Source organism: Streptohalobacillus salinus (genome assembly GCF_003201605.1).
In the GTDB taxonomy this organism is placed as follows: domain Bacteria; phylum Bacillota; class Bacilli; order Bacillales; family Amphibacillaceae; genus Streptohalobacillus; species Streptohalobacillus salinus.
Map to the genome: position 1 here is coordinate 57,672 of NZ_QJJR01000001.1, position 230,686 is coordinate 288,357.

At 40.2% G+C, this 230,686-nt stretch carries 193 protein-coding genes, 2 tRNA genes, 1 other RNA gene and 3 riboswitches (2 of these 199 only partly in view); of the genes, 145 read left to right on the forward strand and 51 right to left on the reverse strand.

The window, feature by feature from the left end; all coding sequences use genetic code 11:
- Positions 1-260, forward strand: the 3' portion of a protein-coding gene (locus DES38_RS00235; RefSeq protein ID WP_110250069.1) for an AbrB/MazE/SpoVT family DNA-binding domain-containing protein. Its footprint begins 22 nt before the window's first position; 260 of the gene's 282 nt are visible here — the last part of the coding sequence; its start codon lies beyond the left edge, outside the window; the stop codon is at positions 258-260.
- Between the two features lie 386 nt (positions 261-646).
- Here the strand turns inward: DES38_RS00235 and DES38_RS00240 are convergent, their stop codons facing one another.
- Positions 647-1,549: an ArsR/SmtB family transcription factor gene (locus tag DES38_RS00240; RefSeq protein ID WP_110250070.1), complete on the reverse strand. Its 903-nt coding sequence runs from the start codon at positions 1,547-1,549 to the stop codon at positions 647-649.
- Positions 1,550-1,791: 242 nt separating this feature from the next.
- Between DES38_RS00240 and DES38_RS00245 the strand changes: the two genes are divergently transcribed.
- The 8 genes from DES38_RS00245 to DES38_RS00285 are packed head-to-tail and all read left to right on the forward strand — an operon-like array spanning position 1,792 to position 14,304.
- Positions 1,792-4,731: an extracellular solute-binding protein gene (locus tag DES38_RS00245; RefSeq protein WP_110250071.1), complete on the forward strand. Its 2,940-nt coding sequence runs from the start codon at positions 1,792-1,794 to the stop codon at positions 4,729-4,731.
- 15 nt (positions 4,732-4,746) lie between these two features.
- A complete protein-coding gene (locus tag DES38_RS00250) occupies positions 4,747-5,628 on the forward strand; it encodes a carbohydrate ABC transporter permease (protein WP_110250072.1) in 882 nt (293 codons plus the stop codon).
- Between the two features lie 14 nt (positions 5,629-5,642).
- The gene (locus tag DES38_RS00255) at positions 5,643-6,512 is read left to right on the forward strand and encodes a carbohydrate ABC transporter permease (protein ID WP_110250073.1); all 870 of its coding nucleotides are present in this window, start codon (positions 5,643-5,645) and stop codon (positions 6,510-6,512) included.
- A gap of 9 nt (positions 6,513-6,521) precedes the next feature.
- Complete coding sequence (locus DES38_RS00260) at positions 6,522-8,564, forward strand: YIP1 family protein (protein WP_110250074.1); 2,043 nt, start codon at positions 6,522-6,524, stop codon at positions 8,562-8,564.
- A complete protein-coding gene (locus DES38_RS00270) occupies positions 8,551-10,923 on the forward strand; it encodes a DUF5696 domain-containing protein (protein WP_170114263.1) in 2,373 nt (790 codons plus the stop codon). The genes DES38_RS00260 and DES38_RS00270 overlap by 14 nt, the downstream gene beginning before the upstream one ends.
- Entirely contained in the window at positions 10,923-11,777 is an 855-nt protein-coding gene (locus DES38_RS00275) for a carbohydrate ABC transporter permease (RefSeq protein WP_110250077.1), read from the forward strand. The genes DES38_RS00270 and DES38_RS00275 overlap by 1 nt, the downstream gene beginning before the upstream one ends.
- A gap of 15 nt (positions 11,778-11,792) precedes the next feature.
- Positions 11,793-12,794 carry a carbohydrate ABC transporter permease gene (locus DES38_RS00280; protein ID WP_110250078.1) on the forward strand — a complete coding sequence of 334 codons (1,002 nt, stop codon included), beginning with the start codon at positions 11,793-11,795 and terminating at the stop codon, positions 12,792-12,794.
- 49 nt (positions 12,795-12,843) lie between these two features.
- Positions 12,844-14,304, forward strand: a complete 1,461-nt coding sequence (locus DES38_RS00285; protein ID WP_170114266.1) for an ABC transporter substrate-binding protein — start codon at positions 12,844-12,846, stop codon at positions 14,302-14,304.
- Between the two features lie 95 nt (positions 14,305-14,399).
- Here the strand turns inward: DES38_RS00285 and DES38_RS00290 are convergent, their stop codons facing one another.
- Both DES38_RS00290 and DES38_RS00295 read right to left on the reverse strand, forming a co-directional pair.
- Positions 14,400-14,885 carry a QueT transporter family protein gene (locus DES38_RS00290; protein WP_110250080.1) on the reverse strand — a complete coding sequence of 162 codons (486 nt, stop codon included), beginning with the start codon at positions 14,883-14,885 and terminating at the stop codon, positions 14,400-14,402.
- A gap of 10 nt (positions 14,886-14,895) precedes the next feature.
- A riboswitch (PreQ1 riboswitch) is annotated at positions 14,896-14,939 on the reverse strand.
- A gap of 114 nt (positions 14,940-15,053) precedes the next feature.
- The gene (locus DES38_RS00295; protein WP_245881929.1) at positions 15,054-16,013 is read right to left on the reverse strand and encodes a ribose-phosphate diphosphokinase; all 960 of its coding nucleotides are present in this window, start codon (positions 16,011-16,013) and stop codon (positions 15,054-15,056) included.
- A 340-nt stretch (positions 16,014-16,353) separates the two neighbouring features.
- Between DES38_RS00295 and DES38_RS00300 the strand changes: the two genes are divergently transcribed.
- From DES38_RS00300 to DES38_RS00310, 3 genes are all read left to right on the forward strand, one after another.
- The gene (locus tag DES38_RS00300) at positions 16,354-17,199 is read left to right on the forward strand and encodes an AraC family transcriptional regulator (protein WP_110250082.1); all 846 of its coding nucleotides are present in this window, start codon (positions 16,354-16,356) and stop codon (positions 17,197-17,199) included.
- A gap of 148 nt (positions 17,200-17,347) precedes the next feature.
- Positions 17,348-19,411, forward strand: coding sequence for a beta-galactosidase (locus tag DES38_RS00305; RefSeq protein WP_110250083.1), 2,064 nt, complete (start codon positions 17,348-17,350; stop codon positions 19,409-19,411).
- Between the two features lie 200 nt (positions 19,412-19,611).
- A complete protein-coding gene (locus DES38_RS00310; protein WP_110250084.1) occupies positions 19,612-21,354 on the forward strand; it encodes a phospho-sugar mutase in 1,743 nt (580 codons plus the stop codon).
- A 237-nt stretch (positions 21,355-21,591) separates the two neighbouring features.
- Here the strand turns inward: DES38_RS00310 and DES38_RS00315 are convergent, their stop codons facing one another.
- From DES38_RS00315 to ppc, 3 genes are all read right to left on the reverse strand, one after another.
- Positions 21,592-22,602: an EAL domain-containing protein gene (locus tag DES38_RS00315; protein WP_110250085.1), complete on the reverse strand. Its 1,011-nt coding sequence runs from the start codon at positions 22,600-22,602 to the stop codon at positions 21,592-21,594.
- A 159-nt stretch (positions 22,603-22,761) separates the two neighbouring features.
- Complete coding sequence (locus tag DES38_RS00320; RefSeq protein WP_110250086.1) at positions 22,762-24,627, reverse strand: PTS fructose transporter subunit IIABC; 1,866 nt, start codon at positions 24,625-24,627, stop codon at positions 22,762-22,764.
- A gap of 403 nt (positions 24,628-25,030) precedes the next feature.
- Positions 25,031-27,787, reverse strand: a complete 2,757-nt coding sequence (gene ppc, locus DES38_RS00325) for a phosphoenolpyruvate carboxylase (RefSeq protein WP_110250087.1) — start codon at positions 27,785-27,787, stop codon at positions 25,031-25,033.
- 715 nt (positions 27,788-28,502) lie between these two features.
- Here ppc and glpK point away from each other — a divergent pair.
- The gene (glpK, locus tag DES38_RS00335) at positions 28,503-29,993 is read left to right on the forward strand and encodes a glycerol kinase GlpK (protein WP_425450524.1); all 1,491 of its coding nucleotides are present in this window, start codon (positions 28,503-28,505) and stop codon (positions 29,991-29,993) included.
- Positions 29,994-30,382: 389 nt separating this feature from the next.
- Positions 30,383-31,210: a GGDEF domain-containing protein gene (locus DES38_RS00340; RefSeq protein ID WP_170114267.1), complete on the forward strand. Its 828-nt coding sequence runs from the start codon at positions 30,383-30,385 to the stop codon at positions 31,208-31,210.
- Positions 31,211-31,266: 56 nt separating this feature from the next.
- Here DES38_RS00340 and DES38_RS00345 read toward each other — a convergent pair whose 3' ends face one another.
- Positions 31,267-32,184, reverse strand: coding sequence for an aldo/keto reductase (locus DES38_RS00345; RefSeq protein WP_110250091.1), 918 nt, complete (start codon positions 32,182-32,184; stop codon positions 31,267-31,269).
- A gap of 371 nt (positions 32,185-32,555) precedes the next feature.
- Here DES38_RS00345 and DES38_RS00350 point away from each other — a divergent pair, with 371 nt between their 5' ends.
- On the forward strand, positions 32,556-32,738 hold the full coding sequence (locus DES38_RS00350) for a cold-shock protein (RefSeq protein WP_110250092.1): 183 nt from the start codon (positions 32,556-32,558) through the stop codon (positions 32,736-32,738).
- A 253-nt stretch (positions 32,739-32,991) separates the two neighbouring features.
- Positions 32,992-33,762 carry a SurA N-terminal domain-containing protein gene (locus DES38_RS00355; RefSeq protein WP_245881938.1) on the forward strand — a complete coding sequence of 257 codons (771 nt, stop codon included), beginning with the start codon at positions 32,992-32,994 and terminating at the stop codon, positions 33,760-33,762.
- A gap of 96 nt (positions 33,763-33,858) precedes the next feature.
- Here the strand turns inward: DES38_RS00355 and DES38_RS00360 are convergent, their stop codons facing one another.
- Genes DES38_RS00360 through DES38_RS00370 form a run of 3 tightly spaced genes read right to left on the reverse strand, consistent with a single transcriptional unit; the run spans position 33,859 to position 37,552 of the window.
- Positions 33,859-34,884: an FUSC family protein gene (locus tag DES38_RS00360; protein WP_110250094.1), complete on the reverse strand. Its 1,026-nt coding sequence runs from the start codon at positions 34,882-34,884 to the stop codon at positions 33,859-33,861.
- A gap of 29 nt (positions 34,885-34,913) precedes the next feature.
- Positions 34,914-36,947, reverse strand: coding sequence for a penicillin-binding transpeptidase domain-containing protein (locus DES38_RS00365; RefSeq protein WP_170114271.1), 2,034 nt, complete (start codon positions 36,945-36,947; stop codon positions 34,914-34,916).
- 8 nt (positions 36,948-36,955) lie between these two features.
- Entirely contained in the window at positions 36,956-37,552 is a 597-nt protein-coding gene (locus DES38_RS00370; protein WP_110250096.1) for a class D sortase, read from the reverse strand.
- 171 nt (positions 37,553-37,723) lie between these two features.
- Here DES38_RS00370 and DES38_RS00375 point away from each other — a divergent pair, with 171 nt between their 5' ends.
- Positions 37,724-38,251, forward strand: coding sequence for a VanZ family protein (locus DES38_RS00375; protein ID WP_170114273.1), 528 nt, complete (start codon positions 37,724-37,726; stop codon positions 38,249-38,251).
- Between the two features lie 49 nt (positions 38,252-38,300).
- Here the strand turns inward: DES38_RS00375 and DES38_RS00380 are convergent, their stop codons facing one another.
- Positions 38,301-38,942 (reverse strand): YigZ family protein, encoded by a 642-nt coding sequence (locus DES38_RS00380; RefSeq protein ID WP_110250098.1) that lies wholly within the window; start codon positions 38,940-38,942, stop codon positions 38,301-38,303.
- Positions 38,943-39,106: 164 nt separating this feature from the next.
- Between DES38_RS00380 and DES38_RS00385 the strand changes: the two genes are divergently transcribed.
- The 5 genes from DES38_RS00385 (at position 39,107) to DES38_RS00405 (ending at position 45,009) form a co-directional block, all read left to right on the forward strand.
- Positions 39,107-40,858: a sensor histidine kinase gene (locus DES38_RS00385; protein WP_110250099.1), complete on the forward strand. Its 1,752-nt coding sequence runs from the start codon at positions 39,107-39,109 to the stop codon at positions 40,856-40,858.
- Complete coding sequence (locus DES38_RS00390; protein ID WP_110250100.1) at positions 40,858-41,628, forward strand: response regulator transcription factor; 771 nt, start codon at positions 40,858-40,860, stop codon at positions 41,626-41,628. Before DES38_RS00385 ends, DES38_RS00390 begins: the two co-directional genes overlap by 1 nt.
- Positions 41,629-41,746: 118 nt before the next feature.
- Complete coding sequence (locus DES38_RS00395) at positions 41,747-43,063, forward strand: extracellular solute-binding protein (RefSeq protein WP_110250101.1); 1,317 nt, start codon at positions 41,747-41,749, stop codon at positions 43,061-43,063.
- A gap of 191 nt (positions 43,064-43,254) precedes the next feature.
- The gene (locus DES38_RS00400; RefSeq protein WP_110250102.1) at positions 43,255-44,136 is read left to right on the forward strand and encodes a carbohydrate ABC transporter permease; all 882 of its coding nucleotides are present in this window, start codon (positions 43,255-43,257) and stop codon (positions 44,134-44,136) included.
- A gap of 15 nt (positions 44,137-44,151) precedes the next feature.
- Positions 44,152-45,009, forward strand: a complete 858-nt coding sequence (locus DES38_RS00405; RefSeq protein ID WP_110250103.1) for a carbohydrate ABC transporter permease — start codon at positions 44,152-44,154, stop codon at positions 45,007-45,009.
- A 945-nt stretch (positions 45,010-45,954) separates the two neighbouring features.
- Here DES38_RS00405 and DES38_RS00410 read toward each other — a convergent pair.
- Positions 45,955-46,596 (reverse strand): YesL family protein, encoded by a 642-nt coding sequence (locus DES38_RS00410; RefSeq protein WP_110250104.1) that lies wholly within the window; start codon positions 46,594-46,596, stop codon positions 45,955-45,957.
- Between the two features lie 375 nt (positions 46,597-46,971).
- On the opposite strand from DES38_RS00410, the gene DES38_RS00415 reads away from it, so the two are divergent.
- From DES38_RS00415 to DES38_RS00505, 18 genes are all read left to right on the forward strand, one after another.
- The gene (locus DES38_RS00415) at positions 46,972-48,138 is read left to right on the forward strand and encodes a sensor histidine kinase (protein WP_110250105.1); all 1,167 of its coding nucleotides are present in this window, start codon (positions 46,972-46,974) and stop codon (positions 48,136-48,138) included.
- Between the two features lie 228 nt (positions 48,139-48,366).
- Positions 48,367-49,041 carry a response regulator gene (locus DES38_RS00420; RefSeq protein ID WP_110250106.1) on the forward strand — a complete coding sequence of 225 codons (675 nt, stop codon included), beginning with the start codon at positions 48,367-48,369 and terminating at the stop codon, positions 49,039-49,041.
- 248 nt (positions 49,042-49,289) lie between these two features.
- Entirely contained in the window at positions 49,290-50,132 is an 843-nt protein-coding gene (locus DES38_RS00425) for a DegV family protein (RefSeq protein WP_110250107.1), read from the forward strand.
- Between the two features lie 357 nt (positions 50,133-50,489).
- A complete protein-coding gene (locus tag DES38_RS00435; protein ID WP_110250109.1) occupies positions 50,490-52,067 on the forward strand; it encodes an ATP-dependent helicase ComFA in 1,578 nt (525 codons plus the stop codon).
- Between the two features lie 107 nt (positions 52,068-52,174).
- Complete coding sequence (locus DES38_RS00440; protein WP_170114275.1) at positions 52,175-52,744, forward strand: ComF family protein; 570 nt, start codon at positions 52,175-52,177, stop codon at positions 52,742-52,744.
- A gap of 178 nt (positions 52,745-52,922) precedes the next feature.
- Complete coding sequence (locus DES38_RS00445; RefSeq protein ID WP_110250111.1) at positions 52,923-53,351, forward strand: TIGR03826 family flagellar region protein; 429 nt, start codon at positions 52,923-52,925, stop codon at positions 53,349-53,351.
- Between the two features lie 132 nt (positions 53,352-53,483).
- Positions 53,484-53,747 (forward strand): flagellar biosynthesis anti-sigma factor FlgM, encoded by a 264-nt coding sequence (gene flgM / locus DES38_RS00450; RefSeq protein ID WP_110250112.1) that lies wholly within the window; start codon positions 53,484-53,486, stop codon positions 53,745-53,747.
- Positions 53,748-53,830: 83 nt separating this feature from the next.
- The gene (locus tag DES38_RS00455) at positions 53,831-54,325 is read left to right on the forward strand and encodes a flagellar protein FlgN (RefSeq protein WP_170114277.1); all 495 of its coding nucleotides are present in this window, start codon (positions 53,831-53,833) and stop codon (positions 54,323-54,325) included.
- Between the two features lie 11 nt (positions 54,326-54,336).
- The gene (gene flgK / locus DES38_RS00460) at positions 54,337-55,896 is read left to right on the forward strand and encodes a flagellar hook-associated protein FlgK (protein WP_110250114.1); all 1,560 of its coding nucleotides are present in this window, start codon (positions 54,337-54,339) and stop codon (positions 55,894-55,896) included.
- Positions 55,897-55,904: 8 nt separating this feature from the next.
- Complete coding sequence (gene flgL, locus DES38_RS00465) at positions 55,905-56,822, forward strand: flagellar hook-associated protein FlgL (RefSeq protein WP_110250115.1); 918 nt, start codon at positions 55,905-55,907, stop codon at positions 56,820-56,822.
- A 61-nt stretch (positions 56,823-56,883) separates the two neighbouring features.
- Positions 56,884-57,474 carry a DUF6470 family protein gene (locus DES38_RS00470; RefSeq protein ID WP_110250116.1) on the forward strand — a complete coding sequence of 197 codons (591 nt, stop codon included), beginning with the start codon at positions 56,884-56,886 and terminating at the stop codon, positions 57,472-57,474.
- Positions 57,475-57,635: 161 nt separating this feature from the next.
- On the forward strand, positions 57,636-58,082 hold the full coding sequence (gene fliW / locus DES38_RS00475; protein ID WP_110250117.1) for a flagellar assembly protein FliW: 447 nt from the start codon (positions 57,636-57,638) through the stop codon (positions 58,080-58,082).
- Between the two features lies 1 nt (position 58,083).
- Positions 58,084-58,302 carry a carbon storage regulator CsrA gene (csrA, locus tag DES38_RS00480; RefSeq protein ID WP_110250118.1) on the forward strand — a complete coding sequence of 73 codons (219 nt, stop codon included), beginning with the start codon at positions 58,084-58,086 and terminating at the stop codon, positions 58,300-58,302.
- A 152-nt stretch (positions 58,303-58,454) separates the two neighbouring features.
- A complete protein-coding gene (locus DES38_RS00485) occupies positions 58,455-59,621 on the forward strand; it encodes a flagellin N-terminal helical domain-containing protein (RefSeq protein WP_110250119.1) in 1,167 nt (388 codons plus the stop codon).
- A 147-nt stretch (positions 59,622-59,768) separates the two neighbouring features.
- On the forward strand, positions 59,769-60,368 hold the full coding sequence (locus DES38_RS00490; RefSeq protein WP_110250120.1) for a hypothetical protein: 600 nt from the start codon (positions 59,769-59,771) through the stop codon (positions 60,366-60,368).
- Positions 60,358-62,193 carry a motility associated factor glycosyltransferase family protein gene (locus DES38_RS00495; protein ID WP_170114279.1) on the forward strand — a complete coding sequence of 612 codons (1,836 nt, stop codon included), beginning with the start codon at positions 60,358-60,360 and terminating at the stop codon, positions 62,191-62,193. The genes DES38_RS00490 and DES38_RS00495 overlap by 11 nt, the downstream gene beginning before the upstream one ends.
- A gap of 1,545 nt (positions 62,194-63,738) precedes the next feature.
- Positions 63,739-65,430, forward strand: coding sequence for a methyl-accepting chemotaxis protein (locus DES38_RS00500; RefSeq protein ID WP_110250122.1), 1,692 nt, complete (start codon positions 63,739-63,741; stop codon positions 65,428-65,430).
- Between the two features lie 168 nt (positions 65,431-65,598).
- A complete protein-coding gene (locus tag DES38_RS00505; RefSeq protein ID WP_110250123.1) occupies positions 65,599-66,411 on the forward strand; it encodes a flagellin N-terminal helical domain-containing protein in 813 nt (270 codons plus the stop codon).
- A 167-nt stretch (positions 66,412-66,578) separates the two neighbouring features.
- On the opposite strand, the gene DES38_RS00510 is transcribed toward DES38_RS00505, so the two are convergent.
- Positions 66,579-67,502, reverse strand: a complete 924-nt coding sequence (locus tag DES38_RS00510; RefSeq protein ID WP_170114282.1) for a diacylglycerol/lipid kinase family protein — start codon at positions 67,500-67,502, stop codon at positions 66,579-66,581.
- 98 nt (positions 67,503-67,600) lie between these two features.
- On the opposite strand from DES38_RS00510, the gene DES38_RS00515 reads away from it, so the two are divergent.
- The 5 genes from DES38_RS00515 (at position 67,601) to DES38_RS00535 (ending at position 73,942) form a co-directional block, all read left to right on the forward strand.
- Positions 67,601-67,867 (forward strand): YjfB family protein, encoded by a 267-nt coding sequence (locus DES38_RS00515; protein ID WP_245881930.1) that lies wholly within the window; start codon positions 67,601-67,603, stop codon positions 67,865-67,867.
- Between the two features lie 332 nt (positions 67,868-68,199).
- Positions 68,200-70,836: a cation-translocating P-type ATPase gene (locus DES38_RS00520; protein WP_110250125.1), complete on the forward strand. Its 2,637-nt coding sequence runs from the start codon at positions 68,200-68,202 to the stop codon at positions 70,834-70,836.
- Between the two features lie 218 nt (positions 70,837-71,054).
- Positions 71,055-72,710, forward strand: a complete 1,656-nt coding sequence (locus DES38_RS00525) for a sensor domain-containing protein (RefSeq protein WP_110250126.1) — start codon at positions 71,055-71,057, stop codon at positions 72,708-72,710.
- Positions 72,711-72,799: 89 nt separating this feature from the next.
- Positions 72,800-73,069, forward strand: coding sequence for a 30S ribosomal protein S14 (gene rpsN, locus DES38_RS00530; RefSeq protein ID WP_110250127.1), 270 nt, complete (start codon positions 72,800-72,802; stop codon positions 73,067-73,069).
- A gap of 252 nt (positions 73,070-73,321) precedes the next feature.
- Entirely contained in the window at positions 73,322-73,942 is a 621-nt protein-coding gene (locus DES38_RS00535; protein ID WP_211305823.1) for an SGNH/GDSL hydrolase family protein, read from the forward strand.
- Positions 73,943-74,082: 140 nt separating this feature from the next.
- Here DES38_RS00535 and DES38_RS00540 read toward each other — a convergent pair whose 3' ends face one another.
- The gene (locus tag DES38_RS00540) at positions 74,083-74,226 is read right to left on the reverse strand and encodes a lmo0937 family membrane protein (RefSeq protein WP_110250128.1); all 144 of its coding nucleotides are present in this window, start codon (positions 74,224-74,226) and stop codon (positions 74,083-74,085) included.
- 288 nt (positions 74,227-74,514) lie between these two features.
- Between DES38_RS00540 and queG the strand changes: the two genes are divergently transcribed.
- Entirely contained in the window at positions 74,515-75,657 is a 1,143-nt protein-coding gene (gene queG, locus DES38_RS00545) for a tRNA epoxyqueuosine(34) reductase QueG (RefSeq protein WP_110250129.1), read from the forward strand.
- A 90-nt stretch (positions 75,658-75,747) separates the two neighbouring features.
- Positions 75,748-76,227, forward strand: coding sequence for a tRNA (cytidine(34)-2'-O)-methyltransferase (locus tag DES38_RS00550; RefSeq protein WP_110250130.1), 480 nt, complete (start codon positions 75,748-75,750; stop codon positions 76,225-76,227).
- Between the two features lie 62 nt (positions 76,228-76,289).
- On the opposite strand, the gene DES38_RS00555 is transcribed toward DES38_RS00550, so the two are convergent.
- Positions 76,290-76,859: a GbsR/MarR family transcriptional regulator gene (locus DES38_RS00555; protein ID WP_110250131.1), complete on the reverse strand. Its 570-nt coding sequence runs from the start codon at positions 76,857-76,859 to the stop codon at positions 76,290-76,292.
- Positions 76,860-77,130: 271 nt separating this feature from the next.
- Between DES38_RS00555 and DES38_RS00560 the strand changes: the two genes are divergently transcribed.
- From DES38_RS00560 to DES38_RS00590, 7 genes are all read left to right on the forward strand, one after another.
- Positions 77,131-78,246 (forward strand): betaine/proline/choline family ABC transporter ATP-binding protein, encoded by a 1,116-nt coding sequence (locus tag DES38_RS00560; protein WP_110250132.1) that lies wholly within the window; start codon positions 77,131-77,133, stop codon positions 78,244-78,246.
- Complete coding sequence (locus DES38_RS00565; protein WP_110250133.1) at positions 78,243-78,893, forward strand: ABC transporter permease; 651 nt, start codon at positions 78,243-78,245, stop codon at positions 78,891-78,893. The genes DES38_RS00560 and DES38_RS00565 overlap by 4 nt, the downstream gene beginning before the upstream one ends.
- 136 nt (positions 78,894-79,029) lie before the next feature.
- Positions 79,030-79,935 (forward strand): ABC transporter substrate-binding protein, encoded by a 906-nt coding sequence (locus tag DES38_RS00570; protein WP_110250134.1) that lies wholly within the window; start codon positions 79,030-79,032, stop codon positions 79,933-79,935.
- A gap of 22 nt (positions 79,936-79,957) precedes the next feature.
- Positions 79,958-80,602, forward strand: coding sequence for an ABC transporter permease (locus DES38_RS00575; RefSeq protein ID WP_110250135.1), 645 nt, complete (start codon positions 79,958-79,960; stop codon positions 80,600-80,602).
- A gap of 151 nt (positions 80,603-80,753) precedes the next feature.
- Positions 80,754-81,938, forward strand: a complete 1,185-nt coding sequence (locus tag DES38_RS00580) for a M20 metallopeptidase family protein (protein WP_342767324.1) — start codon at positions 80,754-80,756, stop codon at positions 81,936-81,938.
- Between the two features lie 204 nt (positions 81,939-82,142).
- A complete protein-coding gene (locus DES38_RS00585) occupies positions 82,143-82,664 on the forward strand; it encodes a hypothetical protein (protein WP_146206340.1) in 522 nt (173 codons plus the stop codon).
- A gap of 95 nt (positions 82,665-82,759) precedes the next feature.
- Positions 82,760-83,878 carry an undecaprenyldiphospho-muramoylpentapeptide beta-N-acetylglucosaminyltransferase gene (locus DES38_RS00590; RefSeq protein WP_110250138.1) on the forward strand — a complete coding sequence of 373 codons (1,119 nt, stop codon included), beginning with the start codon at positions 82,760-82,762 and terminating at the stop codon, positions 83,876-83,878.
- Between the two features lie 108 nt (positions 83,879-83,986).
- Here the strand turns inward: DES38_RS00590 and DES38_RS00595 are convergent, their stop codons facing one another.
- On the reverse strand, positions 83,987-84,538 hold the full coding sequence (locus DES38_RS00595; RefSeq protein WP_110250139.1) for a beta-class carbonic anhydrase: 552 nt from the start codon (positions 84,536-84,538) through the stop codon (positions 83,987-83,989).
- Between the two features lie 169 nt (positions 84,539-84,707).
- On the opposite strand from DES38_RS00595, the gene DES38_RS00600 reads away from it, so the two are divergent.
- The 6 genes from DES38_RS00600 to DES38_RS00625 all read left to right on the forward strand — a co-directional run bounded on the left by DES38_RS00600 (position 84,708) and on the right by DES38_RS00625 (position 89,206).
- Complete coding sequence (locus DES38_RS00600) at positions 84,708-85,676, forward strand: S1C family serine protease (RefSeq protein WP_110250140.1); 969 nt, start codon at positions 84,708-84,710, stop codon at positions 85,674-85,676.
- Between the two features lie 162 nt (positions 85,677-85,838).
- Positions 85,839-86,312 carry an S-ribosylhomocysteine lyase gene (locus DES38_RS00605; protein WP_110250141.1) on the forward strand — a complete coding sequence of 158 codons (474 nt, stop codon included), beginning with the start codon at positions 85,839-85,841 and terminating at the stop codon, positions 86,310-86,312.
- Positions 86,313-86,330: 18 nt separating this feature from the next.
- A complete protein-coding gene (locus DES38_RS00610; protein WP_110250142.1) occupies positions 86,331-87,689 on the forward strand; it encodes a dipeptidase in 1,359 nt (452 codons plus the stop codon).
- Positions 87,690-87,881: 192 nt separating this feature from the next.
- A complete protein-coding gene (locus DES38_RS00615) occupies positions 87,882-88,376 on the forward strand; it encodes a GNAT family N-acetyltransferase (protein ID WP_110250143.1) in 495 nt (164 codons plus the stop codon).
- A gap of 172 nt (positions 88,377-88,548) precedes the next feature.
- Positions 88,549-88,920 carry a hypothetical protein gene (locus tag DES38_RS00620; protein ID WP_245881931.1) on the forward strand — a complete coding sequence of 124 codons (372 nt, stop codon included), beginning with the start codon at positions 88,549-88,551 and terminating at the stop codon, positions 88,918-88,920.
- Between the two features lie 22 nt (positions 88,921-88,942).
- Positions 88,943-89,206, forward strand: coding sequence for a metal-sensitive transcriptional regulator (locus tag DES38_RS00625; RefSeq protein WP_110250144.1), 264 nt, complete (start codon positions 88,943-88,945; stop codon positions 89,204-89,206).
- 113 nt (positions 89,207-89,319) lie between these two features.
- Here the strand turns inward: DES38_RS00625 and DES38_RS00630 are convergent, their stop codons facing one another.
- Positions 89,320-90,537, reverse strand: coding sequence for an OFA family MFS transporter (locus tag DES38_RS00630; protein ID WP_110250145.1), 1,218 nt, complete (start codon positions 90,535-90,537; stop codon positions 89,320-89,322).
- A gap of 225 nt (positions 90,538-90,762) precedes the next feature.
- The gene (locus DES38_RS00635; RefSeq protein ID WP_110250146.1) at positions 90,763-91,125 is read right to left on the reverse strand and encodes a Na-translocating system protein MpsC family protein; all 363 of its coding nucleotides are present in this window, start codon (positions 91,123-91,125) and stop codon (positions 90,763-90,765) included.
- 352 nt (positions 91,126-91,477) lie between these two features.
- On the opposite strand from DES38_RS00635, the gene DES38_RS00640 reads away from it, so the two are divergent.
- Complete coding sequence (locus DES38_RS00640; protein WP_110250147.1) at positions 91,478-92,521, forward strand: metal ABC transporter solute-binding protein, Zn/Mn family; 1,044 nt, start codon at positions 91,478-91,480, stop codon at positions 92,519-92,521.
- A gap of 95 nt (positions 92,522-92,616) precedes the next feature.
- On the opposite strand, the gene DES38_RS00645 is transcribed toward DES38_RS00640, so the two are convergent.
- On the reverse strand, positions 92,617-93,759 hold the full coding sequence (locus DES38_RS00645) for a trans-sulfuration enzyme family protein (RefSeq protein WP_110250148.1): 1,143 nt from the start codon (positions 93,757-93,759) through the stop codon (positions 92,617-92,619).
- A gap of 345 nt (positions 93,760-94,104) precedes the next feature.
- Here DES38_RS00645 and DES38_RS00650 point away from each other — a divergent pair, with 345 nt between their 5' ends.
- The gene (locus tag DES38_RS00650; RefSeq protein ID WP_110250149.1) at positions 94,105-94,866 is read left to right on the forward strand and encodes a (S)-benzoin forming benzil reductase; all 762 of its coding nucleotides are present in this window, start codon (positions 94,105-94,107) and stop codon (positions 94,864-94,866) included.
- A gap of 70 nt (positions 94,867-94,936) precedes the next feature.
- Here DES38_RS00650 and DES38_RS00655 read toward each other — a convergent pair whose 3' ends face one another.
- A complete protein-coding gene (locus DES38_RS00655; RefSeq protein ID WP_110250150.1) occupies positions 94,937-95,797 on the reverse strand; it encodes an AraC family transcriptional regulator in 861 nt (286 codons plus the stop codon).
- A 192-nt stretch (positions 95,798-95,989) separates the two neighbouring features.
- Here DES38_RS00655 and DES38_RS00660 point away from each other — a divergent pair, with 192 nt between their 5' ends.
- The 5 genes from DES38_RS00660 (at position 95,990) to DES38_RS00680 (ending at position 100,970) form a co-directional block, all read left to right on the forward strand.
- Positions 95,990-98,257, forward strand: coding sequence for a glycoside hydrolase family 127 protein (locus tag DES38_RS00660; protein WP_110250151.1), 2,268 nt, complete (start codon positions 95,990-95,992; stop codon positions 98,255-98,257).
- A gap of 253 nt (positions 98,258-98,510) precedes the next feature.
- Entirely contained in the window at positions 98,511-99,266 is a 756-nt protein-coding gene (gene map / locus DES38_RS00665) for a type I methionyl aminopeptidase (RefSeq protein ID WP_110250152.1), read from the forward strand.
- Positions 99,267-99,530: 264 nt separating this feature from the next.
- On the forward strand, positions 99,531-99,938 hold the full coding sequence (locus tag DES38_RS00670) for an ABC transporter permease (protein WP_110250153.1): 408 nt from the start codon (positions 99,531-99,533) through the stop codon (positions 99,936-99,938).
- A 67-nt stretch (positions 99,939-100,005) separates the two neighbouring features.
- A complete protein-coding gene (locus tag DES38_RS00675) occupies positions 100,006-100,680 on the forward strand; it encodes an AzlC family ABC transporter permease (RefSeq protein WP_110250154.1) in 675 nt (224 codons plus the stop codon).
- Positions 100,680-100,970 carry an AzlD domain-containing protein gene (locus tag DES38_RS00680; RefSeq protein ID WP_110250155.1) on the forward strand — a complete coding sequence of 97 codons (291 nt, stop codon included), beginning with the start codon at positions 100,680-100,682 and terminating at the stop codon, positions 100,968-100,970. The genes DES38_RS00675 and DES38_RS00680 overlap by 1 nt, the downstream gene beginning before the upstream one ends.
- On the opposite strand, the gene DES38_RS00685 is transcribed toward DES38_RS00680, so the two are convergent.
- Entirely contained in the window at positions 100,900-101,832 is a 933-nt protein-coding gene (locus DES38_RS00685; RefSeq protein WP_110250156.1) for a cation diffusion facilitator family transporter, read from the reverse strand. The genes DES38_RS00680 and DES38_RS00685 overlap by 71 nt on opposite strands.
- Before the next feature lie 170 nt (positions 101,833-102,002).
- Here DES38_RS00685 and DES38_RS00690 point away from each other — a divergent pair, with 170 nt between their 5' ends.
- From DES38_RS00690 to DES38_RS00705, 4 genes are all read left to right on the forward strand, one after another.
- Complete coding sequence (locus tag DES38_RS00690; protein ID WP_110250157.1) at positions 102,003-102,248, forward strand: IDEAL domain-containing protein; 246 nt, start codon at positions 102,003-102,005, stop codon at positions 102,246-102,248.
- Positions 102,249-102,357: 109 nt separating this feature from the next.
- Complete coding sequence (locus DES38_RS00695; RefSeq protein ID WP_110250158.1) at positions 102,358-103,161, forward strand: M15 family metallopeptidase; 804 nt, start codon at positions 102,358-102,360, stop codon at positions 103,159-103,161.
- Between the two features lie 50 nt (positions 103,162-103,211).
- Positions 103,212-103,652 (forward strand): VOC family protein, encoded by a 441-nt coding sequence (locus tag DES38_RS00700; RefSeq protein ID WP_245881932.1) that lies wholly within the window; start codon positions 103,212-103,214, stop codon positions 103,650-103,652.
- Between the two features lie 278 nt (positions 103,653-103,930).
- Positions 103,931-105,289, forward strand: a complete 1,359-nt coding sequence (locus DES38_RS00705; RefSeq protein ID WP_110250159.1) for a class II fumarate hydratase — start codon at positions 103,931-103,933, stop codon at positions 105,287-105,289.
- Between the two features lie 173 nt (positions 105,290-105,462).
- Here DES38_RS00705 and DES38_RS00710 read toward each other — a convergent pair whose 3' ends face one another.
- The gene (locus DES38_RS00710; RefSeq protein WP_110250160.1) at positions 105,463-106,566 is read right to left on the reverse strand and encodes an ABC transporter ATP-binding protein; all 1,104 of its coding nucleotides are present in this window, start codon (positions 106,564-106,566) and stop codon (positions 105,463-105,465) included.
- A 239-nt stretch (positions 106,567-106,805) separates the two neighbouring features.
- Positions 106,806-107,696, reverse strand: coding sequence for a PucR family transcriptional regulator (locus DES38_RS00715; RefSeq protein ID WP_110250161.1), 891 nt, complete (start codon positions 107,694-107,696; stop codon positions 106,806-106,808).
- A 184-nt stretch (positions 107,697-107,880) separates the two neighbouring features.
- Here DES38_RS00715 and DES38_RS00720 point away from each other — a divergent pair, with 184 nt between their 5' ends.
- Positions 107,881-108,231, forward strand: a complete 351-nt coding sequence (locus DES38_RS00720) for a YlbF/YmcA family competence regulator (protein ID WP_110250162.1) — start codon at positions 107,881-107,883, stop codon at positions 108,229-108,231.
- 166 nt (positions 108,232-108,397) lie between these two features.
- On the opposite strand, the gene clpP is transcribed toward DES38_RS00720, so the two are convergent.
- Positions 108,398-109,012 (reverse strand): ATP-dependent Clp endopeptidase proteolytic subunit ClpP, encoded by a 615-nt coding sequence (clpP, locus tag DES38_RS00725; RefSeq protein WP_281267678.1) that lies wholly within the window; start codon positions 109,010-109,012, stop codon positions 108,398-108,400.
- A 220-nt stretch (positions 109,013-109,232) separates the two neighbouring features.
- Between clpP and DES38_RS00730 the strand changes: the two genes are divergently transcribed.
- The 11 genes from DES38_RS00730 to DES38_RS00780 all read left to right on the forward strand — a co-directional run bounded on the left by DES38_RS00730 (position 109,233) and on the right by DES38_RS00780 (position 120,725).
- Positions 109,233-109,305: transfer RNA gene (locus tag DES38_RS00730), tRNA-Arg, on the forward strand.
- A 303-nt stretch (positions 109,306-109,608) separates the two neighbouring features.
- Entirely contained in the window at positions 109,609-109,815 is a 207-nt protein-coding gene (locus DES38_RS00735; RefSeq protein WP_110250164.1) for a hypothetical protein, read from the forward strand.
- Positions 109,816-110,052: 237 nt separating this feature from the next.
- Positions 110,053-111,006: an L-lactate dehydrogenase gene (locus DES38_RS00740; protein WP_110250165.1), complete on the forward strand. Its 954-nt coding sequence runs from the start codon at positions 110,053-110,055 to the stop codon at positions 111,004-111,006.
- A gap of 193 nt (positions 111,007-111,199) precedes the next feature.
- Positions 111,200-112,222, forward strand: coding sequence for a sugar-binding transcriptional regulator (locus DES38_RS00745; RefSeq protein WP_110250166.1), 1,023 nt, complete (start codon positions 111,200-111,202; stop codon positions 112,220-112,222).
- Between the two features lie 40 nt (positions 112,223-112,262).
- On the forward strand, positions 112,263-113,261 hold the full coding sequence (gene gap / locus DES38_RS00750) for a type I glyceraldehyde-3-phosphate dehydrogenase (RefSeq protein WP_110250167.1): 999 nt from the start codon (positions 112,263-112,265) through the stop codon (positions 113,259-113,261).
- Positions 113,262-113,362: 101 nt separating this feature from the next.
- On the forward strand, positions 113,363-114,553 hold the full coding sequence (locus DES38_RS00755) for a phosphoglycerate kinase (protein WP_110250168.1): 1,191 nt from the start codon (positions 113,363-113,365) through the stop codon (positions 114,551-114,553).
- A gap of 63 nt (positions 114,554-114,616) precedes the next feature.
- Positions 114,617-115,372: a triose-phosphate isomerase gene (gene tpiA / locus DES38_RS00760; RefSeq protein WP_110250169.1), complete on the forward strand. Its 756-nt coding sequence runs from the start codon at positions 114,617-114,619 to the stop codon at positions 115,370-115,372.
- Entirely contained in the window at positions 115,372-116,907 is a 1,536-nt protein-coding gene (gene gpmI, locus DES38_RS00765) for a 2,3-bisphosphoglycerate-independent phosphoglycerate mutase (protein WP_110250170.1), read from the forward strand. The genes tpiA and gpmI overlap by 1 nt, the downstream gene beginning before the upstream one ends.
- Positions 116,908-116,967: 60 nt before the next feature.
- Positions 116,968-118,254 (forward strand): phosphopyruvate hydratase, encoded by a 1,287-nt coding sequence (eno, locus tag DES38_RS00770; protein ID WP_110250171.1) that lies wholly within the window; start codon positions 116,968-116,970, stop codon positions 118,252-118,254.
- 174 nt (positions 118,255-118,428) lie between these two features.
- Complete coding sequence (rsxC, locus tag DES38_RS00775; RefSeq protein WP_110250172.1) at positions 118,429-119,745, forward strand: electron transport complex subunit RsxC; 1,317 nt, start codon at positions 118,429-118,431, stop codon at positions 119,743-119,745.
- The gene (locus tag DES38_RS00780) at positions 119,745-120,725 is read left to right on the forward strand and encodes an RnfABCDGE type electron transport complex subunit D (protein ID WP_110250173.1); all 981 of its coding nucleotides are present in this window, start codon (positions 119,745-119,747) and stop codon (positions 120,723-120,725) included. The genes rsxC and DES38_RS00780 overlap by 1 nt, the downstream gene beginning before the upstream one ends.
- An 82-nt stretch (positions 120,726-120,807) precedes the next feature.
- Here DES38_RS00780 and ptsP read toward each other — a convergent pair whose 3' ends face one another.
- The 4 genes from ptsP to DES38_RS00800 all read right to left on the reverse strand — a co-directional run bounded on the left by ptsP (position 120,808) and on the right by DES38_RS00800 (position 124,693).
- Positions 120,808-122,523, reverse strand: a complete 1,716-nt coding sequence (gene ptsP / locus DES38_RS00785) for a phosphoenolpyruvate--protein phosphotransferase (RefSeq protein WP_110250174.1) — start codon at positions 122,521-122,523, stop codon at positions 120,808-120,810.
- 7 nt (positions 122,524-122,530) lie between these two features.
- Positions 122,531-122,800 carry a phosphocarrier protein HPr gene (locus DES38_RS00790; RefSeq protein ID WP_110250175.1) on the reverse strand — a complete coding sequence of 90 codons (270 nt, stop codon included), beginning with the start codon at positions 122,798-122,800 and terminating at the stop codon, positions 122,531-122,533.
- A gap of 226 nt (positions 122,801-123,026) precedes the next feature.
- Complete coding sequence (pfkB, locus tag DES38_RS00795) at positions 123,027-123,944, reverse strand: 1-phosphofructokinase (RefSeq protein WP_110250176.1); 918 nt, start codon at positions 123,942-123,944, stop codon at positions 123,027-123,029.
- The gene (locus DES38_RS00800) at positions 123,941-124,693 is read right to left on the reverse strand and encodes a DeoR/GlpR family DNA-binding transcription regulator (RefSeq protein ID WP_110250177.1); all 753 of its coding nucleotides are present in this window, start codon (positions 124,691-124,693) and stop codon (positions 123,941-123,943) included. The genes pfkB and DES38_RS00800 overlap by 4 nt, the downstream gene beginning before the upstream one ends.
- 270 nt (positions 124,694-124,963) lie before the next feature.
- On the opposite strand from DES38_RS00800, the gene secG reads away from it, so the two are divergent.
- The 3 genes from secG to rnr all read left to right on the forward strand — a co-directional run bounded on the left by secG (position 124,964) and on the right by rnr (position 128,523).
- Positions 124,964-125,194: a preprotein translocase subunit SecG gene (gene secG / locus DES38_RS00805; protein WP_110250178.1), complete on the forward strand. Its 231-nt coding sequence runs from the start codon at positions 124,964-124,966 to the stop codon at positions 125,192-125,194.
- Between the two features lie 222 nt (positions 125,195-125,416).
- A complete protein-coding gene (locus DES38_RS00810; RefSeq protein ID WP_110250179.1) occupies positions 125,417-126,163 on the forward strand; it encodes an alpha/beta hydrolase in 747 nt (248 codons plus the stop codon).
- Between the two features lie 53 nt (positions 126,164-126,216).
- Entirely contained in the window at positions 126,217-128,523 is a 2,307-nt protein-coding gene (gene rnr, locus DES38_RS00815; RefSeq protein ID WP_110250308.1) for a ribonuclease R, read from the forward strand.
- 361 nt (positions 128,524-128,884) lie between these two features.
- Here the strand turns inward: rnr and DES38_RS00820 are convergent, their stop codons facing one another.
- Positions 128,885-129,736 carry a GNAT family N-acetyltransferase gene (locus DES38_RS00820; RefSeq protein WP_170114284.1) on the reverse strand — a complete coding sequence of 284 codons (852 nt, stop codon included), beginning with the start codon at positions 129,734-129,736 and terminating at the stop codon, positions 128,885-128,887.
- Positions 129,737-129,892: 156 nt separating this feature from the next.
- Here DES38_RS00820 and smpB point away from each other — a divergent pair, with 156 nt between their 5' ends.
- A complete protein-coding gene (gene smpB, locus DES38_RS00825) occupies positions 129,893-130,354 on the forward strand; it encodes an SsrA-binding protein SmpB (RefSeq protein ID WP_110250181.1) in 462 nt (153 codons plus the stop codon).
- 107 nt (positions 130,355-130,461) lie between these two features.
- Positions 130,462-130,824, forward strand: a transfer-messenger RNA (tmRNA) gene (gene ssrA, locus DES38_RS00830).
- A gap of 892 nt (positions 130,825-131,716) precedes the next feature.
- On the opposite strand, the gene DES38_RS00835 is transcribed toward ssrA, so the two are convergent.
- A complete protein-coding gene (locus DES38_RS00835; RefSeq protein ID WP_110250182.1) occupies positions 131,717-133,699 on the reverse strand; it encodes a putative bifunctional diguanylate cyclase/phosphodiesterase in 1,983 nt (660 codons plus the stop codon).
- Positions 133,700-133,980: 281 nt separating this feature from the next.
- Between DES38_RS00835 and DES38_RS00840 the strand changes: the two genes are divergently transcribed.
- From DES38_RS00840 to aroD, 11 genes are all read left to right on the forward strand, one after another.
- Positions 133,981-135,504 carry a sensor domain-containing diguanylate cyclase gene (locus tag DES38_RS00840; protein WP_170114292.1) on the forward strand — a complete coding sequence of 508 codons (1,524 nt, stop codon included), beginning with the start codon at positions 133,981-133,983 and terminating at the stop codon, positions 135,502-135,504.
- A 495-nt stretch (positions 135,505-135,999) separates the two neighbouring features.
- The gene (gene glgB, locus DES38_RS00845; protein ID WP_110250184.1) at positions 136,000-137,916 is read left to right on the forward strand and encodes a 1,4-alpha-glucan branching protein GlgB; all 1,917 of its coding nucleotides are present in this window, start codon (positions 136,000-136,002) and stop codon (positions 137,914-137,916) included.
- A 59-nt stretch (positions 137,917-137,975) separates the two neighbouring features.
- Complete coding sequence (glgX, locus tag DES38_RS00850; protein WP_110250185.1) at positions 137,976-140,114, forward strand: glycogen debranching protein GlgX; 2,139 nt, start codon at positions 137,976-137,978, stop codon at positions 140,112-140,114.
- A gap of 60 nt (positions 140,115-140,174) precedes the next feature.
- Positions 140,175-141,305 carry a glucose-1-phosphate adenylyltransferase gene (locus tag DES38_RS00855; RefSeq protein ID WP_110250186.1) on the forward strand — a complete coding sequence of 377 codons (1,131 nt, stop codon included), beginning with the start codon at positions 140,175-140,177 and terminating at the stop codon, positions 141,303-141,305.
- Positions 141,302-142,417, forward strand: a complete 1,116-nt coding sequence (glgD, locus tag DES38_RS00860) for a glucose-1-phosphate adenylyltransferase subunit GlgD (RefSeq protein WP_110250187.1) — start codon at positions 141,302-141,304, stop codon at positions 142,415-142,417. Before DES38_RS00855 ends, glgD begins: the two co-directional genes overlap by 4 nt.
- A gap of 14 nt (positions 142,418-142,431) precedes the next feature.
- Complete coding sequence (locus tag DES38_RS00865; RefSeq protein WP_170114294.1) at positions 142,432-143,847, forward strand: glycogen synthase; 1,416 nt, start codon at positions 142,432-142,434, stop codon at positions 143,845-143,847.
- A gap of 279 nt (positions 143,848-144,126) precedes the next feature.
- Positions 144,127-145,116 carry a LacI family DNA-binding transcriptional regulator gene (locus tag DES38_RS00870; RefSeq protein ID WP_110250189.1) on the forward strand — a complete coding sequence of 330 codons (990 nt, stop codon included), beginning with the start codon at positions 144,127-144,129 and terminating at the stop codon, positions 145,114-145,116.
- Between the two features lie 148 nt (positions 145,117-145,264).
- On the forward strand, positions 145,265-146,641 hold the full coding sequence (locus DES38_RS00875) for a PTS transporter subunit EIIC (RefSeq protein WP_110250190.1): 1,377 nt from the start codon (positions 145,265-145,267) through the stop codon (positions 146,639-146,641).
- Positions 146,642-146,893: 252 nt separating this feature from the next.
- Positions 146,894-147,859 carry a carbohydrate kinase family protein gene (locus DES38_RS00880; protein WP_110250191.1) on the forward strand — a complete coding sequence of 322 codons (966 nt, stop codon included), beginning with the start codon at positions 146,894-146,896 and terminating at the stop codon, positions 147,857-147,859.
- A gap of 16 nt (positions 147,860-147,875) precedes the next feature.
- A complete protein-coding gene (locus DES38_RS00885; protein WP_110250192.1) occupies positions 147,876-149,324 on the forward strand; it encodes a glycoside hydrolase family 32 protein in 1,449 nt (482 codons plus the stop codon).
- Between the two features lie 211 nt (positions 149,325-149,535).
- Positions 149,536-150,261, forward strand: a complete 726-nt coding sequence (gene aroD / locus DES38_RS00890; protein ID WP_110250193.1) for a type I 3-dehydroquinate dehydratase — start codon at positions 149,536-149,538, stop codon at positions 150,259-150,261.
- A 173-nt stretch (positions 150,262-150,434) separates the two neighbouring features.
- On the opposite strand, the gene DES38_RS00895 is transcribed toward aroD, so the two are convergent.
- The gene (locus DES38_RS00895) at positions 150,435-151,277 is read right to left on the reverse strand and encodes an alpha/beta fold hydrolase (RefSeq protein ID WP_110250194.1); all 843 of its coding nucleotides are present in this window, start codon (positions 151,275-151,277) and stop codon (positions 150,435-150,437) included.
- Positions 151,278-151,720: 443 nt separating this feature from the next.
- Here DES38_RS00895 and DES38_RS00900 point away from each other — a divergent pair, with 443 nt between their 5' ends.
- Both DES38_RS00900 and DES38_RS00905 read left to right on the forward strand, forming a co-directional pair.
- Entirely contained in the window at positions 151,721-152,947 is a 1,227-nt protein-coding gene (locus DES38_RS00900; RefSeq protein WP_110250195.1) for a coiled-coil domain-containing protein, read from the forward strand.
- Between the two features lie 245 nt (positions 152,948-153,192).
- Complete coding sequence (locus tag DES38_RS00905) at positions 153,193-153,570, forward strand: DUF1516 family protein (RefSeq protein WP_245881933.1); 378 nt, start codon at positions 153,193-153,195, stop codon at positions 153,568-153,570.
- A gap of 146 nt (positions 153,571-153,716) precedes the next feature.
- Here the strand turns inward: DES38_RS00905 and DES38_RS00910 are convergent, their stop codons facing one another.
- Positions 153,717-154,571 carry a DegV family protein gene (locus DES38_RS00910; protein WP_110250197.1) on the reverse strand — a complete coding sequence of 285 codons (855 nt, stop codon included), beginning with the start codon at positions 154,569-154,571 and terminating at the stop codon, positions 153,717-153,719.
- Positions 154,572-154,774: 203 nt separating this feature from the next.
- Between DES38_RS00910 and DES38_RS00915 the strand changes: the two genes are divergently transcribed.
- The 3 genes from DES38_RS00915 to DES38_RS00925 all read left to right on the forward strand — a co-directional run bounded on the left by DES38_RS00915 (position 154,775) and on the right by DES38_RS00925 (position 158,852).
- Positions 154,775-155,623, forward strand: coding sequence for a YitT family protein (locus DES38_RS00915; RefSeq protein WP_110250198.1), 849 nt, complete (start codon positions 154,775-154,777; stop codon positions 155,621-155,623).
- Positions 155,624-155,897: 274 nt separating this feature from the next.
- Positions 155,898-158,204, forward strand: coding sequence for a sensor histidine kinase (locus tag DES38_RS00920; RefSeq protein ID WP_110250199.1), 2,307 nt, complete (start codon positions 155,898-155,900; stop codon positions 158,202-158,204).
- Positions 158,205-158,852 (forward strand): response regulator transcription factor, encoded by a 648-nt coding sequence (locus tag DES38_RS00925; RefSeq protein WP_110250200.1) that lies wholly within the window; start codon positions 158,205-158,207, stop codon positions 158,850-158,852.
- A gap of 100 nt (positions 158,853-158,952) precedes the next feature.
- Here the strand turns inward: DES38_RS00925 and DES38_RS00930 are convergent, their stop codons facing one another.
- Positions 158,953-159,216, reverse strand: a complete 264-nt coding sequence (locus DES38_RS00930; RefSeq protein ID WP_110250201.1) for a NifU N-terminal domain-containing protein — start codon at positions 159,214-159,216, stop codon at positions 158,953-158,955.
- 174 nt (positions 159,217-159,390) lie between these two features.
- Here DES38_RS00930 and DES38_RS00935 point away from each other — a divergent pair, with 174 nt between their 5' ends.
- Positions 159,391-160,956: a diguanylate cyclase gene (locus tag DES38_RS00935; RefSeq protein WP_110250202.1), complete on the forward strand. Its 1,566-nt coding sequence runs from the start codon at positions 159,391-159,393 to the stop codon at positions 160,954-160,956.
- A 218-nt stretch (positions 160,957-161,174) separates the two neighbouring features.
- On the opposite strand, the gene DES38_RS00940 is transcribed toward DES38_RS00935, so the two are convergent.
- Positions 161,175-162,005, reverse strand: coding sequence for a Cof-type HAD-IIB family hydrolase (locus tag DES38_RS00940; protein WP_110250203.1), 831 nt, complete (start codon positions 162,003-162,005; stop codon positions 161,175-161,177).
- Positions 162,006-162,168: 163 nt separating this feature from the next.
- Here DES38_RS00940 and DES38_RS00945 point away from each other — a divergent pair, with 163 nt between their 5' ends.
- Together DES38_RS00945 and DES38_RS00950 are read left to right on the forward strand one after the other, a co-directional pair.
- Positions 162,169-162,909: a prolyl oligopeptidase family serine peptidase gene (locus DES38_RS00945; RefSeq protein WP_110250204.1), complete on the forward strand. Its 741-nt coding sequence runs from the start codon at positions 162,169-162,171 to the stop codon at positions 162,907-162,909.
- A 108-nt stretch (positions 162,910-163,017) separates the two neighbouring features.
- The gene (locus DES38_RS00950) at positions 163,018-163,329 is read left to right on the forward strand and encodes a metal-sulfur cluster assembly factor (RefSeq protein ID WP_110250205.1); all 312 of its coding nucleotides are present in this window, start codon (positions 163,018-163,020) and stop codon (positions 163,327-163,329) included.
- 50 nt (positions 163,330-163,379) lie between these two features.
- On the opposite strand, the gene DES38_RS00955 is transcribed toward DES38_RS00950, so the two are convergent.
- The 3 genes from DES38_RS00955 to DES38_RS00965 all read right to left on the reverse strand — a co-directional run bounded on the left by DES38_RS00955 (position 163,380) and on the right by DES38_RS00965 (position 165,268).
- Positions 163,380-164,075, reverse strand: coding sequence for a Crp/Fnr family transcriptional regulator (locus tag DES38_RS00955; RefSeq protein WP_110250206.1), 696 nt, complete (start codon positions 164,073-164,075; stop codon positions 163,380-163,382).
- A 21-nt stretch (positions 164,076-164,096) separates the two neighbouring features.
- Positions 164,097-164,915 carry an undecaprenyl-diphosphate phosphatase gene (locus tag DES38_RS00960; RefSeq protein ID WP_245881934.1) on the reverse strand — a complete coding sequence of 273 codons (819 nt, stop codon included), beginning with the start codon at positions 164,913-164,915 and terminating at the stop codon, positions 164,097-164,099.
- 185 nt (positions 164,916-165,100) lie between these two features.
- Positions 165,101-165,268: a DUF2929 family protein gene (locus DES38_RS00965; RefSeq protein ID WP_110250208.1), complete on the reverse strand. Its 168-nt coding sequence runs from the start codon at positions 165,266-165,268 to the stop codon at positions 165,101-165,103.
- Positions 165,269-165,465: 197 nt separating this feature from the next.
- On the opposite strand from DES38_RS00965, the gene DES38_RS00970 reads away from it, so the two are divergent.
- Positions 165,466-166,401, forward strand: coding sequence for a beta-ketoacyl-ACP synthase III (locus tag DES38_RS00970; RefSeq protein WP_110250209.1), 936 nt, complete (start codon positions 165,466-165,468; stop codon positions 166,399-166,401).
- A gap of 58 nt (positions 166,402-166,459) precedes the next feature.
- Positions 166,460-167,701 carry a beta-ketoacyl-ACP synthase II gene (fabF, locus tag DES38_RS00975; protein ID WP_110250210.1) on the forward strand — a complete coding sequence of 414 codons (1,242 nt, stop codon included), beginning with the start codon at positions 166,460-166,462 and terminating at the stop codon, positions 167,699-167,701.
- A 218-nt stretch (positions 167,702-167,919) separates the two neighbouring features.
- On the opposite strand, the gene trpS is transcribed toward fabF, so the two are convergent.
- Complete coding sequence (gene trpS, locus DES38_RS00980) at positions 167,920-168,915, reverse strand: tryptophan--tRNA ligase (RefSeq protein ID WP_110250211.1); 996 nt, start codon at positions 168,913-168,915, stop codon at positions 167,920-167,922.
- A 379-nt stretch (positions 168,916-169,294) separates the two neighbouring features.
- On the opposite strand from trpS, the gene DES38_RS00985 reads away from it, so the two are divergent.
- The 4 genes from DES38_RS00985 to DES38_RS01000 all read left to right on the forward strand — a co-directional run bounded on the left by DES38_RS00985 (position 169,295) and on the right by DES38_RS01000 (position 171,953).
- Positions 169,295-170,110 carry a ZIP family metal transporter gene (locus tag DES38_RS00985; protein WP_110250212.1) on the forward strand — a complete coding sequence of 272 codons (816 nt, stop codon included), beginning with the start codon at positions 169,295-169,297 and terminating at the stop codon, positions 170,108-170,110.
- A gap of 224 nt (positions 170,111-170,334) precedes the next feature.
- Complete coding sequence (locus DES38_RS00990) at positions 170,335-170,691, forward strand: ArsR/SmtB family transcription factor (RefSeq protein WP_110250213.1); 357 nt, start codon at positions 170,335-170,337, stop codon at positions 170,689-170,691.
- Positions 170,692-170,694: 3 nt separating this feature from the next.
- Complete coding sequence (locus DES38_RS00995) at positions 170,695-171,696, forward strand: permease (protein WP_110250214.1); 1,002 nt, start codon at positions 170,695-170,697, stop codon at positions 171,694-171,696.
- Positions 171,697-171,716: 20 nt separating this feature from the next.
- Positions 171,717-171,953 carry a thioredoxin family protein gene (locus tag DES38_RS01000; RefSeq protein WP_110250215.1) on the forward strand — a complete coding sequence of 79 codons (237 nt, stop codon included), beginning with the start codon at positions 171,717-171,719 and terminating at the stop codon, positions 171,951-171,953.
- 87 nt (positions 171,954-172,040) lie between these two features.
- Here DES38_RS01000 and DES38_RS01005 read toward each other — a convergent pair whose 3' ends face one another.
- Positions 172,041-172,385, reverse strand: coding sequence for a hypothetical protein (locus tag DES38_RS01005; RefSeq protein WP_110250216.1), 345 nt, complete (start codon positions 172,383-172,385; stop codon positions 172,041-172,043).
- A gap of 333 nt (positions 172,386-172,718) precedes the next feature.
- Here DES38_RS01005 and DES38_RS01010 point away from each other — a divergent pair, with 333 nt between their 5' ends.
- The 10 genes from DES38_RS01010 to pepF all read left to right on the forward strand — a co-directional run bounded on the left by DES38_RS01010 (position 172,719) and on the right by pepF (position 184,571).
- Complete coding sequence (locus DES38_RS01010; protein ID WP_110250217.1) at positions 172,719-174,416, forward strand: peptide ABC transporter substrate-binding protein; 1,698 nt, start codon at positions 172,719-172,721, stop codon at positions 174,414-174,416.
- 152 nt (positions 174,417-174,568) lie between these two features.
- The gene (gene opp3b / locus DES38_RS01015) at positions 174,569-175,498 is read left to right on the forward strand and encodes an oligopeptide ABC transporter permease (protein ID WP_110250218.1); all 930 of its coding nucleotides are present in this window, start codon (positions 174,569-174,571) and stop codon (positions 175,496-175,498) included.
- Positions 175,498-176,643: an oligopeptide ABC transporter permease gene (opp3C, locus tag DES38_RS01020; protein ID WP_110250219.1), complete on the forward strand. Its 1,146-nt coding sequence runs from the start codon at positions 175,498-175,500 to the stop codon at positions 176,641-176,643. Before opp3b ends, opp3C begins: the two co-directional genes overlap by 1 nt.
- Before the next feature lie 15 nt (positions 176,644-176,658).
- A complete protein-coding gene (locus DES38_RS01025) occupies positions 176,659-177,729 on the forward strand; it encodes an ABC transporter ATP-binding protein (protein WP_110250220.1) in 1,071 nt (356 codons plus the stop codon).
- Complete coding sequence (locus DES38_RS01030) at positions 177,726-178,661, forward strand: ABC transporter ATP-binding protein (RefSeq protein ID WP_110250221.1); 936 nt, start codon at positions 177,726-177,728, stop codon at positions 178,659-178,661. Before DES38_RS01025 ends, DES38_RS01030 begins: the two co-directional genes overlap by 4 nt.
- A gap of 270 nt (positions 178,662-178,931) precedes the next feature.
- A complete protein-coding gene (locus DES38_RS01035) occupies positions 178,932-180,155 on the forward strand; it encodes a putative glycoside hydrolase (protein ID WP_245881935.1) in 1,224 nt (407 codons plus the stop codon).
- 200 nt (positions 180,156-180,355) lie between these two features.
- Positions 180,356-180,937 carry a GNAT family N-acetyltransferase gene (locus tag DES38_RS01040; protein WP_110250222.1) on the forward strand — a complete coding sequence of 194 codons (582 nt, stop codon included), beginning with the start codon at positions 180,356-180,358 and terminating at the stop codon, positions 180,935-180,937.
- A 368-nt stretch (positions 180,938-181,305) separates the two neighbouring features.
- A complete protein-coding gene (gene spxA / locus DES38_RS01045; protein WP_110250223.1) occupies positions 181,306-181,701 on the forward strand; it encodes a transcriptional regulator SpxA in 396 nt (131 codons plus the stop codon).
- Positions 181,702-181,899: 198 nt separating this feature from the next.
- Entirely contained in the window at positions 181,900-182,574 is a 675-nt protein-coding gene (gene mecA / locus DES38_RS01050; protein ID WP_110250224.1) for an adaptor protein MecA, read from the forward strand.
- Positions 182,575-182,750: 176 nt separating this feature from the next.
- Complete coding sequence (pepF, locus tag DES38_RS01055; protein WP_110250225.1) at positions 182,751-184,571, forward strand: oligoendopeptidase F; 1,821 nt, start codon at positions 182,751-182,753, stop codon at positions 184,569-184,571.
- Positions 184,572-185,011: 440 nt separating this feature from the next.
- Here pepF and DES38_RS01060 read toward each other — a convergent pair whose 3' ends face one another.
- On the reverse strand, positions 185,012-185,905 hold the full coding sequence (locus tag DES38_RS01060; RefSeq protein WP_110250226.1) for a ClpXP adapter SpxH family protein: 894 nt from the start codon (positions 185,903-185,905) through the stop codon (positions 185,012-185,014).
- Between the two features lie 107 nt (positions 185,906-186,012).
- Positions 186,013-186,603, reverse strand: coding sequence for a CYTH domain-containing protein (locus DES38_RS01065; protein WP_110250227.1), 591 nt, complete (start codon positions 186,601-186,603; stop codon positions 186,013-186,015).
- Positions 186,604-186,731: 128 nt separating this feature from the next.
- Between DES38_RS01065 and yjbM the strand changes: the two genes are divergently transcribed.
- Genes yjbM through DES38_RS01080 form a run of 3 tightly spaced genes read left to right on the forward strand, consistent with a single transcriptional unit; the run spans position 186,732 to position 189,102 of the window.
- The gene (yjbM, locus tag DES38_RS01070; protein ID WP_170114296.1) at positions 186,732-187,409 is read left to right on the forward strand and encodes a GTP diphosphokinase; all 678 of its coding nucleotides are present in this window, start codon (positions 186,732-186,734) and stop codon (positions 187,407-187,409) included.
- Complete coding sequence (locus DES38_RS01075) at positions 187,387-188,190, forward strand: NAD kinase (RefSeq protein ID WP_110250228.1); 804 nt, start codon at positions 187,387-187,389, stop codon at positions 188,188-188,190. The genes yjbM and DES38_RS01075 overlap by 23 nt, the downstream gene beginning before the upstream one ends.
- A gap of 36 nt (positions 188,191-188,226) precedes the next feature.
- Positions 188,227-189,102 (forward strand): RluA family pseudouridine synthase, encoded by an 876-nt coding sequence (locus DES38_RS01080; RefSeq protein WP_110250229.1) that lies wholly within the window; start codon positions 188,227-188,229, stop codon positions 189,100-189,102.
- An 80-nt stretch (positions 189,103-189,182) separates the two neighbouring features.
- Here DES38_RS01080 and DES38_RS01085 read toward each other — a convergent pair whose 3' ends face one another.
- Positions 189,183-189,923, reverse strand: coding sequence for a metallophosphoesterase (locus tag DES38_RS01085; protein WP_110250230.1), 741 nt, complete (start codon positions 189,921-189,923; stop codon positions 189,183-189,185).
- Positions 189,924-190,082: 159 nt separating this feature from the next.
- Here DES38_RS01085 and mgtE point away from each other — a divergent pair, with 159 nt between their 5' ends.
- The 3 genes from mgtE (at position 190,083) to DES38_RS01100 (ending at position 192,798) form a co-directional block, all read left to right on the forward strand.
- On the forward strand, positions 190,083-191,444 hold the full coding sequence (gene mgtE, locus DES38_RS01090; RefSeq protein ID WP_110250231.1) for a magnesium transporter: 1,362 nt from the start codon (positions 190,083-190,085) through the stop codon (positions 191,442-191,444).
- Positions 191,445-191,602: 158 nt separating this feature from the next.
- Positions 191,603-192,382, forward strand: coding sequence for an enoyl-ACP reductase FabI (fabI, locus tag DES38_RS01095; RefSeq protein WP_110250232.1), 780 nt, complete (start codon positions 191,603-191,605; stop codon positions 192,380-192,382).
- A 137-nt stretch (positions 192,383-192,519) separates the two neighbouring features.
- Entirely contained in the window at positions 192,520-192,798 is a 279-nt protein-coding gene (locus DES38_RS01100) for a hypothetical protein (protein WP_146206341.1), read from the forward strand.
- A 62-nt stretch (positions 192,799-192,860) separates the two neighbouring features.
- On the opposite strand, the gene DES38_RS01105 is transcribed toward DES38_RS01100, so the two are convergent.
- The 3 genes from DES38_RS01105 to rodA are packed head-to-tail and all read right to left on the reverse strand — an operon-like array spanning position 192,861 to position 195,614.
- A complete protein-coding gene (locus tag DES38_RS01105) occupies positions 192,861-193,292 on the reverse strand; it encodes a GNAT family N-acetyltransferase (RefSeq protein WP_110250234.1) in 432 nt (143 codons plus the stop codon).
- A 37-nt stretch (positions 193,293-193,329) separates the two neighbouring features.
- Positions 193,330-194,439, reverse strand: coding sequence for a putative lipid II flippase FtsW (ftsW, locus tag DES38_RS01110; RefSeq protein WP_110250235.1), 1,110 nt, complete (start codon positions 194,437-194,439; stop codon positions 193,330-193,332).
- A gap of 11 nt (positions 194,440-194,450) precedes the next feature.
- Positions 194,451-195,614, reverse strand: a complete 1,164-nt coding sequence (gene rodA / locus DES38_RS01115; RefSeq protein WP_110250236.1) for a rod shape-determining protein RodA — start codon at positions 195,612-195,614, stop codon at positions 194,451-194,453.
- 255 nt (positions 195,615-195,869) lie between these two features.
- On the opposite strand from rodA, the gene DES38_RS01120 reads away from it, so the two are divergent.
- The 4 genes from DES38_RS01120 (at position 195,870) to DES38_RS01135 (ending at position 199,648) form a co-directional block, all read left to right on the forward strand.
- Positions 195,870-195,941: transfer RNA gene (locus DES38_RS01120), tRNA-Val, on the forward strand.
- Positions 195,942-196,198: 257 nt separating this feature from the next.
- The gene (locus tag DES38_RS01125) at positions 196,199-196,927 is read left to right on the forward strand and encodes an SDR family NAD(P)-dependent oxidoreductase (protein WP_110250237.1); all 729 of its coding nucleotides are present in this window, start codon (positions 196,199-196,201) and stop codon (positions 196,925-196,927) included.
- Between the two features lie 167 nt (positions 196,928-197,094).
- Positions 197,095-198,564, forward strand: a complete 1,470-nt coding sequence (locus DES38_RS01130) for a glycoside hydrolase family 43 protein (protein ID WP_110250238.1) — start codon at positions 197,095-197,097, stop codon at positions 198,562-198,564.
- A 193-nt stretch (positions 198,565-198,757) separates the two neighbouring features.
- Complete coding sequence (locus tag DES38_RS01135) at positions 198,758-199,648, forward strand: immunoglobulin-like domain-containing protein (RefSeq protein WP_110250239.1); 891 nt, start codon at positions 198,758-198,760, stop codon at positions 199,646-199,648.
- Between the two features lie 55 nt (positions 199,649-199,703).
- Here DES38_RS01135 and DES38_RS01140 read toward each other — a convergent pair whose 3' ends face one another.
- The 3 genes from DES38_RS01140 to DES38_RS01150 all read right to left on the reverse strand — a co-directional run bounded on the left by DES38_RS01140 (position 199,704) and on the right by DES38_RS01150 (position 202,555).
- Positions 199,704-200,537, reverse strand: coding sequence for a sugar phosphate isomerase/epimerase family protein (locus DES38_RS01140; protein ID WP_110250240.1), 834 nt, complete (start codon positions 200,535-200,537; stop codon positions 199,704-199,706).
- Between the two features lie 86 nt (positions 200,538-200,623).
- Positions 200,624-201,433 (reverse strand): VLRF1 family aeRF1-type release factor, encoded by an 810-nt coding sequence (locus DES38_RS01145; RefSeq protein WP_110250241.1) that lies wholly within the window; start codon positions 201,431-201,433, stop codon positions 200,624-200,626.
- 339 nt (positions 201,434-201,772) lie between these two features.
- Positions 201,773-202,555 carry an SDR family oxidoreductase gene (locus DES38_RS01150; RefSeq protein ID WP_110250242.1) on the reverse strand — a complete coding sequence of 261 codons (783 nt, stop codon included), beginning with the start codon at positions 202,553-202,555 and terminating at the stop codon, positions 201,773-201,775.
- A 154-nt stretch (positions 202,556-202,709) separates the two neighbouring features.
- Positions 202,710-202,815: riboswitch (SAM riboswitch) on the forward strand.
- Between the two features lie 69 nt (positions 202,816-202,884).
- Positions 202,885-202,988: riboswitch (SAM riboswitch) on the forward strand.
- An 82-nt stretch (positions 202,989-203,070) separates the two neighbouring features.
- Here DES38_RS01150 and DES38_RS01155 point away from each other — a divergent pair.
- From DES38_RS01155 to DES38_RS01175, 5 genes are all read left to right on the forward strand, one after another.
- Complete coding sequence (locus DES38_RS01155) at positions 203,071-204,843, forward strand: PLP-dependent aspartate aminotransferase family protein (protein WP_110250243.1); 1,773 nt, start codon at positions 203,071-203,073, stop codon at positions 204,841-204,843.
- Positions 204,844-204,905: 62 nt separating this feature from the next.
- On the forward strand, positions 204,906-205,877 hold the full coding sequence (locus DES38_RS01160) for an aliphatic sulfonate ABC transporter substrate-binding protein (RefSeq protein ID WP_110250244.1): 972 nt from the start codon (positions 204,906-204,908) through the stop codon (positions 205,875-205,877).
- A gap of 33 nt (positions 205,878-205,910) precedes the next feature.
- A complete protein-coding gene (locus tag DES38_RS01165; RefSeq protein WP_110250245.1) occupies positions 205,911-206,735 on the forward strand; it encodes an ABC transporter permease in 825 nt (274 codons plus the stop codon).
- Between the two features lie 65 nt (positions 206,736-206,800).
- On the forward strand, positions 206,801-207,532 hold the full coding sequence (locus DES38_RS01170; RefSeq protein WP_110250246.1) for an ABC transporter ATP-binding protein: 732 nt from the start codon (positions 206,801-206,803) through the stop codon (positions 207,530-207,532).
- A 41-nt stretch (positions 207,533-207,573) separates the two neighbouring features.
- A complete protein-coding gene (locus tag DES38_RS01175) occupies positions 207,574-209,217 on the forward strand; it encodes an AMP-binding protein (protein ID WP_110250247.1) in 1,644 nt (547 codons plus the stop codon).
- Between the two features lie 101 nt (positions 209,218-209,318).
- On the opposite strand, the gene DES38_RS01180 is transcribed toward DES38_RS01175, so the two are convergent.
- Positions 209,319-212,312 (reverse strand): EAL domain-containing protein, encoded by a 2,994-nt coding sequence (locus tag DES38_RS01180; protein WP_110250248.1) that lies wholly within the window; start codon positions 212,310-212,312, stop codon positions 209,319-209,321.
- A gap of 217 nt (positions 212,313-212,529) precedes the next feature.
- Between DES38_RS01180 and ilvD the strand changes: the two genes are divergently transcribed.
- The 5 genes from ilvD to DES38_RS01205 all read left to right on the forward strand — a co-directional run bounded on the left by ilvD (position 212,530) and on the right by DES38_RS01205 (position 220,323).
- Positions 212,530-214,212 carry a dihydroxy-acid dehydratase gene (gene ilvD, locus DES38_RS01185; RefSeq protein WP_110250249.1) on the forward strand — a complete coding sequence of 561 codons (1,683 nt, stop codon included), beginning with the start codon at positions 212,530-212,532 and terminating at the stop codon, positions 214,210-214,212.
- A 500-nt stretch (positions 214,213-214,712) separates the two neighbouring features.
- Positions 214,713-216,449, forward strand: a complete 1,737-nt coding sequence (locus DES38_RS01190; protein WP_110250250.1) for a methyl-accepting chemotaxis protein — start codon at positions 214,713-214,715, stop codon at positions 216,447-216,449.
- A gap of 328 nt (positions 216,450-216,777) precedes the next feature.
- Positions 216,778-218,085: a sugar ABC transporter substrate-binding protein gene (locus DES38_RS01195; RefSeq protein WP_110250251.1), complete on the forward strand. Its 1,308-nt coding sequence runs from the start codon at positions 216,778-216,780 to the stop codon at positions 218,083-218,085.
- 73 nt (positions 218,086-218,158) lie between these two features.
- Positions 218,159-219,466, forward strand: a complete 1,308-nt coding sequence (locus tag DES38_RS01200) for a sugar ABC transporter permease (RefSeq protein WP_110250252.1) — start codon at positions 218,159-218,161, stop codon at positions 219,464-219,466.
- A gap of 14 nt (positions 219,467-219,480) precedes the next feature.
- A complete protein-coding gene (locus DES38_RS01205) occupies positions 219,481-220,323 on the forward strand; it encodes a sugar ABC transporter permease (protein WP_110250311.1) in 843 nt (280 codons plus the stop codon).
- A 174-nt stretch (positions 220,324-220,497) separates the two neighbouring features.
- On the opposite strand, the gene DES38_RS01210 is transcribed toward DES38_RS01205, so the two are convergent.
- Both DES38_RS01210 and DES38_RS01215 read right to left on the reverse strand, forming a co-directional pair.
- Positions 220,498-220,980: a hypothetical protein gene (locus DES38_RS01210; RefSeq protein ID WP_110250253.1), complete on the reverse strand. Its 483-nt coding sequence runs from the start codon at positions 220,978-220,980 to the stop codon at positions 220,498-220,500.
- Positions 220,980-222,476 carry a sensor domain-containing diguanylate cyclase gene (locus tag DES38_RS01215; RefSeq protein ID WP_146206342.1) on the reverse strand — a complete coding sequence of 499 codons (1,497 nt, stop codon included), beginning with the start codon at positions 222,474-222,476 and terminating at the stop codon, positions 220,980-220,982. Before DES38_RS01215 ends, DES38_RS01210 begins: the two co-directional genes overlap by 1 nt.
- A gap of 250 nt (positions 222,477-222,726) precedes the next feature.
- Here DES38_RS01215 and DES38_RS01220 point away from each other — a divergent pair, with 250 nt between their 5' ends.
- Together DES38_RS01220 and DES38_RS01225 are read left to right on the forward strand one after the other, a co-directional pair.
- Positions 222,727-229,251 (forward strand): pullulanase, encoded by a 6,525-nt coding sequence (locus tag DES38_RS01220; protein WP_110250255.1) that lies wholly within the window; start codon positions 222,727-222,729, stop codon positions 229,249-229,251.
- Positions 229,252-230,352: 1,101 nt separating this feature from the next.
- Positions 230,353-230,686, forward strand: partial view of a 5'-3' exonuclease gene (locus DES38_RS01225; RefSeq protein ID WP_110250256.1) — the 5' portion only. Its footprint extends 554 nt past the window's final position; only the first 334 of its 888 coding nucleotides appear in the window; its start codon is at positions 230,353-230,355; its stop codon lies beyond the right edge, outside the window.

Below are 230,686 nucleotides of genomic sequence, written 5' to 3' on the forward strand. Positions count from 1 at the left end.
GTAAAACAGATCATTTAGGCCGAATCGTTTTACCGAAAGAATTACGTCGTTCCCTAGAAATCGATACAAAAGATCCGTTAGAAATCTTTGTTGATGGTGAAAAAATTATCTTAAGTAAGTATAAACCTATCAAACAATGTATGGTCACCGGAAAAATTAGTGATGATAACGCAGTGTTATGTGATGGTAAGGTTATCTTAAGTGAAGAAGGCATGAAGATTCTTATGGAAGAACTTGACGATGTTGACAGTGTTAAATAAAAAATGATGATGAAAGAAACAGCTGGTTTAGGTATCATAACCTGAGCCAGCTGTTTCTTTTTTTTCTTTTTCTTTTCTTTTTTATGCAAATGACGTGAATTTGTAAACAATTTGATCGTCTCAGTCTAGTGAAATGAAGGGATGGCTGCCTTCAGAGGTGCGACCCTTTCCTCTGCAAGTGACGGCGTTGCCTATCATCCCTTCCCTCAATCGGCCCCTTTTCTTGGGAAGAGGGCCTTATCAGTTATCGGCTTGAGTTTGATTGCGCGTATTAAAAGCTTTAAGGTCACTGTTGCAGTGTTGAGGAAATAAAGATGTCTTGCAAGTGTGCCGCGAAAATTTTTTTCGCGTCTCTAAATAATTATCCGTACAAGTTCAGTGGTTCACTATAAATAATAAGTTTTGAAACGGATATCTTGATCATAGTTGCCAAAATGCTTACCAAACAAGGAAAGACCACCAACATGCTCAGCATCTTTCTTTACTTCAAAGCGAAGGGTCCAACTATCTGTTGGTGCTCTAAATGTTTCAACCGTTACATCACTAAGCTTATCTCCATCGATATATGTCCCGTGAGTAGTAATGCGTAGCGTTTTGAGTAAACCATACTGGTTTATACCATCAGGCCACCAATCTGGCGTGAATATGCCTCTTACATCAGCGAAGTCTCCAGGGCTTTGCCATGTACCCAGTTCTGTTTCATTTAGCGAAAAGGTAATATCACTCGGCCAATTCGCATTCGCAAAGGGAAATTCAGATGAGATTTCAAAAGAAATATCAAGTTGTTGGATGCGTTGGTCCGTTTCTAAATAGTTGGGCAACTTATACTCGATAAAACCTTCAGTAAACCACAGAATACCTGCATCCATACGTTCGGGCGCTAAAAAGTATTTCGGTTGGTCAACAGGTCCAATAAAATCGCGACTGGAAGCTAAACCACAGGAGGGCTGGACATCAAAGTCAGTGAAATGACCAACAGGAACCGAAGTTTCTTGTGAAGCGTAGGCGGCTTGAACTTTGGTCGGAAAGTCGATAGCGATATGGCCTACCACTAAGGTCGATAATTTTTGAATGCCTGATTTTCCTGGGATTTTTTCAGTCTTGACAATGCCAGCCTCTTCTAACTTGGTGACGTGACGGGTAACAATTGCGCTACTTAAGCCAAGCTTCGCTGCCAGTTGTTTAATGTTTAGTTGTTCTTCGGATAAGTATTGGATAATCTTTAACCGTACAGAACTGGCTAATGCTTCATAGACGGGTAAGGATGATTGATCGATGTTAATTTTCATGGGAAAATTATCCTCCAATGATTTTGATAGAAGTCTGCGTGCGTGTGTTTCACTTGTCACTAACATATTAACATAAAGGTTAACTAAATGCCAAAATATTTTTATATAATATATATATATGTTATTGACACCGCTTACATATACGTATATATTTATAAGTGAGAAACGGATGAGTTAAATGATACGGATAACCTAGTTCTTTAATTAGCGTTACATCCAATGAATTTTAAGAGGTGATCGGGTTGCAACTTAGTGGATTTAAAAAAATAATTATGTATCTTTTGTTACTTGTAGTCATGGTTACACCAGCGCATCATTTGTCTGTGCAGGCAGAAGGCTCAAGCAGTGAGCAATCCTCTGTTGCGGCAAGTGGCGAAGCAACTACCATTGAAGAAGTTGTTTCAGATAGTCAGTTTCCTGTAACTGAACGTTATAGCGAATATTTAACTAGCGCTATGAGCAACGCTTACGATGGTGATGTCGTTCAGTTTAATGATCTGTCCCAATTAAGCGCCGACAGTCTGGCAACTTATGCTGGAGAAACGGTAATCGAAGCCAATCAAGATGAGACGGTGACTTTTCAGATTGAAGCACCACGTGATGCCTATTACTACATAGGCTTTGACTACATGATTGATGGGGATAACGCGTTACCTACCCAACTCGAAATGAAAGTTAATGGCAGCTTTCCTTATTATGAGCTAAGAAATCTCGTGTTTGAAAACCTTTGGGAGAACCCAAGTGAGATACCGTTAGATAAATACGGTAATGAAATCATTCCCCAACCGATAAAGCACGACGACTGGCTCTTTAAATATGTAATTGACGCCAGTTACCGCACCAGTGAACCGTTACTGATTGGTCTCGATCAAGGCGATAATGAGATTGAAATAACGATTTCAGAAGGTAATTTAAGAATTAAAGCAATCGAACTAGCACCTCGACGCGAACTTAACGCGTACCAATCGCATGAGGTAACAGGGGATGCCTTTATTGAAATCGAAGCAGCGCGTCAATTGTATTTAAGAAATGATTCGGCGATTCGCGCCAATGCTTCATATAACGTGAACTTAATGCCGTACAGTAGTGATAAACGGGTACTCAATCATATAGACCCGGATTCCTTTAAAACCCCAGGAGATAAAATTAGTTATCAATTTGACGTAGAAGAAGCAGGTTATTACCATTTAGGCCTAAATTACCAACAAGATGCGAAAGCTGATTTTCCAGTTTTCATGAATGTTGAAATTAATGGTGAGATACCAAATCAATTGTTAGAAAACTATCCATTCCTCTATCAAAATCAGTATACACAGTACACCTTGACAGATGATGCGCTTGAACCGATGGTCATTTATTTAGCGGCTGGCACGCATACGGTTAGTTTTCAACTGACGATTCAACCAATTAAAGCTGCGCTTGAACAAATTGAACGGTTAACAAATGACATTCAAAATTTATCATTGGAATTAACAAACCTTGTCGGACCCGATGTTGATCGTTACCGTGACATTAATGTTGAGGCCTATATTCCAGGCGTGATCGATTTAATTAATGGTTGGGCAGATGAGATGCAAGACATTTATCAAGAAATGAACCAATATGATACAAAAAGTGATGAAGTCGGAGCGTTTAGCTCATTACGTGTCGCCGAAAGCCAGCTTAGAAGTTTAACAGAAGAACCACGAGAGCTGGCCAGACGTAAAGGGGAATTATCAACCGGAACAAACTCAGTCACGGCATACTTAGGGAATTTAATGCAAGAGATGAATGACAATGGCATCGGAATTGATCGGTTTTATTTCTACCAAGAGGATGTTGAGTTGCCTAAAAAGGCAAGTGTTTTTAGTCGGATTGCCGGCAGTGTAACGCGTTTTTTCAATACCTTTGGTGAACAAGATTATGATGTCAGTAATGTAAATGAAGAAAACTTACAAGTATGGGTGAATCGGCCCCGACAATATGTCGAAATTATGCAGCGGTTAATTGATGAAACGTTTACCTCTGAGACCGGTGTGAAGGTTGATTTATCGATGATGCCTGATCAGAATAAATTGATCTTAGCGAACGCGGCTGGAAACGCACCTGATGTCGCTTTAGGTGTCAATTATGCCTTGCCATTTGAGATTGGTATCAGAGATGCCTTACAAGATTTAACGGTCTTTGATGATTATGAGGAGGTAACCCGTGCCTTCTCGGAAGGGATGTTAGTACCCGCAACAATTCAAGACGGTGTTTATGCTCTTCCAGATACAATGAATTTTTGGGTCATGTTTTATCGTAAAGATATTTTAGCAGACATGGGTCTACCGATACCAGAAACCATTGAAGATGTACGTTCATACTTACCGGAATTACAGCGGCGCGGGATGAATTTCTTCTATCCAACGGCAGGTATGCCAGGCATGAAAATTTTTGCTGGAACCATGCCACTGATTTATCAAAATGGCGGCCAACTATACGGTGACACGGTCCACCGGACGATGTTGAATGAAAACGAAGCCATCGAAGGAATGCGCCGTTTAACGGAATTATTTACGATTTACAATATTCCTTATGATGTACCGAGCTTCTATCAACAATTTCGTGATGGTTCAATCCCCATCGGTATTTCAGATTACTACATGTATAACTTAATTTTAAATGCAGCCCCCGAAATTGCGAATGTATGGGATATTGCCTTAGTGCCAGGAATTGAGAACGCCTCAGGAGAGATTGAACGGTGGTCAACCGGTGGTGCTGAAAGCAATATCATGTTTAAAGACACTGACAAAACAAGTGATGCCTGGGCATTTATGAAGTGGTGGGCAGATAAAGATACGCAAGTCGCTTTCGGTAATACGTTACAAACCACCTATGGACCAGAATACATGTGGAATACCGCAAACTTAGAGGCTTATGAAGATCTTCCCTGGGCAAACGACCATAAACAAGTGATTTTAAAGCAAGCCGAATGGATTGCTGAAGTGCCAAGGGTACCAGGTTCATACCTCCTTGAACGTGAGCTGAGTAATGCATATAACGCCATCGTCTTAGATGGTGAGAACTTAAGAACAGCGATTGACTTGGCCAGTAAACGTGTGAATCGTGAAACAGAAAGAAAGCTTGAAGAATTCGGATTTATACATGAGGGTGAACTGATTGAGCCTTATCCAAATCCTGAATTATCAAGCATAGAATAGCGGGGGGTTATCGACATGAAAGGGAATAAAAAAAGTCCATACCTGTTCTTGCTACCCTATATTTCATTGTTTACTTTGTTTATCGTTGTCCCTGTTTTAATGGCGATTTTCCTATCGTTCACAAACTTTAACACGATTGAAGCACCGGAATTTGTAGGGTTCATGAATTATATAAACTTATTAACACAAGATGAAATTTTCATGCAATATGTCTTACCAAATACCATTTTGTTTGCCGTCATTGTCGGTCCGGGGGGGTATATATTATCCTTTGTCCTTGCGTGGGTACTTGCACAACTCACACCCGTACCACGGACCCTGTTTGCTTTGATTTTTTATTCACCTTCAATGACAGCGGGGATTGCAATGGCAGTTGTCTGGCGCGTGATCTTTAGTGGAAACCAGTCAGGTTATGCCAATCACATCTTAATGTCACTAGGCATTATTACTGAACCCGTTATTTGGCTCCAGGATACGCGCTATATCTTAATTATTATGATTGTCGTAGCCCTCTGGAGTTCGATGGGGGTCGGGTTCTTAGCGATGATGTCTGGGGTGTTGAACATTGATCATACCCTGTATGAAGCGGGAGCGATTGATGGCATTAAAAATCGTTTTCAAGAATTGATTTACATTACCATTCCATCAATGAAACCACAAATGCTTTTTGGAGCCGTGATGGCTATCGTTGGTACTTTCAATGCTGGTGCGATCGGCGTACAACTGACAGGCGCAAATCCAACACCATCGTATGCCGGTCAGTTAATAGTAAATCACATCGAAGACTATGGTTTTATTCGCTTTGAGATGGGCTATGCAGCTGCTTTATCAGTGGTACTGCTACTGATAATTTATATGTTTGCCTATGTTGCGAAAAAACTATTTAGTGAAGCATAGAAAGGAAGGATGAAATGGCTTTTAAAAGCAGTGGGATTAACCCAGCCAAGTTTCATGTTAGTCAATTGAAATTTTATATTTTCTTAGTACCATTCGCCATCTTTATGGCTTTGCCGATTATCTTTATTTTTAATCATGCCTTTAAGCCGTTAGATGAACTCTATGCTTTTCCCCCAAGGTTCTTTGTCATTAATCCGACCTTGGAAAATTTCCAGAACCTTGCCCAGCTTGCGGAACAATCGGGAATCCCGCTTTCGCGCTATGTGTTTAACAGTGTGTTTGTCACCGTCATTGTGGTCTTTTTATCGCTTGCCCTGTCAACCCTGGCGGGTTATGCCTTATCGAAAAAGCAGTTTCGCGGTAAAAAACTTTTATTAGAAGTGAATAATACCGCCTTAATGTTTGTTCCAATCGCCGTCATGATTCCGCGCTTTTTAACCGTTTCAGCGCTGGGGATTGAAGATACTTATTTTGCGCATATCTTTCCGCTTGTCGCAATGCCAGTCGGCTTGTTTTTGATTAAGCAGTTTATTGATCAAATTCCTGACTCATTGATTGAAGCAGCCGTGATTGATGGCGCTAATGATTTTAAGATTTACTGGAAAGTGATCTTACCACTCATTAAACCAGCAATTGCTACAGCTGCAATTTTAGCTTTTCAATTGGTCTGGAATGATATGGAAACATCGAATTTATACACAACGAGTGAAAACATGCGAACCCTCGCGTTCTTTATGAACACCTTAGCTGCACAAACAAACGTCGTTGTTGGTCAAGGGATGGCTGCCGTCGCCTCGATGATTATGTTTATACCTAACCTGATACTCTTTGTCATTCTACAAAGTAAGGTTATGAATACAATGGCACATTCAGGACTTAAGTAGGTGAAACGAATGAAAAAACGACACCCATACCTATTGCTATTATTAATTGGCTTACTTTTCTTCACCCAAACGGCAGACGTGGTGGAGGCAAATACCGCCTACAAGACCTTTACTGAAGATGGTTACGGTCGCTATGTTGAAACACAAACCGCCTATACGGTAGCAGAAACAATCGTTAAATTTGGTGATGAATTATTTTCGCAAGCACAAGACATGAAAATTAGTGAGAATGGTTTTATTTACGTTGCTGATACAGGCAACGGTCGTATTCTAGTCGGAACTCCAACGGGTGACTTTATCCGCAGCTTTGGTGAAGATGTCTTAAAAAAACCAACGGGTCTTTTTATTTCACATGATGAGGTGATATATGTTGCCGATGAAGTTGCGGGTAAAATCTTTGCCTTTACTGCGGATGGAGCATTGATCAATACATTCGGTCGTCCTGACAGCATCTTATTTGGTGAAACAGCCAACTTTACGCCGCTTAAAGTAGCGGTTGACCGACGCGATAACATTTACGTGATCTCACGCGGTAACTCAAATGGGATCATCCAAATCAATGCAAATACCGGTCAATTTCTAGGTTATTTCGCACCCAATGCGACAGCGGTCTCACCCCTTACTGTGTTCAGAAGAGCCATCTTCACAGAAGAACAGTTAAGTAAAATGATTGATATTGTCCCAGCAACGTCAACGAACTTAAACATTGATGAAAAAGGCTTGGTTTATAACGTCTCGCAAGGAGAGCGCGTTGAAGCGATTCGTAAATTAAATGTTGCAGGAGGAAATATCTTAGATACACGTGTCTCAGATGATTTTCCAACGTCGATAGAAATCGGCAGTTTAGAAAACATTTTTGTCGCGAGTGAGACAGGATTTATCTACGAATACACGAGTGAAGGGAATTTATTGTTTGTCTTCGGTGGGCAAGATGACGGGCGCCAGCGCGTCGGACTATTTAGACGCTTAGCTGCGATTGCGGTTGATGCAAACGATACTTTGTACGCCCTGGATTCAGATCGTAATCAAATTCAAAGTTTTCAACCCACTGAATTTGCTGAGTTAGTCCATGATGCCTTATTGCTCTATCAGAACGGCGATTATGCTGAAAGTAAAGCGCCTTGGGAAGAAGTGATTCGTCTTAACAGCTTGTTCGACTTTGCTTACCAAGGGTTAGGCGAAGCCTTCTACAAAGATGAACAGTATAATGAAGCGTTAGAAAGCTTCCGTCAAGCCAAGTATCATGAAGGGTATTCCGATGCTTACTGGGAAGTAAGAAACGTATGGATGCGCGAACACATCATGACGTTAATTTTTGCAATCGTTTTACTGGTTGCACTGGTTAAAGTGTTGGGTTACTTCGAGCGAAAATATCGGTTCATGCGTCGGTTCACGACACATTTAACAACGACCTATCGCTTGAAATTTTTACAAGATATTTTCTTTATTCGTAACATGATTAAACACCCGATTGATACCTATTACAGCATCCAATACGAAAACAAAGGCAGCGCCTTAGCGGCGAGTTTTTGGCTGTTTATCCTTTATCTGATTTATATTGTAGATAAATACTTTACCGGTTTTATTTTCCGCTATGTTAGAGACGGTGAGTACCAGCTCGGCATGGATACCGCTCTGTTCTTCGGCATGATTGCCCTTGTTGTGGGGAGTAATTATCTGATTACAACCATTAATGACGGGGAAGGCACGTTTAAACATGTGTATACCGGCTTTATTTATGCCTTTATGCCATATTTCTTGTTTAAACCGTTTATTATTCTGATCAGCAACTTCTTAACTTATAATGAAGCCTACTTACTTAGTTTAGCGAATACAATTGTTTATACCTGGGTCGCGGTCTTAATCTTTATTATGATTAAAGAAATGAATGACTACACGATTAGAGAAACGATTAAAATTATTTTAATTACACTATTTATGATGTTAATTGTTGTCCTATCACTCTTTATTGTATACATTCTAGTGGTTCAAATGCTTCAATTTGTCATCAGTGTCTTTAACGAGGGGGTGTATCGCTTTGAAAATCGATAAAATTAAAAAGATGAAACCGAAAACGATCATTAAATCAATCGTATACGTTGCGTTCCTGGCAGGCCTCGTCTGGTTTGTATTCGTTGAAGGTGAGAGTGAAACCGCTGATATTTCAACACCAGCTGTACCTTCAGTACCCGAAGTTGAAGACGTACCGGTTGAAACGCCTGACGTGCCGGTTGAAGACGCACCACCTGTTGTTGAAATCAGTGATGATGCATTAGGTGAAGCGCTTGAAGAAGCGAACGAACTACCGCTTGTTATCCCTGAAAAGCAAGCAACCCTAAACAATCATCACTTCTTAGTTGAAAATGCGTCCTTTGAACTTTACCTAAAAGAAGAAAATTTATCGTTAATCTTACGCGATAAGACAACGGGGGCACTGATGTATTCAACGGTTGACGCGCCGGTGGGTGGAAATGAATCATGGACTAATTTCATGCAATCAGGCGTTGTGCTGGAATATTTAGTCGGTACCAATATCGTGACTTACCGCGCAGATATGTATAGTGAAAATCCAGATGTGACGGTTACGCCAACGCCTGACGGATTCACGGCAACGATCTACTACCCTGAATTAGAAATTGGTTTTGACTTAGCTGTTACCTTAACCAATGAAGGCATCACTGCTTTTGTAGATAAAGCTTCAATTATTGAAGAAAGCGATCGCTATAAAATGGCCAGTTTGTATGTTTACCCGTTTCTCGGACATAGCCTACTCGGTGAGCGCGATGGCTATATGATGATCCCCGATGGTGCAGGTGCATTAATTAACTTAACCGATAAAGACGGTAAATATTCTCAACCCTATACCGCAAATATCTATGGCGATAATGCCGGTGTTGATGACCCTTTTGTGCTTTCGTTATTTAATTATATGGATCCTTTCAATGATACTGAAAATGTTTTAGCGCCAGTCTTTGGTATGGTACATACCGATACGGCGATTGGTTATTTAGGAATTATTGAAGAAGGTCAGTACAGTGCCCGGGTTGAAGCTTACCCCAATGGTGCCATCTTACCGTACAACTGGATCACAACCAAATACATTTACCGCCAAGTCTATAATCAACCAACCTCACAGGATACAGGAACAATGGTGGTAAGACAGCGTGACCGTAATGATTTTAACATTAAAGTGAATTATCAATTCGTCACGGAAGAAGCGGCGAATTATCTCGGTCTAGCTAAAACATACCGGAACTATTTGCTTGAAGGTGGCTATTTGGAGCAAAAAGACGAAGCCTTTAAATTAAGGGTAGACCTCCTCGGGGCGGAAATTGAACAAGGGTTAATTTTTAAAAAGATTGTGCCTATGACCACTTATCAAGAGGCTTATGATATTTTAGCCGACATGAAACGAAAGGGAATGGAAGACATCCTTAGTGTGTATAAAGGTTGGAATGATAAAGGACTGTATGGAGGGATGCCGATCCGAAAAGTCAATGCAGAGGATGAATTGTCAGATGGGCTAAACCTTACGCGTTTACTAAGTGACCTCGAAGCCATTGACGTTCCGATGTACCTTTACCATGATGGTTTAAGAATTAACTTAGAAGAATTAGGAACAACCAGACAAAAGGTCATGAAGAAATTTAATAAACGGACGCATGATGAAGCGGTCCACGGGAAAGTATATCAAGCCTTTAACTACTTGCATCCGTCAGCAACGGCAACAGTGATGGAGGAGATGTTAACGCGTTATCATGACGCATCGATTGATCGCGTGTTAATTAGTGGGATATCGAATACGTTATTTTCTTATAGCGAAGGCAACCGTGAATTTGACCGAATTTCGACGAAAAATTATTATCAACCGGTAATTGAAGCATACAGTGAGCAACTTAACTTACTGTTGGAACAACCGTTCAGTTACTTATGGAATGAGACAGAAGCAATGATTGATATGCCGGTGCGTTCATCGAACTATGTATTCACCGATGAAGAAATTCCATTCCTTGCCTTAACCTTAAAAGGATCTGTACCTATGTATTCCGAATACGTCAATTTCCAAGCGAATCAGGCGGCGTATTTCTTACAGTTGATTGAACAAGGTGTGTTGCCGTCGTTCTTAATAACTGAGGAAAGCCCAGCGCATTTAATGAATACAAACTCTTCACACATTTATAGTTCGGAATATGCCCGTTATGAAGAAATGATGGGTGACTATTATCATCACATCAAAGCGGTGTATAGTCAGACAGCTGGTGCGATGATTGACGACTACGTTCGTCAAGGACAAGTGACAAAAGTGAGCTATGATAACGGTGTACATGTCTACATTAACTACAGTGAGAGCGAACTAAACATGGACAGTGAAACAATTGCAGCAATGTCTTACAAGGTGGTGAATGATTGATGAAGTTAAAACGTGAAACACTCTATGGTTATTTCTTTATTCTCCCGTGGTTAGTTGGGTTTTTAGGGTTAGTGCTTTATCCGATGATTCAATCATTCTACTACAGTTTGAATAGCATGCGAATTACACCAACAGGGCTCCGGTTTATCTACGTTGGTTTTAACAATTATTTAGATGTTTGGCTCCAAGATATGTTCTTTATTACCGAGCTAGGTGGATTTGCTGTGGATACCTTAATCCGCATTCCCGTTATTGTGGTGTTTGCGCTTGTGATTGCGATGCTACTGAATCAAGATGTTAAATTTAAAGGGTTGTTTCGCACCATCTTTTTTCTCCCGGTTATTGTGGCCAGCGGTCCAGTGATCAATCAGTTAGTTGACCAAGGGGCAACAGCTATTCCAATGTTGAATTTAGATGTCGTGATGAACATTTTAACGATGTTTCTGCCCAATTATTTAGCTGAAGTTGTTGGGGGTTTATTTAACCAAATCATTACAATCTTATGGTATTCAGGGGTGCAAATTCTTTTATTCTTAGCAGCGTTACAAAAAATCGATCCGAATCTTTATGAAGCTGCTAAAATTGATGGGGGATCAAGTTGGGAATGCTTCTGGAAGATTACCTTACCAACGATTAAACCGATTATTTTAATTAACTTGGTCTATACCTTGATCTCACTTGCGAATAGTGGCCAAAATCCAATTATTGATCTCATTTATGCCAATATGTTTAATGCAACAAGAGGGTATGGATTTGCTTCAGCGATGGCCTGGATGTATGCAATACTGATCACCTTCATGTTAGCGGTGATTGTCTTAGTCTTTAGAGAAAGAAAGTCAAAGCGTTTCGGATAGGAAGGAGGGAATCAAATGGCTGATAAAGGCGCAACAACTGTCTTACGTGTCATTCAAAATCAAGACTTAGATGTGAAACAAAAATTACGTTTAATTAGACTGAGAGCGGAACATTTCTTCTTTGGCTTTAATGATCGCAAAGGATTTTTACTGAAATTTGTGATTTATACCTTATTGTTAGGAATTGGTTTTGTGTATCTCTATCCGATGCTGTATATGTTTATTACGAGTATGAAGTCGTTAAGTGATTTGCTCGATATGGCGATTAATTGGATTCCTTCATCCGTATACTTGGATAATTATAATCAAGCCTACCAGGTGATGAACATTCGACCAGCGCTGATTGGAAGCATGCAGATCGCCTTATTCCCAACCGTGTTGCAAGTGATTGTGGCTTCGCTAGTAGGTTATGGGTTTGCTCGGTTTGAATTCCCGCTTAAAAAGTTATGGTTTGCGTTAATGATTTTTAGTTTTATCATTCCACCACAAATTTTAATGATGCCAAAATATCGGTTGTTTAGTGAAATTGGCTTAACAGGTTCATTAAGTGCCTTTACCATTCCAGCAGCGCTTGGGCAAGGCATTAACAGCACCATCTTTATTCTGATTTTTTATCAGTTCTTTAAACAGACACCGACCTCACTTTATGAAGCCGCTGAAGTGGATGGTGCAAGTCAATTTACTAGTTTCTTTAAGATAGCCATTCCCATGGCTGTTCCTGCTTTTATCGTTGCTTTTCTATTTTCATTTGTTTGGTACTGGAATGAAACATATTTAACGTCACTTTTTTTAACCAGTTCATCAACAGACATTACAACGATTCTCTTACAGTTACAGTCGTTTGAACAAAATTACGAAGCCCTTTATCCATCAACTGAGGCTGGGCCGAATCGAATCAATGAAGGCATTAAAATGGCAGGGACGATGCTAAGCATCTTGCCGCTACTCATTACGTATTTCTTTTTACAACGATACTTTGTTGAGAGTGTCGACAATACCGGTATTACGGGTGAATAATCACCTTGTGGTATAAATGCATGTTATTAAAGGAAATGGGGGAAAGAAAATGAACAAAAAAGCTTGGTTAATGATCTTGTCAGTCGTGTTAGCAATGGTATTCGTCGTTACAGGGTGTAGCAGTGACGATGACGCAAGTGGAGCGAATGCAAGTAACGATACAACAGGTGAAGAAACGACGGATGAAGGTACTGAGGCATCCCTTGCATTACCACCAATGACGGATGAAGAAATTACTTTAACGTACGCATCTTGGCAGAACATGGATCTTCAACGTGCGCTTGCTGATGCCTTTATGGAGAAATATCCAAACGTGACCGTTGAACTTTATGAGTTAGAGCAAGAAGGTTGGAATGATCACCTTACTAACTTAGCATCGACAGGTGATTTACCGGATGTTTTCTGGTACTTAGGGAATGTCGATGTACCGATTCGGAACATGTGGCTCGGCGACTTTACGGAGTTCTTTGAAAACGATCCAGAATCAGATAATATTTTAGACACCTTAAAAGAACAAGGGTATTTTGATGGTGAACGTAAGATGGCTGCTCCAGCAGGTTACTTGCCATATACAATCTTTTTAGATGAGAACTTATTTGAAGCGCAAAACGTGGAAATGCCTTCACCTGACTGGACCTGGTCAGAAATGCTTGGCTTGATTGAAACAATGACTGTGCCAGAAGAAGGTATTTATGGTTTTAATACATTTACGAAGCTCTTGACGATGGGACCCATCGTGAATGGTGATGCTTATGGTGAGTTTGGTTGGGATGGTGAAACATATGACTTAACGGGTGAGTGGGATGATGCGTTATCAACCCATGCAGAGCTTGTTCGTAATGGGAACCATGCGCCACTTTTTGACACGGATGAAGCAGAAGCTGCATTTGGTGACCGCCTATTATGGGCTGCGTCAACGGGACGTGTCGCGATGCAATTTGATGCATGGTGGTCAGTGGACTTATTTAAGACCGATGAGTTTGTTGATAAAGGAATTAAATGGGTGCCATACGTCGTGCCACAAGGTGATGATGCAACCACGCAAAATAAACCAGCATTTATCGATTTTGGTTCGCTTTCAGCAGCGACTGAACACCCGCGTGAAGCGTATGAGTTACTTAAATTCTTTGGTTGGGGACGTGACGGCTGGGAAGCGAAACTTGATGCCTTCCAAACGCTTACGCGTGAAGACGGTGAGCTTGTCTTTAATCACCCAGACGGATTACCAATCATTAAAGATCAAGACATTTGGGATGAATTACGTACCTTACTGCCAGAAGAACACTACTATGATGATTTCCTAGCACGTTCAAAACACCCGATTCCATTAGGGGGAGCGTCAGCGCCAGGTTTCCAAACGTTCTTAGATGAAGTATACTTTGGCGGTGAATATGGTGATATTGAAGCAGCGGCAGCTGCAGGTGATGTGAATCCATATGACATTTCCGCAGATTTAACCGAAAAAATTAACGCATATCATCAAGCTGCTTTAGATGAATTATTTTATTAAAGTTTAAGCGAGTGTTAGAAAGATAGCGGATAAAAAAACACGACCAGTGAGGATGCAGTAACGCATCTTCTCGGTCGTGTTTTTTGTTTGATTTGTTACACAAGCTTTTCGAACTTCATTGTTTTATTTAACATCTGCATTACCGGGATACCAATGGCCATGACGCCAAATTCACCGAGTGCTGTTGTTAAGTAAGTCAAGAAGAAAGGGAGCTCGAGTGCTAAAGTTAACTCAAGTGCAATGATAGCCATCGTCACAGTGAAAATCAGCGTGTTGATGATCATTAACTTGGTCGTGTTTTTCACGGTACGTTTAATCAAGATTAATAGTCCGAGTGAGATCACAGAGTGACCGACACCAAAGATTAAATCATACATACCGAGTGGGGAAAAGAGATTGGTAATAAAAACACCAAGCACAACCCCGAAGAAATAGCGGTTATTAAAGACCACTAAATGGTTAAACATCTCAGGTACACGAAATTGCACGCTTAAGAATGTTAGCGGCTCGAGAACTAATGAAATGGCAATGTATAATGCTGCAATGAGTGCATTAGCCACGAGCGATTTTGTTTTTGACATAGATATGCTCCTCTACTAGTTTTTTTGCGTGGGATGGTTACGAACCACGGTAGCGATTAGAAATCGACAACTTCTTCATTATAAAGAGATTTATAAAAAAATCAAGTAAAAAAAGGCATGGTTAGCGATAAACGCAAACCATGCCTATTCTCATGAAAAATTAGTTGTTTAATAGTTGAATAATGGACTAACGGGTTCTTCTAAGTGCACACGCGTGATCGCTTCACTGAATAAATCAGCTGTAGAGAGCACGGTTAACTTATCGATTTGTTTATGGGTCGGAATTTCAATCGTATCAGTAACGACCATTTCCTTTAATGGTGAATCTTTTAAGTAGGTCGTGGCAATTCCAGAAAGAACCGCATGGGTACAAGCGGCGTAGACTTCTTTAGCGCCTGATTTCATTAAGGCGTGTGCACCGGTGGATACACGTCTACCGGTATCAACAATGTCATCAAGTAATATACACGTCTTACCTGCGATTTCTCCAACAACAGATAACTGTGAATCGGTTGTCGCATCCCGTGGTCCACGACGATCTAAAATGGCAATCGGAGCATTAATGCTGTCAGCAAAGTTACGCGCCCGTTTGACACTGCCATGATCAGGTGCAACAACAACCACATCTTCGAGTTTTTTAGCTAAGAAATATTCGGCCATAATAGCCATGCCATTTAAATGGTCAACAGGAATATCGAAGAATCCTTGGACCTGGGTCGCATGTAAGTCCATGGCCATCACGCGATTTGCGCCAGCTTTTTCAATAATATCAGCGATAAGTTTTGCGGTAATTGGTTCTCGCGCTTTTGTTTTACGATCTTGACGTGCATAGCCGAAGTAGGGCATCACGACATTAATTGTTTTTGCTGATGCGCGTTTGAAAGCATCAAGTAAAATAAGGATTTCCATCAAGTGCTGATCAGATGGATCATTGGTCGATTGAATAATATAAGTATCATAGCCACGTACGGTCTCTTCTACATTTACTTGGATTTCTCCATCGCTAAATGTTTGAATAGAACATTGACCTAACTCTAATCCTAAGTTTTTTGCAATTAATTCAGCTAATGGTTTATTTGAACTTAAGCTAAATACCTTTACTTCATCTTTAATATTTTTGTTTGACACCACATTCGCCCCTTTTAAATGATTACAATGCATTAGTTTTATTGTAAAACAAATGACGTGGAATTACTAGTTGGTTATTGATTCTTTTCAAAAGAGTTGGAGACACTTCAGATAAGAAGGACAGACGTTTTACGAACCAATACGATTGAACGACCCACCACTTATCACGCTTACGAGCTGTTTGAAGTGCGGGGGTTCTCGCCTCTATTTAGATAAATTAACCCCCTTTTAAAGCAGTGGCCACTTTAATACACGCTGCATACTAAAATATGTTACACTGAAGACAACAACTTAATAAAGTTATTTAATAAACAAGAAAGATAATTAAGGTGGTGAAGACATGCAAGAGAAAATTCGCTATACATTTGATCAACACGCATTGTTGCCGCTCTATCTCGATAGCATTGGTTATAATCCACAAGAATTAGATTTTGAACGCCCTGAGGGCTACCCTTACTATCACTGGCTGCAAACCATTGAAGGTGAAGGTGTGATTGAACTGAAAGATCAACACGTTGTTTTAAAGGAAGGGCAAGGGTTACTATTGACGCCTTATACAGCCCATAACTATCACCCCAATTATACCGTCACAGACAATTGGTCGACGGTTTATGTTACGTTTGGCGGGCATTCCATCGATGAAATTCTTGATACGCTTAATTTAAATTTCTCGAGTCTTTATCTGGAAAACACGTCAGGCGTCTTTTACCAGTTTATGAAAACGGTCTTTTCCGTTCTCCGCGCACAGGATCAAAGCGATCCTCACTTGCATTTTGATGCGTCAGGTTATTTGTATCAATTTCTAATGCACTTAAAAAAACATGGAACGGTAGGGGAACAACTATCGAATGAACAATCCTATAGTAAAGTTCGTCCGATTGTCGAGTATTTGGAACAACACTTTGGCGATAACATTGGATTAAATGAAATGTCAGATGCAGCCGGGATTAGTGCCCAGCATTTAAATAAATTGTTTCATGATACCTTTGGTATGAGTCCTTACGCTTTTTTAGTACAAATGCGGATGCGTGAAGCGAAACGATTAATGTTAACAGATATGCGATTGACATTAAAAGATATCGCTGATCAGGTTGGCTTTAATGCTGTTAGTCACTTCGTAACGACATTTAAATCACGTGAAGGCATGACACCGAAACAGTACCGCAACCTGCATAAAAAAGATTAACCTAACGACACTAAAAAAGAAGAAAAGTTTAAGAAAATGAAGCTGAATCCGAATATTTTCCCTCTTTAATCAAATGAATTTCGGCACTATACTTAGGATGAGTATCAAACATTATCTATCGGTTTTGTTAAATAATATGAATGTGAGGATGACTATGATGTTTAAACCATTAACTGAAAAATTACCTAAACTGTTACACGGGGCTGACTACAACCCGGAACAATGGCTCGATTATCCAGAAATTTTTGAACAGGATTTAACACTTATGCAAGAAGCACATGTCAATGTGATGTCGGTCGGTATCTTTTCTTGGGCAAAGCTTGAACCAGAAGAAGGGGTATTTGATTTTGCCTGGATGGATACGGTTATCGATCGCCTATACGAAAACGGTGTATCGGTTTTTCTTGCGACACCAACCGGGGCCAGACCAACCTGGATGTCTGAAAAGTACCCAGAAGTGCTTCGGGTATCAGAAACACGGGTACGTAACTTACATGGCATGCGCCATAATCACTGTTATACTTCGCCAATTTACCGTGAGAAAACCACCATTATCAATCAGAAATTAGCTGAGCGATACAGCGATCACCCCGGTGTGATTGGCTGGCATATTTCGAATGAATATGGCGGGGAATGCCACTGTGATCTTTGTCAAGCTGCTTTTCGTGACTGGTTAAAAGAAAAATATCAAACGCTCGATGCCTTAAATCAAGCGTGGTGGACCACATTCTGGAGCCATACGTACACCGCCTGGTCACAACTTGAGTCACCAGCGCCGCACGGGGAACAGTTTGTTCACGGTCAAACACTTGATTGGAAGCGATTTGTCACCGATCAAACACTCGATTTCTTCCGTCATGAAGTAAAACCGCTTAAAGCAAAAAATCAAGCGTTACCAGTGACTGCAAACTTTATGGAACTGTTTGAGGGTCTAAACTATGATAAGTTTAAAGACGATCTAGATATTGTCTCATGGGATTCTTATCCAACGTGGCACAACGCAACCGATGACCAAGAAGTGGCAGCCTATACGGCAATGAATCATGATTGGTTCCGTGCCTTAAAAGATGGCCAACCGTTTCTTTTGATGGAATCAACGCCAAGTTTAACTAACTGGCAACCGCTCAGTAAGTTGAAGAAGCCAGGCATGCACCGTTTATCTTCTCTACAAGCTGTCGCGCATGGCTCTGATTCCGTTCAATACTTCCAGTGGCGTAAAAGCCGTGGCTCGAGTGAGAAGTTTCATGGTGCGGTCGTTGACCATGTCGGTCACAGTCAAACCCGTGTGTTTAAGGAAGTAAGCGATGTGGGTCAAACACTCGAACAATTAACTGAGCTGGCCGGTAGTTCGGTTAAACCAGAAGTTGCGATTATTTTTGATACCGAAAACCGCTGGGCGATTAATGATGCAGAAGGTCCACGGAATGCAGGTGTCTATTATGAACGGACGGTTCTCGAACATTACCGCGCGTTCTGGGAACAAGGCGTACCGGTTGATATCATTAGTGAAGACCGGGAGTTATCGCCATACACACTCGTTGTTGCGCCGATGCTATATATGGTACGTGAGGGTATTGGAGAAAAAATCGAAGCTTTTGTTGAACAGGGTGGCACACTCGTCTCGACCTATTGGTCGGGGATCGTCAACGAGACCGATCTTACTTACCTCGGTGGTTTCCCAGGTCCACTTCGGAAGACATTAGGGATATGGTCTGAAGAAATTGATGCTTTAGCAGATAACGAATATAATCAAGCAACAGCAAAGCCAGGAAACCCGTTACAATTAAATGGACGCTTTAAAATAAAAGAGTTAGCTGATCTTGCGCACACAGAAACAGCGGAAACATTAATGACCTATGACGAAGATTTCTATCAAGGCTATCCTGCCTTAACTAAGAATACGTTAGGGTCAGGAAGTGCCTATTATCAAGCGGCTCGGTTTGATTTAGATTTCCAAAGGGTCTTTTACAAGCAGTTAGCAAAAACGCTTGGGCTCACTCATGTGTGGGACACAGCTTTACCAAGCGGGGTGACGGTCCAAAAACGTGAAAATGATACGGTGCGTCATCTTTTCATCATGAACTTCAATAACAGCGATCAAACACTTGCAACGGCTAAAACCGGACTACGTGATGCGCTAAGCCATGCGCTTGTTGCAACTCGCATTGTTGTGCCAGCCTATGGCGTTCGGATATTAATTGAGCAAAAGTAGTCTGACTGCAACAAGCGTAACGAGGAAATAACGACCTGAACGAATATTACGTCTGATTACTTATTAAAGCATAAGTAGTCAGGCGTTTTTTCTTAGCGTAACGGTAAAAGTAAACGCATACGAAAAGTTATTTCAAGTCCTGATGAAATTTGGTATAATGAAGTCAGAATTAACAAAAAAATAATGCGGAGGCGATTGAGATGAGCTGGCAGGTTACATACGAAAAGTGGGCAAGTTTTCCTGATTTGGACCCAGAGTTGAAACAACAATTAGCAGATATTGAAGCAGATGAGAAGAAACTAGAAGATAGTTTTTATAAAGAGCTAGAATTTGGGACAGGCGGCATGCGCGGGGAGCTTGGTCCTGGAACCAACCGTTTAAATATCTATACGATCCGTAAAGCTGCAGAAGGACTGGCGCACTACATTGAAAAACAAGGAGATAAAGCGAAAGAAATGGGTGTTGCGATTGCTTATGACGTTCGTTTTAAATCACCAGAATTTTCGATGGAAGCAGCCAAAGTTCTTGCAACACATGGCATTAAGACCTATGTCTTTGAATCATTGCGGTCTACACCTGAATTGTCTTTTGCAGTTCGGCATTTAGGCTGTTTCAGTGGCATCATGGTGACTGCAAGTCACAATCCACCAGAATATAATGGATTTAAAGTTTATAACGAAGAAGGTGGACAAGTCTTAGCGGAAGAAGCAGAAGCGATTATTGCTGAAGTTAATCAAGTGGAAAATGAATTGATTGTCGATGCCCGTGAAAAAGCAGATTTAGAAGCCGAAGGACGGATTGAAATCATTGGTCAAGAAGTAGACGATGCCTATCAATCGGCATTAAAATCAATCATTCAGCAACAAGATTTAATTGACCGTGTCGGTGCAGACTTGAAAATCATTTTTACACCGTTACACGGAACAGCAAATCATCCGGTTCGTCAGGCACTAAGTGCGATGGGTTTTAGTGATGTAGAGATTGTCAAAGAACAAGAAGAACCAGATCCAACCTTCAAGACGGTAAAATCACCAAATCCTGAAGAACATGACGCATTTGCGTTAGCGATCAAGCAAGGGCAAGCGGTTGAAGCGGATATTTTAGTCGGTACAGATCCAGATGGGGACCGGGTTGGTGTTGCAACGAAGAATGAAGCAGGCGACTACGTCGTCCTAACCGGTAATCAAGTGGGCGCGTTGATGCTCGATTATTTGATTGAATCGAAGAAAAAGAAAGGGACCTTTAGTAAAGACTTAACCGTTTTAAAAACGATTGTGACAAGTGAAATTGGACGAGATATCGCTACTTATCACGGACTAGACACAATTGATACGCTAACCGGTTTTAAATTTATCGGAGAACAAATTAAAAACTTTGAATCCATCGATGATAAAACATTCTTGTTTGGTTATGAAGAAAGTTATGGTTATCTTGTTGGTGACTTTGTACGTGACAAAGACGCTATCCAGGCTGTTATGTTAGCGGCAGAAGTGGCTGCGTATTATAAAGACCAAGGCAAGACCTTGTATCAAGGGTTACAAGCTCTCTTTGAGAAATATGGCTATTATTATGAATCATTACAGTCGTTGACGTTAAAAGGTAAAGACGGCGCCGAACAAATTGTCGCCTTAATCAAAGATTTCCGTGAAAACCCGCCAACATCAGTGGCTGGTCAGAAAGTTATTGCTGTGGAAGACTATCATGCAAGTGTCAGAACAGCACTTGAGTCACAAGCAACTCAACCGATTGCCTTGCCGCAATCGAATGTCCTTAAATACTTCCTTGAGGACGGTTCGTGGTTCTGTGTGCGTCCATCAGGAACAGAGCCAAAGGTGAAATTTTACTTTGGTGTAACGGGTGACGCTGAAATTGAAACAAAATCAAAGCTAAATGAAATCGAAGCAGGTGTGATGAAACGGGTTGAGGCGTTTATCGCAGAATAAATAAGACCATTAACTAAACACACGATTGGCTCAAGCTTACAGATTGAGCCAACCGTGTGTTTAAGTCTAAAGGCAAGCAATGGCTGTAAAAACGTGTTGACCGGTTGGTTGGAGCAATGTCTTCTAAAGCAAAAACTGGGGCAAAACAATCATGCAGTCGTAAAATGATGATCGCGTCAATAGGGGTTAGAAAAAAGTAACCAGAGGATCAATCGAAAAAGGCTAGTGCAGGACGCACTAGCCTTTTAGCGTACTTAAATCAATCACATCAATCGCTAACGGGTCTGGCTCAGCTTTACCGAATAAATAGCCTTGGAATAGTTCAAAGCCACGAGCCTTCAGCCACTCAAAATCTTCAAAAGATTCGACCCCTTCAGCGAGAGTGGTCGCTTTAAATTGTTTTGCGATTTTAAGCACCTCATCAGCAATGCGTTGTTTTTCGAAATCGGTCGCCACCCCGTCAACGTAATCCCGGTCTAACTTAATGTACGGCGGTTCTAATGTGGCTAAAAAGTCAAGTGTATTATAACCAGCGCCGACATCATCAAGAGCAAATTCAAAACCATGGGAGAGATAATAATTTAATATTGACTTTAAATGGTCGGTGTCTTTTACTTTTTCTGTTTCGACAACTTCAAACACGAATCGTGAACTATCGATATCTAACATTTTAGCGACTTTTGTCGTTGTTTTTAGGCAAAATTCCGGAGAATATATAGCGGTAGGAATAAAATTAATAAAAGCTTTTTGATGGGTTTTAAGTCGTTTAACTTGTTTTACTGCATGAATGCGGCAGATCCGGTCGAGGGCGAAGGTACGTCCGCGCCTACTCGCTGCAGGGAACATCACATCTGGGTAAATCATTGTTCCTGATTGATCAACAAAACGCGCAAGCATTTCATAAGCAAAAATGGTACCGTCTTGTTTAATGATCGGTTGAAAGTGCATCTTGAGAAACCGTTCACTAATCAACCCGTCAATCCATGCTGCATCACGGTAATCATTAAATTGATGAATATCTAACCAGTCGAACTTATTGATTCTAAAGGTGACGTTCTCAGTGAGTGCCATCTCAGTTAAAAAATCGTTCAAGTCACGTGCGCCTTTTTCGTTTGTTGTGATTTCGTTATCTGTAACCGTAAAGACCTGTTCCGTATGGTGGAAATGTGCTTCAATTACATCGATAATAGCAGGTGGTAAGCGGAAAGTAATTTGTTGACCGGCGATGGTGCAATTTGGACAAGACATAAACAAACCTCCATAAATCATAGCATGAATAGTCCTATTTTATCATATTTTCAAAACATGTTATAGCAAAATGTAAAGAAACACCTTGCTCAATAAATGAACAAGGTGTTTTATAACTGTTTAAAATCGTACGTCTATTTACTTTATAGCGCGTCTAGCTTAGTCTTGGACAGGTTTCTTCAAGAGACCTAACATAATCGCAGTGATTACTGAACCAATCGCAATTGCGAGTAGGTAAAGCAATGCATTACCTTCAACGAGTGGAATAACGAAGATACCACCGTGTGGTGCAGGAAGACCGATGTTAAAGAGCATGGAAAGTCCCCCAGCGACACTTGAACCAACGATTAATGAAGGAATGACACGACCAGGATCGGCAGCTGCGAATGGAATCGCACCTTCAGTTATGAAACTTGCGCCCATGATGATATTTGAAATACCAGCATCTTTTTCTTCTCTTGTGAAACGGTTTCTAAAGACGAATGTTGCAAGTGCGATACCAAGTGGTGGAACCATACCACCAGCCATAATCGCAGCATGTGGGGTTAAGAACCCTTCAGCGATCATTGCAATACCGAAGGTGTAAGCAGCTTTGTTGATTGGACCACCCATATCAACAGCCATCATCCCACCTAAGATCAGACCGAGAATCACAGCATTACCTGTACCTAAGTTTTGTAACCAGTCACCGAGTGCGGTATTAAAGATACCAACAGGTGTTTCAATAACGAAGAACATCAACATCCCTACAGAGAATATCCCGAGCACAGGATAGATTAAAATCGTTTTAATCCCGTCAAGTGACTGTGGAAGGTTCTTGAAAAGATGTTTCAGGAAGACAACAAGGTAACCGGCAAGGAAACCAGCAATCAAACCACCAAGGAAACCACTTGTACCTTGAGCAGCCATAAAGCCACCAACCATACCAGGGGCGAGCCCGGGTCTATCGGCAATACTCATGGCAATAAAGCCGGCAAGCACAGGAATCATGAGTCCGAAGGCATTCCCACCACCAATGGTGTTTAATGCTTCAGCAAAGCGGTTGTATGATTCGTTTCCTTCAACGTGTGATTCAATACCAAAAGCGAACCCTAGTGCAATGAGTATCCCACCACCGACAACAAATGGCAACATGTGTGATACACCATTCATGAGGTGACGATAGAATGCATTTTTCTGATTGCTTTTTGATTGACTTGATGTTGATTTACCAGACCCTTTGAATACCGGTGCATTATCAGCAAGTGCTTGATTAATCAATTCTTCTGGGCGACGAATACCGTCAGTTACACCAGCTTCAATTAAAACTTTGCCATTAAAACGCTCGCGATCGATATTTGTGTCAGCTGCAATGATAATGGCATCTGCTTCTTCAATATCTTTGTCAGTCAATACGTTTTTCGCACCACCTGAACCGCGTGTTTCAACTTTAATGTCTACATTCATTTCTTTTGCTTTAGCTTTTAACGCATCTGCAGCCATATAGGTATGGGCAATACCGGTTGGGCAAGCTGTGACAGCTAATACACGTTTACCAGTTGCATGTGCAGGTGCTTCTTCGCTTTCGCGTTCTTTTTCTTTTTGATCAATTAATTTAAGAATCTCTTCTTTAGAGTCAAGTGATAATAATTGTTCTCTAAATGATTTATCCATCAACATGCTTGACAAGCGCGCTAATGTATCTAAGTGTTCATTGTTTGCACCAACGGGTGCAGCTATCATAAAGAATAAGTGCGAATCTTTTTGATCGAGTGCATCGTAGTCAACACCTTGTTTTGAGCGTCCAAAAGCAATTGCTGGTGTTTTCACTGCCTCTGACTTTGCGTGAGGAATAGCGACGCCATCACCAATACCGGTTGATGTGTGTGCTTCTCGTGCTAAAATATCTTTTCTGAATTGAACCTTGTCATTGATTTTGTTAGCGCCATAAAGCGCATCAATCAATTCATCGATAACAGGTTCTTTTGTTGTGGCATGAAGGCTAAGGGACATGGTGTCTTTACTTAACAAATCGGTAATCTTCATTTGACAAACCTCCTAAATATTTTTAATGCGAATATAAAATAATAGCTAAAACTATTTGATAGAACAGCTCGAATCAAATGACTAAGCTGTTGATGTTTTTATCATAACTTAAACGCTTACAAAAATCAATCATTTTCAATCATTTTTTATCAAAAAACTTCAAAGAAACAAAAATTATTCGTTAGATTGAACAAGCAATCTAAGCGTAACAAGCAATCAAATAGTAAAGGAATGAAAGGGTTATCAGGCTGTTTTTCATCAAAAAAACAAAGCAATCAAAATCAATCAAATAAGAACATCGAAAAAAAAAGGTGTCACAATGATCGGAAAAAGATTTAAAAGGTGAAAAAACGCAGGGTAAATGAATCCCCTGCGTTTTAATTGTGATTATTATCTTGAACCATCAACCAGTGTTGCGTAGACCAGCGGCAACGCCGTTAATGGTTAATAGCACTTCACTTAGAAGGTCATCAAATTGACTGTCTTCAGTGTCAAGTTTACGTAGTTGATTAATTAATTGAACTTGAATCAAGTTTAATGGATCAACTAATGGGTTACGTAAGCGAACGGATTCTTTAATGTTTGGTTGGTGATCCATTAAGTCATCTTGTTCAGCGATAAGTAAGACCATGTCTTTTGTGATTTTATGTTCTTTTTTGATTTGATCAAAAATGCGATTTGCCATTTCTTGATCGTCAATCATATCAGTATAAGCATCGGCAATTTCTAAGTCAGCTTTTGTTAATGCCATCTGTAAGTTATTGATGGTTGCCTGGAAGAATGGCCATTGTTGATACATTTCTCGTAACAATTGGATATCATTCGTCTCGTCAAGAAAAGCTTTTAGTCCAGAACCGGCTGCATACCAAGCAGGCAAGAGCTGACGGGACTGTGTCCACGCAAACACCCACGGAATCGCCCGTAAGTCTTCGAAACGATTGCTTCCTTTACGCTTCATCGGACGCGAGCCGATGTTTAAGGCACCAAGTTCATTTAATGGGGTACCTTGGTTAAAGTAAGTTAAGAAATCTTTATCGTTGAAGACAAGGTCTTGATAAGTTGATAGAGCAGCGTCTGAAATCTTAGCCATTGCACTTTTCGCTTTATCAGTCGGCATCTCACGATGTTTTTCCGTTTGATTAATACCGGCAATTGACGTTAATAACACACTTGTGGCTTGTTCAAGTGAACGGTAAGCAATGTCTGGTAATAAGTAGCGAGAAGATAAGACTTCCCCTTGCTCAGTAATTTTAACACCATCACCTAAAGTAACCGGTGGTTGTGATAATAAACTAGAATAAAGTGGGCCACCACCACGACCGAGTGATCCGCCACGTCCGTGGAAGTATTTCAACTTCACGCCGTAACTTGATGCAATCGAGTGGATTTCTTCTTGTGCTTTATAAAGTTCCCAGTTAGCGGTTAAGTTTCCACCATCTTTTGAACTATCCGAATAGCCAAGCATAATTTCTTGCAAATCTCCGCGTGCTTCTAAGTGTTTCCGGTACAACGGAATATCAAAAAGTGATTTGATAATCGTTGGTCCGAATTTAAGGTCATCAATTGTCTCTAACAGTGGTGCAACATGAAGACGACTCTTCACGTTACCGTCTGGATAGACGCGGTAAAGACCAACTTCTTTTGCGAGCACAAGGACTTCAAGAACATCACTGACGGCTTCTGCCATACTAATCAAGTATACTTCAATTGCACGTTCACCGAAGGTATCCTTTGCTTCTTTAATGGTACGGAACGTTTCAATCATTTCTTGTGATGCTTCTGAAAACTCATCATAGATAGAAATAAGCGGACGCGGATCTTCTAATACTTTCTTTAAGACGCGCTGTTTTTTTTCTTCGTCTAACGCTTTATAATCATCAGTGATGCCGACTTGACGCAGAATCTCAGTAATTGTCGATTCGTGTTCACCACTATGATTACGAATATCAAGCGTTGCCAAGTGGAAACCGAAGATTTGGACTTGACGAATGATATGGCGTAACAATTTAATCGGTGTTTGATTTGGGTGATGATACTCTAATGAATCTTGAATAAGTAATAAATCTTCACGGAGTGCGTGCGCATCTACATAGCCGCCTTCTTTATCTTCAGACGTTAACTTCAATCGCTTCATCACCATGCCTAATTTCACACGATAAACTTCATCGTCTTTGTGCCAGCCTTTATAGTCAAGTTCAGACCGGTCTTTGGCGATGGACTCAATAAGTGATTCACGTACCTTTACTTTTTTCGATGATTGACTTAATTTTTCTTTCAGAGAATCAATCGATTCCATGTATTTCGTTAAGACTAATTTACGTTGTTCTTTTAAGGTATTCAGGGTCGTCTTTGCTTTAACATTTGGGTTACCGTCACGGTCCCCACCAATCCATGAGCCAAAACGTAAAAATGCAGGAACGTGGAAACGGTGATTATATTTCTCTTCTAAAATATCTTCTAAGTCTTGATGTAAGACAGGTAAGACATTAAATAATACTTTATCGAAGAAGTATAAACCGTTCGACACTTCTTTCATAACTGAAGGTTTCTTCTCACGAATTTCAGCCGTTTGCCAGAGGATGGTGATTTCATTTTCAATCATTTCCTGAATGACTTTTTTATCATAGCGTGTGTAGGTGAATTCCCATTTCTTTAATAAATCGGCAATCCGTTGGTGAATACGCATCATCGTCCGACGTGTCGCTTCCGTCGGGTGAGCGGTAATGACAAGCTCAAGCGATAAATCTTCTAATGCTTTTTCTACTTGATCAACCGATACTTTATTTTCATATAATTGATTGACGCCATCTTCTAATGAGCGAGGTTGAATAATCGTATCGTCTTGCATTTGATATTCACGACGACGACGGATGCGGTAGTTTTGTTCGGCAATGTTATAAAGTTGAAGATTAACACTAAATGCACGAATAACTTTTTTGCGAAGATTGGGTTCCAAGTCCATAATCTCTTGATTTAATTGATCAAAATTACTAGGTGAGTCATCATCACGGAGCGCTTTAGATAGTTTTCTAAAGTACTTCACCGTATTTAATAACTCATCACCGCCTTCATGGCGTAGGACTTCATCGAGGATATTGTTTAAATACTCAACGTCTTGATTTAATGTGATGTTTGATTTTTCGTTGTTTGGTTGTAGCATTGAATCACTTCCTTTCAAGATTTTAATCCATCATGCATGTCTTGCTTGATGTTTGTGCATCTATGTAGCTTCAGCTTCATATGCTAGTTCTACCTACATCCTATCATAACACGAAAAACGCATGAAATAACTGAAAAATGTGTAAATTCACGCATTTCAAGCGCTATCATACGGATTAGATAATAGTTTACCATAAAAAGTAGGTGATTCATAACGATATGCGATCAAAAACACGAATGAAGCGTGACGATGGACGAGAAGGATTTGCTGCTGTCTGTCTTGGGTCTTGTTATATGGATCATGATGCGTCACGGTAAAGTTAAAACCAATGTTCTGACACCTGTCAAATCAATCTTTTTTAAGTCGATGTATATGTTTTCAAAAAAAAATTTTAAAAAAGTATTGATAACGCTTACAAAATTGGGTATGATAGTACTTGTAGCAAGCGAGCTGCATCCCTTCGCAAGTATTGGCCTGTATCTTGTCTGATCGAACACGTGTTGTTCATCAAACAAGATACAGGTATTTTTTTGTTTGAAATGACGAGGGAAAGGGGAATGAACAGAAAGCTGGATAATCAAAAAGCGTACGTCATTAGTTTTTAGATTCACGGTTCATTTAGCAGCTTGTGGTCACCGCTTTTCTAACCAGCTTTGAAGGTTTTAGAAGAAAAAGAGTTAAGTGATTTTGATGAATAAAGAAAGGACGAATTGTCATGGGATATATTTTAACGATTGATCAGGGGACAACCAGTACACGTGCTTTTTTAGTCAATCAAGCCGGAGAAATGGTCGCAAAGAGTCAACGAGAATTCGAACAAATTTATCAAGAGCCCGGTTGGGTAGAGCACGATGCCAACGAAATTTGGACGTCAGTCCTCGGGGCAATGGCGGAGGTGTTAAGAAAAGGAGACATTGATGCGTCAATGGTTAAAGGCATTGGCATTACCAATCAACGAGAGACAGCTGTCGTTTGGGATCGTGATAATGGAAAGCCAATCTATAAAGCAATTGTGTGGCAATCAAGGCAAACAGAAGGCATTTGTCAACAGCTTAGGGCAGATGGCTATCAGTCCTTTATTAAATCACGTACCGGTCTGCTGATTGATCCTTATTTTTCTTCGACAAAAGTGAAATGGATTTTAGATCATGTTGACGGGGCACGAGCGCTTGCTGATCAAGGACGATTGATGTTTGGTACGATCGATACGTGGTTGATATACAAGTTAACCGGTGGGAAGGTTCATAAAACGGACGTATCGAATGCTTCGCGAACGATGCTTTTTAATATTCATACCCTAACGTGGGACGAAGAATTATTAGATCTTTTCACCATTCCTAAAGACATGATGCCAGAAGTGGGAGATACGAGTGGTGATTTTGGCACAACGGTCTCTCACCACTTTTTTGGTTATCAAGTACCCATTGCCTCGGCATGTGGTGATCAGCAAGCCGCCCTCTTCGGCCAAGCGTGTTATGAAAAAGGGATGGTGAAAAACACTTACGGGACGGGGTGTTTTATGTTGATGCCGACCGGTGATGCGCCTGTTCAATCGGACCATGGTTTGTTGACGACAATTGCCTGGCGCCTAAATGGAAAAGTGACCTACGCACTTGAAGGCAGTATCTTTGTAGCTGGAAGTGCAGTCCAGTGGTTACGCGATGGTTTGCGAATGATTACCACCTCAAGTGATAGTGAGTTATATGCAACAAAAGTTGATTCAACCGATGGTGTCTACCTTGTCCCTGCCTTTGTCGGACTTGGTACCCCTTACTGGGATAGTGATGCACGAGGTGCGATGTTTGGCTTGACACGGGGCACCACGAAAGAACATGTTGTTCGAGCGACGCTTGAAGCGATTTGTTATCAAACCAAAGATGTTCTGGATACGATGGTGAAAGATTCAGGGATTGATGTGAAAACGTTGCGGGTCGATGGTGGGGCAGTAAAAAATAACTTTTTAATGCAATTTCAAAGTGATCTACTCAATGTGCCGGTTGAGCGTCCTTACTTTAATGAAACAACAGCACTCGGTGCAAGCTTCTTAGCGGGATTACAGATTGGTTTTTGGGATAGTCAAGATGCCTTACTGAATCATTGGCAAAAAGATCATCAATTTATACCGGAAATGGAAAACACCACCCGGAACCATCTCTATCGAGGCTGGAAAAAAGCAGTAGAAGCTACGCGAGTATTTAAACCATAATGTGAGAAATGCTTTTAAAAGGGATGAGCGAGCGAAAAGCAGTAGTTGACAGAAGGCTTGCCGAATCAAAACCCGATGTTCCCGAGAGGACAGTCGGGTTTTGATTCCAGCTGTTTAGGGCAGCTACTGAGCAAGCAGCAGCCTTGTTGTAAATGCTTGCTCTTACCGTTATAAAAGAGCCAGTTGCCCGCTAGACTTAAAATGAATACAAGCGTACCGTGTGATAAATGACCTATCACTAATAGGAATTGTTCATTAAAAAGTCATGGTTTGGAGGTGGATTATCGCTCTCGTTTGGTATATGATGGATAAATATAAGCTTTTTATGAAACGAGGAGGGGATTAAAATCAGTATCACTTATCGTTATTTTAGTTTTATGTTGTTGAGCGTGACTTACATATTTTTCATGGTTCTTATTGTTCATGTGGAATCTGATTATCTCCGTGGCGTGTTCGGTCAAGTGCAACTACTGATTTCAGTCCTTCTTGTTTTAATTGGTTATCGCCGTGCCTTTATCCTTAGCCTTTCGCTAATAACAGTCAGTTTAATCTTAGCCTTAGGTCATACCGTGCAAACGGGAACGACAGAAGCACTACCTGGGATTATTTCTTATACAGCTGCACTCGTCATTATTTCAGTGCTCTATTTCTTTCGACAACAACATCTAAAACAATTGATTACTTTAAATAAGCAGCGGAAACGCTTAAAAATATTGGCGGAAATAGACGGCTTAACCTTGACTTACAACCGCCGTACCTTTATTTTGCGTCTCCAAGAAAAGATAGCCAACCAGCATAAACTTGCAGTAGCTTTTGTCGATTTAGATAACTTTAAATGGATCAATGACCGCTATAATCATCATGTAGGTGATCGCATTCTAGAAGTGATGGCAGAACGCATTTATCATGTGTTAGGTCAAGCGGCAACCGTTGGTCGCCTGGGAGGGGATGAATTTGGTATTTTACTCACAGACTTTGATCCGAACGAACAAGTGGCGTTGTTTCGGCGCCTACAAGAAGTCATGAGTAATCCCATTGTTGTCGAAGATCTTTCACTAGTGGTGACAACAAGTATGGGGGTCAGTTACTATCCGACAGATGGTGAACGTGCTGAAGATTTAATCCGTAAAGCTGATGTAGCCATGTATCACGTCAAAAACAACGAGAAAAATCATTACTGCTTTTACCGCTCGACGTTAGATCAAGAAATACAATAAAAAGATCACGGCATTTGCAACGTAGCCGTGATCTTTTTGTATGTGGGCATGACCGATTATTTTATCGTTTTCGGATGATGCAAATCAGCTAAATCAGCTGCTTGTGCATTTTTCCTTACCTGATCAGGCGTTTTACAGCCAGGAATAACTGTGGTCACAACCTCGTGTTTTAAGCACCAGCTCAGCGCCCATGTCGCCATGTTCACCCCTTCAGGGACTTCCTCTTGTTTAATCTTTTCGACAAGCGCTAACTTTTTGATGCGTTCTTGGTCGTCGTGACGTGAACGGACATCATTGCTTTTAAAGGTGTCATTAGGTTTGTATTTACCACTTAAGTAACCACTTGCAAGGGGAACCCGGGCAAGAACGCCTAAGTCTAAATCCTTTGCAACCGGGAAGATGGTCTCTTCAGGTTCGGTTGTTAAACGGTTATAAATTAACTGTAAAGCATCCACACCAATTGTGCGAGCGTGTTTGGTCTGTTCAAGACTTGGGTTATTTTCAAGTGACAGGCCTAAGTGCTTGATTTTCCCCGCTTGTTTTTGTTTATCTAGCATCGTCCATAAATCATCGTTATCAAACTCATGATCACGTAACGAATGTCCTTGGTACAAATCAATATAATCGGTGTTGAGGGCTTTTAAAGAAGCGTCCAATTGTTTTAGAACATCGCTACTCTCAACGCGACGCGTACGGTCAAAGTTATCATGGAAATGATGACCGAATTTAGTGGCAACGATCCAGTCTTCACGCTGATGACGTTTTAAGTAATCACCGATAAAGTGTTCAGATAAGTGATCACCGTAACATTCGGCGGTGTCAATTAAATTAATGCCTTCTTCTTTGGCAGTTGAAAGAATTGCATCGACATCCTTTTGAGTGAAATCGACACCCCATTCGCCACCAAATTGCCATGTGCCAACCCCGATAACTGAAGGTGCTAAGTTAGTGCGCCCTAATTTACGATAGTGCATGTATCATCGTCTCCTTTGTCATGTGTGGTCTATGAAACCTTTTCTAAATATACCTTCCCGTTAAGTGTAAGTGGGAAACAAAAAGAATGCAAAAAAATACACCCAATTATACGGAATTGGGTGTCAATAAGGGGGACAATCTAATTTGAAAAATACGCTACTTCCAGATACAGTTGAACCGATATTCAAATGTAAAGAAGTAAATATTCCAAAATTGTAACCGTTTTCATTATATGATACTTATCGTTGATTTTCATCAGACAAAAGAACTATTTTCTTTGATAAATTTCCTATAGCTTCGATTTTAACTTTGTTTTATTTGTCAAAAAGGCGTATAATAAAGAGTAAACCCATGAAAGGGGTAATGCAAAATGGCTTATTATAATAATCGCCGAGAACCGGTAGAAGAAGTAGAAACAGAAATATGGACGTGCGACAATGAGGATTGCCCAGGGTGGATGCGGCCGAACTATTCATTTGATGAAAAACCAAATTGTCCATTGTGTGGCTCAACAATGCACGAAGAAACAAGAGTGTTACCGAAATTATCATAATTATACTTTTCGCATAAAGTGATCTACGGGTCACTTTAATTTTTTGCGTTTCTTTAAGGATGATTTAAGGATAGGTTTGAAAAGTTACGTAAGGGTTACAAAAAGTGGCATGCATTCCTTACTTTTTACTTACTTTGCTTTTGGAGGTATTTTCACTTGAAAACGATTTTTAAACATGTTCTAATGGAGCATGTAGTTTCCAAGGAAGCGTGACAAAGCAAGCTTAATATATGAAATGGGGTATTTTAACGTGATGAAAAAACATTTAAAATTTTTAATTGTATTGTTATTAGGAACCATGTTGTTGGTTGCATGTTCAGAAGATAGTGAGGATACTGATGGTAATGATGAATCAGAAAATACGACAGATTCAAATGATACCGAAACCGAGAACGATGCTGCTGATGAGGGCTCAGAAACTGATGTGCCAAATGTTGAGGTTTCTGAAGAAGAAAAAGTAGCAGCTGATGAGGTTGTATTAGTGGTTAATGGTGAAGAAGTATTAGGCGAAGCATATAATACCTCATACATTGACACAAAATCTTATTTAGCTCAAAATGGTCAAGATACTTCAGATCTTGATATGTTGAAAGAACAAGCACTCGCTTCACTTAAAAGTCAAACGCTATTAGCACAAGATGCTGAAGCGAAAGGCATAGAGGTAACGGAAACAGATATTGATGAAGCCATTGAACAAACGAAGAGTCAATTCGAAACGCAAGAAGAATTTGAGACAGCTCTTGAGCAGTTATCCTACACCGAAGAAAAATTTAGAAGCGTTTTAAGAACACAATTGCTTCAACAATATTATATTGAAGAAGAGATTGGTGAAATCGAAGTAACGGATGCAGAAGTTGAAGAATATTATGAATTGTTGCAACAGCAGATGGGTGAAGAAGCACCTGCTTTAGAAGAAGTAAGACCACAAGTTGAGTCGCAAATCACGCAAAGTAAAACACAAGAAGCGTTTTTAGCTGAGATTGAACAGTTAAGAGAAGAAGCTGACATCGAAGAAAGAATCTAAATAAGATCATAATAAAAGAGTAAAGCGCCTAAACAATCGTTTGTTTAGGCGCTTTTTACGTGGCTAGCTATTGCGATTTGATTTGTTTAGGTGCAGTTAGTCACGTATTTCTTCTGAATTGAAATACTCTTCTGTAAGTTGATACAAAGAAATTAATTCATAAAGAATGACAGTTTCCTTATGAAAATAATAAGTTGAATTCATTTCTTGCTTGGCGGACTTTGCAAATTGTAAATGCAATTGGTTTAAGTATGTTTGATGATCCGTTAAATCAAAGACGATGGTGCCCGTTAAATAGCCGGCTAACTGCTCAGTAATTGCGACAATGTTCTCGACATCTGCTTCTTCCCAGGCGACGGAAGAAGGTGCGGAAGCATTTAAGTTGCCGATATGGTATTGGATTAACTTCAATAGTTGTAGTTGTTTTTCTTCAAGCATGATATCAGTCTTTAACTGATAGTGTTTCCGGTGGAAGCGTGACTCTGACTTTTGATAGTGAACCAGACGTTCAATCGTTTCTACGTTTTTATGGTAACGGCTAAACAAATCATCGGCTTGCTTTTGAAAGCGATCTAAATGATGCGCGTTTAATGCGTAAGCAAACTGTTTCAAATCTTCACCAGCAAGCGCAAGTACCGAGGTGATTGTTCGATCGATTTGTTTCACATAGTTCGGTGGTAAAATAAACAAATTGACCAACGTTGAGATACCGAGACCGATCGAGGTTGTCAGCAACCGAACGAAGAAAGCATGAAAGTAAGCGTCGTGAATGACGGAAATCATTGCGACGGATGTTAAGGTGGCAACGAGCAATCCGTCATAGAGTTTAAGTTTATAACACGTAATAATTGTTAACACACTTGCACCGGTAAAGGTAAGCGGTGAGACCCCGAGTAGGGAAATAAACGTGACGGCATAAAACGAGCCAATCGCAGAGGCGGGAAAACGCACCAGCCCCTTTTTGATTGAATCTTGTACCGTTGGTTCGATGGTAACGATTGCGGTAATGACGGCAAACACTGCCGGTAAATCAAAAAAGAGACAGATTGTTGATGTTAAAAAGACGGCTAACCCCGTTTTAATAACCCTGATGCCAATGTAACGTTCTAAAAGTTGTAACATATGAGTGTCCTTCCTAACTTAAAATATGGCTATGGTTGAAGGGCAAGAAAGGCAGCTTTCACGCGTTCGGCAGTATAACTACTGCCGCCACGGCCGTTGACGCCCTCAATCATCATACTAATCAGGTGCGTTTCTTCTTGGTTAAAACCGACAAACCAACCGTTTTCAGCTTGATTTGTATCAGTTGCACTTGATTTTAATTCAGCTGTTCCTGTCTTTCCAAGAATCGTCACCGCATCCGATTGGGCAACTGTTGCCGTGCCATTTTCTGAATGAACAGTATCATACAATGCTTGTTTTAGCTTATCAGCATCGCTACTGGTGATGAGCGATTCGGTATAAATTTGTCCTTTTTCCTCTTCAGTAAACAAGATCGGTTTTATCAGGTTACCTTGATTAATGATCGGGGTATAACTACTCGCTAGGTGCAGACTGCTCATTAATAGCTGACCTTGCCCGTAGCCAGAGTCAGCAAGTAACACATCACCGGAAAGCGTTTCGTTAGCAATTTGTGCGCGTTGGATAGGGTAAGCGAAATCAAAGTCTTCTTGGTTGAATCCGAAGAGCGCGAGCCCTTCAACAAAGGCGTCTGCCCCAATTTCTAAGGCGCGACGCGCAAAATAAATATTGTCTGAACGGACGAGGGCATCGTGTAAATCAACTGGTCCGTCACTCTCAGAGACTCGGCGTACCTCGTAGTTACCGAAACTCGGTTCTTGATAGGTCAATCCTTCAATCGTCAACCCATCTTCCGGGGTGAACGTGCCCGCATGTAAGCCAATCATCGCCGTTAAGGGTTTAAAGCTGGACCCTGGTGCATACGTACTGGAAAAGCGATTGAATAGCGGGTTAAGGGGATCATCGACCAAACGACTGTAATCCCGATTGCTGATGCCATAAGTGAATAAATGCGGATCGAAAGCGGGACTTGAGACAAGTGCCAATGTTTCACCGGTTTTAGGATCAATCGCCGCGGCATGTCCTGCTTCACCTTGCATGGACTCAAAAATCTTCATTTGGGTGTCGATATCAATCGTTAACGTTAAATCCTCACCATTTTTAGGAGCGACTTCTGTGATGCCCGTTTTGGTGCCTTCACGGTTAACGACAAGTCGGAAGCCTGGTTCACCGCGTAAGGTATCCTCGTAACGTTGTTCTAAGCCGCGCTTACCGATAATATCTGTTTCCTCCAACGTATCTGACGCATCATTTTCTAAATCTTCGGCAGTAACGGTCCCGACATAGCCGACAAGATGTGCTGCAGCTTCACCATAAGGGTATATGCGTCCGGCGATGGTTTGCGACAACACGGCAGGAATTTTTCTAAGTGCTTCCCGTGTGGCTTCGTCGTGAGCGGGGATAGCTTTTAACGGGATGAATAACCCCTCCTCAACCCAACTTTGATCGAGCTTTGCTTCAATTGTTTCAACCGATAGATCTAAAGCCACACTTAGCGCCTCAATTTCAGTCGTACGGTCAGTAAAGTTACCGATGTCTACACCAATTTGCAATAGCTCACCGTTCATTGCTAAAGCTTCTTGATGGCGGTCAAGTATTTCACCACGTTGCGGCTCTGTTGTGATGACTTCAATTTCACCACCCTCACGAATGGGAGGAATGACATGGCCTTGATGCCAATTGAGGACCCAATCGGTAATGATGTTTTCATCATTAATAATTGGAATCATTTCAAGTGTTTGTTCAAATTGATAAGGACCAGCGCGTGTATCTTGACTAACACTTAATGTGGCGGTAACAGGTGCTTTATCTGCCGTTGCTTCGTCGGCTTCGGTGTCAGTGTTTGTGTCAGGTAAGGTATAGTCAATCGTCACTGCGGTCGTACCGAGTGCCTCGTAAGTCTCTTGATAGAGTGCAACAAATGCCTCTTGGTCAATCGATGCTTTACTTTTACTGTTTAAAAAGGCGTACATCGCTGCGTAATCCCCATTTTCTTGGGCCTCACTGTATGATGCTAAGACCGATGATGGACTTAAGTCAGTCGGTTCTTCGTCGTTACTACAAGCCACTAAGCCTATCAGTAAGAGAAGACTTACTAATGTCACTATTTTCCTCATTTAGCTTCACCTTCACTTTCGACGGGCACCGCATAAACTACATAACGATCGGGGGCACTGCCCACAAACCCGAAGGGATAACAAGTAGAAACAATCAGTTCTTCATTTGGTGCCGTCGAGCCGATAACGGTTCGGTCATCAGCGTCAACTATTTTACTTGCCACCATCTTGTAGTCAAATCGCCCGTAAGGGAGTTCGATTGTGATGATGTCACCGACCTCGACCTCACCTAGTTTTGTAAAAACGGTATCTCGATGCCCCGATAAGAGAATTTGATCCCCTTGACCAGGAAAAGCAGTCGTTTCATAATGACCAACGCCACGGTCTAAAGATTCTGCATCTGAACCTTCAATGATTGGGACGCGCGCATCAATTTTATCAATTTCGAGTAAACCAATCGTCTCACCGAGTGCGGGATCAAATGCAGCCATCACGGTGGACTTATCTTCGGGTGCTTGTGCACGTTCAGCAATAAGTGCTTCGGCTTCACGTGTAGCACCAGATTCTTTCGCTTGAACGGTGAAATATTGATAACCACCATAGATTAAAAAAACAAGGCCGACCATCATCAATAATGTTGCAAGTTTCTTCATATCATGCGCCTCCTCTAGGGAATTCGTGCGTGTTTGTTTATGTTATAATGGAAAATGCTATCTTAAGTATACCTCAAATAAATCAGATTGATGGTGTAAATGCAGACAATTAACTGGATAAAATCAAAAAACATGATCGAACGATGTGTCGTTGAAGGGACGGTAACGCACGTGAAAAAAACTAAAGTGCTGACTCAAATGAAACGTTACGGTTGGTTAGTCATACCAATCGTTTGGATGGCGGTGATCTTTTACGCCTCAGCGATGCCATACCAAGATCAGAATATCCAACCGCTCATGCGTGAACGGCTTGATTTAAGTGGACTTGAACCTATCCTTGAACAAATCAGCTTCAGCTACAATCAACGTGAAGTCAGTCTAGCCACACATGGCGTCTACGGTATGATAGAATTCTTCCTTCGAAAGGGAGCCCATCTGTTTATCTTTTATGTCTTGTTTATTTTATGGTTTATTGCCTTAAGGAATATACGGATAAATCGTACCAGCAGCTATCTGCTTGCGATAGGGTTGTCAATTAGCTACGCCTTTTTTGATGAATGGCATCAAGGACTGACCCCAAACAGAACGCCGTACATAGGTGATGTTGTCATTGACGCGGTTGGTGTTTTTTTGGCATGCCTGACGGTCTGGTTGGTCAGTGCCCGCCATAAAAAGAAGCACCAGCGACGGGAGTGGTAGCGGCAACGTTCCTGTCACATAGCAAGCAAAACATCAGGCGTTAAACCAATCACCCGTTAGAAACCGGTGTCTCCAGGTAGACTGCGCTCCCTTGTTCAATGGTGAGTTGGTCATGGGTTAAATCAGTTAGCCATGTTTTAAAGCGGTTGATTTGGTCAGCTTCTACATAAATATGTAGGGTGACGTTTGCTAAATAATCAATCGTATCTAATAGGTAGTCGCTATCAATCAGCGCATGTTCAATCTTGCCAAGCAGCCCGTAATCAACGGTTACAATCATTTCTTCTACCCACTTGCGGCTAACAACACCTGTTGCACGAATCGCCGTACTTGTTGCTTCTGAATAAGCACGAATCAATCCACCTGCACCAAGCTTAATACCGCCAAAATAGCGGGTAATAACAACACAGGTGTCCTTTAATCCTTGTTTCTTAATCACGTCAAGGATAGGTACGCCGGCGGTGCCTGAAGGTTCACCGTCATCATGCGCTCTTTGGATGTGATCACGTTCCCCAATCACATATGCTGAACAATTATGATTAGCCTGACGGTGATTCTTTTTGATTTCGTCAATAAATGTTTTTGCTGCTTCTTCCGTTTCACATCGTTTGACATGACCGATAAAACGGGATTTTTGGATCTCTATTTCGGCTTGCCCATTATTTTTCACGGTGAGATAGTGCTTTAACATCTGGCGTCACTCCTTCTTCTTTATCAATTATACGTGGGAACAGTGGCGAGGTAAAGGGCAGAAGATTCTTTGTCTAGGGAATAGACAAACATTTTACCGCCTGGTATGATGGTTTTAGTTCATCTGGTGTAAGCGTTATCTAACAACTGGGAGGGTGACTCGCGATGAAACGCTTTAGAAAATATAACACCTTAAGAAATCAAATATTAGCAGTCTTTTTAATTGCTATGCTCGTCGTCCTATCAATTGTCAGTTACTTAATTTTTAATCAAGTGGCAAGCATGTTGAAAGATAACGCAAGAGAACAAATCCGTCAAACAGCGATAGAATCGGTCGGTCGTTACGATTCGTTATTTGAACAACTCAATTTGGTCACCAAACAAATCATGACCAATGATACCGTCCAAGCACTGATGCTAGAAGAAGCCAATAATGGTGCAATTAGTTTTAGTGAAAAACAAGAATTGATTTCAATTACGAGCCGGATCCAAGCAAATGCTGATGGGATTTACCGGGTGGATTTGTATGGTCCAAACTTAAGCAACATTATTCCACTAGACGGACCCAATTTAAATGGACAAGTTCCGGTTGATACGATTAGCCAGGTTGAAGAAGCACGAGGCCGATTGGTCTGGGTTGGTGTTGATCCGAATGATGATAATTACTTTCTCTTAATGCGACGCATCAGTTTACTCAATGATAATTTTTCTAACGGTGGCTACATGTTGATTCGGGTCATGCGCCCGTATTTTGAACCGATTAATCAAGGCATGAACCAATTAACCGTGGTCCGTGACCAGTTCGGGGCACTCATTGCAACCAATCATCAAAATGATCAGATGAGTTTAGAGGAGTTACGAGAAGAGGCAGCAAGTCAAGGGGAGTACATTGAGATTAATCAAACCTCACGAGCAACCGGATTTACGGTCAGCGTCTTTACCCCAGTCGAACATTTAACGGAAGGCTTACCTGTCTTGCGGACAATTATATTAATTGCGGGTTCGGTAGGGATTGTTGTCTTCTTTATTTTCTCATTTGGCTTATCGACTTACATTACCAAACCGATCAATCGGTTAACAGAAACCATGAGAAAAGCCCATGAAGGGGTGTTAACATTAACACCAGAGAGTGTGGCATCGAATGAGATAAATGAATTAAATGATACCTATAATCAATTGGTTGAACATACGAATTACTTGATTCAAATGGTCTACGAAAAGGAATTAATTAAAAGTCAAACGGAATTAAAGGCGTTGCAAGCACAGATCAATCCGCACTTTCTTTTTAATACCTTAAACGCGTTGTACTGGTCGCTTGATGAGAAAGAAGAAGATGAACTGAGTGACATGGTTTTAGCGATGTCTGACTTGTTTCGTTATACAATTACCAAATCAAAAGATGACGAATGGGTCATGTTGCGTGATGAAATTAATCACTTGAAGGATTACATGACCATTATGAAAATGCGTTTCGGGGAACATATCAATTTAATATTGGATGTTGATCACGATTTAGAAACCGTTCGTATTCCAAAGCTATTGATTCAACCCTTTGTTGAAAATGCGATCTTACACGGGTTAACTGAACAAGAAGCTGCCGGGGTGGTCAAGCTTACAATCGCTGCGAATTCAGCACACGGTGAGCGGGTAGTACCTACGGATGCAGACCTTATCTCTATTGAAATATGTGATAACGGCAAAGGCATGCAAGAAAAAGACTTAGCCAAATTACATCAATCCTTAGCTGAAGAATCAAAAATAACGACAAAAGGGACAGGCATGGCACTTGCCAACATCAAAAAGCGGTTGGCACTTTACTACGGAAAAACCTACGCGGATCAACTTGTCTTTACTAGTGAACCAAACGTGGGGACCACGGTGCGCTTTACCATACCATATAAAGAGGAGATGTCGTGATGATAGAAAAAACAATTGTAATTGTAGATGATGAGCCGAGAGCAAGAGAGGGGATCAAACGGACCCTCTCTACCTACTCTGAAGGCCAATATGATCTCCATCTATTTGATAATGCGAAAGAGGCGCTCAGCTTTATTGAACAAGAAACGGTGCATTTACTCATTACCGATATTCAAATGGCTGAAATGGATGGTTTAGCGCTCGTAAGTGCTTTAGACGCGCAAAAAGAAACACCGGCAGTGATTGTTGTCTCGGCCTACTCCGATTTTAATTACGCAAAAGAAGCGCTGCGCTTGCAAGTGACTAACTACCTGGTTAAACCGGTGAAGAAAAATGAGTTAATCGAAGCAACAGAAGCCGCACTCGAAAAACAAGCAACCTTAAAGAAACAGGCAATGATTAATGAGATTGTAGATGATGAACTCCTTAAAATTAATGATCAGCACCAGCATTTTTCACGGTCAATTAAAGAGGCGATCACCTACATTGATGATTTTTATGACCAACCGATTTCGCTGAAGGAAGTGGCTCATCATGTTCATTTAAATGCGAGTTATTTAAGTACCTTGTTTAAGGATGAGTTGAAGATATCATTTGTTGAATATTTAACTCGGATTCGCATTCAACATGCGAAACAATTATTGCTGACAAGTGATTTAAATGTAACGGAAGTCGCCGAAGCAGTGGGCTACCATACACCTAAATACTTTAATAAGGTTTTTCGCGAATTTGAAGGGACCACACCTGGCGCTTACCGAAAAAACGTGTAAGCGCTTTCTGTAAATAGTGTACTTTTGACTAAAAACTAGTCCCTTACCAGAACTTCGTTCGCGTGATAAATTAAGTGTGTAAGTTATTTACACACTATTTTTTAGGGGGTAAGGAAAAATGTTAAAGAAACGTTTAGGATTATTATTCGCATTAATGTTGTTAGTCGTCGGTTTGGTCGCTTGTGGTGATGACGAGGATACGTCATCAGGAGATAACGGTTCATCAGGAGACAACGGTTCAAGTGAAGAAGAAGTCGTGATTGATTTCATGCACTTATGGCCAGAAGGTAGCTCGAAACAACACAACATGATTGTTCAAACCATTGTTGATGAGTTCGAAGCAGAAAATGAAAACGTTACCGTTGAGATGGAAATCTTAGGTAATGAGCAATACAAAGAAAAATTAAGTGTACTTGGCTCAAGTGATGATCTCCCTGATGTTGGGATGACTTGGGGTGGCGGTTTCATTAACCCTTATGTAAGCGGAAACATGTTTGCTGATTTAACAGAGTTAGACACAGACATCTTTATACCAGGAACAACTGAAGCTTATGCGGTTGATGGTGCGACTTATGGTTTACCACTTGAGTTAAACATCACACCAATGTACTACAATCAAGCAATGTTTGATGAGTACGGTGTCGACGTTCCAGAAACATTAGACGAATTAAAAGCAGCAATTACCACTTTAAATGACAATGACATGACACCGATTACTTTAGGTAACCGTGATGCATGGACAGGTTCAATGTGGTACATGTATTTAGCTGACCGTATTGGTGGACCTTCTACCATTACTGATGCGATTAGTGGTGACATCTCATTTGAGAGTGAAGCATTAATTCAAGCAGCAGCTGAATTGCAAGAACTTGTCGAGATGGGTGCCTTTATTAACGGAACCAATGGTTTAGGTAATGACGAAGCAAAAGGTTACTTCATTAATGAACAAGCAGCGATGTATTTAATGGCGACTTGGGACTTACCAGAGTGGACAACAAATGAAGATAACCCACAAGAATTTAGAGATTCAATTGGTTACTTCAAGTTCCCAACTGTTGAAGGTGGCGCAGGCGACATCAATAGCTACGTAGGTGGACCTGGTGTTGGGCTCTTTGTTGCAGAAAACTCAGATGTTAAAGATGAAGCAAAAGATTTTGTTGGTTACTTTGTTGAGCGTTGGGGTGAAATGTCAGTTACCGATGCAGGTGTGATTCCAGCAACGAAAGTTGACACAGGAAGCCTTGACTTACCACAAATGTACATTGACATCTTAAATGACTTAAACGAAGCATCAAACTTAACCTTGTATGCAGATGTGCAAATGTCAGCAGAAGCAGCAGATGTACACTTAAACATGATTCAAGCATTATTCATGGGTGAGGTAACACCAGAAGAGTTTGCCGCTGCGCACGAAGAAGCATTGCGTGCAGAGTAAGGAAGAAAGCGTTTAAGCAAGACAACTTAATGACGAATTATCACGAAAACGGCTAACGGTCTCTTAGTCCGTAGCCGTTTTCTTTAAAATCAAACAGTAGTGATTCATCTCATCAAGCGTAAATGCAGCACGATTGACACAATAAGAGATGATCAATAAAAATATGATAGATAGAAGGGGTGAAGCTTAAGATGGATAAAGTTATGTCTAATAAAAAAATAATTGCTTTATACGTATTGCCATCATTGCTGCTTCTTGCAGGATTAGTTTATATCCCAATCTTTTTAACCGGATATTACGGTTTAATGGAGTGGAACGGCGTTGGCGCGATGGAATTCATCGGTCTTGATAATTACATGAACTTACTGCAAGATCCTAAGTTTTGGTTCTCAGCAAGAAACTCATTCTTCTTAGCCTTGTTCTCGACCTTAAGTTTAATACTATACCTTGCGGTATCGTTAATCTTGGCAGGGAAGATCAAAGGGAAAGAATTACTTAGAAAGATTTACTTGATTCCAATGTTACTGTCTTCAGTAGCAATTGCACAGTTATGGATTAAAATTTATGACCCGAATAACGGGATGTTAAATAGTTTGTTACAAACCCTCGGGGTAGACTCACCACCAGCCTGGCTTGCACAGCGTGAAACGGTTCTGGTTGCTATCTTTATCGCAATTATTTGGCAATATGCAGGGTTTTATATCATCATTTACAGTGCCGCTTTAAAAGGGATTCCAGCCTCATTAGTGGAAGCAGCTGAAATTGACGGCGCAACACCGATACAAATTGCTTACAAGATAAAAGTGCCGTTAATCTCAGGTGTTATTAAAACAACAATCGTACTTGCGATTGTCGGTTCACTCAAATACTTTGACTTGATTTACGTTATGACGGGCGGGGGACCAAATGGTGCCAGTGAAGTTATTGCCTCGTATATGTACAACCAAGCTTTCGGTATTAAAAACTTCGGTTATGGTTCTGCGATTGGATTTGCATTACTAATTCTCGCCTTGATTACAACATGGGGCATTCAGAAATTAACCGCATCGAAAAACGATTCGATTCAATTTTAAGGGAGGGAGATCATCATGCAGGAAAACACAAAAGAAAAATCTAAAGGCGTCAAACGACTCGCAATGACTGCGTTATATACCGTGCTCGGCCTCGTTGCAGTATTTCAGATCTATCCACTTGTCTGGTTATTCTTCTTCTCATTAAAAGGGAACCGAGAAATCTTCGGCCGGTCACCATTTGCCCTACCAGAGGATTGGTTATTTGAAAACTATGCGCGGGTTTGGACAGATGGGAATATTAATCAATATTTCTTCAACAGTGTCTTTATTACCGCAACATCCGTTATTCTAACGGTTATTCTTGCAAGTTTTGTAACGTTTGCGATTACCCGGATGAAATGGAAGATGAGTGGTTTCGTATTGCTCCTATTTATGGTAGGGTACATGATTCCGATTCACTCAACACTTGTTCCATTGTTCCAGTTTTATAAAACATTGAATTTAATAGATAATCCTCTATCGATTATCTTAGCGTATACAGCGTATAATTTACCATTAACGATTATGATTTTGATGGGCTTTTACCGGACGATGCCACGCGAAATCGAGGAAGCGGCCATTATGGATGGGTGTTCTGTCCACCGGATTTTCTTACAAATCGCGTTACCGATGTCGATGCCGGTATTATCAACAACTGTCATTATTAATATGATCTACAACTGGAATGAATTTGTCTTTGTTAATACATTCATATCCTCAGATAAATACAAAACGTTAACCGTCGGGATCCAAAACTTTATTGGTCAATATTTAACCGATTGGGGTGCCATTGGTGCGACGTTAATGATTAGTATTATTCCTATCTTGATCGCCTTCTTCTTCTTAAGTAACCGTATTGTCGAAGGAATGGCAGCAGGTTCTGTTAAAGGTTAATCTATGTTTCCCCCATGCCGCTCAGTCTATATGACTGGGTGGCTTTTACTTTGGAACCATCGCTAAAAAAACAAAGGAACTAAACGTGCAGTTGCCGAGAAGAAGGGAATTGTCGACATGTGACTGTAGCGTTAGATAAATCGACTGCAAACAAGCCTTAGCCCTATTTAAACGAACAGGAGTGGGGATAGGGGGATTGTATGCTATTGCCGTTAACGTTTTCTCACCCTAAGTTAGGAACTCCTCAGTGACTAGCACCGAAATGAATAGCTGGGTGTGAAGTTCACTAGCGCTCTTTTTCGTGAGCGTGGTCGTACTTAAGTAATCAGCCAGACGTGAAAACAATTTACTAGGTTGACGGACGGGGCAAGGACGCGATGTGAGAAAAAAGAACAGTTCCTAGCGGCCATGTTTTGCTTGGTTGACCTAAATACGGGTTCCTGAAAGGAGCGCGACACGGAAGAAAAGCTTTCTCTTGGAGATGCTTAAAAGCAGATAGGGGAGTCAAGGGTATTTCATGATAGTGTTCTACGCCTCAACTACGAACGGATGAGTGCAACAACCTTGTTCCTGGATGACGGGTAACGGTGAGGCTGTCCGGTTACTGGTGGGGATGGTTAGTCGCTACGGGTCAGTTTGGTAACTATAGCTAGGTTAGTCTTTTGATCAGTGATTCTTTCTGGGGGAACTGCGTGTTTACGTCTTCACGTGGTTATTATGTGACTAGGTAAGGAGAGGCTTCACGAGTGATGTAGCCGGTGAATGTTGTTTATATAAATATAGGCAGGTCCCCCCACCTCAAACAGCACGTAAGTGCGTTACGTGAGGGGGAGTTCAATTGTTCGAGGAAAAGCAAGTCTTTTGTAGGTATTGCAGTGAGCGAAGCGATGCGTTTTTTGAAGGAAACAAAAGCAGATGATTTGATAATCAAAAAGAGCTGAACCCTTAATGTGAGGGTTCAGCTGTTTGGGTTGCATTTTTCTCTGTTTGGCGTTCTGATAACTGTTGAAAGATAGTTAAACTAATACTCATCAGTACGAGACTTATAAACGAGCCGCCGTAGAAAAAGAGTAGACCAGGGATAAAGGTCATCAAGTAAACACTAAGTGCGACTGTTGTAAGCATCAGTAAGGTTTGAATCGGATGAATTAACATCGTCAGAAAAGCTCGTTTAATGACAGTAAAGAAAGGAAAGTCGTAATGCACATAAATCGGTATCAAATAAAGCAAGGTTAGAAAGGCGAAAATTAAAAATAAGTAAAGCGGAATATGAAAAAGCATTGTTTCAACCACTTGGGACTGATTAATGAAAAGCAGATCAGCATAACCAATGAGGCCAATCAGGAGAACAATCACGCCATATCCGGTACTTCTTAGGAAGTCTTTCTTAAAGTGATAAATGAATGTTTTCGTAACTGGTGTGGAAATATCTTTTGTGAGAAAGTCACGCACTGTCGCGAACATCGCAACCGTGGCAGGAAAGAACGTGAAGAGCACGAGTCCAAGCGCACTGGTTAGTAGCCATAAGAGATTGAGTAGTGCAAGTTTTGAAATCCACTCTGTTATGCGGTATATTTTATCATTCATAGTTGTCGCCTCCATTTAGGTTACCTACACATTTAGTATAGCGCTTACACATCTTTTTCAACAGGCTATAACGATTAGTGATTAGTCTTGTTTTTTTAGGGGAATGGATTAAATATGAGAAAACATGAATCCTTTCGCTTTGTTCATACGTCTGATAGGGTAAGGATTGTCTTTTTAATCTTAAAGGTATATGATAGTTTGAAAAGGCTGAGAAATGCGTATTCATGCGGGATGAGGACATACCAACGCCATGGAAACAGAGGATTCGTAAACGAAATGATTATTTAGCGTGAGTGCGTATTGATGCAAGACACTAATCGTAAATGCATGTCTTCAATCACTCAGCATAACACTATGACTATATGGGGTTTTAAAATGGATAAAAAGATAAAACAAGCAAAGGATAAAGAAAAGAAGGCACTCGACTCAAACGGGCTCGATGCCATCATCGATGATATGTTGGAGACCGTTAACCATAGTAAAGATGAGATTTTTAAAATTACCGAAGATGCCCGCGATGAATATGAGAACTTAGAGAAGCAATTACGGCAATTGCGGGTGCAAATTGAACAAATCATCCGAGAAAACGATTTATTAGAACGGAAAGAAAAGTTAGCACGTCAACGGTTAGCCCAGGTTAGTGAAAATTTCAATGTGCATTCAGAAGATGAAATTAGGGCAGTCTATGAAGAGGCCCATGAGCGTCAATCAGAATTACAATTAAAGCGTGAGCGTGAAGCGACCTTAAGAAGTCAACGTGATGACATTGAGCGCCGCTTGAAAAATTTAGAACAGACGATTGAACGGGCCGAGCAATTGGTCAGCAAAGTATCAATTATTTCAAACTATTTAATGGATGATTTTAAAGAAGTGCAAGATTTAATTCAAAATGCGAATGAAAAACAAAGCTTTGGTTTGAGGATTATGGAGGCACAAGAAGAAGAACGGTTGCGGATTTCGCGCGAAATCCATGATGGTCCCGCCCAGATGATGGCAAATGTTTTGATTCGGGCAGATATCGTCGATCGGACCTATCGTGAACGGAGTCCCGAAGAGGCGATGACTGAAATAAAAACAATGCGAAAAATGGTGCGTCAGTCACTGTATGAAGTTAGACGGATTATTTACGACTTACGCCCAATGGCTTTGGATGATTTAGGGCTGGTGCCAACCATCCGGAAGTATGCCCATACACTTGCGGACTACCATCAGGTCGAGATACATTTTGTTGAACAAATGGATATCGACCGGCTCCCAGAGAAATATGAAGTCGTGATGTTTCGTTTAATTCAAGAAGCCGTTCAAAATGCGATTAAGCATGCCAATACAAAAGAAATTGACGTCAAACTTCATGTTTTAAAGGATAAGGTTACGGCCTGTGTCAAGGATAATGGGGTTGGTTTTGACTTGAATGAGAAAAAAGAGCAATCGTTTGGTTTGGTTGGGATGCGTGAGCGCGTCGAGATGTTACAAGGGAAAATGACGATTCAATCAAAAATAGGAAAAGGCACGACGATTTTATTTAATATTCCTTTGAAATAACAAAGAATTTTCATTAAAATTTGATTAAAATCCGATTTCATTGTATATGTTTTGTAAAAAATTATGTATAATGTAACTAGGGTCAAACAAATGAAGTTGAAATATATTGACGCTTGTCATTTTTTTATTAAGAATTCCAACACATCACACTTAATGTTTAATACTTCACCAAACGGTGACATCGATTGACAGATAAAGTAAAAGAATGAGCCAAATGGAGGGGAACATATGACGACAAAAATAGTTTTAATTGATGACCATGTTTTATTTAGAGAAGGAATCAAACGCATCTTAGATTTCGAAGATAGCTTTGATGTGGTTGCGGAAGGTAATGATGGTGCGGATGCGTTAAGCCTTGTAGAAACATACCAACCGGACATCGTATTGATGGATATTAATATGCAGCAAATGAACGGTGTTGAAGCAACAAAGAAAATTTTCGAAAAGCAATCAGACGTTAAAGTCATTATCTTATCGATCCATGACGATGAAAATTATGTTACACATGCCTTGAAATCAGGTGCACAGGGGTACTTGTTGAAAGATATGGACTCTGAATCACTGATCCAAGCGATTAAAATCGTCAGCGATGGCGGGGCATACTTGCACCCGAAAGTGACCCACAACATGGTGAAAGAATTCCAGCGCATGAGTAATCAAGCGTCGACAGGTTTTGAGCGCGTTGAATACCGCAAGCCACTTCATTTGCTGACACGCCGTGAGTGTGAAGTGTTGCAACTCTTAGCCGATGGTAAGAGTAACCGTGGTATTTCTGAAACGCTATTTATTAGTGAGAAGACTGTCAAGAATCACGTCAGCAATATCTTACAAAAAATGAACGTAAATGACCGGACCCAAGCGGTGGTAACAGCGATTAAAAATGGTTGGGTTGAAGTATTATAATAAGCAAAAGCTTAGCTTGGTGTCATTGAACTGACATGAAAGCTAGGCTTTTTTGTCTGCACGTGGGTTTTATCGTTACGCTCCTCTTTCCCCATCGCTGTCCCTCAAAGTGGTAGCGAAGGGAAAAAGATATTCCCAGGGAGTTCACGAAAAGGTCTGTTATTTTAGCGAGAGATTAGGTAGAATAGTAAAGACGGAATATTACGCCAATAGAAGTTAAATAGATAGTCATAGAAAGGTTCGATTAAATGAAAGTAGCAGTTATAACTGATAGTACAGCTTACCTCTCCAAAGATATCCGCGATGAATATGGTATCCACATGGTTCCGTTAACCGTCACCTTCGATGATCAATCCTTTCAAGAAGAACTCGATTTAGGAGCAGATCAATTTTATCAACTGGTGAAGGCATCAAAAGATTTACCGAAAACGAGTCAACCGGCGATTGGTCATATGGTTGATCTTCTTGAAACATTAGCCGAAGATCATGATGCAGTGATCGCGGTACATCTGTCCAGTGGCATTAGCGGCACGTTTCAATCGATGCAGACGGCTGGTTCAATGGTTGAAGGGATTGATGTTTACACCTTTGATTCTGAAATCAGCTGTATGCCACAAGGCTTTTATGCCGTTGAAGCAGCAAAGCTTGCCGAAAGTGGGACAGCACCGGAAGCGATTTTAGCACGCTTAAATGAAATGAAAGAAACGATGCGGGCCTATTTCTTAGTCGATGATTTGGTTCATTTACACCGAGGCGGTCGGTTAAATGGCGCGCAGGCGCTCGTTGGTAGCGTCTTGCAAGTGAAACCGATTTTACATTTTGTTGATACGAAGATTGTGCCTTTTGAAAAGATTCGCACGCAGAAAAAAGCGATCAAACGCTTGCTTGATTTAATCGATGAGGATGCTAAAGACGGGACGCCGCTACGGGCCTCGGTCATTCATGCGAATTGTCCCATGCTTGCGGAAACGTTGATTCGTGAATTAAAAGAACGGTACACAAATGTCGAAATCACAATGAGTTACTTTGGTGCGGTGATTGGTACCCACTTAGGGGAAGGCTCACTCGGTCTCGGCTGGTACAAAAAATAATCGTTCTATTTTCAGATAGAACTTCCCGTTATCACGCTTTTTTTAGATTTTCCGCAGGAGAATCGATCACTTTTTCAGAAACATGTCACGCTTAGACAAAGAGGGTGGCATGTTTTTTTGTTTTGGATTCGTTATGCTAAAAAAGCAGGTGGGTCGCTGGGGCGTTCGCGCACGTTATAAGCTCACAACGGACAAGTTACAGTCTGGCACCGGTGACGGAGTAGGTAACTTGCGACAGGCGAGTGACGTCCCTTCACTGGTCGCGATTAGACGTTCGATCAGGAGCGATTAACTTACTGCCACGGCATCGGTAACACTACCGGCCGTTAGAGAGCATGACCAAGGAAGACCGTCGCGATGTATACAAAGAAGGAGTTGAGCAAAGCGATGCGAATAACAACTGAAAATAATCAACAGTCAGACCAGCTTCGTGAGTTAAAAAAAGAAGCAGATGAACGGGAAATGGAAAAAGTAGCAGCAAGCAAAAGAGCTAGACCGGCTACGGGAATGACTTTTAGCGGGCGATTATTACTTGATTATGAATACCAAGCGGTAGAAGCAGCCATCAGAGCCTTTGGTTCTCAGTTAACCGTCACGGCCGAACCGGGCCTTACACAATCACTTTGGCAACGCAAGTGTCACCGCTGCGGTAACACGGACAGCGCATTATTTGGTCAGTTTCCTTGTGCGGTCTGTGAACATACAGTTGCTTATTGTAAGTATTGTTTAGTGTTTGGTCGCGTCACCCGGTGCACGACGCTTTACCATATCAGTGAGCATCACGCTGACAGGCCGCAAACGCATGCTTCAGAAAGCGGAGAGAATGAAGCGAAAGTGCAGGTTCAAGGGGCTAATCTAGTGTTCAGTACGGGGATGCAGCTTAAAGATACCCCCATTAAACAAGGAAAGTGGGTCTCGTTTCAGTTTGCGAGTCAGTTATCACCACGGCAACAGTTCGCCTCAGACCGGATCGTTGAAGCAATTCAAACCGGACTTCCTGAGCTGCTTGTTTATGCCGTTTGTGGGGCAGGGAAAACGGAGATGTTGTTTTACGGGATCTTAGAAGCTTTAAGGAGCGGTAAACGGGTGGCGCTCGCTAGTCCGCGAGCAGATGTGGTCCGTGAACTCTATCCACGCTTTACCACTGTCTTTACCGAAATCGATGTCTTGTGCCACTACGGCGGATCAAACAACCATGACCAAGAAGCGCCGTTGACGCTTTTAACAACGCACCAATTGATTCGGTATAAGCAAGCGTTTGATGTTTTGGTCATTGATGAAGTGGATGCCTTTCCCTTTCATAATGATCCAGTCTTAATTCAGTTAAGTAAACGGGCTTTAAAAACGAGTGGGACGATGATTTACTTAACGGCTACCCCGCGAAAAGCCCACCTCAACGAAAAACTGCCCACTGTATTTGTCCCCAGCCGGTTTCACAATCATCCCCTTCCTGTTCCTGATAGCCGTTATGCCACGTTCACCACCCACCACCTACCAAAGCGCTTCTTTCATGATTATGCCAAGCACCAGTTAACCCAGCGACAGTTGTTGATCTTTGTTCCGACTGTTTCAGTGGCGGCTGTGGTTGAAGAAACGCTCCGTAAGCAGTTACCGAAGACGACAATTGCCGCTGTTCATGCCAATGACTGCGAGCGGATCGAAAAAGTAACTGCGTTTCGGCTTAGACACACCGACGTGTTGATTACGACAACCATCTTAGAACGCGGGGTAACCTTTCCTTCAGTTAACGTTTTTGTTTTTCAGGCTGATCATCACGTCTTTGATGAAGCAGCACTCGTCCAAATTGCTGGTCGTGCGGGAAGAAGTCCGCATGATCCAACAGGCATGGTGATCTTTTATCACAGGGGCACCACCCGGGCCATCAAACGAAGTATCCGGGCGATTACAGCGATGAATGCGCGGTGCCATCCATGAGTCGCTGTAGCGTTTGTGCCAACTCGCTTGCAAGGCCAATCAGTTGGACATATTTAGGCATTGACAAAGTTACCCCAGGCCTTTGTCAGACGTGTTTAGACGCTTTCGTGAGAATAAAAGCACCGCTGTGTCGCCATTGTGGGCGAGGACTAACAATTGAAGGGGAAGAGAAACGATGCCCGGATTGTGCTACCTGGGAAGGAGGCCCACTAATCTGGAACCGTAGTTTAGCAGAACGGAACCCATGGTTAACCGAGGTGATTTACCGGTTTAAGTACCGTTATGATTATGAAGTAATCTTAGGGTTTCAGTCACTGGTTCAAGCAGCGATTAAAGATTGTCTGGACGAACAAACGGCGGTCGTGCTTGTGCCGGTACCACTAAGTCAGGAACGTCTCCATGTCCGTAAGTTTAACCAAGCACTTGCTCTAGCCGAGATGGCCGGCTTAAAGATTGATCAGTGCCTTAGCCGAATGGAGACAGAAAAACAAGCGAAGAAATCAAGACAAGCGCGATTTGCTGCTTCGAATCCGTTTCGGTTGGCTCACCCACCCGCGGCAACAACCGTGCTCTTGATTGATGATATTTATACAACCGGTGTGACTTTGCACCATGCGGCAGAAGTCCTGCACGCGGCAGGGGTGGAAAAGATCTATAGTTTCACATTAGCACGATAGTCCTGTTAAAGATTTTAAAAAGTTGCCGATAATGAAAGGAGAAGCAAAAAAAGTTAACCCCTATCTGACGGCATAGTAATGCAAGATAAATGTAGCCGATAGGGGTAACCAATGATTAGTAGGGTATAGATAAATGAGAACAGAAACGCTAACTGAAAAAATGTAAGGTGGGAACGCTATGGGTCAATTAGAAAACTGTCCACGTTGTGGGGACTTATTTGTGAAAACAACACGTGATGTTTGTCAGAAATGTTACAAAGAAGAAGAAGAGAAGTTTGATATTGTGTACCGATTTATGAAAAAACGCGTCAACCGGGAAGCACGGATTCCGGAAATCGTTGAAGGTACCGGTGTGGAGGAAGATTTAATCATTAAATTTGTTAAAGAGAAACGTTTACGGGTTTCTCAGTTTCCTAACATGACGTATCCATGCGAACGCTGTGGGAAAGAAATTGCAGAAGGTAAGCTATGCGCCAGTTGTTCAGGAGAGTTAACCGGTGATTTAAAACAGCTGGATTCAATCGAATCAATAAAAAGACAACGTGAAAAAGAGGACAATAAAGCACAAACCTATTTTGCGGTGGATAAAGGCAGACGGAAACCTTAACAATCATACAACGCTGTGATAAAATTGGTAAATACCACTAAATAATTAAATGATGATGCCGATATAAAGATTACAACAGGCATTTAAACAGTCGGGGATATAAAAATTGTAAGCAAAAGGTAGGTGAGAAGGATGAAAATACATGGTTCACACCAAGTCAAAGTTAATCCTTATCAACAACAATTAAAGAAACAACACGAAGCTAAACACGATGGCAAAAAAATAAATGATCAACTGCAGATTTCTGATGCGGCCAAGAAAATGCAAGAATCAGACGGTGTTCACCCGAGTCGCGAGGCGAAAGTGAACCGGATTAAACAAGATGTTGAAACGGGGAATTACCAGGTGAACCCAGACCAAACAGCCAAAAGTATGTTGAATTTCTTACGTAAATAATTCGTCATGAGGAAAAGGCTAAGGAAGTCAGTAGCCTTTCCTTTTTCTATGGTAAAATAAATGATAAAGGAGTGATGAAGCAGATGGCAGACCAACCACTACTCAAAGTGATGCGTCAATTGATTGGGATACATGATAGTTTACTGCAAGTCTCGGTAAGAAAAAGTGAGTTATTAAAAGCCAACGACATGGAAGCAATCAATGAATTGTTGAAGATTGAACAAAAACATGTCCAAGCGCTAGAAAAGCTAGAACGTTTGCGGCAAGTAGAAACAAAGCAACTGGCTAAAACACTAGCAATCGAAGAAGACGCCCCATCTGTTTCGTTACTGATTGAGCGTTTACCAGAGGAACAGGTTAAACAAGACTTAGAAGCGGAAGCGACGCAGCTTGCCGCATTAATCTTAGCGATTAAACAACAAGAAGATTTGAATCAACAGTTATTAAAACAATCGTTACAGTTTGTCCAACTCCAAATGGATTTAGTCAAGCCAACGATTGATAGCTTTAACTATGGCACCCAAAAACAAGCGCACGACCCGGAACAAAAACGGTCCGTGTTTGATTCAAAAGCGTAGGAGGAAATCAGATGAGCTCAACCTTTCATGGGTTAGAAATGGCCAAACGGGCCTTAAGTGCACAACAGTCAGCAATGTATACCACCTCACACAATATTGCCAATGCTAATACCAAAGGCTATACGCGTCAGCGTGTTAATTTTGAAGCAATCAATGGCCTCACCTCAAGTCGTGAGCCGGGTGGTGTCACGGATACGGTCGGTAGCGGAGTTGAAGCGGGCTCAATCGAACGGATCCGCGAACAGTTTTTAGACGTGCAGTACCGTAAAGAAAACGGCAAAACCACTTACTATGAAAACAGAGCAAGTGCCATGCGGCAGATGGAGTCAATCATGAATGAACCATCTGAAGAAGGCTTATCCCATATTTTCGATCAATTTTGGAATTCACTGCAAGATTTATCAGTGAACCCGGAAGATTCAGGGGCACGGGCTGTTGTGGCCCAGCGCGGGGAAGCATTAGCGGACACATTTAACTATATCTCCACCTCGCTCGAATCCATTCGAGGCGATTTAAAGAATCAAATGGATGTAAAAACAACCGAGATGAATTCACTGGTTGACCAAGTGACGGCGCTCAATCGCCAAATTGGTGAGATTGAACCACACGGTCAAGTGCCAAATGATTTGTATGATGAACGTGATCGTCTGCTTGATCAACTCTCAGGGATTGCCGATATTACTGTTAAGTATGAACGAAGCTCAGGCATGCCTTCTGATATTGCGATGGGGAAAGCGACAGTGACATTAAACAGTGGCAGTGGTCCGGTTGAATTAACAAACGGCAACGATTATTCGAAAAAACATGTAATGATTGCCTATAATGACAACAATAACGCAGAAACGTTCCATTATTATGACCCAGCTGATCCGGCCCTTCCGGCTGACTTTACCGAAGCCGATGTTGCCGGTTTAGCAGGAACGACGTCAATTGCCGCTCATGACTACAAGGCAAGCGGAACCCTGCAAGGTCTCATGGAGATGAACGGGTATGTAACAGGCACAGGAGATGAAACTGGTGTTTATAACGAGATGTTAGCTGAGATTGATCAGTTAGCAACGGCGTTTATGACTGAATTTAATCAATCACATAGTGAAGGTACGGATTTAAATGGTGATGTAGGGATTGCTGACTTCTTCGTCTTAGACGGTGCCGGACGACCGTCAATGAACATGTCGGTTAACGCGGCGATTATGAATGATAAAGATTTAATTGCGGCAAGTTCATCAGGTGATTCCGGTGACGGTTTAAATGCAGTGAATTTAGCTGAGAGCTATACCAACAGTATTGCTGCACTTGGCAATAAAACATCGGTCAAAAGTTATTATGAATCAATGATTGGTGAAATGGGTGTGATTACTCAGGAAGCGTACCGGATGCAGGACAATGCCGGCGTGCTTCGTCAACAAGTGTCTGAAAACCGCGATTCTGTGAGTGCGGTATCATTGGATGAAGAAATGACCAACTTAATTAAGTTCCAACATGCATATAACGCAGCGGCACGTGGGATGACAGCAATTGATGAAATTTTAGACCGTGTCATTAACAACATGGGACTAGTCGGAAGGTAGTGAGATAAATGCGGATTACGCAAAGTATGTTATCTAACAATATGTTATCAAACTTAAGTAAGAGTAACAGTTCAATGAATAAGTATATGGACCAGCTCTCGACTGGGAAAAAGATTAATCGGCCCTCGGATGACCCTGTAATTGCGATGAAGGGGATGAGTTACCGAACCGAAGTGGCTAATGTCGATCAGTTTAAGCGTAACATCTCGGAGATGCATACGTGGATGGACACATCTGACGATACGTTAAATGAAACCACACAGATTTTGAACCGGTTACGTGACCTTTCGGTCCAAGGATCAAATGGGACATATGAAGAAAATCAGCGCGCAGCGATTGCGAAAGAAGTCGACCAATTAAAAGCACAACTGATGGAAGCGGCTAATACAAAAGTAAACAATAAGTTTATTTTTAATGGCACGCAGACAACCGGTGTACCAGATGGTGCTGATTTAAAAAAACCTGTGACCGTAGACGGGGCTGGTAACACGGTGGTTAATTTAGATGCAGTTGATTACAACCCAGTTATGTTAGAGGTGACACCAGGGACACGCCTTCAAGCAAATGTTAACCCAACGAATGTTTTCACACAGGATTTATTTGATGATATAACCGCATTTTCTGAAGCGTTACAGTCAGACGTCCCTGATCAAGATTTAGATCAATATATTGCTGTCATTGACGGCCATATTGATAATACAGTAAGTGAACGTGCAGATTTAGGTGCGCGTCAAAATCGGGTTGAGTTAATTGAAAGCCGCCTCGAAGGCCAGTCGATTGCGGCAAGAAGTATGATGTCGGCGAATGAAGATGCAGAGATTGAAGAAGTGATCATGAACTTAACAACGCAAGAAGCCGTCCACCGGGCCGCTTTAAGTGCGGGGTCACGCGTGATTCAACCCACCTTATTGGATTTTCTTAGATAATTGATTAGCCTTACCAGATGGTAAGGCTTTTTCTTAACGTTAACGGAAAGGACTGAAGCGGATGCAGTTACCACAATTACGTATCGATCAACAATTCGCGAAAATTGGTATAACTATGCAAGATGCGAAGGTAACAATGCAACATCAACCAGCAGAGCTTAGTATTCAGCAGCCACAGGCAGATGTTAATATTGATACGCGGCCGGGCAAACTATCCATTGATCAGTCACAAGCCTTTCACGATTTAGGTCAATACCCGGTAAAGGAAGCGGTCCGACTAGATGCTCAAGAAGGCAAGCAAAAAGTTGCGGAAGGTACAAGGCGGAGACGACAAGAAGGTGACCGGTTAATGAAGATCGAACATGGTGGGAATCCAATCGCACAAATTGCAAAAGAGAAGATGCCACGGCCACTTCGTCCGTTTGTGATGAGCGTGATCCCGTCTTATAATGCTGTTAAAATTGATTATCAACCGAGCGAGGTATCGATTAACAATCAGGCAAATAAACCGGTTATTAACGCAGAGACACGCCCGGTTGAACGGCAAGTAACACCGTCACAATTTGATGTATACTTAGAACAACAAAATAACATAACGATTGATTTTGATAATGTGAAATATGTTGGTCCACAGTACGAGTTATCGATTTAAAGGGAAGAGGATTCATTCGTCGCTGATGCACTGAGTGAGTGGAAAAAGAAGCATTTGTGATCAGGTGATTCTAACGAATCACTTTCAGTTTAGAGTCAATGAGTTAAAAGCAATAGATAAAAGACAGATGTGTGTTGAAAAATAGAAATGAGGGTGATTGTGTGCAAATCGATACGAAGTATTTTGGTGAAGTGGAAATTAATGAAGCGGATCAAGTAGTTTTTAGACAAGGATTACCTGGGTTTTTAGATGAGAAGGCCTTTATCTTATTAAACTTTGATCAACAAGCTATTTTTCAGGTGTTACAATCAACACAAACACCGGGTTTAGCATTTATTGTGGTGGATCCGTTTAAGTTTGTCAGCGACTACCAATTAGAACTTGATGATCAAATGGTGGAACATTTAGAGATTAACGAAGAAAAAGATGTCTTAGTCATGTCAATTGTCACCTTGAATGATGCGGTGAAAACATCAACAGCAAACTTGAAAGCGCCGATTGTTATCAACCAAGTAAAAGGTTTAGCAAAACAATACATTCAACCAGCATCAGATTACACAACGAAAGAATTAATATTTACCGGGTTACGTGAAAAGGGGGAAGGCTAGTATGTTAGTCCTGACGCGTAAAACAAATGAGCGCATTCAAATCGGTGAAAACATTGAAATTAAAGTGGTATCCGTTGATGGTGATCAAGTTAAACTCGGTATTTCGGCGCCAAAGTCGATTGATGTTCATCGCTATGAAGTGTATGAAGCAATCATTAATGAAAATAACCAAGCAGCAAGTCAACAGCTGGATGCGTTAGATATCTTAAAGAAACTTTAAAAAAGTTTCAAAAAGCATTTAACATTTTCTAACCAACTCCGATAATAGTAATACAGGCTGATAACTGCTGGAGACGGCCGCTTCAAAAGTCGTCAGCTAAAAAATCTTTCCACATGGATGTGGAATAAACATACTCAAGGAGGAAACAAATTATGATTATTAACAGTAATATTCCTGCATTAAATACCCACCGTCAAATGGGTATCAACCAAAATGCAATGCAAAATTCAATGGAGAAATTATCTTCAGGTCTTCGTATTAACAAAGCTGGGGATGACGCAGCTGGTCTTGCGATTTCTGAGAAAATGCGTGGTCAAATCCGCGGGTTAGATCAAGCAAGCCGTAACGCTTCAGATGGTATTTCTTTAATCCAAACAGCTGAAGGTGCTTTAAACGAAACACATAATATCTTACAACGTATGCGTGAACTTTCAGTTCAATCTTCTAATGATACTAACGTTGGAGTTGACCGTGCTGAATTACAAAAAGAAGTGGATCAATTATCACAGGAAATTAGTCGTATTTCTCAAACAACTGAATTTAATACGCAAAACCTTTTAGGTGGGGATTTTGAAGCGAAATTCCATATTGGAGCCAATGAAGGACAAGATATTAAACTTGAAATTTCTGACATGAGTGCTGAAGCGTTGAAAGTAGAAGGAGAAGCTTATACAGCTGATCTAGATACTACCAATTTATCAGGTATTGAAGTTATGAATCGTGATGGAGTAGATGTTCAGATTAACGTCGTGTCTGGTGCTTCTGGGACCGCTGAAACTACAGCAACAATAAATGCTAGTGGCGTAGCAGAAGTAACTTTAGCTACAAATGCTTCTGGGACAGTTACAGCTACGAAGGAGGATTTAGTTGCCGCTTTAGAAAGTGTTAGTGAGGATGCCGGATTCTCAATTATTAAAAATGATGCTTACACAGATACAGTAGCTGGTGCAACTGCTGTTGTTCAAGATTATGCTGATACTGCAGTGACTTTAGATGCTGATGAAAGTGCTAAAATTGGTGTTAATGTCTCTACACAAGAAGCTGCATCTGCAGCAATTACATCAATTAATGATGCAATTGAAACGGTCTCAGCAGAACGTTCTAAACTTGGTGGTAATCAAAACCGTTTAGAGCATACTATCGCAAACTTAGATAATTCATCTGAAAACCTTTCAGCCGCAGAGTCTCGTGTACGTGACGTTGACATGGCTAAAGAAATGATGGAAATGACGCGTGCTAATATTCTTTCACAAGCTAGCCAGAGCATGCTTGCGCAAGCAAACCAACAACCACAGTCAGTGCTTCAATTATTAGGTTAATAAAGTAATTATAGAGGGTCTTAGCCAATAGGCTAAGACCTTTTTTCTATAAAGAACTAAAAAATTAAACATAGGTTTTGCTGTAGTAAATACATATTATAATAGCTATAATTAAAATAATATAAAATTTATGGAGGAAGTGAATCAATGATTATTATTCATAAAGACAAAGTGGAACAAACTGCAAATGATGAAGCTTTAGAGATGTTATCAAGAATGATAGCTGAAATAACTTCAACGGATAACCTGATATTTAGCCATTTAGTTATTGATGATATTGAAATCTATAACGGTATAGAAGAATTCATTAGCGAAAATCAAACCGTAATCAATCAAATTGAAATTGTTACCCTATTACCTGAAGAGATATCTAAAGATATTTTAATTTCGATTAGATCATATTTGGAAAGAGCAATTCCGGCCATAGAAAATGTTATAACTTCGAACTACGGTGAACTAACAGCGGATTTTTTTCAGCAGGTTACGGATATGAGTGAAGGAATCGATTTCATTAATACGTTTGTGGAGAACTTAAAAACTATCAATCCGCTTATTTCTGATTTATTGAAAGAGGATTTAGCTAAATTAATTGTATCATTTAAAGAATTGGTTCTTGCACTTGAACAAGAGGATGGTATTTTAAGTTATGATATTTTAAACTATGAGATTAAGTCTGAGTTCGAGAAATTACAAGAATCGGTAAAGTTAATATTAAAAAAACAAGAAGGTGATGATTATGCACATTGATAATATTAATTATCTTAGAGAGAACTTTCCTAGAGTTAGAAAGTATATGCTCTCATTACCTGAAATTGAAAGGATTAACGTTGAGGAACTAAAAGCTAAAAATGATTCAATGACAGCTAAGATTCAGGTAGGAGAGAAAAAGGTTTTCCTTCACAGCAGTTATTCTCCAGAAAAAGAAGCTGAACAATTAATTCATAAAGAAACACAAGCGAATATCGATGAAGATTCGCACGTGATATTTTTTGGTATGGGTTATGGGTATGCGATAAAAGCGTTTATTTCAAAATATCCCAGTAAAGAGTATTCAGTTATTGAACCGAACATTGAAGTGTTTGAAAAAGTTAGTGAAAAAATTAGCTTTAGTAGTTTATTTAACACTAAATTGAAATACTTATTTGTTGCAGAAGAGTTTTCTTATGAAGAGATGATATCAAAAATAGCTCAGTCAATCGGTAAGCAGGTTAAAATTATTGCATTACCGACATATGCCAATTTATATAAAGCAGAAATAAGTCAATTGTATGACTTAACTAAAAATTTAATAAGAAATAAACGAGTAACTTTTGCTACAAATTATAAATTTCAATTGAATTGGATGGAAAATAGTATCAAGAATCATCGTTATGTTTTAGATACACCTAATATTGTAAGTCATGTAGATTTTGAGCAGTTTAGAAATAAACCCGTTGTTATCATATCAGCCGGTCCCTCTTTATCTCAGGATATTGAACATATCCGTTATATCAAAGACAATAAACTGGCTTATCTATTTTCAGTTGGGTCCGCAATCAATGCGTTAGTATCTGCAGATATTTTGCCAGATGCGGTGTTTAGCTACGATCCAGGTGTTAAAAACCATCAAGTATTTGAGAAATTAATTGCTAAAGGTTTAGATTCTATTCCATTGGTATTCGGATCTAGTGTAGGGTATCGCTTACTTGATCTGTATAAAGGTCCAAAAATGCATTTTATTACTTCCCAAGATCAGGTAACGAGATATCTATTGGGAGATGAAATTCTCAAAAAAGAATTAATTCTGGATTCACCATCAATTGCTGTAATGACTTTTCAAATTGTAAACAAACTTGAAATGGGTCCAATTATTTTTGCTGGTCAAAACTTGGGGTACTTATATAATCGGCGCTATGCAGAAGGAATTGATTATAATTTTATTGATTCAAACGTACAAGAAAAGGAAATGAACAATTCATTAAATGTTGAAGATGTGTACGGCAATGTCATACAAACAAATCTTGGTTTTAACAATATGCGAGAAAGTTTAGAGCGTTTTGCGAGTATGTATAATAGACAATATATAAACACGACAAAAGGTGGCGCCAAGATTAAAGGAATAGAGTTCAAGACGATTGAAGATGTAATTGAAGATGACCTGAAAAAGGGAATTAATAAAGATAACTGGTGGGAGGGAAATAATAAATATGGTGTGTTAAATTATCATAATAAACTAAATAAATTACATGACGCGATAGATGATTTTAAAATTGAATTGAACAATATAATAAATTTGAATGTTAAGATATCGAATACTGATGATAACAGCGCTCTTGAATGCTATTTTAAAGAGATTGATGCAGTCAGAAGTAAATTGGAAAAGAACGCATTTTATTCTTTCTTTATAGTGAAAACTATAAAGGTACAGCACGAACTAATGATTGAAAAGTTATTAAAATTATCAAAAGAACCCAATATATTGATCAGAAGTAACTTGGTAAATAATATGTATAATAACTATTTACCGTACGTTGTAAAAGCATCTAATATATTAGAAAGTCTATTTTTATCTGAAATAAAAGAGAATGACTAATGCTTGCATTTTATGATATGCCCTGAATTGTAAGATCAAATGCACAAACTTTTTTGAAAGATATTTCAATATGCTCAAAAAAGTTATACTTATAGTGTTTTGATTGATACTTATCCCTGATATTTATGCTATATTAGCTACTGGCTTGTAGCTTGTTCTTAACTTAAGTATATCTTTGTAGTGATATATTTATTGGGTTTAGTATACCAATGAATGAAAATTCAGAAGAGCTTAACCACGCATGGTACACTATAAGAACGGAGGGTATCGTCACAAGGTAGGACTTTTCCTATTCTATCCACGAAAGTAATGCTTACCAAGACTGCAAACCTCTCCTAGGGTGATGGGATTACAATACCTGTGTGATTTACGGTGGTTACTGGTTGTATAGCTTTTAGCGAGAATCAGAATCCATGGTACGTCTTGGCTTCTTCCTTAATGCGTTTATGCATAGTTCTGATCGTTTGTAAGTCAAATCTCGAAGTGACAATCTTTCTGTATGAACTGACCAAACATACCGTTATGACGATCATTCGAGCCTTTTCCCCGAGAAGCGTAAGCATAAGCTAATTCACGCCAATATGTTTAAAGGTGTCTTCCATATTATTCAGTGGTGCAAACGCTGATATTTTATCTATCGTGATGACTTTGAAACTCTGAAGAGCAATAAGCTTCATAATCAAAATATTGTATCTTAGAAGTATTCATATGATCTGTTTCGCAGCTTCTTCGTGACATAGTGTCGTGGTTTTTTAAAAAGAAACGTCAGAATAACAGTTTCGTCCTTAGTCTTTTTGCCGATGACGAAGGCTTATTTTCAGGTGAAGAAATATTTCTAACGTCAAGAACACCTTAATCAATAAGATTGTATATTATCTTCATACATGGTACGCATGAGTAACGGTATCAACGCTATGAACACTCACCTCGCTTTTTGTTGGTTTAAAAGATTCCGACAGTATGTTGAATTAATACTGATCGTATTTTCAATCTCTTTAGCACGATCGCGTTCAAGATTCTCTCTATACACACATGCACCCACGTCAGCAAAGTAGCTATCATAAAGTTGTATTTACTTTCTTACCAGTGTTAACTGTTCACTCGCCTTGTGTACGAAATCAGGTGAATTGGCCGATATGCTAATCACTAATATTTCAGGCACTTCTTTTTGTGTGTATTGATCAGATCTGAACATTTTTTTGAAGTTGGCTTTTGTTATTGTCTGATGATTGTTTGAGTGTGCGCCCTAATATGGTAAATTGATGTTGAGTCGTCTAGAGCGCTCCTAACTTATTAATTTAGTCACTCATAAGTATGGCGCATCTACATGGATTTTAATATTGATTAAAAAGCATATATACGTTTGACTTTATATTTCAAGTTACATAGTGAACCCTATCATCAATTAATATATTATTTTTGTTTTAATTAAAGGTTGGACAACTACGACCGATATAAAGATAAGGAAGATGATAGAAACATCAGCACACCTTGTGTGTTGGTTTTTTCTTTGCGATTGAATCTTTAGAGTGGGGGAGATAGACAGTGAAAGGTAAAGGATTTAAAAGTTTGAAGACGAAAATATTACTCGGCTTTATTGTTGTGTTAGTGTTAACCGCAGGACTTAGTACGTATATGATTTCGTTAATGTTACATACAAACGAAGAAACAAAACAGATGATTGAGGAAGAAGTACCGTTGTTAATCGTTAATGAAAAGCTTGCGATTAATATGCACGAACGGACGAACCTTTTAAATAGTTTTGTCTTTTTTGAAAGTGAAGGATACCGGGAAGCTTTTGAGGCAGGTCTTGAGGAGTCGATTGCCTTAGAGGAACAAGCACTCGCTTTAAGTGATTCTGAACAACTCGATGCGCTCTTGAGTTTGAAGGTAGACTGGGGAACGCGAACCAATCAAGTGTTTGAAATGTATGATAACGGGGATGTTGATCAGGCCCGTCGTTATTTAGAAAATCAAGTCGCACCAGTCTCAGTGACGTTAGTAGAAGGTTTCTCTGAACTATCTGCAAATCGAGAAGCGCGAATTGAAGAGCTTGGGGATACCGTCCTTTCAACCGGAGAAGTGATGACCTACTCATCAATCGTCATTACTTTAGTCATTGTTGTGATTGGCTTAGTGATTGCCTTTATTATGAGTGGCATGATCACAAAACCTATTCAACGGGTAACCGAACGGATGCGCTTAATTAGTGAAGGCAAGCTTGATCATGAATTATTTGAAACGAGACTTCGTGACGAGGCTGGTCAATTGATGATCGCAACCAATGAGATGAACCAACAAATGCACTTACTCATTCGTGAGTTAAATGAGGTATCAGATACGGTTGAACGCCACAGCGATGGCTTAACCCAATCAGCGATTGAAGTCAGTAATGGCGCTGATCAAATCTCTATTACGATGGGTGAATTAGCAGATGGTTCGGAATCACAAGCAACGCATGCGTCTGATTTATCAGAAGGCATGCAGAACTTAAACAATGATATGATCAATGCCTTAGAAAAAGGCCATGAAGCAAATCAAGAAACACAGGCGGTCATTACCTTAACGAGCGATGGTCAAAAATTAATGAAACAGTCGGTTCAAATGATGCGTGACATTGATAAGATTATTAAAACGTCGGTTGACCGGGTTGAAACGCTTGACCAAAATGCACAAAACATCTCACGGATGGTGTCCGTGATTCAAGACATCGCTGATCAAACCAACTTACTTGCCTTAAACGCATCAATTGAAGCTGCCCGTGCCGGTGAACATGGTCGTGGCTTTAGCGTGGTCGCTGAAGAAGTGCGGAAACTGGCAGAACAAGTATCGGATTCGGTAAATGAAATCACCGGAACAGTAGACACGATTCAGTCAAGTTCTAAAGAAGTGACAGAAGAACTGAATAACGGCTATGGTCGGATTAAAGAGGGGACAACCCAAATCGAATCAACCGATATGACCTTCGGTCAAATCAATCAGGCAGTCAACAAAGCTGCGGCAGGCATTGAAGCCATTGCTGATACGTTGGCCGGTGTTTCAAGCCGCTCAGCGCAACTGCTTTCAAATGTAGAAGAAGTCGCGTCTATTTCTGAGGAATCAGCAGCAGGGGTTGAACAAACATCAGCGTCAGTTGAAGAAATGAACGGCTCAATGGTTACCATTGCGGACGGGGCGAAAGATCTATCAGGCATGGTGAAAAACTTGAAAGACATCATTAATCGTTTTGAAGTATAACAAGATTGATCAACGAAGATAGGCCCTAGCGCCTATCTTCTTTTTATACATATTCATGCGAAAGATGCCGATATAAAGTGTAGTAGCATGTTTAAAACGCATTTAAAGCATACGGTTTAATAAAAACTAATAGACAATACACGTGATGTTAAGAAGGGAGGTTTCGTGATGCGAATTAATACGAATACGATGGCTTTATTTGCCTTTCGGCAAATTGGGATTCACCAGAACAAGATGATGACTGCCATGACACGGATTGCTTCAGGTAAACGAATCAACGCTGCCAAAGATGATCCAGCTGGATTAGCCATTAGTGAGAAAATGCGTGCACAAATTCGTGGGCTTCAACAAGCATCACGAAACGCCCAGGATGGTATCTCTCTGATTCAAACAGCTGAGGGCGGTTTAGATGAGTCACATGCAATCTTACAGCGGATGCGCGAATTAACCGTCCAAGCTGCGAATGATACCTATACAACCAGTGACCGTGAACGAATAAGTGAGGAGCTAACAGCACTTCAAGGGGCACTGGATGATATTGGTCATCAGACAGCATTTAATACCATGGGTTTACTCGATGGCAGTTTTACTAATAAAAAGCTTCAAGTTGGGGCTAATCAAAACCAATCCATTGTTTTATCGATTAATGAAATGACCGCCTCAAGTTTGGGTCTGGTGGATGTTGACGTCTCGACACATGAGCAGGCGAACACGTTGTTGGAAACAATGGACGAAGCGTTAATGCGCGTTTCACGGGAACGGTCGCGTCTCGGTGCGACGGAAAATCGACTCGGTCACACGATCAGTAATTTAGACAACCAAGCCTATCATTTAACGCACGCAGAATCACGGATTCGTGATGCCGATATCGCAAAAGAAATCATGGCAATGGCTAAACATAACATTTTAGGTCAAGCTGCGCAGCTGATGCTTGCCCAAGCGATGCAACAACCCCAAGCAATCTTACGCCTGCTTCAATAAAAGAAGCAGTAACCATTGTTTAGGCTACTGCTGGTTGGAAGGGGTTGATAAATGAGCCGTTTGAAGTGTCAATTGCTGTTCCAACCACAATCAACTGCGGACGTTCTGTTGCGCAAAGCTTTCATTGCTTGGCTACCTGAGTCTCAAAAGGCGTCTTTTGTCTCGCTTTAACCTTCATCTGCGCCAGTGTTTGTATTAAATAGCTGTGCTTTTTCAACAAAACAAAAGCTTAGATGGTGGGGTAAGACGCTAATCGTGGCTGGGGTGGACCCGTAATCCTCACCATCACAATCAATCGCTTGTTTCGGTGTGGTTTCAATTGTGATTTTTTTGGCGGTCCGTTTATAGACCCCCTCAAGGGTTTCCGTGTTCCCACTGACTTTTGATTGAACCAGTTCCGTAAAGGATTTAAACGATGCTTCTTTAATGACTAAAACGTCAAAGACCCCGTCAGCATAGTCGGGGGCATTAAAGAAAGCTTGGACACCGCCAGTGTAGCCACTATTGGCAACCATCACCATCACCGCTTCGTCTTTAATTGTTTCACCATCTAACTGAAGGGTCACTTCAAATACGCTAGGGTTCTGGACGGCTTTTAAGCTATTTAAATAATAACTAAAGCGACCGAAGGTGTCTTTGTCATTGCTTGTTTCGAGTTGTGCTTTGGTTTCAGATATTAAGCCAACGCCAAAGAAGTTAAGGAAAAAGGCATCATTGCATTTACCGACATCGACGTTGGTAAAGTTGGCTGCTTTTATTTGTTCAATCGCTTTCAGTGGTTTTAGTGGCATATTCAGCGCCCGGGCAAAGTCATTAGCGGTGCCGAGCGGTAAAATCGCTAGCTTGGGTCGCGATTCGAGTGGACTGATTAAATTGATAAGGTAATTAACGGTGCCGTCACCACCGGCAATGATGCAGTAATCGCTAGCTTTTACTTCATTGACAATGGCTTCATCATCGTGATGCGTAAGGTCAAAGCTTGAAACGTGCTTAAATGTTTCGTTTAATTGATCAACGAGCTTAGTCTTTATGTTTTTAATCGCGCCATCCCCAGCTTTAGGGTTATATAACAAAACAACTGTATCAATCATTGTTTTTCCTTCTTTCGTAAAGTAGTCTATCATATTATTTCCCATTTGATGGATAAATAAACCTAAGATCAAGTAACTTTGACTAGTCGTCTACCTGATTGTTTGTTATAATCGGTGGAGATACAGTTACACAGACTAACAACCGTTCACCAGCAATAGAAGAGGTAAAGGAGTGGATTGTGATCGATATCGCAAAAATGTCAACCTTGATGTCCCAACAAGCTGTAAAAAACCAAATGTCACTGCAGCTCATGTCACAAACGATGGACATGGCTCAACAGAACACAGAACAATTGAGTGACATGCTTTCAGATATCCCAATGAGTCATCCAGACTTAGGTAATACGGTCGATTTAAAAGCATAACGGTTAACGAAAGCAAAAAGTTCAATTGTAAAGCTTTGATTAATTCGCTATCTTTTATCTTGACGAAGTATAGCTTTACTGTGTAAGATAAGAATAACTAAAGGGGAGTAGCTCTCGCGATAGTGTCGTCATTACGAGGATTTTAAATCTCCGGCACTACCGGTAACCAATTGGTTGCTAGCAAGACCTTTACCAATAATACGCCATCGGTATGGCTGTTGTTGGTAAGGGTCTTTTTCTTATGGTTTACCGCTAAGAAAACGGACAGATACTTACCACCAACACCTAGTGAGCGTTTCGGATGGTGCAACTAACGAAGGAGATGATCAGGTTTGGCCTATTATCAAGAAGAAAAAGAAACTGTTTTAAAAACACTTAACGCAACGGAACAGGGCTTAAGTGAACAAGAGGTCGTTAATCGTCATGAAACATACGGCTATAACGAGATTGAAGAAGGTAAGCGAAAATCAACACTTGCCCTCTTTTTAGAATCATTTAAAGATGCGATGGTCATCGTCTTATTGATTGCTGCCACGGTCCAACTTATTCTCGGTGAATATGTGGAGACCATCGTTATCGTCATTGTTTTAATTATGAATGCGATTATTAGTGTCGTGCAAACGAAAAAAGCAGAAAGCTCGCTTGATGCCCTGCGGGAAATGTCAGCACCCGTTGCCAAGGTGTTACGCGGGGGAGACAAGCAAAACATTCCGGCCCGTGAGTTGGTCCCGGGGGACATTGTTTATTTAGAAGCTGGTGACTATATTCCGGCTGATGGGCGTTTACTTGAGAGTGGTTCTTTACAGGTTAATGAGGGGATGTTAACCGGGGAGTCAACGGTTGTTGATAAAATCATTGAACCGATTGAAGATGACGTGGCCTTAGGTGACCGAATTAACTTGGTCTTTAGTAGTTCCCTCGTGACCAACGGGCGCGGTACCTTTGTCGTCACAGATATCGGTAAAACAACGGAAATCGGTAAGATTGCCGATATGATTAACACGGCTGAACAAAAACAAACGCCGCTACAGCGTAAATTAGATGTCTTTAGCCGTCGTTTAGGGTTTTGGATACTTATTCTTTCGGCGTTGATTTTCGGCTTGCAAGCAGCCCGGATTTGGCTTGGTGATGGTCCGGTCGATGTCACCACCGAATTATTAGAAGCCCTCATGTTTGCGGTTGCGGTCGCAGTTGCGGCGATTCCAGAAGCGCTCCAATCGATTGTGACGATTGTTTTATCCGTCGGTACCAACAAGATGGCGAAACAACATGCGATTATTCGTAAGTTACCAGCGGTCGAAACGCTCGGTTCAACTAGTGTCATTTGTACCGATAAAACCGGAACATTAACACAAAACAAAATGACAATTACCGATCACCATACCTTTAATAATGAAAAGCATGACACCTACGGTGCCATGTCAGAGGCAGAGCAGTTCCTCGTTGATGTTGCGGTATTGTGTAACGACAGTTACATTGATGCAAAGGGACATGAAATCGGTGACCCGACGGAAGTGGCACTAATTAATTTTGCTAATAAGCTGGGGGAGGATTACCTTACCATTCGTGCACGTCACCAACGTTTCGATGAAGTTCCCTTTGATTCAGACCGTAAACTCATGTCAACGTTAAATGACTATAATGGGGCGACATACCTGATGATCAAAGGTGGACCCGACGTGATGTTTGAACGAGCAGGGTATATCTTTAAAGAGGGGCAAGAAATTGCCTTAACTGATGCATTAAAACAAGAACTCATTGATCAAAATGAGGCGTATTCACGACAATCATTACGTGTCCTAGCGTTTGGTTATAAAAAGTTAGCGGACGATAAACGCACCATTGATTTTGAGGATGAACATGACTTTGTCTTAGTCGGATTGCAAGCGATGATGGACCCACCACGTGAAGCTGTCTATGGTGCGATTGAAAGCACGAAACATGCCGGCATTAAAACGGTCATGATAACGGGTGACCATAAAACAACCGCTGAAGCGATTGGTCGGGATATCGGATTGATGGGGGATGATGATTTTGCTGTGACGGGTCAAGAATTGGACCAAATGTCAGAGGCAGAACTGGATGAGAAATTAGCACATATTTCTGTCTATGCCCGCGTTTCACCAGAAAACAAGATTCGTATTGTTAAAGCATGGCAACGAAAAGATCAAATTTCAGCGATGACGGGTGATGGTGTCAATGACGCACCGGCACTTAAACAAGCTGATATTGGGATCGCGATGGGTAGTGGTACCGATGTCAGTAAAGATGCCGCTGCCATGATCTTAACCGATGACAACTTCGTCTCGATTGTTCAAGCTGTTGAAGTTGGTCGGACCGTTTTTGATAACATTAAAAAAGCGATTGCCTACTTATTCAGTGGGAACTTAGGGGCAATCATTGCGATTTTATTCGCGGTCATTGCGGGGCTACCGAATCCATTTACAGCGCTGCAGTTATTGTTCATTAACTTAGTGAACGATTCCTTACCAGCCATTGCGCTCGGTATGGAAGACCCGGAACCAGATGTGATGAACCGTAAGCCACGTTCGATTGATGAGGGGATTTTTGCGGGCGATACGTTACGCTCAGTGATTACCCGGGGATCATTTATCGGAATTGCCGTTATTATTTCACACTTAATTGGGCTGAATACATCGCCTGAAATTGGGGTAGCAATGGCCTTTACGACCTTGATTCTGTCACGGACCTTACAAACCTTTGCTGCACGTTCGAATCAACAAACCATTTTTGGTGTCGGTTTGTTTACGAATAAATATGTATTGGGTGCCGTAACCTTGTGCTTCGGTTTATACTTGTTGACAATCTTGCCATTCTTACGTTCGATCTTCGCCATTCCAGCAGCGTTTGGTGTCAATGAATGGTTGATTTCTGCCGGCCTTGCCGTTGCAGCCGTCTTGATGATGGAAATTGTTAAAGTGATCTATCAAAAAGTTTTTAATAAGTAAGTAAGAGAAACAATCATAGCCCTTACCACTAAGAAAAAGTCACCGCAATCTGGTGACTTTTTCATCTATACATGGCAATTCTTTCTTGTCAAACCGTCAAGTCAGATGTAAACTTATCATCAAAGGCTATGTATTGTTTAGCTATCTTTCTAATTGTGACGAACGCTATGGTAAGCATAAGTAGTTAATCGAAATTAAATAGAGAATAGGTGATAAAAATGTCACTTCCTAGTCAGCAAATCATTGATGCAATGCGTGACATGGTATTTGTTATGCGTGTAGAACAAAATCCGTATCGCTTTTATTATGAGCTGTTTAATCAAGTGGCAAAGGATGTCTTAGGGTTTACGACGGCGACACTGAATCAGGAAATTGAGGATGTAAATCCAGTGACAAAAGCGACCGTTCTAAAAAATCAATACATGGAAGTTGTGCGTAAACAACAAGCGAGTGCTTATCAAGATGATTATTTCGTTTCTTCTGGTCAAAAAGTATCGGAATCCGTCCTTACACCAATCATAACGGACGGGATCGTCACGCATATTGTTGCGGTTGTAAGAGATATTACTGCAGTTAAATATGCGCATGAACAAACGTTGATCAGTAAAAAACGGTTAGAACTCAGTCGTCAGCGTTATAAATCGCTGTTCGATAACAACACGGCGCCAATTGGTTATCTTAATTTATCAGGTGAATTAGTCAAAATGAATCAAGCGCTAACAACGTTAGCGGAAACCATCGAAGGTGAGGATTTCAGTCGAAATCTCTTTGAACTATTGGACGGCGATAGCCTTGCTGAAGTGCGGGAATCCTTCTATCAGACCTCACAAGGAAAGCACTGTTCAGTTGAAACAGATGTACACACAAAAGCGGATCATCCGATGCATTTAGAAATTCGGTTTATTCCGATGCGCCTTGATTATCATGTCCATGGGATTTATGTGATCATCCGCGATCTAACAACTGAATACTTTGCCAAGTCTGCGCTGCTTGAGAGTGAAAAACGGTTTCGCTTAATTGCTGAACATTCATCCGATTTAATCCAAGTTCTTGATCAAAAGCAACACTTTTCTTATCTCTCGCCTTCCCATACGCAAAGGCTCCATTATCATTTGGATGAGCTATACCAAAAGACCTTTTGTGACATCACAAGTGCGGCGTTTAAGGCGGCGGTTCAGGAAGTGTTAACAGCGATTTCTGATACCCCGAGCGCTGTCAAAAAAGAAATCCAATTGGTCGATGCACTCGGTGAGGCACGGTGGTTTGAATGCCAATTTGAATCGGTATTTGATGTCGGTGTATACGTGCATACGATCGTCGTTGCGCGAGACATTGAGGAGCGAAAAGCCTATGAGGCTGAACTCACCCAGTTAGCCTATCAAGACCCTCTTACTGGCTTAGCAAACAGACGTCTTTTCAATAACCGGCTTGAGCAAATCGTCACCCAATTCAGACGGGAGCAAACGTCGTTTGCGGTAATGATGCTCGACATTGATAATTTTAAAACCATCAACGATCAATACGGTCATGAAGTGGGTGATGCGGTAATAGTCGAAATTGCGCGGCGATTGCAACATGTATTAAGAGACGTTGATACTGTCGCAAGACTGGGTGGTGACGAGTTTATTATTTTATTACCTGCGCTGGCCACGGAAGCTGGCGTCTATCGTGTAATTGAACGGTTAGAACAGGCCTTACAGGCAACGTATCGCATGGATGATCATGATTTATCAGTCGGTGTAAGCATTGGTGTTGTTATGCCAACAGCAGAAACGTGTAATGTGAAACGGATTTTAAATCAAGCCGATCGCGCCTTATACGAAGCAAAACGTACCGGGAAAAACAAAACCATCTTTCATGCCTATGATGACTAAACCTAAATCGAAATCATTATTATTTACAAAGCAGGCACTGTATTGTATAATGATAAAGTAGAATGATTACGATTTAAGGAGAGGTTCATATGGCTAAAAAAGCAATGATTGCTAGACAAAAGAAACGTGAACAGATGGTTGAACGGTACCGGGAAACACGCGAAGCGTTAAGCGCAAGTGGTGATTATCAAGCACTTAATCGGTTACCACGGAATAGTTCACCGACGCGATTAACAAACCGTTGTCGGGTTAATGGACGACCACGTGCATACATGCGTAAGTTTGGCATGTCCCGCATCGCTTTTCGCGATTTGGCATTAAAAGGACAAATTCCCGGTGTGACAAAAGCAAGTTGGTAGAGGTAGGCGGTTGACCACTGGTCAGTCTAGCCTACCTTCTTTTTTTAGCTGTTTGTAACGGACCTTTTTGGTGCTGAGTTTTTTGTGTGGGTTTAATTTATTTCATTTTCGCTTTGTTTACGTTTTGTTAAATAATCATGCAACCAAACAGTCGCTGAGTTATTGAAAAAAATAACTTAACGCTAACGCCATGTTGTGGCATAATGGAAAATAGTGAGCGTTTTCAATTCAATCAGACGGGAGATAAGTTTTATGACACAACAACGGTTAGTTTTTATTGGAGATAGTATTACAGAATGGGGACGGTTTGAAGACCCGCTTGACTTAGGGGATAATTATGTGCGGATCATTCGTGATCTTTTGGCAATTGAGTCACCAGAAATGTTTCCTGAAATAATCAATAAAGGAATTGGTGGTAATCGAATTAGTGATTTAGCTGAACGTTGGCAAGAAGACGTCATTGCTCTAAATCCTGATTGGTTATCGATTTCAATTGGAATTAACGATGTTTGGCGTCAACTGGATAATCCCGATATGGAACAGATCTACCCAGATCAATTTGAACGGATCTATGACCAGTTATTGAAAGAAGTTAAAAATCAAACAGATGCGACGATTATTTTGATGGAACCGACGATTATTGAAGAAGAAATTCATTCAAGAGGCAATGAACTATTAAAAGCTTATTTGGAAGCAACCCACCGCTTAGCGGAAAAATATGCATGCATCCTTGTACCAACCCACAAAGCCTTTTTAGATGTGTTGGCAACCGGTCTTGATGTTCCGCTAACGATTGATGGCGTCCATATGTCAAGCACAGGCAATCAGCTGATGGCAAAGACCTGGTTAGAAACGGTCACCTTATTTAAGTAAAACAGGCAACATCCGTCTATGCTAAAGGGAAAACAGATTATCTGGTCTTTGCGGAGGACGGTCAGGATATAATGAACGACAAAAAGCACGCAGGCATAATCTGCCCGCGTGCTCTTTAAATCGTTTTTGAAGCCAGTTGGTTATCGTTTTCTACCTGTGATCATATTGTAGATAAATACAATTAATGCAATCACAAGTAAAATATGGACTAAGCCGCCTGCAATTTCAAAGATAAAGCCAAGTAACCATAATAATAATAGAATACCAATTATTGTCCAAAGCATGAATTCTCACTCCTTTTTGTTAGAAACGTCAACGTGTCTGCCTAATATAAGCATTCCCTTTTGATCGGATCGTAAACATTTTTCCAAGAAATAGGGATATAGTTGGGTGTGGAGAATATTAACATTGTTTTTTAAAACAGATGTGCTATAATCAATACCATCACTTTAACTAACGCAGTGCTTCGTTTATTTTAAAACGAAGTGTTGCGTTTTATTTATGATTTTTGAAGCGATAGCGATGAAGTGATAACTAGGATAAAGGACTTACTATAGAAAAGAGGATGTTTGATGGCGAATGAACAGTTAAAAGAGAAGATTATTGATTATGCCCATCAGATTGGTATTGATAAAATCGGTTTTACTGCTGCCGATCCTTTTAGTGAAATGAAAGCACGTTTAAAGATGCAACAAGCAGATAATTATCAATCAGGTTTTGAAAAAGGCAGCAATGCCGAACGAACCGAACCAAAACTGCATGTGAGTGATGCGGAGTCAATCATTGCGATTGCGGTGGCCTATCCGTCTCGAATGAAAGCACGTCCCGTAAACAAAAAAGGAGAGCGCCGGGGTAATTTTTGCCGGGCAAGTTGGGGAATGGACTATCATACCGTCTTAAATGATAAGTTGAATCAACTGAACCGTTTTATTGAAAACCTGGTACCCGGTTTTAGGTCGCGAATCATGGTTGATACCGGTGAACTATCGGACCGGGCAGTTGCTGAGCGTGCGGGGATTGGCTTTAGCGGAAAAAACTGTGCGATTATCACCCCTGAGTTCGGATCGTACGTTTACTTAGGTGAGATGATCACCAACGTTCCGTTTACCTCAGACGTACCCGTCGATGACGGATGTGGCGATTGCACCAAGTGCTTGGACGCCTGTCCCACGGGTGCCTTAGTGGCGCCGGGACGCTTAAATGCGAAAAATTGCATCGCATTCCTGACGCAGACAAAAGACTTTTTGCCGGATGAATACCGAGACAAATTAGGGAACCAACTCTATGGCTTCGATACGTGTCAGCTGGTTTGCCCGAAAAATAAAGGTGTTGATTTTCATCTTCATGACGCCTTTGAACCTGAACCGGACAAGGTTAAACCGGAATTGTTGCCCCTGTTATCAATCTCTAATCGTGAATTTAAAGAAACGTTCGGTCACATGGCTGGCTCATGGCGGGGCAAGAAGCCGTTGCAGCGTAATGCGATTTTAGCATTAGCTCACTACCGAGAGGAACGTGCAGTTGAAGAGCTTGACCGCTTAATGCGGACAGATCCACGTCCAGTGATTCGTGGAACAGCCGCATTTGCGATTGGTAAAATCGGCCGGCGTGATAGTTATCGTTTGATTCAACAAGCCCGTCTAAGTGAAACGGATGAAGCAGTTATAGCAGAAATGGAAAAAGGCTTAGCGTTTGAGCTGGTTTATCAAAACTAAGAGGCAAGTGCAAATCACTTAAATCCGTGCATGCATCAGTTATGAAGCTGGTTTGCTAGGATAATTTGTATAGAATAAAGGAGAAGAACGATGAGCCTTCATATTGTATTGTTTCAACCAGAAATCCCGGCTAATACTGGAAATATCGCCAGAACGTGTTTAGCTGTCAATGCAACCTTACATTTGATTCACCCACTAGGGTTCTCAACTGAAGATAAAATGTTACGCCGATCAGGTCTTGATTATTGGCATGATGTCAAGATTGAGTATCATGATTCGATTGATGATTTGTATCAAGCTCACCCTACGGGTGAGTACTACTACATTGAAAACTTTGGGACCAAGTATTACTCGGAGGTTGATTTTAGTGAAGCTGAGAAAGCACTGTTCTTTGTCTTTGGCCGGGAAACGACAGGGATACCAAAAGAATTGCTTGTCGGTAAAGAAACACGTTGCCTTAGAATCCATATGGCTGATAACGATAAAGTGCGTTCGCTTAATTTATCAAACACCGCAGCAATCATTGCCTATGATGTGATGAAGCAACAAGGCTTCCCGGGAATGCATTAAGGTTTGTAACCGCGCAGGTAGTGGCTAACTGAATACCGAAAGACAGAAAAAAGCTTACCGTTTTAATTATTAAAACGGTAAGCTTTTTTGGTGTGATCAGATTCTTTTTTAGGGACAATCTCAAAAATACGATGTGATTCAAACAATTCAACGATTTCTTCTACCCATTCATAGTAGCGTACAGATTCATCAGAGTCATTTAAGTAAACTTGCGCTTCTTCTTTAATCGCCTCACTCGCCTCTGGGTCGTTCATGATTTGGTTTAAATCTTGTGTGATTCGGGCTTCAATCTTTTTGTTGCGAATGACAACTTCGCGCCAGTTAGCGGTGAATAAGGTAATAAACGTTTGGTAGTAATCTTCTTCCACCGTATAGTGATCTTTGCGCGAGCCTTTCATGAAGGCTTTTTCTGCAATGTTGTAATGCGTCATTTCACGCATGACTTGACTCATGCGGGTTTTACTCATGCCGGTATGCTCAGCGAGCTCATCCAAGTCAAGCGCCCGTCCTTCATAAAAAATAGCTGCAATCACGCGGCCGATGGTTGCCGGATACCCATATGATTTCATGTTTTCAGCAATTTGCTCACTGACGCGATTTTTTATTTGATTTAATTGTTCTTTATGATCCATGAATAATATCAGCTCTTTTTCTGTTTTATTTTTACAAACAATCCATTTGATTTTACTGTATCATAAATGACTGGTGAACCCAATTGGACGTTTGGGTAGGATTTGCTCGTAATCGGGAGGATTTATAAGAAAGATACAATCTATACAATTCATACACTTTAAATTGTATAAAGTTTGTGCAATTTAAAGTGTATACCGGGTTTTGTTTTCGCGTGGTTTATATGTACAATTAAAAAGTAATAAAAAAGGACGACGAAGGAAGGGACAGCTATTGATTCAATTAAAGAATGTTAACAAAGTATATGAAGATGGCTTTCAGGCATTGAAGAATATTAACCTTACTTTTGAAGAAGGCAAACTGAATGTTTTAATCGGACCAAGTGGTTGCGGTAAAACAACAACGATGAAATTATTGAATCGTTTAATCGATTACACCGACGGTGAATTAACGATTGATGGAAAAATAATTTCTGAGATTGATCCAATTGAATTGCGCAGGCAAATGGGTTATGTCATTCAAAGTATTGGTCTATTTCCACATATGACAATCTACGATAACGTCGCAACGGTACCAAAATTACTAAAGTGGGATAAAGCAAAAACAAAGGACCGTGTGTATGAACTATTAAATATGGTTGATTTAGACCCAGAGGTCTATTGCGAACGTTACCCGAATGAATTAAGTGGTGGGCAACAACAACGGATTGGTGTGATTAGAGCCCTAGCTGCTGAACCGAAAATCATTCTTATGGATGAACCGTTTAGTGCGCTTGACCCGATTAGTCGGGAACAATTACAAGATCAGTTGGTTCAGTTACAACAGGAAATCAATAAAACCATCATTTTTGTCACGCATGATATGGATGAAGCGATTAAAATTGCTGACCAAATCATTTTAATGCGTGAAGGTGAGGTCGTTCAAAAAGGAACGCCGCGCGAGATTTTAACCAACCCGAAAGATGATTTTGTACGAGAGTTTATTGGACAAGAACGCTTAGAAAAAGCACAAGGCTTACCGCCAATGACTGCTTTTGTTGATGCGAACTTCCCGAGTGTTAATGTTGAAAAGTCCGTTGATGACTTAATTGATGTGATGGTTAAACATAAGAAAGATCAAATGCCGATTGTTGATAATGACGATAAGTATTTAGGGATTGTATCACTCTACGATGCGGTGCGAAAACATGATGTTGTCTTACGTGATTTAGTGAACCCTGATATTATTGCTTATCGTGAAACAGCCGAAGTTGAGAAATTTGTCGCGAGTAAAGATACGATCGCGCCGATTGTTAAAGAAGATGAAACCTTTATTGGTGTCTTAGACCAAGATCAATTATTAGCCGTCTTACATGATAAAATTGAGCCTAAAAGTGGTGTAAGGTCATGAATTTAATTCAAGAGTACATCGAGTTCTTTTCAATTCGTTATGAAAACATTATGCGTTATTTGGTGGAACATTTAACGATTGCGGCAGTATCAATTGTTGCGGCGATTGTCTTAACTGTACCGCTCGCAATATGGATGACGAAAATGAAAAATGAACGTTTGAAGCAAGCGATTTTTAATTTAGCGAACTTCTTTCAAACGATACCAACCATTGCCTTATTTGCGATTTTAATTCCGTTTTTCGGGATCGGTTTTGTACCAGCGGTGGTTGCCTTGTTCTTATATGCCTTACTGCCGCTCTTACGTAATACTTACGCAGGTGTTGAATCGATTGATCAAGGCATCGTCGAAGCAGCAAAAGGAATGGGGTACTCAACATTTGGTCGGTTGATGAAAGTAGAGCTGCCGATTGCTGTCCCTTATATTATGTCAGGGATTCGGATTACGACGGTCTATATCATCAGTTGGACGACACTAGCATCAGTTATTGGTGCGGGTGGTTTAGGTGACTTGGTTATGGCGGGCATTGGCTCAAACAACACCTATATGATTTTTACCGGCACCGTGATGGCAATTGGCCTTGCTTTAATTGTTGATACGCTGTTCGGTTTGGTCGAAAAACGCTTATCTCATACCCGTGCTTCTTAAAAAGACACAGGCGAGGTAAGTCACTTAACAAGAAGACAACGATAAATAAAGACGTCGTAAACATGAAGTGATGATGAACCTTACATCTTTGGTGTAAGTTCGATATAAAAACAATAAAAGAAAAGGGGATTTTAACATGAAAAAGAAATTACTTGCAGTCCTATTAGCAATGACTGTCCTATTTATTGCCGCTTGCGGTGGAGACGAATCAGCAGATGGAGGCGAAGTGTTTGAGTTTGGAGCACAATCGTATACGGACCCGAAAATCGCTGCCCAAATGGTTAAGATTTTAGTAGAAGAAAATACGGATCACGAAGTTAATATTACGGAAGACATTCAAGCAAGTCCACAAATTCTTGCTTCAATTGAGCGCGAAGAATTTGATTTTGCGATGCTTTATTCAGGTGAGGTCTACAACAATCACTTTGATGATGTGGACTATTCAACAAACTCAGAACAAACCATTCAAAATGCCCAAGATTTATTTGGTCCAGAATATGATATGACGTGGTTTGATACAATTGGTTTCAAAAACGAATATGCGATTGCGATTCGTGGCGATTTTGCAGAAGAAAATGATATTACCACGATTTCAGATCTTGAAGCACATGCTGATGATCTAACCTTAGGAACAGACACAACCTGGGTAGAGCGTGACAATGATGGTTACCGTGGTTTCCAAGAACGTTATGGTTTTGAATTTGGTGACGTACGTGGCATGGAAGTTTCATTAATGTATACCGGGATTGCTAACAGTGAGCTTGACGTTGTGACAGCTTACACGGTCGATCCACAAATTGCTGAATATGATTTGCGTATTCTAGAAGATGATCAAGAATTCTTCCCACCTTACGATGCATCACTTGTGGCGCGTAATGAAGTATTAGAAAACTATCCAGAAGTTGAAGAAATCTTCTTAGAGCTTGTCGGAACCGTTTCAACCGAAGAGATGTCTGAATTGATTCGCCAAGTCGACTTAGAAGAACGTTCAACGGAAGAAGTTGCACGTGAGTTCTTAGAAACAGAAGGCTTACTAAACTAATAAATAAAGTGGGGATCCAATAATGGATTTTTTAATCGAATTAGGCACCTATATGTTAGAAAACTCGAGTGAGTTACTCGCACTTGCAGGCGAACACGTGATGATGGTCTTATATGCAATTGGCTTCGCGTTGTTAGTCGGGATACCACTCGGAATCTTAGCGGCGAAATTTAAAAAAGCTGCCCCAGTGATTTTATCCCTGGTGAATATCTTGCAACTGATTCCAAGCCTGGCGATGCTCGCGATTTTACTCATCTACTTTGGCCTTGGAAACTCAACAGTGGTGATTGGTTTATTTTTCTACTCACTGTTACCGATTGTCCGTAACACGTATGTCGGCTTAAAAGAAGTTGATGCAAGCGTGACAGAAGCAGGACGCGGAATTGGGATGACCCCCTTGCAGTTATTATGGAAGGTCGAGTTTCCCTTATCAATACCGTTCTTAATGGCCGGATTGCGAGTGGCGGCAGTGATTGCCGTTGCTGTTGCGACCATTGCCCCCTATATTGGTGGGGGCGGTTTAGGCAGTGAAATCGTTGGTGGAATCAACCTACAAAATGACGTGCGTCTCTATGCTGGTGCCATACCAGCGGCAGCACTTGCCATTTTGGCTGATTTCCTGCTCGGTATTTTTGAACGAAAAACGAAAAATAGATTTGCTAACTAAATAGCTGTTGAAAAAGATGTCGGTGCATGTATCGGCATCTTTTTTACGGGTATTTGCGCCTGAATGAATCTATACGAACCGAGCAAATAGTGCCCGGTTTTCCAGACGATTTCACAAGATGAAGTCGCTACCTAAAAGAAAGGGAGGAATTATGATGGAACAAAAACTACTTGATGCGATTACTGCTTTATATGACGAGATGGTTGACTTACGCCGTCACTTTCATATGTATCCAGAACTATCATTTAAAGAAGTAAATACACCGAAGACCATCGCCGCCTACCATCGCGACCTTGGCCTTGAGGTGAGGGAAGGTGTCGGGACCCGCGGTGTGGTTGCAACGCTTAGAGGAAAGTACCCTGGTAAAACAGTGGCAATTCGAGCTGATTTTGATGCGTTGCCGATCACGGAAGAAAATGACGTGCCTTATGCGTCGACCGTTGACGGGGTGATGCATGCTTGTGGTCATGATGCGCACACCGCCATCGCTTTAGGAATGGCCAAGGCTTTTGTTTCCGTGAAAGATGACTTGCACGGAAATGTGGTTTTCATCCACCAACATGCTGAAGAGGAAGACCCAGGTGGTGCGAAAGCAATGATTGAAGACGGTGCGCTTGAGGGTGTTGATATTATTTTCGCCACCCACATGGAAAATTATCTTCCCGTTCATCATGTGAGCCATAGTCCTGACTATATTCTAGCAGCGAGCGATGATTTTTTTATTACGATAAAAGGCGAAGGGGGCCATGGCGCCTTTCCTCAAGATGCGACTGATGCGGTTCAAATCGGGGCCCAGTTAGTTGCGAACTTACATCAGCTCGTTAGTCGTAAGGTGGATCCATTAAAATCAGCGGTGTTAACGGTCGGTGCCTTTAAAGCTGGTGAGAAAGCCAATGTTATTCCAGGCCAGGCGACAATCGAAGGGACGGTTCGCACCTTTGATGATGATGTGCGAGCAGCACTTGCCGATTGGGTTAAAAAAGTTGCCGAACATACGGCGGCAATGTATGGTGCAGAAGTTGAGGTCGACTATCAATTTGGTTATCCAGCAACGAAAAACGATCCGGACGTAAACGCACTTATCGTCAAGGCTGCAACAGCACTTCTTCCAGAAGGACATGTTAAAGCGATGGCGCCGAATATGGGGGCGGAGGACTTTAGTTACTTTACCCGTCAAATTCCTGGGGCTTATTTTTTCACTGGTTCTGCGAACGAAGCGAAAGGCTTCACCTATCCTTATCACCATCCCAAGTTTGATATTGATGAACAGGCGCTATTAAATGGAGCGAAAGTTATGGCAAAAGCGACCCTTGATTATTTAACTGAAGCTCACTAATGTGAAAGTCTTCTCCTTTTTAACCAGAAGGAGAAGACTTTTTTAATAGGGCAACCGATCCCGATAGTCATGCAATCATTTTCTCCACGACCAGGTTGACGGGCACGAGTATGTTTATATTTTGATGTTTTTTAAACGAACGATGCTCAAAGGGTAGCGCAAGCAGGCCTTCATTTGTTAAACTAAGGAAATGGGAGGCAAGACATGATGAAAAAAATTATCGGGCTCTTAATAATTAGTACTGTAATGATTCTATCAGGTTGTAATGAAGACGCAGCATCGACTGATGGTGATGAAACGCCTGAGGTGGATGGCTACCGCTATCCTACCGAAGAAGTAGAAAAAGCGTTTGCAGAAGCAAGTTTTACCGCCACCTTGCCCGAAAGATTACCCATACCCGTTGCGTATGTTGTATATGATCACTATTTTTTAGATGGGGTAGAGATTTTAGACCTCAGCTTTTATTCTGATCAAAATGATTTATTAACCATTCAAATAAAGGATGGTGAGACAACGGCGTGTGCCACATTAGAAACTGTTCAAGTTAATGGTGTTCAGGAAGCGTGTTTTTATCAATCTGACTTTGTGCAACAACTTGTCGTGATTGACCAACCGCTCATTTATCAAATTGAGTACCGTAAAGGCATGCGGGAAGACGATGCAGAAGAGTTATACCCAATCGAGCAACGGCATCTCGTCGAAATTTCTGAAGCGATTCGGTCGTAATGAAAACCATCGATTGCCAGGAGCACGGTGCTGCTAAATCAGTGAAGTGAACAATCTTGCAAGGGAAAATAAATACTTTTAAACGAGGGAAACCGATGTCAACGAAAAAAGAAGCACAACCAAACAAACAAATTATTTTAACAGGTGGAGGAACGGCAGGACATGTCATGGTTAACTTGGCGCTGATTCCTTTGCTGAAAGAAGACGGATATACGATTGACTACATTGGCTCAAAAGAGGGCATTGAACGAGAACTGATTGAACCGCAAAAAGACGTTACCTACCATGCTGTTCATACCGGTAAGCTGAGACGATACTTATCGATTGAAAATTTTAAAGATCCGTTCAAAGTGATGAAAGGGGTCAGTGAAGCTGCCCGTATTATCCGAAAAAAACGCCCGCAAATTATTTTTTCAAAAGGTGGGTTTGTTTCGGTACCGGTCTTACTTGCTGCACGACTGACCCGGACCCCTGCTATCATTCATGAATCAGACTTAACACCAGGATTAGCCAACAAAATTGCAATGCCATTCGCCAAGCGCATTTTAGTGACCTTTGCCGCCACGTTAGAACACGTCGATCAAAAGAAAGCACGTTTTATTGGCCCGGTTGTCCGTCCAGAGTTGTTTGCAGGAGATAAAGCGAGCGGTCTTGAATTTTTACGGTTTAAAAAAGATAAGCCAGTCCTTCTTGTGATGGGTGGCAGTGCGGGTTCTAAAACAATCAATGACCTCATTCGGAATCATTTAGATGACTTAACCCGGTATTTTCAAGTGGTTCACTTAACCGGCAAAGGTCATTTAGACGAAACGATTAGACGAGAAAGTTATCGGCAGTTTGAGTATGTCGATAAGGAATTAAAGGACATTCTGCACGCTGCGGATGTTGTGATTTCACGGGCGGGTGCAAATGCGATTTTTGAGTGTTTAGCGTTAAAAAAACCAATGTTACTCATTCCGTTGTCTAAAAAGGTGAGTCGTGGTGATCAACTATTAAACGCCCATGTATTTGAAAAGCAAGGCTACGCACACGTACTCGATGAAGACACGTTAACCAGCGAAGGCTTCTTAACGGCGTTTGATGCGTTTATAAGTGACACGGATCATATCCGAGAAATGATGCAGCATTTTAATGCAGAAGATGCCATTCAAGCTGTATTGGAAGAAATACATCACTATGAAAAGCCGTCTAAATCAAAATCATCGCAATTGTAAATGAAAAAGGTACATCAAAGCGCATAGATACAAAATGGCAACAGCACGTTTAATTTTAGCGTGCTGTTGCCATTTATTTTCAATACATACAGGGCGATGATGCCTTAATTAATCGTCATAACCGTTTGTGATTAAATCAAGTTTGCCTGTTTTCGGATCAATCACAAGACCATGAACCGGTGTATCATCAGGCAGTAAGGGATGATTTTTAATTAAATCGACAGAACTTTGGACAGATGTTTCGACATGGTCAAACCCTTCAAACCACGCTTTGGCATCCACGTCTAAATTGGCAATGGTTTCCGCTGGAATCCCGCTGATTTTCATGCGTTCAAAGAGATGATCGGTATCGAGGTTGCTCATGCCACAGTCATGGTGACCCACGACGTAGATTTCATCCGCTTGCAGGGCGTGAACAGCGACTAAAATACTGCGCATCACTGAACCGTAGGGGTTTTTAATGATCCCACCAGCAGTTTTTAGTATTTTGACATCACCGTTTTTAAAATTCATCGCTTTCGGTAATAATTCTGTTAAACGGGTATCCATACATGTTAAAATAACAGCATGTTTGTCGGGTACACTATTTGTGACATAGGCTTGATAGTCTTTCTGTTCCACAAACGTGTGGTTATGTTGTAAAATATCATCAAGTAACATGTTTATTCCCCTCTCATTAAAATGCACTGTAACATAAATATATATAGATGTTTTTTTATATCATAGTGTATCTGACGGGGTAAAATCAAGGGTTAACCGAATATTTAGTTAAATCAAGGTCGATATATCCTTTGACTTGGAGTATTTCCCGGGAAATTGAGGTGAAGGCATGACTGATCAAAACCAGCAGCCAAATGATTCTGACGACGAGGTAAAACAAACCAAGAGCGAACATGCGACGCGTCAAACGGATGACCGTCAAAAACGAGCACAATTCGAACAAGAAGAACAGGAATATTTAGCGCGTGTTAAACAATCGATGATTGATGATGACTTGTTTGAACCGATTACCCATGAAGACATGCGCGGCATTATTAAAGAAGCACGGAAGAATCATCAAAGCCGTTCTTCTGGAGACGGGAGTCAAAAACCACGGTTTGTTTTGCCGAGGCGCTACCGACTGTTTGCGATTGTACTCGCTTTATTCATGGTGATTCAGGCAGTTGCGCTTCTGGCGACAACCTTTTCAATTCCAGTGGTTGATTTTTTAATCACCTCTCACGAACTATCAAACGATCCCGTAATTAAAGAAGATAAGGAAGCAATCGTCATTGTAGATACTGGAACAGGTCGGGGCACCGGGTTTGTTGTTGCTAGGGATGGTTATATCATTACCAACGCCCATGTGGTAGATCAAGAGACAACCGTGACGATTGGTCTGCATGACCAAAGTTTACTGACGGGTGAGGTTATTGAAGCAATGCCGGCGGTTGATTTAGCGTTAATTAAAGTGGATCAAACATTTGATGTAGTCTTACCATTAAGTGAAACCGTGCCGACATTAGACACACCAGTGCATTTTATTGGAAACCCATTAAGATTCAATCGGATTGCCAATGCCGGTACATTTATTGAACGTGAAGGACGATCGTCACTCGATACACCGGTCTACTATTTGGATGCGCCAGTCTACCGGGGGAACAGTGGCAGCCCCGTGATAAATGAGAACGGGGCCGTTGAAGGTATTGTCTATGCAACCCGTGATGACAGGACCTATGGAAAAGTCGGCTTAGTGATTCCGGCTTCAGTAGCAGCTGACGTGTTTCAAGCGTATTTGTCGCCAGATCAGCAGGAGTGATTGGGTTTTTGTTCGGGTAATTAATGCTAAATGTAAGTCACAAAGCGAAATTGTTGAAGAAACTAAATTATGGTATGTTAGATGTAGCGTCATGAATCGTTCCTAAGCATTCCTAAGTAAAGGATTTAGGACGAACAATAATTGAGATGAGGATGGTAAACGATGAAGAAGATGAACGTTGAAAGTTTTAACCTTGATCACAAAAAAGTAGTCGCGCCTTATGTACGTTTAGTTAGCGAAACCACAGGTTCGCACGGCGATACGGTCTATAAATATGACTTGCGTTTCACTCAACCGAACGACGATCACTTAGAAATGCCTGGCTTACACGCCTTGGAACACTTAATGGCTGAAAATATTCGCAATCACATAGAGGGTGTGTTAGACATCGGACCGATGGGTTGTCAAACAGGCTTTTATCTCAGTGTCCTGAATGAGAGTTCGTATGATGCGATCATTGAAGGTTTTGCGAAAACGTTAGACGATTGTGTCAACGCGGAAGAAGTTCCAGCCGCGAATGAAACCCAGTGCGGACGAGCTGCAAACCATAGCTTACCCGATGCTAAAATTTACGCGAAGAAGATGTTAGCGAAAAAAGACCAATGGCGTCATGTTTTTGGTGAAGATCAAGTGTAGAAAAGGACGTGAAAACAATTGATAGAACAAGTCAAGCAATATGCAAAAACACATAGAGATGCACACTTAAACGCATTAGATCAATTCTTACGAATTGAAAGTGTAAGTACCGACCCAACACATCAAGAAGCGATGACTAGCGCTGCATCTTTTGTCCGTGATTACCTGAGAGGAATCGGATTTGATACAGCGCGTATTGAAGAAACGGCTAAGCATCCACTCGTCTTTGCTGAGTATGTAAAAGACCCTGCCTTAAAAACGGTTTTAATCTACGGGCATTATGATGTACAGCCAGCAGATCCTTATGAATTATGGACATCTGAACCGTTTGAACCGACGGTAAGAGAAGGTCGCCTCTACGCACGCGGGGCAAGCGATGATAAAGGACAAGTTTTTATGCATTTAGTTGCGCTAGAAGCAATGATGAAAACGACGGGTGAATTGCCACTGAACGTTAAAATTTGTATTGAAGGCGAAGAGGAAATTGGTTCCGAGAATCTTTATCAACGGTTACGCGAGAAAAAAGATCAATTTGATGCTGATTTTGCGATTGTATCAGACTCTGGAATGGTTGCCGAAGATCAACCAACAATTCTTTACGGTCTAAAAGGCTTTACGGGATTAGAATTCACTGTGACTGGACCAAATAACGACTTACACTCAGGCTTGTACGGTGGCGCGGTGAGAAATCCATTGATGGCTATGAGTCATCTGCTTGCCTCAATGAAAGATACCGATGAAATCGTCAAAGTTGAAGGCTTTTATGAGGATGTTGAACCCTTAACGGAGTTCGAACGTCAATTGATGCAAGCGGCGCCAAGTGAGAACTATCAGACAACATTAAATATTCCGGAAACGGTCTCAGAGAAGGGATATTCTGCTGTTGAACACACGATGGGTCGACCTACGCTTGAGGTGAATGGTTTATTTGGTGGGTACCAGGGGGAAGGGACAAAGACAATTATTCCAGAAAAAGCTACAGCTAAACTAACCTGTCGATTAGTTCCTGGTCAGGACCCTGAAAAAATCCAACAGTTGCTTGTTGATCATATTGAGTCGCACACACCGACCGGCGTACGTGTCACGATTAAGCGTGAACCACTTTCAGCGAAGGCATATAAAGTAGACCCCGATCATCCACTCATTGTGCAAGCGAGTCAGAGTTACGAAAAAGCGTTTAATAAAACGGCTGTTTTTGTGCGTATGGGTGGCTCGATTCCAGTGGTCGAGTGGATTGACGATATCTTTAAGATACCTGTTGTATTACTTGGCTTTGGGACGCCAAGTGACCGGCTTCATTCACCGAATGAAAGCTTTCCATTGAAGAATTTTGATTTAGGGATTGAGACGTTGATTGATTTTTATATGAACGTCTAAGTCCGCTAGTTTCTGTTTATAAGGAGAAAGAACTGGGGGTCATCCACTTGGGTGATCCTTTCGTGTGCTGAGTGTTAGCTGCACTGGTGACAGGGATAGCGAGGGATGAGCAGGATCCAATGATTTTGATTCAATGAAAACAAGGTGTTAAACCAACACGAAGAATGAAATCAACAGAAGGGCGTGGTTGAGATGCTAGAAACAAGCCGGCTATTGATTAAACCCTTTACCTTAGCAATGATGAGAGCTGCTATAAAGGGCCCAGCTGCCTTTCGACAGGTTGCTGAAGTAAATGTGGAAGCAGGGTATCCAGCCGCAGACTACCTGGCAATGTTTCCATTTAAAATTGAACACATGACAGCTAACCCTGAAGCGCTTGCCTTTGAATGCTTTGTTATCTTGAAAGAAACCAACACGATAATGGCTGATATTGGTTTTAAAGGCGGTCCTGATGCAGCGGGTCGCATGGATATCGGCTATAGCGTTATGCCGCGTTACCGCGGATGCGGTCTGGCGACTGAGATGGTCACAGCGATGACGGCATGGGGGAAACGACAACCAGGTGTTAAAATGCTGACGGCACATTGCGATAAAGCTAATCAAGCATCGTACCACGTGTTACGAAACGCCGGCTTTCGCATGGTTAAAGAAACAGAGGACGGGTTTTATTTCGAAATAAACGCGTAACAAGCTAAAGCAAATAACGATGGCTTGTAGTGTCGCGATGACCGCCCTCAGGTGGATGAGGTTCGTTTAGGAAATGAGGCCATTCCTGAATTAGCCAGTGTTTTTGTTTGACGTTCCGATTTGGAATGGTTACAATATAAATAGTGACTTATTTATCGAGGAGGTTTAAAAAGTGCCGTATGTTTTGTTAATCCTCGCCGGCGTTTGGGTTGGCTATCTTTTATATACACGTTATTTTCCTGTTAGAGGCGTTAAATGTGTCAACAAAACAGAGTTAAAAAACAAGGCAACGATCGTTGATTTGCGAGATTACAGCGAGTCTGCTAAAGAAGTTGTTATCGGTGCAATTGCGTTACCAATTGCTTATATTAAGCGGCACCATCATGGATTACCTCAACGTGAGATTTACGTTGTAGCTAGTGATCGTGTAGAGAGAAACATTGGCATTCGATTATTGCAGCGATCTGGCCACCGAGTGGCAGGTTACTCGATTATTAATGATCCTTGCCGATGCAAAAAATACCTTGCCGAATTTGCATCGTAGATAAAAAAAGGAGTGCAGCATAATGGATTACACACCACAAGTTAAAAATAGAATGAAACGGATTGAAGGTCAAGTGCGCGGCATTCTTAAGATGATGGAAGATGAAAAAGATTGTAAAGAAGTCATTACCCAAATGTCAGCGGTTCGAACAGCGATAGACCGGACAATGGGATTGGTTGTTAGCTCGAACTTAGTAAACTGTGTGATTGATGCAGAAGCAAATGGCGTTGAAGATCCACAGAAATATGTTGAAGATGCCGTTGAATTACTTGTAAAAAGCCGTTAGTCATTGTGAAGAATGACTAAGGCTTTTTATTTTGGTTAAAATAGATCTGTCACCGAATTCACTCAGCTGTCTACCGGTGAACAGATGCTGGAACGACGGAGGAAGGGTTTCGGTTACTTGATGTATTTCCGCGTAATCCCCATCCCTAATACACATAACACGATTACATAATAAAAGATATATTGATAGTTTCCAAACACGTCAATCATCATGCCTGAACTGAGGACACCGATAATTGCACCAATTCCATACGCGGTAAAGACTAAGCCGTAGTTCTGGCTATAGTGCCACATGCCGTAATGTTTTAAGGTAGCGGTTGGTGCAATCGCCAGCCAGCCCCCTAAGTTAAACCAAAAGATAGAAAAAGCAATCGGATAAACAATGGCATACTGGTGGAAGAGGATAAGACTAAGTGCCGCTGTCATAATTAACAGATACGAAAGTAACATGGAAAAGCGAGCGGAGTAATGATCTGTTAACCAACCGAATGTTGGACGTCCGAGTCCGTTAAAGACAGCAAACAGGGCCATCAAACCAGTAACCGTTGCCGCATCCAAATGAAAATACTCAACACCAACACTTAAAGTCATCCCAACTAACATTAAGCCAATTAAGGTACCAATAATGAAATTAAGATAAATGCCTTTGAAGCTTTTTGTTTTTAACATCTCGTTTGAGGTTAAGTTTTCTGATAAGTCATCGGTTACTGTTTTATTAAGGTATGGAGCCACATCATCAGCGTTCGGATATTTGAATGACACGCTTAAAAAGGGGAGGATAACAGCAAAACTGATGCCCATGATCAGAAATGTATCCATGACGCCAAATTGTTCGACTAATAGACGTGCAACTGGTGCAGTAACGAGTGGGGAAAGACCAAATCCGAGTAAGACTAAGCCAGAAGCCAAACCTTTCTTATCGGGAAACCATTGGGCAATCACATTCATCATCACACCATATGCAATACCGACACCAGCTCCACCCACCAGTCCATAGCTTATCGTCAAGAGATAGATATTAGGACTAAATGATGCGAGAACCCAACTTGTCGCAACAAGCATGCCACCAAATAAAATGAGCGTGCGTGGGTGGAAGGTGCGCATATATTTTCCGATAATCAACATGAAAACGGCATAAAACGTTAGGGCGAACATATAAGGTAACCCACTTTCGGATGCACCGAGTTGAAATTCTTCTTCGAGTGCTACCCTAAAGACGCTATAGGAATAGACGGTCCCTAAAAACATCATAATAATAATCCCTAAAAATATGAATAACCACCGCTTGTATGGGGGAGCACCTTTGGTGCTCGTTTTAGCAAATACCTGCATCTATTTCACGCTCCTTTAATTTTTAAGTCAATCAGTTATCCGTGAACACAAAAACTTTCACTAAGCTTCACAAGCGTTTAAGCGCCTGTTGAGTGACGCATAAAGCTGCGATGACTTTGACCAACTAACGATTAAAAAAAGCCAATAACACATGGCGCATCTGCACCATGTGTTATTGGCTTACTTATCGACTGGTTTGTAACCCTTCGATTTGTCTTCCAATGGTTATGAGTTGATTGTTTCTTCCAGGTTTTTATCGACGACAACAATGATCATCTTTTCTCCGGATTTTGTACTTACATCTGAATGGGTGCTTACGACATTAACATCGACGACGGATTTAATGGCGTTTTCTAGACTTATTCGCGATTTTTCAAAAAGCGCAGTTCTTACTTTTTTGATTAACTCGACACCTTCGAGCGTTTCAGCAAGGTTTTTCTCGGATTGACTGAGAAAGCCTTGTAATCGAATAATGATTAAATCTTGATAAATGAGTGTTTTGATTTTTTCGGGACCACGTCCCATTTGTTCAATTTCAAACTTACTGATTGCTTCGTTTATTTTCGACTCAATTTGTCCTTTTGTCATGAACATTCACTCCAGAAATAGTTTGGCTAATCATGGTTACCGGGTTGTTTGTCGGCACAGATGATTTTAACTTAAGTTACTATACCACATTCATTGAATTGTTTCAATCTTGAAAATCTTTCGTTTATTTATGGAGCGCTTTCACAAGCAATGCTTCGATAATCATCCTTTTCTTGCTTGATGGAAGGGCCGTCATCAAAAAACCGAACGAGACGTTTAATTTGCTGCTTTACCGACTAGGTAAAAGGACATATTTAAACAAAACGTAACGATTACTATTTACAAAGCGTAATCATTACGATATAATTCGATTAGATTAAATGACTAAGCAGGTTAATTAGGGGGAATTAGAATGAAGAAAAAGAAATGGTTTGGTTTCATCTTAGTATTAGTAGGTCTACTTGTTGTGAGCGCTTGTCAAGCAGATGAAGAGGAAGATACGCGCGGAAGAACAGATGGCGACGACACTCAGAATGAAGACAGATTGGACGTTATCACGACACTGTATCCACTTGCCTTTTTTGCCAATGAAATTGGTGGAGAATACATTAATGCGACGTCAATCTTACCTTCTGGTAGTGATGCCCATACCTATGAACCGACCTCAAAAACAATGATTGAGATTGCAGAAGCCGATCTCTTTATTTACAATGAACAAACGTCAGAGTCGTATGCAGAAAATATTGAAGCCTCGCTTTCTGGTGAATCGGTAACATTCTTAGAAGCAGCTGAAGGCATCGAATTGATTACTTATTTACATGATCACGAGGATGAACATGACGATGAGGATGATCACGCAGAAGATGAGCACGAGGATGAAGACGAGCACAGTGACGATGATGCGCATGACGATGAAGACGCCGGTGGGGATGTAGATGGTCATGTCTGGTTAAGTCCAACATCTTCGATTGAACTGAGTGAAAATATTATGACAGCGTTAATTGAGTTAGCTCCTGAGCATGAGGCGGCATTTAGAGAAGGATTTGCAGCGCTAAAAGTGCGACTAGAAGCATTAGATCAGGATTTCCATGATACGATTGATGGTTTGGATGATAAAACAATACTCGTGACACATGCGGCTTATAACTATTGGGCACGTGATTTTGGTATTGAACAAATTGCGGTCTCAGGTCTTTCGCCATCAAATGAACCGTCACAACGTCAGCTGATTGAAATTCTTGATCTTGTTGAAAATCAGAATTTAAACTACATTCTCTTTGAACAGAATATTACGTCACAAGTGTCTGAAGTGATCACCGAAGAGGCGAACCTTGAAGTCAGACAATTACACAACATTTCTACCTTAACAAGTGATGATGAAGCAAATAATGAAGATTATTTTAGTTTAATGGAACGAAATTTAGCTGTTTTAGAAGAAGTATTAATGAATAAATAATGAAAAAATGCATCGCCCTTGTTAGCTCGGGCGATGCATTTTTTGATGGAATGAAAACCATGCTTGTGCCGGCATTTCTGCTGGCTATATTCTTGTTACTTTTTAGCTGCGTTGATGGCTTGAACAAAAGCAGCTTCGATGTCATCAATGTTCTCAATCCCGACAGAAATCCGCACAAGCCCTTCCGTTATACCAAGGGATTGTTGCACATCTGTTGGTAAGGCACGGTGAGAAGTTGTTTTAGGGTATGAAACCGTTGTTTCCACTCCAGCTAGAGTGGGTACAATTTTAACCCATCCTAGTGATTTAAAGAAGGTACCGACATCAATCGGGTCCGCTAAATCAATCGTGACAATGGCACCATTTCCCTTTTCACTCGCATGTTTAGGGTAGTAAACCGTTTTAACCCCTTCGTGGGCGGTGAGGCGCGTCGCTAATGCTTGGGCATTGGTTACTTGTTTCTCCATCCGTAAGGCTAGTGTCTTAATGCCGCGCACGGTTAGCCAAGCTTCCATCGGTGCGAGCGTTGTACCTAAGTTGACCCCACGTGTTTTTGCCTTTTGGATTAACTCACTATCACCAACCACCACACCAGCCGTAATGTCACTGTGGCCCCCTAGATATTTTGTAGCGCTATGAACAACGAGATTAATCCCTGTTGAATAGGGGTTAATCAAATACGGGGTAGCAAAGGTGTTATCAATCATCGTTTTAAGCTGATGCTTCTTAGCTAACGCAACGATTGATTGAAGGTCTTCAACATACAACAATGGATTGGTAATCGATTCCGTGTATAAACATTTGGTTTGATCGGTGATTAATGCTTCAACAGCGTCAATGTCTTTAAAATCAGCGAAATGGACGGTAATGCCAAAGCTAGTGAGTTCGGTTTGAAAGAGTTCATAGGTACCGCCATAGATATCCGTCGAAGCAATGATTTCATCACCAGCCTCAACCATTGAGAGAACGCCAATTAAGATGGCGGCTAAACCAGATGAAGCACTTACCCCGCTTGGTGCACCCTCAAGTTGAGCAACACTATCCGCGAGCTCATCAGGATTAGGGTTCCCAACGCGCGAGTATAAATAGTCTTTCTTACCTTGATAGAAAGCTTCGACATCATCAAGGTCTTTAAAGCTAAACGCACTGGATTGGTAAATCGGTGTGACTTTACTATTGGTTGGTAATGGTTTCTCATGATTAATATGTACAGCACGTGTTTCAAATGATTTGGTCATTCTCACTCATCCCTTCGGTTTCTTTAGTAAATACTTTACGCTATCAAGCAGCAGTTTTGCAAGCTTAAACGGTTTGAATGTTTAAACATTCAGAATAAAGTACGTGCGATTAGCTACCATCGCGTTTAGTAGGATCAAAAAAGGGTTATTTTTCTGATAGCTTGAGGTATGACTTAAAATTGTTGCAGTTATTCGGTATACTAGAGAGCGTAACGGGCTAACGCATCGCTTACCTGGCACTTTGACGCTAATGCGTTTTAAGTGGGGATTGTAAAAGCGTTAATTGTCTAGCCTAAGTCTTTTAAGAACGGCGTTAGGACGTTAAAAAACTGAGGAGGCTATGAAATGAAATATGCAATTATTACTGGTGTTTCACGTGGTTTAGGTGAGTCGGTTGCTAAGCGAATGCTTGATCAGGGTGTCGCAGTTCTAGGGTTAAGTCGGAGTAAAAACAAGGAGCTCTTGCGTTACAGTGAAGACATTGGGGTGCCGTTTTATCCTTTCTATGTGGATATTTCTAATCATGAAGCATTAGAAGACGCCCTTGCAAAAATTAATGCGCTCGTTTTTAAACAAACAACCGAACACATTTATTTGATTAATAATGCCGCCACGGTCAATCCCATCGATCGTGCTGAAAAACATGTGATTGAAGCAATTAAAAAACATGTCGATACCAATTTAACGGCACCGATGATTACAACGTCTGCCTTGTTGAGTCAAGCAACAAAGGCGCATGCACAAGTCATTGTTATGAACATTACCTCTGGTGCGGCGAATCGTTCAACTTACGGTTGGAGTTTATATGGCTCAACGAAAGCAGGGCTCAACCGTTATACAGAAACGGTTGCACTTGAGACGGCAGAACGTGATGAGCGTCACAAAGTTGTGTTATTCGATCCAAGTATCATGGATACCAACATGCAAGGAAGTATTCGCGAGACGAACGAATCACAGTTTAAAGCGGTGGATACCTTTAAAGCATATAAAGACAATGATCAACTGCGAGATACCGATGTTGTCGCAAAAGTGATTGTTGAATTGTTAGCGGATGAACAAGGCCTGAAAAATGGAGAGACGTATTCAATTCATGATTATATGGATTAAGTCAGCAACAAGGATCGTGACAGTTAGTGATCAGTTAACTTATAAGATGAAACAAGGACAACAGCCAAACTTAGCTGTTGTCCTTGTTTCGTTTGTGGTAACGCCCTGACAAATAATCACGAGGATTCATGCCAGTCACTTGTTTGAAGACCCGGCTAAAGTAATAAGGGTTTGGGAAATTTAATTTTTCACTAACTTCACTCACATTTAAGTCCGTTTGGTGAAAATAGTCTATGGCTTGAGCAACCTGTTTCTCCAAGCGCACTTGCCGAATGGTTTTACCTGTTGTTTCTTTAAAGACGGTTGAAATGTAACTGTAATTGAGATGAAGTGCTTTGGCAATCATTTGACTGCTTAATTGTTTGGGCTTGTCTTCAATAAGACGAAGAACCTGCGCAACGATTTGCTGGTTTCTCGGTTTGATGGGCTCACGTTGTTGTAAATAGAAGTGATAGAGCATATCAAAGACAGCAATGCTCTGTTTTAGACTTGTTGCTTCCGTTTGTTTTAAAATTTGTTTGAATGTTTGTATGAGCCATTGTGGTTGAGTGACAATCCCCTGGCGTTCAAAGCTAAGTTTTTTATTGTAGCTTGCTTTCGTTGTAAAAAAAGAAGAAGCTTCGATCGGATAGTCTTCGAGTGATGCTGTTTCTTGACTGAACCAGTGCAAGTAATACCAGCGTGTCCCTTGTTGGAACGGTTTCGTCCCGAAATGATGACAGCCTGCCTTAAGAAAAAGATACTCCCCTGCTGTAACGGTAACTGCGACATCCTCTTCAACTACTTCAATCGCACCTTCAACGACAAATAAAAAGACATCTATAGTTAGAAATGTACGATCGGGATGAATGATTTCTCCTAGGGGATCAGTTAAGTAGCCAATCTCTTGCACAAGCGGTAATTGGTCTGTGCGTATCGATATGGGATCCATGGTGTATCACCTCTGTTTTCTGCCTGTCCTGTTTGGCTAAAGCAATGAATCTTGTCTAGTGATAGTTTAGCAAATCACCTAAAAAAAAGATAGGTTTTAGCGAAGTACTGATATGGTTTTTTAATGAGTGATTGTGGATACTTAAAACACAAGCAACTACGAGACTTAGTAGGAGAATGAAAGGATGATTTGATGGATCACGTCCAATTAGATGAAGGTGTTTTCAAACAATCACAAGAAACAGGAAAAGCATTTTTACTGGCGCTAGATCCAGATCGATTATTAGCGCCCTGTTATGAAGCACAAGGGCAAGTCGCAAAAAAACCACGTTATGGGGGATGGGAGTCGATGGAGATTGCTGGCCATTCACTGGGCCACTATTTATCGGCAACAGCAATCATGTATCAATCAACGAAAGATCAAACCATTAAGGAACGACTCGATTATACAATTGAGGAACTTAGCGACATTCAAGCCCTTGACGATCAAGGCTATGTGAGTGGTTTTAACCGTGCGTGTTTTGACGAGGTCTTCACCGGAGATTTTAGCGTTGAACCTTTCTCCTTAGCAGGGTCTTGGGTGCCTTGGTACAGCATTCATAAAATATTTGCCGGTCTGATCGATTGTTATCATTATGCCGGTTGTAATAAAGCAAAAACAATTGTTCTCAACTTAAGTGACTGGGCAGAACGTCATTTGAAGCAGTTGACGGATGAACAGTTTCAGCGGATGTTAATCTGTGAATTCGGTGGCATGAATGAAGTATTCGCAGACATTTATCTCTTAACAGGCGAGACGCGTTACCTGACATTAGCGAAACGGTTTCAACACCATGTGATTTTAGACCCACTTGCAGAAGGAATTGATGATTTAGCTGGAAAACATGCGAACACTCAGATTCCAAAAGTGATTGGGACAGCGAAATTGTATCAAGTGACGAAGGAAGAAAAATATAAAGCGATCGTTGAATTTTTCTTTAATCAAGTGGTCACGCATCGATCATATGTGATTGGTGGCAACAGTATTGGCGAGCATTTCGGTAAGTCAGATACCGAACCGTTAGGGAGGCTAACGACTGAAACGTGTAACACGTATAATATGTTGAAGCTCGTCGAGTATATGTTTCAGTGGAACAAAAGTGGTCGATTGAATGATTTCTATGAACGAGGACTGTATAACCATATTCTAGCTTCACAAGACCCAGACAGTGGGGGCAAAACATACTTTGTTGCGACAGATCCTGGCCATTTCAAAGTCTATTGTGATAAAGAAGACGCTTTTTGGTGCTGTACAGGAAGTGGGATGGAAAATCCGGCCCGTTACACCAATCATATCTACACAGCAACGGATCAAGAGCTTTATTTAAATCTCTTTATAGCTTCAACAATCACGTTAGAACAACATGCGATACAATTTAAACAAACAACAGCTTTTCCTTATGAAGAAACAGGGGCATTAACCGTGACGGCAGGGAATGCGGTTGAATTGTCGCTTTTCATTAGACGCCCCGCATGGCTAGCGAACGACATGCGGCTAGAAATTAACGGTGAACCGGTAACAACAGCTGCCGTGGATGGTTACATTAAACTGACGCGTACCTGGTATGAAGGAGACACACTCACTTACCAGTTACCGATGGGGCTGAATGTCTATCATCACAAAGAAGATAAATCACTAATTAGCTATCGCTATGGTCCGATCGTTCTCGCGGCAAAACTTGGTCGTGAAAACTACCCGAACACAGACGTGGTCGGAGATCACCAAGTGTATAACCATTACCCTGCGATTGAGGTGGGTCCGTTGGTTTCTAACTTACCATCGCCAGCACTTGTTGAGCCTGTTGCGATCGGTGAATTGACCTTTCAAACGAAGCCCGTTGCGATGCCACACGGGGAAAGCTTCTTGTTGGTGCCGTTTTATGCCATCCACCATGAACGCTATACCATATATTTCCGCCATCTATCTGAGCAAGCTTATCAAAATCATTCCGATCAACAAGCAGAACACGCCCGTGAACTTCTAAGACGGACGGTTGATCAGATCCAACCGGGCGAACAGCAGCCTGAAACGGATCATCAAGTTGAAACAGAACGCTCACGTGTGGGCTATCTGGATGTGTTAGATCGACATTGGCGTGATGCGTTTGATGGTGGCTTTATCCGTTATCAATTGAAAACAAATGATCAACCGCTTAGTTTAAGAATGACTTATTTCGGAGGGGACGGACCGGTGCCAGTTGCCGGCGAAATCTATCCGCGTTTATTTGATCTTCTAATTGATGGGGTGCCGATTGCGACTGAACACCTGCAGTCAACACACCCCGGAGAGAAATTAGAAATTGATTACCCCATTCCACCGTCGTTAACGAAAAATAAAGCGCACATCACTTTAACGCTAGCTTCACGCCAACAAACCGTTGCCGGTGGGTTCTACGGGATTCGCCTACTGACGAAAGTATAAAGATCTAGTGAAACGAAACCTAATAAAAACACATCCTCATCTGTTGAGTTGATGTGTTTTTTAGGGTAGCGTCATTTTAAATGCCTGTGATAAGGCATGCGTGTACTTAACGATCCATTTTAGTTTGATCAGAACCCCTTCTTCTCTTTACAAAGGTCTAGAGTGTTTAAATCAGGCACATTTTTGCTTGTTAGACAATGGCGTAGACAAATAAAAATATGTTATAGTATGAGAGATGAAAGGGGACAAGACGATGATTCAACGTAAAAGTAAACGAGAGATCGAAATGATGAAAGAAGCTGGTGAATTACTGGCAAATCTGCATAAAGAAATTAAAAAAATGATTAAACCTGGTGTAACAACGAAAGCGATAGATCAGTTTGTCGAACGTTACCTTGAAAAACACGGGGCGACTGCTGAACAAAAAGGTTACCAAGGGTATGCGTATGCGACGTGTGCATCGATTAACGATGAGATTTGTCACGGCTTTCCTCGTGACGCGGCATTAGTTGCTGGTGATATTGTCACGATTGATATGGTGGTAAAATATAAAGGAGGTTTAGCAGATTCTGCTTGGACCTATGCTGTTGGCACACCTGATGAAAAAACCGAGAAGTTACTCGATGTCACGAAAAAAGCCTTGTACCTGGGTATGGCACAAGCGAAAGCGGGAAACCGTATTGGTGATATTGGACACGCAATCCAAACGTACGCAGAAAGTGAAGGTTTTAGTGTTGTTCGTGATTTTACGGGTCACGGGATTGGACCAACGATTCATGAGCCGCCACATATCCCTCATTATGGTCAACCCAATAAAGGCACACGTCTTAAAGAAGGAATGGCGATCACGATTGAGCCAATGATCAATGAAGGCACATGGCAATCAAAGATGGATGCTAACGGTTGGACGGCACGGACCACAGATGGTGGACGCTCGGCCCAATTTGAGCACACGTTGATTGTCACTAAAGATGAACCACTTATCTTAACTGAACAAGATAAAGAGTAGTTAGCTGAACGTGAGCTAACTACTTTTTTTATCAACCTGAAGGCTATTGTTATAATTATCAAAATAAGGTGTTGCTATTACCGGCTACTTTTAAATCAGTGATAATAAATGAACATCATCAGATTAGTTGAAAGGTACGACTAAAAAGATAATTGTGATACAATATAGGTTAACAAAATTTCAAGTTTATGTAAGAACCATTTCGTCAACGAGCAATATCTGGCAGATGGCTTCAAGCGAGAGAAGACGAAAGGGGGAAATGCAATGTTTGGTGAACAATTTTCACGCCGTGTTCAAGAAAAACGATTACATTTTATGATCTTTGCTGCATGCATGTTAGTTTTTATGGCAGGTGTCAGCTTTACGTTTGTCATTCCTGGTTTTAAGGGATTTGATGGGTATTTTTTATTTTTATCAGCGTATACATATTTTGTTGTTGCAAGTATATTTAGTGCCCTGTTTGATCAACAAATTTTTCGTATTGTCACCATGAGTCTGTTGCTGAGTAGTCTTGGGATGGGTTTGCGTATGTGGCTTGAATGGGGTGAAGTTAGTCTAGCTGAACACATGGATGTGTTTGTATTGATGGGTTACCCGCTTGCGATTACCTTCTTCATTGTCTGCGTTTATTCCCTATTGATTGTTAACAAAACTAGAAAGAGGAACCCGTGAGAAGGTGAGCGAACGCTCATCTTTTGCGTAGGGATAAAAGAGAAAACAGGAGAGGGAGGGATAGGCGTTGAAATCATTTTTAAAAGGGATGTTGGCGGCAGTGCCCATCGTCATTGGGTACTTACCGATTGCATTAGCCTATGGTGTGATTGCGACTGAAGCGGGCTTAACTGTAAGAGAGATTACAATGATGAGTGTGTTCGTCTTTGGCGGGGCAAGTCAATTTATGATTGTGAACATGATGTTAGCAAGCAGTTTATACATAGAAATTATTCTCGCAACGTTTGTCTTAAATTTTCGACATTTTGTGATGAGTTTTGCGATGATGCATCGGTTAAAAGAGGCACCGTTTTTTGTGAAACTGGTACTCGGCGCACAGACAACGGATGAGTCGTTTTCATTTTTTAGTTTGTCCGACGTTGATGAGGATAGGGACTATCACTTCTTCTTAGGTTTATTCATGGCTGGATACCTTGCGTGGGTGTTCGGCAGTTTACTGGGTGGTTTTGTTGGACTCTTGATTCCGTCAAAACTGGGGATTAGTTTTGGGGTTAGTTTATATGCGATGTTTATTGCCCTGCTCGTACCAGCAGTTAAGAAAGCAATGCGTTACTTATGGATTGCTGTGCTTGCGATGGTATTAAACTATAGTTTCAGCTTGGTCATCAATAGTGGCTTTAGCCTCATTTTAGCAACACTACTAGCCAGTACATTAAACGTTTTTAAGAAGGGGGAAGTGTGATGCCAGTCTTACTTCTCGTCAGTTTATTTCTTGTTACTGTCATTCCCCGGATTTTGCCAGCATTTTTAATGGACCGGATGATTATCCCGAAGCGATTGACCTGGTTTTTAGAAGGTATTCCTTACGCCATCTTAGGCGCGCTAATTTTCCCTGGGATTTTAACCGTTGTTCAAGACCGTCCCTGGATTGGCGTGGGTGCCGGCCTTGTTGCCACCGTCCTTAGTCTTGTTCGGGTGCCGCTTGTTCTTGTGGTGCTTTTGTCTGTTTCGGTGGTTTATCTTCTTCTATGACCGACGGCTCGACGTGAATGGTGACGTGTTGAATGCCGAAACGATGCTTTAACATGATTTCGATTCTATCGGTTATGTCATGGGCATCTTTAACGGTTAAAGTCGGATCAACATAAATAATCATATCCAAAATCGACTGATTCGCAAGCTTACGCCCACGAATATCACGAATACCGAGGACACCATCGGCACGAGAGACTGCATCTTTGACGGTCATGACCGTATCACGATCAAACCCGTCCGTTAGTGTGTGGCTCGTTGTTTTGAAAATTGAAAATGCAGTCACGATAATAATCACACCGACAAAAGCTGCGAGTAGGGGGTCTAAGATAGGCATGCCGAAAGTGCTTGCCAGGATACCAATTGCTGCGGCGAAGCTGATAAAACTATCAGAACGGTTATCCAGACTGGCTGCTTTAAGCCCGCTGCTGTTAATTTTTTTCGCTAAATTATGATTGAACAAATAAGTGAGATACATGACTGCGCCACTAAGTAGGGCTGTCCAAAACGCAAGAGCAGAAGGTTCTGAGTACGTCCCATTTAAGAGTGTTTGTGTAGCGCTAATTAACACTTGGACCCCAACGGTGACCATAATAAATGAGGCGACGAGGCTTGCGATTAGCTCGGCGCGGTAGTGCCCATAGTGGTGGTTGTGATCAGGTGGTTTACGGGCGATTTTTAAACCAACCAGTACCGCAACAGAACTTAGAACATCCGTGGCGTTATTCAAACCATCGGCAAAAAGTGCACTCGAGCCACTCCAACCGCTGACCAGTAATTTAATGATACTTAACACAAGGTAGACAGTAATCGAAATCATCGCACCCCGTTCACCTTGTTTCATTTGATGGTACGTTTGCATGCCATTCACTCCAATCGTATTAATCAGACCCGCGCAGAGGGGGACGTCGTTTAATATGGGGTTGTACGTTTTAATTTTCTTTCTATATGTTTAAACCGTTTACACAAGGGTATATAATAGTAAATTTAAACAACGTCGAATAGGCGTGAGAGAAAAGGGAGTGAGTGTCCATGAAGAAACAAAAAGTATGTTATTACATCCGTCGTTATCACCGCGGCTTTAACAAATACATGATTGCCAAACGTGATTTTTCCTTTGAAAACAGCCTTTATGCGCAGTTGGTGTTAGATGAGTTAGTTTCAACATGGAACAAAGCTCGCTTTGACGCAGCCATCGACGCAGCCATTGATCAGAACGATCAAGAAACGTTTGAACAATTAAGTAAAACATATAATCACTATACCATAGAATATTAGCACGCGTTAAGACTAGGCATAGGTCCTAGTCTTTTTTTGAACACAAATGATGACTCACCTCGTCCTTCAGTTATGATATAGTATAAGGAGAAAAAATGAGGTGAATAAAATGAAAAAAACACTAATTACAGTTGGATTACTCTTAGCTATTTTGGTTGGCTGTGCAACAGAAACCAATCAGGTAGAAGGAAGTTTCCACTCGCCAAAACGAGGGTCCACCTTCGTGAAAAAAGAAAAACTAGTGATTCGACGTGAAGAAACAAATATTTATAGTCAAGGCATTGATCCGGAAACAGGTTTGTATATCGTCGATAACCCAGATAGTATCATGGTCTATGTCAATAAAATGCGTGAGTTGCCTGAAGGATATGCACCACCAGATTTAACAGAAGCAGATGTGTTATATTATGCCCCTGTTGGCGACAATCGGCGCTTAATGCGTGAAGAAGCAGCAACAGCACTCGAGAAGATGTTTCAAACAGCAGATCAAGAGGGATATACACTTGTTGCGGTTTCAGGGTACCGTACCTATGACAGACAACGTGTAATTTATGAAAGCAATGTTGCCAATAATGGACAAGCGCATGCCGATCGTTATTCTGCCAAACCGGGAACGAGTGAACACCAAACAGGACTGGCAATGGATGTTTCAGTACAAGGAAATGATGCGGTCCTATTAGAACAGGGATTTGGCGGCACCGATGCCGGTATGTGGGTGAAAGAAAACGCCCATCGTTTTGGTTTTATTGTCCGCTACCCCGAAGGGAAAACAGCGATTACGGGTTATAGTTATGAGCCCTGGCATTTGCGTTATGTTGGAAATGAAATTGCTGAAGATATTTATAATCGGGGGATCACCTTAGAAGAATATTTCGGTTTTCATTATCCTGGAAGCGAAGAAGAAGAGAATTAAGTGGTTAGCTAGCACAACGTGCTAGGAAAATAGAAAGGAGCGTGAGAACATTGTCAGCTATTAACCGGATTAATATTATTTGTTTAGGTGTAAAAGACATGGAGACTTCAATCAAATTCTATCGTGATGGCTTAGGTTTTGAAACGAACGAGACGGATAATTCACCGGCAGTGATCTTTTTTAACACAACTGGTACGAAGTTTGAACTGTTCCCCTTGGATGACTTACGACAAGATATTAATGCAGAAGATCCACCAGCGGTCAGTCAAGGGTTTAGCGGATTCACGCTAGCGATTAACGTGCGAGAAAAAGAAGCAGTCAATACAGTCATTGATTTGGCACTAGCGGCAGGTGCGACACTTTTAAAAGTCCCAACGGATGTATTCTGGGGCGGCTATCATGGGTATTTTAGTGATCCGGATGGTTATGTCTTCGAAGTAGCTTGGGGACCGGGTTTTAGCTATGATGAGGACGAGATGTTAGTTTTTTAACGCACTTATGAAGCACCCGCTAACAGTAGCCTGCAAGAGGAATAAGTGGGGGGCGTTTACCAAATAATGAGCAGTATCAACACCAGAGGAATCATTGTTGGTGGGGATAACTGCTTTTTTGGTTATGGATGACTGCAGCTAGAGGTGGCAGCCGGATGACTGAGCTTCTATGGTGATTAAATTAGAACGGCACCAATCAAACGGTTATTAAAAGTAAAGATATGCTATAATGAATTATCGAAATCATATAATAAATCAATTGTTCAGGGGGCAAATATATGGTCAGAGTTGTCAAAGATACGTTCGGTGAATTGGAAGTCGCAGAGGGAAAGTATTGGGGGGCACAAACAGAACGAAGTCTTAAAAACTTTCCTATTGGTGAAGAAACGATGCCAAAAGGTTTAATTGAGGCCTTTGTCATGTTAAAGCGCAGTGCAGCACGCAGTAACCTAACGCTTGGTGCCTTATCAAAAGAAAAAGCAGACGCCATCGTGACTGCTTGTGATCAATGGTTACATGCGCCTGACTATCAGCACTTTCCGTTATCGGTCTGGCAAACGGGAAGTGGCACGCAGACGAATATGAATGTTAATGAAGTGCTAAGCTTCATCGGTTCAAGTGATCAGCTTTCCCTGCATCCAAACGATGATGTTAATCGTTCGCAAAGTTCAAATGACACCTTTCCCACCGCGATGCATGTGGCAACAGTGCTTGCGATTGAAGAAAAACTGACACCTGCTTTGAAACGAATCAAACAAACATTAAAAGCAAAAGAAATTGAATTTGATGGCGTGGTAAAAATCGGACGTACACATCTTCAAGACGCGACACCACTAAAAGTTAGCCAAGAAATTAGTGGTTGGTGTGCAATGATTGAAAAAATTGAAGCGTTGTTAAAAGAAGATGTCGCGCAACTGATGGAATTAGCAATTGGTGGAACAGCAGTTGGTACGGGTTTAAATGCACCGGATGGATTTGGTGAAACAGTGGCACGGGAACTAAGTCATTATACCGGTCAACCGTTTAAAGTAACTGATAACCATTTCCACGGCTTAACCAGTCATGATCAATTGGTACGTTTTCATGGCACCTTAAAAGCACTAGCTGCAAATATGATGAAAATCGGTAACGATATTCGCTTCCTTGCTAGTGGTCCGCGTGCAGGATATGGTGAATACACCATTCCAGCTAATGAACCGGGGAGTTCAATCATGCCTGGTAAAGTGAATCCAACTCAAATTGAGGCACTCACAATGGTGGCGGTTCAAGTGATGGGCAATGATACAGCAGTTGGCATGGCTGCAAGTCAAGGACATTTTCAATTGAATGTGTTTAAACCAGTAATTATTTATAACGTGATGCAGTCGATTGATTTATTAAGTGATGCGATTGATTCCTTTACCATTCGCGCGCTTAGTGGGCTTGCGATCAATGAAGCAGTGATGCAAGACAATGTTGATCAATCACTTATGCTTGTCACAGCTTTAACACCTGCGATTGGCTATGAAGAAGCAGCTGCCGTAGCAAAACAAGCTTTTCAAGAAGGCAAAACATTAAAAGCAGTCGTAATCGAACGTGGGTTGCTCGATGAAATGACTTGTGACGGGTTGCTTGATCCGAAAAAGATGGTGGAATAATTGTTAGTCAAAAAGACATTGCTTGTTTTTCGCAATGTCTTTTTGGTTGCTGTAAATCAATAGAGAACAATGGTTAGCGGTAAGCTGCGTTAGATACTGGCAGTGAAAAATAGAAGAGAGGCAAACGTCGGTGAACGTTTGCCTCTCCTTGTATATAAGGGGGTATACACAAATTATTTAATGCGGTGCTCTGAATCTACGTCAAAGAAGTGACATTTATGCATATCAAATGCAAGTTTAAGTGATTCGCCACCGTTGATGTCAGTACGTGAATCAACACGTGCGACAAAATCTTGTTCATCTAGTTTAGAGTATAGGTATGACTCAGAACCCATCAACTCCGCTACTTCGATTTCTGCAGTAAGGGTTGAACCTGGGTTAGCGTCAACAAATACCGGTTCATCATGGATATCTTCAGGACGTACGCCTAAGATAACATCTTTGTTGATATAATTTTGATCACGAAGGACTTTCATTTTACCTTCAGGTACTTCAATCAATGTTTTAGGAGAAACTCGGAAGCCGTTTTCTTCTAATTTACCAGTGAAGAAGTTCATTGCAGGTGAGCCAATGAATCCACCAACGAATACGTTGTCTGGCTTATCGTACACTTCTTTAGGTGCACCAACTTGTTGGATGACACCGTCTTTAAGTACAACAAGGCGTGTTGCCATTGTCATCGCTTCTGTCTGGTCGTGTGTTACGTAAATTGTTGTTGTTTGAAGACGTTGGTGTAATTTTTGGATTTCCGCACGCATCTGAACACGAAGTTTCGCATCAAGGTTTGATAAAGGCTCATCCATTAAGAATACTTTCGCATCACGTACAATCGCACGTCCTAAAGCAACACGTTGACGTTGACCACCAGATAGAGCTTTTGGCTTACGATCTAAGAAAGGTTCAAGACCTAAAATTTGTGCTGCGTTTTTAACACGACGATCGATTTCGTCTTTTTTGAACTTACGTAACTTAAGCCCGAAAGCCATGTTGTCGTAAACGTTCATGTGTGGATAAAGGGCGTAGTTTTGGAATACCATCGCAATATCGCGGTCTTTAGGTGCAACATCATTCATTAATTTGTCATCGATGTAGAATTCGCCACCAGAGATTTCTTCAAGTCCAGCAATCATACGAAGTGTTGTTGACTTACCACAACCAGATGGACCAACGAATACAACAAATTCTTTATCTTTAATTTCAAGGTTAAAGTCATCGACTGCTTTAACACCGTCTTTTTCATAAATCTTATCTACATGTTTTAAACTTAACTCTGCCATTTTTTGTTCCTCCTTAAAAGTTGAAAGCGTTTTATTTCATGAACCAAGTGTACAAAAAAATTTGTGGTTGGTAAATGGACAGGTTGCACAAAGAAGTAACACAGCCTTTGTGCAACGCTTACATATACTTAAGGGAACGGTTTCATTTGCTCGAAGAATGAACGATTGAAGCGAGTCATAGCAAGGGTTTCGGCAATGTGCACAACGGATAGAAAAAGCCTTAGGCACATTGCCCAAGACTAATCAAGTTGGCGTTTGAGGAGAAGAATCAAATAGATACTTACTGCGCCTTCAAATTGTTTTACATCGACTTCGGTCCGCTCAATAAATTTATCAATGCGGTATTGTAAACTATTCCGATGCATATACATTTCTTTCGCTGCAAGTGAGGCATTTGAATTCGCTTCTAGAAAGATCTGAATCGTTCGTAACAACTCATCATCATGAATGGTGTCTTTTAAGACAGCATGAACAAGAAACTGGGCATGATGGTCTTCCTTAAAGCTACTAAGCAGATAAGGAACGGCTCGGATGTAAGTCATTACGGGTTTGATTTGTAAGGTACTTAAATAATCAAAGTACGTTTCCATCCATTGAAAGTAAACTTGTGCTTGTTGTAAATCAGTAAGATAAGGGCCGATGAAAAAGTGAACATCAATAAAGAAGTCACTTGTAAATACTTCGACCATTTCATCATAGGTGATTTGTTCATCTTCAGCTGCGCGATTTTCTTCGATTATTACGCCTGATTGTTCTGATGACCAAATCACCGCAGGTGCTTCTTCATATAACCCTTTAATGGCCGCTCTAAAGTCTTCAGGGTCACTAAGGGGTTGAGATAATGAAAAGTAGATATAGCGGTAACTTTTTGGCGCAGCTTTAAAGGTCGCGTCGGTGCCCTCGAAAATCCAGTCGTACCATGTTTGTTCGCGTCTTGATACGGGTGGATAAGCGCCGTTGTATGGTGTTAGGAACAAATCGAGCAACGTTGTTTCTTTCGAATCTAATTCTGATTTTTGAATACCAAAAACAATATGATCATCGGTTTTAAACCATAAATAGTCTTTTTTGTTTTTGGTGTGTTCATCAGTAGTAAGTGAAGTGAATATTTTTTTAAGCTGATTAATCATCTGTTATTCCTCTTTCTTTTAGGCTTCTTTCATTATAACAAAGATTGAATCGGTTATGAATTTAAAAGGAAATATATCTGACCAACCGGTTTCATTTGGATATCGTAACGAAGTTTGTTATAGTTAGAAAGTGATAAATTTGACCCGAACGCGGTCACTAAATTATTTAGGAGGATTTAAATTTATGTCTAATATTCAAGAAAGTGCACAAGCACTAGAGCAAGCCATTCGTGAAAGTGAAGAATTCAACAACCTTAAGGAAGCTTACGAAAAAGTAATGAACGACGAAATTGCTAAAAAAATGTTTGATGATTTCCGTAGCACACAAATCGAACTACAACAAAAACAAATGCAAGGCCAAGAAATTACTGAAGAGGAAGTTGAACAAGCGCGTAAAGTCGTAGAAACCGTTCAACAACACGAAGCGATTTCTCACTTGATGGAAGAAGAACAAAAAGTGAACGAATTTATCAATGGCATTAGCCGTACAATTACTAAGCCATTAGAAGAATTATACGCTGAGCACGCTGAATAAGTTTGAGCTCAAATAAGCCCTGCGCATCGCTGATGTGCAGGGCTTATTCTTGTTTTTTTACATGTATTGCATCGTTATTCGTTAAAACCGGTGAAGAAGGTTTCGGAATGATGAAACAAAAAGAGAACAGCGTGTGCTGTTCTCTTTTTAAATGGGTGAATATCAATTATTTTTTGTTTTCCATAACCTTGTCGATTAAACCATATTCAAGTGCCCGTTGTGCAGTCATGAAGTTATCACGATCTGTATCACGTTCGATAACATCAATTGGTTGACCTGTACGTTCAGCTAGAATTGCATTTAATTTTTCGCGCATTTCAATGATACGTTTAGCGTGAATTTGAATATCAGATGCTTGACCTTGTGTCCCGCCAAGGGGTTGGTGAATCATGACTTCACTGTTTGGTAGAGCATAGCGTTTCCCTTCAGCACCAGCTGCTAGTAAGAATGCCCCCATTGAAGCTGCCATACCTACACAGATTGTTGAAACATCTGATTTAATGAATTGCATTGTATCATAGATAGCCATCCCAGCTGAGATAGAGCCACCTGGAGAATTGATATAAATTGAAATGTCTTTATCAGGACTTTCTGCTTCTAAAAATAGCAGTTGAGCCACGATTGAATTTGCAACGTTATCATCAATTGCACTCCCTAACATGATGATACGGTCTTTAAGTAAACGTGAATAAATATCATAAGCACGTTCCCCACGATTGGTTTGTTCAATAACTGTAGGAATTAAGTTCATTGTATTGTCCTCCTTTGATTCATTAAAAATTATGTCGCCATATGACTATGCCTATATAGTACCTAAAAGGTCAATAAAGGTCAAATTAAACACCTTTATTTTAAGATTAGTAGTGATTGGCATGTCGTTCCATCATATTATAACAGACCTTTTCTTGTAACGCTCGGATGAGCCATTAAAAACATTTGTGAATCTCACATTGTATTTCTCCTCCATATCGGTTATAATAATCTTTGTCTGAATTAAACATGCGCTCGTAGCTCAGGGGATAGAGCATCGGTTTCCGGTACCGTGCGTCGGGGGTTCGAATCCCTCCGAGCGCGCTAATAAAAGCAACGGCAAATCATCATTACGATGGTTTGCCGTTGCTTCTTTTTGTCTCGAGTTGTCTACAACTCTCTGCTAGATATGGGGAGTGTTCAGGGTTATTAATACTTAGCCGTGGACAGATCTGGTGTAGGTAAGGTGTGTTCAAACACGCTTGAATTGAAAAAAATTCAGGGTATAAATAAGGTGTAACCATCATGATGGTAGCGGATTCAATATTTTGAAGGGGTTAAAATCAACTTGATTTTTTTGGTAGCTAGCTTATAATAAGGTAAGTTTTAAAAAAAGAGGTATTGAATATGATGAAATGGTTCGTGTGGTTGTTAATTATTTTTGTCGTTAGTTGGGAAGCCATGGCTCTGCAATCTATTTTTGGATTTTCACAGACCATCCAATATGGTGCCGTTCTGATTGTGAGTGGCTATTTCTTTTATTTGCTGGATCTTAATCAACAAGTGAATAAACGAATGTTTAGCCGTTTATTCAGACGGAATATAAATATATAATCGGTGTAAAATGGGATAAGAATGCCTGCGATTCTTATCTTTTTTTATTTATTGTTAGGAGAGAGCAGACTTTAAAATCATACAAACTGCAATCAATTAAAAAGTCATCGTTAACAAAACTTCTGTACCATTTACCGGGAATTTTAAATAAGATACATACTTTTTTCTGCTTTTGGGTATATTAAATAGTAGGACTTGTTAAAGATAAGTTGATTCTGTTATAAGGAGTGGATTGATTTGGATCGTAAATTAAACAAAACAAAAAAAGTAGCCATTGTTGGTACTGGCTTTGTCGGATCGAGTTATGCATATGCACTAGTTAATCAAGGGACGGTAAGTGAACTTGTGTTAATTGACTTGGATTTTGAACGTGCGGACGGGGAAGCCCGCGATTTAAACCATGGCGTACCTTTTGCTTCACCGATGAAAATAAAAGCGGGAAAGTATGAAGATTGTAAGGATGCAGATCTAGTGGTGATTACCGCAGGTGCCAACCAAAAACCTGGAGAAACCCGGCTTGACTTAGCTTCTAAGAATGCAAAGATTATGACAGGCATCGTTGATCAAATCATGGCATCAGGTTTCGATGGGATTTTACTTGTTGCCTCAAACCCTGTGGATGTGTTAACACACGTAGCATTTAAAGCATCAGGTTTACCGAAAGAGCGTGTCATTGGTTCAGGAACAATTTTAGATACGGCACGTTTCCGCTATTTACTTAGTGATTACTTCCATGTTGATTCACGTAACGTGCATGCTTATATCGTTGGTGAACACGGAGACTCAGAATTACCGATTTGGAGTCACGTCTCCATTGGTGGGTTGCCTTTAAACGTATACGGGAAACTCAATAACTTTTTTGAGGATCGTGATATGCAAGCCATCTTTGAAAATGTTCGAGATGCAGCGTATCAAATCATTGAACGTAAAGGTGCCACGTACTATGGCATTGGAATGGGCCTTGCCCGTTTAACAAAAGCTCTGCTTTATAACGAAAATTCAATCTTAACCGTGTCTACTTACTTTGGCGGAGAATACGGCATTGATGGTGTTTATATGGGGATACCTGCTGTAGTTAATGCTGATGGGGTAAGAGAAATTTTACGGTTGAATCTATCAGAATTAGAGCAAGAACAATTAGAAAACTCGGCAAACATACTAAAAGATATGTATAAGAATTTGAACATTTAAATAAGTAACCTATCCCTTGAGTGTGAGCCTTTGGCTCAGCTTAAGGGATAATTATTGGTTTGAAAAACCTTGTGAAAAGATCAAATCTTTGGTATGATTACTGGTGTTGGATATTTTTTTGAGTTAACTGGGACGTTTTTCGCACCTCAGGGACAAAAGTATCCCGCAACTAACGAAGGAGGGTGTCTAAATCATGCAACGCTTAATTGAATTGCAAAAGATGTTGAGCCCCGACTTGTTAACAGTAATACGAAGGCGTTATACGATGCTTCACACAATTCTTTATAGCCAACCGATCGGTCGCCGTAATTTAGCGCTACAGTTGGACTTGAAGGAACGGGAAGCAAGAACAGATATTGATCTTTTAACCCAATTGGGTCTTGTAACAGTGAGTGCAAAAGGTGTAATGGTGACAGCGAAAGGGCAAACCGTCATCGATGACTTTACCCCGTATTTCGCAGCTTTCAATGATTTTCAAAAGCTAGAAGATGAAATTAAACAGACTTTTGATCTTCAACGTGTTATAATTACTCCTGGGGACAGTGACCGTGATCACTGGGTAAAAGATGAACTCGGCCGTCGGGCCGTTGCATTTTTACAAGCCAATCTTACGAAGAAGCAAACAATTGCAGTAACGGGTGGGACGTCAATGGCGGCTGTTGCCGAAGTGATGCAACCTACAGAAAAATCAACCGATTGTACGTTTGTTCCGGCACGTGGTGGTTTAGGTGAACGTGTTGAAAATCAAGCCAACACCATTTGCGCTGAAATGGCGAACAAGATGAAAGGCGATTATCGTTTGCTCTATGTGCCTGATCCTCTTAGTGAAGAAACCTATCGCTCAATTATTGAGGAACCAGGTGTGAAAGAAACCTTACATATGATTAAACAAGCCGATCTTGTTATGCACGGGATAGGGGATGCCTTAACGATGGCAGAGCGAAGAAAAGCATCAAGTGATGTTTTAACGAAGCTTAAATCGGGAAAAGCAATTAGTGAGGCCTTTGGGTATTATTTTGATCAGCGTGGTCAAGTCGTCCACAAAGTTCGAACCGTAGGCATGCAACTTGAAGACTTGTCGAACATCAAGACAGTTGTCGCAGTGGCGGGTGGAGAATCCAAAGCAAAAGCGATTGAGTCTTATTTGAGACAAGGGAAAAGTACTGTTCTTATCACGGATGAGGGAGCAGCTGAAGCTTTAATAAAGGATTTTTAATCCTTTAAATAAATTAAGAAATTACAAGGAGGAAATAAGAATGACTGTAAAAGTAGGTATTAATGGTTTTGGTCGTATTGGCCGCTTAGCTTTCCGTCGTATGCAAGAAGTAGAAGGAGTAGAGGTAGTAGCAATCAATGATTTAACAGATGCTGACTCACTTGCTCACTTACTTAAGTATGATACAACTCAAGGTCGTTTCAAAGGCGATGTAGAAGTTAAAGATGGTAAGTTTACTGTAAATGGTAACGACATCAAAGTTTTAGCTAACCGCAACCCTGAAGAATTACCATGGGGCGACTTAGGTGTAGAAATCGTACTAGAATGTACAGGATTCTTCACTTCTAAAGAAAAAGCGGAACTTCACCTTAAAGGTGGCGCGAAGCGTGTTGTAATTTCTGCTCCAGGTGGAAATGACGTACCAACAGTTGTTTACAATGTTAACCACGATATTTTAACTGGTGACGAAACTGTAATTTCTGCAGCTTCTTGTACAACAAACTGTTTAGCTCCAATGGCTAACACATTAAATAAAGAATTTGGTATTCACGAAGGTCTAATGACAACGATTCACGCATACACTGGTGACCAAAACACATTAGATGCACCACACAACAAAGACTTACGTCGTGCACGTGCGGCAGCAGCTAACATCGTACCTAACACAACTGGTGCAGCAGCTGCAATTGGTCTTGTAATTCCTGACCTAAAAGGTAAATTAGACGGAGCGGCTCAACGTGTTCCAGTTCCAACTGGTTCATTAACTGAGTTAGTAACGGTACTTGACAAAGAAGTAACCGTAGAAGACGTTAATGCAGCAATGAAAAAAGCTGCTGACGAATCATATGGTTACACTGAAGACCCAATCGTATCTTCAGATGTTATCGGTATTTCTTATGGTTCACTATTTGATGCAACACAAACGAAAGTAATGTCAGTTGGTGGCAAACAATTAGTTAAAACTGTTGCATGGTATGACAATGAAATGTCATACGCTTCACAACTAGTACGTACGCTAGAATACTTCGCTAAACTGTAAGTTAATAAGGTTTAGTAAAATCCGATAGTATAGTCTATAACATAAGCGGGAAGCGTTCGCGCTTTCCGCTTTTTAATTTTTTCTAGGAGGATTATCTAATTATGGCGAAAAAAATTGTAACTGATTTAGCTGTAGCAGGCAAAAAAGTTCTTGTACGTGCAGACTTCAACGTACCTATGAAAGACGGTAACATTACGAACGATGATCGTATCGTTCAAGCACTTCCAACGATTAAACATTTAATCGCTGAAGATGCAAAAGTTATTCTTTTCTCTCACTTAGGTCGTGTTGCTGAAGAAGCGGACAAAGAAGGTAAATCATTGAAACCTGTTGCTAAGCGCTTAACTGAATTACTCGGTAAAGAGGTATCATTTGTTGCTGAAACACGTGGTGAAAAACTTGAAAACGCGATTGACGCTTTAGGCAATGGCGATGTTTTAATGTTTGAAAACACACGCTTTGAGGACATTGATGGTAAAAAAGAAAGCAAAAACGATCCTGAGCTTGGCAAGTACTGGGCAAGCCTTGGCGATTTATTTGTGAATGATGCGTTTGGTACGGCACACCGTAGCCACGCTTCAAACGTAGGTATTGCTTCGAACCTTGAATCTGCAGCAGGCTTTTTAATGGAAAAAGAAATCAAATTTATTGGTGAATCAGTTGATAACCCAACACGTCCATTTGTTGCTATTTTAGGTGGTGCTAAAGTTAGTGATAAAATTGGTGTGATTGAAAATCTACTGGGTAAAGCCGATAAAATTTTAATCGGTGGTGGAATGGCTTATACCTTCTACAAAGCCAAAGGTATGGATATCGGAAGTTCTTTACTTGAAGCAGATAAAGTGGCTTTAGCGAAAGATTTACTTGAGCGCGCAGATGGTAAAATTATTCTTCCGGTTGATACAACGGTTAACACTGGTTTCTCTGAAGAAGGCGATGTTAAAGCAGTTGATGCCGATGCAATCCCTGACGGCTACATGGGTCTTGACATTGGTCCTAAAACAGTTGAACAATTTAAAAATGAACTTCAAGGTGCTAAAACAGTCATTTGGAATGGCCCGATGGGTGTATTCGAAATGGAAAGTTTTGCACAAGGTACGATTGGTGTATGTAAAGCCATTGCAAACCTTGATGAGGCAACAACAATCATCGGTGGTGGTGACTCAGCTGCAGCAGCAATGAAACTTGGCTTCGCTGATGACTTCTCACATATTTCAACAGGTGGCGGTGCGTCACTTGAGTATCTAGAAGGTAAAGAACTACCTGGTTTAGCTGCGATCAGCAATAAATAAGGTAGAATACAACAAGTCGATGCAATCTAACTATATGAACGCACGACACGAAAGGAAGATTTGATGCGTAAACCAATTATTGCAGGAAACTGGAAAATGAATAAATTACTTAGTGATGCAAAGGGCTTTGTCGCTGATGTGAAAAATAATGTCCCATCAAGTGACAGCGTAGACGCAATTATCTGTGCACCTTACCCGTTCCTTTATGAACTTGTTAAAGAAACAGAAGGTACAGATCTTAAAGTTGCTGCACAAAACATGCACTACGAAGAAAGTGGCGCGTATACAGGCGAAGTTTCACCAGCAGTCCTTAAAGACTTAGGTGTCACCCATGTTGTCTTAGGTCACTCAGAACGTCGTGAAATGTTCAATGAAACTGATGAAACGGTTAACAAAAAAGCACATGCTGCCTTTAACTATGGCTTGTTACCAATCGTTTGTGTTGGTGAAACGTTAGAACAACGTGAAGCAAATCAAACGATGGACTTAGTAGCTGCGCAAGTGAAAAAAGCACTTGACGGTTTAACTGAAGCCCAAGTCAAAGAAACAGTTATCGCTTATGAGCCAATCTGGGCAATCGGAACAGGTAAAACAGCGACATCTGAACAAGCAAATGAAGTATGTACACACGTACGTAAAACCGTTGCAGAAGCTGTTTCAGCTGATGCTGCTGACGCTGTACGTATTCAATATGGTGGCAGTGTTAAACCTGCAAACATTGATGAATTACTACAACAATCAGATATTGACGGTGCCCTAGTCGGTGGTGCAAGTCTTGAAGCAGACTCGTTCCTTAAACTAGTGGAGGCGGGTAAATAATGGGTCAAAACAAATTAGCCGCATTAATTATTTTAGATGGGTATGCCATTCGTGATGAAGTGGTTGGAAATGCTGTTAAACAAGCAAACACGCCTAACTTCGATCGTTACTGGAGTAAATATCCACATAACCAACTGGAAGCTTCTGGCGAAGCTGTCGGTTTACCTGAAGGACAAATGGGTAACTCAGAAGTTGGTCACTTAAATATTGGTGCTGGACGAATCGTTTATCAATCATTAACACGTGTGAACTTATCGATTCGTGAGCGTGATTTTTTCACGAACGAACAATTGGTCCAAGCATGTGATAATGCAACTGAAAACGGGAAAGCACTACACATCTTTGGTCTTTTATCTGATGGTGGGGTTCACTCACACATTGACCATATGAAAGCTGTGCTTGAGCTTGCTAAGGATAAAGGCGTCGAAAAAGTATATGTACACGGCTTTTTAGATGGACGTGACGTTGGCCAAAAATCAGCTGTACAGTACATTAAACAAGCACAGACAATCATGGACGACATTGGAGTCGGTGAATTTGCGACAATCTCTGGTCGTTACTATGCCATGGATCGTGACAAACGCTGGGAACGTATTAAACTTGCCTATGACGCAATTGCTCACGGTGAAGGTCCAAAAGCGACAGATCCAATTAAAGTGGTTGAAGACGCATATAACGAAGGCATCTTTGATGAATTTGTTAAGCCAACCGTAATGACGAATGACGCAGGTGAGCCGGTAGCAACAATGACATCAGAAGATTCCGTTGTTTTCTATAACTTCCGTCCCGACCGTGCCATTCAAATTTCACAGACGTTCGCAAACAATGACTTTGATGCATTTGATCGTGGCGAAGATGCACCAAAAGATATTTTCTTTGTCTCGTTTATGAAGTATAGCGATACAGTAGATAGTAAAATTGCTTATCCTCCAACTGACTTGAAAAACACAGTCGGTGAGGTTCTTGCAGACAATAAGTTAAAACAATTACGCATTGCTGAAACGGAAAAATATCCACACGTTACATTCTTTATGAGTGGTGGCCGTGAAGCAGAATTTGACGGAGAAAAACGTATTTTAATCAACTCACCAGATGTTGCGACATACGATTTAAAACCTGAAATGAGTGCGTATGAAGTGACTGACGCTTTACTGAAAGATTTAGATGAAGGTGAAACAAATGCGATTCTGCTCAACTTTGCCAACCCAGATATGGTTGGGCACTCGGGAATGCTTGAACCAACCATCAAGGCGATTGAAGCAGTTGATGAATGTTTAGGTAAGATTGTTGATAAAATCATTGAAAAAGGTGGACAAGCTATCATCACCGCTGATCACGGTAACTCAGATGAAGTTGTTTCACTTGATGGTAAGCCAATGACAGCCCACACGACCAATCCAGTACCGGTTATTGTAACAAGAGACGGTGCGGAATTACGTGACGGTGGTATCCTAGGAGACTTGGCGCCAACATTGCTTGATTTATTAGACATTGAAAAGCCAAAAGAAATGACAGGTAAAACGTTAATCAAATAAACCATCTAGGAATAGATGTTTTATAAAAAAACTACGAAATTAAAAGGAGACTAAATTATTATGCCATACATTACAGACGTATATGCACGCGAAGTCATGGACTCACGTGGTAACCCAACAGTAGAAGTAGAAGTTTACACAGAATCAGGTGCGTTTGGTCGCGCTCTAGTACCAAGTGGTGCTTCAACAGGTGAATATGAAGCAGTAGAATTACGTGACGATGACAAAGATCGTTTCATGGGTAAAGGTGTACTTAAAGCAGTACAAAACGTAAACGAAGTTATCGCACCTGAATTATTAGGTTTCGATGTAACACGTCAAGTTGTTATTGACAAAATGCTTATCGATTTAGACGGTACGCCAAACAAAGCTAAATTTGGTGCTAACGCAATCCTTGGTGTATCTATGGCTGTTGCACATGCTGCTGCTGATCACTTAGGTATGCCGTTATACACTTACTTAGGCGGATTTAACGCAACTGTACTTCCAACACCAATGATGAACATCTTAAATGGTGGCGAGCACGCAGATAACAACGTAGATATTCAAGAATTTATGGTTATGCCAGTTGGCGCGCCTACTTTCAAAGAAGCTTTACGTATGGGTGCTGAAATCTTCCATAACTTGAAGAAAGTACTTTCTTCAAAAGGTTACAACACTGCTGTTGGTGATGAAGGTGGATTCGCTCCAAACCTTAAATCAAATGAAGAAGCACTTGCAACAATTATTGAAGCAATTGAAGCAGCTGGTTACAAGCCAGGTGAAGAAGTTAAACTTGCAATGGACGTTGCTGCTTCTGAAATCTACGAAGATGGTAAATACAACCTTAAAGGCGAAGGCGTTGTTCGTACGTCTGCAGAAATGGTTGACTGGTACGAGGAAATGGTTTCTAAATACCCAATCATCTCAATTGAAGATGGCCTTGACGAAAACGACTGGGATGGTTTCAAATTACTTACTGATCGCTTAGGCGACAAAGTTCAATTAGTAGGTGATGATTTATTCGTTACAAACACTGAGAAATTAGCAGAAGGTATCGAAAAAGGCATTGGTAACTCAATCTTAGTTAAAGTTAACCAAATTGGTACATTAACTGAAACATTTGAAGCAATCGAAATGGCTAAACAAGCGGGTTATACTGCAGTTATTTCACACCGTTCAGGTGAAACTGAAGATACTACAATTGCTGACATTGCTGTTGCAACAAATGCTGGACAAATTAAAACAGGTGCACCTTCACGTACTGACCGTGTTGCTAAATACAACCAATTATTACGTATTGAAGATGAACTAGTAGAAACAGCTAAATATGCTGGTACGAAAGCATTCTACAACTTAAACAAATAATATATTTGTGAATATGAAAAAGCTTCATCCCTCGGGATGAAGCTTTTTTTCATTATTAAATGTTCTTTACAGCAGCTAGGAAGCGAGTGAATGCTAAAAAAACAGGTTTAGTCGATAGGCATTTAAAGGTATAGGAAAGGTGTAAATAGATATTTAGAAAGGGGACGATTAAACATGTTTGCTTTTAAATATAAACGCGAAGGCGCCTATACAGAAGAGAGAAAAGAGAGGACGGAGCATCTACCAATTGAAGAAGCACCGGTTCCAGATCTGCTTATTTTTCCATTAGCCATGCATATTGGTAAACCAGCGGAGGCGATTGTTGAAGTTGGCGACAAGGTAAAAATGGGGCAATTAATTGGAAAAAAAGATGGCTTTATTTCAGCTAACATACACAGCTCGGTCTCAGGTAAGGTAACAGACATTAAAGAGGCAGCGACGATGCATGGAATCGGCACCTGTATATTTATTGAGAACGATCATAAAGACACACCAGCGGCACCGCTTTTTCAAGGTGAAGCCCCAACAGACAAACAGGCACGGATCAAGCTGATCGAGGATGCCGGCATTGTCGGAATGGGTGGCGCAACCTTTCCAACCAACGTTAAATTATCTCCACCACCAGGAAAAACCATCGATACCCTCATCATTAACGGAGCAGAATGTGAGGCATATTCAACATCTGACCACCGGGTGATGATTGAATATGCGGATGAACTTGTTAAAGGCATTCAAATCTTACTTGACCTCTATCCTATTAAATATACCTATGTAGCGATTGAATCGAATGTTCATGATAGCATTGAAGCGTTAGAAGCAGCAATTGGCGACGATAGCCGCATCAAAATTAAAGAACTTGAAACAATCTATCCCCAAGGTGCAGAAAAACGACTCATTAAAAATTTGGTTGATCGTGAAGTGCCGTCTGGAGGGTTACCCGCAGATGTTCATGCACTCGTGTCCAATGTCTCGACGATTCGACAAGTGTATCAAACGATCGCGTACGGCACACCATTAATGTCACGGGTAACGACCTTAACAGGTGAACCGGTAAAGAATCCGAAGAATCTTTTAGTGAGAATTGGGACACCCATACAAACCTTAATTGATGCTTGTGATGGTTTCCAAAGTAAACCAGGAAAGATGCTCCACGGTGGGCCAATGATGGGTAAACCCATTAATTCCGGTCAAATTCCAATCACAAAAGGCTCAACAATCATTACGTTCTTGCCAAAAGAAGAAGTGGTTGCCGACGAGCGGACGCCTTGTATAAAATGCGCGGAGTGCTTAAATGTCTGCCCGGTGAGTTTGCAACCGATTCTGATTAGTAACGCATATGAACAAGGTGATATAGACGAAGCAGAGCGATTAGGTGCAATGGATTGTATTGATTGTGGAAACTGTTCCTTTATTTGTCCGTCCAATATTCCTTTGCTTGAAAATATTCGTAAAGCTAAAGGTGAAATTAAAGCACGAAAGGAGAATAAGTGATGAAACTTAACACAGCGGAATTATCGACGACAGCTTCACCGCATTTATTCTCTAGACGTAAAAGCGATTGGATTATGCAACAAGTGATCATTGCCTTGGTATTTCCGACCATTGCGGCGACCTATTTCTTTGGTTTTCGTGTCCTCTTAATGGTTCTTGTCGGTGTTGTATCGAGTGTTTTCTTTGAATATGCGTACCAAAAATATCGTAACATACCCAGCACGATTAGTGATTATAGTGCCGTTGTAACGGGGATGCTGATTGGGCTCAGTTTACCAGTCACTGCCCCGCTGTGGACGATAGTCATCGGGACAGCCTTCGCTATTTTGATTATTAAACAATTACCGGGTGGGATTGGTCGAAACGCTCTGAATCCAGCCGTTGCTGCTCGGGTTATGTTAAAGGTATTCTTTACCCCTTGGATAACGGATTGGGTTACACCTGGGGCTGATGCAGTGTCGACAGCAACCCCACTGGAATACATCGGTCACTTTAGTAAATCCGTTTCGGCAGAGGTACCCAATTTGATGCAATTGTTTTTTGGCTTTGAGCTAGGGGGAAATGTTGGGGAGACGTCTAAGTTTGCCATTATATTAGGGCTTATCTATTTAGTTGTGAGAGGCATTATTAATTTCAAAATCCCGTTATTGTATGTAGTAACGGTCGCAGTGGTCACTGGATTGTATAGTAGCTTTGATTTGACCTATATGATGACCCATGTCTTAAGCGGGACGCTAATTTTTGCTGCTACCTACATGGCAACTGATTATTCATCAGGGCCATTAACCCCTGATGGCAAGACGCTATTTGCGATCGGACTAGGTGTACTAACAGCTCTCTTTAGAATTCTTTTCAATTTCCCGGGTGGTGTTGGGTTTGCTATTCTTATTATGAACGCTTTAACCCCTGTGATTGACCGTTATTTAGCGCCGAGGATATATGGGCATAAAAAGCGGCCGAAAGTGCTGAAGACGACTTAAAACGGCTATGAAGCCAAGTTAACAACTAAAAAAGACTCATTATCGCGGCAGCGATAATGAGTCTTTAACTATTCGTTAATAACTATTGGTTTGTTTTTGAGCGAACAAATGCTTCAACTTCGTCAGCAGTACCCATGCTTAAGATTTCATCTTTGTAAGAAGCCATCTCTTCACGCGATAAATCTTTAATTTGTGTACGGGCCGGAAGAATTGAAGTAGCACTCATACTAAATTCATCTAAGCCGAAGCCAAGTAAGATTGGAATCGCGATGGAATCGCCAGCCATCTCACCACACATACCTGCCCATTTACCTTCAGCGTGAGCTGCTTCAATCACATTGTTCACGAGGGTAAGAATAGCTGGGTGATACGGTTGGTATAAGTATGAAACTTGTTCATTCATACGGTCTGCAGCCATCGTGTATTGGATTAAATCATTGGTACCAATACTAAAGAAGTCAACTTCTTTTGCGAACTGACGTGCAATCACCGCTGTTGAAGGAATCTCAACCATGATTCCGATTTCAATATCGTCTGAGACATCGACACCTTCACCTTTAAGGTTTGCTTTTTCTTCAAGGAGTAGTGCTTTTGCTTGACGGAATTCATCCAATGTCGCAATCATTGGGAACATGATTTTAAGGTTACCGTAAACGCTTGCGCGCAGAAGGGCACGAAGCTGTGTACGGAAAATATCATCACGTTCTAGACATAAGCGAATGGCACGGAACCCTAGGAATGGATTCATTTCTTTCGGTAAATCAAGGTAGCTTAATTCTTTATCGCCACCGATATCTAACGTACGGACAACGACAGGCTTATCACCCATTTGATCCAAGACTGATTTATACGCTTCAAATTGCTCATCTTCAGTCGGGAAATCGCTGTTACCCATGTACAAGAATTCTGTACGATAAAGGCCAACCCCTTCACCACCATTATTTAATACACCTTCGACATCGTTCGGTGTACCAATGTTAGCGACAAGTTCAACGTGGGTGTTGTCTTTTGATAAGGTTGGTTCATTTTTAAGTTTTGCCCAAATTTCTTTTTGTTTCTCAAAGTCAACTTGTTTTTGTTTGTATGTTGCTAATTGCTCTTCAGTCGGGTTAATGATAACTTCACCATCCATACCATCGACCACAACAATATCGCCATCTTTAACATCTTCAGTGACTGTTTTTGTACCAACAACCGCTGGGATTTCAAGAGAGCGTGCCATAATTGCTGAGTGTGATGTACGTCCACCAATGTTGGTGGTGAACCCTTTGACGAACTGTTTGTTTAACTGTGCAGTGTCTGAAGGGGTTAAATCTTCAGCGATGATCACTACTTCTTCATCAATAAGCGCAGGATCTGGGAAAGTAACTTGTAACAAGTGGGCCATCACACGTTTCGTTACGTCCTGAATATCAGCGGCGCGTTCACGCATGTATTCATTGTCCATCGCTTTGAACATATTAATAAACATTGTTGCAACTTCATCAAGCGCTGCTTCAGCGTTTACGTTTTCATTTTTGATTTTGTCTTCCATCGGTGTAATCAGTTCAGGATCACTTAACACAAGTAAATGTGCTGAGAAAATCTCTGCATGTTCATCACCAAGGGAACGACGTGCGTTCTCTTTAATGATTTCTAATTCTTTTTTTGAAACCGCAAGAGCGTCGTCTAAGCGCTTTACTTCTTTGTCGACATCGTCAACTTTCTTCGTCTCAAAAGAAAGATTGGGTGCTTCAAGGGTGTAAGCTTTAGCAATCGCGACACCATTAGATGCCGCGATTCCGTTTAATATAGTCATTGACTAATTATTCTCCGAGTCCTGTTTCTTTAACAGTTTCGTAGATTGCATCGATTGCTTCGTTTTCATCAGAACCTTCAGCTACGATTTTAATTTCAGCATCCTTAGGGATACCTAGAGACATAACACCCATAATTGATTTTAAGTTTACTGACTTACCGTTGTACTCGACAGTAACGTCTGAAGCGAAGTTACCTGCTTTGTTTACAAGCACTGTTGCTGGACGTGCGTGTACACCTGTTGAATCCGTAATTGTTATTGTTTTTTCAGCTGCCATGAAAAAAACCTCCTAGTAATATTAGTTTATTTATATTTAGTATACCATAACTTTCATTTTAATGGTTAACACCACTAAATATCAAGCTTTAAGACTTAAAAAAAAGAGAAACTTAACGTTTTATTTTTCCGCATCGTAACGGAAGAAATGAAAGAATGGTCAAAAACACTAGTACCATACCATGAACACGTTCGTTTGTAAATAAATAATTTAAGCGTTTCGCGCGTTATAAAGTGGTCTCTACTACATCAATCTTAGGAAGAAGCGCTTCCACATCTTTTTTTGTGGCAAGGTCATGACTAAAGGCGGTAGCACTGCCTGAAGCAACAGCTAAACGGAAGCACTCATCATTGGAAAGCCCTTGTTCAATACCGGCTAAAAAGCCAGCAACCGTCGAATCTCCAGCACCTACAGTGTTGAGGACGTCACCAACAGGTGCTTTCGCTGTATATGCCACGTCATCGTGTAAATAGACCGCTCCAGCGCCACCCATTGAAATCAGCACGTGAGTTATGCCTTCATTTAATAATTTTTTCCCATAAGTAATCGCCTCAGCGGATGATGAAATCGTTGTATCATACAATTCCGCAAGTTCATGATGGTTCGGTTTGACTAAGAATAAAGGCGAACCAATCATTGCTTTTAATGCTTCTGATGAAGTATCAAGAACAATCTTTACGTCGTGCTGATTGGCGGTTTTCACCATGGTTTTATAGAAATCATCGGGTAATGCTTTAGCTAAGCTACCGGCTAACACGAGTGTATCATGGTCGGTGAGTTGCTCGATTTGATCAAGTAATTGTTGTTTATTTCGGTCACTAATGACGGGACCTGGGCCATTAATTTCAGTTTCATCCGCTGCTTTTAACTTTAAATTGATCCGCGTGGTACCGTCTACCTCAATAAAGTCCGTTTTAATTGCTTCACTTTCTAGGGCATCTTTGATGAAGCTTCCGGTGAAGCCCCCGGTAAAGCCTAGGGCAGTCGAAGAAATACCGAGTGTTTTTAAAAGGCGTGAAACATTAATGCCTTTACCACCAGGGAAATAGTGAGGATTCTCACCACGGTTTAAGCCTCCAGCTGTAAAGTGATCAAGATGAAGAATATAATCGATTGACGGGTTTAATGTACACGTATAAATCATGATTTAGCCACCTTTACTGTTGTTTGTTTTTCTAATCGCGTGCGCATGGATTTCGATAACTTATCAACAATGAATGTTGCTTCATTAAGTGTAGCGATTTGATAACTGCTTTTTGTGTTAAGTTTTGTTTCATCCGCTAGAATGAAGCGCCGTTTTCCTTGTAATAATGCTTTATGTTTAATTTCTGCTTCTTCAGGATCGGGTGTAGAGTAACCGAACCGTTCATCAATTGCATTGGTTCCAATAAAACTTGCATCAAAGTGATACGCATTAAGTTGTTTTAAAGCAACTGTACCAACAATCGCTCCAGTCTTGTGTTTCACTTGTCCACCAATCAGGTAGGTTCTTATTTGGTAGCGTTCTAACTCGGGCAAATGCATTAAGCCATTTGTGATGACCGTAATGTTGCGATCTTTTAAATAAGGGATCATCGCATGCGTTGTGGTTCCTGCATCTAAGTAGATAACATCAAAGTCGTTAAGCTGATCAGCTGCAACCTGTGCGATTTTTTGTTTTTCTCGGGTTTGTTGCCCGACTTTCTCTTGATAACTAGGTTCTGCATGTGTATCATTGATGCGCATGGCACCGCCATGAACACGCTTTAATAAATCCTTTTTTTCAAGCTCACTTAAGTCACGGCGAATGGTTGATTCTGAAGCATCCATGAGATTGACTAATTCTTGAATGGTAACCGATGCTTGCTTGTGCAACTGCTCAATAATTAAGGCATGGCGTTTAGCTGTTAACATAGATGATGCCTCCTTCTACCAGTCATGATGTTTACTCTTTAAGTGTACGCTTAATCCGTCAAAAAATCAATCAAAATCATCCAAAAACAATCATAAAGTCGAATAATCGATCAATTTCTCGAAGGGATGATGAAACCGTTTTAATAGTTTGGCTGGATCATAAAAATAAACTTGCGTAAAACCATCTCCCTATGCTACATTAATGATAGTGTCTTTTAAGATGTCGGTTAGATAAGATTGATAAAGTTCGTTTAGGAGGTGTCGGCAACGATGGAAGCTGTTGCGATTACATTAATTATTATTTCAGCACTTGTTCTTATTGGACTTGTAGTGATGCAGTCTGGTAAAGGAGAAGGCTTATCTGGGGCAATCTCAGGTGGGGCAGAACAACTCTTTGGCAAGAAAAAAGCGCGTGGGGTTGATGCAGTATTACAAAAAGCTACAATTATTGCCGCGGTTGTTTTCTTTGCGTTAACATTTGCGGTTGCTTATATTCTTTAATGAAAAGACTTCTTCATTTTTTCTATGAAGAAGTCTTTTTTCCATTTATAGGGTAGCCATTGGTCAAAAGAGATGCAGGTTTATGAATGTTTTGATAAACTATTAATAGATGAGAAGCTCCCTAATGCGGATACGCATGGCTGAATCAATGACGAACGCAGTGAAATAAAAAGAGAAGTTAACCGTCTGAAAAGGTAGGTTTCTAAGGAGAGGGCGATCGAAATGAAAATTAAAGAACCTGAACCATTTATGTTTAAAGGTGGAGAAAGAGCGGTATTATTATTACATGGGTTTACCGGTCATAGCGCCGATATGCGCATGCTCGGTCGATTCTTAGAGAAAAAAGGCTATACGGCTCATGGTCCGATTTACCGTGGGCATGGTAAAGCCCCTGAAGCCTTACTTGAAGGTTCAAAAGCGTTATGGTATGAAGATGTCCTGCAAGCGTATCAATCCCTTAAAGATCAAGGGTATCAAAAAATTGCGGTTTTAGGCTTATCTTTAGGCGGTGTCTTATCGCTAAAGTTGTCAATAAATAAACCAGTTGTTGGGGTTTCAACAATGTGCTCACCAATGTTTTTTGATAATGATTACCAAATGACGAAAGGGTTTCGTTATTTTGCGACAGAGTATAAAAAACACGAAGGGAAATCACAAGTGGCTGCTGAAGAGGAAGCGGATCAACTGGTGGAGGATGCGAAGCCTTTGTTTCAGGATCTAAACCAGTTGATTGAAGAAGTGAATCAGTCACTTGACCATATTTATACACCAACGCTTGTGATTCAAGCGCGAGATGATCGTATGATCAATACAAAGAGTGCTAACTATATTTACGACCATGTTGAATCTGATCAAAAATCGATCAAGTGGTATGAAGAAGCGGGTCACGCGATCACGCTTGGTCCGAAACGCGAAGCAGTCCATGAAGATGTCTATCAGTTTTTGGAAAGCTTGGATTGGGACAACTAAAATGACGATAAATTATGTTAACAGATGACGTTAACGTGGAAGAAGGTGAAGGTATGCAAGATCAATTAATGAAAGATATTATGACGTTAATGAAAGATGAAGCACAAAAACCACTGTCTGTTGAGGAGTTAAAAACAGCCTTATTTAAGGAAGCTTTATCAAGTGATGAGTTAAAAGATTTAATGAAGGCCCTTAACACGTTAGAAGCAGAGGGTGAGTTATTGTTCACTCGCAAAAACAAGTATGTCTTACCAGAACGTGTCGGCCTCCTCAAAGGGCGTGTGCAAATGCACAAAAAAGGGTTTGCCTTTTTAATTCCTGAAGATGAAGAAACGAAAGATTTGTACATTCACCCAGATGACTTAAATGGGGCGATGAATAATGATATCGTATTGGTACGTGCTTTAACTGAGTCAAGTGATCCTGGTGTACGGGTTGAAGGTGCGGTTGAGAAAGTGCTTGAACGAAACAGTACACGGATCATTGGTAATTATCTCGATAAGGGTAACTTTGGTTTTGTTGTTGCTGATGATAAGCGCATTCCTAATGATATCTTTATAAAAAAAGAGGATAGTATGGGCGCGGTGGAAGGCCATAAAGTCATTGTCCATGTCAAACAATTTCCAGAAGGCCAAAAATCTGCAGAAGGGGAAATAGTCGAAATTCTCGGTCATAAAAATGACCCCGGTATGGATATCATTTCAATCATTCATAAACATGACATTACGGTTGATTTCCCTAAAGACGTTTTAAAACAAGCAGAAGAAACGAAAGACACGATTGACGAGACAGATATAAAAGGGCGGAAAGACTTACGTCAAGAACAAATCATCACCATTGATGGTGCCGATGCGAAAGACTTAGATGATGCTGTACGTGTCAAAAAACTTGATAATGGTAACTACTTATTGGGCGTTTACATTGCTGATGTGTCTTACTATGTCACCGAAGGTTCACCAATTGATGACGAGGCATATAGTCGCGGAACCAGTGTTTATTTAGTCGATCGCGTTATCCCAATGATTCCACACCGGTTATCAAACGGGATTTGTTCACTCAATCCAGGCGTGGACCGTTTAACACTCGGTTGTGAAATGGAAATTGATCAACAAGGCCAAGTAATCAAACATGATATTTTTGAATCGGTGATTAATACCGATGCACGCATGACCTATAAAGAAGTGAATCAAGTACTTGTAGAAAAAGATGAAGCGTTAAGGGAACAATTTGCACCACTTGTACCGATGTTTGAGATGATGGAGAATTTAGCAGCAGTTTTACGTGAAAAGCGTTTTGAACGTGGTGCGATCGATTTTGACTTTAAAGAAGCTAAAGTGATTGTTGATGATGCAGGTCATGCCGTTGATGTTGCGCTTCGTGAGCGTTCCGTTTCTGAGCGATTAATTGAAGAGTTTATGTTGGCAGCTAACGAGACGATTGCCGAACACTTCCACTGGATGGATGTGCCCTTTATCCACCGGATTCACGAAGATCCGGATGAAGAGAAATTACAAAAGTTTTTCGAGTTCATTGGTCAATTTGGCTACAGTGTGAAAGGGACAGCCAATGATATTCACCCCCAAGCTTTACAACAGGTGATTGATCAAGTAAAAGGTGAACAAGAAGAGATGATTATCTCTAAATTAATGTTGCGTTCAATGAAACAAGCGAAGTATGACCCGAAAAGTGTCGGTCACTTTGGTTTGGCTACTGATTTCTATACCCATTTCACTTCGCCAATTCGTCGATATCCAGATTTAATTGTTCATCGTCTGATTCGGACGTATTTGATTAATAATAAATTAGATGGCAAGACACAAAGTAAGTGGAAAGAAAAACTTCCGGAAATCGCTAAGCATACTTCGGAACGTGAGCGTGTCGCTGTAGATGCTGAACGTGAGACCGATGATTTGAAAAAAGCAGAGTATATGCAAGATAAGATCGGAGAAGAGTTTGAAGGTGTCATCAGTTCTGTGACAAGCTTTGGTTTGTTTGTCGAATTAGACAATACCGTCGAAGGCTTGGTGCATGTCAGCGACCTGACCGATGATTATTATAATTACGACGAAAAGAGCTATGCAATGATTGGTGAACGAACCGGAAATGTCTTCCGAATTGGTGATATGATTACGATTCGTGTCCAAGCAGTTAATTTAGAAGAACAAGCGGTTGACTTTGAGATTGTGGGTATGAAAAAGCCAACACGTAAACGACCAGAACGCAAAGGTTCAAAACCGCCGAAGAAAAAGTTAGATACGCAATCAAAAATGAAACAAAAAGCAAAAGAGAAGAAAACGAAGAAAAAAGGCCGCGCCGCTCCACCGAAAGCGGCAAGTAAAAAAAATAAAAAGAAAAAATAAGCGTTTAAACCACCAGTCCTCTTAACTAGAAGGAGCTGGTGGTTGTTTTTTGTGGAAGTGAGCAGTCAGCTATAATTGCAGCTACTGTAACGTTGACCTGTTCTGTTTTAATCAGCGTATCAAAAGTTATAGAGAGCTTTTAGATCTTTCGCTATCATCGGACATAGCCTAACTAAAGCAGTGATCCGTATGAAGCAGTGTGAAAATAAAAAGCCTTCAGTATTTTCCGCTTGAACTAAATGTTGCTGTCAGTTGCACACACTACTTGGCAATGAATCGTAGGATGGGAAAAACAGCGTCCATTAAACAATCGCGGATCCGACTGAATAATGGACGGTCGTCATCAGACTTAACGAAAGGCTTATTTATTTTTCAGCGAATAGCCGTGTAATTCCCAAGGGTCTTCGATTCGAAAAGCAGACAGATTAGGTATTGATTGGTACTGTTGAATGGTAAAGTCAAACCACGGGAGACGATCAGATTCATCACCAAGGTAATGTTGGACGGTATCAATGAGCCCAGGCACGGTGAAGAGATCGTCATAAGGGTACCGCACATGTGCGAGTTTTTCGCCTTTATAATCATTTTCAATCATTAAATAGCGATCGAGTACGGGATGCTTAAAAATCCGCATTGAAGCTAATTTCCAATCAGGAAGAAGGGATTGATGATAAGGAAACGGATAGTAAGCTTCATAAGGAAACGCTGCAAGATTCAGGGTGGATAAGTGATTACGAACGTGCGTTTTTTCTTTTTGCAGCGAAACTTCACGCCACACCGATCCGATTGCCCCACCACTTGTTTTTAGGTTGAGACAAACAAAACTATGAAAGGTTTCAATGTAGGAAAAGTTGAGCTTTTCAAGTAACCGTTTCGCGGGAAGATTACTTGCTTGGGTGTAGCCGCCAAGAAATTGAATGTCGGTCTGTTTTTTTAAGTGGTCAACGATATGGATGAGTAATCGGGTCGGATAACCATTGTTACGTAATGTGCGTTCACTTCTAAGTCGACCAAGCATCACATTCCCACCAGGGAAATGGGTATAACCGGTCACGGCGGCCAAGGTGTCCTCAACAAATATACCGAATAAGTAATTGTTCGGTGGGGTAACGAGTCGCTCAAAAACAGTCAGCATGTAGTCATCTGCGATCCCAGTATCCATTTGTTGATATATCGTATAGTCAGATAAGTTAAGTGGGCGAATGATTTCCATAGATAGCTCCTTTAATAAATATAATGAAATGATCGGCTGTGTCATATTATCGCACGGTCTGAAAACGGTTGTCTAGTCTTTTTGAAGCGGAAAATAATTGTGTTTCGTAGTGAGTCTTGTTAAAATGTAAGAACGAAGAAAAAGAAGGTGAAGGTAATGCCAAAAGGATCAGGCAAAGTAATCGCACAAAATAAAAAAGCAAATCATGAGTATTTTATTGAAGAAACGATGGAAGCAGGTATTGTTTTACAAGGGACAGAAATTAAATCGATACGTAATGGTCGAGTTAATATGAAAGATAGTTTTGCTCGGGTAGAACGGGGAGAAGTCTTGCTCTATAACATGCATGTGTCGCCATATGAACAAGGAAACATTCATAATCACGAACCGACCCGAACGCGGAAATTATTGTTGCATAAGCGCCAAATCAACAAATTAGTGGGCCAAACGCAACAGGAAGGTTATGCACTAGTACCAATTAAATTGTATTTAAAAGATGGCTATGCGAAATTGTTACTTGGTTTAGGACGCGGAAAGAAGAAATATGATAAACGTGAAGACTTAAAACAAAAACAAGCAAAACGCGACATCGAGCGTGCTGTTAAAGAGCGTTACTAAGTATTTAACTTGAGTTTAGTTTTTTAAAATGGTATATTAGACGTTGTAAGGAAATTTATATGAGGGTTTTACCTATTCCCTTTTCTCGTAAGTTTCTCATTTTATATGGGGACGTTACGGATTCGACAGGGGTAGTTTGAGCTCAGGTTGCATGTCGAGGTTACGGCTCGTAAAACGTTACCCGCCAATAATAACTGGCAAACAAAACAATTTCTCTTTAGCAGCTGCATAAGCAGTTACTAAAGGATCCTGCCCAGCATCGCCCATGTGCCGGGATTTTGGGTCTCAACTTAAGTGGGATACGCTAGCATCCACCGTCTGCGGACTGCTAGAAGAGCCTAATCAGACTAGTGACGAGGAGGCCTGTTGGTTGGCATAATCGCTCACGAATTTAAATGAACCAGCTACACATGTAGACGCTTGAGTGCCGATATCTCTGGACGTGGGTTCGACTCCCACCGTCTCCACCAATATGCTTATAAGCATTGGTATGACTGGCTTTATATTTTTTTGTTACACTTTTACATAAAATCATTTATTTCAATGATTTTAACAGATTTAAAGTCATCTTCTCTTTGGGAGGTGGCTTTTTTTGGTTGCATACTGCGGCTTTTCGTCAATTAGTGTTGCAGAAAATCGCTAAGCGATTAGTTTAAGCCGATCAATCACACGTTTCCGGTGCTTTTAAGCAGTCGGAGCGTGGGGGTAATTTTGTGCCTGTCTCTTTCACGGATCAATTGCTTTATATTTGATATGTAGAAGCATACGGTATTTGTCGTTATGAATATTCCAACAACCATCGGCAACACGGTTAATGCCATAATTTTATGTTGCATTCCTTCGATCCACCTGTTGCTAAACAGACAGATGAAATGGATCTTAATGTACGGCAAGTACTTACTTAGGGAAGTAGACATATTCTGAGCTAGCCAGCAATGTTTGGCTCTTTTGTTTCCTTAACGATTGCTTCGAGAGCGTTCTAGCTCGGGGTATGAAAAGCGGTCCAGATCCGTTGGATGTTTTAAATGCATTCAGCTCAATCGTGTAGTATGACATATAGACAAGTGAGTTCCCTCCTAGTTTGTTTTGATAAAACCAATTCTACAGAGAAACTCACTTGTTTTCTATATTCAAATAGAAAAATCGTGCCAGTGAATATTGTATAGCCCGAAAAACGACGTAATCATTGTGATATCAATGGTTACGTCGTTTTTTTATTGTGCTAAAAATGCGTACTATTTTACTTCTTTGTTTCTTTTAAAACCTAATCTTATCATAGAGATGGCTTTTTCTGTGGTGTTTGCGGTTAGGTGAATGAGTAAGCAATGCCGATTCGAGAATCACTATTCATTAGGCGATGGCTCAATTTCTGGCTTGAACCATTTGAATGATTTCAAAGGGGTGCACCGGCTTACTGTAATAGAACCCTTGCATTAAGTAAGCCCCTAGGTTCATAAGAATCGTTTCCTCCTCAATCGTTTCGACGCCTTCAGTAATGACATCTAATTCAAGTCTTTCTGCGATAAACAAAATCCCTTCGATGACTGCCTGTTTTCGTTCTTCCCCAATGGTTGCGATAAATGATTTATCTAATTTGAGGGTATCAATCGGCAGTGTATCGAGCAAGGAGATAGATGAGTAACCGGTCCCAAAGTCATCCATTGATACTTTAACCCCCAACGTACGTATCTCGCTAATTTCTTTGACAACAGCGTCAAGGTTATTGTAGACAACTGTCTCAGTGATCTCAACTTCTAAGAGTTCAGCATTTACGTGATGGAGCGCAAGCATATCTGCGATGGTATCTTTTACCCGCACGGACTCGATAAATTTTATTGATAAGTTGACGGCAATCGGTATCTGATAACCATCAATTTGCCAGCGTTTAATTTGCTGGATCGCTTGATCCAATGTCCATGTCGTCAATGCAATGATAAAATCGGTCGACTCAGCAATAGGAATGAATTCACCAGGGGAGATAAATCCGATTTTGGGATGTTGCCAACGAATAAGTGCTTCGACACCAACAATTCGTCCAGTAACTGCATTAATTTTCGGTTGATATTGTAAGTAGAACTCATCCTTTTGGATAGCGAAAGGAAGATCTTGTTCTAACATCAAGCGCCGCACACGTTCGTGTCCCATCGCTTCTGAGTAAATTGCGTATTGATTACGACCGTTTAATTTGGCTTGATCAACAGCAATATCAGCTTCCTCGAGTAACTGAATCCCTCGTTCATGACGCTGATGACAGAAACTAATCCCAATACTAATGGAAATGAGAACAGGTGCATCTGTAAGATGGAGAGGTTGATTCAAATCGGCACGTAGTTCTTCAGCAAAGCTAATAATGCGTTTTTCATCATTATCTTCAACTAGAATTAAGAATTCATCACCACCAATACGATAGGCGCTAACCCCGGTGGTGACATACTGTTGAACAATGGCTCCGACTTGGTTTATAACCCGATCGCCAGACTGATGACCTAATGTGTCATTGATTGTTTTAAAGCGATCAATGTCAACAAATAAGGCAGTTAAACAATCGCCCTCAAAGAATTCAAAGAAATGATTCATCGCGTGGCGGTTGAGTAATGGTGTTAAGGTATCTTTAAAGGCGAGTTTTCTTAGAACACGACGATCAAATAACATCATCCCCCACGAAATAACCAATAACGTTACCGTGGAAAAAATTACTGCGAATAAGAGGTTGCGATTTGATGAGGCTTGATTTAAATCATCACCATGGTGCATCTCAATTGTCATGGCAGCCATCCCGATATAGTGCATACCCGAAATCGCAACACCCATTACAACACTCGCAAGAATCTTTAACCCTTTACCATCGTGTTGAGAACGAAACTTTAAGAACAAAAAGAGCGCAACGTACGATGCTATAAAAGCCACGATAATGGAAAAGACAACAAGCAAAGGTGTATAACGAATTACGGCTTCCATTTCCATTGCTTCCATACCTAAGTAATGCATAGCAGTGATACCAGACGCCATCGCAGCGCCGCCTGCCAATAACCTGCGCTTATTAATGCGCTTAGGGACGGTTAGCATAAACGCCAGATATGAAGCACTAACACTTGCAAGCATTGATATGAAGGTTATGAAAGGGTCATATGTGACGGCCATTGTCGTATGAAAAGCAAGCATTCCGATAAAATGCATGGACCAAATCCCTAATCCCATGACTAAGGAACCAGAAATAAGCCAAAATCGTTTTGCTTTCACGCTTGCATCAACAAGCTTTGCGACTATATTTAATGCTAAAAATGAAGCGGTCATCGCAATGATGACGGATAGTCCAACAATCGACAATTGATAGTGATCTAACATGTGTTCACAACTCCTAAACGACAGATGAATTAATTGTATGATACATAATGAATAGTATGTCCTATATATATTAACATACCTAAAGGTCTGTTAATACAAAAAATAGCCATTACCTACAAGGGGAAAGGAGTGCACTAACTATTTTTTTACATTTAAAGAGCGAAATGTTTATAAAATCTATCGAATTCTTCTGTTTTTATGCATTCGTTAACAATTTTGTGCACCGCTATGGTAAGATACAAATTGTGTGTAAAATGAGATGTCATGTTAGGAGTATATTCATGTATAGACGAAATCGCTTTATTTTAATCATGGGTTTTACGATTATTGTCATTTGGTTCCTTTCACTATGGGCGGTACAAACGGAATATGAAAAGAATCATCATCAATTTTTAGTTGAACGGTCTAATCTGTTGGAACGCTCAACGGCTTCTGTTATTTCCTCGTATGAACGGTTCTCAAATTTTATTTTTGAATCCGCTGTAAATACCGAAGAAGTGACAACCTTGATGCAACAAGCAACAAAAGCATCAGAGGAAGAACAGGCCAAGATTAGAATGGAAATGTATACAATATTTGAAGATATGTATGAGGTTGCGAGTGACTATGATTTTAGACAACTCCATTTTCATCTGCCGAATGGCGATAGTTTTTTGCGAATGCATGCACCAGATAAATTTGGCGATAATTTGTTCGATTTAAGAGAAACCGTTAGAATGACGAATACTGAGAAACGTTATACACGTGGGTTTGAAGAAGGTCGTATCTTCAATGGCTACCGGTTTGTTTATCCGTTATTTTCTCTAGGTGAGCACGTTGGTAGTGTAGAAGTGTCTATTTCACTGGAAAGCATTATTTCTATCTTAGGTGAAATGTTTCCTAGCGTTCGCAGTAGTTTCATTATTGAAAAAGAAGTGATGGAATCAACGGTATTTGAAACTGAACGATCACGCTACGAACCATCACTATTAGCCGAAGGTTATGTCGTTGACGAAGCAGTGGCAGAACTTATTTCAGAGGAAGAGGCGTCTTATTATAAGGACAATCAATTACTTGATTTGGTTCGGTCATCAATTGAGGATCCTATTTTGTCAAAAGAGTCATTCGTTAAATTGATTCATTATAACAAACGTGACTATGTCATTTTTTATTCAGAAACAGAGAACTTTAAAGGTGACCCGGTCGGTTATTTCACTTATATTTTACCTACGACAGAATTGCGTACGATTGCGGCCACAAGAAATATATCGGTGTTTACCATTACAGCAATCTTTTTACTTGCCGCTGCTTTTGTTTACATCTTCCATCAACGTCAAAAAGCCATGCGTGAGCTTGCCCGGAAAGATCCATTAACGAACTTGTATAACCGCCGTTACTTCTACCAACGTGTTGTGAAATTAATGAAAATGCATAAACAGAAGCAACATTATTTTGCGATTTTGGATATTGATTTTTTTAAACAAGTCAATGATCAGTTTGGTCATGGAACAGGGGATGAGGTTTTACAAGCGATAGCTCGAATCATGTGCGAAACATTAACTAACGACGAGATTTTCGCTCGACATGGTGGGGAAGAATTTATTGTTATGTTGCCACATACGCACCGATCAGCAGCGATGATTTACTGCGATACGTTACGGCGTGCAATTGAAGATTACTCTTTCTCTGGTGTCGGTCATATAACTGTAAGTATCGGGGTTACAGAGTATCAGCAGGCAGAATCGCTAAAAGCAGTGATTGACCGAGCGGATAAAGCATTATATGAAGCAAAAGCAAGTGGTCGAAATAAAGTAATCTACAAATAACCTAATGAAATCAATAATGATGCACCCCCTTGCTTTTAAATAAAGCAAGGGGGTGTTTTATTTAGCTTAAGAATAGACGGTGTATGTTTAAGCGATTTCATTTACGTGGATATTACAATCTTTTTATAGCGTGACAAATAAAATTGATTAAGGAAATGCGTTTTTAACGCCTGTTGGAAGGGAATAAACTAATTATAGTTACCTGTAGTGTCGTATGTGTTTATCATTTTAGTAAGCGATTTCTTGTCAACACGGATGGCCTTAATAAATTAATTTTAATTTGAGGGGTAATATTGTTAAGTTTTTTAAATTATTATACAATTGAGATAATTTAATAGGACTAAAAAACGCTAGAATTAACAATATTAGTTATTGAGGGTTCGAAAGTACCTGGGTTTTTTACATTAAAGTATAAAAAGAAGTGAATGCAATTGCTGTTTTTGTTGTTGGGTTCAGTTTTACACTAAACAGACTAAACAAAAGGTGGGATTATTTATGGATATACATAACACAGTAGACCTAGAGGCATTAAAAGCTTTTCATACAGAAGCACTGTACAACAGTTATGACTACTTTGGTGCGCATGTAATTGAACAAAACGGAAAAAAAGGCGTGCTTTTTTTGGTATGGGCCCCGAGTGCAGAGGCCGTTTCACTGGTTGGAACCTTTAATTATTGGAATGACGAAGCTAACCCGATGGATCGCGTAACCGATACCGGTGTTTGGGGTGCTTTTTTCCCTGACATTACAACTGGTGAAGTTTATAAATATAAGATTTTCACCGCAGATGGACGAGCGATTTATAAGTCAGATCCTTATGCGTTCTTTTCTGAAGTAAGGCCAGATACGTCGTCGGTTGTGTTTGACCTTAACCAATTTACTTGGTCTGATGATAAATGGCTTGAAAAGCGACAAAACTTTAACCCTTATCAATCACCGATTAATATCTATGAACTCCACTTAGGTTCTTGGATGATGAAAGAAAAAGGTAAGTTTGATAACGAAGCATTTAAATCAGTGGATCCAAGCAGTTTTTACAACTACCGCGAAATTGCTGACGAGTTGGTCCCTTATCTAAAAGAGATGAACTATAACTATATCGAAGTGCTGCCACTGACTGAACATCCTTTTGATGGCTCTTGGGGCTATCAAGTCACGGGTTACTTTAGCATGACGAGTCGTTACGGTACGCCGGAAGATTTGATGTATTTAATTGACCAATGCCATGCGGCTGGGATTGGGGTAATCTTTGATTGGGTACCCGGACATTTTTGTCGTGATGAACACGGCTTGATGTACTTTGACGGCACGGAATTATATGGCGGCATTGACCACCCAAACTGGGGGACGAAAAAATTTAACTTTGAAAAATCGGAAGTACGAAACTTCTTGATTTCAAACGCTTGCTTCTTCTTCGAGAAATTCCATATTGATGGCATTCGTGTTGATGGGGTAACGTCGATATTGCAGTTGAACTTTGGCATGGACCATGAACCCTACCGAAATCAAGAGGGTGGCATGGAAGACTCATGGGGGATTGCGTTCCTTAAGGAACTCAATCAAGAAATATTTAAACGCTATCCGTTTGCGATCATGGCAGCAGAAGAATCATCCAGTTGGCCTCTTGTGACCTATCCGGTTGATAAGGGTGGCCTTGGCTTTAACTATAAATGGAAGATGGGTTGGATGAATGATACCCTTGATTACATTGAACTTGATCCATTGTTTAGAAAAGGAAGTCATGACAAAATAACCTTCTCCATGCACTACGGGTATAGCGAAAACTTTATTTTACCCTTCTCTCATGACGAAGTTGTTCATGGGAAGAAATCTCTGATTGATAAGGCTTTCGGTACCTACGAAGAAAAGTTTAAAACATTGAAGTTATTGATGATGTACCAAATCACACATCCAGGTAAGAAACTCAATTTCATGGGGAATGAGATCGGGCAATTTTTAGAATGGCGTTACTATGAGCCGGTCGAATGGTTCTTATTGGATTACCCCATTCACGAAGAACAACGTCAATTTAATCAAGCGCTCAATCGTTTATACCTAACTGAACCAAGCTTATTTATTAAAGATCACGACCCTGATGGTTTCCGCTGGGTAGATGCAGATAATCGTGACCAGAGCATTTATAGTTACTTGCGACTTAGTAGTGATGAGGATTACATTCATGTTGTGCTTAACTTCACACCAGTCGCATATGAAGGATTTAGAATAGGTGTTAAGGATGAAGGGGAATACCGGATCATGTTTAATACATCCACCCACCCGTACCGCAATAAAAATTATAAATATGTAAAATCCGAAGCCAAACCGATGCACGGGTTTAAACAATCGATTGTCTTGCCGCTAGGAGGTTTGGAAGGATTGATCATAAAAAAGAAGCGAGTCGTTAGAAAATAACGATTTAGAATTCAAAACACATTAATGGTTAGATAGACAGACTGAAGGGGAGAGCTTTCATGAGTAGTAAGCACACAAAAACATTTGAACCCTATCAATTATTTCTTGATCAGTATGTGAAGAAATTAGGGCCAATCGATGAATTGGAAGGATTCAAAGTTAGGCCAGGTTTTTTTGATGAGTACGGCGCAACGGTTATTCCAGGAGGGGTTAGTTTCACCGTTCATTCACAGCATGCGACCAGCTTTAAATTGGCACTGTTTGAACGGCAAGCTGAAGAACCCTATGCGATCTTACCCTTCCCAGAATCATACCGAGTCGGTAATGTCTATTCGATGATCGTATTTGGTGTTGATATTGAAGCCTTTGAATATGCGTATCTTGTCGATGGGCCGTATGAACCGAGAAAAGGCCAAATATTCGATGACTCCAATTATTTACTTGATCCGTATGCAAAAGCAGTCACTGGGCAAAGCGAGTGGGGCGTTACGCCACCCTATGGCATGACCTACCGAGCGCGTGTCGTTTCAAGTGATTTTGACTGGAAGAAATCACGGTCACCACACATACCGATGGAGGACCTAATTATTTATGAACTCCACGTTCGTGGGTTTACTAAAGATAAAAGTTCCAACGTAAAACATCCAGGGACATTTAATGGCTTGAAGGAAAAGATTCCTTATCTTAAAGAGTTAGGTGTAAATGCGGTGGAGCTGATGCCCATTTTTGAATTTGATGAGATGAGTGGCATGCGAAACCATAAAGGTAAACGGCTATATGATTATTGGGGCTACAATCCGATTTCTTTTTTCGCACCAAATACTGCTTATAATTCTGACATTGAATACAATCATGAAGGCACCGAACTAAAAAAAATGATTAAAAAATTACATGATAATGGGATTGAAGTAATTCTGGATGTGGTCTTCAATCATACTGCAGAAGGTAATGAGCAAGGCCCTAGTATCAATTTAAAAGGCTTTGATAACAGTGTGTATTACATGTTAACGCCAGATGGTCAATACTTTAATTTTAGTGGCTGTGGCAATACCTTGAATTGTAATCACCCAATCGTCAGGCGAATGATCATCGATTGTTTACGACACTGGGTGATTGAGTATCGCATCGATGGTTTCCGTTTTGATTTAGCTTCAATTCTTGGGCGAAATGAAGATGGTTCACCAATGAATAATCCACCGCTCTTACAAAACTTAGCCTTTGATCCCGTACTATCTGAAGTTAAACTGATTGCTGAAGCATGGGATGCCGGTGGACTTTATCAAGTCGGTTCTTTTCCCGACTGGAATCGCTGGTCGGAATGGAATGGGAAATATCGTGATGATTTGAGAGAATACCTCAAAGGTGAGCCAGGGTTAAGTCACACGGTATGTGATCGAATTGCTGGTTCGGTCGATTTATATCCACCTGAATCACGAAGTAATTCGGCATCAGTGAATTTTCTCACCTGTCATGATGGCTTTACGCTTTATGATTTATATAGCTATAACGAGAAACATAATGAAGCAAATGGTTGGAATAATACTGACGGTGAAAATGATAATCATGCATGGAACTGCGGTATCGAGGGAGAAACAGATGATCCTCGAGTTATTAAATTACGTCATCGGATGATCAGAAATGCCTTTACTACATTACTTATGAGCCGAGGTACACCGATGATAACGCAAGGCGATGAATTTTTACGGACTCAATTCGGTAACAATAACGCATATTGTCAGGATAATGAAATTTCTTGGGTTGATTGGACTTTAAAAGAAAAAAATCAAGACATGGTTAATTTTGTTAAACATCTGATCACGATTAGGAAAAGTCATCCAATCCTCAGACGACAAACACAGCCTGCCAAATCAGGTTATCCTCCGTATTCTAAACATGGGGTAGATGCTTGGTACTTGTCAGATTGGGAGGCGGTGCGCGTGCATGGCGTCATGTTTAGTGGACGTGACATCACTGGTGAAAAGGATGATTATTGCTACATTGCAATGAATAGCCACTGGGAGAATCATATGTTGGAATTGCCAACGCTACCGGAACCGTATCAGTGGCAGCTACATGTTGACACAAGTCGACCAACGACGCGCGCGTGTATATTAGCAGAGCATTTAGAACCCATTGAATCGTCACATGTGGAAATTGAAGGGAGAAGTTCCTTAGTGTTTTTCTCGCATCGTCATTAATTTGGCCCTGTGAGTAAAATAGATGCAACATCACAAAATGAGTTGGGGGAGGCTAAACTTATGAAAAAGACAGATGCAATTGCGATGCTCTTGGCAGGGGGTCAAGGGACACGCTTAGAAGATTTAACCTTAAAAAATGCAAAGCCTGGTGTCATGTTCGGTGGGAAATACCGGATCATTGATTTCAGTCTAAGTAACTGTTTCCATTCTGAGATTTACACTGTGGGGGTCATGACCCAGTATAAACCACTTTTGTTAAATCGCTATATTGGAAACGGGAATGCCTGGGCCTTGGATAAAGTTAATCAAGGTGCATATATTCTTCCACCTTATATGCGTGAGGACCATGCCGAATGGTATCGAGGAACAGCAGATGCTGTCTATCAAAACTTTGAGTTTATCGAAATGTATGACCCAGAATATGTGGTCATCTTATCAGGGGATCACATTTATCAAATGAATTATCGCCCAATGATTGAACAAGCGAAGGAAAAAGATGCTGATTTAACCATTTGTGTGCGAACTGTCCCGTGGGAAGAGACGTTCCGCTTCGGTATCGTTGATACAAATGAAGAGATGCGCATTGTAGACTTTCAAGAGAAACCGAAAGATGCGAAAAACAACATGGCCTCGATGGGGATTTATGTGTTTAAATGGTCTGTTCTGAAGGAAGCACTTGAAAAAGATCATTACGATGATGCATCACAAAAAGATTTTGGCCATGATGTCATTCCACGTCTACTTAACGAAGAAAAAAACATTTTCGCCTATTTATTTGATGGGTATTGGCGTGATGTTGGAACGGTCGATAGTTACTATCAAGCGAACATGGATTTGCTTGACCAACGCGACGATTTAGATTTAACCAAAGACAAATTACGTGTCTATTCAAATAATGAGAACCGCGAACCTCACTTTGTGACAAAAGAAGCGAATGTGTCCAACAGTCTAATTGCCGATGGTTCTTATATTGCTGGGACAGTTAAACATTCCGTTTTAAGCCGTGATGTCATTGTTGAAGAAGGAGCTGTCGTCGAGGATGCGATTTTATTTGGCAATGTTCGGATTAAAAAAGGTGCGGTTGTGACACGGACGATTGTTTCTTACAACGTGGTTGTCGATGAAAACGAAATTGTCGGACAAAAAGATTCCGAAAATGTCACACTTTACACAGGGGAGGCATCGTCATGAAAAAAGCAGTGGGTATTATCGTTAATAGCTCAAACCAATTAGATTTGGATGAATTGATTCAATATCGTAGTATTCATACGATTCCATTTGGTGGGAAATATCGTTTGATTGATTTTCCTTTATCCAATTTAGTGAATATGACCGCCGATCTCTATGTCGGTGTGATGGGCTCTTATAATTATCGTTCGCTCGTCGATCACTTGAAGCAAGGTCAAGACTGGAACCTTTCCCGTAAAAGTAATGATTTACTCATCTTGCAAGGGGATCGTTCAGCCAAAATAGGTCGAGTCAGTCGGATTTCTATTCAAGACTTTATTGACAACAGTGCCTTCTTTCATAAATTACCAGATACTGTCGAACACATCGTCATTAGTGGCACGAATGTGATTGCCAATATTGATATGAAACATGTGATTGAAACGCATGAAGGTAATGATGCGGATGTGACCATGTTGTATAAACATGATTATCAAGGGATGATCATGAATAAAGAAGTCCATTTAGATTTAGAAGAAGGCAAAGTCATTGACATTTTTGAAAATCATGAGCGTGAAACGTCAGGCGATCTCTTTATCGATACCCTGGTGATAAAAAAGAATTTGTTCATGGAAATTTTAGATGAAGCGAAGAAAAGAGGGTTGATTGATTTTATTGATTTATTGAAACATTGCCTTGATGACTGTAAAGTCATGGGTTATGCAATTCCCGGCTATGTAAAAATCATAAATTCAATTCAAAGTTATTATGAGGCGTCGCTTGAGCTACTCGAGTGTGATGTCCACAGGGAACTATTTAAAAATGAACGAAAAATTTATACCAAAGCAAAAGATAATCACCCAACCGTTTATGGAAAAGATGCTAGTGTTAAACAAGCGATGGTGGCTAGTGGAGCCGTAGTAAATGGGACGGTTGAACAAAGTATTGTTTTCCGGAATGCACGGATTGAAAAGGGTGCGAAAATAAAGAATAGTATCATTATGCAAGGTGCAATTGTTGAAGAAGAAGCGGTTGTTGTGAATGCGATTTTGGATAAGAATGCTGTCGTGAAAAAGGGGCAATTCATTACCAGCTCAACGACAGAACCGATTTTAATTAAACGAAAAGAACAATAAGGAGCTGAGTGAGGGTGAAAATATTATATGCAACTTCTGAAGCTTTTCCATTTGCGAAAAGCGGAGGACTAGGGGACGTTGCTGGTGCATTGCCGAAAACATTAAAGAAAAATAATGTCGACATTCGCGCTGTCATGCCACTGTACAAAGATATTCCAGAACATTATAAAGAGAAGATGGAGAAGATTGGGGAGTTCGATGTCCAGTTAAATTGGAGAAATCAGCCGTGTGAATTATACGTGTTGAAGCATGATAATGTTTTTTGGTACTTCATTAAAAATGATTACTACTTTGGCCGCAGCGGGCTTTATGGTTATTATGATGAAGCGGAACGCTTCTTGTTCTTTTCAAAAGCGACTTTGACCTTTTTACCATTGTTTGATTTTTGTCCGAATATCATTCACTGCAATGATTGGCAAACCGCTGCGATTCCGATGCTGTTGAACAAACAAGTCGGCATCGGTTGTGGTCATCAAGTCAAAACGGTACTGACCATTCACAACATTAAATATCAAGGGGTTTATGGCGCAGAGACGCTGTTTGAATTATTAGGTCTATATCCAAACGATATCACCAGTGAACTTGAGTTTAACGGTGCGATCAACATTTTAAAAGCGGGTATTTACTATTCTGATTATGTCACAACTGTTTCACCGACCTATGCAGAAGAACTGGAACATGCTTATTTTGCAGAAGGACTGGACGGTGTCATTCGTGATGTGAAATGGAAGATGCGTGGGATATTAAATGGGGTTGATTATGATCTCTTTAACCCAAAAACCGATCAAGCGCTCTACAAAAATTATGATACTTTCGCAGGGAAGCAGGAAAATAAACAAGCATTCTGTGAAGAATATGATTTAGATCCCGAGAAGTTAACGATTGGGATGGTGACACGTCTCGTTGAGCTAAAAGGCATTGACCTCGTGATGCGCATGATTGAAGATATCATGGAAGAAGATGTACAGCTTGTCTTATTAGGTACAGGAGAGTATCACTATGAGGAGTTCTTCAAGTATGTAGCGGATCGTTGGCCGAGACAAACGTCAATTCATATTCGTTTTAGTAATGAGATGGCATCAAAGATTTATGCGGCAAGTGATGTCTTTCTGATGCCTTCCCGTGTTGAACCGTGTGGCTTAAGTCAGATCATTGCCTTGAAGTATGGAACACTACCGATCGTAAATCGAACCGGTGGTCTCAATGATACGGTAAACCATATCGATCTTGAAAAAGAAACTGGGACTGGTTTTATCTTTGACCATTATAATGCCCATGAAATGTATGAACAAATCAAACGAGCAAATGAACTCTATCAAGATAAAAAAGTCTGGGAGACTTATGTCAAACAAGCATTTGCCGCCAACTTTGATTGGGAAAAACAAGCGATTAAATACTTTAATGTTTATAAAACAGTTGACATGAAGTGAGATTAACAAGCAGTGAAGGGAAAGCACCTTCATTGCTTGTTTATGTTGCATTTAACGACGGTTACGATCGTTTTTGGTCGCGAGAAAACGTGGGCTGTCTTCAAAAACAAAGACGGTTAATTCGGACGAGCTGGTAACACCTGGTGTTTAAGCACAACCGTGTAAGCGAATTCAATTTTTTAAGGAAAACCTATTGACAGCGAATTTAGATTTGCTATAATATGAATATGAAATCGATTTCAGGTATTTCATCAATGACGAAACAATAAGGTGAAGCAGATGCGAATTAAAGATATTGCCAAGCTCGCAGGGGTCTCACCTGCGACCGTCTCACGAGTGATGAATAATAATGGTTATGTGAAAGAGGATAAACGGAAAGCTGTGCTTGAGGTAATTGAAGCGGTTGATTATCAACCAAATGAAATTGCAAAATCCTTAAAAAGCCAAAAGTCTCGTATGATTGGTGTAATTGTCCCGAAAATCAGCACAGAAACAGCCAGTCGTGTTGTAGCGGGGGTAACCCACGTTGCAAAAACGGCAGGGTATCAAGTATTGATTGCGAATACCAATTTAGACATTGAAGAAGAAATTAAGTATTTGAAATTTCTTTCAAACAAATCAGTTGATGGCATTATTATGATGGGGACAGAAGTCACGGATCGTCATTTAGAAGTGATGAATAAATTGACAATTCCTATCGTGATATTAGGTCAAAAAGTTAGCGGCTATACTTCCATCATTCATAATGATTACGATGCAAGTTACCAAATGACCGAGTACTTAATTAATCAAGGCCATAAAGCAATTGGTTTTATTGGCGTTGATGAGAAGGATTACGCTGTGGGTGTGTTAAGAAAGAAAGGTTATCTCGATTGTTTAAGCGATTACAATCTTAATGGATCAGATGGACTTATCGCAATTGGAGATTTTGACATCGATACAGGGTTTAAGATGATGAAGAAGATTTTAGCTAAAAGCCAACCTACCGCAGTTTTCGCTGTCACGGATCACTTGGCAATTGGTGCGATTCATGCACTGTTAGATCAGGGGTATCGCGTCCCAGAAGATATTTCTGTGGTTGGAATAGGTGACATTAAGTTAGCTGAGTATTTAAATCCACCACTGACAACGATGCATTATACATTTAAGACAAGTGGTCAAATGGCTGCCGAAGCTGTTTTTGATTTAATCGAAAACAACGCGCACAAAGGTGAACAATTAATGACTTCTTTTCAACTTAAAGAACGACGTAGTGTGAAGCACCTGTAGATACGGGAGTGTTTAAAAGGGACAAGCTGTCCTTTTTAAACTGATATGAAATCGATTTCAGCTTTGCGTGAATGGGGATGAAACATATGCATGGAACCCATGCAATGTCATCATAGATTATGTGTTAAAAAATGAGGAGGTTAAAGAAATGAAATATCAACAAACGCTCGATAAGTTATTTGAAGTTGTCGGTGGCAAAGAAAACATTAAAAATTATGAACACTGCGCGACGCGCCTTAGAATCATTTTGAAAGATGACAGCAAGGTAAATAAAGAAGAGGCTGAAAAGATTCCAGACGCAAAAGGTTACTTCTTTAATACGGGTCAGCACCAATTCATTTTTGGTACTGGAAGAGTAAACGCTGTTTATGAAGACTTAAAAACAGTGATGGGTGATTCAGAGGGTAGTGCTTCGGATGGTGATTTTAAAGAAGATGTTTATAAAAACTTAAGTCCCTTACAAAAAGTTGTAAGAACACTTGCGGATATTTTAGTACCACTTATTCCAGCTTTAGTTACAACCGGTTTACTAATGGGTATTCGTGGTTTATTACTTGAGCTTGGCGTTGAGTTTGATAGTGCAGGCTTAGCACTGTTTGGGATGTTAACAGATACAGCGTTTGCATTCTTACCAGTTTTAATTGCTTATAGCTCGACGAAGAAATTCGGTGGGAATCCGATTATTGGTATCGTGGTTGGTCTGATGATGGTTGCTCCGCAATTACCGAATGCTTGGGCAGTTGCGGCTGGTGATGCAGAAGCACTTACCGTCTTAGGTATTGATTTAGTCGGTTATCAAGGCTCAATAATTCCAGCAATTATTGCCGGTTACTTGATCGCAAAACTTGAAAAAGGCTTAAGAAAATTCGTTCCGGAAATGATGGATTTAGTTGTCACACCGTTTATTAGTTTAACCGTTACGATTGCAGTTATGCTATTTATTTTAGGACCGATCTTACAAACCGTTGAACACGGTGTTATTGAATCAATTGTTTTCTTAATTGAAGCACCATTCGGCATTGGGTATGTTATTTATGCCGCTTTCCAGCAATTATTAGTGATAACAGGTCTACATCATTCATTATCAATTATTGAGATTAGCTTGTTAAATGATACCGGTCGAAATGTATTAAATACATTAGGAACGGCAAGTATGGCAGGCCAATTCGGCGCTGCGATTGCGACAGCATTACTGATGAAGAATAAAATTAAACGAAGCAATGCTTTATCTTCAACAGCATCAACGCTGTTTGGTATTACCGAACCCCTACTCTTTGGTGTGAACTTACGCCACTTTAGAATCTTTGTTTCAGGTATGATTGGTGGTGCAGCTGGTGGGTTGGTTACATCAATCTTAGGCTTAGCGGGTACAGGTATGGGGATTACGTTTGTGCCAGGTCTATTACTGTATGCAAGTAGCTTTTGGATGATTACCCAGTACATTATTGTTATTGCTGTCGCATTTATTGTTGGCTTTGTCTTAGTAAGAATCCAATCGAATGTGATTAGTAAAGAAATTCAATAAAAATGAATCAGCTTTAATTTATAAGGGTATAGGGCAACTTGCTCTGTGCCCTTTTTATCTAAAAATAAGCGAGAACCCCCCGCTTCAAACAGCTCGCATGAGCGATAAGTGGTGAGTAGTTCAAGAATGTCGACCGGATAAACGGAAAGTGTAAGCAACCCAAAATCGGGGTAAAGAAATAAGTAACAACAAAAGCCAGTAATGGGCAAGTTGCTTAGTCATAGATAAAGATAAGCGAAGGATGTGTAGTAAATGAGTAGAGTATATAGTATTGGTGAAGCGTTAATTGATTTTATTCCGAGTGTGACCGATTCACAACTCAAAGATGTCCCGTCATTTAAGCGGGTAATGGGGGGCGCACCAGCGAATGTGGCTGTCGCCGTCGCGCGCTTAGGTGGTCAAAGTGCTTTTATTTCAAAACGAGGTGAAGATGCATTTGGCGAACATATTACCGAGCAGTTACAACATTTTAAGGTTGATACCACGCATTTATTAAAAACAACTGAGGCGAATACAGGTCTTGCCTTTGTTTCCCTTAAACAGGATGGGCAACGTGATTTTTCCTTTTATCGTAAGCCAAGTGCAGATATGTTATTATCAAAAGAAGAAGTAAGGGACCTCCCTTTCGAGCCAAAGGATCTCCTTCATTTTTGCTCAGTCGATCTCATCGAAGCTCCGGTGAAGTATGCGCATATTGAAGCGATTGAACACGCCAAAAGAGAACTTGCTCGTATTAGCTTTGATCCAAACGTGCGTCTACCTTTATGGGAAAGCGAAGAGGCTTGTAAAGCGGCGATTCAAGCCTTTATTCCTTACGCAGATATTTTGAAAGTATCAGATGAAGAACTTTATTTCATCACCGGAATTGAAGATGAAGCAGCAGCACTGCAATCGTTATTTAGAGGAGATGTTTCCTGGGTGATTTATACGCGGGGCAAAGACGGTGCAGTGTTTTTAACGAAAGATAAAAAAGCTAGTCATCCAGGTTTTAAGGTTGAGGCAATTGATACAACAGGTGCAGGTGATGCGTTTATTGGGGCTTTGCTCTATCAAGTATCGCGCGATGATCAGGCGCTGACGGCAATTTCAGAACAAGCAATGCATGACTATCTAGCCTTTAGTAACGCATTTGCTGCGCTGACAACGACAAAAAATGGTGCGGTTGAGTCGTTACCAACCATTGCGGAAGTTCATGCATTTCTAAATGAGAACAGCTAGAGAGGGTGACAATAACATGAATCCACTACATGACGTTTTGCAACAATATTATCAAGAACAAATGAACATGCCGAAAGAAACAATCACCACACATTTTTGGCGACAAGCGTTTCATGTGGAGGCACCCATGGGCTGGTTAAATGACCCTAATGGTGCCTTACAAATTGATGGCGTCTATCACTTGTATTATCAATACGCGCCGCATGATGCTGCAGGCGGGATTAAATATTGGGGGCATATGCGCTCAGATGATTTGGTGCATTTTAAAGACGAAGGTGTTGCACTTTATCCTGATCAACCTTATGACTTACATGGTGTTTATTCAGGGAGTGCCTTTATCGAAAACGGTGTGATTCATTATTTCTACACCGGGAATGTGAAACATTTAGGTCATCATGATTATATTACATCAGGCCGTGAACAAAACACCATTCATGCCATCAGTCGGGACAATGGTGCAACGATTGAGAAACAACAAGTGGTTATTGCAGCAGCTGATTATCCACCGTCAATGAGCAATCACATTCGCGATCCTAAAGTGAGAAAAATTAATGGAACGTATTACATGGTACTCGGCGCCAGAGATTTAGCGGACCAAGGCCAAGTGCTTGTCTATCGATCTGATAACTTAGATGACTGGGTCTATCATGGTGTTTTTTTCGGTCCGCTTGCTCATATGGGTTATATGTGGGAATGCCCGGACTTCTTTCAATTAGGAGATCAAGAAGTACTACTGGTTTCCCCACAAGGCATTGATGCACAACCACACCGATTCCAAAATATCTATCAGTCTGGGTACTACCTTGGGTCCGTCGATTGGGAAACGGTAACGTTTACGCCGGACACACCATTTCAGGAGTTGGATTATGGGTTTGATTTTTACGCCCCACAGACATTCACTGACGAAAGAGGTCGTCAAATCCTTTGGGGGTGGATGGGATTACCTGATGCAGAATATGAAAACCCGACCGTTCCACTCGGGTGGCAGCATGCGATGACATTGCCGCGTGTACTAGAAGTACGGTCGGGTAAGCTTTATCAACAGCCACATGAAAACTACCAAGTACTTAGAGATGTAGCGGTGACGAGAGAATTGAACGTGACAGATGGGACCTATGAATATTTCAGTGGACAATTACAAGAAATCATCGTTGACATTGAGACGATAACTGAGTTATCGGTGCAGATTAAAGGCGATACGAACATTCATTTCCAGAGTGAAAAAGGGCTATTGACCCTGCAGTTGAACGAAGCGGGCTACGGCCGGAAACAACGCACCTTACAACTTGAACAATTAACCGGATTGCAGTTGTTTGTGGATCGTTCATCGCTTGAGGTGTTTATCAATCAAGGGGAGTATGTCATGACAACGCGGATGTACCCTGATGAACATGAAGATAAGGTCGAGATCACTGGTAAGCTAACCGCAACAGTCACCCACTATAGTTTACGGGAAGCTAAATAAGTTTATCTGTCCAACGAGCGCCTGTCTTTTTCTAAAAGACAGGTGCTCGCTATGTTTGGGTCAGCAAATGCAACTCGTCGTTGTGAAGCGGTGTTTGTCTTTGTATAATAGAGGTACGTGTGTGAAAACCTGAAAAAATTAAACCCTTGAATAAAGCGGTGAAAATAAAAAAAGTGATAAAGAAGAAACAAAGAAATGGAGTGGATAACGGGTGAGGATAGAACGTTCAGGAAAACCTAAGATTTGTGTACCCATCATGGCAAAAACATTGAGTCAGTTAGAGCTAGCGATTGAAACGATTAATTCTCATGAGGGGATTGATTTCGTTGAATGGCGGGTGGATTATTATCAAGAGGCAATTCCCCAAGCATTAGCCTTATATCAAACAACATTAACGAAACCATTGATTTTCACCTTTAGAACAGAAGAAGAGGGTGGCGAAGCGGCGATTACCATGGAAGCTTATACGGACTTACTTCGCATGGCTTATCACCATGCAGCGGTCGATTATATCGATGTTGAACTTAATCGTCCTGTCGATCATAAAGCCATTGTTAAAGCGGCACATCAATATCAAACGCAAGTCATTGTTTCTTATCACAATTTTAATCACACGCCGATACAAGCGGACTTGCTTGACGTGTTTCGGAGACAAGCAGCCACAAAAGCAGATGTTTTAAAGCTTGCCGTCATGCCACATCACAAATCAGATGTCTTAAGTTTGATGGATAGTGTTTTGAAAATTAAAGCAGAACTGAATATGCCAATCATTGCGATGGCAATGGGACGCTTAGGGGCAATTAGTCGGGTCAGTGGTCAATGGTTTGGCTCAAGTGTGACGTTTGCTACGTTAAAAGACCAATCAGCGCCAGGCCAACTTTCTGTAGATGTTGCGATTGATCTGATCAATCACTTAAGCGAAGTGGATCCATCTTAATCTCCAGTAGCAAGTCGAAAATAAGCCAGTTACGCGATTTTGAAAGCGCAACTGGCTTATTAGATCTGTATAAACGTAGTAATCAGCTGTAAGACTAATGCTATGGCGCCATTTCGTGCGACCGATACCTACAGGTGCTTAATGTTAGCAAGCTTTAGGCGTCTTCCGTGCCGTTATTCCTTCTCATCATGTGAGGATTCCGTTAAAAATTTTAGCACATGACCGAGGACGACAGCAGGTGCTTCTTCTTGTACCAAATGTCCAGCACATGGAATGGTCTGAAACTGAGATCCGCTAATTATGTCATGCAACGCATGTCCTTTTTCAATGGGGATCCAGGCATCATGTTCTCCCCATAGAATCAAAGTCGGGGTATCAATGGTATGATAGAGCGCTTCAACCTCATCGGTGTAGCTTTGATTTGCTTGGGCCATTTGTTGATAAAAAGCAGCTTGTCCATGCTCACCTAGCCAGTATTGGATGATTCCTGCTTTTGTTTCTTTATGCATGTCGTTATAAACGGCACCTTCAATGTAGGCGGATACCATGGCCTCGTGTATAAAAGCAGGGACACCCGAAAAAGCAGCTTGGTGTTTGTACACGTGAGTAAAGAAAGGGGAACCCCATGGACCGAGCGCAACAGGATCGATTAAGACCATTTTTTTGAAGGGGACATTATTCAATAAGTTCGTTCTCAGAGCGGTTGTTCCACCAAAGTCATGGCCTATTACATAAGGGGAGTCAAGGCCCCAGTGCTGAAGGAGTTCTACTAGAATTTTATTTTGAATCCCTAACGAAACATCCTGATTCGCTTTTTTTTCGGACTGTCCGTAACCTAAAAGATCATAGTAATACACCGTGAACCATTTACTTAATCCAGGTATAATTTGTCGCCAGTTGAACGATGACCACGGTGTGCCATGTATTAGTACTAACGGCGGACCCTCTCCGATGACATCAAACCTCACTGTACCGTAAGAAGAGTTGAATTGTTTTGTCAGTTCCCATTTGCTCATAATATGCCCTCCTAAAATAAAAACCCGCTAAAATAAATGCGCAAGATAGCCATTGCCTCTTTGAAACACCACAAACGTCGAAGTGTTCTGAAATTCTCAATAGCGCATCAAATGACACTTGAAAAAGTGATGCATAGGCTAATGTGACCAGTAAAAGTTTTTCACTGATGTGAATCAAAAGCTGTTCCTCGTCGAAACAACCGCTTATCATCCAGCAGTTATAAACGGTGCTGAATAAAGTATACAAGGAAAACCAGCAAGAATAAACGATTTCTTCCTACCGAAAGCATCAATCATTTACATGAATGTAATACAACTGTAATATAAGTTAAATCTCTCTGTCACTTCTAGATGTTATACTGGCGTTGCGTGAAAAAAGAAACCGATAAAAATCATAACGAATAAACACATATAAACTTTGATGGAAGAGAGCGTGAATACCTGTGAATCTTAAAAAAATTATCGCGAGTGCCATTATTACAACTGGAGTTTTAGTAACCGTTCCCCAACTGCAAACGGCTGTCTATGCAGAAACAAGCTTAGAGTCAGAACGCAGTGAGGTCAGAGAAGCCCTATCAGAAAAAGAAACTGAACTGGCAACCTTACAACAAGAAATTGTGGAGTTAGAAGAGCAAATTGAACGCATGACTGAAACAATTGAAGCAAACGAAGCAACCATCAAAGAGACTGAAGATGACATTCAAGCAAAAACAGATGAAATTAAAACACTAGAAGTTGAAATTAATGAGCTTGAAGAAGACATTGCTAAACGTCGTGAAATATTAAAGGATCGTGCGGTAGCCCTTCAAAAAAGTGGTGGCACAATTAGTTATATTGAAGTGTTGTTTGGTGCTGAAAACTTCTTAGATTTTATTGATCGCGTCGGTATGATTAATAAAATTACGAAGTCAGATCAAAAGTTAATGAATGAAATTGCTGAAGCGCAAGCGTTGTTAGAGTCAAAAAAAGCAACGGTTGAAGATACCTTAACAACGCTTAAGGACACTAAAGAAGAGTTAGTATTAATGCAAGCACAAATTAAATCACAAGTAGAAGATCATGAAGCGAACATGGCATCACTAAATGAACGTAAAGCGAAGAGTCAAGCAATGGTTAGTGAATTACAATTAGAAGATCAACAATTACAACAAATGATTGAAAATGCGCGTGCTCGTGTAGAAGCAGACCGTGCAGCAACACAATCAGAAGCAGCAGAATCAATCACACAATACGCGCAATCATCAACGTCAAAATCATCGTCTACTACGGCACAAGCTGCAACGGGTGGCGTGGGTAATGTGACAACGGTTGGAAATCGTTACATTGGTAACTCAACCTACGTATTTGGTGGGGGACGTTCTCAATATGATGTAGCAAATGGTCGTTTTGACTGTTCAGGTTTTGTGTCATGGGCATTTAGAACACAAGGTATTCATATTTCAGCAAGTACAGCTGGTTTATCATCAACCGGTTCACGTGTATCAACAGCTAACATGCAGCCGGGTGATCTTGTTTTCTTCAACACATACAAAACAAACGGTCATGTCGGTATCTACCTAGGAAACGGTAAGTTTATTGGCTCTCAAAGTTCAACTGGTGTTGCGATTGCAGATATGACGTCAGGTTACTGGGCAAGTAAATTTGCTGGACATGTTAGACGCGTACAATAGTTTGAGCACAAAGGCATGCCTTCGGGTGTGTCTTTTTTTGTGATTAATTTTATTTAGATACCGTTAGCTATCTTTACTTAGGAATCCCCCACTTCAAACAGCTTGTAAGGGCGTTAAGTGGTGAGCAGTTCAAGAATGAATGCGTTAACGGTGCATAGGTTTAAGGCAATCAGTTAAAGGAAATATACTAGTATCAGTTATTATTACAATTGTGCATAATAAGCTTGAAAAGGATGGTGAGCGATATGTTTGTACACCTTCACGTAGCGGCATGGGCGCTAGCATTTATTTCATTTGGACTTGCTTGGGCCTTATATTGGTATAAGAAAGATAAACCCGCCGCTTTCTTTCATTGGGTTACACGGGTGCTTTTAGCAAGCATTGCGGTAACAGGTATTATTTTAGTCTATCGCTATATAACACGTGATATGATGGGTGATTTTGGTCCAGAACTGGTCGTGAAGACCCTGAGTGGTTTATGGGCTGTTGTGATGATGGAATGGATCCTGTATCGTCTTAAAAGGGGCGGCGTCTTTAAAGGATTCGTTGTACAATTGGTTGTCATGGTAGCTATTGCACTTATCTTAGGATTTGGTAGATTACCGTGGGGTTTTTATCCTTAAATAAAAAACAGAAAATAAAAAAACAGAGAAAAGGCAATGCAGCGAATCAACTGCATTGCCTTTTCGTAAGACATTTTCTACTAACCTTCAAGGCTTTTTCATGTGTTTTTCAAAACGTATAAAAGTTTAGCTGATGCGTCATTTACTTAAAGTTGGTTTTGGAAAAAGATTGCAATTGTTCCAGGGCCAGAGTGTGCCCCGACCGCGGAACCAACCATGCGAATGACGACCTCTTTAACGCCGAATCTCGTTTTGAAAATTTCTGCCAGCTCTAAAGCAACATCTTCAACGTCACCATGGCTGATTCCGACGGTTTGGCCAGTTAAATCAGTGGCACGTTCTTCGACAATGTCAAAAATACGATTGTAGGCTTTTTTGGTACCACGTATTTTTTCTAATGGAATCAATTTACCATCATCAACGTGTAGGATCGGTTTGATTTTAAGTAATGTGCCCATAAATGCTGCGGTTTTACTAACCCGTCCCCCCCGATAAAGGTACTCTAGATCATCAACGGTAAAGATATGCTCCATATGTTCAGCATAATAGGTGCTTTTTGCCGTGATGGCTGCTAATGACAAACCTTCTTGGGCTAGCTCGGCTGCTTTTTTCACAACGAGACCATAACCAAGTGAAGCACATAATGTATCGACAATTTCAATTTTTGTCTCAGGGTATTTCTCAAGCACCACGTCTCTTGCGATTATTGCGGACTGATAGGTACCCGATAGTTCTGATGAGAAAGCTAAATACAAAGCCTCTTTACCCGCTGCAGCGACTTTCATAAACGCATCCTCAAAGTCTTGAGGTGTTACTTGAGACGTTTTAGGGCTCGCTCCCTCGCGCATCCGGTCATACATTGTCTTTGCCTCTAAATTTTGTCCATCTTTGTAGTCATTTCCATCAAGTTGAACGGTTAAACTAACTCGAATAAGATCAAGCGCTTCAATATCAGCAGTTGCTAAATCTGAAGCTGAATCACAAATGATTTGTACTGTCATATATAATCGTCCTTTCAAGCAAGAATTTTTAAAAATAAACGGTTAGGATTGCATATTGCTACTTCCTAGTTTATAGTTACTTGATGTGTACGTCAAAAGATATTTTGATGTTTTTGCATTTCGGGCATAACTTATCGGCATTCTGGGTATCGATAATTATGTGACCGACGTGTTCGGATGAAATTTGTTTGGAGGTGTTTTACGTGTTTATTTTTGAAGCTAAGCGGATCGTAATTGTTATTATTGGTGCAATCATTAATGCAGTTGCGTTAAACTTCTTCTTCATTAGTGCGGATGTTTATGCGAGTGGTTTTACCGGGGTAGCGCAGCTACTCTCAACAGTATTTAGTGTCTATCTAAGTATTGATTTTATTTCAACGGGTATTTGGCTTTTGCTCATAAACATTCCCGTATTTTTACTGGGGTGGTTTAAAGTAGGACGACATTTTACCCTTTATAGTATGTTGTCGGTCGGGGTGTCTACCTTCTTCTTAGAAGTGATCCCTGTTTATAGTTTTTCGGATGACATCATGTTAAACGCTGTTTTCGGCGGGGTGCTTGGTGGCTTTGGTGTCGGGATCACTTTAAAATGGGGGGCTTCTACTGGGGGCTCTGATATTTTAGCGATGGTACTTTCCCGAATGAAAGATAAACCAATTGGGACGTATTTAATGATTGTTAATGGTGTAATTATCTTCTTCGCAGGGCTATTGAATGAGCCTGAAAATGCGTTGTATACACTACTTGCCTTATACGTATCAACACGTATTATTGACGGGGTGCACACACGGCATGAGAAAGTTACGGCTATGATTGTCACGAAAAAAACAGAAGAACTTTCAGATGCAATTCACCAAAAAGTGGTCCGCGGGATTACGATTTTGCCTGCCCGTGGTGCTTATACGAAAGAAGATAAGTCGATGCTCGTTGTTGTTATCACCCGTTATGAATTGTATGATTTAGAGCGGATTATTCATGAGGTAGACCCAGAAGCCTTTACGAATATAGTGCAAACAGCAGGTGTGTTCGGATTCTTCCGGCGTGAACAATAATTGGGAAAAGTGTAAAACCGCCACCTGTTGTCGGAGGCCGTGCAAAAGTTGTCGGTTTCAATCATTTCTGTTCATGTTACACTAGGGATGTAGAAAACGTGTCATCAGACACATATGAACATTACCATCCCTAATGCATATTTCGACAATCCGGTAATGGGAATCCAAAAAAGCTCATGACTTTTCATAAGTCAGGGCTTTTTTTCATGTATAATAAAAAATGTGGTCAAATTAAGTGTTCGCCAAAAACAAGAAAAATCAGGATGTGAGTAAAATGAATCCAAGCTTAGAGTCTTTTAATTATAAGACAAGAATCATCATGCTCGTTATTATCGCTACACTCTTACAAGGTTATTTCTTTATTCAAAATCTGGAACCTTTTATCGGAATTGAGTTAAATCCTACAGGCGGTAATCAATTTGAAATTGAGCAATTGCATCGGTTAGGTTGGGGGAAAGCAAATAATTTAATTGAAGGAGATCGGGTTGTTTACATCGATGGTGAGCCGACGGGTGAACACTGGTCAGTGATTGAACAAATGCGGATTGAAGACGCTGAGGAACTTTTAGTAAGACGTAGTGGGAGACTGATAAGTTTTCCTGTTGACTATCGCTCAGAACTATTTACGCAATATTTCTTTTATTTAATTTTGCCGTTATTATTTTTTATCTTCATTTTAATTTTTACTTACTTTATCTTTCAAAGGGAAGACTATCAGAAAAGCAAATTATTAATCATTACAATGGGACTAATGGTTAGTTTAGCTTATAGTTCGACGGGCCTCCAAATAAAGATGCATGATTTTGCCACGTCAATTTTAACCGTTGTGTTCTTGCTATCACCGAGTGTATTTTACCATTTTCTTTATCACTTTTTTAAAGAACGTAAAAAAGTCTGGTTCCGAAAAGGTTCAATTTATCTTATTTACGGCCTGAGCATCGCTGGGATCTATCAAGCAAACACCTACGCAAAAGAAGTAAGGTTGGATTATGTGATCTTACCCATTTTTGTGGCGATCTTAGCAATTGTCTTCTTTCAGATGGTTCGAGGGTTATTTTATTTAAAGCAACATGATAGTTTTGATTCCTTACTTGGTTTTATTTTAGCCATAGGTTTTGCGGTTGCGCCATTTGTGACCCTTTACATCATTCCATTTTTATTAACTGGAATGGCTTTGATGCCATTTGAGTACGTTAATATTTTCTTGTTTTTTATTCCGTTTGGTTTCTTATATATGATTTTATCTGAGCAATTATATTTATTACGATTCCAAATTAAAAAGTTGCCCTACTATTTAATCCTATCAAGTGCCCTGGCGATATCAATCACACTTGTGAATTTTATCCTTTTAGATCATTCACCTGAGTTTAGTCAGCTGTTTAGTTTGTTTTTTTATACCTTAATGGTTATTATTGGTCTTTTCTTTGTGAAGAAGCAGTTGGATCACTATTTTAGGCCGCAATTGTTTGTATCTGAAGAGGCTTACCAAGCAAGCTTATTCCGTTTTAGTGAAATCTTACGTCAGAAACAATCACGAAAAGATATTTTGCAGGCTTTTCTGCGCGAAGTAAGAGAAGTGTTACCACTTGAACATTACAAATTAATTCGTCTAAAAGATATGTTAGTACCAACGGTCACTTACAGTGAATTACCCGAGCGCTATACGCCCTTTTTACGACGTTATCAACACCAACGCTTCTTTATTGGTCGTTTGATTGGTCGACATGGACTATTCGCTATGCCAATCAACAATTATAAAGCAGAGCTTTATATTTTGTTCTTTCAAACAGAAGAAAACGAATTATCAAAGGAACAAGTTGATTATCTCTCAAGTCTTGTCCAATTTGCCAATATCGCATTAGAAAACCGAATGCGGATTGATGACTTATTAGATGAGTTGGAAATGGCGAAACAATCTGATAATATGGAATGGTTATCGCGGTTGTTGTTTCATTGGTCTGAAAATGAACGTCAACGCCTCGCGAGTGATATTCATGATACGTTTTTGCAAGATTTGATCGTTATGAAGCGTCAGCTTGAACGTTTTAGTAATCAGCCAACGAAGATCAGTTCAAAGGAAGTTAATCAATTAGAAGAAAGTGTGCAAGATATTATTTATGAGATTAGAGAGACCTGTCGGTCGCTATATCCAACAATTCTTGATGAAGTCGGTTTTGTCGAAGCTATTAAGGAACTTACAGATAAATTCTCTTTTCAAAGCAACAGTAAGCTTACCTTTGAGACGAACATAAGGGGTGAGTATCAGCAGACACAAGCGTTTCAGTTGACGCTTTACCGGATTATCCAGGAATGGTTATCCAATGCTTATAAACACGCAGAAGCAACCCGTGTCACCATTCGTTTGCGCGATCTCGATGACCGGGTATTGATGCAGTATGAAGATAATGGCCAAGGGATGAAAGAAACGAGTTGGACCGAACCAGGCGATCAAATGGGCTTGCTTTCAATTAAAGAACGTGTCAAAAGTTTAAATGGCACCATTAAATTTAACTCAGAATTAGGTGAAGGCACACGGATGGAAATTGTCCTGCCTTACCACGGAGAAATGGAAGTGATGTAAGTGTATCGTATTTTATTGATTGATGATCACGCAATTGTTGGTGAAGGCACAAAACGGGTTTTGGAAGATGAACCTGATTTTTACTGTGACTATGTATCGACAGGTGAAGAAGCGTTAAAGCGCTTGACTGATAATCCTTATGACTTATATATTGTTGACTTAAATATGCCAGAGATAAATGGGATCGAACTGACACAAAAGATTAAAGCACAAGAAGCTGATGCTAAAATTGTTATTTACACAGGTTATGATACAACCACCTACTTCAATAAACTGATTCAGCTCGGTGTGGTTGGTTTCTTGAGTAAAACATTTACGAATGCACAATTAGTTGCGGCTGTTTATGCAGCCGTGAATGATTTAGCAGTAATTCCAGAAGATTGGCTCGATCAATTGAGTCGAATGAATCGAGATGTCCAATTGGAAACCGGTAGACAGGTACAACTTACAGCAATTGAGCATGAGGTATTGGTTAAGGTTGGTCGAGGTTTGACGAATGATCAAATTTCTCTTCAGATGTCGGTGAGTCGCCGTACAGTTGAACGTTATCTAACTAAAATTTTTCAAAAGTTAAATGTCACCTCGCGTGCAGATGCAATTTCTGTGAGTAAAGATTTAGGTCTAATCGCTGAATTTGAGTTGAAATAAGCCATTTCAAAAAAACCTTATATTTAGATAGGTAGCTGTTGATGTACCTATTAAATATAAGGTTTTTTCTCGTCAAGGCAAGTTTCCCGTGGTGCGCAGATTAATACCCATGTGCTTCGATGGTTTCAATTACTTTTTCTTTTAGTAACGACCAATCTGCACTCGGTTTTTTAATGATTGTAATAAAATGTTGGTAACCAAATACGTTATCGACCCCAGCAATATCTAGGCAATCATTTAAGACAGGGTAATCGCTAGTTTCTCCTTGAAAGAGCGGGTAGCTTTGTTCACCTTTAAATAGTTGTTTATTCGCAGTGAATTTCATTGCATTTGGGTTTGGTGTGCGTTCAACAAGAATGCTCATATAGTCAACCTCCTTAATCATTAGCAGTTCGTATTCAATAGTTTAACAAATAAGTTTAATAACTGAAAGTAAATAGTCGAATTGATACTCGCATAATCAAAGCGCTTATATTAGAATGGACGGTGGACCTAATTTTTTCGGCGTATATACCTCTAGGTCAAAGGAGCAAACAAAATGGATTTAAAGCATGTTTTTATTTTACGTCAACATGAGAAAAAACAACAATTTAAACGTGAAGAAACCATCACGCGCGATAAACTGATGCATTGGTTAGAGGAAATTAAAGAAGCGACCATTCATATAGAATTAAAAAACGTCGGGGCAATGGCTAATCAGTTGCTCTGGAAATTAAACAATGATCATAAGCAGTTGTACCGTGAAGATGAATGGAGTCGCTTAATGCACCCATTATTTATCATCCTTCAACAAGAAGGCGATACACCGATTGAAGAAATAAAGGACGGTACGGTGCTGTTGTTTAATGATAATTTGGCATCACTTAATCACTGTAAAGCAATGATCGAAGATTTGGGCTATACCATTAATGTTGCGACAACGCGTCAGCAACTCATCAAACGATTCTATGACCGTAAACCTGATATACTTATGCTTGATGCCTCAACGGATGTGAATTTAACACATCAACTCGTTAAGCGCTTACGAGAACGGGCGACAGAAGCTTTTATTCCCATTGTTATTTTTTATGATACGATGATGGATGAAGACAAGCAACAATTTTATGATGAAGATGTGAATGATATTTTATCACATGATGTGAGTGCACCGTTACTTGATCGCTTTATTGAGAACCGCTTACGCTATCGGCGCTTTTTACAATCGAATAGTTTCATTGATGAACTAACAAAAGCTTATAATCGTTCCTATCTCGATAAAATTTGGTGGGATTTAACGCGTGCATATCATCACTCAGAGCAACCCTTTAGCTTGGCACTGATTGATTTGGATCACTTCAAAACAATTAATGATACGTATGGACATAACGTGGGTGATGATGTGTTGGTGCGCTTTTCATCATTATTTTTTGAAATGAAGCGCCCGGAAGACTATTTTATTCGCTATGGTGGTGAGGAGTTTATTATGTTGCTGCCACAAATGAACCGGCAAGAAGCAGTTCAATATATGGATGAAATCAGGGAGCGTTTTGAAGCGATCGCATTTCATGCGAGGCAGGATACCTTTCAAGTTACCTTTACTGTTGGTTTAGACGCCTATCAAGGCAAAGCAGATACATTACAAGATTTAACTGAACGAGCCGACAAGGCGCTTTATTTAGGGAAAGAAGCAGGACGAAATCAAGTCTATAGTTATCAAGAAGATTTGCGTTCAGAAAAACGAAACGTAATTCAACTTGCCTTGGTAGACGATGACGCTTTTATGCGTAGTTATTTAACAGATCGCTTAAAAACGTTAGCACTTTCAGAGTTTGCCGTCGAAGTCACTGCCTATCCTGATGCAGAAACGTTTTTAACGTCAAATTGGTTAACGCATGAAGGGAAAAAATTACTGATTTTGGACTTGATTTTACCAGGACTTTCCGGGATTGAATTATTGGAAGAAATTGAAATGCAATTACAAGAAGACCGCTTTAATTGTCTTATGATCACGGGGCAACAAAAGTCTAAAGAAGTTATTAAAGGGCTAGAACGAGGAGCAAGTGATTACATGATTAAACCGTTTGATTTTAACCAATTGGTGAATCATATTATCCCACTCCTATAAATGATGCAAGTCATGTTTCGTTTTTGTCCAAAAGGATACGGAAGTGAATGAAGGGTAAACCTCATTAAGATCATCAACAAACACGGCATCATCACTTAGTGATGATGCCGTGTTTACGTTTTTAATCCGATTAATTAGATAATGACTACAGATCACTCTGTATATGACGTTCAACGGATAGATTGATAGAACGTGCATAAAAGCGTGTCCGAAAATGATCAATGGGTTTGTTTGATATTAAAATAGCGTGCCAAGTAGTCGCCAACGCCATCTTCATCATTTGTAACCGTTACATCATTAACAACGTGATCCAAATCGCTAATCCCATTACCCATTTTCACCCCAATGCCCGCATAATCTAGCATTTCAAGGTCGTTATCTTCGTCACCGAACGCCATGACTTGTGCTTGGTCAACATGGTAATAGTGCGCAATGCGTTTTAAACCTACCGATTTGTTCATGCCTTTACGAACAATTTCAATCATGTTCCAAGGTGCGCCCCATTTTCGATGCTCAATCACTTCAGCATGATCGCGATCTAAACTTTCACGTAATTCATCAATGTGATGATCCCGTGGGTGAATCAGCAATGACGTCGGATCAGATTTTAACTGATTTTTCAAGCTGCCAATCGTAATTGGATCATCTTCCTTTTCGGTATGAAGGATTTTCATCAAACGTTCATCATAACGGTCAAGATAAATATCATCAAGGACCTCAGCCATCATGTTGTTTACTTCAAAGTCATAACAGGTTTGAACGATTTTTTTAGCTGATCTAAGCGATAAGGGCGAATGCAGCGCCCGCCAATTCTTATCGGTTGGATGATGCATATAAGCCCCGTTAAAGTTTACCATCGGTGTATTAAGCTTGAGTTGATGATAGTAATCAATGCTCGCACGATGGGGGCGTCCTGTTGCAATGACAACGATGTGTCCTTGATCACGAACAGCTTGAATGATCTGACGGTTTTTTTCTGAGATTGTTTGTGTACTCGATAAAAGGGTTCCATCTAAATCTAGTGCAATTAAGTGTTGTTTCTTGGTCATCTTTTTCACCTCTGTTTCTAAAATCAGTTTAAAGAAAAAAGTGGACGTTGTAAAGTTAAGGATTTGTTAACTTAACTTTTGCATCATTCTTTCCTATCACGTATGATACAAAGTAAATGAAACACGATTAGTGCAACAATAAGAATGGGTTAGGGGTGAAGAAATGGTTTATGTAAAAGAACTTATGCTGGCTGGTAAACAAGTGCAATGCGTCGAACCTAAAGGGAAAGCGGATGTGCCATTACCAGTGATAATTTATCTGCACGGGATTGGTGGAACGGGACTAGATGAATTACATACCGCTTATTTATTAGCAAATGGTGGCTACCGTGTGATTTTACCGGATGCTCATCTACATAGTGATGACGACCGTATATCACGTGCCGAACAAAATTTACGTTTTTTTGAAATCATTGATCAAACGTCACAAACGATAAAAAGCTATTATGATGCACTTCTAGAAAAGCAGTGGATCTTAGACGATGCGTTTATGTTAGCAGGCACAAGTATGGGTGGGATAATCACTGCCATTAGTCTGAAGCGATTTACGTTTGTTAAACAAGCAGCAATTTTAATGGGGACAGCTAAACTAACTGAATTCTTCAACTATACGTTAAGTCAATTAGAAACGTCTCCGTTAAGTGAAGCTGACTTTCATCAGCTCTTAATGCAGGTGGAGGCGCTCGATTTATCAAAGGATATCGACGTCCTAAACAACCGTAGACTCTTTATTTGGCACGGTGAGCAAGATGACTATGTTCCCTATCATCTAACAGAGGCGTTTGTAGAACAACTAAAAGCAAGTGGCCAAACGAGTAATTTGACTTACCTGACGACCCCAAATCATGGACATAAAGTGAATTTGGAAGCAAGACGTGCATGTGCAGCATTTTTTGATTGTTAATAGTTTAATAAGAATTGTTTTCAATTCGGAACGTTTTTCGTTATAATAATAATGCGTTTAACTTTTTATAGTTTTTCCTAAAAAAAATAATGAAGGGGTGTATATAGAATGGATGAAGCACTACAAGAAAACTTGCTCGGTGCACTCGAGAACGTTATTGACCCTGAGCTTGGCATTGATATTGTTAACTTAGGTCTTATTTATGGGGTTGATTTAAATGAAGAAGGGACCGCCATCGTAACCATGACCTTAACAGCGATGGGATGTCCACTTGCAGGACACATTGAGGCTGATGTCAAACGTGCCCTTTCTGAACTGCCAGAAGTAAAAGACACTGAAGTAAACATTGTCTGGTCACCACCATGGAGCAAGGATCGCATGTCTCGCTATGCGAAAATTGCCTTAGGCATTCCTGATTGATCATCAAGTGATTGTAAAGACCCCGTACCGGTAAATCGGTGCGGGGTCTTTTAATTAATCGTGCATAAGACAATCGGACAGTTCTCACAATTGATAACCTTTTTTAAATAATCAAGGTCATGAATGACTAACTTTCCATCGCGTTCTGAGATAATCTGTTGCTTCTTTAAAGGGCTAAGTAAGCGATTGACTGATTCACGAGACGTCGCACAAAAATTAGCCAATTCTTGATTAGTCAGAAGATGGTCAATTAAAATGCCATCCGCTTGTTTAATGCCGTAACTGTTTGTGAGACGAATCAAGGTTGAATAAAGCGCACCTTTTTTTCCGTGCAAGATTAAATCACGAAACTTAGTTTGATCCTTTTGGTTATTTAGTTGGCTATACTGTAAGATATCAACCAGAGCTTCGGCATCACTGGCGAGCGTTTGCCTGAGTTGTCCTTGTGGATAAACAAATAAAACCGTTGCTTCAGTGGCTTTCGCATCGACTAAATAGCGATGTGTTGCTTCTTCTTGCATGAACACTTCTTCAATTAAATCACCTGGACCAAGAATTCTCAAGGTTAATTCTCGGCCATCGGGGGTCATTTTATTAATGATCACATGCCCCTGCCTGATTAAGTAAAGGTCACTGACGATATCTTGCTGACGAAAAAGAAATTGTCCCTTCTTAATATGAAGAGTATGGTCAGGTGTAGCAAAATAACGTGCAGTTGCAGCTTTTAAATGGTTGACCTTGACCATGACAATGCCTCCTTCATTGGATTATAGTAATATGAATGCTATCGTTCCGACAACAAAACAGTATAGTGAAAAATAAATTAAATTTCCTCTCGCCATAATGTGCATGAACCATTTAAGTGAGAAGTAAGTGGCAACACTTGCGGTGACAAAGCTTACTAAATAAGGGAGCCATAGTTCAACGAGCCGTCCATCTAGTAAATCACCAATTGATAGCATGAACGTCCCTAAACTAATTGGAATATATAACAAGAAAGAAAAGCGTAGTGCAGTTGCTTGTTTCATGCCTAATAGCATGGCAGCAACGATGGTAGCTCCGCTGCGGCTAATCCCAGGAATGAGGGCAACGGATTGAGCAAGTCCGACAATTAATGCATCTTTTAAGGTTAATTGACGGTCCGCTTTTTGACCACGCAGGTTCCGAATAATAAATAAGGCAAAACCAGTGATGATTAATGTGATGCCAATCATTTTTGCGCTTGAAAAGGTATTACCAATTTGGTCTTCGAATAAAAGACCAATAACACCAGCAGGTACAGTCGCAACTAACAAGTAGACAATAAACATAAAATCTTCACGTTCAGCTGCTAACCTATTTTGTTTTTTGGTTAAAAAGTGAAAACCATTGGTTGCTAGACGAATAATGTCTTGGCGATAAATTACGAGTACAGCAAGTAAACTGGCAAAGTTCACTAAAATTTCAAAGGTTAAATCATCCATTTTAAGATTAAAGATATCCTGGAAAATCACTAAATGTCCGCTTGATGAAATGGGAATGGGTTCGGTGAACCCTTGAACAAAACCAAAGAGTAAATAAAAGAATATCAGGGTAAAAAACGTCATAACACGTACCTCCATGAGCATATAGCGCTTCTTTTTAGATTTGACTAATATTTTTTCAACAGCTTAAAATAACGCCAACAAATAACTACCCCCTCTTTTTAAAAAGAGGAGGTTATCACTATCCCACATACATTTGATCAACATGACCCCTTGAATCAGGTTGATCAAATCAAGGATTGGTTGAGTTAATCTTCAATTAATGTTTCACCAACAAACGCTCCCACAAGTGTAAAAATTACAGTCATCGCAATGACAGGGAACCAGCTAAATCCTTCACCGGCCATACTGGTAAGCACATAACCGAGTAACAAACTAATAAAGAAAGACCAAATCATTAAGATAATTATCCGCATTATTTCACCTCATTTATAAAAGAATCGTTATTTAATCATTTTAGCAAACCTCCATTAAAAAAGAAATCTTTCTGAGGTCCCTTTTTAGAAAAAAAGTACGATTCGTTGAAAAAGACTTGATTTAACGATTCATATCGCTTATATTAGTACCAAGTCTTAATATTTGATTATAAATTAACCGAGTAAGGGGTAGACATATGAATGCAGGAATTTTAGGCGTAGGGTATTATTTACCAGAGCGTATTTTAACTAATGCTGATTTAGAAAAAATCGTTGATACAAATGACGAATGGATTCGTACGCGGACAGGCATAGAAACAAGACATATCGCAGCAGAGGGAGAAGAAACCTCCGACTTAGCGTATCATGCAGCTGTTGCAGCGCTTGACGATGCGAATGTGGACGCGAGTGAACTTGATATGATTTTAGTTGCGACAGTGACGGGTGATGTGGCCTTTCCGTCTGTTGCTTGTCAACTACAAGCACGCTTAGGTGCTACGAAAGCAGCCGCAATGGATGTTACGGCTGCATGTGCTGGATTTATGTACGGGATGATTACAGCCAAGCAATTTATTGAAGGTAGTGACTATGAACGTATTTTAATTGTTGGTGCTGAAAAACTTTCGAAAATCACGGACTGGACGGATCGTAACACTTGTGTGTTATTCGGTGATGGTGCAGGTGCATGTGTGATGGGACCTGTTTCTGCTGATCGTGGTATCCTATCATTTGAACTAGGAGCAGACGGTACAGGTGGCAAGGCGTTATACCAAGAAGATACACTGATTCGCATGAATGGTCGAGAAGTATTTAAGTTCGCCGTCCGACAAATGCCGGAATCAAGTGAGAACGTCGTACTAAAAGCAGGTTTAACTAAAGATGACGTGGACTTTTTAGTACCACATCAAGCCAACATTCGAATTATGGAAGCTGCCCGGACGCGCCTTGATATTCCTAAAGAGCGCATGAGCTATTCGATTCGAAAATATGGCAATACATCGGCAGCATCGATTCCAATTGCTTTTGCTGAAGAAGTTAAACATGGAAACATTAAAGATGGTGACAACGTTGTACTTGTTGGTTTTGGCGGTGGACTAACTTGGGGAGCAGTACTGTTACGTTACGGAAAATAACGACGATCGTTAGTGAGATGACTAAGCAAGTTTAGAATGTGAATGGGAGGATACAAGCATGACAAGAAAACGTGTAGTAGTAACGGGAATGGGTGCAATTACCCCAATTGGCTCTACAATTGATGAATTATGGCGAAACCTTTTGGCTGGACACTCGGGTGTCGGTCCCATTACTAAGGTAAACGCTGATGATTTTCCAGCAAAAGTGGCAGCTGAATTAACGGATTTTGATGCCAGTGATTATATGGAGAAAAAAGACGCTAAACGGATGGATTTGTTCACCCAATATGCGTTGGCAGCAGCTAAACTAGCAGTGGCTGATGCTAAACTTGAAATTAACGAAGAAAATAATGAGCGCGTTGGCGTTTGGGTCGGTTCTGGTATCGGTGGCTTAACCACTTATGAAGAGCAATTTCATAAATTTGTTGAGAAAGGCTATCGTCGTGTAAGTCCATTCTTAGTACCGATGTTAATTCCGGACATGGCTGCGGGTCAAATATCGATTCATCTCGGTGCGAAAGGAATCAATTCATGTACAGTGACAGCCTGTGCAACGGGAACAAACTCAATTGGTGATGCCTTTAAAGTGATTGAACGTGGTGATCAAGATATTATGATTACAGGTGGAGCAGAAGCACCGATTACCAACTTAGCGGTCGCCGGTTTCGCTTCAGCAAAAGCTTTATCGTCTAATCCTGATCCTAAAACAGCAAGTCGTCCATTTGATAAAAACCGCGATGGTTTTGTAATGGGTGAAGGCGCAGGGATCTTGGTTCTTGAATCGTTAGAATCAGCGCAAGCACGGGGCGCCGATATTTATGCCGAAATTGTTGGATATGGTTCAACAGCAGACGCTTATCATATCACGGCTCCAGCACCTCATGGTGAAGGGGCACAACGCGCAATGAAACAAGCCATTAAAGATGCTGGTCTTGAAGTTGAAGCCATTCAGTATATTAATGCGCACGGTACAAGTACCCCACTTAATGATAAGTTTGAGACAGAAGCAATTAAAGGTGTGTTTGGTGATTATGCCAAGCAATTGCTCGTTTCGTCAACAAAATCAATGACGGGTCACTTACTTGGTGCAGCTGGTGCGGTTGAAGCAATTGCTTCGATTAAGGCCATTACTGATCAAGTGGTTCCTCCAACAATTAACTTAGAAACACCAGATCCGGATTGTGATTTGGATTATGTTGCAAATGTAAAACGTGAAGCAGCTGTTGATTGTGTCTTAAGTAATTCATTAGGATTTGGTGGACATAACGCTTGTCTAGTGTTTAAAAAGTTTGTAAATTAGGCGTGATCTATCGTAAAAGCTATTATATATTTTATAAAAAGACTTAAGTGTGAGTGATGCACTTAAGTCTTTATTTTGTTTGTAGTTAGGAATGAACAAAGCTGGTTAGTAAATAGCCTGTAAGGTCAAGCGATGGAAAAAGTAACTGGTGAATAAATAAAGCTACCGATGCATGAGCGTTCACATCGGTAGCTTTATTGTGTTAGTATTCCTGTCGACTAGTTGCGTTTTACTACGCGCCCAAGTCCCATTGCTTTTTTCGCTTTTTTAAGTGTTTTTTCGGCAACAGCGGTTGCTTTATCACGGCCGTCATCTAAAATATCATCTAATGTTTCTGAATCAATGATTGCGTAGTAGCGTTTTTGGATAGGGACCAAGATGTCAAGAACAGCGTTGGCAACGTCTTGTTTAAAATCACCATAACCAACACCAACATATTTTGCTTCTAAGTCCTTAATAGAAGTGTTTGTACAGCTAGATAGTATCGTTAATAAATTTGATACACCCGGTTTGTCAATCGGATCAAAGCGAACAATACCTTCTGAGTCTGTCACGGCACTTTTAATCTTTTTCTCAATTTTTTTTGGTTCATCTAGCATAAACACAGTTGCTTTTTGATTTTCATCTGATTTACTCATTTTTTTCGTTGGTTCTTGAAGTGACATAATACGTGCACCCACTTCAGAAATCTTCACTTCAGGAATTGTAAAAATGTCATTGAATTTTCGATTAAAACGTTCGGCTAAATCACGGGTTAACTCTAAATGTTGTTTTTGATCATTTCCGACAGGGACAATGTCCGTATTGTAAAGCAGAATATCGGCAGCCATTAACGGTGGGTAAGTGAGTAAGGCGGAAGAGACACCTTCTTTACCGTGTGATTTGTCTTTGAACTGTGTCATACGTTCCAATTCTCCAATGTAACTTTGTGTTTGCATGATCCATCCCAGTTGCGTGTGGGCTGATACTTCTGATTGAATGAATAAAGTAGCCTTGTTTGGATCAATCCCACTGGCAAGATAAAGAGCTGCAAGTGAGCGGATGTTTTCTCTTAATTTCAAACGATCTTGAGGAACAGTAATTGCATGTTCATCGACAATACAAAAATAACAATGATGTTCGTCTTGTAAGTCAACAAATTGTTTCATTGCACCTAAGTAATTACCAATAGATAAGGACCCGCTTGGTTGAATACCTGAAAATATTGTTTGCATGTTGTCACCTTTCTTCTTTACGTCATTTAATAGAAATAAACGGCGTTTATTAGTTATGTACAGTGTTCAATTCATCGAGAAATCATGGTCATTAAACAGTCATTATCGTCAAGAATACCACAAATCAACGAAGAAATGAATAAGCAACCCTGAACAGATGTAGAAAAGTTATTGAAGGAAGTAGAGCTGACGCAATTGTTTGTCGATCTGACTTAAAAATTGCAGAAAAAGATACAAAATGTAGCGTATAAAGTTTACCTAGGGCAATTTTTTTGTTACACTCCATGATAGAAGGTAAAAAGATAAATAGGGATAGGTTCAAATTCATTTAATTCAATCGTTTAAAGAAACTAAGAAGGAAATAAAGGAGGAAAATCAAATGATCGATTTTTTAAGTCAATTGCATCCAGTTATGCAGGCGTTGATTGGGACCATGTTTACTTGGGGGATGACTGCGCTGGGAGCAGCGTTGGTATTTACCTCAAAAGGGGTCAATCAAAAATTTCTTGATGCGATGTTAGGTTTTGCTGGTGGGGTAATGATTGCTGCAAGTTACTGGTCATTACTTGCCCCTGCGATTGAAATGGCAGAACAAGACCCCTTACCGGCATGGTTGCCGGCAGCTGTTGGTTTCATGTTAGGGGCGGTATTCTTATGGGGAATCGATAAATTAATTCCACACGTCCACCCGAATGCTAATCTTGAATCAGCAGAAGGGATTCACCCAGATAAACGAAGAAGAAGTACACTCCTTGTTCTAGCAATTACACTGCATAATATTCCTGAAGGTTTAGCGATAGGTGTCGCTTTTGGTGCGGTTGCAGCAGGATTTGAATCTGCCTCGCTTGCAGCAGCTGTGTCACTTGCGATCGGAATTGGTATTCAAAACTTCCCAGAAGGTACGGCTGTCTCGATGCCATTACGCCGGGAAGGGATGTCACGTAGACGGAGTTTTATGTATGGTCAATTGTCCGGGATGGTGGAACCTTTCTCAGCGGTACTTGGTGTTTTATTGGTAACGATGATGGAGCCGTTGCTTCCCTTTGCCCTATCGTTTGCGGCTGGTGCAATGATCTTCGTTGTCGCAGAAGAAGTAATTCCTGGTTCACAGGAAAAAGGTAACAAAGATTTAGCATCAATGTCGTTAATGATTGGTTTTACCGTCATGATGATTTTAGATGTGGCATTAGGATAGATGATCTTTTTCGTAAAAACATCGCTCAATTAGCGGTGTTTTTTTATGCGCGCGCTTCAAAGGAGCTGGGACAGCTTCTCTAATAATAGTAGAAGTACGAAAAAAATATTAAATTATAAAACTAGAAAAGTAGTTGTATTGACACCGTGATTCCGTTATACTACACATATAAGAGATAAACATGTCGGACGAACGAATCAAATAACGTATAAAGGGGTACAAAAATGACGGATTATCAAATTAGAGATCAAGAAGTACTTAATCAAACGTATCAAATTGGCTTAAAACAATACCAATCCGTTGAAAATGATCAGGCCAGAAAAGCCTGGGCGGATTTTTATAAAGCACTTGCGGATGAAACGCGCCTAAAAATTATTACCTTTTTGTCCCAAGGACCAGCTTGTTTATGTGAATTGGTAGATGCTTTAAGCGTTGCGAATTCAACATTAACACATCACCTACAGTTACTTGATCGGGGTGGTCTCATTGAAAAAAAGAAACAAGGCCGCTTTACGATCTATCAATTGAATCAATCAGATCAAGTTAACTCAATTTTGACAACATTAAGTATCGGGGGTTGACAGATGCAATTTTTTCAAATGATTAGCGATCAATTATTTAAAATGCAGTGGCTCTATGATGGTGTTGTTTGGTTAGTTGAAGCCGTGTTTGGGTTATCGATGAATGAACGAATAGGAAATAGTGTGCATTTCTTTATTTATGATACGATCAAAATATTCATATTGCTCAGTGTTGTTATCTTTTTTATTTCATATGTTCAAAGCTACTTTCCACCGGAGCGGACCAAACGCTTACTTGGCGGCGTGACTGGTTTTAAAGGGTATGTTTCTGGTGCACTACTTGGCACCTTGACGCCATTTTGTAGTTGTTCCAGTATTCCGATTTTTATTGGCTTTACATCAAGTGGTCTACCGGTAGGGGTAACGTTTAGTTTTCTTATTTCATCACCGATGGTTGATTTGGCCTCGTTTATTATGTTAACGTCATTTTTCGGTATTAGATTTGCGGTTATCTATTTGGTTGTCGGTCTTATTTTAGCGATTGTTGGTGGCTATATTATTGACCGCTTTAACTTGGGGAAAGATGTTCAAACATTTGTAACACCAGAAAATCAACGAGCAATTGAAGAAGGCGGAATGTCGGCGAAGGAACGGATAGATTTTTCATTTGCACAAGTAAAAGAAATCTTTTTACGTGTTTGGATCTATGTCTTAATTGGTGTTGGGATTGGAGCGCTTATTCACAACTGGATTCCACAAACCTGGATTCAAACGGTATTAGGTGATGATAATCCATTTGCAGTGTTACTCGCCACCCTTGTAGGTATGCCTATTTATGCCGATATTTTTGGGACACTACCAATTGCAGAAGCATTAATGTTGAAAGGCGTTAGTGTGGGAACAATTTTAAGCTTTATGATGAGTGTTGTTGCGCTATCTTTACCATCGTTAATTATGTTAAGCAAGGTTGTTAAAGGGCGATTAATGGTGACATTTGTAGCGATTATGGTTATTGGAATCGTGATTATTGGTTATTTATTTAATCAATTATCGTTCATATTATAAATGATGAAGGAGCTAAGAAAATGAAAATTCAAATTTTAGGACCTGGATGTAAGAATTGCAAAAAGTTACAGGAGAATACGGAGAAAGCAGTTGCAGCGCTTGGCATTGATGCGACAATTGAAAAGGTGGAAGATTTCGCAGAAATTGCGCGTTTTGGCGTATTAAAAACACCTGGATTGGTCGTTGATGGAGAAGTGCTGATTTCTGGAAAAGTACCTGCAGAGAAAACCATTAAAGCATTACTCGCAAAAGAGTAAGCGTAGTATGGGGTAAGCATGCGTTGAGAACGAAGTAGAACATAAGCAGGCGGGTGCGCTAAATACGCACCCGCCTGCTTATGTTTATTACCACAAATATATCGCTAGCATAATGACATTTACAAGAAGTAGCGCAAAGGTTTGAAACCTAAATAGCTTGATAGCGAAGTCTGAAACTTTTTCAGACGGTGCTAAACGAGAAAATTCATCATCAATGCTTTGTTTATCACGAGCAAATGCTTTCTTAAATCCATAAGTAATCCCATCAAAAAAGCGCCCTTTAATTGTTAATAAGCTTAAAAATAAAGTAACATGGATCAACAGCAAGTATGTGAGGTAATTAAATACATTTAAAAGAAATGCCCCTGCATTGATATTGGCAAAAACAAAGGTAAGAATTAGTTGTACTAAAAGTAAAATAATGTGAAACATAGTTGACCTCCAAATTTTCGATGGACCTATTATATCATGAACTTGACACGTGTTATAATTATTTGCTGCAATGAATATCAATAAAACATAGGTTTAATCAATGTTTTAGAACGTTGATTCCAAATTCTTCTATTCGAAAGCCGAACATTAACTAGTCCTAAATAACTATTTTGTTTTTGGAATTGTTTGATATATCAAGCTTTTGTAACCGCTTAGTTTTCAGTTAACTAAAAAAAAAGTGCATTATTATTAAAAAGATAGTATAATTCTATTTGCAGCACAATTCATCTGCGGAATATTTAGAAAATTAAAAATAGGGGAGGTCTTTCAAAGATGAAGAAAAAAAGTTTTTTACTACTAGTTTTAGGGCTAGTAATGAGTATGTTTTTAGTTGCATGTGGTGGCGATGATACGTCAACAGATAGCAATGAAGACAATGACACAGGTTCAGAAGACAATGGTGAAGATACATCATCAGATGTTGAGCAAGTCCTTAATTTAATCGAGGCGTCACAGATTCCAACAATGGATTCAGTGCACGCGACAGATGCCGTTGCATTCCAATGGTTGAACGAAACAATGGAAGGTCTATATCGTCTTAATGAAGATACAGTACCAGTTCCAGCACTTGCAACTGGAGATCCAGTTATTAGTGAAGATGGTTTAGAATGGACAGTTGAGATTCGTGATGACGCAGTTTGGTCAAACGGTGATCCTGTTACAGCACACGATTTCGTGTTTGCATGGAGACGTGCAGTAAACCCTGACACAGGTTCAGAATACGGTCCATTTATGATGAATGGCGTAATTGCTAATGCTGAAGCTATTTCAAATGGTGAAGCAGAGGTTGATACATTAGGTATTGAAGCAGTAAGTGATACTGAATTACTTATTACTTTAGAAAAACCAGTTCCATATTTCCATAGTTTATTAACATTCGGAACTTACTTACCACAAAATGAAGCTTTTGTTACTGAACAAGGTGATGATTATGCACTTTCTTCAGACAACTTACTCTATAACGGCCCATTCGAATTAACGGAATGGAACCCAACAGGTGAAAATGCTAACCAATGGACACTTGTTAAAAATGAAGATTACTGGGATGCAGACTCAGTTCAATTAGAAGAAATTAATGTTAGTATTGTCAAAGAGACCAGTACTGGTGTAAACTTGTACAATACGGGAGATATTGACCGTGCATCGCTATCAGCAGAATATGTTGAACAGTATGCAGGTACAGAAGATTACAGAACGCTTGCAGAAGCAGTATTATTCTACTTGAAGTTTAACCAAGACAATGAATTCTTAGCTAACCAAAACATCCGTAAAGCGGTTGCAATGTCAATCGGTAAACAAGGATTAGTTGACGTTATCTTGGCAAATGGTTCAACAGTTTCTAACGGTGCAGTTCCAACAGATTTCTCAGCACACCCTGAAACTGGCGAAGGTTTCCGTGAAATTAACGGTGACTTAATTACAGAAGATCAGGCACAAGCTCAAGAATTCTGGGCAGCTGGATTAGAAGAACTAGGTGTTGATACAGTTGAATTAGGATACCTTGGTGGCGATAGTGAAGTAGCCCAAGAAATGGATGCTTACATTAAAAACCAATTAGAAGGTAACTTAGAAGGCTTAACTGTAGAAGTAACATCAGTACCATTTGAAGAACGTATTTCACGTGATGAAAACAGTGAATATGACATCCAAAACTCTGGTTGGGGTCCTGACTATCTTGATCCAAACACATGGTTAGAAATGTGGACATCAACGTCACCTTACATGACAATGAATTACGAAAATGAAGAATATGATGCGTTAATCGCAGAAGCAAATAATGAGCTTATCACAGATTTACCAGCACGTTATGATAACTTCCTCGAGGCAGAAAAAATCTTAATGGATGATGCAGCAATTGCTCCATTATACCAACGTTCTCGTGCTTATCTATGGCGTCCATCTGTTGAAGGTGTTATTTCAAACCCAATGGGTGCAGACTTCACTTACAAGTATGCATACATTGCAGAGTAAGAAATAGCAACACGGAAGCCAAGAATTTATTCTTGGAAGAGAGTGTACTGCCCTTTTGGGCATATACTCTCTTTTTCCGTGTCTAACTAATGTTTGAATTGTTTGAACTTTCTTGTAGAATAATCAATAATGATTGATTAGGAGGGAATATTATGGGCAAGTATATTTTTAAACGTATAGGATATATGCTAGTAACACTATTTATTATCGCCACATTTTCATTTATCCTCATGAAAATGCTCCCAGGTTCTCCGTTAACTGCTGAAGAAAAAGTAACAGAAGCACAACGTGCGATTATTGAAGCAAAGTACGGTTTAGATCAGCCAATCTTTGTACAATATCTAAAATACCTTGGTAATTTAGTTCAGGGAGACCTAGGTGTCTCTTTCCAACTGAAAAACCAACCTGTTACTGATATCTTAATGGCCGGAATTCCCGTTTCTGCGCAATTAGGGTTTTGGGCGTTGATGTTAGGAACGTTCTTTGGTATGTTACTCGGATTACTTGCATCAATTAAACACAACACCGTGTTTGATTATGCCGCAAATGTTATTTCAGTATTAGGTATTTCAATTCCGTCATTTATTTTTGCCGGACTATTGCAATACTACGTTGGTGTGAAGTTAGGGTGGTTACCTATTGCTTTCTGGGGAACGCCTCAACAAATGATTATGCCAATTATTTCGCTTTCGATTTTCCCGATGGCGATTTCCAGTCGTTTCTTAAGAACAGAAATGATCGAAGTTTTAGGCTCAGACTACATGGTGACTGCAAAAGCAAAAGGTGTATCACAATTTAGTCTGATCTTCAAACATGCACTTAGAAATGCCCTTATTCCATTGATTACTGTCATGGGACCAATGGCGGTAAGTTTGATGACAGGCACCTTGGTAATTGAACAAATTTTCTCTGTACCTGGTCTAGGGGAACAGTTTGTTCGTGGCGTTATGACTAATGATTTCTCTATAATTATGGGAACAACACTACTGTTTGCATTCTTATTCATTGTGATTATCTTAGTTATTGATATCCTTTATGGAATCATTGACCCACGTATTCGTTTAGCTGGAGGTGACGATTAATGAGTAACGAGCCAAATAAAGACTTATTTGTTCCTGCTAAAGAGCGGGAAGACACAAGTGAGAAAATTAGTCGTCCAAGTTTATCGTTCTGGCAAGATGCCTGGATGCGATTGAAAAAAAATAAAGGTGCAATTTTCGGGATGGTTGTATTGATAAGTATCCTGTTATTGGCGCTTTTAGGTCCAATACTAAGCTCACATGGACTAGATGATCAAGATTTAACGCTTTCAAGAATGCCACCTAAGGTTCAAGGGTTAGAAAACGTGTCTTGGCTTGGTCTTGATGGAACAAAACGAGAAACGTTTGAAGGGGAAACAGTTGACGTGGTGAAAGAGCGCGCGCTAGCTCGTTATTCTCAGGATGACTTTGAATTTATGACCTTTGAGGTTCTGAATGAAGGAAATCCTTCTGCGAATGAACCCGCTGAAGTGACTGCGATTTTTGATCCATATGCAGAGAAAAATGTTGAAGAATATTACTGGTTTGGTACCGATACATTAGGCCGTGATTTATTTACGCGTGTCTGGTTAGGTACACGAATTTCATTGTTAATTGCATTTGTTGCAGCATTTATTGACATGTTAGTAGGTGTAGCTTACGGTGGTATTTCCGCTTACTTTGGTGGGCGTACCGATACAATTATGCAACGAATTATTGAAGTGTTAATCGGGATTCCAAACCTGGTTGTAGTTCTTTTAATGATTATGGTGCTTGACCCAGGTATTGTTGCGATTATCATTGCACTGACGATTACCGGTTGGACCGGTATGAGTCGTATCGTCCGTGGGCAAGTATTAAGACTTAAGAGTCAAGAATTCGTTTTAGCAGCACGTACCTTAGGTGCTAGTAACAAACGGATTTTGGCTAAACACTTAATTCCGAATGTAGTGGGAATCATCATTGTTAACGCAATGTTTACCATTCCTAATGCAATCTTCTTTGAAGCATTCCTAAGCTTTATTGGTTTAGGTCTTCAAGCACCGGATACATCACTCGGTACGCTGATTAATGATGGATTTAAAGCACTGCAAGTGAATCCATACATTATGATTTTCCCAGCAATTGTTATGTCATTAATTATGATTGGCTTTAACATCTTAGCTGACGGTCTGCGTGATGCACTTGATCCGAAAATGCGGGAATAGGAGGTAACAAAAACCATGGAAACTATTTTGGAAGTTAAAAATTTACATGTTTCTTTTGATACCTATGGTGGTGAAGTGCTAGCTGTTCGTGGTGTTTCTTTCGATCTTAAAAAAGGAGAAACACTTGCGATAGTAGGTGAATCAGGCTCAGGTAAATCAGTCACAACACGTGCGATTGCTAAGCTGATTCCTTCTCCTCCTGGTCGTATCAAAGAAGGTGAAATATTATTTGAAGGTAAAGATTTAGCGCAATTAAGCGAACGAGAAATGCAGTCGATTCGTGGGAAAGATATTTCGACAATTTTTCAAGATCCAATGACCTCACTTAATCCAACCATGAAAATTGGTAAACAAGTGATGGAAGGGTTACTAAAACACAATAAAGTAAACAAAAAGGAAGCGCGGAAGCGCACCTTAGAATTACTCGAGCTGGTTGGTTTACCAGATGCAGAAAACCGCATCGATCAATACCCACACCAGTTCTCCGGTGGTCAACGTCAACGGATTGTAATCGCAATTGCTTTAGCATGTGGTCCGAAAATCTTAATCGCAGATGAGCCAACTACAGCGCTCGATGTGACCATTCAAGCACAAATTTTAGAATTAATGAAAGACATTCAACAAAAAGTAGACAGTTCAATTATCTTTATTACACACGATTTAGGTGTCGTTGCAAACGTGGCCGACCGTGTCGCAGTGATGTATGCAGGTAAGATTGTTGAAATTGGAACAGCTGATGAAATCTTCTATAATCCTAAGCATCCCTATACCTGGGGACTACTTGGCTCTATGCCGACTTTGGATAGTGAAGAAGAAGCATTGATTGCAATTCCCGGTTCTCCACCAGATATGTTAAATCCACCTGTAGGAGATGCATTTGCACCTCGGAATGAATATGCAATGGAGATTGATTTTGTGGAACAACCACCAATGTTTAAAGTGACTGATACGCACTATGCGGCGACATGGTTACTTCATGAACACGCACCAAAGGTGGAACCGCCACAAGCAGTGCAAAGCCGTATGAAGGACAACTTACACGCGAACGTACCTGAAGAAAAGAAAAAGCGAGGTGAGCGTTCATGAGTCGTGAAAAACTACTCGAAGTTCAAGATCTAAAGCAACACTTTAGAACAGGTAAGCATTCTGTTGTTAAAGCGGTTGATGGGATCACATTTGATATCTATAAAGGGGAAACATTTGGATTAGTTGGCGAATCTGGTTGTGGTAAATCCACCACAGGGCGCTCAATTATTCGCCTGTATAACGCTACTGACGGTGACGTTAAATTTAGAGGTGTAAGTGTTCACGGAAAAAAATCAAAAGACGACCTACGTATCTTTAATCAAAAGATGCAGATGATTTTCCAAGATCCTTATGCATCACTAAATCCAAGAATGACAGTTATGGATATTGTCGCAGAAGGTTTAGATATCAATAATTTAGCGAAAACACCAAAAGAGCGTCAAGCGCGTGTACATGAATTACTAGAAACGGTTGGGTTAAGTAAAGAACATGCCAACCGCTATCCGCACGAATTTTCTGGTGGTCAACGTCAACGTATTGGTATCGCACGTGCACTTGCAGTAGACCCTGAGTTTATAATTGCTGATGAACCAATCTCAGCACTTGATGTATCTATTCAAGCACAAGTTGTAAACTTGTTAAAAGATCTTCAAGACAAACACGGCTATACTTACTTATTCATTGCGCACGATTTATCAATGGTTAAGTACATCAGTGATCGTATTGGGGTAATGTACTTTGGTAAAATGGTAGAAATTGCCGAAAGTGATGAGTTGTACAAGAACCCGCTACATCCTTATACAAAATCGCTACTGTCTGCAATACCATTACCAGACCCAGATTATGAGCGCACACGTCGCCGGGTGGAATATGATCCAGAGCGTGATAATGATAAAAGTGAAGAACCTGTCTTTAGAGAAGTAAAAGAAGGACATTGGGTACTATGCACATCTAAAGAATTTGAACAATATAAAGAAGACTTAGTTGAATAGTATTCAGAAGATAGCTTAGACACTCGGGGTCTAAGCTATTTTTTTGTTTTTTGTGCGATATTCATTAGCTTTGGTGGCAAAACCACGTCCTCAAAAAAACATAATGATACGGGTTAGCGCTTGTTTAACAGAGGACATACGGGAACGCGTTATTTCGTTTCCTAAGGTAAAAGCCTTAATTTCTAAAGTTTGCTAAAACAGTCTTTCTTTTCTGTAAGAACTCGTTTAGAATAAGGATTAAAGGATTTCTAAATTTGCGGAGGTAGACAGATGCGACAGAAAAAGGGAATTTTAGTGGTTTTAATGGCGGTAGTTATGTTTCAATGGTTTTATTTTGCACCAGTGAGTGTGCAAGCAGAAACCGAGGGAGATATGTTGGTGGCAAGATTTTTTGCTAATAAAGAAATAACTTTATCAGCTGAAGCAAAGGAACTTCAGTTTGCGCGCTTTCGCTTTAATTCAGGCTATAACTTTAGTTATCCTGATGCAGTTCGAGGCATTTATTTAACGGGACATTCAGCCGGGGGTTCGCGTTTTGAACGGTTGGTCAACTTGTTAAATGATACTGAACTAAATAGTATGGTTATTGATATTAAAGACGATCACGGGAATCTAACCTTTAAACCGGATGAAGATTCACCGTATTATGATATTGCACAAAATTACATTAGTGACCCAGCCGCAATGATGCAAACATTAGAGGAAAATGATATTTATCCGATTGCGCGCATCGTTGTCTTTAAAGATTCTGTTCTAGCAAAAGAGCGTCCCGATTTGTCATTTAAAGAAAACGGTCGTGTCTGGACCAACAATCGTGATGAAGCATTCGTTAACCCATTTATGAAAGAAGTATGGGAATATAATGTTGAGATTGCCAAAGAAGCGATTGAAATGGGCTTTATGGAAATTCAGTTTGACTATGTTCGTTTCCCAGAAGGCTTTGAGCGTCGTGATGAAGAATTAGCCTATTCTGAAGGCGATTATGCTGATTCAGAATTAGGAAATGTTAAAAAACGAGTTGAAGCAGTTTCTAACTTTGTTGAATATGCAAAAAATGAGTTACACAATTATGGTGTGGATATCTCAGTTGATATTTTCGGTTATGCAGTTACCGTAGAAGAAACTCCAGGTATAGGCCAAAACTTCAGTCGAATATCTGAACATGTGGATGTGATTTCATCAATGATTTATCCGAGTCACTGGACGACACACTTTGGTATTGATGTACCTGACCGCGAACCGTATCGACTTGTAGATGCTTATAGCAAGTTAGAGAATGAAGTGCTGGAGAAATTAGAAGACCCGCCAACATCTCGTCCATGGATTCAAGATTTTAGTGCACCATGGCTTTATAGTGGCGCAACGTTTGTTTATGATGCACCACAAGTAGAAGCGCAAATTTTAGCTTTAAATGAAAATGGCATCAATGAATTTCTTTTATGGAATTCAGGAAACACTTACTCCGAAGGTGTTGACTATACACCACTCAACTAACAGATAAGCAAATGTTTCGTCACTTGTCAAATTGAATGTAACTAAGCAAATGCTCGTATTCTATCGATGAATACGAGCATTTCTTATCCAGAGACGCCTAAATCACGAAATATCTGGGTATAAGGTAAATGGAGCTGTTTTTAAAAGTCAGCAAGCTTTGTTATAATATGAGAGGTTATCGAAGAGAGGAGCTGTTTAAAATGGATTGGTTTGAAAAATTAAATGATTATTTTCCAGTACATGAAATGAAGTCGAAAGAGCATATGGAAATGTTATTAAAGGAACGTGGCGATGTTTATTACAAAGATGAAGGTGAACATCATGTGGTCATGTATGCGGAATTTCCTGAATTTATTTTCATTGATTATTTGTATGTTGCTGGTACAGCTCGCGGACAAGGGTTAGGCCATCAATTAATTGAGAAATTAAAAAAACATAATAAACCGATTATATTAGAGGTAGAACCGGTTGATTATAATGATACGGATACTGAAAAACGGTTGCACTTTTATAAACGGGAAGGTTTCACCCATGCTACATCAATTGGTTACAATCGACGTTCACTTGCAACAAATGAAGATAGTCCATTAGAAATTTTATATTGGTCGCCAACTGATCAAGGAGAAGAAAGCATATATGAACAAATGCGTCATATGTATGAACACATTCACACGTATAAAGATGAAGTTATATACGGAAAACGTTACCAAACAGCAGATGAAGTTTTAAAATATGGTGACGATTTAAACAAAGATAATATTTTAGATGAATTAAAGAAATAAGGCAGAGTGAAGGCAGTGCGCAAACGGTGTTTGAAGTGCTGCCGTTTTCATGCAAAATAATTATCTCAAATTCAAGATAAAAGCTTGTATTTTCATTAAAAAGCTTTATAATGTAGATAGTTGAGAAAGTTAACCTCATCATAAAAATAATTGAAATGATGTTTAGTCCTTCACATGAGTGGGAATAGTAGTAAATGTAAGCAATAAACAGTGTTAAATATGTAATTTATGAGTAAATTGAACAGAGGTCCTATCAAAGGTTATGCCTTTGTAGTATACTAGAAGTAGGTTATTAAATAACACTTAGTTTAATTAAAGAAATTTTGTAAACAAAGATTTTAAAATATATTTTCGAGGAGTGAAGTCCGATGGTAACACTTTATACCTCTCCAAGCTGTACATCTTGTCGGAAAGCAAAAGCCTGGTTAGAAGAACATGATATTCCGTATCATGAACGTAATATATTCTCAGAATCACTATCGATTGATGAGATCAAAGAGATTTTACGTATGACTGAGGATGGCACAGACGAAATCATATCAACACGATCAAAAGTATTTCAAAAATTAGATGTAGATATTGATCAAATGCCATTAAAAGATTTAATTAATATCATTAAAGAGAACCCGGGTATACTGAGAAGACCAATCATCATTGATGAAAAGCGTCTCCAAGTAGGGTACAACGAAGATGAAATTAGACGTTTCTTACCACGTAAGGTGAGAACTTTCCAATTACGTGAAGCACAACGAATGGTGAACTAAACCACCTACTTGCATATGACGCAGCCAAATTCGACGGTTGCGTTTTTTTCTTTTTTTCAATTCAGGCGAATCGGATGACATTCTAAGAAAAGTACGATAAAATAGGAATTCAGTATAAGTCGCTTAAACTGTTAAGTGGACGGGTATGGTAATAATAGATAGAGCTTTACCAACACCTTAAGAAGGGGGCGAAGAGACATGGAAATAGAAAGAATCAATGATAACACAATTAAATTTTATATTTCGTATATGGATATAGAAGACCGTGGTTTTAATCGAGAAGAAATTTGGTATAATCGCGAACGCAGTGAACAACTCTTCTGGCAGGTGATGGAGGAAGCAGATCATGTCGAAGAAGACTTTGAAATCGAAGGGCCATTGTGGATTCAAGTACAGGCAATGGAAAAAGGTTTAGAAATCACGGTAACGAAGGCGCAAATGTCAAAAGATGGACAGAATCTTGAAGTACCTGTTGATCAAGTGATGGGACAAGATCAATTGAATGAGAAGTTAGAGGATATGTTAGGTGACTCAGCGTCGAATGAAGACAGTAGCAATGATTCAGATCATGAAGGTAAAGTATTGCCACATGTCGTTAGTTTTAAAGATTTTGAAGACCTTATTCAACTTAGTCATGCGATTGAGGATGTGCATGGAATTGAGCACACCATTTATCATTATAACAATCACTATGTGATGATTTATATATTTGATGACGTTGTGTTAGATGATTATGCACAAAATGGCTTGAAAAGCACGATAGAAGAATACGCACAGAAAGCTAAAGTTTCGGTTGCGATGGTTCTTGAATACGGGACACCAATTTTCGATGAGAATGGTCTAGCAGAAATTAAACAACACTTTGCACGTTAAATGCATCGGTTTATCGTATACGCATCTGTAGCCTTTAGAGGCCATCGATGCGTTTATTTTTTTGTTTGATTATTGCTTCAAGGTGCTACTAGCGGATGGTTTGAAGCGCTTAAAAAGGAAAAGTCACGTTATTCTGTTATAATATGAAGTAAATCTAATCGAGAGGGTGGCACCATATGAAAGAACAGCAAACATTAGCAAAACGAAATGAAATTGAAGCAAAGTATACGTGGCGTTTAGAAGATATCTTTAGTTCCGATACAGCTTGGGAAGAAGAAAGAAAAGAACTAGAAGCATTGATGGATCAGTACGCACACTATCAAGGCACACTTAATCAAGCTGATGAGCAATTGTACCAATTGTTAATCTTTGATGATCATGTTTCGGAACGTCTAGGTAAACTTTATACATATGCCCATATGCGCTATGATCAAGACACGACAAATCAAACGTATCAAACACTGAATGCGAAAGCAATGAACTTGTTAACAAAGGCATCAAGTGCAATGAGTTTTATTGTACCAGAGATTCTTACGATTGACGAAGAGCGCTTAGAGCGCTTTATTGAGGGCCATGCTGGATTAAAAGGCTATGAGAAGCTACTACGGGATGTTATCGCTAAACGACCGCACACGCTCTCAGAACAAGAAGAAACGTTACTCGCAAAAGCAAGTGAAGTCATGCGTGCGCCTAGCGAAACGTTTGGCGTATTAAATAATGCTGATTTAACTTTTCCAACGATCAAAAATGAAGCTGGCGAATCGGTTGAACTTACACATGGACGCTATATTAACTTTATGGAGTCGAAAGATCAATCAGTGAGAAAAGGTGCCTATGAAGCAATGTATCAAACCTATGATAAATTCATCAATACGTTTGCGACAACCTTAGCGAATCAAGTGAAAAAAGATAACTTCTATGCAGAGGTTAAACATTACGATTCTGCGCGCAGTCGTGCTTTATCAAGTAATCATATACCAGAGAAAGTGTATGATCAACTTGTTGAGGCGGTTAATGAGCGCCTTGATTTACTGCATCGTTATTTAGCCGTACGGAAAAAGATGCTTAAATTAGAAACGTTACACATGTATGATGTTTACACACCACTAATCACTGACGTTGAGATGAAATATAGCTATGAAGAAGCACAAGCGCTATTATTAACAGCCTTTAAACCACTTGGTGACGAATATGTAAACACGGTTAAGAAGGGCTTTAATAGTCGCTGGGTCGATGTTTTTGAGAATAAAGGGAAACGAAGTGGTGCCTATTCTTCAGGTGCATACGGAACAAATCCTTATGTTTTAATGAATTGGCAAGATAATCTAAATAATGTCTTTACCTTAGCGCATGAATTTGGTCACTCGCTGCACAGCTACTATACAAGAGCAACGCAACCGTATCGCTATGGTGATTACTCAATTTTTGTCGCAGAAGTTGCCTCTACTTGTAATGAAGCCTTGTTAAATGAACATCTTTTATCGATTACTGATGATAAAAAAGAAAAGATGTATTTGCTGAATAATTTCTTGGATGGATTTAGAGGGACAGTCTTTCGACAAACAATGTTTGCCGAGTTTGAACATTTGATTCACAAGCTCGATCAATCAGGTGAAGTTTTAGTGGCTGAACGTTTGACAGAGGAATACGATCGTTTAAACAAGAAGTATTATGGTGACGCAGTCAGTTATGATGAATATATCGGGAAAGAATGGGCAAGAATTCCACACTTTTATTACAATTATTATGTCTATCAATATGCAACGGGTTATGCAGCGGCGCAAAGTCTTGCACATCAAATCCTTGAAGAAGGTGACGTTGCAGTTGAAAGGTACTTAAACTTCTTACAAGCAGGAAGTTCGATGCATCCAATTGATGTATTAAAGTCAGCCGGTGTAGATATGACAGAAAAAGCGCCTATATTAAGTGCACTTGATATTTTTGAAGAAAAACTAATAGCACTTGAGACCTTGGTAGATGAGGAAGAAAAGAAATAGCAGGCGTGTAGTCGTTGAAGCATCGATCATTGTTGACCCTGACGAGCAGCCAGTCAGCTAGCACCGTTCCTTTGCTGAAAAGTAGCGGTGCAAAAGAGCTGCATGCTCAAAAAAGTTAGAGCGCGTGAAAGAATCATTGCGTCTTTGACAGTTTTGTGAATGATGATTGATTCGCTTGCGTATTTCCTAAATTCTTGCTATTATAAGTTTGTGAGATGTTTAACAAACAAAACCCCTTTGTTTGATCTGAAACTTTCTCCCATCCCCCCATGACTCTGTCATGGCATGAGCGTACTCAATTGGAGTGCGCTATTTTTTTTTTTTTTTTTTGAGTTAAATAAGAAGCCATCTGATCGACGTGAAGCAAAATGGGCTATCTCACACAAACAAAAGCCCCGTATAGCTAGACGTTCAGCTATACGAGGCTTTTCTATTCGTGGCTATTCAATATAACGCCAGAACGTACCATGCTTTACAGGGACAGATTCGACAACACGTTTTAATTTTAGTTTTTTCATTTCATTGCAAGCTTTTTCAATTGGCCAGTCAAACACAACTGAAACCTCTAGAGAGCTAATGAATTTAAAATAATAGATAAATTCTTCTAATGAAGGTTTTGGCATCGGCTGAACATCTTTTTGCAAGAGTTGTTTCAATACTTTCACGTAGATATCATAGCTGTATGCACCTGATAGTTTTAAACCTTCATCTTCCGCATCTTCATTAAAAAATACGAGAGAGGGGGTTTCATCAATCTCCATTTCTTTTGTCAGGTTAAGATCACAACGAAGCGCACGTTTTGCAGTATCAGAATGGAGATCACGTTCGAATTCCTCACTATCTAGCTCAGCTTCTTTTGCTAAACGAATCAAGTGTTCATCCGTTGAAATATCTATGCGATTTAAAAAGAGATTTTCTTGTACTTTTCGTAAATAGCGGCGCCCCGCCTTAATCCCCTGAAGTTCGGCTGTTTTTATCGCTATCGAAACATTGATTGGATAGGTAATCGGGTCTTCTAACCATAAGTCTCCATCGCAACACATGCCAGTCAGTTGTGCTGTTTTCTCCCATTGTTTTTTAAGTTTTAAAGGGGTGCGTAGTGCATCATTTTCAATATTAGACCATTTGCCGCTAAGAATAGGACGAAGCGTAAAAAAGCGTCCGTATTCTAATTGAAGTTTTTTTATAATAGGGTCCAGTGACCACGCATCTGGACATAAGGGATCGGTGAATAAATAAATTTCAATGGGTTTCTTTAGAAGATCAAAGAAGCTGTACTGTGCCTCTGATTTATTTGTTTGATTAAGAACGGGCCCAGTTTTTTTATAGCTCACATCGATTCTCCTTTCTTAAACGTAATAAACTGATTCTCTCAGTTTCTAAATTTATTGTATCAGTCGTGATATCAATTGAGCAACTAATATGATTGATCACGTGCGTTCTAGTTGTGGTTAGCGTTTCTTTGCTGGAGTGCTTGATAGAAACGAGCAATTTTATTCGGTGTCTGTTTTTTGCTGATTGCTAATTGTGAAAGCAGTTGATTTAGTTTTGCTTCTACGCTTGCAACTGACGGACCTTCAATTTCAAGCTCATAGTCTGTAAGGCCGTGATAATGACTTTTATCTAAGACAATTAGTAAACCATCTTCTTCGAACTCTAGTCGTTCTGTGCGTAGCTGTCCACCGTATATTAATGCGCCTTGATTGATGTCTAAGCGGTTTAGTGCCTCAGCAATTAATGAAGGAAAGGTATCTTGATTATGAATGAACTGGCGTGCTTCTGCTTCGCTCATGTTTGCATGCGTTTCAAGTAGAGCATCCTTATGAGGTTCTTTTAATGTCATTGTATAGTGGTTGTTTTTTTCGCGAATCCGTAGCGCCGCCCCGCGAGCTTTTAATTGGAAATCAGGGGTTTCAAAATAATGATTGATTTGTTTTTTTGCATTTGCAAGGTCTTGGTTGTAATGGGTTAAACAGGTTTCAAATTCTTCTTTGGTTAACAAGTTTTTAAGTTCGATCTCTATTTCTTGCATGATTAACCTCCGTTCACAAGTTGTCTTTTACTAGTATAAGGAATCGTATGACAATTGTCGAGAAATTGGTATCGATTTAAATCATGGCTATGATACAATGATAATGAGATTAAAAAGTAGGTGATCATATGTCAGGTAAGATTGATTGGAATACGAGATTAGTCCCGTACACGCAAGTTGTTGATGAATTAAAAGTTAAACTGCGCGGCATGCGTAAACAGTTTGACATTGAGACAAAGCACTCCCCGATTGAACTGGTTACTGGTCGTGTTAAACCTGTTCAAAGTCTTTTAGACAAGGCACATCGAAAAAATATTCCTGAGTCAGATATCGAAATGGTTTTACAAGACATAGCAGGCGTGCGTGTAGTATGTCAGTTCGTTGATGACATTTATACGATTGTTGACTTGGTGCGTTCACGAGACGATTTTGATGTTGTTGAAGAGAAAGACTATATTGCGCATAAAAAAGATAGTGGCTATCGTTCGTATCATATTATTATTAGTTACCCGGTACAAACGATTCATGGTAAGAAATATGTGACCGCAGAAATTCAAATCCGTACATTGGCAATGAATTTCTGGGCTACCAATGAACATTCATTAAATTATAAATATAAAGGGCAAATCCCAAGCAATATCAAAGCACGGCTAAAAAGTGCAGCGGAAGCAGCGTTTAAGTTAGACGAAGAAATGGCGAAAATAAAAGATGAAGTACAAGAAGCACAATGGGTCTTCCGGGAATTAAAGCGTCCAGGCCAAGGAATGAGAGGAGTTAAAGATAATGAAATTCGTCGTGACCTCTAAAGGGGATCATAAGTCTGACAGCATCAAATCAATTATTGATCAATATTTAACTGATTTCGATTTAGAAATGGATAAAGAAACGCCGGATTTAGTTATCACGGTAGGGGGAGATGGCACCTTTTTGCACGCTGTCCATAAATATTTTCATCGGTTAGAAGAAACCGCATTTATTGGTGTACATACCGGACACTTAGGGTTTTATGCAGACTGGTTACCAGATGAAATTGAAAAACTGGTAATTGAGATTTCTAAGCAAAGTTTTGATATAGCTGAATATCCTTTATTAGAGATGAAGATTCACCGCCAAGGATTGCCTGAACCCGAACGCTACTTAGCGCTTAATGAAACAACGATTAGAAAAATTGAAGGATCTGTTGTCTTAGATATTGATATAAATGGAGAATTGTTTGAGCGTTTTCGAGGTGATGGTCTTTGTGTGTCTACCCCTTCAGGAAGTACTGCATATAACAAAGCTCTTGGAGGAGCAATTGTGCATCCATCTTTGTCTACGATGCAATTAACTGAAATGTCATCAATCAATAATCGCGTGTATCGAACCATCGGTTCACCGTTAATTTTCCCGAGTCACCATATGGTTCAGTTTAAGCCAATGAATAAAGGACAGAGTTTCTTAATGACGATTGATCATATTACCAAATCGGTTGATCATGTGACATTGTTTGAATGTGCAGTAGCAAAAGAAAAAATTCGTTTTGCTCGTTTTCGTCCGTTTCCATTCTGGAAACGTGTCCATGACTCGTTTATTTCTGATGATCGCTAAGCGAGCCATGGCTGAAAAGATAGGAGTTTTGTTGTCATGCGCTGGAAAGTGAAAGCTTCACAACATGGATTAACACTAGGTGATTTTTTAAAAGATGAAGTAAACATGTCACGTCGTCTTGTGAAGACGTTAAAGCATAAGGGTGGCAAGATGCTTATTAATGATACCGAACAAGGGGTTCGGCAAAAGCTCGAAACAGAAGACGTCATTACCGTCGTTTTCCCTAAGGAGGTGCGTGCTGCCAATTTAGTGCCGGTACCAATGCCACTTTCGATACATTATGAAGATGATTTCTTTATAGTGATGGAAAAACCGGCAAATGTTGCTGTAATGCCCGGACAAAATCATCAAGGTAATACCATCGCAAATGGATTAATCGCACACTACGACAAGCAGCTTTTACCATACACTGTCCACGTAATCACCCGCTTAGATCGTGATACTTCCGGTTTGTTGTTGATTGCTAAACAAGCATTTAGTCATAGTGCCATGCGATCGGTAGAGATTTCACGGCGTTATTACGCTTTAGTTGAAGGGGCGTTTCCACTGGGAAGTGGCACCATCAATTTACCGATTAGACGCCATCCGGATTCGATTATTGAGCGGATGGTAGCGAATGATGGAAAAGTAGCGATTACACATTATCAAACCCTTCGCGTATCAAATGCGTATAGTTTTGTTGATGTTCATTTAGAAACAGGACGAACCCACCAAATTAGAGTGCATTTTAGCCATTTGAATCATCCGTTACTCGGTGATGATTTATATGGGGGGAATCTAGCGCTAACAAATCGGCAAGCCTTGCATTGTCACACACTAAGCTTCACGCACCCCTTTACAAAACAGGCTTTATCATTCACGAGTGAATGGCCGCTTGATTTACCGCAAGTTGATCAATTATTTGATCAATAAGGCAAAAGTGTTATGCGGTGATCATTAAATGAAAAAGCGCATGAAGGTTGGGCTTCATGCGCTTTTTAATATCATTATGTTTAATCAAAAGAAGTAAAGCGATCAGGTTGGAAAGGTTGTTTAGAATTAACAGTTATAAATTGTTCCTGATCAACACGATAAGCACAAAGCTTATGACCGAAGACACACCCTAAATCAATATTAAGGGTATGATTAGATTGATAAGGTTTTAGCACAGGTGTGTGTCCATAAATGACGAAGTGTTTTCCTTGGTAGTGTTTTGACCAATCTAGTCGTTTCGGTCGCCCGTCAGGGTATGTTTCTTTTAATGGCACACCATACAAAACAAATTTCTTTACTTTTTCATCTTCTCTGCCAATCATATCATGCATGATTCCTGCATGAGCAACAACAAACGTGTCATGAGGGGCTACGAAATATAACGGTGCCTGTTGATACAACCGTTTAAATTGATCTTTAATCTGGTGGCGTTCACGGGCATTGAGTGCTAGATATTCATGAATGGTTGTCTCTAGACCGTGCTTAATTTCAACGTTATTTCCGAGGAAATAACGGTAGAGTTTATTGCAATGATTGCCGGGTACATAGTGAGCAATTTTATCTTTCATTACAAGACGATACACCAAACGGATGACGTTTAAGGATTGAGGGCCACGATCGGTTAAATCACCAACAAAAATCAATTTTCGCATGTCCTTGTGGTTAATGTGCCCGTCAACTTCACGGTAGCCCAATTGTGTAAGTAAGCGTACCAATTCATCATAACAACCGTGTACATCGCCAATTACATCATAATTCATCTGTTAGTTCCTCCTCATCCACATAAAAATTCTAGCAAATTCTTTGCGATTTTGCTAACGTTTTAGCTTGGATGGATAAGGGTATAGAAATGAAGCCCTTTAATTTTTCAGTGAAGATGTGGTAAAATAAAATGATTTGTGAAGTGAGGAGGGGTCTGATTGGAAAAGTTAGCACAAGATGAGAAGCAACCGATATATCATGAGATTGAAGAATCTTTAAGTGAAGAAAGTATTGATCGTTTTAGAGCAGAGTTTTTAGACATGCACCCCTACGATCAGTCTGAGTGTTTTGAAGCGTTAGCTGAAGAAAAACGACACTTGGTGTATAGTTATTTATCACCAGAAGAAATGGCAGATGTCATTGAACATGTTGATGAAGATATTGTAGGGGATTTTATTGTCGAAATGAACCCTACCTATGCAGCTGAGGTGTTGGCTGAAGTAGCAACGGATGATGCTGTCGATATTCTTAATGACCTCGATAAAGATAAAGTCGCTAGTTATTTAACGATCATGTCGGATGAAGCGGCTGACGAAATTAAAGATTTACTACACTACGAAGAAAAAACTGCTGGTAGTATTATGACAACAGAGTTCGTTGTTGTCACAACCGATATGACGGTCAAGCAAGCGATGCGACATTTACGAAAAGCAGCACCTGATGCGGAAACCATTTACTATATTTATGTCGTTGATTTGGATCGTCGCCTTGTTGGTGTTATTTCACTACGTGATTTGATTATTGCGGAGGGTGATTTAACGATTAAAGATTTGATGAGTGAACGGATTGTTTCAGTTTCAGTGGGGGATCACCAAGAAGACGTAGCACAAATGGTCCGCGATTATGACTTTCTTGCCTTACCTGTTGTTGACTTTCAAAATCATCTGTTAGGGATTATTACTGTCGATGATATTATGGACGTTATGGAAGAAGAAGCAAATGAAGATTACTCAAAACTTGCCGGTGTAGATATTGATGCGAATGAGTTAAACCCATTTGTTTCGGCAAAAAAACGCTTGCCTTGGCTAATCATTCTATTATTCTTAGGTATGTTTACAGCAAGCATTATTGCCCGGTTTGAAGCCACACTAGACCAAGTGGCGCTGTTAGCTATTTTTATTCCTTTAATTGCGGGTATGGCCGGAAATACTGGCACACAAGCGCTTGCCGTTGCTGTAAGAGGGATTGCGACAGGCGAATTTCAAAAACAAGGGATTCCTAAAATTATTGCCCGTGAAGCAACAACCGGTTTGATTACAGGTTTAACCTGTGGTCTTGCTATATGGGGAATTATCTACGTATGGCAAGGTACATTTTTCCTTGGCTTTTTAGTCGGTGTGTCAATCACCGCCACGTTGTTTGTTGCAACAATCTCCGGAGCGCTAGTTCCGTTATTAATGAATCATTTTAAAGTCGATCCAGCGGTTGCCTCAGGTCCGTTTATCACAACGATCAATGACATCATTTCTGTCTTAATCTACTTTGGTATGGCAACTGCATTTATGCAATTCTTAATATAAGCTTCAGGATCAAGTCGCCCAGACATCAGTTATTGATGTCTGGGTTGTTTCTTCTAAGGTGATAATAAAAAACGTTTGCCTTTTCGGAAGGAATCGGCTAATATAGTACTAGGTACTAATAACAAGTATAAATTTATATATTGCGGGAGGTAACACAAATGAATTTTTCATTAGAAGGTAAAACTTACGTTATTATGGGTGTTGCGAATAAACGATCACTTGCTTGGGGGATTGCTAAAACGTTAGATGAAGCAGGTGCTGATTTGATTTTCACATATGCAAATGAGCGATTCGAAAAACCAGTAAGACAACTGGCTGAAACGTTAAAAAATAAAAATTCACGTTTTTATCTCTGTGACGTTACAAATGATGAATCAATTGATCAAGCCTTTGAAACAATTGGCGAAGATGTTGGGTCCATTGCCGGATTAGCACACTGTATTGCGTTTGCTGATAAAAATGATTTAAAAGGCGAATTTATTGATACAAGTCGTGATGGTTATCTATTAGCACATAACATCAGTGCTTATTCACTCGTTGCTGTGACACGGCGGGCTGAGAAGTTGATGACAGATGGTGGGAAAATTGTAACGTTAACTTATCTAGGTGGCGAACGTGTTGTCCAAAACTACAACGTAATGGGCGTTGCCAAGGCAAGTCTAGATGCGACAATGAAATATCTAGCTAATGATATTGGTAAGAAAAACATTCGCATCAATGCGATTTCTGCTGGACCGATTCGGACATTGTCAGCGAAAGGTGTCGGTGATTTTAACTCGATTCTTAAAGACATTGAAGAAAAAGCACCATTAAGAAAAGCGGTAACACAAGAAGATGTCGGTGCGAATGCATATTACTTACTTAGTGATTTATCAAATGGAGTAACGGGTGAGATTATTCATGTCGATTCAGGATACAGTATTTTAGGGCTTGTTTAAAAAAGTTGGGAACCAAATAATTACATCAAAAGACGCACCATTTCACTTGCTAAAACAAGCGGAATGGTGCGTCTTTTGATTTGAAAAGGTTTAAAAATTGGTATTTAGGGAACTATAATCATAACAAGGAGGTGGCAATGATGGGCTATGTTTTACCTGTTGATAATTATCAATATCAAGCATATCATAATCGTGTAACCCAACCGGAGGTTGATCCATATCAGATTGAGCACCCAGCGCGGGTGGAGTTTTTCACCGATAATGAGGTGACCAGTCATTTTCAAACCATGGATAATTATTATCAAGGTGATGGAGATAAACGTGAGCGTGTACAGATACCTGTTCGTCCACCATTACCTAATCCGATTTTTCAAGAATTAACCGGACTTGGTCAAACCATTGATGCATATGTATAACAGGCGTTTTATAAATGAAGAAAGCACGTCTCAACTTTGTTGAGACGTGCTTTCTTCTGCTTTTACCTGTTAAGTTTTTTGATCATTTTAACGTGTTCAATGCCCGCCTCATAGAAAGGTTCAGAGGCTTGCTGATAACCAAGGTCTTGATAAAACTTTAGTGCATGGGTTTGTGCATTTAAAATGGCTTCATCTAGATCAAGATCTTGTAAGACCGTTTCAACAAAGCGCATCACCGCTTTGCCATAGCCCTGTTGACGGGCCTCCTTAATAATAGCAACCCGTTGTATTTTGCCTTGCTGATTTATTTTACGGATACGCGCCGCAGCAATGGGTTGGTCATTAAAGTAACCGACAATATGGATTGCTGTCGCATCCCATTGATCATGTTCAATCGTTGGGTCAACATCTTGTTCATCGACAAAGACAAGCGTTCTTACTTTTTTAGCTGCGGCAATGTCACGATCTGATGTCGCACGAATAAATCTAAGCATACGTCTCACTCCTTGCATAATCTGTATTCACACGTTATTAAACATCTTGAAGTGGCCGGCGGCCAGACACATTAACTAAAATACCACTCGCAACTAGCATAATAACTAAAGAGGTTCCACCATAACTAATAAAAGGTAATGGTATTCCGGTAATTGGAAGAAGTCCAGTGACGGCCCCCAAATTAATTAATGCTTGCGTTGTGATTTGCATCGTGATTCCTAAGGCAAGAAGCTTATAATAGAGGGGTTCAACTTGTTTTGCAATCATCACACCACGATATAAAATGACGCTATATGCGCCGATTACAACAATAATACCAATAACACCAAGTTCTTCAATAATAACTGCCATAATAAAATCCGTATGAGCTTCAGGTAAGTATCCTAGTTTTTGAATGCTATTCCCTAACCCGTTACCTAAAAAACCTCCCGTCGCAATGGAAACATAAGAGTTGACTAGCTGGTAGCCTGTATCACCAATGTCTTCAAAAGTATTAAAGAAACTGGAGATACGTTCCATTCGGTAAGGTTGTGCAATCGCCATGATAACAAACAAAGCTGTAGCGATAGACCCAAGCATAAAAATATGTTTACCACGTACCCCGCTGAACAGAATGATTAAACCACAAATCATTAGTAGATGTGTAGCAGTCCCTAAATCAGGTTGTAATAAAATTGCGGTAACAACAACAGATAAAACGGCAAGTGGTGGAAAGACACCATACCAAAAATCGTCAAAATAAGGTTTTCGTCGTGCGTAAAATGCGGAAAAATAAATTATCATAAATATTTTAATCATTTCAGAGGGCTGAAAAACAAACCCAGCTAAATTTAACCAACGTTGTGAAAAATTACGCTCTAGTCCAAACTGAGGTGTCAGGACAAGCAGAAGTAGTAAAATAGAAAAACCGACAAGTATAGGACTCATCTTAGCTAATGTTTTTAATGAAATGAAGATACTAATAACAAAAACGATTAATCCTAGAATAAAGAAGGTTAGTTGTCGGTCAAAGAAATATTGACCATTGTCATGGCGCATTGTTGCTAATGTATAACTTGAACTATAGACCATCACAAGCCCAAAGACACAAAGAACAAGAATAGCTGAGACAAGGACATAGTCAATATTTTTTAAACGTGTTTTCATCTATAGGACTCCTATTCAATCGATTCTTCATTCCCAAACATGTAGGTTTTTGTACGTAAATGAACACTCGTTACGAGACCAATCGCCAACATATTGGTTAGTAAGGCACTACCACCATAACTAACAAAGGGTAAGGCAAGGCCTGTAATCGGCATTAAGCCAATGGTCATCCCTATGTTTTGGAATATTTGGAACGTTAATAAACCAATCACACCGATGCACAAGTAAACACCAAAAAGTGAATTTGCTTGAAAAGCGATTGTGATGATTCGGTAAATGAGTAAGAAAAAGAAAATGACAAGCAGACTGGTCCCGATAAAGCCAAATTCTTCGCCAATTACTGCAAAAATAAAATCGGTATGTGCTTCAGGAATCCTCCCGGATTGCACCTGATAACCATCGGTATACCCAGAACCAGACAATTGTCCTGAACCAATCCCCAAAAGTGCTTGTTGTAGTTGATAACCAAATCCTTGTGAATGCCCTTGCGGATCTAGCCAACCATAGATTCTTGCTAGCTGGTGGCTTGGGACATGCGTTTCTAAAAACTCAATTTGGTAGAGAAACAAATAGATAACAGTTCCAAGTCCTAGTAAGCCTGTTCCAATAATAATAGCAATGATTTTTAATGAAAGGCTTGATATCAAAATTAACCCAACAACTGAGAATAAAATCATTAAGGTGGTTCCTAAATCAGGTTGGTTCAAAATCAGGTATAACGGAATCGCCGTATAAGCAAAAATTTTAAAGGTGACAAACAAACTTTCTTTGAATCCGAGTCGATATTTACCGGCTTTGGCTAATAGTGCAGAAATATGCATCACCAAAAAAATCTTCATAAATTCTGAGGGTTGTAATTCAATAAATCTAAAGTCAAGCCAGCGCTGTGATCCATTGCGCTCGATCCCAATTACTTCGACTGCGAGTAACATCATGATACCGGCGAGATAAAAAAGCCAGGTCCATTTTTCTAATAGTTCGAAATCAACAAATGCAACAACCATCATTGCAATAAGGCCGATAACAATAAAAACAAGTTGTCGCTTGATAAAATAAGTAGGGTCATCAGCGGCATATTGACCAGAACCACTATAAATGGCCAGTAAACCAAAGCTGAATAAGCCGAACAATAAAAACAACAATGTATAATCAATAGGTAATTTTTTTTGTGACATTTTACATTCCTCAATTTCTAATGGTAATTCGATAACGTCACATTTTTATTTTAAACAGTCAATAAAAAAATAAAAATGCACTCTATCTATCATACCAAAAAATGAGGGTTATGTGTTAATCTTACACCGGAAAGATTAAAAAGAAACACTTGACAATTGTTGGGGTCACGCGCTATTATTTAAAGACAGCTTCTTAACCTTCTTACTTTTTCACACGGTAATGAATGGTGAAGAAAATGTTGTTAACTTCATCATGGATCGTTAGTTCAGCGGGAGAATACTTGCTCGACAAGCAAGGGGTCACTGGTTCGAATCCAGTACGGTCCATACCATTAAGTCACTTTCTATAACCTTAGAAAGTGACTTTTTTACGTTTAATAAACAATGTCATTTCGACCAGTTGGATAGACTTATTACAACTGCTGGGTGACTATGTTTAACCTTGTGAGAGGGTCAATATTCACCGTTTCTGTTCAGGCTCTAGGTTTACGGTGGAGCATTTCCGGCTATTGATAAAGGATCAACCTGAAAAGTCTACCTGCTTAAAAATTTTATATCTTATTTGATTTGAAAGGGGCATATTCATGCGATTTAAAGATAAAACAGTCTTGGTTTCTGGTGGAGCGAATGGGATCGGCGAAGCAATTGCAAAAGCTTATTTAAACGAAGGTGCGAAGGTGATTATTGCAGATATTGATGATAAGAAAGGAAACCATCTGAAAGATAAATATGCACAACTCCATTTTTATCAAACTGATTTCCGCGAGATGGCTTCAATCGATCGATTGCTTGATGCAATGCATCATGATAAACATACAATTGATATATTAATTAATAACGTTGGAATTACCAAGGTGAAGCCCGTATTAGAATTGACAATCGAGGAGTGGCAAGAGGTAGTAGACATTAATCTTCGTAGTGTATTTATCCTGTCGCAATTTTTTGCTAAGCAAGTTAAAAAAGGTGGGGCAATTGTTAATATTTCTTCAACACGATCACTTATGTCTGAGGCAAACACGGAAAGTTATGCTGCCTCAAAGGGTGGTATTGATGCACTAACCCATGCGCTTGCAGTTAGTTTAAGTGAAAGAAATATTGTTGTTAACGCGATTCGTCCTGGTTGGATTGCAACCGAAAACTATAATGATTTGTCACAAACAGATCATCAACAACACCCAAGTAATCGGGTAGGTAAACCCAAAGATATTGCCCGCATGTGCTTGTATTTAACAGACCCAAACAATGATTTTATTACTGGTGAACATGTAACAATCGATGGTGGGATGACTAAAAAAATGATTTATCGTGATTAGCAGAGCGTACGCACTTTTAAGCAAGTAATTAGATTGGTATATGACGGATCATTCATAAATGTTTAATAATTAGTGATTTATCTATGCTTTTTGGAGTGTGATTGTACGGATTTCGGATTACAGTTAAAGTAGAAATCTCTACATATCAAAAGAAAAGAGGAAATGAGATGACCACATATCAAAATCCTGTCTTATCCGGTTTCTATCCTGATCCGAGTGTGATTCGCGTTGATGAGGATTATTATTTAGTGACAAGTACGTTTGAATTTGTTCCAGGTGTGCCGATTTTTCACAGCAAAAACTTAAAAGATTGGAAGCGGATTGGTTACTGTATTAGCCGTGAAAGTCAGCTTTCACTAAAAGATGCAGAGCGTTCGGCAGGCATTTATGCACCAACCTTACGTCACCATGACGGTGTATTCTACATGATTACGACCGATGTAAATGGCATCGGAAATTTTTATGTAAAAACAACAGATCCGAGCGGAGAATGGAGCGATCCGATTCGACTCCCATACGGTAACATTGATCCATCGCTGTTTTTTGATGACGACGGAAAAGTCTACGTCACTGCTCAAGAAGGTGAAGCATATCAGTCACATATTATTCAGTATGAAATAGATATTGAAACGGGTAAAGCGCTTACTAAGCCTGTTCACGTGTTTGATGGTGATGGTGGTCCATGGCTTGAAGGGCCGCATTTATATAAGATCGATGGGCGCTATCTAATGATGTGTGCATCGGGTGGTACCGATGTTGACCACCGTGAAATCATTGGTACAGGAACAAATCCTTATGGTCCATTTCATTGCTACCCCGACGAGATTTTAACCCATCGTGATCAACCTCATCATCCCATTCAAGCACTAGGGCATGCAGATCTTGTTGAAGATCATTTCGGGGATTGGTGGATGGTTTGTCTTGCCACCCGGCCCAATGGATTAAATACGGTGTTGGGAAGAGAAACATATTTGGTACCTGTGACATTTAACGACGATGGGATTCCAATGGCTCACCGCGTTGATGAAACAATGAAGATTGATCGCCCGCTATTAAAGGTTCCAAGTGAAACTGCACAACTAAATGATTTCTTCTATTTACGTGAAAAACCTAAAGGGCTTGAGATAAGTGATACGTTTATCCGATTTAAGCAAGGAAAGCAAGCGTTGTCAGCCTCACGACCAGCTCCGGCAGCTGTCTTCACTCGCCAAGTATCAAGAGATTTTCGTTTCTCAGTAGATGTATCAAGTGATTTCACAACTGCCATGACTGCGGGCATTACGCTCTTTATGAATGAGTTTGTTCATATCACCTTATCATTAACTAGAAAAGACGGTCAGTTGATGGCGACTCTTGAGAAAAAAACCGAAATGCAACAGTCTATCATTCGCACACAAGCAATTCCTGATCGTGACCATATTAGATTAACCGTTATCGGTACGAAATCATCCTATCAGTTTCTTGTTGATGATAACGAGACCGAAGTGAACCTTGGGATTGTTGCAACTGAATCCGTTGCAATTGAACAAAATAATCATGACCGTTTAATCTTTACAGGTATGGTAATCGGTCTTTATGTTGAAGGGGATTTATCGGCGCCAGTACAGTTTTCTAACATTAACCATCAACGTCTTTAATATTTTTCTGCGAATCATTCCTTGTTTAGGATTGATTCGTTTTTTTTTTTTTTGAGGGAGTATAAATATGCAACAAAACAATCTTAGAGTGATAATCCTTAGTAACGAATCAATGTATCCTTACGACTAATGTTGCAACCGAGTAAAAAAAGGGAAGAGTATCCTATAGGAATAATAAGTGAGGAGGGATTTGATGACAAAGTATCTGATTTTATTGTTAACACTATTAACCGTTGGTTGTGCTAATGGTGAGCCACAACCAAATGGCGAAGACATTGAGCGCGATGAAGCAAGTACGCAAGAACTAATGGCGTCGATTGAAACAGGAAGTAATCCAGTAGAAGAATTGCCAGTAACTCTAATTCAACAAGATCGTAATCCAGAAGTATTAGCTGATAAACTAGATGCAGAAGTCCTAACCGGTGAATATTTTCTTCATAATGGATCTGGGAAATTTGGTTATGGTGTGACAGGAGGATTTATTGACGAAACTGAAGCGGTTAGCGTTAACCTTATGAGTCATGATGGCGAAGTTGAAGTCAAAGATCACCTACAAATTACCTTGTATCAAGTGGATAAGAATTTGATGCTGACGCAGATAAATCAAACAAGTTACACGGATTTATCAATTGGCAGTGATACGGCATTAGAAGTATTTGAGGTACCAGAAGAATTAGGGGTTTATCTTGTTTATCTCACTTTTATTGATGAAGAGGGGGAGATGATTGACCAATTGATTCAACCCATTTATCAATTAGAGGCTGAACACCATGCTAGTTTGGATGTTGAAGCAAATGAAGCAACAGAAGAGATGACATTGATGCTGAATAATCACGCCATTATTCCAATTTCATTGGGTATGCATTATCAAATTGAACAAAAAGTAGGGAACACGTGGTACCAGGTCCCTTTAGATTTAGCTTTTATTGAGATTCAGTTGACACTCGGTTACAATCAGGTGCATGAACAAGCCATCGATATCAGTCAGTTAGAGAGTGGTGATTACCGAGTCGTTAAGTCATTTTTTGATGTGATGAACCAACAGCAAACAACCTTAGCTAAAGAATTTTCTATCGATGAATGATTGACACTGAAAAAGCAACCATCTGGTGTCAACAATGGGCACGAGACGGTTGCTTTTATAATGTTATAGCGTATTGTTTAGCAATGCTTTTAATATAGGCACTCGCTTGATCGTAGCTCGCTTCATCATTTAAATGTTCAATAATAACAGGAAGGTCAGGATCAAGTTGGTTAAGTGATTGTAAGAGTATCGAATAATCGAGGCTGCCTTCTCCCGGAATCACTTCATTTAACTGGACAGTTAAATGGCCGGTTAGGGTAATGTCTTTTAAATGTGCACTTCGAATATGAGGCCCTAATGTCTCAATGAAATCTTCAATCATGCGTCCATTTTTATAATAGCGTTTAGGACTATTAATAATATTGACAGGATCAAAATGAACCTTAAAATGATCACGATTGACCCAATCAATCAGCTTTTGATAGTCAAACGAATCACTGGGAGGCGTATGAGGCATCATTTCTAAACAAAAATCAGTCGTTTTTGGTTGAACATCATCAATTATTTCTTGCACGACTGTCGCTATTTTTTCGAAAGTAGCCATCTGGTAATGATCAGGATGTGGACCATCCCAAACGGTTCCCAGGGACCCGGCGATATTGATACAAACTCTTGCGCCTAATTCATCAGCAAATGCTAATTGCTTTTTGAGGTAGTCAATTGCTTGACGTTGTTTTTCGATATTGGTATGAAGTGGGTTACTCCACGCCCCTACTTCTGCGAGCATCACATCGTGGGCTAAAGCTATTTGTTGGTAATCCCGTTTTTCAGTTTCACTTGCGGTATGGTTGATTGGAACGACTGCACTTCTAAAACCTTTTTCTACATGTTTAGTTATCCATGTCTCTGGATTTAACACATCGACGAAAACATAGCCACCTAGACGCATGAATGTGCCTTCTTTCTATAAGTTTTCTATCCCTCTGCAATAAAATGGAACTACTACAGTTAATAGTAGTTCCATGACTGCGCTGATTAAACTTTATGCACTTCTTTAATGATTTTGTCGGGCTTTTCATCTAACATATTTTTATCGATGAACGTGTGAATATCTTTATTCATCGCTTTAGCTAAATCTTTAGTCTCTTCTGGATCACCCATCATATAAATATATTCAAGACCATCTTCTTTTGCGAGCTTATCTAAATCTGGTGCAATGGATTTATACCAGCGGTGTCGGTTAGCTTCAAAACGAGCTAAAAATTGTTCGCGAATGTTTACACTTTTTCCGCTGCCACCCATTGTGGTATGATTTCGATTGACTGATGGATGTTTACGCCAGTCTTCAGTATCAAGATCTAGTTCATAATTAACGGTGTCTATGCATTTACCTAATTCAGTGACAACAACCTGAATGGCTTCTTTTTGGGTTAAAATAACACCTACACGAGGGTACTCTTGATGCAAGCGAATGAGTTGATCAACCTTAGCAATTTCTTCCCAGAAAAACTCTGTTTCAACAGGTACTTGCAGAATCTCTGCAAAAACCAATCCATCTGATGGTGTCGCAAAGATGATCACGCTTTTTTGTAAGTCCAGTTCATATTCATTAAAGAAATTATTGACTTGTTCGATAACTTTCTTGAAATTGTTCAGTTCGTCTTCACTATCTTCCGTTTTTAAATACTTTTTAAAGTTATTCAATCCGTTTTTTAAATGAATCCGCCATTCGCCACCTTGTTGATCGGGGTCAGAAGGGTCGGTATTTAAATACATCGTAAACACACGTTCAGGTTTTTCTAAATAAATACTTTCTAGCTTTTTGATTGTTTTAGTAAGTTCCATATGCACGCCTCCATTTAAAAAAGTAATGTTTCACTATACAAAGTATTTATCCTTAAAGTGTAACCGCTAAACATATTTAATTAAGTTCTTTTTTTAAACCCATTTTATAAAATAATTGGGGGGCAGAGACGTAAAGGTTTTTAGTTGTACTAGACTATCATATTAGAATAGATAGGTTTACAAACAATGGATAGACGTTTGCTCAGAGAGCTTGGCCGAACATGCGTTTAACTTTATTTTTTCTTTTTCGAGACTTATTCATTGGGATAGACGATAAACGTGACTGGTCTTGTACCGTGCGTTAGGATAAGACGAGGAATTTTTTCACTCTTGGCTTAGTTAGAGTAAAGTAGAGCCCCCGTCAATATAGACTTCTGTTCCGGTAATGTGTGAGGATAAATCAGAGGCAAGAAAATAAACCAAGTTGCTTACTTCCTTAGGTTCTGCGCCATCATGTTTCAGCGGCTGTGCCCCTTCTGGATAATTAACAGGGATATCAACTTTCTTTAGACGTTGATGTTCAAAATCAGTGTTATCCATAATGTTTGTTTTCACAAAACCTGGACAAATCATATTCACGCGAATGTTGTAATTTGACAGTTCTAAGGCTGCCATTTTACCAAATGCCATTTGCGCTGCTTTACTTGCGCTATAGAGTGACATACCTATGTTTCCAAATTCTCGATTGCCATTTACTGAACTGGTAATGACGACGCTCCCGCCATTGGTTTTTAAGTGTGGGACGACGTATTTCATGGTTAAGAATGTGCCTTTGAAATTTGTTTCAAGCGTATGATGCCAGTCTTGTTCGGTTAAATCTTCAATGGGAGCGACATGGCCGTTAACACCGGCATTAATAAAGGCAATGTCCAAATGACCAAACCCTTCAACTAGTCCGTCAATTGCTTGTTTTAATCCAGCTGCATCACTAACGTCAGCCGTGCGAAAGTGTAAGCGATCGTGATGATCGATATCTTCTTTGAGTGCCTGTAAAGCTTCGCCATCAACATCAATTAAACCAACCTTAGCCCCTTCTTTTAGAAAGCGTTTTGCGGTACTTCTGCCAATACCAGAGCTGCCTCCTGTAATAATCGCAACTTTATCTAATAGAGATTGTGACATAATCTTACTCCCTTCTAGTTATGGATACCTTTAATTGGTTTATACCACTTAAGTCAACTTTTACTCATGTTTCCGAAAAAAAATAAAGTTTTTTCGAAAACGCACTGGACATGTCGGAATTTTATGCTATACTCTTATTAATCAAATAATTCAGACATTATCAAGAGTGAACGAGAGATCTGGCTCTACGACTTCACGGCAACCTCCCGCTTGGAAAGGTGCCTCTACCAGCAAAACCATTAGGTTTTGATTGATGAGTTCAACAACAGGTAAAGACCTGCTTCTCATCATGAAGCAGGTCTTTTTGTTTGATTTGACAATTGAATAGTAACTTATCTAGAGAGACTGAGGGACAGGCCCGAAGACGTCCAGCAACCTAACGTAATCGTTAAGGTGCTAAAGCCTGAGTGATGATGCATCACGCCGATAAGAAGAACAGGGGCCCCTTCTTATCGAAAGGGTCTTTTTCTATTGCGTTAACCCATACCAAATATATGTCAAAAAGGAGAATGATTATGTCAGAATCAACGAACTACCAATCAGAAACACTTGCATTACATGGAGGGACTGCACCGGATCCCACAACGGGTGCACGCGCTGTACCCATTTACCAATCAACATCGTTTGTATTTGAAAATACAACACACGCCGAGCAATTATTCAGTTTAGATGAACCGGGTCATATTTACAGTCGTATTGGCAACCCTACTGTTGAAGCTTTTGAAAAGCGTATTGCTTTACTAGAAGAAGGGGTACAAGCTGTTGCGGTCAGCTCTGGAATGGCTGCCATTACGTTAGCGTTATTAAACCTTGCAGGTAGTGGTGATGAAATTATTGCAACTAAAAACCTTTATGGTGGAACTTATAATTTGTTTAAACATACGTTACCACGTTATGGGATTACCGTTCATTTTATTGAACCTGATCAACCCGAAGCGATTACAAAACTGGTAAACGCAAACACTAAAGCCGTTTTTGCAGAGATCATTGGGAATCCTAATTTACATGTTCTTGATGTAGCCGCTTATAGTGAGGTTGCACATGAAAATGGGTTACCATTAATTGTTGATAATACGTTTGCGACACCGCATGTGATTAAGCCAATACAACACGGTGCTGATATCGTTGTACATTCACTGACAAAGTGGATTGGAGGGCACGGGACAACAATTGGCGGAGTAATCATTGACGGAGGCCAATTTGATTGGGCAACAGAACGATTTAACGCTTTTACTGAGCCTGATCCCAGCTACAACAATATCGTCTTCCATGATGCCTTCGGCTCATTGGCTTATGGCGTCCGTTTAAGGGTACAACTCTTACGTGATTTTGGTTCATGTTTAAGTGCGGATAGTGCATTTCGTTTTATTCAAGGTTTAGAAACGTTAGCACTCCGTATTGAACGCCATAACATTAATGCACTTAAAATTGCCCGATACCTTCTCGAACATGAAGCGGTTGAATGGGTGAACTATCCGGGATTGCCTGTTCATCCTAGTCACACATTGAGTAAACAACAATTTAAGCATGGCTTTGGTTCGGTTATTACCTTTGGTGTTAAAGGCGGAAAAGAAGCAGGGGTGAAACTGATTGAAGCAGTCGCTTTATTCTCGCATGTTGCGAATGTCGGCGATGCTAAATCGTTAATCATTCATCCAGCCTCAACAACCCATCAACAATTATCGGAAGCAGACTTAGCTGAAGGTGGTATATCCGGTGACTTGGTACGCTTATCGATTGGACTCGAACATGTCGATGATTTGATTCGTGATTTAGATCAAGCACTGAGCAGCGCAACTGGCAACAGTAAACAAACGGAAATTGTGATCAATGACGAAGGTGTAATAAAACGCGCCTTAAAAACAAGCAAAAAAGATAGTGATAACCAGACAGAACCTAAAACAATTGCGGTGGTTGGTTTAAGTGGGAAAGAAACACGACCGAGTTATCGTTTGGCCCGTAAAATGCAACGGTTAGGTTATCGGATTATTCCAGTCAATCCGAGAGAAACTGAAGTACTTGGTGAGAAAAGTTATCCAGATTTATTAAGTATTGATGAACCTGTTGATATTGTACAGGTCTTTCGGAAAAAAGAGGCAGCGGTTGGAATAGCCAAAGAAGCGATCCAACTAAAGCCAGAAGTATTTTGGCTTCAAGAAGGGGTTGTCTCTGATGAGGCTTGTGAACTCGTCAAGTCAGCCGGCATTAATGTGGTACACAACCGTTGTACTTATAAAGAAGCTCAACGTTTACGCGGAAGCGTTGTTACCTACAGTTGTGACATTTAAGGATCCAGATCTTCATTTATTAACAACGAAAGACTAAACAAACGGAAAAGGGGACGATCTAAATGAGAAAGCGATTAATGGTTTTACTTTTAAGTGTTGTGTTGATAACGGCTTGCCAAAGTGCTGAGGGGAGTGATAAGCCGAAGGAAATACGCCTTGATTATGCTTATTATTCACCGACTAGTCTAATCTTACGCGAATTTAACTGGGTAGAGGAAGCATTTAGTGAAGAAGATATTGAAGTTGAGTGGGTGTTAAGTCAAGGTTCAAATAAAGCACTTGAATTTTTAAATGCAAATAGTATTGACTTTGGATCAACCGCCGGAGCAGCAGCGCTCATTTCAAAAACAAACGGTTCACCGATCGAAAATGTCTATATTTATTCTAAACCAGAATGGACAGCACTTGTGACTAACGAAAACAGTGAGATTACTACCGTCGATGACTTGGTTGGTAAAAAAATAGCTGCAACAATTGGAACCGATCCCTATATTTTCTTATTACGCACCTTAGATGCACATGGAATTGATGAATCTGAAGTAGAAATTATTAATTTACAACACCATGATGGTGCGCTCGCGTTAAGTGAAGGACAAGTTGATGCATGGGCAGGCCTTGATCCACACATGGCCCGTTTAGAATTAGAAGAAGGCGCAAAACTTTTTTTCAGAGAGCCTGATTACAATACGTTTGGCTTTTTAAATGCTCGAACTGAATTTATTGAACAATATCCCGACTATACCGAGCGGGTTATCAAACTATATGAAAAAGCAAGAAAGTGGGCCATTGAACATCCTGATGAAGCAGCAGAAATAGTCAGTAAGCATGCAGGTATTGACCTTGATGTAGCTAAACAACAGCTAACTCGCAATGATTTTAGTGAGCCGATACCTAGTGACACACATAAGACGCAATTAATAGAGGCGGGTGAAATTTTAAAACGAGGTGGGGTCATCGACAGTGAACATGAGATTGAAACATTTGTTGAGGCATTGATTGAACCGCGTTTTAGTGAAAAGGTTATTGCAGAATAAGTCTGGAGTTTGCAAAAGAGAGGGGAGAAGCTAATGAAAGCAATCGAATACGTTCAAAAACCATATCGACGGGTAGCTTTGTCTCAGGCGCAAAAACGACAGCTGTCAGAAAAGACGAAAGGAACCCTGCGTGCGTGGATTGTACCTGTGATTGTTCTTATTATCTGGGAGATTGCGAGTCGTCTTGGCTGGGTATTAAGCTACCAATTACCTGCTCCGACGGTCGTTTTTGAAGAAGGTATGACGTTATTTACTGAAGGGTTACTGGTTAATCATATAGGTTATACGTTATTTCGTGTACTGGTTGGGTTTTTAATTGGGAGTGGTGTTGCTATTTTATTAAGTGTATTACTTACTGTGCATCCGGTGATGACCGATTTGTTTGATCCAATTATTCAAGGGCTCCGCGCCATTCCTTCACTCGCTTGGGTGCCCCTGTTTATTCTCTGGATGGGAATCGGCGAGAGTTCAAAAATTGCACTCATCAGTTTAGGGGTATTTTTCCCGGTTTACTTGAATGTCGCTGCAAGTATTTTGACGGTCGATCGAAAGTTAGTTGAAGTTGGTGAAGTATTCCGATTTAGTAAACGAGAAAAAATTACGAAAATATTGATTCCTTACACATTGCCTCAATTATTTACAGGATTGAGAACTGGTCTTGGGTTGGGTTGGATGTTTGTCGTCGCTGCTGAACTTATGGGTGCAAGTGTTGGGCTTGGGTATTTATTAGTATTGGGTCAAAACACACTTTCACCAGAAACGATTTTGGTTAGTATTCTGCTCTTTTTAATTATCGGAAAAATCACGGATGGTTTTCTGAAGGCGTTAGAGCGTCGTCTAGTTTTTTGGCAACACTGATCATAAATCGTTAAGGAAAATGAACCTAGCACTGTGCATTGAAATAAAGAAGAGGGGTGGTTATCGTGCTTTTAGAGTTAGTCGGGTTATCAAAGGCTTTTGGTCAAACAAAAATATTGGATAATATTCACCTAGAAGTTAACGAAGGCGAAGTCATTGCTTTTATTGGAACAAGTGGTTGTGGTAAAAGTACCCTGCTTCGTTTGATTGCAGGTTTAGATAAGTCGTATGAAGGGACAATTAAATGTTCTGGAGAGAAAGTTACAGGGGTTCATGAAGATTTGCATGTGATCTTTCAAGAATCACGTCTGTTTCCATGGCTTACGGTAAAGCAAAATATCGAAGTGGGATTGGTTGAAAAAAATGAAGCAAGCCTCGCTCGCGCTGAGCGTTTTTTAGGTCATGTTGGCCTAGCCGAAGAAGGGCGGTTATTACCCGAAGCCCTCTCCGGCGGTATGGCTCAGCGTGTCGCAATCGCCAGAGCTTTAGTCAGTCAGCCAAGGTTATTGTTGCTCGACGAGCCGTTTAGTGCGTTGGATCAGCTAACGAAGTTGGACTTGCAGCATTTACTGCAAAAAATACACCAGAAATACCAAACAACGATGCTACTTGTAACGCACGACATTGAAGAAGCCATTTATTTAGCAGACCGAATCGTGGTATTAAAGAATAATCCAGGCGAAATCAAACAAGTATTAACAGTTACTGAGCCGCGTCCGAGAAAGCGGACCAGTCCATCGTTTATTAAACAAAAACAAACATTACTCACTCTATTGGATAAAGCAAACCATGCGTGAAGAAGCAGTCGATAGGTTGGGTGAACAAAGGGGGATTCAAGATGGCGTTAGCACCGGTAAAAGGGCAGTATCATTTACAAAATTACAAAAAAACGTATCAGCAGTTTGATTGGCGAGAAGAAACTGAATTTATAAATGGTGAAAAACCCATCAATTTAACTTTTCACGCCATTGATCGCCATATTGAAGAGGGGTATGGTGAAAAACCAGCCCTTCATTACGTAAAAGATAATCAAACGATAACGAAGACATTTCATGAAGTGAAATTCGAAATTGATCGGTATGTGGAGGTGTTGCGTACCGAAGGTGTGAAGCAGGGTGACCGTGTCTTTGTATTTCTACCAAAAGAACCAGCGTGCTACATTGCAATACTTGCGGTTATTCGAATCGGCGCAATTGCATGTCCATTATTTGAAGGGTTTATGACCGAGGCTATTCATGCGCGTATTATTGATGCAAGTGGTCAAGTATTAATCACAAATAAGGCACTTGCAAAGCGCATCCACCTGAATCAGTTACCGAGTTTACAACTGACAATCTACACCGAAGAGGTTGAAACACGTGTATTAACCGGCGATGATTATGTTGAATGGGTCACACCAGAGACACCAATGTTAATCCACTATACTAGTGGATCCACGGGAAAGCCAAAAGGTGTAGTCCATGCACACCGAAGCTTTGTGCACCACTTGGTAACGGGGAAATGGGTGCTTGATTTACACGATGATGATATTTATTGGTGCACCTCTCATCCAGGTTGGGTGACTGGTAGTGTTTACGGTATATTCAGTCCTTGGTTAAATCGAGCGACGGTAGTGATTGTCGATGGACGGTATGATGCTAAACGTTGGTATCGTGTCTTAGAAGACTTAAAGGTTACGGTTTTTTATAGCGCACCAACCGCATTTCGGATGTTAAAATCAGAACAAGATTTACACCTGAACTATGATCTGTCGCATTTACGTCACGTACTAAGTGTCGGAGAACCATTAAATCCCGAAGTGATTGATTGGGCATACCGTGCGTGGGGAAAACGGATTCATGATACCTGGTGGATGACTGAAACGGGTGGTCATTTAGTCGTAAACTTACCGAGTCAGCCCATTAAACCTGGATCAATGGGTCGCCCACTACCGGGGATTAAAGTAAAAGTAATTGATGAAGCGGGATTAGAAGTGGCGCCTGGAACTGTTGGCCAATTAGCGGTCGTTGCCCCGTGGCCAGGGCTCATGCATGCCATTTGGCAAGATGAAACAAAATATCAATCATACTTTAATCAAACAGGAGATTATCTATCCGGTGATTATTGTTACCAGGATGAAGATGGCTATATTTTTTTCACAGGTAGAAAAGATGATTTAATCAACACCCAAGGCGAGCGCGTCGGCCCTTTTGAAGTAGAAAGTACATTATTAAAACACGAAGCAATTAAAGAAGCCGCTGTTATCGGAAAGCCCGATCCGTTACGCGGGGAAATTGTGAAAGCTTTTGTGACATTAAATCGTTCTTTTACACCGACTGAAGCGCTGCATCAATCATTGATCCAATTTGTTCGCGCGCAGTTAGCACCGCACGCAGCACCGAAAGAGATTGAGTATTTAGCAGAGTTACCGAAAACAAAAATAAGCGGAAAAATTTTACGTCGTGAATTAAGAGAAATTGACGCTGCCAGCCTGACATCATAAGCGGATGAAGACGAAAATCACACCTATTGTAAACAAAGTCAACCCTTTACGCTAATCAAGTGTAAAGGGTTGTTTCCGATAAAATAATGAAGCGTCTTGTGTTATTCAAAGGCCATCTTTTCTTTAAGTTCCATCTTTTCTTTAAGTTCCATCTTTTCTTCTAAATGCAGTAAGAAGTCTGTGGCAGGTAGTGGTTTTGCGTAATAATAACCTTGAATGAGATCAACGTTAAGTGCTTGCATTAAATTTTTTTGTTCCCTTGTTTCGATCCCTTCAGCAACAACTTTTAAATCTAAGGCATGCGCCATATCGATAATTGCTTTAAGAATGGTCTGTTTTGATGGTTTTTGGTCAATATCATCAATAAATGATTTATCAATTTTAATCTTTTGGACAGGTAATTCTTCAAGGGTGGATAAAGAGGAATATCCCGTACCAAAATCATCCATCGATAAGGTGAGTCCTAAGTCTTTCATTGTCTGCAAAATTTTCTTACCATAGTGGATGTTATCAAACATCATCGTCTCAGTGACTTCGAATCCATAGTCATAAGGGTTTACTTTATGTTCTTGCAAGATAAGGGTCAGATGATCAATGAATTGTGGGTGATTAATTTGTCGCGAGGACAAATTAATAAATATTTTAAGGTCCGGATGGTGAAGGTCAAAGAATTGTTGTTTGAGTCGAATCGATTCTTTGATGACCCACTCACCAATTTCAACGATAAGACCGGATTCTTCTGCAATTGGAATAAATACTGCTGGTGAAACATTGCCAAACTTATTTGAATGCCAGCGTAACAGAGCCTCTGCACTGATAATTTTTTCTGTTTTAACATCATAAATCGGTTGGAAGTACACTTCGAGTTCATCGTATTTAATTGCTTGCCTTAAGTGGTTCTCAAGCTCAATTTGTGTTGCGTTTTCGGCTTGTATCTCTGTAGAAAAGACATGAACGCGATTGCGCCCCTCTCTTTTGGCAGAATACATTGCAATATCAGCGGTTTGCAGTAACATTTCACTCGTCTGGCAATGCTCTGGATAAACGCTAATACCGATACTCGTTGAAATTAACAACTGTTTATCTTCATGATAAAAAGGTTGATTGATTTTGGCGATTATCTTTGTACCTAATTGATAAGCAAAATCGATTGAAGGTAAATTAGATAAGACAATGACAAATTCATCACCACCCAAACGGGCAAATAAACTGTTTTCGGGTAATATTTGTTTGATTCGTTTTGTCACTGCCCGTAAGAGATGATCGCCGACATGGTGTCCGTAGCTGTCATTAATATTTTTAAAACGATCAAGATCAAATAGTAATAAGCCAAGTGCTAGCGTATCGCTTTGATGGATGGCTAAAGTCTCATCTAAATGACGTTCGAAAGAGACACGATTACTAAGACCGGTTAAATAATCGTGATAAGCGAGTTCATTTATCCGTTGATTGGCCCGCTTTTGTGCTGTGACATCACGAATCGAGCCCATCCCAACTAATTGTTTTGAGCGATCATAACTCATCTCACCTGTTAATTCGATCCAGATGGGTTGCCGTTTTCGGGTGGTCAATTGTAGTTCAATGTGAAAACGTTTCGTCTTTTGTTGAATCATCTTTAAGGCATGTAAAAAAGTAAGTCGGTCTTGCGGTTGAATAAAACGGATGAATTGGTCACTTGAAAATTGTGCGGTTGTAGCATGAGGGATAAAGTGTTCAACAATTCCGCCACGACAAGTGATTGCATCCCCAAACTCATGATATTCCCAGACCCCGTCATAGATAATATCAGAAATAAGCTCGAGTTGTTCGTTATAATGCTTGGACTGTTCTTCAAGTTTTGCTCTTGTATAACCAGCAGCAAAGAAGCTCGCCAATTGATAAGTCGTGTGCATCGGCATCAATTCCGCAGAAATATGATCGGTTCCAACGAATCCAAACAGGCCAATCGTATGATGTTCTTGAACAATAGGAATGATGACGAGTGTGTTTGACTCTCCCATATATTGTGCATCAAATAAGAGTTCCTTAGATGGAAATGAACGAGCATCAGTGCTTGGTAACGACTGATGCTTAGGTAACAGATCAGATTCTAAATCGAAGCAACGAAAGGCGTCAAGTTTAAGTTTATCCTGTTCATATAGACCAAGGAATCCTCGACGAATGGGTGTATGACTGAGCCACTGCATCGATAAAAGCGCGTCAGTATTTGAGAACTGTAACAGCTGACCTAGATTAAAGTTTCGATCAATCATCATGGTTAGGTAATCGATGGTTTCGATCGGATTTTTTAAACCGACATGTTCATGGTGCCAATCACAACCACAACTTTTTCGGAATATTGGATAAGATTCTAAATAGACGGGCTTGTCAGGAAAGCGTTGATGCGTGTGGTAGTAATCAATGGATTCCATTATTTTTAAGCCCATCTGGTTAAAGCGGATGTGCATAGTGGACAAACTATGTTGATTCGATTGAGCTGCTGCTATATCATCAATGCTCATTAAGGCGATGTCTTCAGGGACACGTATCTGATGTTTTTTAAAGTGATTAATGACACCTGCAGCAATAAAATCAGTCGCACAAACAATTGCATCTAGATGTTTATGATTGGAGGCTATAATCGTGGCAATGTCTGCGAGATTGTCTTCTTTGCTGTCAAAAATAAAGCGATCAGCAGTTTTAGTATACTGTTTAAAAGCTTGCAAACGTTCAAAACCATCGCGGTATAATTGGCCGCCAATATAGCCGATGTTTGTATAATGATGTGAATTTAAATGATTGATGATGGTTCGCATGATTAAATCATTGTTAATACTAATCTGGAAATCACAATCTAACCAAGTATTGAGGCCGATGATGGGTTTGTTACGTAATTTAATTTCATTAACAATCGATGCATCGACAGCATGCATTGCAAGTACCCATACATCAACAACGTCAAGGGCGACGATATTTGCAAAGTGATCTCCATTTGTACCGACAACAACCAGTCGGTCTCCCCGCTTTTTAGTTTCTCTTTCTAAGCTTTTAATTACTTTGCCATAATAGTACCCATCCAAAGCAAACGTTAATAAACCAATCACTTGTCCATTCATCTTCTTCACCCTTTATGTTATCGTTTACATATCCTTATTAGTTTAACATACGACGAAATCATAACCAATATTTATCATGGGAAAAAACAAGTCTTAAACCAATAATTTTCTTTGCGATGAGTGAATTAATAAACTTTTTTATCTGAAAATAGATAATAATTTGAAAATGGGGCAAATTATCGTTATAGTATAAGAAAGAATGAATGGAGGAATCACTATGACAAAAGATTTACGAATAAAAAGTCATGTATTTGATGATAAAAAGCGTGCACCGAATCGGGCCATGCTTCGTGCGGTTGGATTGACGGACGAAAGTTTTAAGCAACCGATGATTGGTGTAGCAAGTACGTGGAGTGAAGTCACCCCGTGTAACATCCACCTTCATGGTTTGGCAGAGCAGGTCAAAAAGGGCATTGAAGCACAACAAGCAACTGCCCTTATTTTTAATACAATTACCGTTTCAGACGGTATTTCCATGGGAACTGATGGCATGCGTTTTAGCTTACCGAGCCGTGATGTGATTGCTGATTCAATTGAAACAGTAATAGAGGCTGAAAATATGGATGCATATGTAGCAATTGGTGGCTGTGATAAAAATATTCCTGGTTGTATGATTTCTATCAGTCGGACAGATGTACCGGCGGTATTTGTTTATGGTGGAACGATAGCCCCGGGGTATCGTAACGGTGAGAAACTTGACATTGTATCAGTTTTTGAAGGTGTTGGGAAACATAACAACGGTGACATAAGTGATGAAGAATTACATGGGATTGAGTGTGCAGCTTGTCCAGGTGCTGGTAGTTGCGGTGGAATGTACACGGCAAATACGATGGCCTCTGCTGTTGAGGCCATGGGGATGAGTTTACCAGGAAGTTCATCAAACCCGGCGGAATCTAAAGATAAATATGAGGATGTAAAAGCTGCAGGTGAAGCGGTTTATCATTTACTAGAAAAAGGTATTTATCCTAAAGACATTATGACAAAAGAGGCATTTGAAAATGCGATGACCGTAGTGATGGCACTTGGTGGATCGACCAATGCAGTATTACATATCTTAGCAATTGCTCACGCGGTTGACGTAGATATTACGATTGATGATTTTGACCGGATGCAAAAGAAAGTGCCACACTTAGCCGATTTAAAACCAAGTGGTAAATATGTAATGGAAGATCTGTATAAAATCGGTGGTGTACCGGCAGTTATGAAGTTATTACTAAAAGAAGGCTACTTACACGGGGACTGTTTAACGGTGACGGGTCAGACCCTTCAAGAAAACCTTAAAGATGTGCCTGATCTAGCAGAAGGACAAGATATCATTCGTCCGTTTAGTGATCCTTACCGTGCGACGGGCCCACTTGTTATCCTAAAAGGTAACTTGGCGACACGTGGTGCAGTTGCAAAAGTATCTGGAGTTAAAGTGAAACGCCACACGGGACCAGCACGCGTGTTTGAGTCCGAACGAGAAGCCACTGAAGCGGTTATGAATAATCAGATTCATTCAGGTGATTGCTTAGTCATTCGCGGTGTGGGACCTAAAGGTGGTCCTGGTATGCCGGAAATGCTGTCGATTTCAGCGATACTTGTTGGGAAAGGACTAGGGGAGAAGGTTGCCTTACTCACCGATGGTCGATTCTCTGGTGGTACGCATGGTTTGGTTGTGGGTCATATCGCACCAGAAGCACAAGATGGTGGTGTCATTGCCGTCATTAAAGAAGGCGATGAAATTACGATTGACTCTGACACGCAAGAAATAACGGTAGCGTTATCTGATGAGGCGATAAAAGCAAGATTTGAGAACTGGACAGCACCACCTCTTTATCAAAAAGGTGTATTAGGTAAGTATGCCCATAATGTATCATGTAGCTCGATTGGTGCAGTGACCGATCACTTTAATGACTAGTCTATGTGAATAGACACTTAAGACATACAAATAATAACGTTTTAGGGTTCCGTGTGAAAAATAGCACGGGACCCTTTATATTGTCATAAATGATCACATGTTTAATTCGTACATGGACGGAATTGAGTCTGTTTTGCCGGTTAAAAGTGATCTTTTTCGAAAGTTTAAGATTATGCGGATTTGTAAGAATATTTTAGTATTGAGGAAAGCGAATAGCTCCTCTATACTTAGTAGTGTAAGTTAATAAAGATAATTAATTAAGGTGATCGAGTGACTTGTGAAAGGGAAGGCGTCAAAATATTGGAAGGGAGAGGGGCGTGTACAACAAATATCTGTGGGTCTTTAGTATTTATGAATATGTGCATAATTATGTGTTAATTTACCTAAAAAAATATAGAATTAATTTTAAAAACATGATACACTTACACCCGTGGAACCGTTTGCGCATTTTTGCAGCGAAGCCACACAGTGTAGTAATGATAGAAATAGGGGTGTGAGGAATGAAGAAAAAGGTTAAAAAGGCATCAAAAATGAAAGCGAATACAAATAAGCGTAAAAAGCGTGAGCGAAAGCTAATCCATCGCTTATATGGGTTGATTGCGATGATTGTGTTTATTTGTATCTTGGCTGCAGCGTTAATATTTACTTATTCCAGCCGTGTACAAGAAGCAAGTAGTGACTTAGAAGCATCAGCTGATTTTCAGCAAACCTTTTCAAGTCTGGTAGATGAATTAAATAATACGAGTATTATTTATTATCAACTAGCATCTACAGGCTATAATCAGCAATCAACAGAAGACGCCGCTGAAAGTTTAACACGTGCAAGAAATAACTTCGATGCGTTGCAAACGGATATTAATGAAGAGCATCCTCTACATAATTACTTTGTCAATCTTGATACAGCATTAGTGGATTATCAAGCTATTTATGAAGAGAACTTCACTTCTGTATTCGTGGGTGAGGAAGCAGAGCGCATTGAGCGTCGGATTATTCCAGTTATTACACGTAACCTGCAGGCGATCGATCGTGTCAATGAACGTATTCAAGAGTATATCGAAGCTGAACGCACTGAAACATCGATGCAATTAGAAGATGCATTGGCAACATCGGCAGTTGTTATTATGTCTGCACTTGCGATTCTTATTCTAGTGCCTTTGGTGTCACTACTGTTGTTTGCCAAATCGCTAAAACAAGGTGTTAGTTATGTCATGGATCGGATTAAAGCATATCACAGTGGCAACCTTGCTTTTAAACAATCAAAAGAACGTAAAGATGAATTTGGACAGGTTGATGTTCGTCTTGGTGAAATGGGCGCACAGCTGGACAGCTTGATGAAAAATAGCAAACAAGTGTCTGAAAAAGTAATCCAAGTTGTTCAATCGGCCTCAAAAAAATCCACAGTTCAACTTGAAGGCATGGACGATATTGAACAGATGATGGAAACGTTTAACGATGAAATGAATAAACAATCAGATTTTACCGGGACCATTTCAGCAACAACTGAAGAAGTCTCAGCATCCGCAGAAGAAATTCAAACCTCAATGGGTTATATGTCACAACAGCTGAAAGCATTAGAATCTGTTTCAGATGATGGTCAAACGTTAATGCAAGATTTAGGTAGTACAATGCATGAGCTGAGTACGCACACGAAAACAACGGCAAGTCGAATTGCAACCATTGAAAAACAAATCGATCATATCACTGCCTTTATCCAAGGAATTGATGACATTGCTGATCAAACCAACCTTTTAGCAATTAATGCTTCTATTGAAGCGGCGAAAGCGGGTAAAGAAGGGCGGACGTTCTCAGTCGTCGCTGATGAAATCAGAAAATTATCGCAAGGAACGAATGAGTTTAGCAATCAAACAAAAGACGTGTTGGTTTCATTAGTAGATGAAGTTCAAGCTGTCGTTAAAACGTTTGAGACGTTTGAAGCGCATGCACGTGATAGTTTAACAAAAACAGGATCATCTACGAAGTTATTTGAGAAGATTGCTTTAGATAATCAAAAGTTAACAAAGGAACAAGAAGAAATTAATCAGTCAATTGAACAAATTAACTTAGCCATTGAAGATGTCGCGCATTCCGTCACTGAATTAGCAAACGGTGCAACCGGTTTACAACAAAAAACGGAAGAGGTCACCAAGATTATCCAAGATCAGACCGAACGGCAGCGTGCGCTATCTGAAGAAGTTGAATCGCTTGAGACGACTGCGAATCAATTAATTGAAAGCTAATAAATGTTGATATAACAATCTATAAAGCGTTTACAATGTTTTTAGACTTTTTTCAAAAAAGGGGTTGTCTTTTACCCAACTATGGTAGTATAATGAAATTAACAAATGGTGCAAGCGATTTCACAAGTTATTTGCTTCCGGAAAAGATTGCACCATTTATGCAAACGCTTGTTGGTTGTAGCGCCTACTGATCTTATTTGTAAGAGCTGCCAAAAAGATAAGATCACCATTTATGAAACCGTTTTAAATGAAGCGGTCTCACCTGGGTTGTATCGATTAACAACGTGCTTTGCACAACTTAACACTCAAAATTAGAGGGGGAAAACACATGTTTAAAAGCAAGTCGTTTTGGTTAACAGCAGTATTAATGCTCGTATTGTCAATGTTTCTAGTCGCTTGTGGTGGCGATGACACCACAGAAGAAGACACTGGTGATGACACTAACACAGAGGATACAGAAGATACAAATGAAGATGAAGGTACAGATTCAGACGTACCCGAAAAACCTGAATCATTAAGCATTTGGGTAAATGATGAAGAACAACAATTAGATGCATATGAAGAAATTGCAGCTAGCTTTACAGAAGCACACGGTATTGAAGTAAACATCACACCGTACAGCATGCTTGATCAATTAGATGGTATTGGTTTAGATGGTCCATCTGGTCAAGGTCCTGATTTATTCTTCCAACCACATGATAGAATGGGAGATATTCATTTACAAGGTGTAGCGCTACCGTTAGAATTTACGGCAGATCAAGAAGCACGTCTTGCCGATTACAACCAAGAAGCGTTGACTTCATTCAACTATGAAGGAAACCAATATGGTATTCCTGCAGTTGTTGAAACTTACGCTTTATTCTACAACAAAGCATTAGTTCCTGAAGCACCAGAAACAATGGATGACTTGATGACTACTGCTCGTGATTTAACTGATGGCGATCAATATGGTTTCATGATGAACGCCCTTGATTTCTACTTCACATATCCGTTCCTAACAGGTTCTGGCGGATACATCTTTGCACAAGATGATGAAGGCAACTATAACCCGGATGATATTGGTTTAAATAACGAAGGTGCAGTTGAAGGCGCTGAAACAATCCAATCATGGTTTGAAGAAGGTTTAATTCCTGAAGGTGCTGATTTAGATGTAATCAACGGTCTATTCATGGATGGTAACGTTGGTATGGTTGTTAACGGTCCTTGGGCCATTCCAGACTATGAAGGTGCACTAGGTGATGACTTAGGTATTTCAATTCTTCCTTCAGTTGACGGTGAAGTACTTAGCTCATTCTCAGGTAACAAAGGTTGGTTAGTTTCTTATTATACTGATCATGAATATTGGTCAACTGAGTTAGCAATGTTCTTAACAAATCCAGAAAGTTCAGCAACTTACTATGAAGTAGCTGGAGAATTACCTGCACACACTGCAGTAACGATTGATGATGAGTTCATGGGTCCTATCTTTGAACAAACACAATATGCACAACCAATGCCTAACATTCCTGCAATGTCTAAAGTTTGGGAACCAATTGGTGATGCGTTAACATTTATTTCTCAAGGTGAAGATCCACAAGAAGTATTAAATGAAGCTGTTGAATTAATCAAAGAAGATATCGCTTTAATGCAACAATAAGTTTTAAATGAGGGGGATTGAGCGGTCTTTGTCCACTCAATCCCCTTTCTTTTATTGAGGAGGGAAAGGCTAAATGGCTACAAATAACAACAAAAAGACTAAAGCTGATCAAAAAAATAAACATAACCCTACACTCGCGATGCTTCTCTCTATCATTCCTGGTTTAGGTCAAGCTTACAATAAGCGCTACTTAAAAGGCGCTGCAATCTTTATTCTCTTTGCAGCATTTATGATTACAATGTTTGATTATATGTCCTCAGGTTTAAATGGACTTATTACATTAGGTGAAGTTGAGCGTATAGATGACTCACGGGTATTTTTAAGTGAAGGTATTCTCTCACTGATTTTCTTAACGTTCTTCTTGAGTTTTTATGGTCTTAATATAGTTGATGCTAAAAAAGATGCAATAAAAATTCAAAATGGATGGCGCGTTAGCGGTGTAGTAGAAGGATTTAGAAATGCTTGGGATACAGGTTTTCCGTATTTACTTGTCGGACCTGGTGCACTCTTACTGATATTCGTTGTGCTTTTCCCATTGTTATTTATGGGTTTCTTGGCATTTACGAACTATAGCCTTTACAATGCACCGCCACGTGCGCTGCTAGAATGGGTTGGTTTTAAAAACTTTATTGATTTGTTTACAATTACGGAACTTAGAACAACGTTTGTTAATGTATTATCATGGACACTTATCTGGACATTTCTTGCAACGTCACTTTCAATTGCGCTTGCAATGTTCCTATCCATTTTAACAAATGATTCACGTCTTAAGGGGAAAAAACTTATCCGTACCGTCTTTATTTTACCTTGGGCAGTACCTGGATTTGTTACAATTATTATCTTTACGGCTTTATTTAATGATAACTTTGGAGCGATCAATGCAGATATTATTGAACCGCTTTTTAACACATCAATTCCATGGTTAACCGATTCTACTTGGACAAAAGTTGCCTTGATTATGATTCAAGTATGGCTTGGTTTCCCATTCATTTATGCCCTATTTACTGGTGTACTTCAAGGGATTTCAAGCGACTGGTATGAAGCGGCAGACATGGACGGGGCAAGTCGTTGGCAAAAATTCCAACACATTACGTTCCCGCACTTAATGTTTGCGACTGGACCGTTATTGATCACCCAGTTCACTTTTAACTTTAACAACTTTAATATTATTTACCTCTTTAACAATGGGGGACCGCCGGTACGTGGTCAATCCGCTGGGGGTACAGATATTTTGATCTCTTGGATCTATAACTTAACGTTTACAAATTCACAGTATAGTTTAGCTGCTGCGATTTCAATCATTTTGGGCTTGTTTGTCGCGACGTTCGCATTCTTCCAATTCCGTCGTTCTAGCTCATTCAAAGAGGAGGGGAACTTCTAATGGCCAAACAACCTATGAGTCGAAAGACTAAAAACACCCTAGAGATTGCCCTTATGTATGCGATTATCGGTGTGATGTTCGTAATTATTATTTACCCTCTACTTTGGGCGTTCGGGATGTCGTTAAATCCAAGTTCAAATCTTTACGGTGCATCAATTATTCCGGAAAACTGGTCATTTGTTCACTACGAATGGCTGTTTACCAACCCGCGTAGTAACTATTTAACCTGGTATAAGAACACACTGATGGTTTCAATTTCAGTGGCGATTGTCGGTACGTTACTTGTTAGTTTTACCGCATATGCATTCAGTCGTTACCGGTTTAGAGGACGTACGTACGGTCTTTATGCGTTCTTACTGCTACAAATGTTCCCAGTTTTAATGGCGATGGTGGCGTTATACATCTTGCTTAATACGATTGGTTTACTTGACAGTTTATTAGGTCTTATCATCATCTACATTGGTGGTAATATTCCAATGAATGCTTTTCTTGTAAAAGGATACTTTGATACCTTGCCAAAAGAGCTTGATGAATCAGCAAAAATGGATGGTGCAGGTCACTTCAGAATCTTCTTCCAGATTCTTTTACCACTTGCAAAACCAATCCTAGCGGTTGTTGCTTTATTTAACTTTATGAATCCATTTATGGACTTCATTTTACCGCGTATCGTCTTGCGGAGTCCTGAGAACTTCACATTAGCACTGGGTCTATTTAACTTTGTTAATGATCAATTCTCTAATAACTTCACACGATTTGCTGCGGGTGCGATTTTAATTGCACTTCCAATCGCAACGGTATACTTGTTCTTACAGAAATACTTAATCTCTGGATTATCTGCTGGTGCAACGAAAGGTTAAGCCAAAGGATTCCAACGAAAAAACACCTTCTGATTTCGTTCAGAAGGTGTTTTTTCATTGGGGTAATTAGGTTGTACTGTTGAAGGTTTAACTTACATCACGATAAAGGTACTAGAGTTTTAGAAACGGTTTTCTAAGTTTAACGTTGGAACCTTAATAGAAAGACGCCTTTTGTTAGGAATAGCGGCCGTATTGAATTTGTGCATGGACTTCATCTATCAACTTTTCTTTTGTGTCGCTGTGTAATAACTTAGCAATACTGATCGCTTTGCTTGTTCGATAATCAAGGGTCTGTTGTTGCATTTGTTGATCAAGATAAGGAAGCATAAATTGATCAATCGGTAAATAACATAACGTTACTTTTTCATTTTTTCTACATATATCAACATATATACCTGTGAGTTGCGTAAATAAGAAAGGGTGGTATTCGAATCTTAATTTAATCGCTTCCTTATCAGCCGTTGATATTGCCTCAATATGGGTAGGAAGGCTATGGAAATATACCAATTGTTCAAATGAATAGTGTAACTGAATAAGTGATTGATTGAGTTTTTTTAAATGGTATTTTGCAATTAATTTAACCGCTAATTTATAAAAGGGTCGACTAGATAACCACAAGACAACCAACGGAATAACCCAGTAAATAAATTCACGCACTATAATCCCTCCCTAAAACAGACCACTTTATTTTTCCCGTTTTCTTTTCCGTGGTATAGTGCGTCATCAGCAGCACTAAGCAGATTGTCCGTTGTTAAGCCATTGATTTGATGATAATGACAAACACCGATAGTAACCGTCAAACTTCCGCTTGGTTGAGAAGCTTCTTTTGGAAAGACGGTTTGTTCGATGGTACGACGAATCCTTTCTGCTCGTTCATAAGCTTTCTCAACAGTAATATCGGTAAGAATCACTGAAAATTCTTCGCCGCCGAAGCGATAACTCTGATCTTTATTTGTCATTAATGCTTGTAATGTGTCAGCTAATGTCTGCAACACCTTGTTACCTAATAGGTGACCGTGTGTATCATTAAACAGTTTAAAGTAATCAATATCAATCATCATAACGGCAAAATTAGGATGAGGTTCCTGCATTAAATGATCCAAATCGTTTTGTAGCGTACGTTGATTTTTTAAGCCTGTTAAACCATCGGTATAGGACAACTCTTTTATATTTTGATAGAGATTTAACTGATGTATTGAAATGGCCGCCTGTAAACTAAGAGGCATTACATTATCAATATCTTCCGCTGTAATCATTTTTCTAGTAACCGGGTTATCGATGACAATGACACCAATCCGTTCAGCTTGATAAATCATAGGGACAATTAAACAATCTTCAATATCAAATAACTGTTGTAATTGACGCAGAATAGGATCGTGCGTATCTTTTGTTGAAATAAGCGCATGTGTCTCATTTTGTAATACCTCTTCAAAAGTTGAACCGGCTTCAATCTTAAATGACAGATGTTTAATGATGGCGTTTAATTCTGGATCGATATCGGCATTGTCTTTGCGATCTAGTAAATCAACTAAGCGATATTTCATTTCAGCAATTTCGGTCCACTTACTAAAGCCGTCTTCAGGTCGTATCGGTCCAATTCCAATCATCCCCTTTAGCTGTTGGTCATTTTCTTGATAGAGAAAGACCATTGCTCGATTAAAGCCTAATCCATGACCAGCAGTAATTGAGGTAACAATGATATGTAGTAATTTATCAAGATCACGTGTTTGTTGGATAGCCATACTGATTTCACGTAAGATATTTAGTTGTTTCGCATTTTGGTAAAGTTTTTTCTTCCATTCGCTTTGATTGATAAAGAGACTAGTCAATTTTCGATGAAGGGTATAAATGATCACCGCATTTATTACAATGTAAACAAGACTCATCGGGTTAAGTGACTGTGAAATAGCTGCATAGACGATGGTAAGCACAAGGGTTACGCTAATTCCATGCAATTGAAAGGTATAAGCACCAGTTATCAGGTATAACGGTGCTAGAAATAGCCACTGCTCAGGGTAGAAGCTAATGATACAGATAAATAAGTAATTAAAGAAGAAAAAAATGAGCAATCGATTTCTTTTGTTGCTTACAAAAAAACGTCCTGCATTTAAGACAAGCGCTAGCACGAGGATTTCCAACATAAAATTTATCACCTCAGCACCTCCATTCTAATCGGGTCAATTATACCATGAACGGTAAACGGTGTCCTTAGTTTATTTATTTTCAGAAAATACGGTTGCTTTTCAAATGGAAGTGTAATAAACTAGTTGTGTAAGCGATTGCATAACTGGTGTTGTTGAAGTTGTGCAATTTTTTCATAGTTTTTGCGCAATCGATTTCACGAAAGGGGGATGCAACGTTTTATTTATAAAAAACGAACACCTAATTTGAAAGGATGAGAAAATGAACCAGTTAAAACGTATCAAACCACTCGTATCATTATTAATGGTATGGGCATTGCTCATATCGACAATTTTGACAGCGTTACCATTATCGGTTGTTGCAGAGACAGGTAGCGACGCACCACCAGCCATTGAAGAAAATCATTTACGTATTCATTATGAACATACAGGAACGACTGACGAGCAATTATACTTATGGTCTTGGGGTGATGTCGTCGAAAATAATGAAGGCGATTGGCCGCTAGGCAACGCTTTTAAGGTGAGTGACGATGCGTCGTATAACATGTACACAGACATAGAACTCAAATCAGAAGCAAATGAGATTGGTGTGCAGGTTGTTAAGGCAGCGTCTGAAAATGAGAAAGTTGTTGATGACACAACGATCGAGATCATTGCACCGGAAATGAATGAGGTATGGATTTCTGCAGAAGGTGACGTCTCACTTTATCAGCCGGTTGATTTCGCTGAACCTACTGTTCGTATCTACTATCAAGAAACAGAAGCTGCCTATACTGACCCAGGTCTATGGTTTTGGGGAGATGTCGTAACAGAACCGACTGAATGGGCGGAGGATGCTTATGCTTTTAATGAGGGAACGTCTTCAAAATATGGGAACTACATTGACATAAAACTAACAGATGGACCTGCTTCTATTGGCATGCTAATTGTCGATAAAGCCTTAGCAGATGGGGAAGAGAATCATCAACAATCAGATAATATTAATTTTGATGATTTAGAGAATCATCAGCAAATCTTTTTACAAGAAGGTCATTTGGAAGCTTATACAAATCCTTACTATATCAGCAGTGAGGAAGAAACAGAACCTTTACCAGAAGAGACACCTGGAGAAGCTGAGATAACGGCGACTGCAGCAGTCAGTCGAGCTTTTAATTATGATGAACACGCAATTTTATCAGTGCTAATTGATAATCAATCAGCGTTAACCATTCAATCAATTCGAGCTGACGTGTCAGCGCTTGGTGGAACGTCAGCACTTGAGATATCTCCTGAACTCAATGAAGTGGTCCTATCCGTTCAAGAAGGCATTGCAACAGGAGAAAAAGATATTCCTATCACAATTGTTGATAGTGCAGGAGGCACCTACACCACAACGGCGACAGCAGAGATTACTGAAAAAACAGAAGCTTCAAGAGATTGGGACGAGTCAATTATTTACTTTATGTTGACGGATCGATTTTTTGATGGTGATGAGACGAACAACAACCCTTATGATTTAGCCTATAATCAAGCCGATAACCCAAGAGGTACTTATCAAGGGGGCGATTTTGAGGGTGTTACAGCTAAATTAGATTATTTGGATGAGCTAGGGGTAAACACAATTTGGGTCACCCCTATTGTTGAAAATGTTGGCCATGATGTTGAAGCCTTAAGTGATAATGGTTCCTATTATGCTTATCACGGCTATTGGGCTGAAAACTTTGAAACATTAAATCCACATTTAGGTACACTAGCCGAATTTCATACGCTGATTGACGAAGCGGCAGCACGAGATATTGATATTATGGTTGACGTGGTATTGAACCACGCGGGCTATGGTATGAATGCAGATCTGACAGAGGGCATGCCAGAAGGGCATCCAACTGCAGAAGATCTGGCACGTTTTGATGGCATGCTTCGTGAAGATAGTGGTAGTGGCGATTTAAAAATGTCACTTTCAGGTTTGCCTGATTTCGTGACCGAAGATCAACAGGTAAGGGAAGATCTTGTTGAATGGCAATCGGCTTGGTTAGAGAAATCAACAACTGCAAATGGTAATCGAATTGCATCGTATCGCGTGGATACGGTTAAACATGTCGATCAAACGACTTGGCAGTTGTTTAAAAATGAATTAGTCAAATTAGATCCCTCGTTTAAATTAATTGGTGAACATTGGGGGGCTAACTATCAAGAAGATGGCGGCCACTTTAATGATGGGACGATGGATAGTTTACTTGATTTCGGCTTTAAAACATACGCAGAAGGGTTTGTTAATGGTCATTTATCGGCAAATGAGACGATTTTAATTGAACGGAATGCATCGTTAACGAACACTTATACGTTAGGACAATTTTTAGGTAGCCACGATGAAAATGGCTTCTTGTATGAAATTGATAATGATGTCGATAAATATAAGGTAGCAGCATCGTTACAATTAACTGCTAAAGGTCAACCGGTGATTTACTACGGTGAAGAAATTGGTCAAACGGGTGAGAACAATTGGCCGGTTTACGATAATCGTTACGACTTTGACTGGGAAGCAGTTGAGTCCAGTGATATACATGATCACTACCAAACCGTATTAAGTTTCAGAAATGAGTTCAGTAAGGTACTCGCAAAAGGTAACCGCGAAACGGTGGTTGTTAATGATGAATTAGGGCATCTTATTTCAAAGCGTAGTCATAACGGCACATCTGTGTATTTAGGATTTAACGTTACTGATCAACCACAAGAAATTAGCTTGAACACAAGTACAGAAGAGGTGATCGTCACAGATCATTATTCAGGGGATGTGTTCTCTGCTACAGCAACAGATGAAGGAGCAGCAGTAACGGTAACCATTCCTGCAATGGCTGATGGCGGAACTGTCCTGCTTTCAACAGAGGGTGGTGAGTTACTTTCAGTAACAGATACACCAATAGATGAAGAAGTGAATGAGAACGAAGTAACCCCGGTAGAGAAGGGATATTTTCGGCTTCATTTTCGTCAGCTTGATCGTTTTGATCTTAGCAGTAGCGGGCTTTGGATTTGGGAAGATGTGGCGACGTCATCTGAAAACTGGCCGTTAGGTGCAATTAACTTAGAAGAAGCGGCAGTTCAGACTGAATTTGGGCACTATATTGATGTTGAAATTAAAGAAGACGCCAGTCAAATTGGTTTTCTAATCAACAATGCATCAGGTGATAATTTAACCGGTGACCAGTTTGTTGACGTGCTTAGTCCGGATATGAATGAAGCGTGGATTACTGAAGATTTTGATGTGTATCCATATCAACCAGTTAACCTTGATGGAAAGGTTCGGATCAATTATCATAGAGAAGATGGAGATTATCAAGGTTGGGCACTTTGGACGTGGGGTGATGTGGTTGAGCCAACAGATGGTTGGCCGGACGGAGCTCATGATTTTGTCTCAGGAGATTATGGGGTGTTTTATGATTTACCCCTCATCGAAGACGCCAGTCAAATTAACTTCTTAACTTTGAATAAAGAATCAGGCAATCAATCAAGTGATATGAGTTTTGGTGAACTTGAACAGTCACAAATCTTTATTCGTGATGGTGACGTGAACGTATATACTAATCCCTATTTCGTGACTGAAGAAGGATTAACTAATGCTGATTTCACCGCACTTGACACGATTGAATTGAGTTATAGTTTAGTTGGCGATTGGACAAAAGACGACTTAATAGAAGCCATTGAGGTCACAACAAAGGAAGGTGATCTTGTGTCAATTTCAGACCTCACAATCAAAAAAGAAACAAATAAAATTTCATTGCATGGTGACTTTAAGATTGATGATGCTCCCTATACAGTCACCCATTTAGGGCGTGAACAAGCAGCAAAAGCAGGTTGGCGCTTAAAGGATAGTTTATATGGTTATGATGGTGACTTAGGATTAACCGCTTTATCAAACGGTGAAGCAACCATCAAAGTTTGGTCACCATCGGCGGATGATGTAGCACTTGTGTTATACGACAAGGATAATCCGGAAGTGATGATTGACAAATTTAAGATGCAACGGACCGATCAAGGGGTCTATGCAATTACACTCACGGATGAAGTCACAGGTATCGAAAATCATGAAGGCTATTTCTATCATTTTGAAGTGACACGCGGTGAAGAGACGGTGCTTGCCATCGATCCATATGCGCGCTCAATGGCACAGTGGAGTAGTGAGGTGGCTGTGGATAGCGTTGGTAAAGCAGCAATTGTTGATCCATCAACGATAGGACCAACACTAGATTATGCTGATATTGACGGCTTTGAACATCGTGAAGATGCGATTATTTATGAAGTACATGTACGCGACTTTACAAGTGATCCATCGATTGAAGCTGAGTTAAATGCTCAGTTTGGCACATTTAGTGCCTTTAGAGAGAAGTTAGATTATATTGAATCGCTAGGTGTTACCCATGTTCAATTATTACCAGTCATGAGTTACTACTTTAGCAATGAATTTGCTAATGATCAACGCTTATTGGAATATTCATCGACGGATAACAACTACAACTGGGGTTATGACCCTCACAGTTATTTTTCGCTAACAGGAATGTACTCTGAAGACCCAAGTGATCCAGCTAAACGCATTGAAGAATTTAAAGCATTGATTGCTGATATTCATTCGCGTGGCATGGGCGTTATTCTTGACGTGGTCTATAACCATACGGCACGTGTTGAAATATTTGAGGATTTAGAACCGAATTATTATCATTTTATGGACGAGGAATTAGAAGCTAAGACAAGCTTTGGTGGGGGCCGCTTAGGTACAACACATAAAATGTCACGTCGAATTCTTGTTGATTCAATCACTTATTGGGTTGAACAATTTAAGGTCGATGGTTTTAGATTTGATATGATGGGAGATCACGATGCAGCATCGATTCAAATGGCTTATGATAAAGCGAAGCAGCTAAATCCGAACATTTTAATGATCGGTGAAGGCTGGCGAACCTTTGCGGGCGACGATGATGACCCTAATGTTCAACCAGCTGACCAGGACTGGATGAAAGATACCAATAGTGTTGGTTCATTCTCTGATGAATTTAGAAATGAACTGAAAAGTGGTTTTGGTAGTGAAGGGCAACCACGTTTCTTAACCGGAGGCGCAAGGAATGTTGAACAAATTTTCAATAACCTCACAGCAAATCCAGGAAACTTCACTGCAACTCATCCTGGTGACGTTGTCCCTTATATTGCTGCGCATGATAACTTAACGTTGCATGACGTAATTGCCCAATCAATCAAAAAAGATCCAAAAGATTATGAAGAAGAGATCCATCAACGGATTCGTTTAGGAAATTTAATGGTCTTAATTTCACAAGGGACACCATTTATTCATGCAGGACAAGAGTTTGGCCGTACAAAACAGTTTAAAGATCCTGATTTTATAAATGAGGTTGAGGTCGCACCATATAAATCAACGTTTATGACCGATGCATCAGGCGAACCGTTTGAGTTCCCCTACTTTATTCATGATTCATATGATTCGACAGATGTGATCAACAACATTGAATGGGACAAAGCAACCAATCGTGAAGCTTATCCTGTTCATACGATGACACAACGCTACACAAGCGGTTTAATTCATTTACGCCGTTCAACTGATGCATTCCGGAAAGCTACAATGGCAGAAATTGAATCGGATGTAAAAATGATTAATGCACCAGAAATTAATACGACTGACCTTGTTGTTGCTTATCAGGCGACCGATTCGAAAGGTGATACGTACCACGTCTTTATCAACGCAGACAGCAAGGCACGCGCTTTAACGGTTGAGACCAATTATCTCGCGGGCGATGTCTTAGTTGATGGCCAGCAAGCAGGGACCGATGTTATTGAGGCACCAGTCGGTGTATCAGTAACGGAAAATACAGTAACATTAGCCCCGCTAACAGCATTTGTGGTGCGAATCAATGCAGATCCATCAAGTCAACCAGACGAAGATCATGCAGAAGAACCACCGAATACGTCACCAGTGATACCTGATGAAGAAGAAACAACAGAAATAGATGATGATAACCTCGATGTCGACGAAGAAACAGATGGAACAATCGTTGATGGGAATGACAAAACAGATCTTTCAATTAAACCAGACCTGTTTGAAAAGTTAACCGATAAAGCGCAACTAAAAATGCGTGGGAAAGCTAACACGTTCTCTATGAATTTCCCGCTATCAAATGTGTTGAAGCGTGCGAAAGATCAAAATCAAACGATTCGTGCTATTGTTAAACAAATAGCAAAAGCTGAGGCACCGAAGAAAAAAGGTGTTGAGCCGTTAAGTGATGCATATGATTTGTCGATATTTATAGGTGATCACTATGTAGATGAAGCCTTTGAAACACCAGTAGAATTACGATTTACTGTTAACAGTGAGGCGGTTACTGATCAAGGAGATATCCGACTTGTCTATATTAACAATGATGGCGAATTCATTTACTACCCCATTGATCGCTATAACGCTGAAACAGGTGAGGTGATTGCATTTGTGACGCACTTTAGTCAATATATGATTGCGATGGTTAATGACGCGGTCGTTGATGCACCACCAGTAGAACGACCTGATTCAGAACCTGTTGAGGGTGAAACAAGCGATACACCAAGTCAGTCAACTGAAGATACTAGTGTTGATACAGAAGAAGGGGTGGTTGAATCAGAAGTTGCTCCAGTGCTTGAAGATGAAACGACATCAACTGATGATACGCTACCAGATACGGCACATTCATTTTATCGTAATATTCTTGTTGGATTATTACTGATTGTTGTTGCAGCAGTTGGAATAATTGGTACAAGACGGAAAGAATCTAAGTAATCTAGATGGTTATTCAATAATTTCAAAAAATAAGATTAAAGTTAAACACAACAAAACGGGAAGAGCAGATTTAACTTGCTCTTCCCGTTTGTTACTTTCGTTTGATTAAAATAGGCATGAACCTTTCTTGTGCGCGCTTTACACTTCGGACACGTTTGCGTTTTTACCTTCGTTGTCAACCAAGCTTGTAACTTTGAATTCAATTCATCTAAATCCCATAATTCCACATGCTAATCTTCAATTCCTAACAATTTTATGATAAACTTGTCTTGCACTTATACCCCTCATTTCTCTATTTTTTTCGTCGATTATAGTTTAACAAATGAGGGTGTATAAGTGTATTTTTTTTGATATAGGCTAAGGTCATGTCAGATCAAGGGGTACCACCACATTTAGTATAGAGCCATTTAGTATAGAGCCCGAGATACGGAATAGACAAGAAAAGACACGCTCAACTTGATGAGCGTGTCTTTCTCGTCCCCCTTACTTTGGGACTATCGCGGAAAATTTGATCTTTCCAAACTATTAAATTGTTAATCTTCTTACCAAAACTTTCTCCCTGACGCGCTTAACCCGTCGTACTTGAAGCTTGGTACTTAACTGTGTCGCCCATAATGTGGGCCTAACATGTTTGTGAAGAAAATCCACAACATTCATCACAGTTACTCATGTGCACTTTCACGAAAAAACAACTTTCTTTTCTTCATCTTGCAAATCGTACGTTGACGCTTACAAAAATCTAAAAGCCACGTTCCTGACGAGTTTTATGACGTCAGCTCACGCAAATTTTCCGCCAAGGCTGTGCAAATCACATCACTTCATTCTTAAGGTCAACCTATAATATTTAAATTATTGGCCTTAAACCTTTGAATAAGTGCGTCACTTACCTTATTGCCTTGTAAGCTCAGAACATATTCAATAATGAATGATGTATCTCGCCTTGTACTTATATATTCCCGCTTTATAAAATACTAAACATTTTCTCGTATTTTTTTTATTATATTTGTTTGCATTTTTAAATTCACCTTATAAACGAACCCAAACTCCCTCATATATTTGTTATACTGTAGTTAAAATAAAGAGCTATAAAAGGAGTAAAGGATGGACAATCAAAGATTATTGGTAATTGACGGCTTTAATCTATTAAGTCGTGCGTATTTTGCAACATCGTATCAAAGAGAAGCCGACCAGTTGGAAAAGAATAAGTACGGGAAGACAATTAATGGAATGCGTGTCTTCTTACAAAAGACATATCAATTAATAGCTCGACATAATATTTCACACCTTGTTATTTGTTGGGATGTAAAACGAGAAGAAACAACCCGCCGCCTTGAGTATAGTGAGTATAAGGCAACGCGTCATGCGCTACCAGAACCATTGATAGAACAATATGAATCATTAAGTTTGTTGTTACCGGACCTTGGTATTAGCCAGT

Coding starts and splice junctions, on each gene's coding strand:
- DES38_RS00400 (WP_110250102.1), top strand. CDS start 43,255: ATGGATAAAGTTATGTCTAATAAAAAAATAATTGCTTTATACGTATTG.
- DES38_RS01040 (WP_110250222.1), top strand. CDS start 180,356: ATGGATTGGTTTGAAAAATTAAATGATTATTTTCCAGTACATGAAATG.
- csrA (WP_110250118.1), top strand. CDS start 58,084: ATGTTAGTCCTGACGCGTAAAACAAATGAGCGCATTCAAATCGGTGAA.
- DES38_RS00810 (WP_110250179.1), top strand. CDS start 125,417: ATGAAAATTAAAGAACCTGAACCATTTATGTTTAAAGGTGGAGAAAGA.
- DES38_RS00985 (WP_110250212.1), top strand. CDS start 169,295: ATGATCGATTTTTTAAGTCAATTGCATCCAGTTATGCAGGCGTTGATT.
- DES38_RS01025 (WP_110250220.1), top strand. CDS start 176,659: ATGGAAACTATTTTGGAAGTTAAAAATTTACATGTTTCTTTTGATACC.
- flgL (WP_110250115.1), top strand. CDS start 55,905: ATGCGGATTACGCAAAGTATGTTATCTAACAATATGTTATCAAACTTA.
- DES38_RS00630 (WP_110250145.1), bottom strand. CDS start 90,537: ATGCAGGTATTTGCTAAAACGAGCACCAAAGGTGCTCCCCCATACAAG.
- DES38_RS00875 (WP_110250190.1), top strand. CDS start 145,265: ATGAAATATCAACAAACGCTCGATAAGTTATTTGAAGTTGTCGGTGGC.
- map (WP_110250152.1), top strand. CDS start 98,511: ATGATTCAACGTAAAAGTAAACGAGAGATCGAAATGATGAAAGAAGCT.
- rodA (WP_110250236.1), bottom strand. CDS start 195,614: ATGTCACAAAAAAAATTACCTATTGATTATACATTGTTGTTTTTATTG.
- DES38_RS00615 (WP_110250143.1), top strand. CDS start 87,882: ATGCTAGAAACAAGCCGGCTATTGATTAAACCCTTTACCTTAGCAATG.
- DES38_RS00585 (WP_146206340.1), top strand. CDS start 82,143: ATGATGAAAAAAATTATCGGGCTCTTAATAATTAGTACTGTAATGATT.
- DES38_RS00710 (WP_110250160.1), bottom strand. CDS start 106,566: ATGGCAGAGTTAAGTTTAAAACATGTAGATAAGATTTATGAAAAAGAC.
- DES38_RS00590 (WP_110250138.1), top strand. CDS start 82,760: ATGTCAACGAAAAAAGAAGCACAACCAAACAAACAAATTATTTTAACA.
- DES38_RS00595 (WP_110250139.1), bottom strand. CDS start 84,538: ATGTTACTTGATGATATTTTACAACATAACCACACGTTTGTGGAACAG.
- DES38_RS01190 (WP_110250250.1), top strand. CDS start 214,713: ATGAAGAAAAAGGTTAAAAAGGCATCAAAAATGAAAGCGAATACAAAT.
- DES38_RS00745 (WP_110250166.1), top strand. CDS start 111,200: ATGCAACGCTTAATTGAATTGCAAAAGATGTTGAGCCCCGACTTGTTA.
- DES38_RS00895 (WP_110250194.1), bottom strand. CDS start 151,277: ATGAGCAAATGGGAACTGACAAAACAATTCAACTCTTCTTACGGTACA.
- DES38_RS00275 (WP_110250077.1), top strand. CDS start 10,923: ATGAAGTTAAAACGTGAAACACTCTATGGTTATTTCTTTATTCTCCCG.
- DES38_RS00575 (WP_110250135.1), top strand. CDS start 79,958: ATGGATTTTTTAATCGAATTAGGCACCTATATGTTAGAAAACTCGAGT.
- rnr (WP_110250308.1), top strand. CDS start 126,217: ATGCAAGATCAATTAATGAAAGATATTATGACGTTAATGAAAGATGAA.
- DES38_RS00640 (WP_110250147.1), top strand. CDS start 91,478: ATGAAGAAAAAGAAATGGTTTGGTTTCATCTTAGTATTAGTAGGTCTA.
- DES38_RS00395 (WP_110250101.1), top strand. CDS start 41,747: ATGTTAAAGAAACGTTTAGGATTATTATTCGCATTAATGTTGTTAGTC.
- DES38_RS00385 (WP_110250099.1), top strand. CDS start 39,107: ATGAAACGCTTTAGAAAATATAACACCTTAAGAAATCAAATATTAGCA.
- DES38_RS00955 (WP_110250206.1), bottom strand. CDS start 164,075: ATGGTCAAGGTCAACCATTTAAAAGCTGCAACTGCACGTTATTTTGCT.
- tpiA (WP_110250169.1), top strand. CDS start 114,617: ATGCGTAAACCAATTATTGCAGGAAACTGGAAAATGAATAAATTACTT.
- DES38_RS00800 (WP_110250177.1), bottom strand. CDS start 124,693: ATGTTAACAGCTAAACGCCATGCCTTAATTATTGAGCAGTTGCACAAG.
- rsxC (WP_110250172.1), top strand. CDS start 118,429: ATGTTTGCTTTTAAATATAAACGCGAAGGCGCCTATACAGAAGAGAGA.
- DES38_RS00880 (WP_110250191.1), top strand. CDS start 146,894: ATGAGTAGAGTATATAGTATTGGTGAAGCGTTAATTGATTTTATTCCG.
- DES38_RS00300 (WP_110250082.1), top strand. CDS start 16,354: ATGCAAGAGAAAATTCGCTATACATTTGATCAACACGCATTGTTGCCG.
- queG (WP_110250129.1), top strand. CDS start 74,515: ATGGCGAATGAACAGTTAAAAGAGAAGATTATTGATTATGCCCATCAG.
- DES38_RS01160 (WP_110250244.1), top strand. CDS start 204,906: ATGAGAAAGCGATTAATGGTTTTACTTTTAAGTGTTGTGTTGATAACG.
- DES38_RS00525 (WP_110250126.1), top strand. CDS start 71,055: ATGTCACTTCCTAGTCAGCAAATCATTGATGCAATGCGTGACATGGTA.
- opp3C (WP_110250219.1), top strand. CDS start 175,498: ATGAGTAACGAGCCAAATAAAGACTTATTTGTTCCTGCTAAAGAGCGG.
- DES38_RS00605 (WP_110250141.1), top strand. CDS start 85,839: ATGAAGAAGATGAACGTTGAAAGTTTTAACCTTGATCACAAAAAAGTA.
- DES38_RS01030 (WP_110250221.1), top strand. CDS start 177,726: ATGAGTCGTGAAAAACTACTCGAAGTTCAAGATCTAAAGCAACACTTT.
- secG (WP_110250178.1), top strand. CDS start 124,964: ATGGAAGCTGTTGCGATTACATTAATTATTATTTCAGCACTTGTTCTT.
- ppc (WP_110250087.1), bottom strand. CDS start 27,787: ATGCTACAACCAAACAACGAAAAATCAAACATCACATTAAATCAAGAC.
- DES38_RS01010 (WP_110250217.1), top strand. CDS start 172,719: ATGAAGAAAAAAAGTTTTTTACTACTAGTTTTAGGGCTAGTAATGAGT.
- DES38_RS00260 (WP_110250074.1), top strand. CDS start 6,522: ATGAAAAAACGACACCCATACCTATTGCTATTATTAATTGGCTTACTT.
- yjbM (WP_170114296.1), top strand. CDS start 186,732: ATGTCAGGTAAGATTGATTGGAATACGAGATTAGTCCCGTACACGCAA.
- DES38_RS00280 (WP_110250078.1), top strand. CDS start 11,793: ATGGCTGATAAAGGCGCAACAACTGTCTTACGTGTCATTCAAAATCAA.
- DES38_RS00495 (WP_170114279.1), top strand. CDS start 60,358: ATGCACATTGATAATATTAATTATCTTAGAGAGAACTTTCCTAGAGTT.
- DES38_RS00995 (WP_110250214.1), top strand. CDS start 170,695: ATGCAATTTTTTCAAATGATTAGCGATCAATTATTTAAAATGCAGTGG.
- DES38_RS00355 (WP_245881938.1), top strand. CDS start 32,992: ATGAAAAAACATTTAAAATTTTTAATTGTATTGTTATTAGGAACCATG.
- DES38_RS00755 (WP_110250168.1), top strand. CDS start 113,363: ATGGCGAAAAAAATTGTAACTGATTTAGCTGTAGCAGGCAAAAAAGTT.
- DES38_RS01125 (WP_110250237.1), top strand. CDS start 196,199: ATGCGATTTAAAGATAAAACAGTCTTGGTTTCTGGTGGAGCGAATGGG.
- flgK (WP_110250114.1), top strand. CDS start 54,337: ATGAGCTCAACCTTTCATGGGTTAGAAATGGCCAAACGGGCCTTAAGT.
- DES38_RS00380 (WP_110250098.1), bottom strand. CDS start 38,942: ATGTTAAAGCACTATCTCACCGTGAAAAATAATGGGCAAGCCGAAATA.
- trpS (WP_110250211.1), bottom strand. CDS start 168,915: ATGCAAACAATATTTTCAGGTATTCAACCAAGCGGGTCCTTATCTATT.
- DES38_RS00370 (WP_110250096.1), bottom strand. CDS start 37,552: ATGAAGAAACTTGCAACATTATTGATGATGGTCGGCCTTGTTTTTTTA.
- smpB (WP_110250181.1), top strand. CDS start 129,893: ATGCCAAAAGGATCAGGCAAAGTAATCGCACAAAATAAAAAAGCAAAT.
- DES38_RS01145 (WP_110250241.1), bottom strand. CDS start 201,433: ATGGAACTTACTAAAACAATCAAAAAGCTAGAAAGTATTTATTTAGAA.
- ftsW (WP_110250235.1), bottom strand. CDS start 194,439: ATGAAAACACGTTTAAAAAATATTGACTATGTCCTTGTCTCAGCTATT.
- DES38_RS00635 (WP_110250146.1), bottom strand. CDS start 91,125: ATGACAAAAGGACAAATTGAGTCGAAAATAAACGAAGCAATCAGTAAG.
- spxA (WP_110250223.1), top strand. CDS start 181,306: ATGGTAACACTTTATACCTCTCCAAGCTGTACATCTTGTCGGAAAGCA.
- DES38_RS01200 (WP_110250252.1), top strand. CDS start 218,159: ATGGCTACAAATAACAACAAAAAGACTAAAGCTGATCAAAAAAATAAA.
- DES38_RS00250 (WP_110250072.1), top strand. CDS start 4,747: ATGAAAGGGAATAAAAAAAGTCCATACCTGTTCTTGCTACCCTATATT.
- DES38_RS00600 (WP_110250140.1), top strand. CDS start 84,708: ATGACTGATCAAAACCAGCAGCCAAATGATTCTGACGACGAGGTAAAA.
- DES38_RS00555 (WP_110250131.1), bottom strand. CDS start 76,859: ATGGATCATAAAGAACAATTAAATCAAATAAAAAATCGCGTCAGTGAG.
- DES38_RS00990 (WP_110250213.1), top strand. CDS start 170,335: ATGACGGATTATCAAATTAGAGATCAAGAAGTACTTAATCAAACGTAT.
- glgB (WP_110250184.1), top strand. CDS start 136,000: ATGGATATACATAACACAGTAGACCTAGAGGCATTAAAAGCTTTTCAT.
- DES38_RS00780 (WP_110250173.1), top strand. CDS start 119,745: ATGAAACTTAACACAGCGGAATTATCGACGACAGCTTCACCGCATTTA.
- DES38_RS00570 (WP_110250134.1), top strand. CDS start 79,030: ATGAAAAAGAAATTACTTGCAGTCCTATTAGCAATGACTGTCCTATTT.
- DES38_RS00345 (WP_110250091.1), bottom strand. CDS start 32,184: ATGCACTATCGTAAATTAGGGCGCACTAACTTAGCACCTTCAGTTATC.
- DES38_RS00510 (WP_170114282.1), bottom strand. CDS start 67,502: ATGATTGATACAGTTGTTTTGTTATATAACCCTAAAGCTGGGGATGGC.
- DES38_RS00650 (WP_110250149.1), top strand. CDS start 94,105: ATGAAATATGCAATTATTACTGGTGTTTCACGTGGTTTAGGTGAGTCG.
- DES38_RS00950 (WP_110250205.1), top strand. CDS start 163,018: ATGGATGAAGCACTACAAGAAAACTTGCTCGGTGCACTCGAGAACGTT.
- DES38_RS00870 (WP_110250189.1), top strand. CDS start 144,127: ATGCGAATTAAAGATATTGCCAAGCTCGCAGGGGTCTCACCTGCGACC.
- DES38_RS00505 (WP_110250123.1), top strand. CDS start 65,599: ATGCGAATTAATACGAATACGATGGCTTTATTTGCCTTTCGGCAAATT.
- DES38_RS01195 (WP_110250251.1), top strand. CDS start 216,778: ATGTTTAAAAGCAAGTCGTTTTGGTTAACAGCAGTATTAATGCTCGTA.
- ptsP (WP_110250174.1), bottom strand. CDS start 122,523: ATGACTATATTAAACGGAATCGCGGCATCTAATGGTGTCGCGATTGCT.
- DES38_RS00885 (WP_110250192.1), top strand. CDS start 147,876: ATGAATCCACTACATGACGTTTTGCAACAATATTATCAAGAACAAATG.
- DES38_RS00565 (WP_110250133.1), top strand. CDS start 78,243: ATGAATTTAATTCAAGAGTACATCGAGTTCTTTTCAATTCGTTATGAA.
- fabF (WP_110250210.1), top strand. CDS start 166,460: ATGACAAGAAAACGTGTAGTAGTAACGGGAATGGGTGCAATTACCCCA.
- DES38_RS01075 (WP_110250228.1), top strand. CDS start 187,387: ATGAAATTCGTCGTGACCTCTAAAGGGGATCATAAGTCTGACAGCATC.
- DES38_RS00835 (WP_110250182.1), bottom strand. CDS start 133,699: ATGTTAGATCACTATCAATTGTCGATTGTTGGACTATCCGTCATCATT.
- DES38_RS01175 (WP_110250247.1), top strand. CDS start 207,574: ATGGCGTTAGCACCGGTAAAAGGGCAGTATCATTTACAAAATTACAAA.
- rpsN (WP_110250127.1), top strand. CDS start 72,800: ATGGCTAAAAAAGCAATGATTGCTAGACAAAAGAAACGTGAACAGATG.
- DES38_RS01085 (WP_110250230.1), bottom strand. CDS start 189,923: ATGAATTATGATGTAATTGGCGATGTACACGGTTGTTATGATGAATTG.
- DES38_RS00945 (WP_110250204.1), top strand. CDS start 162,169: ATGGTTTATGTAAAAGAACTTATGCTGGCTGGTAAACAAGTGCAATGC.
- glgD (WP_110250187.1), top strand. CDS start 141,302: ATGAAAAAAGCAGTGGGTATTATCGTTAATAGCTCAAACCAATTAGAT.
- mecA (WP_110250224.1), top strand. CDS start 181,900: ATGGAAATAGAAAGAATCAATGATAACACAATTAAATTTTATATTTCG.
- flgM (WP_110250112.1), top strand. CDS start 53,484: ATGAAAATACATGGTTCACACCAAGTCAAAGTTAATCCTTATCAACAA.
- opp3b (WP_110250218.1), top strand. CDS start 174,569: ATGGGCAAGTATATTTTTAAACGTATAGGATATATGCTAGTAACACTA.
- DES38_RS00960 (WP_245881934.1), bottom strand. CDS start 164,915: ATGACGTTTTTTACCCTGATATTCTTTTATTTACTCTTTGGTTTTGTT.
- DES38_RS01035 (WP_245881935.1), top strand. CDS start 178,932: ATGCGACAGAAAAAGGGAATTTTAGTGGTTTTAATGGCGGTAGTTATG.
- DES38_RS01205 (WP_110250311.1), top strand. CDS start 219,481: ATGAGTCGAAAGACTAAAAACACCCTAGAGATTGCCCTTATGTATGCG.
- DES38_RS00540 (WP_110250128.1), bottom strand. CDS start 74,226: ATGCTTTGGACAATAATTGGTATTCTATTATTATTATGGTTACTTGGC.
- DES38_RS01100 (WP_146206341.1), top strand. CDS start 192,520: ATGATGGGCTATGTTTTACCTGTTGATAATTATCAATATCAAGCATAT.
- DES38_RS00940 (WP_110250203.1), bottom strand. CDS start 162,005: ATGACCAAGAAACAACACTTAATTGCACTAGATTTAGATGGAACCCTT.
- DES38_RS00350 (WP_110250092.1), top strand. CDS start 32,556: ATGGCTTATTATAATAATCGCCGAGAACCGGTAGAAGAAGTAGAAACA.
- ilvD (WP_110250249.1), top strand. CDS start 212,530: ATGACAAAAGATTTACGAATAAAAAGTCATGTATTTGATGATAAAAAG.
- DES38_RS00410 (WP_110250104.1), bottom strand. CDS start 46,596: ATGAATGATAAAATATACCGCATAACAGAGTGGATTTCAAAACTTGCA.
- DES38_RS00660 (WP_110250151.1), top strand. CDS start 95,990: ATGGATCACGTCCAATTAGATGAAGGTGTTTTCAAACAATCACAAGAA.
- DES38_RS00315 (WP_110250085.1), bottom strand. CDS start 22,602: ATGTCTTGTCCAAATTGCACCATCGCCGGTCAACAAATTACTTTCCGC.
- DES38_RS00965 (WP_110250208.1), bottom strand. CDS start 165,268: ATGCGGATAATTATCTTAATGATTTGGTCTTTCTTTATTAGTTTGTTA.
- DES38_RS00490 (WP_110250120.1), top strand. CDS start 59,769: ATGATTATTATTCATAAAGACAAAGTGGAACAAACTGCAAATGATGAA.
- eno (WP_110250171.1), top strand. CDS start 116,968: ATGCCATACATTACAGACGTATATGCACGCGAAGTCATGGACTCACGT.
- DES38_RS00285 (WP_170114266.1), top strand. CDS start 12,844: ATGAACAAAAAAGCTTGGTTAATGATCTTGTCAGTCGTGTTAGCAATG.
- DES38_RS00255 (WP_110250073.1), top strand. CDS start 5,643: ATGGCTTTTAAAAGCAGTGGGATTAACCCAGCCAAGTTTCATGTTAGT.
- fabI (WP_110250232.1), top strand. CDS start 191,603: ATGAATTTTTCATTAGAAGGTAAAACTTACGTTATTATGGGTGTTGCG.
- DES38_RS00715 (WP_110250161.1), bottom strand. CDS start 107,696: ATGATTAATCAGCTTAAAAAAATATTCACTTCACTTACTACTGATGAA.
- DES38_RS00935 (WP_110250202.1), top strand. CDS start 159,391: ATGGATTTAAAGCATGTTTTTATTTTACGTCAACATGAGAAAAAACAA.
- DES38_RS01105 (WP_110250234.1), bottom strand. CDS start 193,292: ATGCTTAGATTTATTCGTGCGACATCAGATCGTGACATTGCCGCAGCT.
- DES38_RS00645 (WP_110250148.1), bottom strand. CDS start 93,759: ATGACCAAATCATTTGAAACACGTGCTGTACATATTAATCATGAGAAA.
- DES38_RS00535 (WP_211305823.1), top strand. CDS start 73,322: ATGACACAACAACGGTTAGTTTTTATTGGAGATAGTATTACAGAATGG.
- DES38_RS00485 (WP_110250119.1), top strand. CDS start 58,455: ATGATTATTAACAGTAATATTCCTGCATTAAATACCCACCGTCAAATG.
- DES38_RS00290 (WP_110250080.1), bottom strand. CDS start 14,885: ATGTCAAAAACAAAATCGCTCGTGGCTAATGCACTCATTGCAGCATTA.
- DES38_RS00970 (WP_110250209.1), top strand. CDS start 165,466: ATGAATGCAGGAATTTTAGGCGTAGGGTATTATTTACCAGAGCGTATT.
- pfkB (WP_110250176.1), bottom strand. CDS start 123,944: ATGATTTATACGTGTACATTAAACCCGTCAATCGATTATATTCTTCAT.
- DES38_RS00320 (WP_110250086.1), bottom strand. CDS start 24,627: ATGAAGATTACCGATTTGTTAAGTAAAGACACCATGTCCCTTAGCCTT.
- DES38_RS00790 (WP_110250175.1), bottom strand. CDS start 122,800: ATGGCAGCTGAAAAAACAATAACAATTACGGATTCAACAGGTGTACAC.
- DES38_RS01000 (WP_110250215.1), top strand. CDS start 171,717: ATGAAAATTCAAATTTTAGGACCTGGATGTAAGAATTGCAAAAAGTTA.
- gpmI (WP_110250170.1), top strand. CDS start 115,372: ATGGGTCAAAACAAATTAGCCGCATTAATTATTTTAGATGGGTATGCC.
- DES38_RS01065 (WP_110250227.1), bottom strand. CDS start 186,603: ATGCAAGAAATAGAGATCGAACTTAAAAACTTGTTAACCAAAGAAGAA.
- DES38_RS01135 (WP_110250239.1), top strand. CDS start 198,758: ATGACAAAGTATCTGATTTTATTGTTAACACTATTAACCGTTGGTTGT.
- DES38_RS00310 (WP_110250084.1), top strand. CDS start 19,612: ATGAGCTGGCAGGTTACATACGAAAAGTGGGCAAGTTTTCCTGATTTG.
- gap (WP_110250167.1), top strand. CDS start 112,263: ATGACTGTAAAAGTAGGTATTAATGGTTTTGGTCGTATTGGCCGCTTA.
- DES38_RS01150 (WP_110250242.1), bottom strand. CDS start 202,555: ATGTCACAATCTCTATTAGATAAAGTTGCGATTATTACAGGAGGCAGC.
- DES38_RS00435 (WP_110250109.1), top strand. CDS start 50,490: ATGTATACAAAGAAGGAGTTGAGCAAAGCGATGCGAATAACAACTGAA.
- DES38_RS01180 (WP_110250248.1), bottom strand. CDS start 212,312: ATGAATGGACAAGTGATTGGTTTATTAACGTTTGCTTTGGATGGGTAC.
- DES38_RS00360 (WP_110250094.1), bottom strand. CDS start 34,884: ATGTTACAACTTTTAGAACGTTACATTGGCATCAGGGTTATTAAAACG.
- DES38_RS00840 (WP_170114292.1), top strand. CDS start 133,981: ATGTATAGACGAAATCGCTTTATTTTAATCATGGGTTTTACGATTATT.
- DES38_RS00415 (WP_110250105.1), top strand. CDS start 46,972: ATGGATAAAAAGATAAAACAAGCAAAGGATAAAGAAAAGAAGGCACTC.
- DES38_RS01080 (WP_110250229.1), top strand. CDS start 188,227: ATGCGCTGGAAAGTGAAAGCTTCACAACATGGATTAACACTAGGTGAT.
- DES38_RS01140 (WP_110250240.1), bottom strand. CDS start 200,537: ATGCGTCTAGGTGGCTATGTTTTCGTCGATGTGTTAAATCCAGAGACA.
- DES38_RS01155 (WP_110250243.1), top strand. CDS start 203,071: ATGTCAGAATCAACGAACTACCAATCAGAAACACTTGCATTACATGGA.
- DES38_RS00920 (WP_110250199.1), top strand. CDS start 155,898: ATGAATCCAAGCTTAGAGTCTTTTAATTATAAGACAAGAATCATCATG.
- DES38_RS01220 (WP_110250255.1), top strand. CDS start 222,727: ATGAACCAGTTAAAACGTATCAAACCACTCGTATCATTATTAATGGTA.
- DES38_RS00425 (WP_110250107.1), top strand. CDS start 49,290: ATGAAAGTAGCAGTTATAACTGATAGTACAGCTTACCTCTCCAAAGAT.
- DES38_RS00930 (WP_110250201.1), bottom strand. CDS start 159,216: ATGAGCATTCTTGTTGAACGCACACCAAACCCAAATGCAATGAAATTC.
- DES38_RS00655 (WP_110250150.1), bottom strand. CDS start 95,797: ATGGATCCCATATCGATACGCACAGACCAATTACCGCTTGTGCAAGAG.
- DES38_RS01130 (WP_110250238.1), top strand. CDS start 197,095: ATGACCACATATCAAAATCCTGTCTTATCCGGTTTCTATCCTGATCCG.
- DES38_RS00455 (WP_170114277.1), top strand. CDS start 53,831: ATGGCAGACCAACCACTACTCAAAGTGATGCGTCAATTGATTGGGATA.
- DES38_RS00855 (WP_110250186.1), top strand. CDS start 140,175: ATGAAAAAGACAGATGCAATTGCGATGCTCTTGGCAGGGGGTCAAGGG.
- DES38_RS00390 (WP_110250100.1), top strand. CDS start 40,858: ATGATAGAAAAAACAATTGTAATTGTAGATGATGAGCCGAGAGCAAGA.
- DES38_RS00690 (WP_110250157.1), top strand. CDS start 102,003: ATGAAGAAACAAAAAGTATGTTATTACATCCGTCGTTATCACCGCGGC.
- DES38_RS00705 (WP_110250159.1), top strand. CDS start 103,931: ATGGTCAGAGTTGTCAAAGATACGTTCGGTGAATTGGAAGTCGCAGAG.
- DES38_RS00305 (WP_110250083.1), top strand. CDS start 17,348: ATGACTATGATGTTTAAACCATTAACTGAAAAATTACCTAAACTGTTA.
- DES38_RS00670 (WP_110250153.1), top strand. CDS start 99,531: ATGTTTGGTGAACAATTTTCACGCCGTGTTCAAGAAAAACGATTACAT.
- glpK (WP_425450524.1), top strand. CDS start 28,503: ATGGGATATATTTTAACGATTGATCAGGGGACAACCAGTACACGTGCT.
- DES38_RS00910 (WP_110250197.1), bottom strand. CDS start 154,571: ATGACAGTACAAATCATTTGTGATTCAGCTTCAGATTTAGCAACTGCT.
- DES38_RS00680 (WP_110250155.1), top strand. CDS start 100,680: ATGCCAGTCTTACTTCTCGTCAGTTTATTTCTTGTTACTGTCATTCCC.
- DES38_RS00445 (WP_110250111.1), top strand. CDS start 52,923: ATGGGTCAATTAGAAAACTGTCCACGTTGTGGGGACTTATTTGTGAAA.
- DES38_RS00820 (WP_170114284.1), bottom strand. CDS start 129,736: ATGGAAATCATTCGCCCACTTAACTTATCTGACTATACGATATATCAA.
- DES38_RS00240 (WP_110250070.1), bottom strand. CDS start 1,549: ATGAAAATTAACATCGATCAATCATCCTTACCCGTCTATGAAGCATTA.
- glgX (WP_110250185.1), top strand. CDS start 137,976: ATGAGTAGTAAGCACACAAAAACATTTGAACCCTATCAATTATTTCTT.
- DES38_RS00550 (WP_110250130.1), top strand. CDS start 75,748: ATGAGCCTTCATATTGTATTGTTTCAACCAGAAATCCCGGCTAATACT.
- DES38_RS00625 (WP_110250144.1), top strand. CDS start 88,943: ATGGATTACACACCACAAGTTAAAAATAGAATGAAACGGATTGAAGGT.
- DES38_RS00735 (WP_110250164.1), top strand. CDS start 109,609: ATGATGAAATGGTTCGTGTGGTTGTTAATTATTTTTGTCGTTAGTTGG.
- DES38_RS00905 (WP_245881933.1), top strand. CDS start 153,193: ATGTTTGTACACCTTCACGTAGCGGCATGGGCGCTAGCATTTATTTCA.
- pepF (WP_110250225.1), top strand. CDS start 182,751: ATGAAAGAACAGCAAACATTAGCAAAACGAAATGAAATTGAAGCAAAG.
- DES38_RS00405 (WP_110250103.1), top strand. CDS start 44,152: ATGCAGGAAAACACAAAAGAAAAATCTAAAGGCGTCAAACGACTCGCA.
- DES38_RS00470 (WP_110250116.1), top strand. CDS start 56,884: ATGCAGTTACCACAATTACGTATCGATCAACAATTCGCGAAAATTGGT.
- DES38_RS00685 (WP_110250156.1), bottom strand. CDS start 101,832: ATGCAAACGTACCATCAAATGAAACAAGGTGAACGGGGTGCGATGATT.
- DES38_RS01165 (WP_110250245.1), top strand. CDS start 205,911: ATGAAAGCAATCGAATACGTTCAAAAACCATATCGACGGGTAGCTTTG.
- DES38_RS00420 (WP_110250106.1), top strand. CDS start 48,367: ATGACGACAAAAATAGTTTTAATTGATGACCATGTTTTATTTAGAGAA.
- DES38_RS00695 (WP_110250158.1), top strand. CDS start 102,358: ATGAAAAAAACACTAATTACAGTTGGATTACTCTTAGCTATTTTGGTT.
- DES38_RS01005 (WP_110250216.1), bottom strand. CDS start 172,385: ATGTTTCACATTATTTTACTTTTAGTACAACTAATTCTTACCTTTGTT.
- DES38_RS00720 (WP_110250162.1), top strand. CDS start 107,881: ATGTCTAATATTCAAGAAAGTGCACAAGCACTAGAGCAAGCCATTCGT.
- DES38_RS00580 (WP_342767324.1), top strand. CDS start 80,754: ATGATGGAACAAAAACTACTTGATGCGATTACTGCTTTATATGACGAG.